General features: G+C 43.3%; 200 protein-coding genes, 3 tRNA genes, 3 rRNA genes, 1 other RNA gene and 1 pseudogene (1 of these 208 running past the window's edge). 91 read left to right on the top strand and 117 right to left on the bottom strand.

Going from position 1 to position 230,686, the window contains the following annotated elements:
• Positions 1-171: 171 nt before the first annotated feature.
• Entirely contained in the window at positions 172-1,425 is a 1,254-nt protein-coding gene (glgC, locus tag M3I01_RS03645) for a glucose-1-phosphate adenylyltransferase (RefSeq protein ID WP_255894227.1), read from the bottom strand.
• Positions 1,426-1,516: 91 nt separating this feature from the next.
• On the opposite strand from glgC, the gene glgA reads away from it, so the two are divergent.
• Positions 1,517-2,980 carry a glycogen synthase GlgA gene (glgA, locus tag M3I01_RS03640; RefSeq protein ID WP_255894226.1) on the top strand — a complete coding sequence of 488 codons (1,464 nt, stop codon included), beginning with the start codon at positions 1,517-1,519 and terminating at the stop codon, positions 2,978-2,980.
• A 65-nt stretch (positions 2,981-3,045) separates the two neighbouring features.
• Here glgA and M3I01_RS03635 read toward each other — a convergent pair whose 3' ends face one another.
• Together M3I01_RS03635 and M3I01_RS03630 are read right to left on the bottom strand one after the other, a co-directional pair.
• Complete coding sequence (locus M3I01_RS03635) at positions 3,046-3,882, bottom strand: substrate-binding periplasmic protein (protein ID WP_255894225.1); 837 nt, start codon at positions 3,880-3,882, stop codon at positions 3,046-3,048.
• Between the two features lie 255 nt (positions 3,883-4,137).
• Complete coding sequence (locus M3I01_RS03630) at positions 4,138-6,354, bottom strand: transglycosylase domain-containing protein (protein WP_255894224.1); 2,217 nt, start codon at positions 6,352-6,354, stop codon at positions 4,138-4,140.
• A 371-nt stretch (positions 6,355-6,725) separates the two neighbouring features.
• Here M3I01_RS03630 and M3I01_RS03625 point away from each other — a divergent pair, with 371 nt between their 5' ends.
• The 4 genes from M3I01_RS03625 to modC are packed head-to-tail and all read left to right on the top strand — an operon-like array spanning position 6,726 to position 9,702.
• Positions 6,726-7,055, top strand: a complete 330-nt coding sequence (locus tag M3I01_RS03625) for a Rieske (2Fe-2S) protein (protein WP_255894223.1) — start codon at positions 6,726-6,728, stop codon at positions 7,053-7,055.
• Between the two features lie 36 nt (positions 7,056-7,091).
• Positions 7,092-7,880, top strand: coding sequence for a molybdate ABC transporter substrate-binding protein (modA, locus tag M3I01_RS03620; protein ID WP_255894222.1), 789 nt, complete (start codon positions 7,092-7,094; stop codon positions 7,878-7,880).
• A gap of 23 nt (positions 7,881-7,903) precedes the next feature.
• Positions 7,904-8,602: a molybdate ABC transporter permease subunit gene (gene modB, locus M3I01_RS03615; protein ID WP_255894221.1), complete on the top strand. Its 699-nt coding sequence runs from the start codon at positions 7,904-7,906 to the stop codon at positions 8,600-8,602.
• Positions 8,599-9,702, top strand: coding sequence for a molybdenum ABC transporter ATP-binding protein (gene modC / locus M3I01_RS03610; protein ID WP_255894220.1), 1,104 nt, complete (start codon positions 8,599-8,601; stop codon positions 9,700-9,702). Before modB ends, modC begins: the two co-directional genes overlap by 4 nt.
• A 67-nt stretch (positions 9,703-9,769) precedes the next feature.
• Here modC and M3I01_RS03605 read toward each other — a convergent pair whose 3' ends face one another.
• Positions 9,770-10,402, bottom strand: a complete 633-nt coding sequence (locus M3I01_RS03605) for an HD domain-containing protein (protein ID WP_275564919.1) — start codon at positions 10,400-10,402, stop codon at positions 9,770-9,772.
• A 287-nt stretch (positions 10,403-10,689) separates the two neighbouring features.
• On the opposite strand from M3I01_RS03605, the gene M3I01_RS03600 reads away from it, so the two are divergent.
• On the top strand, positions 10,690-11,565 hold the full coding sequence (locus M3I01_RS03600; RefSeq protein WP_255894218.1) for a carboxylate/amino acid/amine transporter: 876 nt from the start codon (positions 10,690-10,692) through the stop codon (positions 11,563-11,565).
• A gap of 94 nt (positions 11,566-11,659) precedes the next feature.
• Here the strand turns inward: M3I01_RS03600 and M3I01_RS03595 are convergent, their stop codons facing one another.
• Positions 11,660-12,379, bottom strand: a complete 720-nt coding sequence (locus tag M3I01_RS03595; RefSeq protein ID WP_255894217.1) for a YccT family protein — start codon at positions 12,377-12,379, stop codon at positions 11,660-11,662.
• 273 nt (positions 12,380-12,652) lie between these two features.
• On the opposite strand from M3I01_RS03595, the gene M3I01_RS03590 reads away from it, so the two are divergent.
• Entirely contained in the window at positions 12,653-13,690 is a 1,038-nt protein-coding gene (locus M3I01_RS03590; protein ID WP_255894216.1) for a GGDEF domain-containing protein, read from the top strand.
• Between the two features lie 198 nt (positions 13,691-13,888).
• Here the strand turns inward: M3I01_RS03590 and M3I01_RS03585 are convergent, their stop codons facing one another.
• The 4 genes from M3I01_RS03585 to M3I01_RS03570 form a co-directional block, all read right to left on the bottom strand.
• Positions 13,889-14,368, bottom strand: coding sequence for an MgtC/SapB family protein (locus M3I01_RS03585; protein WP_112137182.1), 480 nt, complete (start codon positions 14,366-14,368; stop codon positions 13,889-13,891).
• 203 nt (positions 14,369-14,571) lie between these two features.
• The gene (locus tag M3I01_RS03580) at positions 14,572-15,990 is read right to left on the bottom strand and encodes an esterase-like activity of phytase family protein (RefSeq protein ID WP_255894215.1); all 1,419 of its coding nucleotides are present in this window, start codon (positions 15,988-15,990) and stop codon (positions 14,572-14,574) included.
• A 178-nt stretch (positions 15,991-16,168) separates the two neighbouring features.
• Entirely contained in the window at positions 16,169-17,770 is a 1,602-nt protein-coding gene (locus tag M3I01_RS03575; RefSeq protein ID WP_255894214.1) for an isocitrate lyase, read from the bottom strand.
• Positions 17,771-17,848: 78 nt separating this feature from the next.
• Positions 17,849-20,038 carry a malate synthase G gene (locus M3I01_RS03570; protein ID WP_255894213.1) on the bottom strand — a complete coding sequence of 730 codons (2,190 nt, stop codon included), beginning with the start codon at positions 20,036-20,038 and terminating at the stop codon, positions 17,849-17,851.
• A gap of 145 nt (positions 20,039-20,183) precedes the next feature.
• Here M3I01_RS03570 and M3I01_RS03565 point away from each other — a divergent pair, with 145 nt between their 5' ends.
• Entirely contained in the window at positions 20,184-21,710 is a 1,527-nt protein-coding gene (locus M3I01_RS03565) for a DUF3612 domain-containing protein (protein ID WP_255894212.1), read from the top strand.
• Positions 21,711-21,854: 144 nt separating this feature from the next.
• Here the strand turns inward: M3I01_RS03565 and M3I01_RS03560 are convergent, their stop codons facing one another.
• Positions 21,855-22,259 (bottom strand): DUF1801 domain-containing protein, encoded by a 405-nt coding sequence (locus M3I01_RS03560; RefSeq protein WP_255894211.1) that lies wholly within the window; start codon positions 22,257-22,259, stop codon positions 21,855-21,857.
• Positions 22,259-22,840, bottom strand: coding sequence for a GDP-mannose pyrophosphatase NudK (gene nudK / locus M3I01_RS03555; RefSeq protein ID WP_255894210.1), 582 nt, complete (start codon positions 22,838-22,840; stop codon positions 22,259-22,261). Before nudK ends, M3I01_RS03560 begins: the two co-directional genes overlap by 1 nt.
• Positions 22,841-23,112: 272 nt before the next feature.
• Here nudK and M3I01_RS03550 point away from each other — a divergent pair, with 272 nt between their 5' ends.
• The gene (locus tag M3I01_RS03550) at positions 23,113-24,324 is read left to right on the top strand and encodes a phosphoribosyltransferase family protein (protein WP_255894209.1); all 1,212 of its coding nucleotides are present in this window, start codon (positions 23,113-23,115) and stop codon (positions 24,322-24,324) included.
• A gap of 91 nt (positions 24,325-24,415) precedes the next feature.
• Here M3I01_RS03550 and M3I01_RS03545 read toward each other — a convergent pair whose 3' ends face one another.
• Entirely contained in the window at positions 24,416-25,312 is an 897-nt protein-coding gene (locus M3I01_RS03545; RefSeq protein ID WP_255894208.1) for a LysR family transcriptional regulator, read from the bottom strand.
• Between the two features lie 98 nt (positions 25,313-25,410).
• Between M3I01_RS03545 and M3I01_RS03540 the strand changes: the two genes are divergently transcribed.
• Positions 25,411-26,385 (top strand): NAD-dependent epimerase/dehydratase family protein, encoded by a 975-nt coding sequence (locus M3I01_RS03540; RefSeq protein ID WP_255894207.1) that lies wholly within the window; start codon positions 25,411-25,413, stop codon positions 26,383-26,385.
• Between the two features lie 70 nt (positions 26,386-26,455).
• Here M3I01_RS03540 and M3I01_RS03535 read toward each other — a convergent pair whose 3' ends face one another.
• The 4 genes from M3I01_RS03535 to M3I01_RS03520 all read right to left on the bottom strand — a co-directional run bounded on the left by M3I01_RS03535 (position 26,456) and on the right by M3I01_RS03520 (position 28,598).
• Positions 26,456-27,040 carry a hypothetical protein gene (locus M3I01_RS03535; RefSeq protein WP_255894206.1) on the bottom strand — a complete coding sequence of 195 codons (585 nt, stop codon included), beginning with the start codon at positions 27,038-27,040 and terminating at the stop codon, positions 26,456-26,458.
• 204 nt (positions 27,041-27,244) lie between these two features.
• Complete coding sequence (locus M3I01_RS03530; protein ID WP_112137135.1) at positions 27,245-27,508, bottom strand: DksA/TraR family C4-type zinc finger protein; 264 nt, start codon at positions 27,506-27,508, stop codon at positions 27,245-27,247.
• Between the two features lie 38 nt (positions 27,509-27,546).
• Complete coding sequence (locus M3I01_RS03525; protein ID WP_255894205.1) at positions 27,547-27,867, bottom strand: DUF2834 domain-containing protein; 321 nt, start codon at positions 27,865-27,867, stop codon at positions 27,547-27,549.
• A gap of 38 nt (positions 27,868-27,905) precedes the next feature.
• Positions 27,906-28,598: an aspartate/glutamate racemase family protein gene (locus M3I01_RS03520; protein WP_255894792.1), complete on the bottom strand. Its 693-nt coding sequence runs from the start codon at positions 28,596-28,598 to the stop codon at positions 27,906-27,908.
• A 278-nt stretch (positions 28,599-28,876) separates the two neighbouring features.
• On the opposite strand from M3I01_RS03520, the gene M3I01_RS03515 reads away from it, so the two are divergent.
• Positions 28,877-29,461 carry a HupE/UreJ family protein gene (locus M3I01_RS03515; protein ID WP_255894204.1) on the top strand — a complete coding sequence of 195 codons (585 nt, stop codon included), beginning with the start codon at positions 28,877-28,879 and terminating at the stop codon, positions 29,459-29,461.
• Positions 29,462-29,679: 218 nt separating this feature from the next.
• Complete coding sequence (locus M3I01_RS03510) at positions 29,680-31,887, top strand: putative bifunctional diguanylate cyclase/phosphodiesterase (protein WP_255894203.1); 2,208 nt, start codon at positions 29,680-29,682, stop codon at positions 31,885-31,887.
• A gap of 135 nt (positions 31,888-32,022) precedes the next feature.
• On the opposite strand, the gene M3I01_RS03505 is transcribed toward M3I01_RS03510, so the two are convergent.
• The 4 genes from M3I01_RS03505 to ectA form a co-directional block, all read right to left on the bottom strand.
• Positions 32,023-33,465, bottom strand: coding sequence for an aspartate kinase (locus tag M3I01_RS03505; RefSeq protein WP_255894201.1), 1,443 nt, complete (start codon positions 33,463-33,465; stop codon positions 32,023-32,025).
• A 256-nt stretch (positions 33,466-33,721) separates the two neighbouring features.
• A complete protein-coding gene (locus tag M3I01_RS03500; protein WP_255894200.1) occupies positions 33,722-34,111 on the bottom strand; it encodes an ectoine synthase in 390 nt (129 codons plus the stop codon).
• A gap of 147 nt (positions 34,112-34,258) precedes the next feature.
• Positions 34,259-35,572 (bottom strand): diaminobutyrate--2-oxoglutarate transaminase, encoded by a 1,314-nt coding sequence (gene ectB / locus M3I01_RS03495; protein WP_255894199.1) that lies wholly within the window; start codon positions 35,570-35,572, stop codon positions 34,259-34,261.
• An 89-nt stretch (positions 35,573-35,661) separates the two neighbouring features.
• The gene (gene ectA / locus M3I01_RS03490) at positions 35,662-36,159 is read right to left on the bottom strand and encodes a diaminobutyrate acetyltransferase (RefSeq protein ID WP_255894198.1); all 498 of its coding nucleotides are present in this window, start codon (positions 36,157-36,159) and stop codon (positions 35,662-35,664) included.
• Positions 36,160-36,602: 443 nt separating this feature from the next.
• Between ectA and M3I01_RS03485 the strand changes: the two genes are divergently transcribed.
• Positions 36,603-37,961: a sodium-dependent transporter gene (locus M3I01_RS03485; RefSeq protein ID WP_255894197.1), complete on the top strand. Its 1,359-nt coding sequence runs from the start codon at positions 36,603-36,605 to the stop codon at positions 37,959-37,961.
• 94 nt (positions 37,962-38,055) lie between these two features.
• Here M3I01_RS03485 and M3I01_RS03480 read toward each other — a convergent pair whose 3' ends face one another.
• Together M3I01_RS03480 and M3I01_RS03475 are read right to left on the bottom strand one after the other, a co-directional pair.
• Positions 38,056-38,307, bottom strand: coding sequence for a DUF2061 domain-containing protein (locus M3I01_RS03480; protein ID WP_255894196.1), 252 nt, complete (start codon positions 38,305-38,307; stop codon positions 38,056-38,058).
• An 86-nt stretch (positions 38,308-38,393) separates the two neighbouring features.
• Positions 38,394-39,347, bottom strand: coding sequence for a MerR family transcriptional regulator (locus M3I01_RS03475; protein WP_275564918.1), 954 nt, complete (start codon positions 39,345-39,347; stop codon positions 38,394-38,396).
• 169 nt (positions 39,348-39,516) lie between these two features.
• On the opposite strand from M3I01_RS03475, the gene M3I01_RS03470 reads away from it, so the two are divergent.
• The 7 genes from M3I01_RS03470 (at position 39,517) to M3I01_RS03440 (ending at position 47,099) form a co-directional block, all read left to right on the top strand.
• Complete coding sequence (locus M3I01_RS03470; protein WP_255894195.1) at positions 39,517-40,527, top strand: NAD(P)/FAD-dependent oxidoreductase; 1,011 nt, start codon at positions 39,517-39,519, stop codon at positions 40,525-40,527.
• A 31-nt stretch (positions 40,528-40,558) separates the two neighbouring features.
• A complete protein-coding gene (locus M3I01_RS03465; RefSeq protein ID WP_255894194.1) occupies positions 40,559-41,539 on the top strand; it encodes a YbgA family protein in 981 nt (326 codons plus the stop codon).
• A 13-nt stretch (positions 41,540-41,552) separates the two neighbouring features.
• Positions 41,553-42,965 carry a cryptochrome/photolyase family protein gene (locus M3I01_RS03460; protein WP_255894193.1) on the top strand — a complete coding sequence of 471 codons (1,413 nt, stop codon included), beginning with the start codon at positions 41,553-41,555 and terminating at the stop codon, positions 42,963-42,965.
• A 179-nt stretch (positions 42,966-43,144) separates the two neighbouring features.
• Positions 43,145-43,624, top strand: coding sequence for a MarR family winged helix-turn-helix transcriptional regulator (locus M3I01_RS03455; RefSeq protein WP_112137109.1), 480 nt, complete (start codon positions 43,145-43,147; stop codon positions 43,622-43,624).
• A gap of 278 nt (positions 43,625-43,902) precedes the next feature.
• Positions 43,903-44,907 carry a glycine betaine ABC transporter substrate-binding protein gene (locus tag M3I01_RS03450; protein WP_255894191.1) on the top strand — a complete coding sequence of 335 codons (1,005 nt, stop codon included), beginning with the start codon at positions 43,903-43,905 and terminating at the stop codon, positions 44,905-44,907.
• Positions 44,908-45,034: 127 nt separating this feature from the next.
• The gene (locus M3I01_RS03445; protein WP_255894190.1) at positions 45,035-45,934 is read left to right on the top strand and encodes an ABC transporter permease; all 900 of its coding nucleotides are present in this window, start codon (positions 45,035-45,037) and stop codon (positions 45,932-45,934) included.
• Positions 45,927-47,099, top strand: coding sequence for a quaternary amine ABC transporter ATP-binding protein (locus M3I01_RS03440; protein ID WP_255894189.1), 1,173 nt, complete (start codon positions 45,927-45,929; stop codon positions 47,097-47,099). Before M3I01_RS03445 ends, M3I01_RS03440 begins: the two co-directional genes overlap by 8 nt.
• Positions 47,100-47,186: 87 nt before the next feature.
• On the opposite strand, the gene dapB is transcribed toward M3I01_RS03440, so the two are convergent.
• The 3 genes from dapB to pomA form a co-directional block, all read right to left on the bottom strand.
• Positions 47,187-47,990: a 4-hydroxy-tetrahydrodipicolinate reductase gene (gene dapB, locus M3I01_RS03435; RefSeq protein WP_255894791.1), complete on the bottom strand. Its 804-nt coding sequence runs from the start codon at positions 47,988-47,990 to the stop codon at positions 47,187-47,189.
• 138 nt (positions 47,991-48,128) lie between these two features.
• Positions 48,129-49,121 carry a flagellar motor protein MotB gene (locus M3I01_RS03430; protein WP_255894188.1) on the bottom strand — a complete coding sequence of 331 codons (993 nt, stop codon included), beginning with the start codon at positions 49,119-49,121 and terminating at the stop codon, positions 48,129-48,131.
• Positions 49,122-49,147: 26 nt separating this feature from the next.
• Positions 49,148-49,903, bottom strand: coding sequence for a flagellar motor protein PomA (pomA, locus tag M3I01_RS03425; RefSeq protein WP_255894187.1), 756 nt, complete (start codon positions 49,901-49,903; stop codon positions 49,148-49,150).
• A gap of 172 nt (positions 49,904-50,075) precedes the next feature.
• On the opposite strand from pomA, the gene M3I01_RS03420 reads away from it, so the two are divergent.
• Genes M3I01_RS03420 through dxs form a run of 3 tightly spaced genes read left to right on the top strand, consistent with a single transcriptional unit; the run spans position 50,076 to position 53,124 of the window.
• Positions 50,076-50,318 carry an exodeoxyribonuclease VII small subunit gene (locus M3I01_RS03420; protein WP_255894186.1) on the top strand — a complete coding sequence of 81 codons (243 nt, stop codon included), beginning with the start codon at positions 50,076-50,078 and terminating at the stop codon, positions 50,316-50,318.
• On the top strand, positions 50,315-51,196 hold the full coding sequence (gene ispA, locus M3I01_RS03415; protein ID WP_255894184.1) for a (2E,6E)-farnesyl diphosphate synthase: 882 nt from the start codon (positions 50,315-50,317) through the stop codon (positions 51,194-51,196). Before M3I01_RS03420 ends, ispA begins: the two co-directional genes overlap by 4 nt.
• 50 nt (positions 51,197-51,246) lie before the next feature.
• Positions 51,247-53,124 carry a 1-deoxy-D-xylulose-5-phosphate synthase gene (gene dxs / locus M3I01_RS03410; protein WP_255894789.1) on the top strand — a complete coding sequence of 626 codons (1,878 nt, stop codon included), beginning with the start codon at positions 51,247-51,249 and terminating at the stop codon, positions 53,122-53,124.
• 53 nt (positions 53,125-53,177) lie between these two features.
• On the opposite strand, the gene M3I01_RS03405 is transcribed toward dxs, so the two are convergent.
• Positions 53,178-54,050, bottom strand: a complete 873-nt coding sequence (locus M3I01_RS03405) for a LysR family transcriptional regulator (protein WP_255894182.1) — start codon at positions 54,048-54,050, stop codon at positions 53,178-53,180.
• A 92-nt stretch (positions 54,051-54,142) separates the two neighbouring features.
• On the opposite strand from M3I01_RS03405, the gene M3I01_RS03400 reads away from it, so the two are divergent.
• The gene (locus tag M3I01_RS03400) at positions 54,143-54,643 is read left to right on the top strand and encodes a lactoylglutathione lyase family protein (RefSeq protein ID WP_255894181.1); all 501 of its coding nucleotides are present in this window, start codon (positions 54,143-54,145) and stop codon (positions 54,641-54,643) included.
• Between the two features lie 84 nt (positions 54,644-54,727).
• Here the strand turns inward: M3I01_RS03400 and M3I01_RS03395 are convergent, their stop codons facing one another.
• A complete protein-coding gene (locus M3I01_RS03395; RefSeq protein WP_255894180.1) occupies positions 54,728-55,624 on the bottom strand; it encodes an aspartoacylase in 897 nt (298 codons plus the stop codon).
• Positions 55,625-55,686: 62 nt separating this feature from the next.
• Positions 55,687-57,141 (bottom strand): YfcC family protein, encoded by a 1,455-nt coding sequence (locus M3I01_RS03390; protein ID WP_255894179.1) that lies wholly within the window; start codon positions 57,139-57,141, stop codon positions 55,687-55,689.
• Positions 57,142-57,292: 151 nt separating this feature from the next.
• Between M3I01_RS03390 and M3I01_RS03385 the strand changes: the two genes are divergently transcribed.
• The gene (locus M3I01_RS03385; protein ID WP_255894177.1) at positions 57,293-58,201 is read left to right on the top strand and encodes a LysR family transcriptional regulator; all 909 of its coding nucleotides are present in this window, start codon (positions 57,293-57,295) and stop codon (positions 58,199-58,201) included.
• A 35-nt stretch (positions 58,202-58,236) separates the two neighbouring features.
• On the opposite strand, the gene M3I01_RS03380 is transcribed toward M3I01_RS03385, so the two are convergent.
• The 6 genes from M3I01_RS03380 to M3I01_RS03355 all read right to left on the bottom strand — a co-directional run bounded on the left by M3I01_RS03380 (position 58,237) and on the right by M3I01_RS03355 (position 61,500).
• A complete protein-coding gene (locus M3I01_RS03380; RefSeq protein ID WP_255894176.1) occupies positions 58,237-58,569 on the bottom strand; it encodes a YnfA family protein in 333 nt (110 codons plus the stop codon).
• A gap of 21 nt (positions 58,570-58,590) precedes the next feature.
• Complete coding sequence (locus M3I01_RS03375; RefSeq protein ID WP_255894175.1) at positions 58,591-59,037, bottom strand: GNAT family N-acetyltransferase; 447 nt, start codon at positions 59,035-59,037, stop codon at positions 58,591-58,593.
• A gap of 196 nt (positions 59,038-59,233) precedes the next feature.
• Positions 59,234-59,995: an anti-sigma factor gene (locus M3I01_RS03370; protein ID WP_255894173.1), complete on the bottom strand. Its 762-nt coding sequence runs from the start codon at positions 59,993-59,995 to the stop codon at positions 59,234-59,236.
• Complete coding sequence (locus tag M3I01_RS03365) at positions 59,992-60,561, bottom strand: sigma-70 family RNA polymerase sigma factor (RefSeq protein WP_255894172.1); 570 nt, start codon at positions 60,559-60,561, stop codon at positions 59,992-59,994. Before M3I01_RS03365 ends, M3I01_RS03370 begins: the two co-directional genes overlap by 4 nt.
• A 121-nt stretch (positions 60,562-60,682) precedes the next feature.
• Positions 60,683-60,934: a TIGR03643 family protein gene (locus M3I01_RS03360; protein WP_255894171.1), complete on the bottom strand. Its 252-nt coding sequence runs from the start codon at positions 60,932-60,934 to the stop codon at positions 60,683-60,685.
• Positions 60,935-61,146: 212 nt separating this feature from the next.
• Positions 61,147-61,500, bottom strand: a complete 354-nt coding sequence (locus M3I01_RS03355) for a YkgJ family cysteine cluster protein (RefSeq protein WP_255894169.1) — start codon at positions 61,498-61,500, stop codon at positions 61,147-61,149.
• Between the two features lie 198 nt (positions 61,501-61,698).
• On the opposite strand from M3I01_RS03355, the gene cls reads away from it, so the two are divergent.
• Positions 61,699-63,153: a cardiolipin synthase gene (gene cls, locus M3I01_RS03350; protein WP_255894168.1), complete on the top strand. Its 1,455-nt coding sequence runs from the start codon at positions 61,699-61,701 to the stop codon at positions 63,151-63,153.
• 52 nt (positions 63,154-63,205) lie between these two features.
• Positions 63,206-63,985, top strand: coding sequence for an endonuclease/exonuclease/phosphatase family protein (locus M3I01_RS03345; protein WP_255894167.1), 780 nt, complete (start codon positions 63,206-63,208; stop codon positions 63,983-63,985).
• Between the two features lie 39 nt (positions 63,986-64,024).
• Here the strand turns inward: M3I01_RS03345 and M3I01_RS03340 are convergent, their stop codons facing one another.
• The 8 genes from M3I01_RS03340 to prfB all read right to left on the bottom strand — a co-directional run bounded on the left by M3I01_RS03340 (position 64,025) and on the right by prfB (position 72,711).
• Positions 64,025-64,486: a methyltransferase family protein gene (locus tag M3I01_RS03340; RefSeq protein ID WP_255894166.1), complete on the bottom strand. Its 462-nt coding sequence runs from the start codon at positions 64,484-64,486 to the stop codon at positions 64,025-64,027.
• Positions 64,487-64,565: 79 nt separating this feature from the next.
• Positions 64,566-65,354 (bottom strand): SIR2 family NAD-dependent protein deacylase, encoded by a 789-nt coding sequence (locus M3I01_RS03335; RefSeq protein ID WP_255894164.1) that lies wholly within the window; start codon positions 65,352-65,354, stop codon positions 64,566-64,568.
• Positions 65,354-65,908 carry a non-canonical purine NTP pyrophosphatase gene (locus M3I01_RS03330; protein WP_255894163.1) on the bottom strand — a complete coding sequence of 185 codons (555 nt, stop codon included), beginning with the start codon at positions 65,906-65,908 and terminating at the stop codon, positions 65,354-65,356. Before M3I01_RS03330 ends, M3I01_RS03335 begins: the two co-directional genes overlap by 1 nt.
• On the bottom strand, positions 65,898-66,884 hold the full coding sequence (locus M3I01_RS03325; RefSeq protein ID WP_255894161.1) for an amidohydrolase family protein: 987 nt from the start codon (positions 66,882-66,884) through the stop codon (positions 65,898-65,900). The genes M3I01_RS03330 and M3I01_RS03325 overlap by 11 nt, the downstream gene beginning before the upstream one ends.
• 108 nt (positions 66,885-66,992) lie before the next feature.
• Positions 66,993-67,586, bottom strand: a complete 594-nt coding sequence (locus tag M3I01_RS03320) for a hypothetical protein (RefSeq protein WP_255894160.1) — start codon at positions 67,584-67,586, stop codon at positions 66,993-66,995.
• A gap of 1,308 nt (positions 67,587-68,894) precedes the next feature.
• Positions 68,895-69,956 carry a histidinol-phosphate transaminase gene (gene hisC / locus M3I01_RS03315; protein ID WP_255894159.1) on the bottom strand — a complete coding sequence of 354 codons (1,062 nt, stop codon included), beginning with the start codon at positions 69,954-69,956 and terminating at the stop codon, positions 68,895-68,897.
• Between the two features lie 110 nt (positions 69,957-70,066).
• Positions 70,067-71,569 (bottom strand): lysine--tRNA ligase, encoded by a 1,503-nt coding sequence (gene lysS, locus M3I01_RS03310; protein ID WP_255894157.1) that lies wholly within the window; start codon positions 71,567-71,569, stop codon positions 70,067-70,069.
• A gap of 46 nt (positions 71,570-71,615) precedes the next feature.
• Positions 71,616-72,711 (bottom strand): peptide chain release factor 2 gene (prfB, locus tag M3I01_RS03305; RefSeq protein WP_112140689.1). Its coding sequence is split into 2 segments (ribosomal slippage): positions 71,616-72,638 and positions 72,640-72,711, totalling 1,095 coding nucleotides; the frame shifts between segments, so codons are not numbered across the junction.
• 144 nt (positions 72,712-72,855) lie between these two features.
• On the opposite strand from prfB, the gene M3I01_RS03300 reads away from it, so the two are divergent.
• From M3I01_RS03300 to M3I01_RS03290, 3 genes are all read left to right on the top strand, one after another.
• Positions 72,856-73,155, top strand: a complete 300-nt coding sequence (locus M3I01_RS03300) for a cell division protein ZapA (protein ID WP_112140691.1) — start codon at positions 72,856-72,858, stop codon at positions 73,153-73,155.
• A 129-nt stretch (positions 73,156-73,284) separates the two neighbouring features.
• A non-coding RNA gene (ssrS, locus tag M3I01_RS03295) (6S RNA) lies at positions 73,285-73,462 on the top strand.
• A gap of 4 nt (positions 73,463-73,466) precedes the next feature.
• Positions 73,467-74,051: a 5-formyltetrahydrofolate cyclo-ligase gene (locus M3I01_RS03290; RefSeq protein ID WP_255894156.1), complete on the top strand. Its 585-nt coding sequence runs from the start codon at positions 73,467-73,469 to the stop codon at positions 74,049-74,051.
• A gap of 19 nt (positions 74,052-74,070) precedes the next feature.
• Here M3I01_RS03290 and traF (M3I01_RS03285) read toward each other — a convergent pair whose 3' ends face one another.
• From traF (M3I01_RS03285) to astE, 8 genes are all read right to left on the bottom strand, one after another.
• Positions 74,071-75,360, bottom strand: a complete 1,290-nt coding sequence (traF, locus tag M3I01_RS03285) for a conjugal transfer protein TraF (protein ID WP_255894155.1) — start codon at positions 75,358-75,360, stop codon at positions 74,071-74,073.
• 109 nt (positions 75,361-75,469) lie between these two features.
• Entirely contained in the window at positions 75,470-76,717 is a 1,248-nt protein-coding gene (gene traF, locus M3I01_RS03280; RefSeq protein ID WP_255894154.1) for a conjugal transfer protein TraF, read from the bottom strand.
• A 308-nt stretch (positions 76,718-77,025) separates the two neighbouring features.
• Positions 77,026-77,832, bottom strand: coding sequence for a 3-deoxy-manno-octulosonate cytidylyltransferase (gene kdsB, locus M3I01_RS03275; RefSeq protein ID WP_255894153.1), 807 nt, complete (start codon positions 77,830-77,832; stop codon positions 77,026-77,028).
• Positions 77,832-78,413 (bottom strand): KdsC family phosphatase, encoded by a 582-nt coding sequence (locus tag M3I01_RS03270; RefSeq protein ID WP_255894152.1) that lies wholly within the window; start codon positions 78,411-78,413, stop codon positions 77,832-77,834. The genes kdsB and M3I01_RS03270 overlap by 1 nt, the downstream gene beginning before the upstream one ends.
• 3 nt (positions 78,414-78,416) lie before the next feature.
• Complete coding sequence (gene kdsA / locus M3I01_RS03265; RefSeq protein ID WP_255894150.1) at positions 78,417-79,283, bottom strand: 3-deoxy-8-phosphooctulonate synthase; 867 nt, start codon at positions 79,281-79,283, stop codon at positions 78,417-78,419.
• Positions 79,284-79,351: 68 nt separating this feature from the next.
• Entirely contained in the window at positions 79,352-80,326 is a 975-nt protein-coding gene (locus M3I01_RS03260) for a KpsF/GutQ family sugar-phosphate isomerase (protein WP_275564917.1), read from the bottom strand.
• A gap of 115 nt (positions 80,327-80,441) precedes the next feature.
• On the bottom strand, positions 80,442-81,416 hold the full coding sequence (gene znuA / locus M3I01_RS03255; RefSeq protein WP_255894146.1) for a zinc ABC transporter substrate-binding protein ZnuA: 975 nt from the start codon (positions 81,414-81,416) through the stop codon (positions 80,442-80,444).
• A 106-nt stretch (positions 81,417-81,522) separates the two neighbouring features.
• Positions 81,523-82,539: a succinylglutamate desuccinylase gene (astE, locus tag M3I01_RS03250; RefSeq protein WP_255894145.1), complete on the bottom strand. Its 1,017-nt coding sequence runs from the start codon at positions 82,537-82,539 to the stop codon at positions 81,523-81,525.
• 194 nt (positions 82,540-82,733) lie between these two features.
• Here astE and M3I01_RS03245 point away from each other — a divergent pair, with 194 nt between their 5' ends.
• The 3 genes from M3I01_RS03245 to hemE all read left to right on the top strand — a co-directional run bounded on the left by M3I01_RS03245 (position 82,734) and on the right by hemE (position 85,290).
• Positions 82,734-83,270 carry an NUDIX hydrolase gene (locus M3I01_RS03245; protein ID WP_255894144.1) on the top strand — a complete coding sequence of 179 codons (537 nt, stop codon included), beginning with the start codon at positions 82,734-82,736 and terminating at the stop codon, positions 83,268-83,270.
• The gene (locus M3I01_RS03240) at positions 83,176-84,036 is read left to right on the top strand and encodes a DUF2927 domain-containing protein (protein ID WP_275564916.1); all 861 of its coding nucleotides are present in this window, start codon (positions 83,176-83,178) and stop codon (positions 84,034-84,036) included. Before M3I01_RS03245 ends, M3I01_RS03240 begins: the two co-directional genes overlap by 95 nt.
• A gap of 153 nt (positions 84,037-84,189) precedes the next feature.
• Entirely contained in the window at positions 84,190-85,290 is a 1,101-nt protein-coding gene (hemE, locus tag M3I01_RS03235) for a uroporphyrinogen decarboxylase (RefSeq protein WP_255894142.1), read from the top strand.
• Between the two features lie 74 nt (positions 85,291-85,364).
• On the opposite strand, the gene M3I01_RS03230 is transcribed toward hemE, so the two are convergent.
• Positions 85,365-85,733 carry a hypothetical protein gene (locus M3I01_RS03230; RefSeq protein WP_255894141.1) on the bottom strand — a complete coding sequence of 123 codons (369 nt, stop codon included), beginning with the start codon at positions 85,731-85,733 and terminating at the stop codon, positions 85,365-85,367.
• 140 nt (positions 85,734-85,873) lie between these two features.
• On the opposite strand from M3I01_RS03230, the gene M3I01_RS03225 reads away from it, so the two are divergent.
• Complete coding sequence (locus M3I01_RS03225; RefSeq protein ID WP_112140713.1) at positions 85,874-86,212, top strand: P-II family nitrogen regulator; 339 nt, start codon at positions 85,874-85,876, stop codon at positions 86,210-86,212.
• 88 nt (positions 86,213-86,300) lie between these two features.
• Here M3I01_RS03225 and M3I01_RS03220 read toward each other — a convergent pair whose 3' ends face one another.
• The 5 genes from M3I01_RS03220 to M3I01_RS03200 all read right to left on the bottom strand — a co-directional run bounded on the left by M3I01_RS03220 (position 86,301) and on the right by M3I01_RS03200 (position 90,551).
• Entirely contained in the window at positions 86,301-87,011 is a 711-nt protein-coding gene (locus M3I01_RS03220) for an ABC transporter permease (RefSeq protein WP_255894140.1), read from the bottom strand.
• Between the two features lie 3 nt (positions 87,012-87,014).
• Positions 87,015-87,704 carry an ABC transporter permease gene (locus M3I01_RS03215; protein WP_255894139.1) on the bottom strand — a complete coding sequence of 230 codons (690 nt, stop codon included), beginning with the start codon at positions 87,702-87,704 and terminating at the stop codon, positions 87,015-87,017.
• Between the two features lie 75 nt (positions 87,705-87,779).
• Complete coding sequence (locus tag M3I01_RS03210; protein WP_255894138.1) at positions 87,780-88,538, bottom strand: transporter substrate-binding domain-containing protein; 759 nt, start codon at positions 88,536-88,538, stop codon at positions 87,780-87,782.
• Between the two features lie 82 nt (positions 88,539-88,620).
• Positions 88,621-89,388 carry an ABC transporter ATP-binding protein gene (locus M3I01_RS03205; RefSeq protein WP_275564915.1) on the bottom strand — a complete coding sequence of 256 codons (768 nt, stop codon included), beginning with the start codon at positions 89,386-89,388 and terminating at the stop codon, positions 88,621-88,623.
• Positions 89,389-89,531: 143 nt separating this feature from the next.
• Positions 89,532-90,551 (bottom strand): GlxA family transcriptional regulator, encoded by a 1,020-nt coding sequence (locus M3I01_RS03200; RefSeq protein WP_255894136.1) that lies wholly within the window; start codon positions 90,549-90,551, stop codon positions 89,532-89,534.
• Between the two features lie 295 nt (positions 90,552-90,846).
• Here M3I01_RS03200 and M3I01_RS03195 point away from each other — a divergent pair, with 295 nt between their 5' ends.
• Both M3I01_RS03195 and M3I01_RS03190 read left to right on the top strand, forming a co-directional pair.
• A complete protein-coding gene (locus M3I01_RS03195) occupies positions 90,847-95,664 on the top strand; it encodes an NAD-glutamate dehydrogenase (RefSeq protein WP_255894135.1) in 4,818 nt (1,605 codons plus the stop codon).
• 53 nt (positions 95,665-95,717) lie between these two features.
• Positions 95,718-96,953: an aspartate aminotransferase family protein gene (locus M3I01_RS03190; RefSeq protein WP_255894134.1), complete on the top strand. Its 1,236-nt coding sequence runs from the start codon at positions 95,718-95,720 to the stop codon at positions 96,951-96,953.
• A gap of 62 nt (positions 96,954-97,015) precedes the next feature.
• Here M3I01_RS03190 and M3I01_RS03185 read toward each other — a convergent pair whose 3' ends face one another.
• Positions 97,016-97,876: a PhzF family phenazine biosynthesis protein gene (locus M3I01_RS03185; RefSeq protein WP_275564914.1), complete on the bottom strand. Its 861-nt coding sequence runs from the start codon at positions 97,874-97,876 to the stop codon at positions 97,016-97,018.
• 213 nt (positions 97,877-98,089) lie between these two features.
• Between M3I01_RS03185 and sbmA the strand changes: the two genes are divergently transcribed.
• Positions 98,090-99,382 carry a peptide antibiotic transporter SbmA gene (gene sbmA / locus M3I01_RS03180; RefSeq protein WP_275564913.1) on the top strand — a complete coding sequence of 431 codons (1,293 nt, stop codon included), beginning with the start codon at positions 98,090-98,092 and terminating at the stop codon, positions 99,380-99,382.
• 81 nt (positions 99,383-99,463) lie between these two features.
• Here sbmA and M3I01_RS03175 read toward each other — a convergent pair whose 3' ends face one another.
• The 3 genes from M3I01_RS03175 to M3I01_RS03165 all read right to left on the bottom strand — a co-directional run bounded on the left by M3I01_RS03175 (position 99,464) and on the right by M3I01_RS03165 (position 103,763).
• Positions 99,464-99,673 (bottom strand): hypothetical protein, encoded by a 210-nt coding sequence (locus M3I01_RS03175; protein ID WP_255894132.1) that lies wholly within the window; start codon positions 99,671-99,673, stop codon positions 99,464-99,466.
• A 135-nt stretch (positions 99,674-99,808) separates the two neighbouring features.
• Entirely contained in the window at positions 99,809-102,745 is a 2,937-nt protein-coding gene (gene glnE, locus M3I01_RS03170) for a bifunctional [glutamate--ammonia ligase]-adenylyl-L-tyrosine phosphorylase/[glutamate--ammonia-ligase] adenylyltransferase (protein WP_255894131.1), read from the bottom strand.
• Between the two features lie 70 nt (positions 102,746-102,815).
• The gene (locus M3I01_RS03165; RefSeq protein ID WP_255894130.1) at positions 102,816-103,763 is read right to left on the bottom strand and encodes a CYTH domain-containing protein; all 948 of its coding nucleotides are present in this window, start codon (positions 103,761-103,763) and stop codon (positions 102,816-102,818) included.
• Between the two features lie 125 nt (positions 103,764-103,888).
• On the opposite strand from M3I01_RS03165, the gene argE reads away from it, so the two are divergent.
• A complete protein-coding gene (argE, locus tag M3I01_RS03160) occupies positions 103,889-105,049 on the top strand; it encodes an acetylornithine deacetylase (RefSeq protein WP_255894128.1) in 1,161 nt (386 codons plus the stop codon).
• A gap of 4 nt (positions 105,050-105,053) precedes the next feature.
• Complete coding sequence (argA, locus tag M3I01_RS03155) at positions 105,054-106,376, top strand: amino-acid N-acetyltransferase (RefSeq protein ID WP_255894127.1); 1,323 nt, start codon at positions 105,054-105,056, stop codon at positions 106,374-106,376.
• Positions 106,377-106,445: 69 nt separating this feature from the next.
• On the opposite strand, the gene M3I01_RS03150 is transcribed toward argA, so the two are convergent.
• From M3I01_RS03150 to rpoE, 5 genes are all read right to left on the bottom strand, one after another.
• Positions 106,446-107,858: a DegQ family serine endoprotease gene (locus M3I01_RS03150; RefSeq protein ID WP_255894126.1), complete on the bottom strand. Its 1,413-nt coding sequence runs from the start codon at positions 107,856-107,858 to the stop codon at positions 106,446-106,448.
• Positions 107,859-107,921: 63 nt separating this feature from the next.
• Positions 107,922-108,389, bottom strand: coding sequence for a SoxR reducing system RseC family protein (locus tag M3I01_RS03145; protein WP_255894125.1), 468 nt, complete (start codon positions 108,387-108,389; stop codon positions 107,922-107,924).
• A complete protein-coding gene (locus M3I01_RS03140) occupies positions 108,382-109,353 on the bottom strand; it encodes a MucB/RseB C-terminal domain-containing protein (protein WP_255894124.1) in 972 nt (323 codons plus the stop codon). The genes M3I01_RS03145 and M3I01_RS03140 overlap by 8 nt, the downstream gene beginning before the upstream one ends.
• Positions 109,354-109,356: 3 nt before the next feature.
• Positions 109,357-109,995 (bottom strand): sigma-E factor negative regulatory protein, encoded by a 639-nt coding sequence (locus M3I01_RS03135; RefSeq protein WP_255894123.1) that lies wholly within the window; start codon positions 109,993-109,995, stop codon positions 109,357-109,359.
• Positions 109,996-109,997: 2 nt separating this feature from the next.
• Positions 109,998-110,585 (bottom strand): RNA polymerase sigma factor RpoE, encoded by a 588-nt coding sequence (gene rpoE / locus M3I01_RS03130; protein ID WP_112140746.1) that lies wholly within the window; start codon positions 110,583-110,585, stop codon positions 109,998-110,000.
• A gap of 232 nt (positions 110,586-110,817) precedes the next feature.
• Between rpoE and nadB the strand changes: the two genes are divergently transcribed.
• Entirely contained in the window at positions 110,818-112,413 is a 1,596-nt protein-coding gene (nadB, locus tag M3I01_RS03125) for an L-aspartate oxidase (RefSeq protein ID WP_275564912.1), read from the top strand.
• On the opposite strand, the gene M3I01_RS03120 is transcribed toward nadB, so the two are convergent.
• Both M3I01_RS03120 and M3I01_RS03115 read right to left on the bottom strand, forming a co-directional pair.
• A complete protein-coding gene (locus tag M3I01_RS03120; RefSeq protein WP_255894122.1) occupies positions 112,410-112,811 on the bottom strand; it encodes a hypothetical protein in 402 nt (133 codons plus the stop codon). The two genes, nadB and M3I01_RS03120, sit on opposite strands and share 4 nt — an antisense overlap.
• Positions 112,812-112,851: 40 nt before the next feature.
• Positions 112,852-113,121 carry an FAD assembly factor SdhE gene (locus M3I01_RS03115; RefSeq protein ID WP_255894121.1) on the bottom strand — a complete coding sequence of 90 codons (270 nt, stop codon included), beginning with the start codon at positions 113,119-113,121 and terminating at the stop codon, positions 112,852-112,854.
• Positions 113,122-113,447: 326 nt separating this feature from the next.
• On the opposite strand from M3I01_RS03115, the gene M3I01_RS03110 reads away from it, so the two are divergent.
• The 6 genes from M3I01_RS03110 (at position 113,448) to M3I01_RS03085 (ending at position 120,167) form a co-directional block, all read left to right on the top strand.
• Positions 113,448-114,767, top strand: coding sequence for an ABC transporter substrate-binding protein (locus M3I01_RS03110; protein ID WP_255894120.1), 1,320 nt, complete (start codon positions 113,448-113,450; stop codon positions 114,765-114,767).
• A gap of 98 nt (positions 114,768-114,865) precedes the next feature.
• The gene (locus tag M3I01_RS03105) at positions 114,866-115,726 is read left to right on the top strand and encodes a carbohydrate ABC transporter permease (RefSeq protein ID WP_255894119.1); all 861 of its coding nucleotides are present in this window, start codon (positions 114,866-114,868) and stop codon (positions 115,724-115,726) included.
• Positions 115,727-115,736: 10 nt separating this feature from the next.
• The gene (locus M3I01_RS03100; RefSeq protein ID WP_255894118.1) at positions 115,737-116,567 is read left to right on the top strand and encodes a carbohydrate ABC transporter permease; all 831 of its coding nucleotides are present in this window, start codon (positions 115,737-115,739) and stop codon (positions 116,565-116,567) included.
• Between the two features lie 18 nt (positions 116,568-116,585).
• Positions 116,586-117,680, top strand: coding sequence for an ABC transporter ATP-binding protein (locus M3I01_RS03095; protein ID WP_255894117.1), 1,095 nt, complete (start codon positions 116,586-116,588; stop codon positions 117,678-117,680).
• Position 117,681: 1 nt separating this feature from the next.
• Positions 117,682-119,112, top strand: coding sequence for a mannitol dehydrogenase family protein (locus tag M3I01_RS03090; protein WP_255894116.1), 1,431 nt, complete (start codon positions 117,682-117,684; stop codon positions 119,110-119,112).
• A 158-nt stretch (positions 119,113-119,270) separates the two neighbouring features.
• Positions 119,271-120,167 (top strand): AraC family transcriptional regulator, encoded by an 897-nt coding sequence (locus M3I01_RS03085; protein WP_255894115.1) that lies wholly within the window; start codon positions 119,271-119,273, stop codon positions 120,165-120,167.
• A gap of 60 nt (positions 120,168-120,227) precedes the next feature.
• Here M3I01_RS03085 and xylB read toward each other — a convergent pair whose 3' ends face one another.
• Positions 120,228-121,718: a xylulokinase gene (xylB, locus tag M3I01_RS03080; RefSeq protein WP_255894114.1), complete on the bottom strand. Its 1,491-nt coding sequence runs from the start codon at positions 121,716-121,718 to the stop codon at positions 120,228-120,230.
• Between the two features lie 334 nt (positions 121,719-122,052).
• Here xylB and M3I01_RS03075 point away from each other — a divergent pair, with 334 nt between their 5' ends.
• From M3I01_RS03075 to ygfZ, 3 genes are all read left to right on the top strand, one after another.
• Positions 122,053-125,367, top strand: a complete 3,315-nt coding sequence (locus M3I01_RS03075) for an MHYT domain-containing protein (protein ID WP_255894112.1) — start codon at positions 122,053-122,055, stop codon at positions 125,365-125,367.
• A complete protein-coding gene (locus M3I01_RS03070; protein ID WP_275564911.1) occupies positions 125,364-126,371 on the top strand; it encodes a response regulator in 1,008 nt (335 codons plus the stop codon). The genes M3I01_RS03075 and M3I01_RS03070 overlap by 4 nt, the downstream gene beginning before the upstream one ends.
• A 111-nt stretch (positions 126,372-126,482) precedes the next feature.
• Complete coding sequence (gene ygfZ, locus M3I01_RS03065) at positions 126,483-127,400, top strand: CAF17-like 4Fe-4S cluster assembly/insertion protein YgfZ (protein ID WP_255894110.1); 918 nt, start codon at positions 126,483-126,485, stop codon at positions 127,398-127,400.
• A 60-nt stretch (positions 127,401-127,460) separates the two neighbouring features.
• Here the strand turns inward: ygfZ and ung are convergent, their stop codons facing one another.
• Positions 127,461-128,183, bottom strand: a complete 723-nt coding sequence (ung, locus tag M3I01_RS03060; protein WP_255894109.1) for a uracil-DNA glycosylase — start codon at positions 128,181-128,183, stop codon at positions 127,461-127,463.
• Complete coding sequence (locus tag M3I01_RS03055; RefSeq protein ID WP_255894108.1) at positions 128,184-129,092, bottom strand: phosphotransferase; 909 nt, start codon at positions 129,090-129,092, stop codon at positions 128,184-128,186.
• Between the two features lie 86 nt (positions 129,093-129,178).
• Between M3I01_RS03055 and M3I01_RS03050 the strand changes: the two genes are divergently transcribed.
• Positions 129,179-130,045, top strand: coding sequence for a MurR/RpiR family transcriptional regulator (locus M3I01_RS03050; RefSeq protein WP_255894106.1), 867 nt, complete (start codon positions 129,179-129,181; stop codon positions 130,043-130,045).
• A 427-nt stretch (positions 130,046-130,472) separates the two neighbouring features.
• A complete protein-coding gene (putP, locus tag M3I01_RS03045; RefSeq protein WP_255894105.1) occupies positions 130,473-131,969 on the top strand; it encodes a sodium/proline symporter PutP in 1,497 nt (498 codons plus the stop codon).
• Between the two features lie 237 nt (positions 131,970-132,206).
• On the opposite strand, the gene edd is transcribed toward putP, so the two are convergent.
• Positions 132,207-134,021, bottom strand: a complete 1,815-nt coding sequence (gene edd, locus M3I01_RS03040) for a phosphogluconate dehydratase (protein WP_255894104.1) — start codon at positions 134,019-134,021, stop codon at positions 132,207-132,209.
• Positions 134,022-134,403: 382 nt separating this feature from the next.
• Between edd and gap the strand changes: the two genes are divergently transcribed.
• The 6 genes from gap to M3I01_RS03010 all read left to right on the top strand — a co-directional run bounded on the left by gap (position 134,404) and on the right by M3I01_RS03010 (position 139,926).
• Positions 134,404-135,417, top strand: coding sequence for a type I glyceraldehyde-3-phosphate dehydrogenase (gene gap, locus M3I01_RS03035; RefSeq protein WP_255894103.1), 1,014 nt, complete (start codon positions 134,404-134,406; stop codon positions 135,415-135,417).
• A gap of 81 nt (positions 135,418-135,498) precedes the next feature.
• The gene (gene pyk, locus M3I01_RS03030; RefSeq protein ID WP_255894102.1) at positions 135,499-136,947 is read left to right on the top strand and encodes a pyruvate kinase; all 1,449 of its coding nucleotides are present in this window, start codon (positions 135,499-135,501) and stop codon (positions 136,945-136,947) included.
• Positions 136,948-136,953: 6 nt separating this feature from the next.
• Complete coding sequence (locus tag M3I01_RS03025) at positions 136,954-137,424, top strand: methylglyoxal synthase (protein ID WP_255894101.1); 471 nt, start codon at positions 136,954-136,956, stop codon at positions 137,422-137,424.
• A 212-nt stretch (positions 137,425-137,636) separates the two neighbouring features.
• Positions 137,637-138,128, top strand: a complete 492-nt coding sequence (purE, locus tag M3I01_RS03020) for a 5-(carboxyamino)imidazole ribonucleotide mutase (protein ID WP_255894099.1) — start codon at positions 137,637-137,639, stop codon at positions 138,126-138,128.
• A 3-nt stretch (positions 138,129-138,131) separates the two neighbouring features.
• Positions 138,132-139,199 carry a 5-(carboxyamino)imidazole ribonucleotide synthase gene (gene purK, locus M3I01_RS03015; protein WP_255894098.1) on the top strand — a complete coding sequence of 356 codons (1,068 nt, stop codon included), beginning with the start codon at positions 138,132-138,134 and terminating at the stop codon, positions 139,197-139,199.
• Between the two features lie 253 nt (positions 139,200-139,452).
• Positions 139,453-139,926 carry an Lrp/AsnC family transcriptional regulator gene (locus tag M3I01_RS03010; protein WP_255894097.1) on the top strand — a complete coding sequence of 158 codons (474 nt, stop codon included), beginning with the start codon at positions 139,453-139,455 and terminating at the stop codon, positions 139,924-139,926.
• Between the two features lie 301 nt (positions 139,927-140,227).
• On the opposite strand, the gene rrf is transcribed toward M3I01_RS03010, so the two are convergent.
• The 6 genes from rrf to tyrS all read right to left on the bottom strand — a co-directional run bounded on the left by rrf (position 140,228) and on the right by tyrS (position 147,275).
• Positions 140,228-140,342 (bottom strand): 5S ribosomal RNA (gene rrf / locus M3I01_RS03005).
• A gap of 217 nt (positions 140,343-140,559) precedes the next feature.
• A 23S ribosomal RNA gene (locus M3I01_RS03000) occupies positions 140,560-143,456 on the bottom strand.
• Positions 143,457-143,745: 289 nt separating this feature from the next.
• A tRNA-Ala gene (locus M3I01_RS02995) sits at positions 143,746-143,821 on the bottom strand.
• Between the two features lie 23 nt (positions 143,822-143,844).
• Positions 143,845-143,921 (bottom strand) — tRNA-Ile (locus M3I01_RS02990).
• 74 nt (positions 143,922-143,995) lie between these two features.
• Positions 143,996-145,536: ribosomal RNA gene (locus M3I01_RS02985) — 16S ribosomal RNA — on the bottom strand.
• Together the 16S, 23S and 5S rRNA genes with 2 tRNA genes alongside form the textbook arrangement of a ribosomal RNA operon.
• 434 nt (positions 145,537-145,970) lie before the next feature.
• Positions 145,971-147,275 carry a tyrosine--tRNA ligase gene (tyrS, locus tag M3I01_RS02980; protein WP_255894096.1) on the bottom strand — a complete coding sequence of 435 codons (1,305 nt, stop codon included), beginning with the start codon at positions 147,273-147,275 and terminating at the stop codon, positions 145,971-145,973.
• A 105-nt stretch (positions 147,276-147,380) separates the two neighbouring features.
• On the opposite strand from tyrS, the gene M3I01_RS02975 reads away from it, so the two are divergent.
• Positions 147,381-148,787 carry a peptidoglycan DD-metalloendopeptidase family protein gene (locus tag M3I01_RS02975; protein WP_255894094.1) on the top strand — a complete coding sequence of 469 codons (1,407 nt, stop codon included), beginning with the start codon at positions 147,381-147,383 and terminating at the stop codon, positions 148,785-148,787.
• A gap of 86 nt (positions 148,788-148,873) precedes the next feature.
• On the opposite strand, the gene M3I01_RS18555 is transcribed toward M3I01_RS02975, so the two are convergent.
• The 6 genes and pseudogenes from M3I01_RS18555 to M3I01_RS02960 form a co-directional block, all read right to left on the bottom strand.
• On the bottom strand, positions 148,874-149,176 hold the full coding sequence (locus M3I01_RS18555) for a hypothetical protein (RefSeq protein WP_394358963.1): 303 nt from the start codon (positions 149,174-149,176) through the stop codon (positions 148,874-148,876).
• Between the two features lie 23 nt (positions 149,177-149,199).
• Positions 149,200-149,556 carry a hypothetical protein gene (locus M3I01_RS18550; protein WP_394358962.1) on the bottom strand — a complete coding sequence of 119 codons (357 nt, stop codon included), beginning with the start codon at positions 149,554-149,556 and terminating at the stop codon, positions 149,200-149,202.
• A gap of 111 nt (positions 149,557-149,667) precedes the next feature.
• Positions 149,668-149,838: a hypothetical protein gene (locus M3I01_RS18545; protein WP_394358968.1), complete on the bottom strand. Its 171-nt coding sequence runs from the start codon at positions 149,836-149,838 to the stop codon at positions 149,668-149,670.
• A 50-nt stretch (positions 149,839-149,888) separates the two neighbouring features.
• Positions 149,889-150,140, bottom strand: a pseudogene (locus M3I01_RS18540) (transposase domain-containing protein); the annotation flags it as partial.
• A 135-nt stretch (positions 150,141-150,275) separates the two neighbouring features.
• The gene (locus tag M3I01_RS02965) at positions 150,276-153,404 is read right to left on the bottom strand and encodes an efflux RND transporter permease subunit (RefSeq protein ID WP_255894093.1); all 3,129 of its coding nucleotides are present in this window, start codon (positions 153,402-153,404) and stop codon (positions 150,276-150,278) included.
• A 3-nt stretch (positions 153,405-153,407) separates the two neighbouring features.
• Entirely contained in the window at positions 153,408-154,604 is a 1,197-nt protein-coding gene (locus M3I01_RS02960; RefSeq protein ID WP_255894092.1) for an efflux RND transporter periplasmic adaptor subunit, read from the bottom strand.
• 93 nt (positions 154,605-154,697) lie between these two features.
• Between M3I01_RS02960 and M3I01_RS02955 the strand changes: the two genes are divergently transcribed.
• Positions 154,698-155,270 (top strand): TetR/AcrR family transcriptional regulator, encoded by a 573-nt coding sequence (locus tag M3I01_RS02955; protein ID WP_255894091.1) that lies wholly within the window; start codon positions 154,698-154,700, stop codon positions 155,268-155,270.
• Between the two features lie 123 nt (positions 155,271-155,393).
• Here the strand turns inward: M3I01_RS02955 and M3I01_RS02950 are convergent, their stop codons facing one another.
• The 3 genes from M3I01_RS02950 to M3I01_RS02940 all read right to left on the bottom strand — a co-directional run bounded on the left by M3I01_RS02950 (position 155,394) and on the right by M3I01_RS02940 (position 160,673).
• Positions 155,394-156,707 carry a Na+/H+ antiporter NhaC family protein gene (locus tag M3I01_RS02950; protein ID WP_255894090.1) on the bottom strand — a complete coding sequence of 438 codons (1,314 nt, stop codon included), beginning with the start codon at positions 156,705-156,707 and terminating at the stop codon, positions 155,394-155,396.
• Positions 156,708-156,943: 236 nt separating this feature from the next.
• Complete coding sequence (locus M3I01_RS02945) at positions 156,944-159,283, bottom strand: glucose/quinate/shikimate family membrane-bound PQQ-dependent dehydrogenase (RefSeq protein WP_275564910.1); 2,340 nt, start codon at positions 159,281-159,283, stop codon at positions 156,944-156,946.
• 181 nt (positions 159,284-159,464) lie between these two features.
• Complete coding sequence (locus M3I01_RS02940) at positions 159,465-160,673, bottom strand: FAD-dependent oxidoreductase (RefSeq protein ID WP_255894089.1); 1,209 nt, start codon at positions 160,671-160,673, stop codon at positions 159,465-159,467.
• Between the two features lie 333 nt (positions 160,674-161,006).
• On the opposite strand from M3I01_RS02940, the gene M3I01_RS02935 reads away from it, so the two are divergent.
• The 6 genes from M3I01_RS02935 to M3I01_RS02910 all read left to right on the top strand — a co-directional run bounded on the left by M3I01_RS02935 (position 161,007) and on the right by M3I01_RS02910 (position 171,876).
• Positions 161,007-162,461 (top strand): circularly permuted type 2 ATP-grasp protein, encoded by a 1,455-nt coding sequence (locus M3I01_RS02935; RefSeq protein ID WP_255894088.1) that lies wholly within the window; start codon positions 161,007-161,009, stop codon positions 162,459-162,461.
• Between the two features lie 2 nt (positions 162,462-162,463).
• Positions 162,464-163,408 (top strand): alpha-E domain-containing protein, encoded by a 945-nt coding sequence (locus tag M3I01_RS02930; RefSeq protein WP_255894086.1) that lies wholly within the window; start codon positions 162,464-162,466, stop codon positions 163,406-163,408.
• A complete protein-coding gene (locus M3I01_RS02925; RefSeq protein WP_255894085.1) occupies positions 163,405-166,779 on the top strand; it encodes a transglutaminase family protein in 3,375 nt (1,124 codons plus the stop codon). The genes M3I01_RS02930 and M3I01_RS02925 overlap by 4 nt, the downstream gene beginning before the upstream one ends.
• Before the next feature lie 29 nt (positions 166,780-166,808).
• Positions 166,809-169,388 (top strand): circularly permuted type 2 ATP-grasp protein, encoded by a 2,580-nt coding sequence (locus tag M3I01_RS02920; protein ID WP_255894084.1) that lies wholly within the window; start codon positions 166,809-166,811, stop codon positions 169,386-169,388.
• A complete protein-coding gene (locus M3I01_RS02915; protein WP_112136800.1) occupies positions 169,385-170,266 on the top strand; it encodes a transglutaminase family protein in 882 nt (293 codons plus the stop codon). Before M3I01_RS02920 ends, M3I01_RS02915 begins: the two co-directional genes overlap by 4 nt.
• Before the next feature lie 194 nt (positions 170,267-170,460).
• Positions 170,461-171,876, top strand: a complete 1,416-nt coding sequence (locus M3I01_RS02910; RefSeq protein WP_255894083.1) for a DEAD/DEAH box helicase — start codon at positions 170,461-170,463, stop codon at positions 171,874-171,876.
• A gap of 244 nt (positions 171,877-172,120) precedes the next feature.
• Here the strand turns inward: M3I01_RS02910 and M3I01_RS02905 are convergent, their stop codons facing one another.
• The 3 genes from M3I01_RS02905 to M3I01_RS02895 form a co-directional block, all read right to left on the bottom strand.
• A complete protein-coding gene (locus M3I01_RS02905) occupies positions 172,121-173,512 on the bottom strand; it encodes an L-cystine transporter (RefSeq protein ID WP_255894082.1) in 1,392 nt (463 codons plus the stop codon).
• Between the two features lie 274 nt (positions 173,513-173,786).
• Positions 173,787-173,863, bottom strand: a tRNA-Ile gene (locus M3I01_RS02900).
• A gap of 121 nt (positions 173,864-173,984) precedes the next feature.
• Positions 173,985-174,815, bottom strand: a complete 831-nt coding sequence (locus tag M3I01_RS02895) for an AraC family transcriptional regulator (RefSeq protein WP_255894081.1) — start codon at positions 174,813-174,815, stop codon at positions 173,985-173,987.
• A gap of 128 nt (positions 174,816-174,943) precedes the next feature.
• Between M3I01_RS02895 and M3I01_RS02890 the strand changes: the two genes are divergently transcribed.
• On the top strand, positions 174,944-175,474 hold the full coding sequence (locus tag M3I01_RS02890) for a peroxiredoxin-like family protein (RefSeq protein WP_255894080.1): 531 nt from the start codon (positions 174,944-174,946) through the stop codon (positions 175,472-175,474).
• Positions 175,475-175,583: 109 nt separating this feature from the next.
• Here the strand turns inward: M3I01_RS02890 and M3I01_RS02885 are convergent, their stop codons facing one another.
• The 16 genes from M3I01_RS02885 to urtA form a co-directional block, all read right to left on the bottom strand.
• The gene (locus tag M3I01_RS02885; protein ID WP_255894079.1) at positions 175,584-175,997 is read right to left on the bottom strand and encodes a GNAT family N-acetyltransferase; all 414 of its coding nucleotides are present in this window, start codon (positions 175,995-175,997) and stop codon (positions 175,584-175,586) included.
• 347 nt (positions 175,998-176,344) lie between these two features.
• Complete coding sequence (locus tag M3I01_RS02880; protein WP_255894078.1) at positions 176,345-177,259, bottom strand: response regulator transcription factor; 915 nt, start codon at positions 177,257-177,259, stop codon at positions 176,345-176,347.
• Positions 177,246-180,716, bottom strand: coding sequence for a hybrid sensor histidine kinase/response regulator (locus tag M3I01_RS02875; protein WP_275564909.1), 3,471 nt, complete (start codon positions 180,714-180,716; stop codon positions 177,246-177,248). Before M3I01_RS02875 ends, M3I01_RS02880 begins: the two co-directional genes overlap by 14 nt.
• Before the next feature lie 12 nt (positions 180,717-180,728).
• Complete coding sequence (locus M3I01_RS02870; protein ID WP_255894077.1) at positions 180,729-181,298, bottom strand: HupE/UreJ family protein; 570 nt, start codon at positions 181,296-181,298, stop codon at positions 180,729-180,731.
• Between the two features lie 20 nt (positions 181,299-181,318).
• Positions 181,319-181,960, bottom strand: coding sequence for an urease accessory protein UreG (gene ureG / locus M3I01_RS02865; RefSeq protein WP_255894076.1), 642 nt, complete (start codon positions 181,958-181,960; stop codon positions 181,319-181,321).
• A 150-nt stretch (positions 181,961-182,110) separates the two neighbouring features.
• Positions 182,111-182,788, bottom strand: a complete 678-nt coding sequence (locus M3I01_RS02860; RefSeq protein ID WP_255894075.1) for an urease accessory protein UreF — start codon at positions 182,786-182,788, stop codon at positions 182,111-182,113.
• Entirely contained in the window at positions 182,769-183,227 is a 459-nt protein-coding gene (ureE, locus tag M3I01_RS02855) for an urease accessory protein UreE (RefSeq protein WP_255894074.1), read from the bottom strand. The genes M3I01_RS02860 and ureE overlap by 20 nt, the downstream gene beginning before the upstream one ends.
• 74 nt (positions 183,228-183,301) lie before the next feature.
• Positions 183,302-185,008 (bottom strand): urease subunit alpha, encoded by a 1,707-nt coding sequence (gene ureC, locus M3I01_RS02850; RefSeq protein ID WP_275564908.1) that lies wholly within the window; start codon positions 185,006-185,008, stop codon positions 183,302-183,304.
• On the bottom strand, positions 185,008-185,325 hold the full coding sequence (locus M3I01_RS02845; RefSeq protein WP_275564907.1) for an urease subunit beta: 318 nt from the start codon (positions 185,323-185,325) through the stop codon (positions 185,008-185,010). Before M3I01_RS02845 ends, ureC begins: the two co-directional genes overlap by 1 nt.
• A gap of 50 nt (positions 185,326-185,375) precedes the next feature.
• The gene (locus tag M3I01_RS02840) at positions 185,376-185,678 is read right to left on the bottom strand and encodes an urease subunit gamma (RefSeq protein ID WP_112141542.1); all 303 of its coding nucleotides are present in this window, start codon (positions 185,676-185,678) and stop codon (positions 185,376-185,378) included.
• Positions 185,679-185,744: 66 nt separating this feature from the next.
• Positions 185,745-186,671 (bottom strand): urease accessory protein UreD, encoded by a 927-nt coding sequence (locus M3I01_RS02835; RefSeq protein WP_275564906.1) that lies wholly within the window; start codon positions 186,669-186,671, stop codon positions 185,745-185,747.
• A 54-nt stretch (positions 186,672-186,725) separates the two neighbouring features.
• The gene (gene urtE / locus M3I01_RS02830) at positions 186,726-187,445 is read right to left on the bottom strand and encodes an urea ABC transporter ATP-binding subunit UrtE (RefSeq protein ID WP_255894069.1); all 720 of its coding nucleotides are present in this window, start codon (positions 187,443-187,445) and stop codon (positions 186,726-186,728) included.
• Positions 187,442-188,323, bottom strand: a complete 882-nt coding sequence (gene urtD, locus M3I01_RS02825; protein ID WP_255894068.1) for an urea ABC transporter ATP-binding protein UrtD — start codon at positions 188,321-188,323, stop codon at positions 187,442-187,444. The genes urtE and urtD overlap by 4 nt, the downstream gene beginning before the upstream one ends.
• Complete coding sequence (urtC, locus tag M3I01_RS02820) at positions 188,320-189,465, bottom strand: urea ABC transporter permease subunit UrtC (RefSeq protein ID WP_255894067.1); 1,146 nt, start codon at positions 189,463-189,465, stop codon at positions 188,320-188,322. Before urtC ends, urtD begins: the two co-directional genes overlap by 4 nt.
• Positions 189,462-191,099: an urea ABC transporter permease subunit UrtB gene (urtB, locus tag M3I01_RS02815; RefSeq protein ID WP_394358961.1), complete on the bottom strand. Its 1,638-nt coding sequence runs from the start codon at positions 191,097-191,099 to the stop codon at positions 189,462-189,464. The genes urtC and urtB overlap by 4 nt, the downstream gene beginning before the upstream one ends.
• 153 nt (positions 191,100-191,252) lie before the next feature.
• Positions 191,253-192,536, bottom strand: coding sequence for an urea ABC transporter substrate-binding protein (gene urtA / locus M3I01_RS02810; protein ID WP_255894066.1), 1,284 nt, complete (start codon positions 192,534-192,536; stop codon positions 191,253-191,255).
• A gap of 1,005 nt (positions 192,537-193,541) precedes the next feature.
• Here urtA and M3I01_RS02805 point away from each other — a divergent pair.
• The 4 genes from M3I01_RS02805 to M3I01_RS02790 all read left to right on the top strand — a co-directional run bounded on the left by M3I01_RS02805 (position 193,542) and on the right by M3I01_RS02790 (position 195,707).
• Complete coding sequence (locus tag M3I01_RS02805; protein WP_255894065.1) at positions 193,542-193,802, top strand: tautomerase family protein; 261 nt, start codon at positions 193,542-193,544, stop codon at positions 193,800-193,802.
• Between the two features lie 84 nt (positions 193,803-193,886).
• Positions 193,887-194,324, top strand: a complete 438-nt coding sequence (locus tag M3I01_RS02800) for a hypothetical protein (protein WP_255894064.1) — start codon at positions 193,887-193,889, stop codon at positions 194,322-194,324.
• Positions 194,325-194,361: 37 nt separating this feature from the next.
• Complete coding sequence (locus M3I01_RS02795) at positions 194,362-194,808, top strand: GFA family protein (RefSeq protein ID WP_255894062.1); 447 nt, start codon at positions 194,362-194,364, stop codon at positions 194,806-194,808.
• 560 nt (positions 194,809-195,368) lie between these two features.
• On the top strand, positions 195,369-195,707 hold the full coding sequence (locus M3I01_RS02790; RefSeq protein ID WP_255894060.1) for a DUF3703 domain-containing protein: 339 nt from the start codon (positions 195,369-195,371) through the stop codon (positions 195,705-195,707).
• Positions 195,708-195,961: 254 nt separating this feature from the next.
• Here M3I01_RS02790 and M3I01_RS02785 read toward each other — a convergent pair whose 3' ends face one another.
• The gene (locus M3I01_RS02785) at positions 195,962-196,852 is read right to left on the bottom strand and encodes a LysR substrate-binding domain-containing protein (protein WP_255894059.1); all 891 of its coding nucleotides are present in this window, start codon (positions 196,850-196,852) and stop codon (positions 195,962-195,964) included.
• A gap of 199 nt (positions 196,853-197,051) precedes the next feature.
• Between M3I01_RS02785 and M3I01_RS02780 the strand changes: the two genes are divergently transcribed.
• Entirely contained in the window at positions 197,052-197,831 is a 780-nt protein-coding gene (locus M3I01_RS02780; protein ID WP_255894057.1) for a HalD/BesD family halogenase, read from the top strand.
• A gap of 104 nt (positions 197,832-197,935) precedes the next feature.
• Complete coding sequence (locus M3I01_RS02775) at positions 197,936-199,027, top strand: MBL fold metallo-hydrolase (RefSeq protein WP_275564905.1); 1,092 nt, start codon at positions 197,936-197,938, stop codon at positions 199,025-199,027.
• Between the two features lie 65 nt (positions 199,028-199,092).
• Here the strand turns inward: M3I01_RS02775 and M3I01_RS02770 are convergent, their stop codons facing one another.
• Together M3I01_RS02770 and M3I01_RS02765 are read right to left on the bottom strand one after the other, a co-directional pair.
• A complete protein-coding gene (locus M3I01_RS02770) occupies positions 199,093-199,518 on the bottom strand; it encodes a GFA family protein (RefSeq protein WP_255894053.1) in 426 nt (141 codons plus the stop codon).
• Between the two features lie 28 nt (positions 199,519-199,546).
• Positions 199,547-200,038, bottom strand: coding sequence for a GyrI-like domain-containing protein (locus M3I01_RS02765; RefSeq protein WP_255894051.1), 492 nt, complete (start codon positions 200,036-200,038; stop codon positions 199,547-199,549).
• Between the two features lie 52 nt (positions 200,039-200,090).
• Here M3I01_RS02765 and M3I01_RS02760 point away from each other — a divergent pair, with 52 nt between their 5' ends.
• Complete coding sequence (locus tag M3I01_RS02760) at positions 200,091-200,930, top strand: helix-turn-helix transcriptional regulator (RefSeq protein WP_275564904.1); 840 nt, start codon at positions 200,091-200,093, stop codon at positions 200,928-200,930.
• Between the two features lie 74 nt (positions 200,931-201,004).
• On the opposite strand, the gene M3I01_RS02755 is transcribed toward M3I01_RS02760, so the two are convergent.
• Positions 201,005-201,880: a LysR family transcriptional regulator gene (locus M3I01_RS02755; RefSeq protein ID WP_317133894.1), complete on the bottom strand. Its 876-nt coding sequence runs from the start codon at positions 201,878-201,880 to the stop codon at positions 201,005-201,007.
• A gap of 119 nt (positions 201,881-201,999) precedes the next feature.
• On the opposite strand from M3I01_RS02755, the gene M3I01_RS02750 reads away from it, so the two are divergent.
• Entirely contained in the window at positions 202,000-202,275 is a 276-nt protein-coding gene (locus tag M3I01_RS02750; RefSeq protein ID WP_255894046.1) for a DUF1330 domain-containing protein, read from the top strand.
• Positions 202,276-202,427: 152 nt separating this feature from the next.
• On the top strand, positions 202,428-202,898 hold the full coding sequence (locus tag M3I01_RS02745) for a DUF2867 domain-containing protein (RefSeq protein WP_255894045.1): 471 nt from the start codon (positions 202,428-202,430) through the stop codon (positions 202,896-202,898).
• 10 nt (positions 202,899-202,908) lie between these two features.
• Here M3I01_RS02745 and M3I01_RS02740 read toward each other — a convergent pair whose 3' ends face one another.
• On the bottom strand, positions 202,909-203,385 hold the full coding sequence (locus M3I01_RS02740) for a GNAT family N-acetyltransferase (protein WP_255894044.1): 477 nt from the start codon (positions 203,383-203,385) through the stop codon (positions 202,909-202,911).
• A gap of 163 nt (positions 203,386-203,548) precedes the next feature.
• Between M3I01_RS02740 and M3I01_RS02735 the strand changes: the two genes are divergently transcribed.
• Entirely contained in the window at positions 203,549-204,070 is a 522-nt protein-coding gene (locus tag M3I01_RS02735; RefSeq protein ID WP_275564903.1) for a hypothetical protein, read from the top strand.
• 309 nt (positions 204,071-204,379) lie between these two features.
• A complete protein-coding gene (locus M3I01_RS02730) occupies positions 204,380-206,254 on the top strand; it encodes a putative bifunctional diguanylate cyclase/phosphodiesterase (protein ID WP_255894042.1) in 1,875 nt (624 codons plus the stop codon).
• A 378-nt stretch (positions 206,255-206,632) separates the two neighbouring features.
• Here the strand turns inward: M3I01_RS02730 and M3I01_RS02725 are convergent, their stop codons facing one another.
• Positions 206,633-208,009, bottom strand: a complete 1,377-nt coding sequence (locus M3I01_RS02725) for a glycine--tRNA ligase (RefSeq protein ID WP_255894041.1) — start codon at positions 208,007-208,009, stop codon at positions 206,633-206,635.
• Between the two features lie 264 nt (positions 208,010-208,273).
• Between M3I01_RS02725 and M3I01_RS02720 the strand changes: the two genes are divergently transcribed.
• The 3 genes from M3I01_RS02720 (at position 208,274) to M3I01_RS02710 (ending at position 209,969) form a co-directional block, all read left to right on the top strand.
• On the top strand, positions 208,274-208,735 hold the full coding sequence (locus M3I01_RS02720) for a DUF3429 domain-containing protein (protein ID WP_112136730.1): 462 nt from the start codon (positions 208,274-208,276) through the stop codon (positions 208,733-208,735).
• Between the two features lie 73 nt (positions 208,736-208,808).
• On the top strand, positions 208,809-209,201 hold the full coding sequence (locus M3I01_RS02715; protein ID WP_255894040.1) for a thiol-disulfide oxidoreductase DCC family protein: 393 nt from the start codon (positions 208,809-208,811) through the stop codon (positions 209,199-209,201).
• A gap of 42 nt (positions 209,202-209,243) precedes the next feature.
• A complete protein-coding gene (locus M3I01_RS02710; protein ID WP_255894039.1) occupies positions 209,244-209,969 on the top strand; it encodes an SDR family NAD(P)-dependent oxidoreductase in 726 nt (241 codons plus the stop codon).
• A 21-nt stretch (positions 209,970-209,990) separates the two neighbouring features.
• On the opposite strand, the gene M3I01_RS02705 is transcribed toward M3I01_RS02710, so the two are convergent.
• Both M3I01_RS02705 and M3I01_RS02700 read right to left on the bottom strand, forming a co-directional pair.
• On the bottom strand, positions 209,991-210,695 hold the full coding sequence (locus tag M3I01_RS02705) for a DUF1826 domain-containing protein (protein WP_255894038.1): 705 nt from the start codon (positions 210,693-210,695) through the stop codon (positions 209,991-209,993).
• Between the two features lie 313 nt (positions 210,696-211,008).
• Positions 211,009-211,269, bottom strand: coding sequence for a DUF5062 family protein (locus M3I01_RS02700; RefSeq protein WP_255894036.1), 261 nt, complete (start codon positions 211,267-211,269; stop codon positions 211,009-211,011).
• A 316-nt stretch (positions 211,270-211,585) separates the two neighbouring features.
• On the opposite strand from M3I01_RS02700, the gene M3I01_RS02695 reads away from it, so the two are divergent.
• The 5 genes from M3I01_RS02695 to M3I01_RS02675 all read left to right on the top strand — a co-directional run bounded on the left by M3I01_RS02695 (position 211,586) and on the right by M3I01_RS02675 (position 218,205).
• Positions 211,586-212,272 carry a GntR family transcriptional regulator gene (locus M3I01_RS02695; RefSeq protein ID WP_255894035.1) on the top strand — a complete coding sequence of 229 codons (687 nt, stop codon included), beginning with the start codon at positions 211,586-211,588 and terminating at the stop codon, positions 212,270-212,272.
• A gap of 18 nt (positions 212,273-212,290) precedes the next feature.
• Complete coding sequence (prpB, locus tag M3I01_RS02690) at positions 212,291-213,169, top strand: methylisocitrate lyase (protein ID WP_255894785.1); 879 nt, start codon at positions 212,291-212,293, stop codon at positions 213,167-213,169.
• A 71-nt stretch (positions 213,170-213,240) separates the two neighbouring features.
• Entirely contained in the window at positions 213,241-214,380 is a 1,140-nt protein-coding gene (gene prpC / locus M3I01_RS02685) for a bifunctional 2-methylcitrate synthase/citrate synthase (RefSeq protein WP_275564902.1), read from the top strand.
• Positions 214,381-214,440: 60 nt separating this feature from the next.
• On the top strand, positions 214,441-215,928 hold the full coding sequence (prpD, locus tag M3I01_RS02680) for a 2-methylcitrate dehydratase (protein WP_275564901.1): 1,488 nt from the start codon (positions 214,441-214,443) through the stop codon (positions 215,926-215,928).
• A gap of 147 nt (positions 215,929-216,075) precedes the next feature.
• A complete protein-coding gene (locus tag M3I01_RS02675) occupies positions 216,076-218,205 on the top strand; it encodes a tRNA(Met) cytidine acetyltransferase TmcA (protein WP_275564900.1) in 2,130 nt (709 codons plus the stop codon).
• A gap of 66 nt (positions 218,206-218,271) precedes the next feature.
• On the opposite strand, the gene M3I01_RS02670 is transcribed toward M3I01_RS02675, so the two are convergent.
• Entirely contained in the window at positions 218,272-218,745 is a 474-nt protein-coding gene (locus M3I01_RS02670; RefSeq protein ID WP_255894030.1) for a Dps family protein, read from the bottom strand.
• Positions 218,746-219,149: 404 nt separating this feature from the next.
• Between M3I01_RS02670 and M3I01_RS02665 the strand changes: the two genes are divergently transcribed.
• The 5 genes from M3I01_RS02665 to M3I01_RS02645 all read left to right on the top strand — a co-directional run bounded on the left by M3I01_RS02665 (position 219,150) and on the right by M3I01_RS02645 (position 224,951).
• On the top strand, positions 219,150-220,142 hold the full coding sequence (locus M3I01_RS02665; protein ID WP_255894029.1) for a TRAP transporter substrate-binding protein: 993 nt from the start codon (positions 219,150-219,152) through the stop codon (positions 220,140-220,142).
• A gap of 162 nt (positions 220,143-220,304) precedes the next feature.
• On the top strand, positions 220,305-220,982 hold the full coding sequence (locus M3I01_RS02660; protein WP_255894028.1) for a TRAP transporter small permease: 678 nt from the start codon (positions 220,305-220,307) through the stop codon (positions 220,980-220,982).
• Between the two features lie 15 nt (positions 220,983-220,997).
• Positions 220,998-222,611, top strand: coding sequence for a TRAP transporter large permease (locus M3I01_RS02655; protein WP_255894027.1), 1,614 nt, complete (start codon positions 220,998-221,000; stop codon positions 222,609-222,611).
• A gap of 199 nt (positions 222,612-222,810) precedes the next feature.
• Positions 222,811-224,451, top strand: coding sequence for a phosphoethanolamine transferase (locus M3I01_RS02650; RefSeq protein ID WP_275564899.1), 1,641 nt, complete (start codon positions 222,811-222,813; stop codon positions 224,449-224,451).
• A gap of 134 nt (positions 224,452-224,585) precedes the next feature.
• A complete protein-coding gene (locus M3I01_RS02645) occupies positions 224,586-224,951 on the top strand; it encodes a diacylglycerol kinase (RefSeq protein WP_255894024.1) in 366 nt (121 codons plus the stop codon).
• Between the two features lie 92 nt (positions 224,952-225,043).
• Here M3I01_RS02645 and M3I01_RS02640 read toward each other — a convergent pair whose 3' ends face one another.
• The 3 genes from M3I01_RS02640 to M3I01_RS02630 all read right to left on the bottom strand — a co-directional run bounded on the left by M3I01_RS02640 (position 225,044) and on the right by M3I01_RS02630 (position 229,593).
• On the bottom strand, positions 225,044-225,802 hold the full coding sequence (locus tag M3I01_RS02640; protein WP_255894023.1) for a sulfite exporter TauE/SafE family protein: 759 nt from the start codon (positions 225,800-225,802) through the stop codon (positions 225,044-225,046).
• A 135-nt stretch (positions 225,803-225,937) separates the two neighbouring features.
• Complete coding sequence (locus M3I01_RS02635; protein WP_112136689.1) at positions 225,938-227,296, bottom strand: sigma-54-dependent transcriptional regulator; 1,359 nt, start codon at positions 227,294-227,296, stop codon at positions 225,938-225,940.
• Positions 227,296-229,593, bottom strand: a complete 2,298-nt coding sequence (locus tag M3I01_RS02630) for an ATP-binding protein (RefSeq protein ID WP_255894021.1) — start codon at positions 229,591-229,593, stop codon at positions 227,296-227,298. Before M3I01_RS02630 ends, M3I01_RS02635 begins: the two co-directional genes overlap by 1 nt.
• Positions 229,594-229,719: 126 nt before the next feature.
• Here M3I01_RS02630 and M3I01_RS02625 point away from each other — a divergent pair, with 126 nt between their 5' ends.
• On the top strand, positions 229,720-230,686 hold the 5' portion of the coding sequence (locus tag M3I01_RS02625; protein ID WP_255894020.1) for a bifunctional diguanylate cyclase/phosphodiesterase. The gene runs 1,601 nt beyond the window's last position; the window shows 967 of its 2,568 coding nt (coding positions 1-967); its start codon is at positions 229,720-229,722; its stop codon lies off the right edge, out of view.

Below are 230,686 nucleotides of genomic sequence, written 5' to 3'. Positions count from 1 at the left end.
AACCAAACTCTACTAATGCGACTCATTTATGATTTTTCAAGACGCACAAAGACAATAGCCTGCTATTAAGTTGTCCAATCTAATCGAAAAGCCCCCTTCCAACGTTAACTCAGAAACAAAAAAACCGCTCAAAAGAGCGGTTTTCAAAAAAGAATAAAACCTAACCTAAAGTCACTTAGACATGGCTTCGATCATGCCCTGTGTGACTAACGTAATACCATCGGAGTTGCGATAAAAACGAGCCGCATCAGCAATAGGGTCTTCACCTATAACCGTCCCTTCTGGAATACAACAATCCGAATCGACTACCACTTTCGTTAGACGACAATAGCGACCTATGTCACAACGAGGAAGCACAACAGACTTATTCACATGAGAAAAAGAGTTTACTCTCACATTGTTAAATAAAATGGATTGTTCAACCGTTGAGCCTGAAACTATACAACCCGCCGACACCACCGAGTTCAATGCCGTACCAATGCGTTCTTCGTAATTATAATTAAACTTGGCGGCTGGGCGCTGATATTGAGCGGTTCGAATAGGCCAATCTTCATCGTATAAATCCAACTCAGGTACCAACCGAGTCAAATCCATATTAGCCTCCCAGTACGCTGTCAAGGTTCCCACATCACGCCAATAGGGGGTGTCAGGATAGCTTGTGTTATGAATCACGCTCTGAGAAAAGTGATGCGCTTTAATCTTACTACGACCAACAAACAACGGAATCAAGTCTTTTCCAAAATCATGGCTGGACTCCTCATCATGGGCGTCAGATCGCAGGTTTTCTGACAGGAATTTGGTATTAAAAATATAAATTCCCATGCTAGCAAGAGATACATCGGGGTTGCCTGGCATCGTTGGAGGATTAGAAGGTTTCTCTTCAAAAGCAATAATATTATCGTTTTCATCAACATGCATAATGCCAAATTGATCTGCTTCCTTCAGAGGCACCTCTATACAAGCAACAGTAACATCCGCACCACTTTCAATATGATCCTGTAACATGAGACTGTAATCTTGTTTATAAACATGATCTCCCGCTAGGATCAAAATATATTCACTTTCCAACCCGTCTATCATACTCAAGTTTTGATAAACAGCGTCAGCAGTCCCTCGATACCAATCGCTACCCGTTTGCTGCTGAGCAGGCCAAAGTTCAATAAACTCATTAAAATCTGAGCGTAAAAAGTTCCAACCTCTTTGCACGTGCTGATTCAAAGTATGAGATCGATATTGAGTCAGAACAGCAATACGCCGCATCCCCGAGTTGATACAATTAGAAAGTGGAAAATCAATAATCTTATACTTACCAGCAATAGGCACTGCGGGTTTAGAACGATTATCCGTCAATTGTTTTAACCTTGAGCCACGTCCACCGGCTAAAATAATGGACAAAGTTTTCATACGCGCCGTATTTAAATCCATGTGATGCCCTTAAAATTTTTATCAACACACTCTATTAAGTTACATTTAGGTATACTCTGATCGTCATTCCAAATCAATAAGATGCCCAACAATGAAGATACTATTTGCAGCCTCTGAAATTTACCCCTTAATAAAAACCGGTGGACTGGCCGATGTTGCTGGCGCACTCCCTGTTGCTTTAAGAAACAAAGGCCACGATGTCAAACTCATCATGCCAGCTTACCGAGGCATACTTGAAAAGGTAGCGCCTATTCAAAAGAGTATCAACCTAGGAAATCCTTTTGGAGTCGGTGATTTACTCCTTCTTGAGACCCATATACCAGAAAACGATACGCCTATTTGGCTGCTACAATGCCAAGCGCTTTACGAACGAGAAGATGGCCCTTATGTCGATAAAAATGGCATAGACTTTACAGATAATCATATACGTTTTGCCGCGCTATCATGGGCCACCGCTACATTAGCCTTACATGGTGACTTGATGGACTGGCAAGCCGACATACTCCACCTAAACGACTGGCAAACAGGCTTTGCAGCGGCTTATTTAGAGGAGTGGAAAACAGAACATCTTCCCATTGTCACGACCGTTCATAATTTACGTTATAACGGCAGCTTTGACATGGATAAATTTGTCGACATGCATTTATCACCCGAATTACTCAGTATTCACGGAATGGAATTCTATGGTCGCTTCTCTGGACTAAAAGCAGGACTAGTGTATGCCGACGCCATCACTACAGTGAGCTCAACCTACGCTCAAGAAATATTAACACCTGAATATGGCGATGGTTTAGATGGCACACTACGAGCGATGCAAGAGAAGCTCTCTGGCATTTTAAATGGTGTCGATTACGATCAATGGTCTCCAGAAAAAGACACGCTGATTCCACATAACTACGATGTAGAAAGCCTCGATCAAAAGCAAGCAAACAAACTCGCTTTATTACAAGAAAATGGCTTATCAGAAGACACCAGCAAACCTATTTTTGGTGTCGTAAGTCGACTCACAGAACAAAAAGGGCTAGACCTTGTTCTAGAAGTTATGCCAGCTCTATTGGATAAAGGCGCACGGCTTGTAGTTCTTGGATCAGGAGATAAGCATTTAGAATCTGGGTATTTAGCACTACAAAAAACCTACCCTGAACAAGTAGCGGTTCGCATCGGATACTTTGAAGACTACTCTCATCGGATTCAAGCCGGTATCGACGCCCTTCTCATTCCATCTCGATTCGAGCCCTGCGGATTAACTCAGCTTTATGCTCTGAAATACGGAACATTACCGGTTGTAAGGCACACTGGCGGATTAGCGGATACCGTATTTGAGAGTGCCGTACTTGAGGATGCTGTACTTGAGGATAAAAGGCGCGCCAATGGTTTCGTCTTTAAAGAAGCCAACGCAGAGTCCTTAAAATCAGCAATGGAACGCTGTATGGAATGCTTCAATGACAATGAAAAGTGGCAGGAAAAACAGAGGAATGCGATGAGATACGATTACAGCTGGGACGCAGTGACAGATCAATGGATCAATTTATACCAATCCTTACTCAATAAATAACTTTCTCAATAAAGCAATGGTACAAGTAGGGAGGCCGGGGCGACACCCTCGCGCCTCCTACTATTTTATTTTAGTAATAAATTTACGCGGCTACGCGCTTCCCACTTTTGCACTCCATCCACCAGCGCTTTTTCAGTAAAACCATCTTGCTTCATTTCCTGCAAAGCAATCGCAATACGACGCTTAATACTACTGTCATTACAAGATGACTTCTTAGACATAGTCAAATACAAACCTTCGCTGCTAATGTTAGGCATGACAGGAACAATCGTTTCCGACAAATTCATCATAGTAGCATAAGCATAAGCTGGGTTTTTTTCGTACAAAACATAATCTACTCGATCCGCTTCTAGCATGCGCAAAGCTTGCGACAAACTCGCTACCGCTAATATATTAAGTTTACGTTGAGCATACTGGTCGAACTCTTGACCAAAGCTATTATTAATAACGGTGACACCCCATTTTCCTTCTAAATCTTCTTTTTTACTAAATAGAAACATCTTGTCTTTGCGCTGCCAAACCACACTCGTCGTATGCAACATCACTGGCGTAAAGTAATCCATATAATCCGCACGTTCATTGGTATAAAAAGCGCCTGCCATTAAATCAATTCGACCATTTTTCACTTCGGTTTGAGCGCGAGACCAAGGACCAACATGAATAAGTTTAATAGGAATATTAATACGCTGACTTAGCTCATCAATAATAAAACGATTAACGCCGCTTAATTCAATGGATGTTGGGCTCTCCCGCCACAAAAAAGGAGGGTATTCGGAGTTTCCCGACGCAGTAAGAGAGGTACACGAAGACGGCTGGGGTGGAACCCCTTCCCCAGATGCAACGCCTGTATAAAAAAAAGTTACCGCCATCAAACAGCTAATCATGTATGCATGCAGTCGCATATAGCACTACTTCCTTACAAGTAAAATTAAAACAACAAGTGATACTTTTTCTTTTGCAAATAAAAATAATGCTACATTCCAACGAGCACCTAACCAACTCTTTTACTGCAATCTTTTACAAAGTAACCTTAAACTCTATGCTCGTAAAGGCATGAGGAAAATAAAAACCACTAAATTGTTAATTTTCAATAACCTAAGAGGCAATGTAAGACAAATCAATTACCAATAATTTTTTTACTTTTCATCTGACTAAATTTAAAAAGGCCAGAAGCAAGAGCTACTTTCTTTTGGTTCCGTGCCTAAAATAAAAGCGAGCGAGACCTTATCCTCACAGCGATCCGCCGCCATCTGAAACTTACTGTCCAATACATTGAATCTTGCGGCACCACTGGGCAAACTATCAGGCAATGATCTAGGGTTTACATTTTTAGTAAAATCAATCCACACTTTCTGAGCACCACTACTACCAGTAATACTTAATGGTACGTTATCGTCATCACCAAGCCAGACTATAGAAGAATAGTCACCCGTAATCCCCACATACCAGCTGTCTTTTTGCTGGTTAGTCGTGCCTGTTTTCGCTGCGAAATTCAAATTTGGAAAAGCCGCTTGAGCCGCTCGAGCGGTACCAATTTTCGGTGTTTTTGTCATACCATCCAGCGTTACCGCCAACAAAGCATCCGTAAAAGGGACATCATTTTTACGATCAAAGCGTTTCAATAGCTGATCATTTTGATCCATCACTGCAAGCACCACACCAAGTTCACTACTCCTTCCCTGAGAAGCAATAGGTTGATATAAGCGCGACACCTCAAATGGCGATAACTCCAACGCGCCTAACGCCATCGCTGGATGCATCGTAAAGGAACGCTTCACGCCTAACTGACGTAAGGTATCACCCACCCGATCAAAACCAATTTGTTGTGCTAATGAAACAGTCGCCAAGTTATAAGATTTCGCCATCGCTTCATAAAGATGCACAACACCATGGGTCTTTCTATCGTAGTTTTCTGGCTCCCAAATCTGACCACCAACATTAAAACGTAGACGTTTATCTTCGATTTCAGTCCACCAAGTGTAGCGCCCTGTTGCTAAAGCAGATAAATAAAGTGGGGGCTTAACCAATGAGCCAATCGGCCTGACCGCCCCTAAAGCGCGGTTAAACCCGGTGTAATGCTGACCACTAGATCCTACAACGGCACGCACTTGACCTGACAATCTATCGGTAACCACCATAGCGCCTTGCAGCCCCTTCAACTTAGGGTCCCGCTGCTCTAGCGCAGCCACTTGACGTCGCATGGCAATACTCGCCGCTCGCTGAGCACGTATATCGACACCGGTATAAATGCGTAAATTTTTTGTCGCCAATGTGGCTTCATCAAAATCTCGTGACAATTGCATCGCCACCAAATCCAAATAATCACCATAGACAGAACGCTCTTTTTGCTTACTGGCAAGGCGAATAGGTTGCTCTATTAAGCGCTTGTAGTCTGAATCAGATAAGCGCCCTTGATCTCTTAATACCGCCAATACTGTATTACGCCGAGCTTTTGCTCGATTTGGAGAGCGTTCAGGGTTATACAAGGATGGACCTTTTACCATGCCCACTAAAAGAGCAAATTCATCAATGTTAAGCTCGTTCACTGGACGGCCAAAGAAATGCTGGCTAGCCGCTGCAAACCCGTGCAAAGCACTGCTGCCTAATTGAGCCAAATATACCTCGTTCATATAAGCGGTAATAATGGCTTCTTTCGAATAATGATATTCAAGTAACAAACTCATCACGACTTCGGTCAGCTTTCGAGTGTACGTTCGCTCTGAACTCAAATACATATTTTTAACAAGCTGCTGAGTCAGCGTCGAGCCACCTTGACGACGAGAACCGTGAGTAAAGTTGACCACCACCGCACGAGCAATCCCCGTCAACGAAATCCCCCAATGCTGGTAAAATTCCTGATCTTCTACCGCGATCAAAATAGCCATTAAAGGCTTGGGGATTTCATCGTACGTTAAGATTTGACGGCTTTCGGTGTTGCCGCCATACAAGAAACCGATGCGCTGAGGTTCAATTCGTGCTTCGTCTATTTCATCGCCGTTTAAGGCTTGAATCACTAAACGCCCATTTTGAAAAGAAAAAATACGTCTTTCACTTTCATGAAAGCCAAGGTGGTCAACATAGGAACGTAAATGCGCGCTAACTTTTGTTCGACTTCGAGCGGCCCAACCGACTTTCTGGCTGTTTCTGCCAAATCGATAGCCAGTTTCCTCCAAGAGGTTTTCGAGGTCTTGCTTTTTCCAAGGTGCACCACTTATCAGAATGATGGGCGCACTGTAAACTTCCGAAGGAACTTGCCATTTCTGCCCCTCGAAACGACTAACAACCTGACCGTTTAACCACCACACCCAACCAGAAAAAGGAATACTGGCCACCAAACTAAAAATAACCCCCCACTTAAAAAGGATACGAAACATCCTCTTCAAAAAAGAAGATTTAGGTGTTTTTTTCGGTTGAGTCAATGACTTACGTGAAGATTTTATTGGCGTTTTTTTAGGCATAGCAGGTTAGTATAAGGAGCTTATTGCACGCAGGCAACGATCAAAAACGAACTAACTTAATTCTTACATATTGACTCATCTATCGTAGCGCTTTAGAGTCTTTGCTCACGGAAAGTTTATTTAACTGACATTTTCCTTAATTATATACATGAAGTCGGCATCAGAATTGAAAGAAAACACCACGAGAACGCGATTTCTATAAAAAACCATCCTAACTCGCATCATTATGGAAAGCGTCAATTCTGTAGAAATAAACAACATTCATTATAAAAAAGTGCGGTAATCACGTGTTTAATAAACATCTTATACCTAATACGCAAAACCTTCCTGAAGGCAAAGCGCTGAACATCACAGTAGAAAAATATAACTTCTTAGTCACTAAGCAAAAAGGGCAAATCATTGCTTATGAAAACCTTTGCCCACATCAAAAGAAACCATTAAATTGTTCGTCTGACTCTGTGCTAGATGAAGAAGGAGATTATTTAAAGTGCCATCACCATGGTGCCCTTTTTTCTCCACTGGATGGCACTTGCATTATTGGTCCTTGCATAGGCAGCCATTTGAAAAAGGCGACAGTCGGTATAGAGCAAGGGAATTGTTATTTATTACTGGCTTAGTAGTATCGCCTTAAAACTTGGATCACATGAAAAAGCATGACGGACAAGACGCTTTTAGTTGCTCAACATATTCAAATCTACGCTAAGAAAATTGTTCTCTCTGTCCTGTTTTTTTGTATATTATTTAGCCCTTCTCCCTCTCTTGCAGACACCTTACGTTTAGCTGTTGCGTCTAACTTCATATCACCAATAAAGCAGCTAGCGGCAAAGTTTGAGCAAGAAACAGGACATTCGTTACAGCTGTCGTTTGGTTCCTCAGGAAAATTTTTCGCACAAATTAAAAATAATGCACCCTATGATATTTTTCTTTCTGCGGATTTAACCAAACCACAAACTCTCATCAAAGAACAACTCGCACTACCAGACAGCTTGATTATTTATGCCAGAGGAAAATTGGCACTTTGGTCAATAAACCCCATTCCTGAAATCGTCTTGAAAGACGCTATTTTGAGAGCAAAACGTATCGCCATTGCCAATCCAAAATTAGCCCCTTATGGCAAAGCAGCGGAAGAAAGCCTACGCAATTTACCTATCTGGGACGACGTTAAGAACAAAATAGTACAAGGTGAAAATATAGGGCAGACGTATCAGTTTGTGTATTCGCAAAATGCTGAAATAGGTTTTGTCGCCTTATCGCAGGTATTAACAGGGCAAAAAAAAGGCCATTTTATAAGCGTGCCTAATAAGCTCCATGGTAAAATCAACCAAGCTGCCGTTATTCTGACTCGTACACATAATATCGAATTAGCGAATATTTTTATGGCATTTATAATGCGTGTCGATGTTCAAGAGGAAATTCTCCAATTTGGTTATTCCACAGAGTAAGACTAATTATGGGTAAACGCTGAATGCTATTAAGTCCGGAAGATATCGGGGCAATATGGTTAACACTAAAACTTGCTAGCCTAGTGACGTTACTGCTTATCCTAATCAGCACCCCCATTGCTTGGTGGTTAACTCGCACTCAGTCTTGGCTAAAAGGTCCTATCAACGCGATTGTCGCTATGCCTCTTGTATTACCCCCAACGGTACTAGGATTTTACCTGTTACTCTTATTAGGGCCAGAAGGCTTCATAGGAAAACTACTCGGTCAACTTGGAATCGCCCCACTTCCTTTTAGCTTTACTGGACTGGTCGTTGCCTCCATGGTGTATTCACTGCCATTCGTCGTTCAACCTATTCAAAACGCATTTGCATCTATTGGAGAAGGCCCCCTTGAAGCCGCAGCGACATTACGAGCCTCACCATGGGACAGATTTGTTCATGTCGTCATTCCATTAGCAAAACCCGGTTACATCAGTGCTGCTATTTTAGGCTTTGCTCACACCGTTGGAGAGTTTGGTGTCGTGTTAATGATTGGTGGTAATATTCCCAACGAAACCAGAGTCATTTCCGTACAGATTTACGATCATGTTGAAGCCTTAGAATACGGACAAGCTCACTCACTTTCGTTATTAATGATCGCCTTTGCTTTTACCGTGCTCGTTTTTTTATACAGCATCCAGAAACGTCAAAAAAATAGCACAATGTCCGGTGGTTTATTATGACGCTTGGCCCACCTGCTAACACTCTGCATATTCGGATTGAACAGCAGCGAGAAGGCACGCCTGGCTTTAGACTGGATGTCGACTTACAAATCCCAAGCGTCGGTGTAACCGCATTATTTGGTCCATCTGGATCAGGTAAAACGACGTTATTACGTTGCATTTCGGGACTAGAAAAAAGCTCAAAAAGCCACATAAGCCTCAATGGCGAACCATGGCAAACTAGTAAAACACCATTGCCTTCTCACAAGCGACCAATAGGCTACGTATTCCAAGACGCGAATTTATTCCCTCACCTTACCGCGCAAGAGAACCTACAATTTGCCATAAAACGGGCCGATAAGAACCAATCCGTTATCTCCTATTCAGAGATCATTCAATTAATGGGTATTGAGTCTGTGCTTCCACAATACCCATCGCAACTGTCTGGTGGTGAGCGCCAACGAGTTGCCATCGCCAGAGCACTACTCATTCAACCTAAACTCCTGCTGATGGACGAGCCGTTGGCCGCGTTAGACGATGCCTTAAAGCAAGAAATTCTCCCTTATCTAGAACAAATCTGTCAGCGTGCAAAAATCCCTATCATTTACGTCAGTCACTCATTAGATGAAGTCATTCGGTTAGCGGATTATATGGTTGTCTTAGAAAAAGGTAAGGTAATAGAAGAAGGAAAAACACAAACATTACTGGGCAAACTCGGCACCTCATTTTCTCGGTATCAAGACGCCAGTGTTGTGATATCAGGTGTCGTCACACGACAAGAAGCAGAATGGGGGCTTTCATGGATCAGTTTTGAAAACCACGTTATTGCCGTTAAGCAAGGAAATGAAAAACTAGGAGATACTCTGCGTTTAAGAATTCAATCGAAAGATGTGAGCCTATCCCTCAGTCAACATGACGATTCAAGCATTCTAAACCGACTAACGGTTAAAATTGATGACATGATTGCAGATACCAAAGACCCTAGCATGATCATGGTTCGGCTCTTAGCTGGCGACACCCCAATGTTAGCCAGAATAACCACATTATCCGCCCACAAACTAAAGCTTCAAAAAGGTCAAACTGTCATAGCTCAAATCAAATCAGTCGCACTTTTACGTTAAATATTTTAAAAGCAAAAACACGTTAAAATTCAGTATTTTCAAAGTAAACACTTAAACAATTCATGAACTAAATTTCCAGCGCCAATTGTTGTAAAAACACTCGCATTACGGCTTCGCGGCGCCTCCCTTCTGCTTGAGCTGACGGTGTATTGAGACTATCCGCAATACGAAAAAGTTTATTATAAAAATGGTCTATTGAATAACGCTCATCATCCGGCTGACGCATTTCACACAACGGATCATCAAGTGAATATAAAGTTCTATTGAGCGCACCGCTCACCTGCATACAACGTGCAATACCAACGGCTCCCAACGCATCCAAGCGATCAGCGTCTTGTACTATTTTAGCTTCTAGGCTTTTAAGAGAAACATTAGCGCTAAAACTGTGAGCACGTATGGAATGGTGAATTGATTCAAAGTATTCACAGGGGTAATCAATCGATTTAAGAAACTCAATGGCTTTGTCCGCAGCCAAAGTCGAAGCAAGATGTCGTTCAGGATGATTCTTCGGTAAAGACACGCAATCATGTAACCACGCTGCAGGAATCACCACAGCCAAATCCGCCTCCTCTTCCGTAGCCAGTTGTTTGGCTGTTTTGACCACACGATAAATATGACTTAAATCGTGGGCAACATCCGCTGCTCCCTGTGTGTGTAAAAATACCTGACAACGGCTTTCAAAACCTGACTCTAACGCCAATATCATCATCTTTCCAATTCATATCTAACGAAGCAAAGTAGCCTATATCAAATCCGCAAAATTAAAAACGTTATCGCCCTTTCAATCCTAAAATTTAAGGCGCACAAGCAACCTCCTCAACAAAAGCAATAGACCATTTTTTGTCTTGATATAAACATAAAAAATAACAACGATTGTGACGCTCTCATCAATTAGTAAACTTCAAAATTAAAAAAAGTAAACTAATTTACCTACGGGGAGTAAATCGTTAAACTTACGTCAAAATTATCTAAGTGGAATCCATTCTCATGCCAATACTTATTGCCGTCACCCTTTTATGGGCATTCTCGTTTAGTTTGATTGGCGTTTATCTCGCTGGTCAAGTCGATGCTTGGTTTTCTGTGTTAATGCGCGTAGCGCTCGCCACGATTGTCTTTCTACCTTTTTTAAAGCTACGTGACATTGAAGCTAAAACCGCTTTAAAATTAATGGTGTGCGGGGCTTTACAGCTTGGCATCATGTACGGATTTTATTACCAATCCTTCTTGTACCTCTCTGTTCCCGAAGTATTACTGTTCACCGTCATGACACCTCTTTACGTCACCCTTATTAATGACTTACTGGATAGACGCTTTAATATTGGCTTTGCTCTTAGCGCACTGCTCGCTATTTTAGGTGCGGTAGCCATTCGTTACCAAGGTATCGATGAAGGCTTTATTAAAGGTTTACTCATTGTACAGGGCGCCAATGTTTGCTTCGCAGCAGGACAAGTAGGTTATAAACGTATTATTGCAAAAGAACGCCCCGATCTGTCACAGCGCACCGTTTTCGGTTGGTTTTTTATCGGTGCTCTTGCTGTCGTTATTCCATGCTACTTAGTATTAGGTAACCCAGACAAACTGCCAACAACGACACTTCAGTGGTCTATTTTAACGTACCTTGGCATTGTCGCTTCTGGGTTAGGCTACTTTGCTTGGAATAAAGGCGCAACAACAGTGGATGTAGGAACATTGGCTATTGCGAACAACCTACTCATCCCAACAGGCATTATCGTCAACGTGGTTTTCTGGAACCGAGACGCAGACATCGTTCGGTTGGCTATTGGCGGCAGTATTATCCTATTAGCTCTTTGGGTGAATGGAAAATTCAATCAAAGAATCGCTAGAACGGATGCCGTTGCTTAATCTTCTGAGACAGTATTCTTTATTAAAACACGAAAAAAACGCCCAGCATTCGCTGGGCGTTTTTTTTACACTGAACTCTCTTGAACTTAAAATATCATTCTACAAGCCAAGCTTGGAACGCTTTTTTTGCTTCTCTGTCGGCTTTATTAAACCAAAACTGCGACATTTCTAGCTGAATATTGGACACCGTTGATTTATACAAATCATCCGCTATCCAAATACGCACCTCTTTACGAGTCGCGTCATCAGACCGGTTATACCAAAACTGCATCATTTCTAGAGCAACATTTTGTGTCAAAATAACCGGAGCTAAGACAGGAGCATCATTTATAATTGGTTGGTTTTTTGCCGTAAGGCGTTCAATTTCGGTAACGTAATCACGCGTATTTTGAAACCCAGACTTCACCGGTAATATTTGGTGTTGATAGTCTACTTCTTTGCCACTGCGATCATCAAAAAGGCTAAACGTAGGTGCCTTGGAGTAAGCCTCTGCCTGCTTTTTCGTCGAAACATAGGGCGCTTTCACCGTGAAATAATCATTCTTTCCAAATTGTAAATCCAGCACAATTGGTTCAGACTGATACGCTTGCGTATCCCCACCACTGCGTAACAATTTATTAAATCGTACGACAATTTGGTGCTGACCTTCATCAACCTCGACCTTAAAGTCGTTACCGAACTGCCTTGCACCTTCAAGGTCAACGTACATAATTTCAAACGATCTTGGTACTTCAAATGTCGCCGCCTGGACCGGTAACGCCATCACACAAACAGACAGAACACTACTCGCGACAATCCGATTCTTCAATCCCACAAAATACTCCTTACAACAAAAACAGTGTAGTCAGTCAATCTAACATACTGCTCTATCTAATTTACTGAGTCTTCTCCACTTTCGAAGAACTTGCTGAATTTTGTCTTCTTTCCTCGGTAACAACACTCACGCTCGACACTGAAAATAATAGGAAAGATACTAATAAGTCTTTGAATCTAGGGTATGATCAATCAATAATATGTTTACTAAACAATCAAATAGAAAAATAATAATCATTGCTATTAACCGTATCAGGAACAACTTCACATTATCATGTCTAACAATATCCAAACCGAACTCAGCCATAAGTTCACTCTGAGAATCATAGAACTCGTCTTTACTACCATCGTATTTTCGCTGATTTGTAGACCCTTCTTTATTGATTTGCCGATTTATTTTATGTGGATTGGTATTGCCGAGTTATTTTTAATTACTGGATTTTATTTTGTAGTGCGATTTAACCTATTTCCAAAATGGGAGACTACCCTCTCTTTATTAATCGCCCTTATTATTATCCTTCCTACTCTTGCAATATCCGGTGGTGTTAATAGCCAAATGGTCTACTTTTTGCCACTTTATCCAATTTTGGCAGCGCTTCTCGGTGGGCATCGTGAATCTTTGGCTCTTACAATTACCCTCGTGGCAGGTACTATTTTGGCGACCATATTTAGTGAGTATATTGTAGACTTAACTGGCGGAGTCTATTCCAAAGAGATGTCTACGGCTCGTGGCTTTTGGCTTACTATTTCCATTATTTTAAGTGCTTTTTTTGGGCACTTCTTTCTTCAACGCTACACTGAAGTAACCAAGCAACTCAAAGAAGAAAACACTCTAGACCCACTGACTGGATTACTTAACAGACGCGGCTTAAACACCCTCTTTAGCAAAGAGCTAGAGGAGACAGCGATTGCCTCTTCACCTTTAAGTCTTATCCTAATTGATATTGACTACTTTAAAAAAATAAATGATAGATACGGACATGACGTTGGAGATATATGTTTAATTGAAGTCGCTAATATTCTTTCAAGCACACTGAGAAAGCGCGACATCATTGCTCGGTTTGGTGGTGAAGAGTTTATTGTCATTCTCCCAAATACCACAAAGAATCAGGCTGCACTCATCGCTGATGACCTTAAAAATGTGATATCTAAACAAAAATTCAGTGATTTCAATCTTCCTATCACCATCACATTAGGTGTAACCGATAGCCGTGGCCAACATGACAATGCACTTAAAATGATAAAACGAGCGGACAAAGCACTTTATAGAGGCAAAGACAAAGGACGAAATTGCGTAGAACTGTCCGAATAGAGCACACAACCAAAAGAGAACAATCCAATAGTTATAAATATATAAACAAAGGTGTTTTTAAGGAGGGCTAAGCACGCAATAAATGCTGGGGCAATTGGCATTAGTTTCATCAAAATTCATTTTATCTTGATTACTACTGACTCACATTACGACATCACTTAGGTCTCTATTTCTAATAGGATAAAACAATAGTGCGTCTTAGTTTCTTTTACGCCAGCTACTGTACTTTGAATGCACTCCTCGAGTAAAAGCAGACGAATATTCTTCCAAAAGATCCACTCCATATAAAATAGCAACCAAGATGAGAGACAGTTTGATAGCCACATAAGAATCGACAATGGCAATACACACACCGACGGAAGCAAGCGACCAAATAGTTGCAGCAGAAGTCACTCCGATGACGGCTCCATCTTTTGAAAGCATCACCCCAGCACCAAGGAAACCAATCCCCGTAATCACCTGCCCTATTATCCTAGATGGATCTGTAATGTCAGCAGCAACAAACATTGACGACGCAATAAACACATAGGTTCCCAAGACGATCAAAGCCGAGGTTCGAATACCCACTGGCTTACCTCTCAGCTGCCGTTCTAAACCAACAATAACGCCACAAAAAACAGAGGTAAAAATCGCTCCCCAACTATAGGGAGCAATAGAAAATAACGAATCTAAACTCATACTATCTTTCTTAGGGCAAACGCCACAACAAGGTGAATGAAAGGAACAATACCATGGCGGATAATGTACTGAATTTTTAATCTTAGTACAGAGTCGAGTGATGAGCTAAATCAAATTAATAGAAACTGCTCATCATAAAAAAGGAATGCACTGCGGCATTCCTTTTTACTTTACTCAACGTCATAAAGCCTAATCTAAAGTCACTAATTGCCCATCAGATCGGCGTTAATAATATAAAGTCGATTCGAATCAATAGTATGACTATCAAGATGCTTTTGCTCTAGTTTGCCTTTCGTCGACCAAGTCGCAAAATCGTCATCGTTTAATACACCAAGGTGATGGCCATCAATCACCCACAAGCCTTCCATTTTATCATGTGGATAAGAAACGGCTTTTACCATGTCGATCACCAGCGCTTTACTGACCGGTTTAATGCCTTTTTCTGCTAATGCATCCCAACCATATGTGTTGGCGAATTGCTCTAAGGTCAATCCATCAATCATCAAGCCGTGACTCTCATCTCGCTTGATAGAACTCGATAAAGCAACACTAGAAAGCGGTGTACCGGTACTTAAGTCAATACGATACACATGCTTCTGAGCCTTTGGGTTGGCTTTAGACTCACCATTTGGTCCACCTAATAAGAAGCTGCCATCACGTTCAATGACCAAAAATTGATTAGCGGTCAACGTAGAAATCTCAGAATTTGCATTTTCGGCTTTTTCTTGGCGGTATAAGTATTGCTCAGTATTACCATCCGTTAAGTTCACTGTTACGATACGAGTCAAGTTGCCCTTTTGAGCCGCTTTATCTGGATTTTTCATGGTCGACTGCATAATACCCACCAAGGTGGTTTCATCTGGCGAAATGGCTAAACCTTCCATTCCACGATTCGCCCGACGATGTTGGAATACGGCAGGTAAATGGAACACATTGCGAGTATCGTTTTTAAACGCGTTAATTCGGCCGATTTCTACGCCATTACTATCAAAGTGAACAATATGGGGACCATACTCATCACTCACCCAAAATGTACCATCTTTTAGCGCGACTAAACCTTCACCATCTAAACCGTAATCATCCAATTTAATAGGATTCGTGTCCTTGTCATAAGGTTTACTGTCATTCATTAAAACGGGTTGTCCATTGGAATGATACGGCGTTTCACCCGTGCCACCTAATGCAGACGTATTCGGTAAACCAGAGATTAAACTGCCTTCTGGGCGTTTGAGTAAAATACTTCTTACCATAGAAATAGAGCCATCAGATTCTACTTCGAACAAACCAATACGTGGCGTATAAGAAGCTACAGGGAAGCTTTTCCCTTTACCGTATTCGCCCGTGTAATTCGCGTTTGGACCACGATCGGTTAATGCGTAAAACTGATTCGATTGGTTCGGATTCACCGTCATCGCAGAGCCAAAACCACCATTACGAATGTCAAAGGGCTGATTGGTTTTGCTATCAATAAGGTCCCCACGCAATACAGAATAAGGCAATTCACTCCCCTGCTTCGAAACATTATCCACAAAACTAGGTGCCGCTTGCGTCATTGCATTATTTGCACAACCCGATAAAACACCAATTGAAATCAAACTAACCAACCAAATCTTACCCGTCATTTTCAACCCCTATTAATGTGATAGCACTGCCGTGCTTTGATTATTTTCACCATAAGATAAAGGCTAGCCATGACGGTTTGATGACCTCGAATTAAAAAAACGTTTCCAATAAAAAAGACCAGCAGGGGGAAGACTGCTGGCCTTTGATATCAATACAATCAGATTATTATTCGTTTAATCAGACCGCGAATTGATTCATTGTATTGTCTTTGCCTGACGCTTTAAGCGCTTGCGCTCCAGAAAAGTACTCTTTGTGATCATCACCCATGTTTGATCCAGACATGTCTTGGTGCTTCACACAGGCTAAGCCTTGACGAATTTCTTTACGCTGAACTTCTTTTACATAGCCCAACATACCCATTTCACCAAAGTAATCTTTCGCTAAATTATCCGTAGACAATGCCGCAGTATGATAAGTAGGCAAGGTAATCAAATGATGGAAGATACCCGCTTGCGCCGCGGCGTCTTTTTGGAAACAACGAATGCGCTCATCTGCTTCGGCCGCCAATGGTGTGGCGTCATAGTCTTGTGACATCAATTTCTCACGTTGATATTGCGCTACGTCCTTGCCTTCCGCTAACCATGCATCAAACACTTGCTGACGGAAGTTAAGCGTCCAGTTAAATGATGGGCTGTTGTTATAAACCAATTTGGCATTTGGCATCACGTCACGAATACGATTCACAATCGACGCGATTTGGCCTATGTGTGGCTTTTCCGTTTCGATCCACAATAAGTCTGCTCCGTTTTGCAAAGACGTAATGCAATCCAATACCACGCGGTCTTCACCGGTATTCGGTTTAAAACGCACCAAACCATTCGCTAAGCGAGTTGGCTTAATCAAACGATCGCCCAGTTTGATCGCCATATCGCCAGATTTCATTTGCTCAAGAGACGTCACTTCTTCACCGTCTATAAAAGCATTGTATTGCTCAGCCAAATCACCAGCCGTTTGTGAAACTGGGATCTTTTGCGTCAAACCTGCACCCAAAGAATCAGTACGCGCAACGATGACACCATCGTCTACACCCAGCTCCATAAAGGCATAACGCACTGCGTTAATTTTCGCCAAAAAGTCTTCGTGGGGCACGGTTACTTTACCATCTTGATGTCCGCATTGTTTCGCGTCCGACACTTGGTTTTCGATCTGAATACAGCAAGCGCCTGCTTCAATCATCTTTTTCGCCAACAGATAAGTGGCTTCTTCGTTGCCAAAGCCGGCATCAATGTCTGCGATTATAGGTACAACGTGCGTTTCAAAGTTATCAATTTTATTCTGCGCTGCTTGCTCGCGGACTTGGTCACCTGCTTCTCTTGCGTCATCCATTTCTTTGAATAGATGCTGTAGTTCACGAGCATCGGCCTGCTTCAAGAAAGTATATAATTCTTCGATCAAGGCTGGCACTGAGGTTTTTTCATGCATAGACTGGTCCGGCAAAGGTCCAAATTCAGAGCGCATCGCCGCGACCATCCAACCTGACAAGTACAAGTAACGACTGCGTGTAGTGCCAAAATGTTTCTTAATCGAAATCATTTTCTGTTGACCGATAAAACCATGCCAGCAACCCAAAGACTGAGTGTAATTTGCTGAGTCTTTGTCGTAACTAGCCATGTCTTCACGCATAATTTTAGCGGTGTATTTGGCGATATCTAAACCCGTATTAAAGCGGTTTTGCAATTGCATTCTAGCCACAAACTCAGGGTTCATTGCCGCCCACGTTGGGCCTTGTTGATTGATTGTATTACTCGCTTGCTGGGTTTTATTGTTATAAGTTTGCATAGCATTTCTCACTTTTTAGGTTGTCTAAATTAATCAATTTGTAACGCTCAAATGTTTAAACTTTTTCAATTCGCTCGCTTAACTCGTTTCTTTCATCTGCACGCGATAAGCATGAAGCAATGGCTCGGTGTAACCGTTAGGCTGAATAACACCTTTGTAAATCAAGTCTTGTGCTGCTTTGAACGCGAGGCTTGATGACCCGGTATTCTTTGATTCATGAGACATCATCGGGCGATAGCCTTGGGTGTTTTTGTTTTGCTCATCAACAACGACGGCCATGCGCTGCATCACGTTATCTACCTGTGCTTTATCGCAAATTCCATGCAGCAGCCAATTAGCTAAATGTTGGCTGGAGATACGTAAGGTGGCGCGATCTTCCATCAAACCCACGTTATTGATGTCTGGCACTTTGGAGCAACCAACACCCGCTTCTACCCAGCGCACTACATAGCCCAACAAGCCTTGTACATTGTTCTCAACTTCTCGCTCAATCACTTGGTTTGATAAGGTCAAGTTGTGAGGAATGGTCGGAATCGTGAGCAAATCTGTTAGATTCGCTTTAGGACGCGACTTAATTCGCTCCTGCACGTCAAACACATTTATTTGATGGTAATGCAGCGCATGCAGCGTCGCCGCAGTAGGGGAAGGCACCCAAGCCGTGTTGGCGCCTGCTTTTGGGTGCGCAATTTTCGCTTCCATCATCGCCGCCATTTCATCTGGCATGGCCCACATGCCTTTACCAATCTGTGCTTTACCCGGCAAACCACACTGCAAGCCGATGTCTACGTTGCGATTTTCATACGCTTGAATCCAAGGCTGATTTTTAATCTGATCTTTTGGCAAAAATGGTCCGGCTTGCATACTGGTATGAATCTCGTCACCAGTGCGATCCAAAAAGCCGGTATTGATGAAAAACACGCGCGATTTGGCCTGACGAATACACTCTTTTAGGTTCAACGTCGTGCGACGTTCTTCATCCATAATGCCGATCTTGATGGTATTTTTTGGCAAGCCCAACATCTGCTCTACACGACCAAACAGCTCACAACTGAACGCCACTTCATCGGGTCCATGCATCTTAGGTTTAACAATATAAATACTGCCGGCGCGACTGTTTCGTATGCCTTCGTTACGCTGTAAATCCAACGCTCCGATTAAAGCCGTTACCACCGCATCCATGATGCCTTCTGGTACAAAATTGCCCAGTTCGTCCTGCATCAAATCGCATTCCATTAGGTGGCCAACATTTCGAACCAATAATAGAGAACGACCATGCAAGCGGTACTCTTTGTTATGCAAATCCGTAAAGCAGCGATCAGGGTTCATACGACGCGTCTGCGTTTGTCCATCTTTCTCGAAGCTGGCTTCTAGCGTGCCTTGCATCAAACCCAACCAGTTGCGGTAAACATCAATTTTGTCTTCAGCATCGACAGCCGCAACGGAGTCTTCGCAGTCAATAATGGCGCTCAGTGCGGACTCAATAACAATGTCATTAATGTTGGCTTTATCTTTCACACCATTTTGGCCGTTACGATCAAAATGGATCTCTACGTGCAAGCCGTTATTTTTCAATAAGACCGCTTCAGGGTCGCTGCGCTGACCATTAACCGCCACCAGCTGAGAAGGTTGTTTCAAACCGGTTTGGCTTCCATCGTCAAAGAAAGCCAGCAGATGGTGGTAATAAACCACATAACTACTCACGTCTTTATGAGAACCACTTTCAAGAGGAAATGCGTCATCCAAAAAGGCTTTGGCTTTAGCAATCACCTGTTCACCACGTGCAGCGTTATAGCCTTTATTGGTTTCAAGCCCAGTAGTTTTTGCAATCACATCGGTGCCATAAAAAGCATCATACAAACTGCCCCAGCGAGCATTCGCCGCATTCAGAGCAAAACGTGCGTTCTTTACTGGCACAACTAATTGCGGTCCTGCAAGCGTCGCAATTTCATCGTCCACGTTATCCGTCATGATGGTGAAATCGTCTCCCTCTTCTACCAAGTAACCTATCTCACGTAAAAAATCCTCATACGCTTGAATGTCCATTGGCTGACCTTTTTGAGCAAGATGCCATTGGTCAATCTGCTGCTGCATAACATCGCGAGTCGTTAATAATTGGCGGTTAATCGGCGCTAAATCAGAGATTAATTGTTCTAAATCTTGCCAAAATTTTGTTGGCTCGATGGTATGAAAGGGAAGCACTTCTTCATTGATGAAGTTGCAAAACCCTGAGTGGATCAGACTGTTATTTTTAGGTAAGGGCATATTCATCTCGCTTTCCTTCTTTAGTGAGCTTTATTCTTATCTTTATCAAATTAGCCGCTGAGAAAACCGTTCTCGCTTGCTTGATTTATAGTCTATGCGCAACTAAGATAAAATTTCACAATAAGAATTACACAGTGTAAATTTTACAAAAATGAAAAATAAAAATAGCCTTAATCGCAAAGCCCATTTTTTGGGCACAAAAATCCGCAACCTGCGTAAACGTAACCGTTTGACGATGGAAGACTTATCTTCAAGATGCATAAAAATCGACGCAGAATCCGCGCCGTCTGTGTCATATTTATCAATGATAGAAAGAGGAAAACGTATTCCCAGTGAAGACGTTTTGGAGGTTATTGCCAGCGTTTTTCAGAAAAATGTCGAATGGTTTTTAGATGATATTCCCGAAGAAGATGCCATTACGCCATCGAAAGGCTCTGGTGGGGGTATCAGCGGCATGGCGCTAGAACCAAACTTTTTATTCTCCAAAGAAATATTGCAAATTGCCATTCCAGAAATGCTTTCTCAAACAGGCACCAGCGGTCGACAGTTCGCCCACCTGCTAATCCGCGCCCATCAGGAACATAACCAGAACCACTTTCCCGATTTGGAGCGAGCGGCAGAAGACGTTGGTCTTAAGCGCTTGCCATTAAGTCTTGATGAGATTGTCGCCATCACCAAACAAATGGGTTTGCAGATCAAATGGTTTCGTAAAACACCTTTGTCTATTTTAGAGAGTATGGGCATTGATGAAAGCCATGTCGTGACGTCTTTCTTTGATCCACCAAACACGATTTACATTAATCAGATAATGAAATCCCAACCGCAGCGTTTGAAATACAATCTCGCGGTACACATAGGGCATACCGTGCTGCACGACAAAGACGGCATGAAAAATGTATTGGTCACAGGCCGAAATGAAATTTCGCCCCTGCAAGCCCAAAATTCAAAAATGCAATCCTCAGGAATGGACGCGCAAGATATTTTGCACGCGTGGCGAGATTTTGAATGTAGCTTTTTTGCTGGTGCGCTGCTTTGTCCAAAAGTCCCGTTCCGGCACATGCTGGATCGCAATGGTTATGAGATTAATACCGCGCAATTGGCAGGCGTATCAGAATCCGTTGCCATGCGCCGTATGACAGCCGCTTCGCCTTACCCTCATTGGCATTATTTCGACGCTTACGCACCAGGCAAACTCAAAGCCGTGTACCGAGGAAATGGCATTCCTCTACCTTGGGGAAACATGAGCATGGTGGAAGACCCTTGCCAACATTGGGCGGTATTTCGAAAAATTAGCGAACCGAGCACTGGATCGTCCGCGCAAATATCTATCCTTAATGTCGGTAACGAACCGCGCATTTACGCGTGTGAATCCGTCAAAGTGCAAGACCTTGCCGGCAACAGCCACGTACTTTGCTCTGGTATCGACCTCAACCCTGCAATAAACGCGCAGGGTAAAGACGCTATTTCTATCGCTGATGATTTAAAGCAAGCATGCGTTGCTGGCGGTGGATCTTCACACATTCCGAAAAGCATCAAAAAAGACCTGATGAGCGTGGCGAAAATCCTCAATATCAACTGGGTCGAGCGCGGCATAGAAAGCGACGCTCGGCTGATCTGCTCACGCGGCGCAGTCTGCCCAAGATCACCGAGTTGTTATCAGCAATGTAGACAAAGTTAAGTCGCCCAAATAAAAATGGTTTTAGCCATTCAAAAGTGAGATGTATTGGATAAGGCGTATAGGTCACCAGCAAACGGCACTAATGGTGCGGTGCTGGGGAAATGCAGTGTCCGTTACTGCGCCGATTCAATTAGACAATGAAAGTTATGCCCCTAATAAGGGGAGATGTTTATTTTTCTGGTATGTCATTGCTATTTCAATGCAATGCCGTAGGCAATTAAGCGGGGCGTCTTGATTCAGTCTCAACGCAATCGCGCGGTTTCCTTCGAATTCAAACTGATCGGAATACAGTTCTCGAAAGGTATCAACTAATGTACTTTTACAGTTAAAGTAAAAGTAATATTGGTTTGGTGCTTTGGGCTTCCAATCAATTCTTATTGGACTGCCACCTTTAACATAATAGCTCGGCTCACCCCATTTTAGCGATTCTTCAACGGTACCAAGTTGATTGTCTTGTGCTACGGATAAAATCAATTCCCGCATCCCTAACATGATGGTTTTCACTTCATCAGGATAACCATCAAACTTGCCTTCTACGTTAGTCAACATTAGAGCAAACCTTTTAATTTAGCGTATTGCAGCAGCATAATGGTTTTCCCATCTTTAATCTCTCCAGAATCCACCATAGAACAAGCAAGCTGAAAATCTAATTCAAGTACCTCAATATTTTCTTGTTCATGTTCAAGGCCACCACCATCAGACACCTTCATATGGTCAGAGTATTGAGCAACGAAAAAATACAGCATTTCTGTCACTGAACCGGGTGACATGTAAGCTTCAAATACTTTTTTGACGCTCTCAACATGAAAACCCGTTTCTTCTTGTGTCTCTCGTTTAATACAATCTTCTGGGTTGTCTTGATCCAATAAGCCCGCACAAGATTCGATCAGCATCCCATCATGATTGCCATTTACGTAAGTGGGCAATCGGAATTGTCGTGTTAGTACTACGGTCTTTTTCTCAGTGTTGTAGAGTAAGATGGTTGCACCATTACCTCTATCGTACGCTTCACGCTCTTGATATTGCCACTGTCCATTTTTGTCTTTCAACTCAAACGAAAACTTATTTAAGGTATACCAACTATCGGATAACAACGTTTTTTTTATATTGCGAATGTCCGTCGTACTCATACTTATTTCCCCTAGAGTTTAGACATATTGATCCAGCTGATTGAACTCAAAATATAGCAGGATAGCGCTTCCCCTATCTATTCATTCCATTAAAGGGTTTTCAGAATTAATAGAATGACACCAAGGTTACACTTGAATCCATACTCAGGAACAATCTTGTGTGGCACCTAATCGACATAAAAATGCCATTTATCCTCAATAAGCCCTATCGAAACAAGTCCACACGTATTAAAATCTGCCCAAATCCCCTACCCCTTCGTTAAGGATCTTTAATGACTTTGTCGACCAGTCAGTCAACTAATGTCGTAGTTGTTAGTAACTCTTCTGATAATCCATTTGCCATCGACATTGCCTATGCAATGGGACAGTACGATGATATCGCTGATTTGATCAGTATGAAGCAGTTCATGAACTCTGAATTTTGTCCTCGATTTATTTCTGACGAGGCGGATTTTGATAAAATTGGCCGCAAGCTAAAGGGTAAATCTGTCATTATTGTCAGTACTGGCAGTCATGTGAAAAGCCGCCAAGAACTCGCCATGTCGAACTTTATCATTGCCCGTGCCGCCAAAGAAAACGGCGCCGCTCGCGTCATCTTGGTGGAACCCGATCTGTTTTACAGTGCACAAGATCGCGGCCCGCACATTAGTTTAGGTGAAACCAGTTTTGAACGTGATATTAAGGACGTTAAGAAATTTGACGGCCAGCCTTTCACCGCAAAACTGTACGCACAAATGCTTAAGTTATCGGGTGTCGACACCGTGATGACTATCCATAACCATTCTGATTCTGTACAAAAAATCTTTACCGAAGTCTTCGAAGGCGATTTCCACAACCTAATCCCGTATGAAATCTACGCGCACTATTTGCTAAATTCAGATATTTTGCATTACGGCGAAGACGGCGAAGGCCTTGTGTTGTGTGCTCCAGACAAAGGCGCGCGTGATTTCGTAAAAGAAATGTACAAAACGCTTGGCCTGAAAAAAGCCAAGTTCATCATGCTCGACAAAGAACGCACCAACGAACGCAAAGTTGAAATTACGCTGCACAAAGAAAGCGAACACACATTCGACGGCTTAGACGGCGCCAGTATTGTGTTATTCGACGACATGGTCCGCACGGGTTCTACCGTGGTTAAATCTTGTCAATTTTTAAAGCAGATCAACCCTCAACGCATGGTGTTTGCCGTATCGCATTTTTATGCCAGCGATGAAGGCCGTGAACGTATGGCGCACCCTGCACTGGGCGAAATTTTAACGTTGAATACGCTGCCCACTATATTAAACCGTGATGAACAAGGCCGTTTGCGTAAGAAGATGGTGGTACTAAAAGTAGAAAAATGGCTCGCTCAAGAGCTTTGCAATATACTCGACTTACCCCAAAATCACGAAGCCAATCCTTATAAAATCGATATGTCATCGAAAAACCCTCGCTTCAAACGCAAAATATGGTTCAGTGAAGAGCTACACGAACTGCAACCATAGTCATGCGTTTTTCCGTCCAGTACAGTGTGCTGGGCGGTAACACTTTCTCCAATCAAAATGCCTTACAGTACAAAAACCAAAATCATAGAAATTAGCAATTATTCACGTAACTTAATAATCCAGTCACGAGTTCATCAAATACCGCTTGGCACACAGGACTTTTCCTTAAGTCTTCATGCATAGTCACCCAAGCATCCATTTCAAAAGTAAAGTTGTCGGGCAATAATCGAATAAGGCTTTCATCACACTGGGCTAAATTTGACTGACAAATACCAATTCCAGCGCCTGCTCGAATTAACGATAACTGAGCGACATTGCTGTCTGTCCGAAAACTAAAGCTGCTTTTCTCTAGGGAAAACGGCAATTTTTTTGAGACGGTGCGAATGTAGTCTGTTAATTGATCAAAACCAATCAATTTATGTTGTGCAAGGTCACCAAGAGTCGAAGGAACACCGTGCTTTTCTAGATAAGTTTTATGAGCATAAAAACCCAACTCAATGCTGCCAATACGTCGCGCAATTAATTGAGTTTGTATGGGGCGAAAAAATCGTATGGCAATGTCTGCTTCTCGGTTCAAAAGGTTCTGTATCTTGTCTGAAAGCACTAATTCGATGCTTACATCAGGGTATTTTTCTGCAATGTTTGTAAACATGTTAGGCAAAATTTCGATGCCAATTACATCACTGGAAGTAATTCTGACCGTCCCTTGAATACCCTCGCCTTGATGACTGGCAACGCGCTCCATCGCCGCTGCGATACTTGCCATTTCAGTCACAGATCCAAGCAAGGCGTTCGCCGCTTCAGTAGGTGTTAAGCCGCCTTGCGTTCGTATGAACAGAGTAATATTCAATGCCCGCTCTAATTCAGCAATATGTCGACCTATGGTCGGCTGTGTAGAACCAAGCGATCGCGCGGCAGCCGATAAAGAACCTTCCTGCATGACTCCAAGAAATGAATGGTACAACTCCCACATAATGGCCTTACTCATACAAAAACGTATAGCCTCTCTATCATTATCGTCAATTTCATTTAGTTCACAGAATATCTAAGCTTGCTTCATCAATCTACTAAATTTGGAGAAGCAAGATGAATACACCATTAAAACAAAAGAGAGCCTTAGTATTAGGCGCAACAGGCGGTATTGGCAGTGAAGTGGTACGCCAATTAAATAATGCAGGGTGGCACATTCACGCGCTCAAACGAGGTGCGAATCAAACATCAGAAAGTAAAAATATCACTTGGTTCAAAGGAGATGCACTCAATCAAGCCGATGTAGAGACCGCGGCAGAAGGCTGTCAGGTGATTTTACATGGCGTTAATCCCCTCGGCTATAAAAGCTGGGGAAGGCTCGTTTTACCTATGTTAGACAATACGATTGCCGTTGCAAAAAAGATCGGCGCTTGTATCGTGCTTCCAGGTACTGTTTATAACTATGGTCAAGATGCTTTCCCATTACTAAACGAAACATCCCCACAAAACCCAGTCACTAAAAAGGGCCATATTCGAGTAGAAATGGAACGTCGCTTACAGGTTTTTTCCGAACACGGTGGGCAGGTCATTATTGTAAGAGCGGGGGATTTCTTTGGTCCAAGTGCCGTTAACAACTGGTTTTCTCAAGGATTAATAAAGCCTAATAAACCAATCAAAAACATCAGTAATCCATCTACTCTCAATGTTGGTCATCAATGGGCTTACTTGCCAGACGTAGCGACGACTATGGTCAAACTGATCGAAAATCGCGATACCTTAGACGCTTTTTCAACCTTTCATATGAATGGTTTCTGGGATAAAGATGGTGAGCAGATGGCAAAAACTATTCGTCGAGCTGTGGAAATACACATGGGGGAAACACCTAACATTTCTGCCTTTCCTTGGAGGTTAATGTCTTGCATCGCACCATTTAACGAAACCCTAAAAGAGATAATGAAAATGAGGTACCTATGGCAACAGCCTATTCGCATGAACAACACTAAGCTGATTCAACAATTAGGAAAAGAACCTTCGACTCCAATCGACAAAGCGGTAGAAGACACCTTAAAAGCATTGAACTGTTTGAATTAAAACCTAACTATCATACAAAAATGCCGCGAGTTACCGCGGCATTTTTATATCTGTTATTCAATTTTACTGGTCAGGCACGAAAAGCCAATAAAAGAATATCTTTAATTTTACGATCTATTTCTACTTGTGCAGTCTCAAAATCAGCTCGTTCTACTTTGTACAAGAAAGGCTGCACACCGCGTAGTTTCTTGATCGCTTGTGGGTCTTCCGCTAACAAAACCGCGACATATGAAAACGCATCATAAAAAGAGAACGCTTGCTCTTTCAATGCGTTCAAATAAGAGTCGACAGTCTCTTCACCGAACACTTGTTTGATCGCTGTAATCGCACCAAACACCGCGGCACCTTCACAAAGTGCAGATGTTTTAGCATCTTGTGTGCCGATAGGAAACAAGCCTCGCACCATTTCCTGAATCACATCCGCCAGCAACATCACATCATTCGTGAAGACTCTGACCGGCATCTGAATTGTGTAGCGATACGGCTCGTCTACGTAAGCAAAAATCATGCTTGGCTTAGTGATGTCATCGCGAACGTCGAAACCATCAAACTTAGCCTCTGCAACGGCTTCGCCAAAAAGAAACTCAACCGCCGGCAACCAAGCCGCGCGAAGTTTCTCTAACTTATTAACCTCTGTTGAGTAAGTGTCTACCACAGTCTCATCCTTAATATATTCTGAAAGAAACAGAGCGCGAGACTTGTTCTCATAAACACTCTTTTAGATAGGCGAAATTTTATCATATTGGAGAAGATCAAGCAGGGGGAAATTCGATAAAAAAGCCGTCAAAGGTACGTAGCGCTAACCTACGTAGAGTAATAAAGCAGGAGAAAAACAAGGCGGTTAATCATGTGAAAAGGGTTATCGTAGCTGACTGTCTTTGCTTCCCGCTCGATTGTACAACGCCGCTCGACCTTTCTTTTCCGCCTCAGACTGACACTGAATACACAAACGCACGCCAGCAATAGCCTTGCGTCTAGGTTCAGGAATTACGCCATCACATTCTTCGCAGTGAGTCAGGCTTTCGCCTTTAGGCATGCTGTTTTTCGCGCGTTCTACTTCAGAATCCACCGTCGCGTCTATTTGATCTTGCACTGCACCATCTTGCGCCCAACCACTGGCCATAACGTGAGCCCTCTTAAAATGTACTTAAAAATAGCGGATTAAATACTTTTTACACAGCGCTGCTTTTCGCGCAAGTAAAGGTACAAAGGCAACCCACACGATACGCCGACACTCAATGTTCCAGCTATTGCAACAAATCGCCACTTCACTTGGTTTTTTTCTCCGTCGTGTACAATAAACCCCAATAGCGCAACCGCTGCTATAATCACATCCAGCCATGCAAAAATACTAATAGGATTCGCAATGGCTTCAATAAAAAACTGCGTAATGTCTACGCCATTTTCAAGAAGCCAGGGAATAAAAGCCGCGTATGGCACAATCGTACCAATAATTGCCAAACCTAAATAAAACATTAACATTCTTATACCTCCATGTTTTCAAAAGTGATGTCTACAATTCAAGATAACGCCAATTTAACACCATGCTGTGCATGGATTTCTGTTGTGTCGTATAAACGCACTTTAGTATCTGTTTGCTTAATGAGCAAGGCAATTTCAGTGCAACCTAATATGATGGCTTGAGCCCCTTTTTCGTGGAGTTTGTCGATGATATTTATGTAGTGACGTTTAGATTCGTCGTTAATCACGCCGAGGCACAGCTCGTTGTAGATGATGTCGTGAACGATGGTTTGATCTTCTGCATTGGGAACTAAAACCTCGATGCCAAATTTGTTCGTCAATCGCCCCTTATAAAAATCTTGTTCCATAGTAAAGCGAGTTCCAAGCAATCCCACTTTAGTAATACCATCTAGAATCAAGTTTTGAGCGGTAGCATCGGCAATATGCAAGATCGGAATATCGATGTTTGCTTCAATGTCTGGGGCGACTTTGTGCATGGTGTTGGTACAAATCATTAAAAAATCAGCACCTGCCTGTTCTAAAGATTTTGCCGCATTGGATAAAATCGTCGCCGTTTCAGCCCATTTCCCCTGATGTTGTAGCTTTTCAATTTCATCAAAGTCGACGCTGTACAAAAATATTTTCGCAGAATGTAAGCCGCCAAGCTCCGCTTTTACGCCTTCATTGAGAGATTTGTAATAACTGGCCGTTGATTCCCAGCTCATTCCACCTAACATTCCAATCGTCTTCATCTTATTCATCTTATTCATCTTATTCATCCAAAAATTGCTATTCAAAAGAATATAACAAAGCAAAGTGAACGTGGGGAGATACAAACTGTCGAAATAATAAGCGTTTTTTGTATTGTAATTTATCCTTCCAGGCGAAAAACGTGCGCACTTAGTAATATCATTCAATTTATCCTTACGGTGAGTATGCTAGAATTCACAACTCCAGCCGCAAGAGCGGTGGTTTAAGGAAGACCTTTTTAAAAGATATCTTCAATCATTTTCCTTTAGGAGACGACACCATGCGTTCACATACGCTTAAAATGGGATTAGTGGCATTGTTTGCTACAATACCTGCTCTTGCATTAGCTCACCCTGGACACGAACACACCACCAGTTTCATGTCTGGCTTTATGCACCCTATGGGTGGTTTGGATCATTTATTGGCCATGCTAGCGATTGGTCTTTGGGCAGCAAGTCTTGGCGGTCGTGCTTTGTGGGCTATTCCTACGGCATTCGTTGGCACTATGCTGGTGGGTGGTGGTTTAGCCGTTGCTGGCGTACAAGTTCCTTTTATTGAACAAGGCATTATCTTGTCGGTAATTCTAATGGGCGCTTTGTTAGTCGGCGCAGCACGTTTCCCTGTTGCAATTTGCGCAGGCATTGCCGGATTATTTGCTGTTTTTCACGGTGCAGCCCATGGCTTAGAAATGCCATTAAATGCGAACGGTGCAGAATACGCACTCGGCTTTGCTGCTGCGACTGCATTATTGCACCTTGTTGGAATCGGTTTTGGTGCGGTCATTGCTCGCTTCCAAGCGCCTATTATAACTCGCGTTACTGGTAGTCTAATTGCCATCGCTGGATTATTTCTAGCACTAATATAATCTAGACTTAACTGCGGAGCGTTTCTTCTGAATAACGCTCCGCGACTCTCTTTTTCTTCAGAGAAGCACTTTTCTCAAAATCGGATACACTTAGCCTTAGCATCACCCTACATCTTGCTGATACTTTGCACATTTAATTACAAAAAATGAAATACCAATAAATCATTTATGAGTATGATTTGATGTGTTAATTGATCAACCTAATTAAGGACAATTGATTGAAAGAAGCGAAGCTTAAGCAACCCTCTGCCATTATTATTTCCTGTATTGCTTTTTGCATTATTGCCTTATTCGGTACCTATTGGACACAATCGACGAATGATTCAATTATTGATCAGCAAAAGTCTTTTTTAAATGGTCTATCTCGCACACAAGCGTCTATTCTAGAACGCCGTCTTTCATCTGTTTTCACCTCAGCTCAGATCTTAGCGTTTGAAGTAGAGCATAGAGACGGTGATAACGAGTGGTTTGATGAATACGCCAATAACCTTATCCAATCCATTGGCGGTATTGAAAACCTTCAACTTGCACCAGATGGTATTATCGAAAAAATCTATCCTCTAGAAGGAAATGAATCCGCTATTGGATTAGATGTCGTCTCAATGCCTCGACTCAGAGAAGAAGCCATGCTGGCCATTAAGGATAAAAGGCTTTTTGCGCTTGGGCCAGTGCCCCTTGTACAAGGTGGTGTGGCCGTCATTAGTCGTGCACCGATATTTTTATACAGAGGTACACAACGGGAGATTTTTTGGGGATTGGCTTCTGCCGTTATTTACTTAGATAACCTATTAGAAGCAACGCAATTAAAGCAGCTCGAAAATGAAGGCTACCAATATAGCCTTTCAAGAAAACACGCAGGCACGAATGAAAAAATAATATTGTCTTCTTCTTTTACTCCTCTGAATGATATTCAGGCATCGACCGACCTTATTCTTCCCGTTGGAACGTGGACGCTCAGTGTTAGCAAAACACTCGGTGCGCAATTAACAGCACGCAGTATAACGGGGTATGTAATTAGCTTCCTTGTGGCATTTTTACTTTCCATTGCTTTGTACGCAATTTTAATTCAGCCACTGAGACTGAGAAAATTAGTAAAAGAAAAAACCACAGAACTTCAGCAACTCGCTTATCAAGATCCATTAACTGGTCTGCCAAATCGTCGATATTTACAAGACAGACTACCTAGAACGCTGTATAGCAATCAAAAACGCAAACGCATTTCGGCTTTTATTTATTTTGACTTAGATAACTTCAAACGCATTAACGACACAATAGGCCATGATGTTGGCGATAAGGTACTTGCTCTTGTTGCAGACAGACTAAACAAGCTAAAAGGCATATCCGACTTAGTGGTACGTTTGGGTGGTGATGAGTTTGGTATTTTGATTGGAGACATTAGCGATCAAAAAGAAGCTGAAGCGCACGCAAACAACATATTAGAAAGCATTCGCGCACCATTAAAAATGGACTCAAAAGAATACATACTCAGTACATCTTTAGGTATTGCAATGATTCCAGAGCATGGTTATGACCTAGTAACCATTATGCAAAATGCGGATATGGCGCTATACCAAGCTAAGTCGAAAGGAAAAAATCAATTCTCTTTTTACACTGAGAAAATGAAGATAAGCACACATAATTTGATCCAAGTGGAAGACGATCTATCCCGAGCATTACAAGACAACGAATTTGAATTATATTTTCAACCGCAGTTTGATCTAAAGACAAATCAAGTATTCGGCGCCGAAGCACTAATTCGTTGGAATCACCCAGAAAAAGGCCTTATTTTCCCTAATGACTTTATCCCTCTTGCAGAAAATACGGGACAAGTTGTCACATTAGGTTATTGGGTTCTAGAAAACAGTATCAAATATTTGGAAAAACGAAAGAAGGAAGGAAGACCTGATATTTTGCTGCATATCAATCTTGCCTCGAAACAACTCTGTGACCCTCACTTTGTCACTTTGGTTCAAGAGCTACTGATACGATATCAAGTTCCAGCCACATCTATTGCCTTTGAAATCACAGAGACCTCAATTCTTGAAGACATTCATCTAGCGAGAGACCTGCTGCAAAAGCTAAAAGATATGGGCATTGGCATTGCCATTGATGACTTCGGTACAGGTTATTCTTCACTTGCTCAACTAAAAAACCTCCCTGTTGATTTACTAAAAATCGACCGCAGCTTTGTCATGGATTTGGAAAAAGACCCAGACGATCGAAAAATCGTCGAAGCCATTATTGCTATGGCGCATAAGTTGAATATTAGAGTACTGGCAGAAGGCATTGAAACAAGAGCGCAGTGGAAGATGTTAGCCGCTTTTCAATGCGACTTTGGCCAAGGCTTTTATGTGAGTAAAGCCGTCACTGAAGACGAGTTCAATCAAGGAGTGCCGATTGTTCATCGGGATGATGCCCCGCTCTAATACATTTCCTTTGGAGATTCTTCGTTGAATAAGCGTAAAAACTTTCAACGAAAATTAACAAAGAAATTAAACAAAAAGACCCCAAGTACAATCTGCACTTGGGGTCTTTTTATATCAATGCGCTCGCTTAGAATATTAAGATGCTAAACAAATGGCACGACCATGGTTGTGCACTTCCACAAGCTCTTTATGTAAACTGCAAATCGTTTTTTCGTAATCTTCTTCGTCAACCACAAACTGCATGTCCACTTGGCGCATAGATTGGTGCATTGCTAAGACATTCACGTTCTGTTCCGCGATGGCCTTAACCGCTTTCGCAAGCATACCCGTGGTTTTCATATCACTACCAATTGCAGACACAATAGCCACCTTACGTTGCGTAATCTCTGCTTCTGGAAAACGCTCATGTAACACTCGCATGACGCGCTTTAAAGTTTTCAAGTTGATCGCTAAATAATGCGTAATGGTATTGGCATTAATGTCTTTGGCAATAATATGAGCGTGGAACTGATTTAATACTTTTAGAATCGCCACATCGAATTTATCGATGTCGCCCGCCATATCTTGATCAAACAGTTCGACGGCAAATACACCACGACAACCCGCAATGATCTCGACACACGGCGCGTCACTTACGTAGTCGCCAGTAATGAGTGTACCGGTATGATCTGGCTCAAAAGTGTTTTTCACCCGCAATGATATGCCGCTTTGACGTAGACCTTTTGCTGCTTTTGGGTGAATCGCTTCCATCCCAAGGTTAGCAAGCTGATCCGCTACATCGTAATTAGTTCGACCAATTGGCACAGCGTTGTTTTCGCCCACTAAACGAGGATCAGCACTGCTCAAATGAAACTCTTTATGGATGACCGCTTCGCGAGCCTCAGTGAGTACCGCAATTCGACTAAAAGTCATTTCACTGTAGCCACGGTCAAATGTCGACATCAGGCCTGTTTCGCTGTGAGCATAACCGGTTGCAATCGGCAGCTCTTTGCTTAGATCAACGTCTTTAAAAGCGTCAAGAATTCGTTCATCAAGAGACATGTGGCTTGGACTATTCCAACCGGTCAAATCAACGTATACGGCATTCACACCGTCTCGTTGTAAAAGATGGGCCGTGTTCCATGCACTGTGTGCCTCACCAATACTGGCCAGCATTTCTCGTACTGTAGCAAGATGTTCGCTAATCGAAAAATGACCATGCTGACAAAGACGATGCAAATCTTCTAAGCATTCTTGAGCTTCTTGCAAACGACTGCTTAAGAAAGTATCCGCTTTATGACGCAGTTCACCTTCTTCAAACAAAGTATGGTTAATATCTAACATGGCACTGCGTACATCTTGCAACGCAGGGAACCAGTTATTCTGCTTACGCTCTTGAGCGAATAAAGCAAATACACCCGCATCGCCTGTTTTCTTATGCTCTAACAGCTTGTCTGTCATGCCTGAATAAGCAGAAACAACAAAAACACGCTGATACATGCTGCTTTCTTGAGTAGGCTTAAAAATTATATTATCTCGAACCGAACGGTAGTCACTCATGGACGTTCCGCCGATTTTTTCAACTGTATGTTGTCCCATCATTTATCCAATTTGTTAAGAGGCCGAGAGTAAAGTGTCGGCCAAAATCAAAAACTGCCGCTATATTGTCACAAGGCTGCGGGAAAATTAAGCATTAATCGCTTTTTTAAAGCGCTCGAATTCCCCTAAATGACACATTTTAAACGCTTGATAGCGTTGTAATAAGGGTAGAAAAGGTGGGGTTCTGAATATTAAAAAATCGAGCTAAGCGCTTCCTATAAGAAGCGCTTTTTTATTTTTTCTAAAATGAACTACTTTATTCTAGAAGTTCGTAAGCGCCGTCTGAGTTATGCACTTCTTTGCCCGTAATTGGCGGGTTGAAGACACACGCCAACTTTAATTCTTTGAACGCTCTTAGTGTATGAGCATCATGCTTATCCAACACATACACAACACCCGGTTTAATATGGTGTTTCTGACCATCTTCACGGCTTTCTATTTCGCCTTCACCTGAGATGCAATACACAGATTCAAGGTGATTTTGATAATGCATATCAAAATCTTTGCCTTCGTAGATAGTCGTAATATGAAAAGAAAAACCCATATTATCTTCTTTTAATAGCAGACGAGTGCTTTCCCAATTACCATCTGGGGACACAACACGACGGTCAGTTTTTTCACATTCTGCTAAATCACGTGCAAACATTATTCTCTCCTTATGATCTTTAGATCGCTTTAAAGTATCGGCAAATAACAACCGAAAAAAGCTTGAGGTTTTGAACTTACTATTTATATCACTCAAGTATTCAATAGAAGCCGCCTTCATAAAAAGACGACTTATACTGAAATAGAACTAGCTCGCAATGTCGTAGTTTTCATCAAAATAGCTTTTCGCTTCAGGCATGTCGTCTTCTTTGGCACAGACTTCTCGAATAGCTTGTTCTAATATATCGATGCCTGTTTTCAACTCTTCATCGCTAATGATCAGAGGGCAAAGAAACTTAACCACTTGATCATCCGCACCTGAAGTTTCTATCATCAGACCATTTTGAAAACATTTTTTGGTGATTTTATTTGCCAATTCGCCACTAACACAGTTGATACCGCGCATCATACCTCGGCCTTGGACGATAAAGTTACCTTCACCAAACTCATTCACAATAGCTTGCGTACGTTGATGAATGTATTCGCCTTTACGTTTGATTTCTTTCTCAAACGCATCGTCTTTCCAATAGGTTTCAATCGCCACTTTTGCTGTAACGAACGCCAAGTTATTACCACGGAAAGTACCGTTGTGTTCACCTGGTTTCCATTCATCCAATTCTGGACGCATAAGAACCACGGCAAACGGCAAACCATAACCACTTAATGATTTAGACATAGTAATGATATCTGGCTTAATACCAGCGTCTTCGAAACTAAAGAAGGTACCTGTTCGACCACAACCTGCTTGAATGTCATCAATGATCAATAAAACACCATGTTTCTTACAAACGGCTTCTAGATTTTGCAACCAACCGTAGCTGGCCACGTTAATACCACCTTCGCCCTGCACGGTTTCTACAATGACAGCCGCTGGCATGTCCACACCACTACTAGAATCCGATAACACTTTATCTAGATATTCCGTCGTTTCAATGCCTTCACCTAAGTAGCCATCAAATGGAACCGTCGATACACCGGCGCCTAAGCTTAGACCCGCCGCCCCACGGTGATGTGAGTTACCTGTGACAGATAAAGCACCTAAACTACAGCCATGGAAACCATTGGTAAAACTGATAATGTTTTCACGACCCGTTACATTTCGAGCCAACTTAAGCGCGGCTTCAACCGCATTCGTACCGGTTGGGCCAGTGAACTGCATCATGTATTCTAAGCCACGAGGCTCTAAAATATATTTTTTAAAGGCTTCTAAAAACTCACCCTTCGCTTTGGTGTGCATATCCAAACCGTGAGTAATGCCATCTTCCATAATGTATTTCACTAACTCTTCTTTGAAAATCGGGTTGTTATGACCGTAATTCAAAGTACCTGCACCAGCCAAGAAGTCTAAGTATTTATTGCCTTCCTGATCATATAAATGTGCCCCTAGCGCGCGGTGAAAAACACGAGGAAAAGAGCGTGCATAGGATTGTACTTCTGATTCGATTTCTTCAAAAATTTTCATATTTTTATCGTCCTTTAAATTAATAAACAGTACTTAGAAGAAAAGTTGAGAGCGAAAGCGTGGCTTTCTAGCTCATCGCATTTTCTCTATTAGAGTGAAATGGGGCCGATGGTGACTAGCTGCTCGGTATCGTGCAATCCGTTAAAATGAATCTGTTTGTCAAACATCACAGACTCCTCTAAAGGCGCATCGAGCTGATCGGCTAAGCTTCGAAATAGGGCCCAAGAACCTTGGTTAGAAGCCGTAATACTGGTTTCGATGTAGCGCACACCCGAACAGTTGGATCGTTCAAGCAATGATGAAACCATTTTTTTTGCTAAGCCTTGGCCGCGTGCTTTTTCACTCACAGCCACTTGCCAAACAAATAATGTATCCACTTTATTGGGAAGAATATAACCCGATACAAAACCCACTAACTCACCACTATCAAAGCTCGCAGCGACAGAGGTTTCATTAAAATGACTGGCTTGCAATAAATTACAGTAAACCGAGTTTGTATCCAGTGGCGGACAAGATGCCACCAACTGATGAACCGCCATACCATCTATTGCACTAGGCTTATTAAACACAATTTTTTCTGAATTCATGATCATACCCATTAGAAAACAAAGTATTAAAATACGGCTAAATCTAAGGCCTTATTAGCAGACAATCACAGAGCAGCTGATTTATAAGCAATAAGAATAATGTAAAGTAGATTCAACTCAATATGATTTGATGTCTAAACATTATACGTGAAACTATAATCAAGTCTAGATATATATTTAGAGAACTAACCATTACAACCATAAGCTTACCTGCAGACCAGAACCTATAAAGGTTAACGAAATCATACGTATTAGAAGGAATTACGATAAAACATCATTTTTTGTTGCATATCCGCGACGAAATTCGGAAAATCCCGCCCCTATTCGGAGTTTTGCTGACTAATGCTCATTCATACAGGCTATGTGGATGTCGCAAGTATGGATAAAAAAGCTAACTCCGATTGCTGTTTATATAATTTGCTTTCAATAACTTAGAGATAACTATGACAAATAAAACATCTATCCAAGGTTCGTGGGCGAGCCGATGGATATTCATTTTAGCGGCAACAGGTTCCGCTGTAGGTTTAGGTAACATCTGGAAATTCCCTTACATCACAGGTGAAAATGGTGGCGGGGCATTTGTTCTAGTCTATCTGGCTTGTATTTTACTCGTTGGTATTCCGATCATGATGGCTGAAGTGTTTATTGGCCGCCGTGCTCGCAAAAACCCAATCAATGCATTAATGGATGTTGCAGAAGAATCTGAAGGTTCTAGGAAATGGGGCATCATTGGGGTAATGGGAATGCTGTCTGGCGTTTTCATTTTCTCGTTCTACTCTGTCGTAGGCGGCTGGGTTCTTCATTACATTAAAATCATGCTGACGGGTGAAATGGCCGACATAACATCGGACCAAGCAGGGGCAGCCTTTAGCGCCCTTCTTGCCGATCCTGCAACGCTATTAGGCTGGCACACCCTGTTTAGTATTATGACGATTGCGGTTGTAGCAGCTGGCATCAATAAAGGTATTGAAACAGCGACTCGCATTATGATGCCTGCCCTGTTCTTACTTTTGATCATTTTGTTGGGCTATGCAATGACAACGGGCGGCTTTAATCAAGGCTGGAACTTCATGTTCAATGTTGATTTCAGTAAATTGACATGGAACTCTGCTTTGATCGCGCTGGGCCATTCGTTCTTCACTCTCTCTTTGGGTATGGGAACCATCATGGCTTACGGTTCTTACATGACTAAGAATGCATCTATTGGCAAAACGGTACTGACTATTGGTGCATTAGATACGCTTGTTGCGCTAGTGGCTGGCTTGGCTATTTTTCCAATTATTTTTGCTAACGGTATGGATCCGGCTGCGGGCCCAGGCTTGATGTTTATTTCTTTGCCAGTTGCGTTTAGTCAAATGCCATTTGGTCAATTATTCGGGACTCTGTTCTTCGTACTCGTAGGCGTAGCAGCTTGGACTTCCGCTATTTCTCTATTAGAACCGACAGTCGCCTTCTTGGTAGAGCGCTTCAAAATGAAACGTTTGAGCGCTGCTATTGTACTTGGCATTTCGGTTTGGGCTTTAGGTATTGCTTGTCTAGGGTCATTCAGTTTTATGTCTGACGTAACCTTGTTCGGCAAAAATACATTTGATTTCTTAGATTACATCACTGCAAATATCATGTTGCCACTAGGTGGAATCTTGATTGCTTTGTTTGCCGGCTGGGTTGTTAAAGATAAGTTTGCAAAAGAAGAGTTAGAGATTTCTGGCACGCTTTACGCGTTGTGGAATATCTCAATGAAGTTCACAGCACCTATCGCTGTGGCGATTGTTTTATACTTCTTGATCAATCCATTGAAGTAACACTCGCGGATCTCCTTCACCGCTAACGCTCAGCGTTAGCGGTGCTTTCAAGGAGTTCAAAAACTGCACGATACAAGCACATACAAGCCTCTATTTACATCGCTCTTAGCGCATAGCTTTCGCCTACCGCTTGAAAACTTCCTGTAAACGTTTTTTCTTTCTCTATGTCTTTGTTTATTTGTTGTTTTTTATTCCAAAAAATCTCGTGGAAGTAATACGCCACGGTATTAATGGCTGGCTCAACGATGGCGACCAAGCCACCCACAATAAAACTTCCTGTGATTAAGTAAGCAACACTGAATGCGATGGTAAAATGCATAACAGCAAAACTGATTGTTTTAGTCATTTGAATCTCCTCGTTTAATATGAAAGTAGATTAAATGAGAATTATTAATATTTAAAATTTATTATAGATATCTATCTAATAGTTTTTTACTTTCCCAGTACCGTTTTCATAAAGGCAGTAACACCTTCAAGTGCCTCAGAGTAGACTTGTACATTACCTGCACGGGTCATATTTGACTCATGCGCTGATAACCAAAAACTCGCCCCAACAACGACGACAGGCCTTTGCCATTGTTGCATCTGATTGATCAAGTCAGACGCTTTCGCTGCCAATTCATTTTCACAAAAAACCAACACCGATTGAACTTGAGTTGTTTCAACAAATCTCGACCAATCATCGCTGTAATACGCATTAGGCAGTACGGTACAAGGAAATCCTTTATCAAGCATTATCGCGGCCGCCATATAGCACCATAAAACCCGTTGAGAGGTTAAACCTGTAATAAGCACCTTAGGCAAACCCTTACCCTGAGATTGCTTTTTCTGAGACTTTAAACTCATCACACGCGATACAAGACAGGACAGCAGAACCGATTCACAAAACGCCAATTCAGCACTTTTCCCTAATTGCTCGAAGCTTGGTAATAGCCAATCACGTACCGCGATTTCAGCAGGATATTGAGAAAATATCTGCTGATACATTTGCTCTATTTTATCTTCCTGAAACGCCTCTGACGCTTTCACTAACGCCACTTGCCACTCTAACCATTCATTCGAAAGCACGACGCCATCTGGAGCCACTTCTTGCTCCAGTAAGGCTCGCACTTTACTCACAGCGACGCCTTGTTGAATCCAACGCAATATACCTTCTACACGCTGCACATCACCTTGGTCATATAATCGGTGGCCTTTGCCTGTTCGTTTAGGCTTGAGTAATCCATAACGTCGCTCCCAAGCGCGTAGTGTCACTGAGTTCACGCCCGTTTTTAGCGATAACTCACGAATAGGAAAGTAGGCTGAGCTCTCTAAAAGAACCAGCTCATTCTCTGATTTTGACGTTTGCAGATCTGTTGTTTCCATATTTTGGTTCGACTGACTCATAAGCATTTCCAATAAATCATCATTCATCTAAGGCAATTCACCTATTGTGACCTAAACTTATACAACTGCCAAAAACTATACAAATATTTTTTTGTACAAGATAGTTGCTTTTCTTATACAAAATTATATATTGTATAAGAAAGTAACAAAGACACTGGGATGACATAAGATGAACACACCGACAAATCAGGCTCAGACACCCACATTCGATATCGCCATTATTGGCGCCGGACTAGCAGGCAGCTTGTGTGCGCACTTGTTGTCTCAATCTGATCAGACAGTTTGTGTGATTGATAAAAGTCGCGGCAGCGGTGGTCGTGCCAGTAGTAAAAAATTAGAGGGTGACATCAGTTGTGACTTGGGCGCTCCTTATATTTATGCAAAGCACGCAGACACATTAGCGCTATTTGAAGAGCTTACCAAAGCAAGCGTAGCCGCTCCTTGGAAGCAATTTAGTACAGCTGACGAACACGCTTTTGTCGGTGTGCCTAAAATGAGCGCAATAACGCGCCATTGGCTCAGTAATGCTACGTTTATCACTAATTCTCGCATCCATCACCTCGATCAAATATCACAAGATGAAGGTGACCAAACGCATTGGTTATTAAGAGATGATAAATATCAGCCTGTTGTCATTGCCAAGAAAATCATCATCACCGCTCCCGCACCTCAAGCTGCGGCGATGCTTGCGACTAACGAAAAATTGGCGGTGTTATTGCTCAGGGCCAACCAAGCTTGTGCAACCTACCAATCGCAATGGGCTATGTGGCTAGAAACAGAATGCAGTGATCTTAATGCGCTTATTGAGCTACAAAACTCGCCTATCGCTCGCATGATCAAAGACAACTACAAACCCATGAGAAACAGCGACAAAGTCGATCGCTGGGTTATACAAACCAACCCAGATTGGACAAAGCAGCACCTAGACACCGACAAAGAATGGATAACAAAAAAATTACTGCAAGCATTTTCCGAACAAACAGAACAACGCGTGTTAAAACATGGCGAACCGCATCGCTGGCTCCTTAGTCGGTTTCCTGAAAACAAAGGCAATAATAAATACGCATGGGCACCAGAACATAATGTCGGACTGGCCGGTGACTGGTTATGCCAAGGCGATGCAGAAGGCGCTTTGCTAAGCGCTCTTGCCCTAACAAATTGGATAAAAAACGCAAAATAAAGCACGTATTTTATTTTTGGAGGACATCAATATGCCACTTTTTTTGAATACACCAGACCAGCTAACACACAAAATCCCTGTTGGTATCAGCGCATGTTTATTGGGTGAAAGCGTCCGGTACAATGGCGGACACAGCCACTCTAACTACTGTGATAACGTGCTAAGCGAGTATTTTGACTATCAAAAATTTTGCCCTGAAATGGCAGCAGGATTTGGCACACCTCGACCAACATTACGCCTAGAAGGAGACCCAAATTCACCGAGAATGACGTTCTCTAAGAACTCCGATGAAGATGTTTCTGAAACTTTCATGGCGGCGTCTAATCAGTATCTGGAAAAGCTATCTCATTTAGACGGCTACATATTGATGAAAAAGTCCCCCAGTTGCGGCATGGAACGCATTAAGGTGTACCAAGAAAACGGTCATCCACACATGCAGAGAAGTGCAGGTTTGTTCACCAAAGAGCTGCAAAAGCGCTATCCATTATTGCCGATCGAAGAAGATGGCCGTTTAAATGATCCAATACTCAGAGAGAATTTTTTATTACGGGTTTTTACTCATCATGATTTTCGTCATAGTGTTGGGGAAAAACCAAAAATGAAAGACCTCATCGCCTTTCATAGCCGTTATAAATATATGGTTATGGCGCACTCTCAACCAGTTTATCGACAACTTGGTCGCCTACTGTCAGGTAATGACCCAAGGCCTGTCACTGAATTAAAAGATGCCTATTTTGAAATATTAATGACAACCTTATCACAACCAGCAGAACGTAAGAATCACTGTAATGTGTTGATGCACCTTGTAGGTTATTTAAAACATGCCGTCGATGTGTCGGTCAGAAAAGACATTCTGGATGTGGTCGAACAATACCGCCGCGGCGAAGTCAATCTTGCAACACCGATCACATTGTTGCGTCACTACTTAAAACACTACGGCAGCGAATACATTAACGAACAAAGTTACTTCATTCCATATCCATCGCCACTTGGCATTCGTAATACGGTATAAGGCAAACAATCCAATGAAAATAGAACATCTTGTTTGGCTCAGAAATGACCTTCGCTGCCTAGATAATCCCGCACTGCATTCAGCGTCTTTAGAAGCGAATGCCTTAAACAAAGGTATAGCGGTTGTTGTGACCGTCACGCCAACACAATGGTCCGAACATAATGAATCGGATGCCAAAACAGGTTTACGAGCAGGGCTTATTAAAACCTTAGCAAAGACCTTAGCAACTCTTGGGATTCCATTGCATATTATTAACGCAGAGACCTTTGATGCATTGCCCGATGCCATGACCGCGTTTTGCTTAGATCATGGCATCAAGCATCTTTGGTTTAATCGTGACTTGCCCATACACGAACAACAACGTGACCACACGGTTTGCGAACAGTTACACCTACATCAAATTAAGACTCATACTCTGCCTGCTGATCTTATCGTTCCTCAGGCGGTCTTTAGCCAGCAAGGTACGCCTTTTAAAGTCTTCACACCTTTTTTCAAACGTTGGCTCACACTGCTTGCCCAACAAGACATAACACCGTTACCGGCACCAGAGCCCCAAGCGGACCCACTGTCGGAGCCATCGCTAAACTTTACTTGGGAGAAACCTTTTCGGGAGGACTTATGGCCAGCGGATCATGATATTGCCAAGCAAAAACTCTGGCTATTCTGTCACCATAAAGAACGCCATTACCAAGAAAGCAGAGATTACCCCATGCAGCCTGCCACCAGCACATTATCGCCTTACCTAGCATTAGGCGCATTAGGGCCAAGACAATGCTTAGAAGCAATCATATACACTTGTAATCAAGAAGAACGACGCTGGCAGGACAGCATTTGGTTAAAAGAATTGGCGTGGCGCGACTTCTACCGTCAACTCATGGAGCACTTCCCTTTTCTTTCTATGAGCCGTCCTTTCAAACAAGAAACTAACGCCTTACTTTGGCGAAACAATGAAGCAGAATTTATGGCATGGTGTGAAGGTAAAACTGGCTTTCCCATTGTCGATGCCGCCATGCGGCAGCTTAATCAAACTGGCTGGATGCATAATCGTTTAAGAATGGTCACGGCAAGCTTTTTTACCAAGCTGCTTTTTGCAGACTGGCGAAAAGGCGAAGCGTACTTCATGCGTCAGCTTATTGATGGTGAATTTGCAGCAAATAACGGTGGTTGGCAGTGGAGCGCTTCGATCGGTTGCGATGCAGCGCCTTATTTTCGTGTTTTCAATCCAACCAGACAATCACAAACCTATGATAAGAGTGGCGATTTTATCAAACGCTTCGTCCCTGAGCTCGCAACGCTAGACGCAAAATCCATTCATAATCCAAGCCCTGAGCAGAGAAAACAGTGCGGCTATCCGGAGCCCGTTATCGATTATAAACCAGCAAGATTGGCCGCCATAGCCGCTTTTGATGAACTAAAAGGGCGATAATACAAAGCCTTTTTAACCAATAACGTCACGGTCTATTTTTACAAATTCGATTTTTCATGTTGACCTTTCTAAGATAGGAAAGTAAACCTATACTTTTAACTGTAATAACGTAAAACTTAGCTTTTACAGACTTCTACAAAACCATATAATCCGTAAAATTTTCTGGATCATTTATCACTATGTCTAATCCGCAACACCTACATGATGTTCTTGTTCACTTAAGGCGCATTATCCGAGCAACCGATCTACAATCCAAACGTGTTGTAAAAGCCTGCGGTTTAACAATTCCGCAAATCATGGTACTTCGTTCTATTGAAGAACTAGGTGATGTTACCGTTCGCCGTATTTCCGACAGTGTGTCATTAAGCCAAGCAACGGTTACAACGATTCTCAATCGTTTAGAAGATCGTAAACTGGTAGAGCGAGTCAGAGCACAAAAAGACAAACGTATTGTCAACGCAAGATTGACACCAGAAGGCAGAGCTATTTTGAGTACGGCTCCCCCTTTACTGCATGAAAAATTCATCGGTGAATTTGAATCGTTAGAAGGCTGGGAACAAACTCAAGTTCTTTCATCCTTGCAACGTATCGCTATGATGATGGATGCAGAACATATTGACGCGGCCCCCATGCTGGATATCAACCCTCCCCACGTTTAATTCTTCCCCCAATTTGACACCTAAAACTCGGCTCACTACGAATGTAAGCCGAGTTTTTTTATGCCTTTTTCATAACAAACGACCTAAATTTGACCATTTAGGAAAATAAGTTTCGTGCTTTAAAAAAGGTCTAAGAAATAGTCAAACTATTGTTTTATATGAATTTTAATGACTTCAACTCAAAAGGAGAATGACAAAGAAATTGATATAATTACTTAGACGTGTAAACTAAATGCAAATTACTTGCTAACTTTAGGCATCACAACAGGAACATAATAATGTATAAAAAAAGTATTATTGCGGGTCTTATGACACTCGCTGCAACCTCTTCTTTTGCTGCCACAGACAGTTGCGGTAAGGTTCAAATTGCTGATATGAACTGGAACTCAGCATCACTCATTGCCAATATCGATAAATTCATTTTAGAGCATGGCTTCGACTGTGATGCAGAGCTAATACCTGGCGACACAATGCCAACCAGTACCTCAATGATTGAAAAAAGCCAACCAGATATAGCGCCAGAAATGTGGACAAACGCGGTTCAAGCACTGATTGATCGTGGTGTAGCAGAAAAGCGTTTAAGTATCGCCGGTAGGTCATTATCGGATGGTGGTGAAGAAGGTTTTTGGGTACCAAAATACATGGTAGATAAAGACCCTTCTTTGGCGACAATTGAAGGTATAAAAAAGCACGCAAAAGAATTCCCTAACCCAGAAAATGATTCTGTTTCCGCTTTTTATGGCTGTCCTGCAGGTTGGGGTTGCCAAATCTCATCAGGCAATCTATTCACGGCTCTAAAGCTTGAAGAGGCAGGGTTTGAACTGATTGACCCAGGTTCATCTGCAGGGTTATCCGGTTCATTAAGTCGCGCCTATGAGCGTGAAGAATCATGGTTTGGCTACTACTGGGCACCCACTGCCATACTCGGCAAATACGAAATGGTAAAAGTAGACTTTGGCACCGGCATAGATAAAGATCACTATCTTAACTGTATTGCTGAAAACAGCTGTATGGAACCTAAAGTCACCATGTACCCACCCTCTCCAGTCTATACGGTTACAACAATGGAGTTCGCAAAAAGAGCCCCTCTGGCTTACGCGTACACCGCTAAACGTTCTTTCACTAATGCTAAAATGAACTCGTTGCTCGCATGGATGGAAGACAACCAAGCGGATGGCCAATATGCGGCTGAAAACTTCATGCTTAACAATAAAGATATTTGGTCTAAATGGGTCAACAAAGACATACAAGCCAAAATCGATAACGCACTAGAAAATCTTTAATCTATTTAGACAGTAACCTTAATTTATTAGACAGTAACTTTAAGACAGTAACTTTAAGACAGTAATAAGCCGTACTGCATCCAGCAGTATGGCTCCCTACTCCGTTTTACTCTTTGAGAACTAATTTATGACAGATAGCTCTTGGTTGACTGAGTTTCCAGATATGAGTCGGCGCGATCTCCTCACTATTAAACAAACGCTCGACGGCGCCTACCGCAACTTCTCCCGTGCTTATGGAGAATCCATTGAAAATTTCTTCAACCCACTTTTACACTTTCTCGTATGGTTTGAAAACCTGCTGATACAAACACCATGGTGGATTGTTTTAGCCGCGATTGTTGGGTTGGTGTATGCCGCTACACGATCTTGGAAATTGTGTGCTGGCGTGCTCGCCTCTTTCCTTGTTATTGGCTACTTCGGTATGTGGGAAGACACAATGCGAACCTTAAGCATCATTACCGTCTGTACGATTCTTTCTATCTGTGTGGGGATTCCCATTGGCATCTTGATGGCCAGATCAGACAGAGCCAGATCCATCATCACCCCACTGCTCGATATTATGCAAACGATGCCCGCTTTCGTTTACCTCATTCCTGTGGTTATGCTATTAGGTATCGGTAGGATCCCTGGTGTCATTGCGGTGGTTATCTACGCTATTCCTCCTGTTATTCGTTTGACTAACTTAGGGATTCGCCTTGTTAATAAGGAAACACTCGAAGCCGCCACCGCTTATGGTGCTACTCCGACCCAACGGCTTTTTGGCGTTCAAATTCCTCTTGCCATGCCAACGATTATGGCCGGCATCAACCAAACTATCATGATGGCGCTTGCCATGGTCGTTGTCGCTTCGATGATAGGGGTGAAAGGCTTAGGACAACCAGTATTGAAATCCATTACAAACCAATACTTTACCCTTGGACTATTGAATGGCCTCGCTATTGTAGCGCTTGCCATCATCTTTGATCGCGTTTCTCAGAGCTACGCAAAACGCGCACAAAAACACCTTGAAGGTAATGATAATGGATAACAACAGAGAAACATTAATCGAGATTGAAGGTCTATATCAAATATTTGGCTCTAATCCAAACGATGTATTACCTAAAGTAAAGGCAGGCGCGTCTAAAGACGAAATCTTAGCGGAAACTGGCCATACCATTGGCCTACAAGACATTAATCTGAAAGTAAAACGTGGTGAAATCTTCGTTATCATGGGACTGTCTGGATCAGGTAAGTCCACATTGATCCGCCATTTTAATCGTCTTATTGACCCAACAGCAGGCAAGATAAAAGTCAATGGCGAAAACATTATGGAACTGTCACCAAAAGATTTGATTACCTTTCGCCGCCATAAAATGGCCATGGTGTTCCAGCATTTTGGTCTTATGCCGCATCGCTGCGTGCTTGATAACGTTGGCTACGGTCTTCTTATTAAAGGCGAGAAAAGAGCAGAATGGAAACCGAAAGCAACAGAATGGTTAGAAACCGTTGGATTGGCTGGTTACGAAGATCAATACCCTTCTCAACTTTCCGGTGGTCAACAGCAACGCGTCGGTCTTGCTCGAGCGCTTTGCACCAATGCTGAAATCCTCCTAATGGACGAAGCCTTTTCCGCTCTTGATCCTCTGATCCGAAGTGAGATGCAAGAGCAACTTATGGAACTGCAGGAAAACTTACAAAAAACCATCATCTTCATCACTCACGATTTAGATGAAGCGCTAAGACTTGGAGACCGTATTGCTGTATTAAAAGACGGCAAACTGGTGCAAGTTGGCACTCCTGTTGATATCGTCCTAAAACCGGCAGATGATTACGTTAGAGCCTTTGCTAAAGATGTGAATCGAGCGAGAGCACTCACAGTGCAAACCATCATGACACCTGATACGGCTAAAATAGAAGGCAATACCGCAAAAGAAGTAAGGGACAGCTTCCCTCAAGACAAGGAATACACCTTTGTCTTCAACAGCGAAGGCTACCAAGGCGTACTGACTAAACAGAACTTAGATCAGCTACAAGATGACGACTTATTGAACGATGTTCTCATCCATGTAGAGCCTGTACGTCAAACAAACTTGCTGCAAAAGGTCATTCCACTCTCCCTTAATACACGCTTTGATTTGCCTGTAATTAATAAAAAAGGTGAATTAAAAGGGCGATTGGAAGCTAGTAAGCTAGCGGATGTTCTTTCGCCGTAAGTCTCTTTATTGATGACTATTGAGTAAAATAAAAATGGCCGCAAGCAGCGGCCATTTTTTGAGCATATGTTTACATCAACGTATGCATTACTCTTTCAAGTTAAGCACATCTTGCATGTCATACATCCCTGCTGGCTTGCCTGATAACCAACTAGCAGCACGTACCGCGCCTTTGGCAAACGTCATACGGCTACTGGCTTTATGAGTAATTTCAATGCGCTCACCTTCTGTGGCAAACCAAACACTGTGCTCACCTACGACATCGCCAGCACGAATCGTTTCAAAACCAATCTCTTTTTGCGTACGAGCGCCTGTTTGGCCTTCTCGACCATAGACCGCACATTCTTTTAGATCGCGACCTAGTGCGTCGGCAACGACTTCACCCATTCGCAACGCCGTACCTGAAGGTGAATCTACTTTATGACGATGATGAGCTTCGATAATCTCCACATCATAATCATCACCTAAAATTTGTGCCGCTGTCGCAAGCAACTTAAGCGTTAAATTCACGCCGACACTCATGTTCGGAGCAAAAACGACGGGAGTCTTTGCAGCCACTTCGTTTAGCTTGCCTTTTTCATCATCATTTAATCCGGTTGTTCCCACAACAATGGCTTTTTGATGTTGAGAGCAAAAAGCGGCATTCTCTAACGTTAAAGTCGGCGTTGTGAAATCAATCAGAACATCAAAATCATTAACACAGTCAGACAATGAAGCAACCGCAGCAATACCAAGCTTACCAATGCCAGCGATTTCTCCAGCGTCAGCACCAATTAAGCTGCTACCTGGCTTTAACACCGCTGCGCCCAAAGAAACGCCATCGGCGTCATTGATGGCTGTGATTAAATTTTTTCCCATGCGCCCAGAGGCGCCAATGACGGCTACTCGCATTTTATTTTCATCCTCAATTTTATCTGCGCAAACCATAGCAAAAAAACGCTCTAATCTCAGCATTAAAAATCCACAGAACCACCAAACAAACACAAAAAAGGAGCCGAAGCTCCTTACTAAACCTAAATTAAATCCAGATTAAAAAATCTCGTTCGGTCTCAATTCATCGACACTCTCTAGATCAAATTCAATCACACCATCTGTCGGAAAGCCGTCTACGCTACTGCGCATTTTTGGACGTGATGTATCATTTTGCTTAATGACAATTTCAACCCGTCGATTAGTTGCACGATGAAACGGTGTATCATTTGGCACCAAAGGACGCGTGTCTGCGTAACCTGTCACGGCAAATCGGCCTTGATCAAGTTGTCCTGTAGAAAACAACTCTTCTGCTACAGAAATTGCTCGAGCCGAAGACAGCTGCCAATTCGAGCGGAATCGACGACTGTCAATAGGCACACTGTCGGTATGGCCTTCCACAGATATCGTACCCTGAATCCCCACAAGCACGTCACGAATTAAATCAATAACGGGAATAAAATCATAATTCAGCTCAGCAGACCCAGACTCAAAGGAGCCTTGGTCTTTTATTCGAATTGTGATGGTCTCTTCTTGCGTTTCAATTTCGACGCTTCCTTTTGAAATTTCTTCACGCATCACAGACGCAATCATTTGAGCGTCGCCTTCTGTTTCCTGTATTTTTTTCTCTTTTTCAAGATCAGCATGGGACTTATCCACAAAGGTAACAGGTGAAGGAGAACCTGAATCACTCTGCTCTTTCAATTCGGCATCACCAGGCTTGCAGATTACTTCTAATGTATTTTCGGGGGTATTATCCGCTTTTTGCTTCACTTCATTAATCGGTGTGGGCTCTGGGCGACCAGGACTAAATTCTTGAGCAATTACCGACGTTCCCATCGGAATAGAGTCAGCTTGAACCTCGCGCTGTACACCAAATGCCGTCTTCAACGAGCCTGCAAGCTGCTTAAACTTGATGACATCCATTTCAGCGAATGACAGTAAAAGCACAAAGAAACACATCAACAAAGACATGAGGTCGGCAAAGGTTCCCATGTAAGCAGGTAAGCCCTCTACACATTCCGGACAATCTTGCTCTTCTTCATCACTCATGATCGAATCCGTTTACAACTAGCATATTATTCACGCTCAACTCGCTTACCTTCAGCCATATAAGACTTAAGGGCGCCATCCAAGACACGAGGGTTTTGGCCAGACTGAATGGCAAGCAAAGCATCTAAAATTAACTTTTGACATATTAGCTCTTCATCGGCTCGAACATTTAATTTTACCTGAATAGGTAAAAACACCATGTTCGCCATCATAGCCCCATACAATGTCGTTAAGAGCGCAACGGCCATAGCAGGACCAATTGCCTTAGGGTCATCCATGTTCGCCAGCATTTGCACCAAACCAACCAATGTTCCTATCATCCCCATCGCAGGTCCCACATCACCAAAAGCCTTGAATACTTTGGCGCCAGAGATGTGACGATAATAAGACTGATTCATATCTTGGGACAACTGGTTCTTCACCACGGTGCTATCATGACCGTCCACCAGCATTTGAATGCCTTTCGATAAAAAAGGATGACTTACCTCTTTACCTTCTAACGAAAGTAAGCCGCCTTTACGAGCCTCATCCGCTAAGCCGTAGATTTCATCAATTAAGGTATCCAGCGGAATACTCTTAAACATAAACGCTTTCGCTGCTACTTTCCCTGCACTAAGGAACTTAGCCAAAGGGTATTGCATCAAAACGACAAAGATAGAACCAACCAACACAATCAATATTGATGGGAGATTCAAAAACATCCCAGCTGATCCACCGACAAAAATGGCGGAGATAATAACTATAAAAGATCCAACAAGTCCTATTAACGTTGCGATATCCACACACGTCTCCTAACAAAAAGCTATAATCAACTGATACATGTGTATGATTCTATACGAAAGAAAGACCAAGAATCACATCTTCTTGCGAGATTTTTGTAATTTTCATTAACACGTCCTCGAACAATAAGCTTTTTTCTGTTACAAAACATAGATTCAAATAAGAGTAACCCCCATGTCACGAAAAACAAGTGTTCGCCATTTTGAAGAAAACCTCGGTGAATTAGATACGCTCGTCGTTCAGCTAGAGTCCAATCAACTTTCTCTAGAAGAGGCGCTAAAAGCATTCGAAAAAGGTGTTAAACTAAGCCAAGAATGCCAGTCAGTTCTCACCCAAGCTGAACAAAAAGTTCAAATCCTACTTGAAAAACAAGATGGTGAGCATCTAGAACCTTTTGATCCGGAACTCAATTCGTGACTTTAGACGATTTTTCCCTTTATGCTCGTCGTCGAGTAGACAACTATTTAACGCAGAATTTAAGCCAATACGCCCCCGCAGCACACTTACAAAGCGCTATGTCTTACAGCTTATTTAATGGCGGAAAGCGTGTACGACCTATGCTTACTTATGCGGCGGCATCACTGTTCGGTGAAGCCAACGATTTAACCGACGCCAGCGCGGCCGCGATCGAATCCATTCATGCCTACTCTTTAATTCATGATGACCTTCCGGCAATGGACGATGATGATCTACGCAGAGGAAAACCGACTTGCCATATACAATTTGATGAAGCGACCGCCATCCTCGCCGGCGACGCGTTACAGGCGTTTGCCTTCGAATTATTGAGCCAGACAGCACACAACAACACAAAAACTCAACTACAGTTGATACAAGAACTGGTTCACGCATCCGGTCGCCATGGCATGGTAACGGGGCAAATGATTGATTTATCCAATGTTGGAAAAAACATTGATATCAAAGCGCTAGAACAAATGCACCAGCATAAAACCGGAGCATTGATTCGAGCCAGTATTCGCATGGGAGCCATCAGTACCGGCGCTCACAACGAAAAAGACTTTGCCGCCTTAGACGCCTATGCCAGCGCCATCGGATTGGCCTTTCAAGTTCAAGACGACATCATTGATATCACCAGTGACACAACGACATTGGGTAAAACTCAATTCTCCGATGAAGAAGCAAACAAACCGACGTACCCCAAACTGCTTGGTTTAGAGGGTGCTCAGGCACTTGCCCTGAGTCTTCATGACCAAGCAATCACGTCAATTTCACCCTTCGGGGACGCCGCTCAACCTTTAGTTGAGCTTGCGAACTATATTATTGGTCGTAACCACTGATATACTTACCCGCTTTTTTAGATTAACTAAATGTGACCAAACCTGTGCCCATGTTCGAAGAGATACCTACTGCCAGACCTGACACACCGCTACTTGATCAAGTCGACTCACCAGCTGACTTGCGTGCCTTTAAAAAAGAGCAGTTGCCGGTGCTTGTCCGCGAATTACGCGAATTCATGCTCTATAGCGTAGGGCAAACTGGTGGGCATTTTGGCGCTGGGCTTGGCGTCGTAGAATTGACCGTTGCACTGCATTACCTTTACAACACACCAGAAGACCGCATTGTTTGGGATGTTGGCCATCAAGCCTACCCTCACAAAATCTTAACGGGCCGCCGCGAAGCTTTGCTCAATATTCGCCAAGAAAACGGTATATCCGGTTTTCCTAAACGCGATGAAAGTGAATACGATACTTTTGGCGTTGGTCATTCAAGTACATCAATTGGCGCAGCACTGGGTATGTCTCTCGCTGCGCGACAACTAAAAACAGGCCGTAAAGCCGTTGCTATTATTGGTGATGGCGCCATGTCTGCTGGTATGTCATTCGAAGCACTTAATCACGCGGGGGATGTTAAAGCTGACATGTTGGTCATTTTAAATGACAACGAAATGTCTATTTCGAAACCGGTTGGCGCATTATCCAGTTATTTTGCTCGCATTTGGGCAAGCAAAACCTATGACAATATTCGCAAAGGCGGACAGAAAGTCTTTTCTGGATTGCCTTCCGCTCTTGAATTAGCACGTAAAGCCGAAGAACACATGAAAGGCATGGTATCGCCGGGCATGATGTTTGAAGAACTCGGTTTTAATTATATTGGCCCTATTGATGGTCATGATATGGACCATTTATTAACAACCATCGCCAATTTAAAAGACCGCTCTGGCCCTCAGTTTTTACATGTCATCACCAAAAAAGGCAAAGGCTTTGAGCCAGCGGAAGGTGATCCAATCGGCTATCACGCTATTAATAAGATCGAGCCTGATCCAAAACCGAACAACGAAAAAAGCAAACTGCCGAAATACTGTAATGTCTTCGGAACTTGGGTATGTGATGCCGCCGAGCAAGACAACAGGCTTGTCGCGATCACACCAGCAATGAAAGAAGGTTCCGACCTTATTGAGTTCGCAGAGCGCTTCCCTGACCGATACTTCGACGTCGCCATCGCAGAACAACACGCTGTCACTTTAGCGGGTGGAATGGCTTGTGACGGCGTTAAACCGGTCGTTGCAATCTACTCAACCTTTCTACAGCGCGCATATGACCAACTTATTCACGATGTAGCCTTGCAAAACCTTGATGTACTGTTTGCCATTGATCGTGCAGGATTAGTAGGCGAAGACGGCCCGACTCATGCTGGCGTTTACGATTTGACATACCTACGTTGTATTCCAAACATGGTCGTAATGGCGCCGTCTGACGAAGACGAATGCCGCAAGATGCTGCAAACAGGCTATGAATATAAAGGCCCTGCCGCGGTTCGCTACCCTCGTGGAACGGGTCAAGGTGTAACGATTGAGCCGACGCTGTCGACGCTGGCTATTGGTAAGTCTCGTACCTTACGAACAGGCAAATCTGGCATTGTCATCTGTGGTTTTGGCCGTCCAACTTACGACGCACTGAACGCCGCCGAAACCCTAGATGCCACGTTATTAGACATGCGCTTTGTGAAGCCCATCGACGAAGCCGCCTTATTGGCGCAACGCGATGCCAAGCTTATCGTGACAGTGGAAGAGAACGCTATCATGGGTGGTGCAGGTTCTGCAGTAAGTGAGTTTTTACTGGCGAACAACATTACCATTCCAACGCTTCAACTTGGTTTACCGGATCAATATGAAGAGCACGCCAGTCATGCGTCTATGTTAAAACGCGTCGGACTGGATGCTGACGGTATTTTACTCAGTATCCAAGATAAACTAAAAAACAATTAATATACTCTTCTCATCATAAGGCCACGCTTGTATTGACGATAAGCGTGGTTTTTTTATTTCAAACAGCGCTTCGCTTCATCTAACACCGTATGAACTCGACGTGGTAACAGCTTGTTTCGATGCACGCCAAGATAAAGTGTCTCGGTAACCGATTTGGGTAATTGATTGACACAAATGCTGTCGGGCTTATTAAAGGCCGCAATGGCATGACGAGGTAAAACGGTAAAGCCTAATCCCATGGCAACAGGTTCAAGAATCAAGCTAATTTGATTACAAAAACCCGATCGCTCGAAAGTCTGACCTTCCTCAAATTCAGGGTAATTAGCTCCCAGTAGTAAACCTGCGTGATAAGTTCCATCAGGATGATCAATAAACCCTAATGTTTGTAATTGCACCCAACTTGGTGATTGAACAGTGTGAGGCGTCACCAAAAGCAACTCCTCCTCTCCTATCGGCTGAATATGAACCTCATTCATCATCGATGAACTGGTCATGAAACCAATATCTACTTTGTGTTCAGAAATCAATCGTTCGACTTCTCGATTTGGCGCGAAACGATAATCTATGACCAACTTGGGGTGTTTCTTTTGCAGAAGCAGCAATTGTTGATACAACTTAAGGCCAACGCTGCCCGGCGATACCACACGCACCAATCCGTCAAAGGCAGGATCATCTCCAACAAGCTTTTCAAGCTCGGCTAAACCACTCAGAACGATTCGTCCCTCTTGATACAAACGCTCGCCAGCATCCGTCAAGGTAAACTGTTTACCATGACGAATTAATAACGGCCGCCCAAGTTGTTCTTCTAGTTTACGAACATGCTGACTGACACCAGATTGCGTCATATTTAACTGCTCAGCAGTACGAGTAAAGTGCGAAACATCAACCAAAGTACAGAAACTACGCAACCAAAGTGGATTGATCATTACAAAATATACTCATAGACATTTCAAACGATAATTTTACTTAATGCTTATGGATTTGTAACCTACAGAAAACCTCAACAAAGGAAAAAATCATGAGCAATGTTTACCCACGTAATTTTTCACACATTGGTATTTCTGTACCGGACCTAGACAAAGCCGTCGAGTTTTACACGCAAGTCATGGGATGGTATTTAATTATGAAACCCACAGACATCACAGAAGACAAAAGCCCTATTGGTGAAATGTGTACTGAGGTTTTTGGTGGAGGCTGGGAGAAATTTCGTATCGCCCACTTATCAACAGGCGACCGAGTAGGCGTCGAAATATTTGAATTTAAAAACCAAATTAACCCAGAAAATAATTTTGAGTATTGGAAGACAGGCATTTTTCATTTTTGCGTTCAAGATCCAAATGTTGAAGAACTGGCAGAGCGTATTGTTGCAGCGGGCGGTAAAAAGCGTATGGAAAAACCTAGTTATTACTATCCTGGCACTAAGCCTTACCGCATGATTTACATGGAAGACCCATTCGGTAATATCCTAGAAATCTACAGCCACAGCTATGAGCTTATATACAGTGAAGGCGCTTACTAAATAGCCGCTCAAAGTAACATGCCTTAAATCAAAAAAAATTTTATACAAGGTCAGAGTTAGCTCTGACCTTGTATAGAAATGACATTATTTATAATCACGACAAGACATCACAAACTTACGTGAAAGTGTCATTGCACTATGATTTTTATGGTATGCCGCTTCATTAATAAAAAGCGGATAAGCAGTATAATCCCCCTGCCAAGTGATTTTTTCACCAGAAAATGTTTCCATCACCACGTGACCTGGCTCTATAGGTTGAAAATCTTTTTGATCAATCTGGCGAGAGACCATGCCTTCTCTTTGCCCATTATCATCGATTGGCAAACTTAGATTGCCAGCATATTGAAAAGCATCGTATTCATCCGGTATAACTAAAGTTGTCCCATTATTGCGAAGTTCAACAAAGTCCAAAATATGCCTTGTCATCAACTCCATTAAATCCAGGGTTTCTTGCTGAAGCACTGAATTTGGTTGAGGCCCAACCTCAACCGTTACGCCTTGCTGGGCCACCGTAAGCAAAAAATTTTGTTTTTCCTCTGGCACATTATCCTGAAAATAAATATTGGCGTGTGGCATATGGTGTTTTACATAACCGCCTAACAAAATTGTGAAGGCATTTTTACGTTGCAACATCAAACAAGCCCCCATATTTGATGTTGTATTATGCAAATCAATCAAAACTTCGTAAGGCGAATTACCTTTGGGACCAAATTCAATATTAAGCTTTTTTGCCAATAGCGCTTCGTAGCCAGTCTTATTGATATTCTCAAGATCGGCTATATCAAACTCGCGATTCAGATCTGTTTCAATGTAACGCACAGATTGCTCGCAGGCTCTTGGATTAACAATCCGAGCAGTAATATCCAATGCATTCCATTGCTTCAGCGTTTGTTGAGCCAACCATTTTTTTACCAAATAAATACCGGATAATTCATTTCCGTGTGTGCCGCCAATTAAGGCGATGCGCTGTATTTTTTTCATATTTACTTATATCTCCTAAGCGCCGCGCAGCATCCATTGTGGCGACACCATTTAATTAAAACTTATGACCAGTTCGTGTACTGAGCAAAGATAAGAAATACCCAACTAAGCGCGTAAACCATCAAAATAACAGGAAAAATAGTCTTCACCCATTCAGAAAAGCCCACTCTCGCCAGTGCCAGCATTGCTAAAGTGCCGCCAGAGGTTGGAATGATTAAATTGGTAATACCATCACCAACCTGAAACGCCAGAATCATTACTTGACGACTAATGCCAACCAAATCAGCAAGTGGAATAAGAATTGGCATCGTTACTAAAGCTTGACCAGAACCACTTGGAATAAACAAGTTGATAACCCCTTGAATCACACTAATAGTGACTGCAATGAGTGCATCCGGCATGAAATCGATCAACAAATTTAATGTGTGAACTATGGTGTAAATGATTTGACCATCTTCAAGCACAACCTTGATTGATGCAGCCAAGCCAATAACTAAAGCGCCAGCCGTTACCTTTGAAGCCCCATCAATCATATGTTTTACATACTGATTTGCGCCGATTCGACAAATTGCAGCAATAACAATCGACATAACGATAAAGACGGCAGTAATTTCCTTGATGTACCAACTTCGACCTAACACACCAACTCCAGCAAGATAAGAACACCCCGCTATAATCACAATACCTGCTAAAAAAACCAACATCACGCAGATATCACGAGAGTTCATACGATAGTCAGCGAGCTGTTTTGGCAATTGATCTGACGAAGACTCTTCTGCTTTGGATTTTGGCGCAACAAACTTTGTGATGTACCAAGCCAATAGACTCAAAGATAAAAAGGTCAGAACACAACGTAGCAAAGCACCAGAAAAAATAGGTAAGCCCGCAATACTTTGCGACACCCCAACGGTATATGGGTTAATAGGAGACAACGCAAAACCGATTCCAATACCACCTATCGCAATACAGGCACCAACAAGATTTTTATAACCAAGTGCAGTGGATACCAACAATGCTACGGGCACCAAAGCAATGTTGTTTTCGAAACCAACGGTGATACCAAACACACCGTATAAATAGGTTGATAACCAGATAAGTAAGTTACCGCGCTTAAGGCCGATTCGCTTAACCGATGTACCGACAAAATTTTCCAACGCATTAGTGCGATATAAAATATTAAAAAGACCACCAGCAATAAACACAATAAACAGGTACTGCGCGGATTGAATTAGCCCTTGTGGGATGGCGACAAAAATATCAAAAACATTATTCACTACAGAAGCAAGAGTGATACTACTGGCATCCTCAGCTAAATAATGAAACGACTCTGCAACCACTCGTTGCCGACCGTCAACCTTTTCTAGATCATAAGCTCCTTTTGGTACTATCCAAGAAAGCGCGCTGGCCACTAACAAAATATAAAATATCAGCACCATTGGATCAGGCATCCTTAGATACCAAGCCTGCTTATCTTTTATCTGACTCGAATAGCTTTTGTCTTCATTAATATCCGGCACAATAGATCTCCACATCTTATTTTTTTATATCCACATTTTTTGCGAATTCATAAACAACCATCTCAATTAAGGATTAATATTTCACATATAAACTATTCGAACAATAGCCATTTATGTATAGTTGTATTCGAAAAAACTATGAGCTATAACGATGCAATACAAACAACTTCAAGCATTTTTAGCGGTTATTGAGAAAGGCTCTTTCTCTCAAGCTGCCACTACACTACAAGTATCCCAGCCATCAATCAGTCGACTTATCAAAGATCTACAAGAAAACATTGGCTTTGAATTGTTCCAAAAACAAAGAGGAAGAATGATTCCAACAGCCGAGGCAATGGCTTTTTATAAAGAAGTAAAAGGGGTTATTCATGGTATTCATCATTTGGAGAATTTTGCGGATAATTTAAAACATTCAACCCATGGAAGTCTGACAATTGGCTCAACTCCAGCTTTAGCGACTCAATTAACTCCGACCCTAATCCGTCACTTTGTTGATGAAAATCCAGATGTTCACATCAGTTTACTCACAGACAGTGTTGATCAATTAATGAAAGGATTAAGACACGCTAAATATGACCTGATTCTTACAAATCACGTAGACTATCATTCGGGTTTTATTGAAGAACCGTTAATCAATGTTGATTGGGTATGCGTTTTACCAGAAAACCACCCTTTAACACAAAAGGATGTCATAACGCCTACAGATTTAAATGATGAAAACCTCCTAAAATTAGTTGATGAGGACGGTATGGAATGGCATAGCCACAAAAGCTTGTTGAAAGAACACAACATTAAAATCCGATCACAATTTTCGACTCAGCGCTCTCTTTCAGGATATGGAATGGTAGCTGCAGGGCTCTGTATTGCACTCTTAGATCCCTTTAACGCTAGTATGTGGACAGGATTAAATGTTGTAACTCGCCCCTTTAAGCCGCAATTAAAATATCGCTACACCATGTATTATTCTGCAGATCACATTCGAAGTGAGCTATCGAGAGCATTTTCCGCTTGCGCAAAACGAAACATAAAAAAATGCCTACATTCGACAAGCATTAAATAAAATCATTTGCGAAATCAAACATAACATCAAAAAAATCATGCTGACCGCGGCGCAAACATAATAATTGCCATTCCTAACAGTGCCACACCAGACCCAATCATATCCCACGTCGTTGGGCGAATGCCGTCTACCACCCACAACCATAAAACAGCCATGAAAATATAGACGCCGCCATAGGCTGCATACACTCTTCCTGAGGCGGTTGGATGCAATGTCAGTAACCAAGCAAAGACCGCCAAACTAAACGCAGCAGGCACCAATAGCCAAATGCTTTTTCCATCACGCAACCAAAGATAAGGCAGGTAACAGCCGACAATTTCTGCCAGTGCTGTCACCATAAAAAGACCCATTGTTTTTAACTCAGACAAAAGAAGCTTCCTTCTATTAAATCATTGACGTATCAACCGCATGGGAACGAAGCGAATGCCATTAAATTCAGCTTCATTGCCGGTAGCCTCAAATCCATAAGATTCATAAAAACCAACGGCATTGATTGACGAACGCAGATTGATCTCTTTAGTGTCAGTCGTATTTAATAAAGTGCTAAGTAGCTGTTTACCAACCCCTTGGCCTTGCATCGATTTAGACACAAATAAGTGGGTAAGGTAATTACCATCACGTAACGCACCAAAGCCAATGATCTCACCTGCGAAGATAACTTTTAGTGTCTGAAAACGTTCAGTATCAAACGCCATAACAACGTCAGGCAGAACACGCGATTTGTATTCAGCTTTTCCCTGATCATTGAAATTAGGCAACACATCAATTTCAGATACTTGGCTAATAAAACGCTTCACGGACTCTAAATCCACAAGCTCAACTTGCTGAATTTCCATATCCCTCCCTAAATAGACATCACAAAAAAATCTATCAAAAAATAAGCTCTCGTATTTTTAAAAATTGTCTCTTGACCGAATGAATGAGAGATAAAAGATTCTAAAACAACAACAATAAAAAAAACCAACCTTTTAAGATTGATTTTTTTAGAAGTATTAATCGATTAAACAGACCGTAATTAAAGATGGCAGTCCATTAAAGTGATGTTGGGTACAATCTGCCATGAATCGCAGGACCAGTTGGCACACCTGTCGGCGACCCGCCCATTGGTTCGACACTTATACCAAACGTCGCATGACGAATGATCGCAGGATCATAGTCAATTTGCTTCTGGATTGGGTTGGCAACATTCGCTAACAACCCTAAAGAACGTGGCGCGGGGCCAATGTCGTCAGATTTAATCCACAACTGATAGGTTTTCCCTGCTTGACCTTGAGCCATGACAGGGCGAACTGTAAGTTGGCGAGTATTAATATCTAGAGACATAATAAAAGCAGGCTGGCTATCATCTGCCTGAAACACCGCCACAAAAGGCGAGTTGGCTTGAACTGTCGGCTCAACGGGTGGTTTCACTACCATAAAAATCGCAAGGCACGCTGCAATAGCAGAGGCGCTAAACGCCGAAAAACGCCAACGTTTTAATTTAACTCGCATGGCTTCCATCTCGACGACGACTGCCGACGTTACGGTGTTTATGGATGCCACGCTCTCTACTTTTTTGTCTGAAGGCTTATCAAGTTTATTAAGAATCTCATTGAATAAACCTTTTCTGGGTTCAGCGTCCTGTACATAGTCGTTTAATCCAGCAAGATGTGCTTGCCAGTTAATTATTGCTTGATCAAGCAATGGATCATTTTTTCGGCGCACTTCTACTGCGTCGCGCTCAGTCTTTTCTAAAGTACCAAGCACATATTCTGCTGCCAATGTGTGGATAGATGTTTCTTCATCGTTATTCATAGATTCATACAACCTTGCAGCTGTTTAATACCGCGATGCAGCCAAGTTTTAATCGTTCCTAACGGTTGATTAAAACGCTCGGCAAGCTCCTGACGAGAATATCCGTCTAAATAAGCCGCCTTAATCATCTCTGATCTAGGCGATTCGAGCCCAGCTAAACAAGCCTCTAATGTTAATAGTTCTCGACTCTTTGCAAAAGAGTCGTCTGGTGTCATCGAATCATCGGCTATCAAGTCAAAGTCCACATCAATATCACTATCGGGGAGTTGATTTTTTCGCACTTCATCAATAGTACGATTACGTGCAATCGTCGCCATCCAAGTAATGGGCGATGCTACATGGATATCGTATGCCGATGCCTTTTCCCATATCTTTAGATAAACCTCCTGTAATACCTCTTCGGATAAGGACTGACGCTTTAAGATACGGTAAACAATACCAAAAAGTTTCCGATGAGTGGATTGATATAATTCAGAAAAAGCGTGACGGTCTTCTTGAGCTACTCTGCTGAGCAAGTGCGCCAGTGATTCTGTCGTATGTTGTTCTGACAAAGAAGATTGATTCATAAGAGAATAATAATGAAATATCCATTAGTTAATATTTTACAGGCGTTACTCGAATTGACGTTTTAAGGTGATAAAAATACCAATTCTTAAACTTCATCAACAACCAAAAGTAGTGTAATGCCTAACGTTGCTTATATTGAGTTGGGCAGTAGCCTCTGCTCACACTAGACGATCTAAGCAGTAAATGCTTCGTTTTTCGTCCGCTGGCACGCTCTCGCCACAATTTAAAACTACTAAGTTTTAAGCTCTTTCGCATGAGTTTGATCACCGCTTTCTCATTCAAACCAAACTGGTGTTCAATCGCTTCAAATGGCGTTCTATCTTCCCAAGCCATCTCTAATATTCTTGATTGTTCGTCAACACTAAACTGCATACCGCTTCCCTAAACTTTATCGCTATAGAAAGCTGTTACGTCAATAAGCGCTTTTTAGTTCAGTTAAACATGAAAATAGAAAGTACAAGCAGACTAATCGCCGCGACGGCAAAGACCATCAGTGGTGGAGTGTTTAATGCGAGCGTTTGTACCTCTTAGTAATCTGTCAAACAACGGCACATGAGTCGAGCTTTAAACACACTACTGATAATCTACACCAACACTTGTCGTGTGTTAGCAATGTAGTAATGGACCTGATCCTCAATATCAGGGTCAACCATGTTTTTTGGACGACAGCTGTTAGGGCAAGCCATATTCGGGGTTGTGCCAAACAATCGACAGATTAGTGGGCGATCGTCATACACCTCACAACCATTAGGCCCCAAATGCACGCAGGTAAAATTCTCTAATGCGGCGTCATGTTCAGCGTCTGTTTTCACTGGGAGGTTCGACATTTCTTCTGAAGACGTCGTTACTGGCCCGCAACAATCGTGGCAACCCGGTGTACATTCAAACGATGGTATATGCTCGCGCAGACGCGCTATGATGTCTCGGTTATTGTTCATTTATACTCACTGGTGTGCGGCTCTTTTGCATTATTGCGCTCTCCCTATCCCATTATTCTATGGGTGTTATATTATGGTTTATCCATTTATGTGATGATGCAACCTAACATCATAAAATAAGTGTTAGAAGTCGATGTCGTTAATCACATCGTTTATTTTCCATAATGGGTTTAGCAGCACATTATTTGAGTGAATTTTATGCAAATAGTTGAAGCATTGGTTGAATGGGTCTACTTCCATTGGGTCACCATCATTGTAATTTTTCACGTTGGCTTATCGCTTCTCACCTCGTTGCATGTACTACTATTCAAAGAAAACGAACGTACCTCACTGGCTTGGATTGGTCTTGTTATACTTTCACCTGTTGTAGGAAGCTTGTTTTATTGGCTTTTTGGAATAAATCGTATCAAGCGTCTGGCGCAAAAAAAACACCCACAAACGTTTAAAAAACATTGCCACCATTCAAAAAAAATTAACAAATTTAACCATCTCCCCAAACATTGGAATTCGGCCATCATTGCCGGATATAACATTCATCCTGTGAATTATGTTGCCGATAACCGAGTTGAACCGCTCATTAATGGTGATGTAGCCTACCCCGCCATGATTGAATCAATTAAAAACGCAAAACGGCATGTTGTCTTATCAAGTTATATATTTGACTACGATTCACTTGGACGTCAATTCGTTAACGCGTTAGCAGAAGCGCATCAACGAGGTGTCATTGTGAACGTTTTATTAGATGGCATTGGCATTGGTTACAGCTGGCACAAATCAGACCGTGCGTTAAAAAAACTCGGAGTTAATACTGCCCGCTTTTTACCCGCTATTTCGTTGACAGGTATTCGCTTTATCAATCTAAGAAACCATAGGAAAATACTCAGTATTGATGGTGAAGTTGCTTACATTGGAGGGCTAAACGTCAGTAAGAACAATCTGGTGAAATCTGCAACACACCCCATTGATGATGTGCATTTTAAAGTCACAGGTCCCGTGATTGACCAGATCAGTCAAGTATTTACAGAGGATTGGGGGTTTGCGACAGGTGAATTAATTCAATTTCCCCGTTTTAATCCAAATGCACTCGAACAAAAAAACAATCACTGCGTCGTTGCGCGAGTCATTCAAGATGGTCCTGATGAACATCATAATAGAATACGATGGACATTAATCAACGCATTGGTTTGCGCACAAACAAGCGTAAAAATCATAACGCCCTATTTTATCCCGGACCAAACGTTAATGACATCGCTTCATGCCGCCGCATTACGAGGTGTGTCAATCGACATCATAGTGCCAGAGCACAGTAACATTCCATTTGTCGACTGGGTGATGGAAGCCAATTTTTCAAGAATAATGGAACACGGCATAAAGATATACAAAAACAAGCGGCCTTTCGATCACAGTAAAGTGGTCATTATTGATGACATTTGGTCCTTTATAGGTTCCACTAACTGGGACGCAAGAAGCCTCGAATTCAATTTTGAGATTAACCTAGAATGTTTTGATACGGCGCTCAACACACAACTAACCGAGCTGTTTAATTTAAAGAAACGCAACGCAAGCCTCGTTACCGAGGATGAAATGGATAACTTACTCATCTACAAAAAAATTCGTAATAACTTGTTTCGTTTATTCTCACCCTATCTGTAATGCAATGCGCAGCACCTTACCATCATAATTTTTAATAAAGGCCCATATCCTCATGATGAAAAGTCGATACAGCAAAGTTGAATCGCTCAAAATCATGGGCAGTGCACCCAATCAGGCACTAGGGCCAAACATCGAAATATTAGTGTGGAATGTTTTTAAATGTCGAAAAAAAGGCTGGTTGAAAGATTTTACAACGCTCATTCATGATAAAAATTTAATTCTCTTGCAGGAAGCCGTTTTAAATTCCTCTTTCGACAACCTTTTTAATGCGTCATCAGAGCACCAGTGGATTATGGCGAGCAGCTTTATGAGCGTCAAAACCAGTATCGAAACAGGCGTTAAAACCGGATCAACGGTTACAGCAGAAAAGCATTATTTTTCAGCATCAGCCCACGGCGAACCCATTACAAAAACAAAAAAGATGCTGCTGGCAACCGTGTACCCATTAGACCACCTTAAACAGTCATTACTCGTTATCAATGTCCACGCGATCAACTTTGTTTCGTTCGAAAAATTCAAAGCGCATATGGATCAAATGTCTCAAACGCTGGAACATCATGATGGCCCCATATTATTAGCAGGGGATTTTAATACGTGGAATGGGAAAAGGTTGAACTATTTTAATGAACTCGCCACCTCGTTTTTGCTGGAAGAAGTGGAAATGATACGTAAACCAAGGATAAACCATTTATTTCAGCACCTTGACCATATTTACTGTCGCGGATTAGAAGCCGTTGATGTGCAAGTACATACACACATTAACTCTTCAGATCACTACCCCATCAGCTTATCGTTACGTACATTGAGCCCAGCGGACATAAAACAACCTTAATGTGCCGTGCCGAAAGCGCACTTGAAAAATTGTTGGGCGTCAAATCCACCTGCGCACCTCTGCTTCATACTCGCGGTAAGCCTCACCAAACTTCTCTCTCATATGTCGCTCCTCTGGAGCGATTTGAAACCGATTCATATAAATAACGAATACTGGAAGCAGCACAAAACTTGCCAGATTGCTCAGAAACATTCCCCAAGCAATCAGAACAAGCAAAAAACCAGCGTACATCGGGTTTCGACTTATTCGATAGACTCCGCGAATGACAAGGCTAACGGATTGATCTGGTACTCGCGGGTCGACGGTTGTGCCCGCTGACCGAAACTCCAATACGCCACGTAACGCAAAAGCAACACCAATTGCCGCAAACACTATTGCAACAAGCGAAGACGCGGACAAAGTGAAATCAAGACTCGGAACAGCAACCACCAATGCCCACATAAGGCTTGCCGTAACAAACACCTGAACAACTGGTGGGATTTTTAACTCTAATGTCTGCATGATGATACCTTTGAAGGCCAATGCCCGCGTAATAGGCGCGAGCTTGCGAGCGTCCTGATTGACGCGTTTTTTAGCTGCATTACTGAAACTTTCTCAGAAATTCCAATAGTGCTTTTTTCGGATCGCTTTCTTTTGATGTAAGCATTTTAATGCCCCATTGATCTAATATTGTTTCTTGAATGGGGTTTGGTCTATGCGTGAATACATATGATCGAGGCTGAACGCCACCACCATTATTAGACTTCCATAATTTAGCCAACTTGTAGAAAAGAAACCTAAGATTCACATCAGTTAGACTATACCCAATAAACAAAACAGATTTCCCTAGAACATCCGACCTAAGTTTTATATCTAAAGGAGTCTCAAACTCTAAGCGCTCATAGTAACTAGACTCATCAAGTACAATAGTTTCATCGTTATCAAAATCACCATGGAATTTAATAACTTGAGTCACGCCATCTTTGATCTTTGCAATATCAGATACACCAGCAATTTTTGTATATTTCTTGTTGTACAGCTCATATGATTTTTCTAGCCACCTATCATAGTTGGTGGTGTAAACCATTGGGAACTTTGAGTTTGCAATGAGTTTGTGTATCTCAGATCCTTGTAAATCTACATTGGCAGAATGCCAATTAGTATCCATCCAGCTTCTGAGTGGGCCAATACTTCCTGTTTTTACCCTATAGTATTCTGCTAAGGCCAAGTCATTTCCGAAAGACTTATATATTTCGGGGTCATATCCCAACTCAACGGCAATATGATCTATTAGTTCTGACCATGTGGGAAGACCAAGATTTTTCGATACTCCTGCACCGACAAAAAGGATGACATTTTTTTCTCGATATGAAGCTATAAGATCATCCATTACAGAACCTCCGATACAAGAAATTCTCGAAAATTATCGAAGGCTTTCTTGCGCATTGAAATATCGTTCTTTTTTTCTCCCATCTCAGCAAATGTCTCTTCAAAGCCCTTTGGGATAAAGACACAATCCCATTGGAAATCTTTATTCCCTCTTGGCTCAGGCGCAATATTTCCCTCTATAGCCCCTTCAAACGTATATACTTTTTTGGCGTCGCAGAATGCAATGACGGTTTTTGCGGTTAGAGAGGTGTTTTTTAACCCTCCAAATAGTTCAGTGAATTTTTCTGCTTCTAATTTATCCCAAAACACTTGGGTTAAGCCGCCAGGAAAGCCTTGTAAGCTGTCAATATACAGTCCTGTATGTTCGATAAATACAGGGCGTCCGACTTGAGTGAACGCCTTTAAAACCTTATCCCTTACGATATGGTTAATATCTTCTGTCTGTATTTCATGAATTGTTAAAGGCGCGTGAACTATAGAAACACCAATATCCCCAAGAATGGCTTCCACTTCTCGGGCTTTATGGGGATTCTTTGTAACGAAGTTAATTTCCATACAACCCCTTAATAAAACAATATTTTTTTTGATTACTATACATATCGCGCAAATGCTGTGACGAATTTGTCTCACGATAAAATTCTAAATAGTCTTCAGTAAGGCTCGATGAATGTATTGAGGGATTGTCAGAACATATAACAAACGGAACGTTATTATCAATAAAGTCAATAACAGGATGTGGCTCACTTTCATTTACTGCATTCGTCAGTCTGTTACTAATGGGACAAACTTCAATACATATATCCCTATCTTTCAATAATTCCATCACCTCAACTGATTTTGATGCAGCAGTCCCGTGACCAATTCTGTCAGCGCCAAATTCATTAACTGCGCTAGTTATATTTTCAATTCTTCCGGTTTCTCCGGCATGAATTGTCACTTTAAGTCCATACTTATCTTTTGCATATAAAAAAAGTGAACCAGTTTCAATTGGGGATGAAATATCTTCATTGCCCGCCAAGTCAAGCCCAACAACAGTACTCGGCCTACCTAGTTTTGCATATGCTCCCAAAAGAGATCGCAAGTGCTCAGGAGCGTAATCGCCTCTAGAAACTGTCAAAATCAAACCTGCGTTGATTTTGTGTTTTTCAGACGCATCTTCAATTTCAGATATAACCCAGTACAATGCTTCATCTACTGAAATTTTATTTAGCAATGCCAAGTAAATAACACTGTTACGAATCTCAACAAATGTAATATTCTGAGATTTCAAATTTAGAAAAGCACTTTCCACTATCAAACCAAGGCATCTCCTACTTTTAGGTATAAGTCGTAACACTTGCCAAGGTTTCAAGTATGACTCCAGAGAGTCTGCGGGTAGTGAGATATTCAAGTCTCTTTCTAGATCAAATCCAGAAGGCAAATCAGATCTATCTCTTACTAACAAATTTCGAATCACATCAGTACTCACCAATCCATTTAAATGAACGTGAAGCTCACCTTTTTCCATTAATTTAATTTCATTTCTATTCATCGATAATCACTTGGAATTCGAATTAATCAGAACAGCTAACGCCCACATAAAAGGCGGAGCGTCAGCGACGTCCAGCGTAACAAAGTGGAGCGTTTTTTGATGTGCTTGTTAGTTTTTATTTTCTTCACGTTTGCGCAATTGTATTAATGCTTGAGTTTTAAAGGCCTTAGATAACCTACGTAATCTGAACCAAGCACAAATAGAAATGACAAAAATTACTATACAGTAATTAATAGCAGTACACTTTACGTCACCTGAAAGAAAAAGGTATGAAGCTAAACCACACATAAAGGAGTTTAACGCCATTCCCCTAGCGATACGATCTCGACTTACATATGCCTCCATTGTTTTGATAGTGTCAGATGCAGAGTGAGATAAAATTTCTGCGCTACGCTTATAAGGTTCTGACTTTGAAGTACCTAATATAAAATTTGATGTGGTTCTTAACCAGTTTGGGCAAGATAAATATTTCCCTATAAATGTCGCAATATTATTAAACCGCTTTAATAAATATGATGATGAAACATCGACATATATACCTAAAATATAAGCCACAGGAAATATAGAAATAACAATAACCTCCTTATAGTCTTTGATGTTTTGCGCAGATATATCAATATATTGATTTGAATATAAGCCTATCCATATGAGAGAAATAATACCTGTAATTAAATATTCTATTAATGCCGCAGCATACTGCATTATCCACTCCTAAAAACTAACAGTTTAATAGTGCGCATGCGCGTTTAGACATTTCGTAAAGCCTCTAAATATCATCATAAAGCCATAAATAATAAGAACTTTATTAAGCTATTAACAAAAACTAAAACTGGAAAAACAAGCATGCGCGTTATGTCATTTACCCACAACACGTTATTTTAGCTGAAAATATCCTTACCCATTAACACTAAAGGATTTTTTAATTTTTCACCAGTACAAAACACGCACAACTGGTTTATTTAAAATGGTTAAACGTGCAAAAGTGCGTTCATTTCAAAAATAGACTGTATATCCACCCATAAATTGCGTTTTAATTTTCATCTCGAAGAAATCAGTTCGACGCGACGAAGTTGCGCGACTTTATGGCGTTTCAGGGTCATTGTTTGGCGATCTATCTCTCACCAAATAAACAATCTATGCCTTACGATATAAGTCGTCTTGCTAAACGAATATTAAAAAAGTAAATGAGACGTTTGGGCTGAAAGTCCGATAAAGAGACCTTTTGGTTACTTTTGTGGCTCTGGACAAAAGTTACCCGCTCAGCAGAGCGGAATAAAGGTTGGGAATACAAAGCGTTTAAATGGAAACAAAATCCATTGTCGGTCTGGAGACCCGACCCACAAGACAATGAAAGCGTTGCTTTCAACGGTAGATTACGGTCGTACCTCCCTAATGCAACCCTACAAGTAATCCCGAGGAAGTCCGTTGATACGACGACGTTGATAAAAGTTACTCACCCAGTAGGACGGAATAAAGGTTGGGAATACAAAGCATTTGAATGGAACCTAAATTCCGCGTCGGTCTAAAGCCACGATCCACTAGACAATGAAAGCTACGCTTTCTTCGCCTGATTACGGTCGTACCTCCCTCATACAGGCCTACCCCCCTTAGCTTTCCACTCTTGAAATTCCGATAAAATCGGTTCGAAGCGACGAAGTTGCGCGACTTTATGGCGTTTCAGGGTCATTGTTTGACGACCTATCCTCACCAAATAAACAATCGATGCCTTACGATAAAAGGAGCGTAGGTGAAAATCATGTTCCTACGAAGAAAAGGAGGCATTAAAGATCTTAAAGAGACCTTTTGGTTACTTTTGCGGATCTGGGCAAAAGTTACCCGCTCAGCAGAGCGGAAAAAAGGTCGGGGATACAAAGCGTTTGAATGGAAACAAAATCCATTGTCGGTCTGAAGACCCGACCCACTAGACAATGAAAGCGTTGCTTTCTTCGCCAGATTACGATCATGCCTCCTTCACCATGCTCTACAAAGCACGGTGAAGGAAGGCGATTTTTACAATGTTTTCAGCGCTGCTGTTAATGCGGCCATTTCTTCGTCTGTGCCGATGGTGATGCGTAGGTAGTTGCCAATACGTGGTTTGTTGCTACCAAAGAAACGCACGAGGATGCCTTGTTCTTTTAGCGCGAGGTAGATTTGCTCGGCGTTTTTGTCTGGGTGTGTCACGAAGACGAAGTTAGTCGCCGAGGGTAGTACATTAAAACCAAGCGCTTCGAGGCCTTTGACAGTTTGTTCACGAGTCGCGATGGTTTTGTCGCAAATCTCTTTTAAATAGGCCTCATCTTCTACAGCAGCCGTCGCGCCAGCCAAGGCGATACGATCGATTGGGTACGAGTTGAAAGAGTTCTTCAAGCGCTCTAACCCTTCGATCAGGTCGGGATGACCCAATGCGTAACCCACTCGAATTCCTGCCAAGGCGCGAGATTTCGACAAGGTTTGCACTACCAATAGATTTGGGTATTGGTTGATCAAGGTCGAAGCACTTTGCGCACCGAAATCAACATAAGCTTCATCTACTAGCACAACCACATTTGGGTTGGCTTTCAGAATGACCTCAATATCCGCTAAAGGCAGCGCTTTCCCCGTTGGCGCATTGGGGTTGGTAACGACCACGCCAGATACGTCTAGGCTATGGTAGTCCGTTGGAACAATGTCGAAATCGTCGTTCAGTGGAATAAGCTTTGGTTCGATGCTGTATAAGCCTGCATACACTTTATAGAAGCTGTAGGTAATATCGGCAAACGCCAATGGTTTACCACCAGCAAAATACCCCATAAAAGCCAACGCCAATACTTCATCTGAGCCGTTACCAACAAAGACTTGGTTTGCATCGAGCTGGTAAGACTTAGCCAAAGCGTTCTTCAGCGTCACGCAGTTTGGATCTGGGTAAAGGCGTAAGCGCTCACTGACTTCAGCCGCCATGGCGTCTAACGCTTTGGATGACGGTGCGTATGGACTTTCGTTGGTGTTAAGCTTGATGTATTTTTTATCTTGCGGTTGTTCGCCTGGCACGTAAGGGTCAAGAGAAGCGATTTTATCTGTCCAAAAACGACTCATGGAATGCTCCGTTGTACGTCATCAAAAATAGAGTATGGAAACAAAATAAGGCCTCAATTGAGGCCTTATAAATACATTAGAATTTTTGTCAGTCACTGTCCGGCCTAGGATCAGTCCTGAGGCTTCATATGAGGGAACAACAATACGTCACGGATAGATGGCGCATCAGTGAATAACATCACCAAACGATCGATACCGATACCTTCACCCGCTGTTGGCGGTAAGCCATATTCCAGTGCATTGATGTAGTCTGCATCGTAATGCATGGCTTCGTCATCACCGGCGTCTTTTTCAGCCACTTGACGTTGGAAGCGTTCCGCTTGGTCTTCTGGATCATTTAATTCCGAGAAACCATTAGCGATTTCACGTCCGCCCACGAAGAATTCAAAACGGTCTGTAATGAAATCATTATGGTCATTACGACGCGCCAATGGGGATACTTCTGCTGGGTATTCTGTGATGAAAGTCGGTTGATCTAATTTGTGCTCAGCCGTTTCTTCAAAGATTTCTGTCCAAAGTTTGCCCAAACCCCAAATCGGTTTCACGTCGATTTTTAGATTCTTCGCTACCGCTGTGGCACTTTCTAATGATTCAAGATCTGCCGCAGTCAATTCTGGGTTGTAATGAAGAATAGACTCCAACATAGTCATGCGAACAAATGGCGCGCCAAAGTCGTATTCAGACCCTTGGTACGTCACAGTTTTTGTGCCCAATACTTTTTCAGCAACATCACGCAACATAGCTTCAGTAAGGTCCATCAGATCGTTGTAATCTGCGTACGCTTGGTAGAATTCGATCATGGTGAATTCTGGGTTATGACGAGTCGATGTGCCTTCGTTACGGAAGTTACGGTTAATCTCGAACACACGTTCAAAACCACCCACAACCAAACGCTTCAAGTAAAGCTCAGGCGCGATACGCAAGTACATATTCATGTCCATCGCATTATGATGCGTAACGAACGGACGCGCGGTTGCCCCACCTGGAATCGTCTGCAGCATTGGCGTTTCCACTTCCATGAAACGACGATCTTCTAAGAAACGACGAATGGTAGAAATAATTTTTGAACGCATTTGAAACGTAGTGCGAGATTCTTCGTTTACAATCAAATCAACGTAGCGCTGGCGATAACGCATTTCCATGTCAGACAAACCGTGGTGCTTGTCTGGCAATGGACGCAGTGATTTGGTCAAGAGTTGTGCTTCTTGCATGTCTACATACAAATCGCCTTTACCGGATTTATGCACAGGACCAGAAATACCAATGATATCGCCTAAATCCCATGTTTTTTGATCGGCAAGCAATTCAGGAGACAAGGCTTTACGGTTTACGTAGGCTTGGATTTGACCTGTCATGTCTTGTAGCAACATGAACGCGCCACGGTTACGTACGATACGGCCGGCGATGCTGACTTTATGGTCTTTTTCTTCCAATGCTGGCTTTTCAATGTCACCAAATTCCGCTTGTAAATCCGCTGCATAGGCATTTGGACGGAAGTCATTTGGGTACGCATTGCGCTCTGTACGAATCGCCGCCAATTTAGCGCGGCGCTCCGCTACTAAACGGTTGTCGTCAGATTGTACGGTAGATTCTGTGTTATTTTCGTTAGCCATGATTTTGCTATCTGCTCTTATAAGTTTTTCAAAATGGAACGGCGCTTTATAGGCCCTGCTTTAAACTTGCAACGATAAACTGGTCTAAGTTGCCATCTAGCACGGCACCTGTATTGGAGCTCTCCACTCCAGTACGCAAATCCTTAATACGCGATGCATCCAATACATAGGAGCGAATCTGACTGCCCCAACCGATATCGGATTTGCTGTCTTCTACCGCTTTGGCGGCTTCGTTACGTTTCATCATTTCAAATTCGTACAATTTAGCGCGAAGCTGCTTCATCGCAAAGTCACGGTTGGCGTGCTGTGACCGCTGGTTTTGACATTGCACAACGATGTTTGTTGGTATGTGCGTAATACGTACCGCCGAGTCGGTGGTGTTTACGTGCTGACCACCGGCACCAGATGAGCGGTAAGTGTCTGTACGAATATCAGCCGGATTGATATCAATCTCGACGTTATCATCGATCTCAGGTGACACGAAGACAGACGCAAAAGACGTATGACGACGATTACCTGAGTCAAAAGGTGATTTACGTACTAAACGATGCACTCCAGTCTCAGTCCGCAACCAACCAAAAGCGTAGTCGCCTTCAAAGCGAATGGTGGCAGATTTAATACCTGCCACATCGCCAGCGGACACTTCCATCAGCTCGACGTTAAAGCCTTTGTCTTCACCCCAGCGTAAATACATACGCAATAGGATATTGGCCCAATCTTGTGCTTCGGTACCACCGGAGCCAGACTGAATGTCCAAGAAGGCGCTGCTTTCGTCCATCTCTTTGGAAAACATGCGACGGAACTCCAACTTAGCCAACAGAGCATCAAGCTCTTCCAGCTCAAGTCGAACCGCTTCCACGGAATCTTCGTCGTTATCTTCGACCGCAATGTCCAACAGCTCTTTGGAGTCATTTACACCTGACTCCATACTGTCTAGCGTTTCTACAACGGCTTCTAATGAGGCACGTTCTTTACCTAGTTTTTGGGCATAGTCTGGATCGTTCCAGACCTCTGGATCTTCCAGTTCACGGTTAACTTCTTCTAGACGTTCTTTCTTTGACTCGTAGTCAAAGATACCCCCGTAGGGTTAAAGCACGAGAAGAAAGGTCTTTTATCTTTGAAACTATCGGGTTTATTTCCATATTGGCGTCAATTTGCTATAAACAGTGTGGATAAAGGTGATTCGGAATTGTAACGAATTTACTCGCAGCATAAAATGCCATTCGCTACCCAATGATGGAAAAACAGACCATTTTTTGTGGGCCTTGCTATCAAATGGAGTCAATATGGATAAGCCAACCGTTTCAGTCGCCATACTGGGACAAACTTATAAGATAAATTGCCCTAAAGGGCACGAAGCAGATTTGAAAGAAGCGGCGGAGTATTTGAATAATCAAATGCGCGAAATTAAGGCCGGTGGAAAAATCGTCGGACTTGAAAAAATTGCCGTACTGGCGGCATTGAATATTACTCACGATATGCTTTCTAATCAAAAATACGCTCGTTCCAACGAGCAACAGTTGCGAGAGCTGACGTCGCAGCTTGATGCAGCATTAACGCATCAAACAAAGTTGGTTAATGAATAATCACTCGTGGTTTATTCTTTGATCTACTTTTTTGATTGCAAGCCCAGAACACGAATTTTCTTCATACAGTGCAGAAAACGAATGAGACTACAGAGTGATTTACACAATGAATTACCTTATACTTGAGTTCGTTTCCTGGGTTGTTCGAAGCGGCTTAACGCCCTTGAGCCTATGAGTAATACCCCGGAGAGAGCCTGTTGGTTTGGTGTGCATGTCCGTGCGTCGGAAAGCCTAAAAAATCACAGTTCTTTCCACCTTGAACCACTGGGTTCAAGGCCAATAGCCGAGACGGCAACTTGGGAAACTCTTTTATGACCTCACATCTAGATTCTAGACAAACACTTCGTCGTCAATTACGCCAGGCCAGAAGAAGCTTATCGCCAGATCAGCAATTGAACGCCGCTAAAGCACTGCTCTCCTGTTTTAAAGAACAATTTAGCAACCCACAAATAGTTGATGCGAGACGAATTGCACTTTATTTAGCGAACGACGGTGAGATTTCACCTCATTTATTATGCGAATATTTTTGGCAACAAAACATTCAAACTTACCTCCCCGTCATCCAAGGAAAACAACTCACCTTTGCGCTTTACTCCACAGATACGGTTTGGCAAGAAAATGTCTATGGCATCAACGAACCCATCACGACGAATTACCTTTCAGGGAATGAACTGGACATTGTGCTGTTGCCATTAGTTGGGTTTGACTCAGAAGGCGGACGCCTTGGCATGGGGGGCGGTTTCTATGACAGAACCTTTGCTAATAAAAGAACAGATGAAGCGCCACTGCTGATCGGTTTAGCACACGATTGCCAGCACGTTAACAGCCTGCCAGTGGAGGGTTGGGACGTGCCATTACAAGCAATCTTGACCCCAACACACGTTATTTCTGTTTAATGACATGATGGTGTAGCGCCTAAAAGGCAAAGCCGTAGCCGACAGAAAAATACAAGCTTCGGGGTAGCGTACCACCATCCCCGTCGCTAAATTTTTCTAGTCCATAAGCGAGGTCAAAGTCTAGGCGCCTAAACAAAGTCGCCCCTACCGTCGCATAACTCAATTTACTACCTGCATGATTTTTTCGGTAACCAACACGAATACCTGGGAAAAGAAGGTCATCGCTAAAGTAAGAAAGGGAAATCACCTTCCATTGATATTTATCTCCAACCGGGTCTGCAATGGCGTTCATATCATAGGAGCCAGCAAGAGACCAATTCTGATTCGTCGACATTATCGCCGCGTCTAAGGTTAACTGGGATTTCATTTTGTAGGTTTCTTTTAGCTCTAATTTACCGTCATCTGATAAGCGCACCGACGCATTACAACTGATTAAATCAGAGCCAGACAAGCCATTGCAATTGCCTAAGTCTTCAAAGTCGAACTCAGGCTCGTTAGCATTAGCCAATGAAGCGCCTAATTGATAGTTTGGAGCAGTCCAGATAGCGCCAAGATCTAAACTAACACCGGATTCGACATTGTCTCTTTCTAAAAGAAAATCACCAAAACCATCATCAACATCATTATTCTTATCGGTCAATACAGACAATTTTTTATTCAGTGCTAAGTTATGGACATTAATTCGACCACCAACAATCAACGCCCCACTTACAGGTCGTGATCCCACTAACTGACTGTAGCCAACACCAAAGCGATAATCGGTCACTCTTTTTACATAAAGCGACGTGTCAGAGCTCAATTCCGAGCCCGCTACAGAGATGTCATCCGATAGAACACTAGCACGACTCACCAACGAAGCACTTGCATCCAACGTAAAAGCCCCACGGTTGCTCGTCTTATATATAATTGGCATAAAGGGCACTTGCACTGAGCCAGAGAATTTAGCGTATGCCGTCTCACCTATTTCATTAATAATAGCTTCAGCTCTCAACTCTGCAGCCGCCGCTGTACTCGGGGTATAATCCTTTCGATCTAATATATCTTTTAACTCATCAACCTTATCATCCAAATCGCTAATCTCGCCTGTTTCGTAGCCTAGGGCTAATGGCCCTAAAAAGCCTATGCGAAAACTTTCAATATTGGTCATAAGATAGGGAGCGGCAGGGTTAGCAAGAGAAGTAATAAGGGATTGTCGATTCGCATAGCCACCTAACGCTGTGCTAGACCCAATTGGCTGATAAATGGGTATGGACGCCATCGCACTAGAACTCAATATCGCCATACTCAAAGTTGCTAAATACTTCTTCATTAACTTGCCCGAATCAATTAATAAGGTGCGGTGTGGTTCAATTATTAATAAACAAAAAAACCGATAATATAATACTATCGGCTTTTTATTTATTAACTTGAATAGATTCTTAGAACGCAGTGTCGTAACCAATTGAGAAGTAAGCACTACGAGGTGTATCATCGCCGTCTTCGTCTTCAACGGTCTCTAGAGCAACGGCAAGATCAATGTTCAAACGTTTCAGAAAGGTTAAACCAAACGTAGCATAACTCAGCTCTGAACCTGCCATGTTCTGACGATAACCAGCACGAAGGCCTGGAATGTAGTGTGAATCACCATAGTAAGACAAAGACGCAACAGCCCATTGGTATTCATCACCAACCGCATCTTTTACCTCATTGGCATCATAAGACATCCCTAAAGTAACTTGTTTACCTTTCGTCGACACGGCAAAATCTACCGTGGTTTGCATTTCCATCACGTATTTATCTGATGCACTTATATTATACTTATCTGAAGCTGCGTTTGTGGTGATAGGAGCGCCATCAAATTCAGGTTCATTTATATTAGCAACCGTCAAACCCACCTGATAATAATTAGAGACCCAAACTGCACCCAAATCGATACCAACACCTGTGCTGCTGACGTCATCATCTTTTATCGCATCTGAAATAGCATCACCCGCATCAGTGTTTTTATCATCTAATCTTACAAGTGCACGTCCCATTGAGATCTGATGAAGATTGGCTTTTGCACCACCAACCAGCAGACCGCGAGAGTTTTCCCACATAGCCTGACTGTAGCCTAAACCAATTTGAAAATCCGTTGCCGTTTGAGCATAAAAAGAGGTATCTGTTACTAGCTTTCCAGATACAAGATTGACATTGACATCATCTGCCAATAAATTCCCTTTGGCGACACCGGAAATACTGGCATCTAACATGAAAGCACCGTTCGCTTTGGTCTTGTAAATAACAGGCATAAAAGGTACTTGCATACTTAAAGTGGTCTTCACATACGCACTGTTGCCTATTTCGCCTAAGATTTTATTCGCACGATTCTTATTAGAATTAGCATTTATTAAATTAGCATTATCGATAAGTTCTTCAATCTCTTCAACTTGATCAGCCAAATCACTAACATCACCCATTTCTACGCCGACACTAAGCGGACCAAGAATGCCAAAACGAAAGTTATCGTCATCCTGCTGATTGACCATGATAAAAGGTGCCGCTGGATTACCAAGCGAAGTAGACAATGCTCTTTGATTTGGCGCACTGCTCAGCGTGAAACTAGAACCTGTTGGTTGATTAACGGGCATCGTCGCCATCACCACTGTACTTAACAAACTCGTAGAGATAATTAGTAGCTTTTTCATGATCCTATCCTTTGTAAATCAAAACGGCACATTTTTAGTAAGAAAACATAACAATGAGTGTAAGTGTAAACTCATTCTTTACACATTTCCTACAATAAATTGTTATCTATAGGATAAATAAGCCAAGAGTAATAACTCATGTATCAAAGGTCATGATAGAGAAAGCATTTCAGTGAGAAATTAAGGTGCCGATAATTACAAATTTAAGTCACATGAAAAATGCACGTATTTCACACAAAAAAAAGCGATAGACCTATATTAGGCTTATCGCTTTCATTGAGTGCATGTTGAAATACTAAATTAAAGTGCTAGATACTGTCTAAAGACAACTGATGACGTAGTTTTTCCAAATCTTCAGGCGTATCCACTCCGTGAGTAGGCAAACCATCCGCTATGGCTACTTGAACCTTAATGCCTTGATGCAAGAATCGCAGTTGTTCTAGCTTTTCCCAGCGCTCTAATGGCGACATCGGCAAGTCCGCGTACTTTGCCAATAAACTGGCTCGGTATACATACAAACCAATGTGGCGAAGTGCCGGAAAATCAACAGGTAAAAAACCAGTTTTGCCTGGGTTATTGGCAAAACCATCTCTGTCCCAAGGCATGGGGGAGCGGCTGAAGTACAGCGCACGTTGTTTTTCATCACAAACCACTTTCACCACATTAGGGTTAAAAAAGTCCTCTACTTGATCAATAGCACAGGCGACCGTTGCCATTTCTGCTTCTTGATCTTGGTTTAACGCCTGCACGCTTGAGTGAATCAAAGCGACGGGTAAAAAAGGCTCATCGCCTTGTACATTGACGATGATTTCGTTACTGCTCCAGCCTCTTTTGGCAGCCACTTCAGCAAGGCGCTCTGTGCCATTTTCATGGTCTGCTCGCGTCATAACAACCGACGCACCAAACGCTAATGCGGCTTTTTCTATCACTACGTGGTCTGTGGCAACCGTCACAGATTGCGCTCCTGCTTTCAATGCTAGCTCATAAACCCATTGCAGTACTGGCTTACCACCTAGATCGGCCATCAGCTTTTGAGGAAAGCGCTGAGATGCGTATCGAGCAGGAATGACAATATGAAAATCAGGTAAGTTAAGGTCTTTTATATTTTCTGTCATTATTTTTCAAACTCCGGTTTTTGAGCCAGCTCGTAAGCCTCTTCCAATGACATACGTGTCGCCAAGACGATATCGGACACTTCTCTTGCAACACCCTCACCGCCCGCTTTTTTAAGCACTACTGAGCAATGGCGCTGAACCAAAACATGCGCATCGGATGGGCACATTGCCACTCCAACTTTTGGCATGACCTGAAGGTCAATCACATCATCGCCAACATACGCCGCTTCATTTGGATTAATTCCTAAACGCACCACAAGCTCATCAAACGCTTCCGATTTATTGTGACAGCCAGGAAAAAAATGTTCGATTTTTAACTCTTTCATTCTCTGTCGTAATGGCGCGGAATCTTTCGCCGTAATCACGGCGACCTGAATTCCCCACTTTGGCAGCAGCTTCATCGCCACGCCGTCTTTCACATTAAAACGCTTGATGGTTTCACCTTCTTCGGTATAAAGCAGACGACCATCGGTTAACACGCCGTCTACATCAAAGACCACCAGTTTGAGAGACTGAAGCGTTGCTATTAACGTGTGATCTTCCGACAATGCCTGATACGAAGAAAGAAAAATAGAATCCATCAATTACACACTCGTATCCAATACTTCAAAGGTTTTAACCAGCTCATCAAGCTGCTTCATTTGCTTCAAGAATGGCGCTAATTTCCCCAAAGGCAACGCACACGGGCCGTCACATTTCGCACTGTCTGGATCAGGGTGCGTTTCTAAAAACAAACTGGACAAACCAAGTGACATACCAGCACGAGCCAATTCTGTAACCTGTGCGCGACGACCGTCAGCAGAATCTGAGCGACCTCCCGGACGTTGCAAAGAGTGTGTTACATCAAACATAACGGGGTAGCCCATCTGCTTCATTTCACCAAAACCAAGCATATCCACAACCAAGTTGTTGTAGCCCATCATGGTACCGCGTTCACACAGCATTAAATTGCTGTTACCTGCTTCTTCGCATTTTGTCAGAATATGTTTCATTTCATGCGGTGCTAAAAACTGTGCTTTTTTGATGTTAATCACAGCGCCTGTTTGCGCCATCGCGACAACTAGATCAGTTTGGCGAGACAAGAACGCAGGCAATTGAATCACATCTGCAACTTCTGCGACGGGTGCACATTGATGCTCTTCATGAACGTCGGTAATCACTGGCACACCGAATGTGTCTTTGATTTCTTGTAGAATTTTCAAGCCTTCTTCCATGCCTGGGCCACGGAAAGAATTGATAGATGAACGGTTCGCTTTATCAAAAGAGCCTTTGAAGACATAAGGAATGCCTAATGCTTCCGTCACTTTTACATGCTCTTCGGCCACACGCATCGCCAAGTCGCGAGACTCCAAGACGTTAACACCACTGAACAAGACAAACGGAAGGTGATTGGCGACTTCGATTTTGCTGCCAATTTTAATGATTTTTGATGTTTGAGACTGTTGCGTCATGTGAACTCCGTTTTAAATCAAAGTCGCTCACTCAAAACAAAACAGAGTGGCGAAATAAGTAGAATTATTTATCGATCGTAAATTTCTAAAATACCCGATACGTTCTGACTGTTGTCGACTACCACTAACAAGGTAATTTTATCACGCAGCATTTGCTCTTCAGCCTGCACTATCATCACATTTTCGTTGATGGTTTTAGGGTTAGATGTCATCAAAACCGCCATGGTTTTATGTATCATGCCTTCGCTTTCTTTTAGCATCGCGCGACGCAGGTCTCCATCGGTAAAGATACCCAGCAACTTTTCTGCCTCTTGGATCAAAACGACACCCATTCTGCCATGGGTCATCACAGAAATAGCGTCTTTAAGCGTGGTTCCAGGTGTACAAACAGGAAGGTCGTCTTTGTGCATTAAGTCTTTAACACGCGTTAAGAGCTTGCGCCCTAAACTACCGCCAGGATGAAAGCGAGCAAAGTCTTGTGGTTTAAAGTGTCGACACTCCATCAAGGCAACGGCTAAAGCATCGCCCATTGCGGCGGTCATAGTCGTTGACGTTGTCGGAGCAAGGTTATTCGGACAGGTTTCTCTGTCTACCGAAATATCAAGCACGCAATCACAATGTTTGGCTAAAGTAGATTCGATATTGCCAACCAACGCGATGCTCGGATTTCCAAAATCTTTGAGAGAAGGCAGTAAACGCATTAACTCTTCGGTTTCACCCGAGTAGCTAATAAGAATAAGGGTATCTTGTGCTTGAATCATGCCTAGATCGCCATGAAAAGCTTCACCGGGATGAAGAAAGAAGCTAGGTGTTCCTGTAGATGCTAAGGTCGCGGCGATCTTTTTCCCGATCAAGCCTGACTTTCCCATACCACAGATAATCGTGCGGCCTTTGCTCTCAAGAATCATGCGAACCGCTTTGGCGAACTCTTCCGTGACATTATTGGCTAAGTTGGCAAGAGCTTGAGCTTGTGTAGATAAAGTACGTCGAGCACTCTCAATAAGAACATCGGAGTGAACACTGGTAATGGATGGATCGCTCATAAAGCCTCTCTGCTCGCTGTAATAAACGTAAAGTCATATTATTATACAGAGGAGGAAGCAGGTAGCCTACCAAAGAGCAAATATTCGATACTTACTCTTTGGTAAACAGGAGGAATTATCCTAGGCAACTAAGAAATTGCCCGGTCAAACTGTCTAAAAATGAAAAATAAGCGTTTTTACCCATGGCCACATCGCCTCCTAATGGGTCTAGTGGTGCTGTTTTCACATTGGAGCCTTCCAATAAGGTTTTAACAATCGCTGGGCTAAATTGCGGTTCACTGAATACACACTGAACTTTATGCTCTTCAATTTCACGGCGAATTTCAGCCACTTTTTTCGCCCCAGGCTTACGCTCAGGACTGACGGTAATTTCACCAGAATGGCTCAAACCATAGTGCTGTTCAAAATAGCTGTAACCATCGTGAAAAACAATATAAGGCACCGTGCTCACTTTACTCAAGGCTTGACGAATCTCAGCATCCTTAGCCGTAAGTCCTTTTTCAAAAGCAGCCAAGTTACCTTCATAGTAAGCCGTATTTTTTGCATCTAACGAGACAAGACGCGCAGCGACAGCTTTTGCCAATACTCTAGCATTGTCTGGCGACAACCAAACATGCGGGTCAACACCATCATGATTATGACCTTCGTGCTCATCATGATGCTCTTCGTGCTCGTCATGATGCTCTTCATGCTCGTCATGATGCTCTTCGTGCTTATCATGATGTTCTTCATCTTCGTCGTGATGAGTGTCTTCGGCAAAGTTATGAAGCGACATACCTTCTAGAGCAAGCCATTCAATAGATGACTGCTCTTTACCCGCATTTTTAAGTGGCTTTTCCAAAAAGCGTTCTAACGATTCACCAACCCACACGACGGTGTCTGCATTACTGATTTTTCTTAGGTCCGAAGGACGCATAGCGAAGTCATGAGGCGATGCAGTACTGGATACAATTTGCTGTATGTCAGCATGATCACCCGCAATAGCGGCAACCACCATAGAGACAGGTTTAATACTAGTAACAATTGTAGGTTTAGCTAAAGCTAAAGGAGATAAAGCGGATACGCCCAACGCAAGAAAAAACTTATTCATTACTCTACACCATCAATAAAATGTTATAACGTAACAATACGATATTAAAAAAAGAGATTCAAGCGGTTTTGCTAAAATCTCTCGTTACAAAAGGGCCGTTATCTTGTTAATCGAGCTGTAACTCTTCTAACGAGATTGGCCGAACCATCAAGCCAGCTCGCTGGCCAACAGGCAAGTTAGTATTTGGAAATACAATCGCATCACCTGTTTTCTGAACGATATACTCACTTTTTTCAGAATACGCCAAACGATAACCTTGCTCGAACTGCGTGAAGTTTTTTACATCGCTCTCAATGGACAATTCATAACTTTCATCGTCTTTTATTAGGCTATCTAACACAGTAAATATATGAATATCAGACAGCGAGGCTTGCGCTAACGTGCCCTCTTCTAACAACAACACTAGACTTTTCTCTAGGTCAGCAAAAGCCGATAAGTCGTTCTCGCCAAAATGATGAACCTTACCCAGCTCTACTGTAAAAGCATGAGCACCATGTACCGCATAACTATAATAAGAAAAAGTGGTTGTCGACTGATGTGATAATAACACCGCCTCAATGCCGCTGGCGGCTAAAAAAGCCAACTGCTGGTGGTTATAAATGCCATCTTCTACAAACGGATAAACGACAAACTTTTCATGCATCGATCCACGAATCGCAGTATGCAAATCGTAGTGCAATCTCGTTTGTGTCGTTTCATTGTTGACCATGGAGTAAAAATCACCAACCGCTTTTTCAAGGCATTGCGCTCTTTGCGCCTCAAACCCGTCATAGTTTTGCCACGCACCACTAAACAAGCGATTTAAATTCACATCGCAAAAACGTATTGCTTGGTTCGCAGCGACAGGATTACCAATAAGCACCAGTAAACGAACCGACAATGAAACTCGCCCTTCTAGAATAGAGGTGACCAGCTGATTCACTAACTCAATCGGGCCTGTCTCATTACCATGAATCCCAACCGACAGAACCAGACTAATAGACGTTTCTTGTGTCGGCTCAAGCCTTAAAACACCCGTATTTTCAACAAAACCTGTTCCTGATGGAAATACAAACTGGAACGGCGTAAGCCCATCTTGGTTTGCCAGTGTTACGGCCAAAAAATCATTGTTCAAAATGGTCATTTTTTCCACCAAATAAAGTCCTTAATAAGCGCTCATCATACCGCCTTTCCGACTTCGATGGTTTGCATTCTTTTTACTAGAGTGCAAAACAAAAAAATAGGTCGCTTTCTTTATAGAGCAGAAACCTTTTCTTTCAAGAGAAATGCCGATACCCTTTCATTTTCTACCAGATTCACTTTTAAATTGAGTATTTTATGCCCGAAAATGACGAAGTCATTATCTTAGTCGATAAACACAATACAATAATTGGCGATGTGCCACGACGCTTAATGAACTTTGGCAGAGATTACCACCGTGTCACTTACATTTTGGTGTTTGATGCAAAAGGCAATTTATTGATTCAAAAAAGGACCGATGACAAGGCTTTTTGTCCCGGCTACTACGGCATAACCACAGGTGGTGTGGTTGAAAGAGGCGAAACCTATATCGACTCTGCACACAGAGAGCTACAAGAGGAATTAGGCTTTGATGCACCTTTAGAAAGCCAAGGCGTATTCCTTACCGAAGGAGAAGGGTTTAAAATTTGGGGGAAAATCTACACCTGCTATTATGACCCAGCCATTCAAGGCGAATTGACGTTACAACCAAAGGAAGTGGCTTCGATTCATGAAATGAGCATCAAGAGTATTCTAGAAAATGCACATAACCTTGCATTCACACCCGATTCATTGGACGCGTTACGTCATTACACCAACAAGCTTACTCAGCCACAGCCGAATGATCCGCTTTAGTCTTTGGCTTTTTGCCTTTTTCATAGCGTCACACGCCATCAGTCAAGAGCGCTGGCAAAGTGATGCTTACATCCAAGACAGTTTTATTAAAATTGCCTTGGAGCGCGAATACAAGGAAACCAAGCACCCTAAATTAATACGTTGGGCCAAACCCATTAAACTTTTTTTTGAAAGCGACAGTGGCGATGCCAGCTTGCAAAAAGAACTATTAAGCGTACACGCTCAACATCTTGCCTATATCACCGGCCTTTCCATCGATTTCACCGACGACCCCAAAAAAGCCAATATTTTTGTTATTTTCACAGACTATGACAATATGGAGAATAAGGTTAAGCAATACATAGGCGATCCAGAAAAAATTCGTGCGGCGCTCAATGAAGCTATTTGCTTAGGTAATTTTAGCCGTAATAGCCGCTATGAAATCACCAAAGGCACAATTATCATTCCAGTAGATTATGCGCGCAGAAAAGCACGTTTTTTGGATTGTATTGTGGAAGAAATCACCCAATTATTGGGTTTGCCTAACGATTCGAACGACGTTTTCCCCTCTGTTTTTAATGATGTAAGCATCGATACCTACATTAGTCCACTCGATTATTTACTGCTTAAAGCTCTGTACTCTTCTCAACTCAAACCGGGTATGAATGTAGATCAAACTAAAGTGGCCTTTCCGAACGTATTAAAAGAACTGCATGCGAATAAAGATATAGAAAATGCCGTAGAGCGGGTACAAAAATATAGTCTAAAGGTTTACCTAGGTGACTGATTTTCTGTACAAATAGCCTGTAGCAAACCCTGCCATAGATCAATCTTATTGGTCTTTTCGTCTGCCTTCCCATAAATTGTGCTTATTCACTCTGCTTTTCCCTCACAAGTTAGGTAAAATGCGCCAACTGAAAATTTACACTGGAGAGTCCTGATGTTTCCTGAGCTTAAAAATGATCGCTTTTTGCGCGCATTACTCAAACAACCTGTCGATACTACCCCTGTATGGATGATGAGGCAGGCAGGACGTTACTTGCCAGAATATCGTGCGAGCCGAGCCACAGCGGGTGACTTTCTAAGCCTTTGTAAAAACGATTCGTTTGCTTGTGAAGTTACTTTGCAACCGCTGAAGCGCTATGAGCTAGATGCCGCCATTTTGTTTTCAGACATACTAACTATTCCAGACGCAATGGGATTAGGTTTGTATTTTGAAACAGGCGAAGGCCCAAAATTCAAACACACTATTCGCAATAAAGCGGACGTTGACGCCTTGCCTGTTACAACAGCAAGCGATTTAGATTACGTAATGAAAGCCGTTACCACGATTCGCCACGCGTTAAACGGTGATGTACCACTGATCGGTTTTTCAGGCAGTCCTTGGACGCTCGCGACCTACATGATCGAAGGCGGTTCTAGTAAAGATTTTCGTCATATCAAAGCCATGATGTACAAATCCCCTGAGACTTTACATGCGCTGCTAGACAAGCTGGCAAAGTCAGTTACAGCCTATCTTAATGGTCAAATTTTAGCGGGGGCACAAGCGCTGCAAATTTTTGACACTTGGGGCGGAATCTTAAGCGGGCCTATGTATCAACAGTTCTCTTTACTTTATATGAAGCAAATTATGGACGGCCTCATTCGCGTTCATGAAGGGAAAAAAATCCCCGTGATTATGTTTACCAAAAATGGTGGCCAATGGTTAGAAAACATGGCTGCAACAGGGCCTGACGCAATAGGTTTAGATTGGACAACAGACATTGCTGAAGCCCGTGCTCGTGTCGGCAATAGTGTCGCTCTTCAGGGTAACATCGACCCTTGTGTGCTCTACGCAGGTAAAGATGTGATCGAGCGAGAGGTAGAGAATGTATTGTCAGGTTTCGGCACTGGCAGTGGCCATGTATTTAATCTTGGCCACGGTATTCATCAATTCGTCAATCCTGACCATCCAAAATATTTGATCGACGCTGTTCACAAGCTCGGACGAAAGTACCATGAGCCTAAGTTTGATGATTTAGACGCTCTAAATGGCCTTTAATTAGACATCTCTTCTGACATAAGCGATCACACCTTAATAGGGTCAAATTTCTACAGATTCTATTAAGGTTCCTGTCATGCTACCAAAGACTCAAACTGCTTCAAGCACAAGCTCCCTATATTATTAGTTTGTTTCTTCCATACTCCGCCTGACGCTATATCCAAGCAATCAAATACCTCGTTAACGTAACAACAAACATGATCAATACCACGTCGATCTAACCAAGACAATCGCCCCAGCATTTGCCCATTTTTAAATGGAATAAGCACTAACCTCAAACGCAAATTAATACTCACTTCACTAACTTTATAACAAATCACATTTTGTGACATAGAAATACGAAATAGATCCACACCCGCTTGATTCGACAGCAAGGCGGCAATATCCACAAAAAAAGGCTCGGATCTTGCGATAAAAGACTCGCCTGATATTTTTTTTTCCATTTCATACACTCCAACTTCCATCCTAAACTAGGGTTTATATTTTTATTAAATGTAGATCATAATTGTCAACCTAGTAGCGACTTTTACAATAGAGTGGTATTTTTAGACGACATAATGCTTTATTAGTATGGAGAGAATAGATGAAATTAATTACGGCCATTGTTAAGCCTTTTAAACTTGATGAGGTGCGTGAGGCACTGTCTGAAATGGGGATTAATGGCATTACCGTCACAGAAGTGAAGGGGTTTGGACGCCAACGAGGCCATACAGAACTTTATCGTGGCGCTGAATATGTAGTCGACTTTCTGCCAAAAGTAAAACTAGAACTTGCCGTAGAAACAGACCAAGTAGAGCGTGCTATTGAAGCCATTCAGCACAGTGCAAATACGGGAAAAATTGGTGATGGCAAAATATTTGTTACTGCTTTAGAGCAAATCATTCGGATTCGTACCGGTGAAACGGGCGCCGAAGCGATTTGATCAGCCAGATAGATCTAATCAATTAAAAAAACAGCAATAGAATAAAAAAAGAGGCCCAAGCCTCTTTTTTTATTCTATTGCTAAAATGTCATCCCTTATCTGGTACCTTAATTGATAAGGTGCCCAAATAACGATTTTGACGCAATTCGATTTGACGGAAAATAGCAATAATCACAATACTAATGATCAAGTAAATCCCCCCAGCTGCCAAGAAAATCTCCATTGGCGTATAGGTTCTTGCAATAATGGTTCTTGCCATGCCCGTTAAATCCAAAATAGTGATCGTACTGGCCAAGGCACTACCTTTAAGCATCAAAATAATCTCGTTACCGTAAGCAGGCAAAACAATTCCAAATGCACGGGGCAATAAGACACGACGATACATCTGAACCTTTGACATGCCAACGACTTTACATGCTTCAACCTCTCCTTGAGGAATAGCCTGAATAGCGCCACGAAAAATCTCAGCTGTATAAGCTGAAGTATTCAAAGTGAACGCAATAATGGCACACCAAAACGGCTCCTTAAGTATTGGCCAAAATATACTCTCTCGTACTGCATCAAATTGCGACGCTCCGTAATACACCAAAAATATCTGCACAAGCAGAGGTGTCCCACGAAAGAAAAAGATATACGCAAAGGGGATCGCTTTAATCCAAGCAACCGGTGAGATCCTTGCCAGTGCGATAGGTAATGCAAACACGCCACCTAACACAATGGATAAAAGCACTAACTGAAGACTGACCCAAGTGCCTTCTAATAAGCGAGGAAAATATTCAACAACAACTGAAAAATCCATAGGTTATCCCCTCGTTAAACCACGGCTTGCGCGTTTTTCCATATAGGAAACAAACACCATAGAAATAATGGTTAAAGCCAAATACATAAACGCAGCCACCAAATAAAACAAAAATGCTTGTTTGGTACTACTCACGGCGATATTGGCTTTACGCATTATATCCTCTAACCCGACAACGGAGACCAGTGCAGTATCTTTCAGCAAAACAAGAAATAAATTCCCAAGCCCAGGCAAGGCAATTCGCCATACCTGTGGCAAAATAATACGGTAGAACTTTCGAATGGTTCCCATCCCCAAAGCGGTTGCCGCTTCATGCTGCCCCTTTGGAATAGACTGTAAAGCACCTCGAAACACCTCTGTTGCATAAGCACCAAAAGTCAAACCGAGTGCCGTAACGCCAGCGGCGAATGCTCCAACCTCAATATATTCGTCGTACCCAAATAAACCCGCTATCGCCATCAATACAGTGGTTGCACCAAAGTAAATGATAAGAACTGTTAATAACTCAGGAATACCACGAATGATGGTGGTATAGGTATGAGCAACCCATCGGATGGCTTTGATAGTAGATAATTTGGCAGACGCGCCTAATAATCCCAGAATTAAACCAACAAACAGTGAAGACAGCGCTAGCTCTAAGGTAATAACAGCACCTTGCAGCAGCTGACCACCGAATCCATGAAGATCAATCATAGTTTTTTCTCAGAGTAAGCTTAAAGTAAGTTTCTCGATGACAAAGCATCGAGAAACTCTAAGAAATATCTACGCTTAGTAGATAGAGAACGGGAAGTATTTAGCATTGATTTTCTGGTAAGTACCATCGGCCAAAATTTCATCAAGTGCTTTGTTCAATTGCTCTTTCAACTTTGTATCACCTTTACGGATGGCAATAGCAATGTTGTCAGTTTTCATGAACGCGCCACCTTTAAACTCAAATTTAGCACCATCTTTTGATGTTTTTAACCAGTTATACGTTGGCAACTCATCAGATAGAACAATGTCTAAGCGACCAGATTCAAGATCTAGATAAACATTATCTTGATTATCGTAAAATTTCAGATCCGCTTTATCAGTGAAATTATCTTCTAAAAATTGAGCGCCCAAAGTCGCTCGTTGCGCACCTATTGTTTTACCTTCAAGGTTTGCTAGGTCAAATTTTTCACCAACGCGCCCCATAAAACGCAAACCGCCTGAATAGTACTTATTAGTGAAATCTACCACTTTAAGACGCTCTTCAGTGATCGACATAGACGCAATAATCGCATCAAATTTGCGTACTTTTAGACCTGGGATCAAACCATCCCAATCTTGCGTACCAATCTCACAATCCGCTGACATTTTTGCACAAAGCGCACGAGCAATATCAACATCAAATCCCTGCGGCTTTCCTGATGAATCAATAAAGTTAAATGGTGCCCAAGCACCTTCAGTCACAAAACGCACTTTTTCTGCCGCTTGCGATGATACTGATGACAGTGCCGCTGTTAGCAAAAGAGCTGATCCTAAAACCATTTTTTTCAATTTCATTGTAATCCCCTTAGGTATATTTATGTATTTAGTCATTATTACTTTTGTATTTTTATTAATTTAATAATCGTGTATTTTTTGCTCAAAAAACACTGGATATAAACGCTTTGCAACGCTCAGATTTTGGCGCGCCAAAGACCTGCCCCGGTGTTCCTTTCTCTTCCACTATACCCTGATGCAGAAACACTACCTCACTAGATACTTCGCGAGCAAAGTTCATTTCATGAGTCACGATCAGCATAGTACGCCCTTCTTCCGCTAGGTTGCGCATAACGCCAAGCACTTCACCCACCAATTCAGGGTCTAAAGCAGACGTCGGCTCATCAAACAAAATAACCTGAGGGTCCATTGCTAATGTTCTAGCAATGGCCACTCGCTGTTGTTGTCCACCTGACAGCTGATTCGGATACATATCCTTTTTTTCAGCGATACCAACCTTACGCAATAGGTGCTCTGCATACTCAGCAACTTCATGCTTAGGTCGTTTTAGCACATGAAGTGGCCCTTCCATCACATTCTGTAGAATTGTCATGTGAGGCCATAAGTTAAAGCTTTGAAACACAAACCCAATCTGCTGACGCATTTGAGTAAGTTGTTTCATGTTGCTCGCCACTAAATCTGACTCACCTTGGATCAAATCAAGTTTATTGCCGTTAAAGACAATGTCACCTTTAGTTGGATTTTCAAGCAAATTAACACAACGTAAAAACGTACTTTTACCTGAGCCACTGGAGCCAAGAATTGAAATGACATCGCCATCATAGGCTTTTAGAGAAATACCTTTCAACACCTCAATATCACCAAACGTTTTGTGAATATCAATAAGCTCTAACGCCGGGACTTTCGACATGTTCTCTACCTTTTTTTTATATTATATAACTTATTATTTTTAACGTAATAACAACACAACACTTAACCTATGAAGGCCGCCTGCTTACGCTATCAAGTAGAATACAAGAATCACGCTAAGAATAATGCAGCCCATATTTTAAGTTACTTTTTCCAAAGCCGCCTCTTTTTCTTGTCCATTTGAACAAGAGTTGGGCTTTTATTATGGCATTTATTACGCTCTTCTCTCGGCGATATGCCAAAAAAACCTTTGTAGGTTGTACTAAAATGAGGTGCAGAACCAAAACCGCACGCCAAACCAACCTCTGTAATTGTTTTATCTGTCTGAACAATCAATTGCTTAGCATGTTGTAGACGCAATTCTAAATAGTAACGAGACGGCACTATATCTAAATTGCCCTTGAAGAGCCGCTCTAGGTGACGTCTAGACACCCCAACATGGTAAGCAATGTCGTCAGACGACAGTGGTTCCTGAATATTCGCTTCCATTAGTTGCACAGCTTCGACAAGCTTTGGCTGACCGGTACCAATACGAGCCTGTAGAGGAATTCTTTGTGGGTCTTCATGCGTACGAATTCGCTCACAAACAAACTGCTCAGATATATTACTCGCTAAAGACATACCATGCTGCTTACCAATGAGGAACAACATCATGTCCATGGCTGCTGTGCCGCCACTGCAAGTATAACGATCTCTATCCACTTCAAAAAGGTGATTAGAGACGATCGTTTGCAAAAATTCATCCCGTAGATTCGCAAGACTGCGCCAATGAATCGTCGCTCGATAGCCATCTAACAGCCCTGCTTTTGCCAATAAATAGCTTCCAGTACAAACACCACCCAAGCCTACACTTCTTTTTGCTTGTTTTTTTATCCAATTTTCTAAAGTCTGACTTTCGTTTTTTATCACAGGAGAGGCACCACAGACAAAAATAGCATCCAAATCACTTGGGGCTTCACTTGTCAGATAATCTGAAACCGTTGTAACCCCCGTACTTGAAGGTGTTTCTCTTAATTCATGGCTGATAGTACAAAAAGAATAAAGCTCTTTTCCTGTCACCCAATTTGCCATATGCAATGTCTCAATGGCAGATGAAAAACCTAACATAGAATAGTGAGGTAAAAGCAAAAAACCGTATTTTAATGGTTTTTTGCTTGCCTGCATGATTTCTCTTGATGCGAATTCGGTCTTGTACAAAATATTATCCTGCGAACTATAGGCAAAAAAGGAGTTTATTTCGTTTAAAATGGATAACAAAGGTTTTTTTCATATTGAGCAAGACTTTTTTAGTCCAATTAACCAAACATGATAACAACATGTCGCTATTAGATAAGTTAGTAGCTATCAAAGGAGTCATTTTTTCATAATAATCGTACACAGAGTCCGAACCCAATACTTTCGAAAAATTGCATTTACAGCTAGTTTTATTAAGAACACCACTCATGAGGGATGAGTTCTAATGACTGATTACAAAAAAAACGAATTAATTGAACGCGTTGAAGTAGAAATAAACGGAAACTTTAACGCCGCCGAAGCAAATGATTTGATTCAACTTGCGCGCCTTTACTTCCAGGACTCTCTAACGGAAGACTTAGTTAGCGAATCCATCGAGAACCTATATGGCACGATCATTTGCCTATGGGATTTTTTGCAACAACGTCCAACAAACCAGCCAAAAATTCGTGTGTACAATCCAAACTACGAAGAGCATAGCTGGCAATCTACCCATACAGTAATAGAAATTCTAACGGATGATATGCCTTTTCTCGTATCGTCTTTTAGCATGGCGCTTGTTCGCCTTGGTCATACTATTCACATGACAGCTCACCCTGTTGTCCCTGCACAGCGTAACAAGAAAGGCGAGCTTCAAAGCATCAACCCTGCTTCTAAGTCACAAGAAGCGTTAATGCGATTTGAAATAGATCGCTTATCTGATATCAACTTACTTGATGACATTAAAGAAGAACTACTTAAAAGCTTAGTCGATGTAAATAAAACCGTGGCCGATTGGCCAAAAATGAAAACAAGATTAAGTGAAATAATTAGCGAGTCAGAACAGCTAGTCCATTTAAAAGGCAATGAGGAACACCAAGAAATTCTGGATTTCTTACGCTGGGTAGCCAATGATCACTTTACCTTTATTGGCTTTCGCGCCTATGACCTTTCTATTGAAGGTAAAGAAACACATCTCAAATTAGTCGATGGTTCTGGTCTAGGAACTTTCCGTGACATTAATGACAAAAAAGTAAAACGCGACATCGTTTTACACGACAATCTTGCCAAACTCGCGATAGACAGTAGTAACATTCTAATTTTAACTAAGTCGACGGCTATTTCCACCGTCCATCGCCCTGTTCACCTTGATTACCTAGGCATCAAACGCTTCGATAAAACAGGCAATGTGGTTGGCGAATGGCGCTTCTTTGGCTTGTACTCGTCTGCCGCCTACATTGCTCGCTTGCAAGATATTCCGTTATTACGCAAAAAATTGGATATCATCGTCCAAAAAGCCGATGTGGATCCAAATAGCCACAAAGGCAAAAACCTTAAACATATTTTAAACAGCTACCCTCGTGATGAAATGTTACAAGCGCCGGTAGAAGAGCTTTTCGGCACAATTGAAAGCATTCTAGCCATTCAAGAGCGCCGTCAGCTACGTGTTTTCCTCCGTAAAGACATCTATGGCCGATTCCTAAATGCATTAGTTTACGTGCCGCGAGATCGTTACAACACAGAACTGCGTATGAAGATGCAAGAAATCTTAATGAGCGCTTGCAACGGTACTAGCTCTGAATTCAATGTTCAGTTCTCGCAACTTGTTTTGGCCCGAGTCAACTTCACCATTCAAATTGCAGACCCTAAACAGAGCCCAACCATCGACGCAGAAGACATTCAGCGTAAGATGCAAGATGCAATGAGTTCATGGGAAGACAAATTACTAAACGCTCTCCATAAAAGCCACGGCGAAGAAAGCGGCAACATTTTATTTAATGACTATGTTCCTTATTTACCAGCGGCTTACCGAGAAGACTTCTCACCCAATGCGGCCGTGTTAGACATTGAACGCTTAGGCCAGTTAGGTGATGAAGGCGATATTTCAACGCATATTTATCGCCAAGTTGGGCAGACAAAAAACAATTATTTTTTCAAAGTATACGGTGCCGGTACGACACTTATTTTGTCTGACGTATTGCCTATTTTGGAATGCATGGGGCTTCGAGTATTAGAAGCTCGCCCATACGAATTGGATCAAAATAGTGACGGCTCGGCGAACACCTGGGTGGTTGAATTTGCTATTAGCGTTGATGCTGATGTCAATCTTGAAAAAAATTCACAGCGTGAAGCTTTCCAAGATGCTTTCAACCAAGTATTCAGCCGTCGCGTTGAAAATGATCGCTTTAACGCCTTAGTGTTAAGCGCTTCATTGACATGGCGTCAAGTTACCATGTTACGCGCATTGACCAAGTATTTGATGCAATTACAAGTACCTTTCTCTGTGCAATATATGCAGCAAACGCTTGAGAAAAACGCAGGCATTGCCCGTCTACTGGTACAGCTATTCGAACAACGCTTTGATCCTAGCCAAGAAGCAAAGCGCGGTGAAAAAGTACAAAAAATACTAGACAAAATAGCCGCAGAGCTGGATCAAGTCGCCAATTTAGACGAAGACCGCATCCTGAAACACTATTTATCTGTGATTCAGGCGATGTTACGTACCAACTTCTACCAAGCTGGTCCAGAAGGCAATGTTAAAGACTACGTTTCTTTCAAACTTGATCCGTCAATGATTCCTGCTGTGCCATTGCCAAGACTGAAATTCGAGATTTTCGTTTATGCACCTTGGGTTGAAGGTATTCACATGCGCGGCGGTAAAGTGGCTCGTGGTGGACTTCGTTGGTCTGATCGTATGGAAGATTTCCGTACCGAAGTCCTTGGCTTAGTAAAAGCACAAATGGTCAAAAACGCCGTTATTGTTCCATCTGGTGCAAAAGGCGGATTCGTCGCGAAACAATTGAAAAAGAATGCGTCTCGTGAAGAAGTGCAAGCGGAAGTGATTCGTTGTTACACGACGTTTATTAGTGGCTTACTGGACATTACCGATAACCTAGTACAAAACGAAGTGGTTCCACCGCTATCCGTTCTTAGATACGACGAAGATGATCCTTATTTGGTTGTGGCTGCAGATAAAGGAACCGCCACCTTCTCCGATTTAGCCAACAGTATTTCTGCAAAATACGGCTTCTGGTTAGGCGACGCTTTCGCTTCTGGTGGTTCTAATGGTTACGACCATAAGAAAATGGGTATCACAGCCCGTGGTGCTTGGGAATCAGTCAAACGTCAATTCAAAGAAATTGGCATTGACTGTCAAACATCCGATTTTTCAGCGGTTGGCATCGGTGACATGGCTGGTGACGTATTTGGTAACGGCATGCTGTTGTCTAAACATACGTGTTTGATTGCAGCCTTTAACCACATGCATATCTTCATTGACCCAACACCTGACGCTGCAACTTCTTTTGTTGAACGCGAACGCATGTTCAAATTGCCTCGCTCATCTTGGGAAGATTACAACAAAGACCTTATTTCAAAAGGCGGTGGTATCTTTAATCGCTCAGCGAAGTCGATTCCAGTTAACGCTGACATTCGTAAGGCACTAGGTATCGAAGGCAACATCAAGTCGATGCCACCAATCGATTTAATCAACGCTATCTTGAAAGCCCCCGTCGACCTTCTTTGGAATGGTGGTATCGGTACTTATGTGAAGTCTGAGGGTGAATCTCATGCTGATGCTGGCGATAGTGCAAACAATGGACTGCGCGTAAACGGCAAAGAGCTACGTTGTAAAATTGTTGGCGAAGGCGGCAACCTCGGATTAACACAACTAGGACGTATTGAATTTGCTCAAAAAGGTGGCTTAATCAGTACTGACGCCATCGACAACTCTGCCGGCGTAGACAGCTCAGACCACGAAGTAAACATCAAGATTCTATTAAACCGTGTGGTGGAAAATGGAGACTTGACCGAAAAGCAACGTAACAGCTTACTGGCGGAAATGACGAATGAAGTCGGTAGCCTTGTATTACGCCATAACCGTGGTCAGAGCCATGTTTTATCCTTAGCAAATGCTCAAGCACCTGAGCGTTTGGCGGATCACTGGCGCTTAATTCAGTCACTTGTGAGAGAGGGCCGCCTAAATCGTGAAATTGAATATCTACCAAGCGATACCCAAATAAAAAGACGCTTGAATAAAGGGCAAGGTCTAGCTCGTCCTGAGATTTCAGTTCTATTAGCCTACTCAAAAATCAAATTGTCTGAGCAACTAGTAGAAGACGGTATTGGTGAAGACGTTGATTTGACCACTCAAATTAACGAATACTTCCCAACACAGTTAACGAAACACTTTGGCGGTCAAATGGCGTCACACCCGCTGATCCAAGAAATTATTGCCGGACATGTGACAAACAACCTAGGCAACCGAATGGGGCCAACCTTCAGCACCTATATGCAAGAAGAGACCGGCGCGTCTTCTTTGAACGTAGTGCGTGCGTACATGGCCGCAGAAGACATTTTTGGTATTCCAACACTGTGGGATGCAATTAATGGCCTAGACTTTGCTGTTTCAAATGACATATTGAATGGCTTACTGATTCGAGTTCAAGGTTTGCTTGAGCGTGCAACACTTTGGTTATTAAGAAACACACGCGAAAGCCTATCAATCCAGCGTTTGAAAGACACTTATAAGCCTGGTGTTGATATTATTCGAGCCAATATGCAAGCGATCTTAACGGAATCCAGCCAAGCACATTTGGCTGATATTGCAGCAGAACTTGTTGCTCAAAACATTCCAGCAGACGTTGCAGAAAAACTCTCGTCTCTGCCTTACCTGTTCTACGGATTAGATATTATTCGTGTTGCAGCAAATACAGAAACAGAAGTCTTAGATGTCGCCCAAACTTACTTTGCCCTTGAAATGGACTTAGAACTGCATTGGTTACGTCATAAAGCCAGCGAGTTATCTGCAGATGACATGTGGCAAAGACGTGCAAAAGCAGGATTAGGTGACGAAGTAGATAATAGTTTAAGAACCCTCACTCAAGAGGTTATTCAATCCAGTCCGGATATCAAAAAACTGGACCAACGTTTAACTCATTGGCGCGAGTCGAACAGCGACAGTATCAAGCATTACCGTACGTCTTTTAGTGAAATAAAAGCCGAAAGTGAATTAACGCTTGCCATGGTCACTGTCGCTATTCGTGAGTTAAGAAATCTGATATAAATCAAAGGCGGCCGTCGCTTCGGCCGCCTATTTTTAAGAGGTCTTTTTTGAAGATGGATAAAAAAGTGACACAACAAGTAACGAGAGCAACCTTTGATGACGTAATGGTGCCTAACTACGCGCCGTCAGCAATCATCCCTGTACGTGGTGAAGGCTCTCGCGTATGGGACACAGAAGGCAAAGAATATATCGATTTTGCAGGCGGCATTGCTGTTACTGCATTGGGTCATTCCAACCCTACTTTAGTCAATGTCATGCGCGAGCAAGCTGGAAAAATCTGGCATTTAGCCAATGTCATGACAAACGAGCCAGCATTACGACTTGCGAAAAAGCTAACAGAAAAAACCTTTGCTGATCGTGTCTTCTTTGCAAACAGTGGAGCAGAAGCCAACGAAGCGGCTTTTAAACTCGCTCGTCGTTACGCGTTTGATCACTTTGGCCCAGAAAAACACGAAATCATTGCCTTTAATAAGTCGTTCCACGGTCGCACATTATTCACCGTTTCTGTGGGTGGACAAGCTAAATACAAGGAAGGTTTTGAACCGACTCCAGGTGGTATTAAGCATTGTGACTACAATGATATCGAACAGCTGAAATCTCTGATTTCAGATAAAACCTGTGCGGTTGTCATGGAACCTATTCAAGGGGAAGGCGGCATTATCCCAGCAGACAAAGCGTTTGCTAAACAAGTTCGAGAGCTGTGTGATAAACACAACGCTCTGCTGGTTTATGATGAAGTGCAATCTGGTGTTGGCCGTACAGGGACTCTTTACGCCTACGAACAACTAGGAGTCATCCCTGACGTATTAACCACGGCGAAAGCGTTAGGTAATGGTTTCCCAGTTGGTGCGATGCTTGCGACAAAAGAAGCTGCGAAAAGTTTGGCTTTCGGCACACACGGTAGCACCTATGGTGGTAACCCAATGGCTTGTGCCATTGCAGAAGCCGTTATTGATATCATCGATACACCGGAAGTACTAGCGGGCGTGGCTAAACGCCATGATCTATTTGTTGAAGGCCTAAAAGCCATCAATGAAAAGCACCATGTCTTTAAAGACATTCGTGGCATGGGGCTTTTAATCGGCGCAGAAGTTATTGACAGTTTGGCTGGCAAAGCGGGTGAGATTGTCAAAGCATCGGCTGCAGAAGGCTTATTTGTCCTAGTTGCGGGCCCAAATGTTTTACGTTTGGCACCGTCACTTATTATTACAGAAAAAGATATCGCTGATGGCCTTGCTCGTCTTGATAAAGCAATTGCTACAGTGATTGCAAATAACAAAGTGGCTTAGGTATATCAGCACACAGTAAAATAATAAAAATCGGGCTACGGCCCGATTTTTTTATACTTCGGTCACACTTCAACCGTAATTTTTTTATAAAACGCCCCCTCACCGCCGACCTGAACCCGCGTCAGTTCACTATTACTCAGAGATAATTGCGTCACTATACGTGATGACATCTGCATAGCACGGCCTTGCTCAAACACCGCGTGATGATAACCAAAATGCCGGTTCAAATAACAAGCCAACGCACCGCTAGAGCTTCCAGTAGCTGATTCTTCTGGTATCCCAACCGCAGGCGCAAAGTTTCGACAACTTGCGGTGTAAGGTGCTTCTGGCAGGTTCATTTCAAACACATGAAAACCAACACAATGATGCAGCTGACAGAAACGCTTTATTGCATCGCTATCAATATCTAAACAATCCAAAACTCCATAGGGAACCGGTATCAGTACATCCATCAATCCAGTAGACATCGCTTGAATCGGCAATGCGGACTGAATAATAAGCGATGGCTGAATCCCCAGCATGGGAGCAATCTCTTCTGCGTTAAACTCAGAGAACCAAATAGGAAGACTCTGGCTCATCAAAACATCACCATTTAGCAGTACTTCTACTGGCAAAATACCCGCTTTCGTTTCCTGCTGATATTCCCCCGCAGATATGAGTTCTAAATGATGCAGTAACCAAAAAGCACTTAACGTTGCATGACCACAAAAATCGACTTCAGTCGTCGGTGTAAAAAAAGAAAGTAAATAGTCCGCCATGGCACTCCGACTAATAAAAGCCGTTTCTGAAACACCAACGGCTTTTGCAATAGATTGCTTCTGCTGGTCAGTTAACCGATCAGCGTCTAACACTACCCCTGCCAGATTCCCCCCCTGACCTGAAATGGAAAAAGCACGGATTAAATATACTTCTATTTGACTCATGTAAGGCTCCTTTTTCATGATTCTGCAGAGTAGCACTCAGTAATGCTACAAAACCATCCACTCTCATGATGATTATCGTTTTTTTACTGCTTACTTAAAATCTGTTTGATTGTGCTTATCTCATGACTGGTTTAAGCTGCTTCACCGACATTTATTAAGTCAGCGTACTCCAATGACTTATAAACCATTCAATTAATGTAGAGAAACTAAACTGTGTTTCAATCCTTCTTTCCAAACCCTAAGCTCTTCTTTCTCAGCTTTGTTTTATGGGCGCTAGCCTGTGTTCTTGGTTGGTATTTCATTGTCCAAGACGTTGGCGCCAGTTTAAGTTTAGGTTCACTATTCGGCATTCATTTTCCTGACGCCTTAACCGAAGGTGCGGACGCTGCCGTTCAAGCCGCTTTTCAAAGTGCACAGAAAACAGCATTAGATATTTGGCTATACCAGTACATGATACTTTGTTATCTGATTTTCGTCAGCGCTTGGATCGCTTACGGCGGACAAAAGTGGGCTAAATGGTCGGTGCTAGGATCGGCACTCATTGTCTTCATCACATGGTTTCAAGTGCAAGTAAGCGTCATGCTCAATGAGTGGTATGGCTCCTTCTACGACCTCATTCAAAAGGCGTTAGCAGAGCCAAACAGCATTCCATTGTCGAGCTATTACGCCCAACTATCCACTGTGGCGGTCATTATATTGGTTGCTATCACTGTGTCAGTGCTAAGCAATTTCTTTATCAGCCACTATGTCTTTCGCTGGCGCACCGCCATGACAAGTTATTACACATCAAAATGGGATCAAGTTCGTCATATTGAAGGTGCGTCACAGCGCATTCAAGAAGACACCATGCGCTTTGCCTCTATTGTCGAAGGCTTAGGCGTTAGCCTGTTAAGGTCCGTGATGACATTGATTGCCTTTTTACCCATTTTATGGGGATTATCCGGATACGTAAAAACACTTCCCCTGATCGGAGAAGTGCCCCAAGCCTTGGTTTTTACCGCCATTGTTTGGTCAATTTTTGGCACCTTGTTACTTGCTTTAGCGGGGATAAAACTTCCCGGATTAGAATTTAAGAACCAACGTGTCGAAGCCGCTTACCGAAAAGAGTTGGTTTATGGGGAAGATCATGTCGACCGGGCAACCCCCATCACTCTTGACGAGCTGTTTGCTAATGTACGTAAAAACTACTTCCGATTATACGCTAACTACTTGTATTTCAATGTCGTGCGTTATGGTTACTTAAACGTTGGGCAATTTGTTCCTTTAATAGTATTAGCCCCTTCTATTATCGCTGGTGCATTTACTCTAGGGGTCATGCAGCGTGTCATGAACGCCTTCAACCAAGTGGAGAATTCGTTTCAATACCTAATCAACTCTTGGACGACTTTGGTCGAATTACTTTCAATATATAAACGATTAAAAGCTTTCGAAGCAGTCATTGATAATAAACCTTTGCCAGATGAAGATAGCCGCTATATCGAGACGACCAACAAACACACTGACTAATATTAAACGATAAAAAAGCCCCTCAAATCTTACTCTGAGGGGCTTTTTTTTGTTTCAAACTATGCTGAATAACAACTTACATCAAACGTTAATATTGATATTTTGACCAAGATTATCCGTTGTTGTATGTGATCCGCTGCTCGCAGCCGGCGTCACGCTTTTTGTTGCTTCTTCTATCAGCGCAAGGTCCTGTTCCGCTTTTTGCTGCTGAGCTACTTTCGCTAAGCTCGCACTGTAGGCTTCACTTGCATAATCCATTGCAGGACTACTCATACCATTGATACTAGGCATTTTTCCCCCTATTTATTCACTATCATGAACTTAACAATATAATTTTCAAAAAATCGCTCAATGCCAAAAAGCATCAATTACATTAAGTATAGACATACTTTGATCAATTTACGAACACCTTTTTTACGCTTAGATCTACGTTTTGGTATCATCAGTCATTACAAAGCTGTCCCAGTATTGACTCACTAAGGTCTGACTATCGACTAATGCATCGTCTTGAATCACACGACCTTGCTGCTGCAAGCTCAATCGGTGTGCACGAGACCGATACAGAGTGTAATTATCAATCATTTTTTCAGCCTGATCCGCGTCGAGCAAGCCGACAAAAGCAACAGCCTCTAATTGGCGAACATTATCTGAAAAGCGCATTAACTCTGGGTATTTGTATGACCACGCTAACACAAAGTATTGCACCATAAACTCAATATCTATGATGCCACCAGCGCCTTGCTTTAGGTCGAAACCTTTTTCTTTACCACCGGTATCAAGGTGGGCGCGCATTTTTTCACGCATTTTGATGACTTCAGTTTTTAGCTCATTACGGTCACGAACGGATGCAATAATTTCTTTACGACAATCTTCAAATTTAGCCAACAAATTAGGTTCTCCAGCCAACCCACGCGCACGGGTAAGTGCTTGATGCTCCCAAATCCACGCTTCTTTTTGCTGATAATCATTGAAAGCATCTAGACTGGACACCAACAAACCGGAGTTTCCAGAAGGCCGAAGCCGCATGTCTACTTCATACAAACGACCCACCGCCGTAAAACTGGTAATCATATGAATTAAACGCTGACCAAGACGTGTATAAAACGTTAAATTATCGATACTACGGTTGCCATCCGTACTGCCTGACGCCTGCGCATCATGAATGAACACCAAATCCAGATCGGAATCATAACCCAATTCCCAACCACCTGATTTCCCATAGCCAATAATGGCCAATTGTGGCGTTTGGGCGGCCTCTCCCTGACTCACGGGAAAGCCATGTTTCTTAATCAAATAATGCCAAGACTGTTGGAGTACTTGCTCTAATAACACTTCGGCCAACCAAGTTAAGTGATCGCTCACTTTCATCACCGGCAATATCTCAGTGATGTCACACGCTGCAATACGTAAAATAATAGAACGTCGAAAACGGCGCATGGCGTCCATTTGCGCTTCTTCGTCGTCTTCCGGTAAACGCAATAGCATTTGCTGAAGTTCTTCCACCAGCATGTCTTTGTCTGGCGGAGAGAATAGCGTATTGGCATCCAATAATTCGTCTAGTAAAGCGGGTGTTGTCGAAATCGCCTCAGTAAACCACACACTTTCCCGACATAAGCGAATAAGGTGCATCAATGCGGTGTGGTTTTCACATAATAAAACCAGATACGCAGTGCGTCGAAGTACCGCTTCTAAAATAGGAAATACTCGCTCTAACACTAAGTCGGGATTCACTTCCTCCGTCAGTTTAAACATGAGTGCGGCTAAGAAAACAGCCAGACGCTCTTGTCCTATCGGCTGCATAAAGACCACATTACGCGAGCTAAGCAACTGAGTGATGCGCGTAACGTTCACCTCTTTATCTTGCCAAGCAATCAATTCTATTGCGTCCAGTATTGCTTCTCTATCTTCTGGTCGCTTGATCAACAGCCGCCATGTTTTCTGGCTGTCTACTTCTTCACTACTCTCTTCGCTATCATCAATTAATGCCACGAAAGAGCGATGCACGTTTTTACGCACTTCCCACAAACGCGTGTCCAATTCCTGCCAAGAAGCAAAACCAACCATCAAGGCAATGCGCGTACGCGACATGTCATCTTTTGGTAATAACTGGGTTTGCTCATCGTTTACAGCTTGCAGAGCATGTTCCGTTCGTCGTAATAATAAATAGGCTTCACGTAATTCATCGACCTTTTGGGCAGATAAATAATCTTGCTTAACAAGATAAGGCAACACCTTTAATAACGCCGGTGTCTGCAAGCCTTGATCTCGACCGCCATGCAATATTTGCAATGCTTGAGCGATAAACTCTACTTCACGAATGCCCCCTTCACCCAACTTAATATTATGTTCTATGTCTTTACGACGAACCTCTTTGGCGATCATCTGCTTAAGATCACGTAGCGCGCCTATCGCTCCAAAATCTAGGTATTTACGGTAAACAAAGGGTTTACGCAAAGCTTCAAATTCACGAACATCCAACGCATTACCCGACATGACTCTCGCCTTAATCATGGCGTATCGTTCCCAGTCTCGGCCTTGGTCTTGATAGTAATTTTCAAGTGAATCCATGTTCAACACTAAAGCGCCAGACTGACCGAAAGGCCGTAAACGCATGTCTACGCGAAAGACAAATCCATCGGCGGTCACTTGATCTAAATGCTGAATCAGTTTTTGACCTAATTTTGTGAAGTATTCCTGATTGGACAGACTTTTTTTACCGCCTTGTGTATCGCCATGGTCTCGAAAAGCAAAAATCAAATCAATATCGGATGATAGGTTAAGCTCATTCCCTCCCAACTTCCCCATTCCAATCACAATCATCGACTGAGGAAGACCATTACAATCCAACGCCTGACCATACAAGGAAAGATACTGCTGCTCTGACCAACCTAGACTCGCGTTAACACAAGCATCGGCTAATCCGCTCAAACGATGCGTCAGCTCGGTCAATGAAAGGCGTTGTTGAATATCTAAAGCGATCAGGCGAACCATCCACCACTGTCGATACAAACGCAGGCGCTTCACAAAACTGGCTTCGTCCATATGCTCTTGAGGCATATTTGGGCACGCTGCCGATTCATAAGAGAAAAGCGCCTCACCTGACATTAATGCTTCTTTAGACGGTCGCTCAGGCAAGCTATCCAATATCAATACATCGTCTAACCAATGCGGAAACCGCATGAATTGATGATGTAAATAATCACTTAACACCCACAATGGCTCTAATTGGGCAATTTGATCTTTATGTAGTCGATCAAGGCTTTGTCTTTGTCTGGCCTCTTGCACTTGCTCTAATAACAAAGAACGTTGCTTGGATTGTTCACAGAAAAGTGTGTAGTTTGGATTCAAATTCGGTGGTATCAAAGAAGCCTTCCTTTACAAAAAAATATCTGCTTATTTTTCGAACAAAAACTGTTTATTCAATACGAAAAAGCTAAAACGCCTGTCTATTTAACCATTGCCCAACTCGTAGCATCGCCAAACCAATGGATTTCATGCCAGCTAACGACCCCAGCAGCAAGGACTCTTCTTCCAGTAAGCGCTGCTCTAATTCGTTATCTAAAGAGTCGAGTATATGAGCCATTTCGCTCGGTAAACACACTTTCAACTGCGACATAGAATGACGAAATGGCTGCATCAGAGCCTCATCTTTCATAAAATACATTGCTTCCCAATACACTAGCCACACTTCAAACCAATACGCGGCTAATTCAATTTCATTCGTTGTATTGAGTGGCTTTTTAGGGAATTCGATTTGTCCATATTTCAATCGAACGCCCTTTTGAGCTTTTGAGACAATACTAACCTGCACTGGAACCTGCTCAGCTAATTGCAAAGCAAAATCATACAAACCTGCTTCGCTACCGTCTTTTAACTCTAGTTCCAACTCACAAATCGAGTCCTCACCATAAGGCGACGTCACCAGTCCTTGGTCGCACACCACTTCCATCTTGGTTTCTGGAGCAACAATATTCCACACTTGTCGCTCAAAATCCGTTCGGTAAACTTCAATCAGCTTACTGCCCCATGACATATTTTGTAATGATTCTGGTAGTGGAACCTCTTTTAATAACGATAAATCTAACTGATCATTAGGCAAAAACCATTCCCATTCCCCACGAGCATGCATACCAACACGGCTACTACCACGGGTTTTTACTGTCTGGATAAATTGATCATTAACGGCACGAATACGCAGCGCCATTCCGGCCTGCATCAAACTCGCTTCTTCGGTATCAAAGTACGCGTTCATTAACGTCAGAGTTGGCTGACGGGATTGCCCGTCCGTATCAGAAAGTCCACAAATTCCATCAAGAAAGTCACTTGCGGACTTGAGATACTCAGACTGAACCATTAACTTAAGTTCTAGCTCGGTAGCCATAATAAAAAAACCTCAACAACCTTTGCCACTAAGTAAACAGCAAAGAAAAAATAATTTGCGCAGAAGTGTACCAGATGCCTAGCTTACGGTAGTAATATTAGACAATAACTACAAGGAGCATCATTATGCCCGCACTTCCCTCTCTTATTAGTATGATGTCGCAACTTATTGCATCGCCATCTATCAGTTGTAGTCAAGCGCACTGGGATCAGTCAAATAAAGGCGTGATTCAATTGCTTGAAAGTTGGTTAAGCTCGCAAGGCTTCCAGTGTGAAATAATGCCATTGCCACACCAGCCTAATAAGTTCAACTTGATAGCCACGCTTGGTAGCGGTGATGGTGGTTTGGTGCTTGCTGGTCATACCGATACGGTTCCCTATGACGAAGGCCGCTGGCAGTCTGACCCTTTTTCATTAGAAGAAAGAGACCAAAAACTGTATGGCCTTGGCAGCTGTGACATGAAAGGCTTTTTCGCTATTGTGTTAGATACGATACAAGCAATGCAGCTTTCTGACCTCAAACAGCCGCTTATTATTTTAGCGACCGCTGACGAAGAAAGCTCAATGTCAGGTGCTCGCGCTCTGGTAGAACAAGGTTCGATCAAGGCGAGATACGCCTTGATCGGCGAACCCACTTCATTAACGCCCATTTACGCCCACAAAGGCATTATGATGGAACGCATCCAAATAACAGGACAATCGGGGCATTCTTCTAATCCCTCTTTGGGAAACAATGCATTGGATGCCATGCATGAAGTGATGTCGGAACTTATGGTATTTCGTCAGCAGCTTAAAAAAAACTATCGCGACGCCAGTTTTGTTATCGATTACCCCACCATGAACTTCGGCTGCCTTCACGGCGGCGACAACCCCAACCGAATTTGTGGTCGTTGTGAACTGGAATTTGATTTAAGGGCACTACCCGGCATGAGTAACCAAGCATTAATGGCGGAAATTGCTCAACTACTACCTCGTATAGAAGAAAAGACAGGAACAAAAATACAGTTAAATAGTTTATTTCCTGATGTTCCGTCTTTTTATACGCCAATCGAATCGGATATCATAAAAGCCTGTGAAGCCTTAACAAAACGTCAAGCCAGTACAGTGGCGTTCGCAACAGAAGGTTCTTTCCTAAACCAAATGGGAATGGAAACCTTAATATTAGGGCCGGGGTCTATTGATCAAGCCCACCAACCAAACGAATTCATGGCGTTGGATCAGATTCAACCCATGCAACAGGTAATACGCGGTTTAATCCAGCGTTTTTGCCTTCAACCTAATAAGTAAGACAATGAGGAACAGCGTGCCTGAAGAACTTAATTATGTGGACTGGTTCCGCCATTCTTCCCCCTATATTAATGCTCATAGGGGAAAAACTTTTGTTATCCTAATTCCAGGAGAGGCCGTTGAATGTGCTCATTTTTCAAGCATTATTCATGATCTCGCCTTATTAGATTCCTTGGGAATACGCTTGGTCTTAGTCCAAGGCGCGCGCCCACAAATCAGTAGAATCTTGTCAAACCGACATTTACCAAGCCGTGTCGAGGACGATTATCGCGTCACGCCACAAGATCAACTTCTGGACATTATCCAAGCGTCAGCGGCAGTACGTGTACAACTTGAAGCACAGCTTTCCATGGGGCTTTCGAATACACCTATGGATGGAGCTCGACTAAAAGTCTGTAGTGGTAATTATGTCATCGCCAGACCGTTAGGCGTAGTTGATGGCATCGATTATGGCCATACAGGTGAGGTGCGTCGCATCGACACTGAAGCGATTTTTCGCCTGTTAGAAGATGACAATATGGTATTGTTACCGCACCTTGGTTTTTCGCCAACGGGAGAAGTATTTAACTTAAAAAGTGAAGATGTCGCCATCCAAGCAGCGATTCAGCTTAAAGCGGATAAGTTAGTTATCTACTCTGAAGAAGAAGGTGTGTTTAAAAGCAACGGCGAACTGTACTCTGAACTGTTAACAAAAGACGCTGAAGTCATTTTGAAAGAAAAGTCATTACCAAGTATTACCCACGCAGCATTAGATGCCTGTGTTCAAGCTGTTCGTCAGGGCGTGCCCAGAGCACATTTGATTTCCTATAATGAAAATGGTGGTTTACTAAGAGAACTCTTCACTCGCGAAGGCTCAGGCACCATGATAGATGAAGACAGCTATGAGCAATTACGCCCCGCGCATATTGATGACGTCGGCGGCATGATGGCTTTGTTAACACCATTGGAAGAGAAAGGCGTATTAGTAAGACGATCCCGTGAACTACTAGAAAATGAAGTTGATCGCTTTATTGTTATCGAACGCGATGGCGCCATTGTTGCCTGTGCAGCACTTTATCCATTTGAGCAAGAATACGCAGGTGAATTGGCGTGTTTAGCGGTGTCGCCCGATTATCGAGGATCAAACCGTGGGGAACGCTTATTAAAAGGCATTGAGCAAGCCGCAAAATATCAGAAACTCAATACACTTTTTTTGTTAACCACTCGAACCGCGCATTGGTTTATCGAACGCGGCTTTAGCGAAACAACACTGGCGAGCTTACCCACACAAAAACAAGCACTGTACAATTATCAACGTAACTCTAAAATCTTCTCAAAAGCACTTTAGTCTTTACGCGCTTTAACAAGGCAATAAAAAAGCGACCAAATGGTCGCTTTTTTGCATTTCACCTATTCTTTATTCCACAATTTTAAATGGGATAAACATGGGATAACCTTGTCGAATAACACGCATTGGTACAGACCGATCATTCGGAATTGCCTTGGCAATTTCAGTAAAAGCAGCGACACCATCAATACGTTTACCATTCAGCATGGTAATAACATCACCTTGTTGAAGGCCATTACGTGCTGCTGTTCCACCCATAACCTGCTCAATAATGACACCACTCTCAATATCAAACTTCTTTGCCATGTCTGCAGGAACTTCCCCTACAATCATACCAAGACGATTTTGATCTTGTTGAGACTGAGCCAGTGCTTTCGGATCGTTTGGTCTGGCTTCTAACGTGACAGAAATAGTTTGCTCTTTTCCATCTCGATATACTTTTGCATCGACTTTTTCGCCCGCTTTCATCTGACCCACAACATAAGGTAATTCTGCAGAGTGCTCGATTTTTTTACCATTAAATACCATGATAATATCGCCAGACTTCAAGCCAGATTTTTCGGCTGGGGAATCCGGTAGCACTCGGCTAATTAACGCGCCGCTTGGTCGATCTAAACCAAAAGATTCAGCCAACTCATTGTTCACATCCTGAATCAATACGCCCAACCAAGCTCGAGACACTTTACCGTCTTGTTTTAACTGATCAACAACAGACATCACAACATTAGAAGGAATCGCAAACGACACCCCCATAAACCCACCAGAACGGGTGTAGATTTGTGAGTTAATTCCCACTACTTCACCGTCTAGGTTAAACAAAGGCCCACCAGAATTACCTGGATTAATGGCAACATCCGTTTGGATAAAAGGCACATAACTGTCAGACGGCAGGTTTCGCCCCGTTGCACTGACTATCCCCGCAGTAACCGTGTAATCAAAGCCAAACGGTGAACCAATGGCCAACACCCACTGTCCGGGTTTCAGCTTGTCTGAATCACCCATTTTTACGATAGGCAAATTATCGGCATCAATTTTTAACAACGCTAGATCCGTTCTAGGGTCTGTTCCCACTAATTTAGCAATATATTCACGGCGATCGTTTAGGCGTACATGAATAACATCCGCCTCATCAATCACATGATTATTCGTCAGCACATAGCCATCTTGGGAAATAATAAAACCAGATCCCAATGAACTTCGTGGTCCCTGCTGTTGAGGTGGTGCTTGCTGACCAAAAGGCTGTTGGCCAAAGAAGTGCTTAAAGAATTCGTTGAGTTCTTCGCTATTAGGCCCTAATTGCTGACCTCCTTCATTAGCCGTTTTTGTGGTAGCAGTTTGTTCCGTACTGATATTCACAACAGCGGGAGAGGCCTCTTCCACTAACTCCGTAAAGTCAGGGAGTGAAGCCGCATGAGAAAGCATAGACGTCAGCATAAAAGTACTGACAAAAACCACGCTAACATGTTTGAGCAATCTGTTCATTGATTGGTCTCCTTATAAGACGTACCAAGTTCATTACAGTGCCAGGTGAAGACAATTAGACACTTATGGTGTAAATACCAACGGTATTTGATCACCCTTAAGCGATTCAATTCGTAAAATTTTTGGGTAGTAATCAAGATTGTTAATTTCTTGTTTTGACTTATTTCTTGCTAGTAATAACCCACCAGCGAAACCAAAAATAGATAAAATAACAGCAATGCCTGATTCTCCGCCCCAGATCGAAGGTAAAGCAGCTCCGCCAATCAAACCAAGTAGTGGTATTAGATACATCCAAACAGACGCTTGTAGCAAGGTGTCCTCAGGAATACCGACTACCACACTTTGCCCAACTTTCACTGCCAACGGGTCAATTGCACGCATACGCATTCGATTAGAAGAAGATACTTGTGCTATTGCATGATGACCACACCCATGACGGGCACGACAAGAAGTACAGCTGCTGGTACGAATAGTTTCGACGTCAGCAAAACCATCCTCGATCGACAACACTCTTCCGGTTTCTTCAATCATGGCCTGCCCTTGGCATAAACACATTCATCAATTTTTCTATGGTCACTTCTGGCACTTCGCCTACCATGGTTAACAGATACAACTGATCTTTGACTTTAATACTGCGTTCTCCAGCCATTGTCGCCCCCATACTTAAGATAGACAATGCTTTTGGCTTCATGATTGGCTCTACAAAAACAGACACTGTCGCCATACCATCAGATAAAAGAAGCATGCTGGTACCGTGATTCAAAGCACGGGCTTCTGGCCAAACAAGTGAAAAACCTTCCGGTAACCAGTCAAACTGCCAAAGATTTTTTATGCGCCTTGGTTGAACTTCCAATACTGGCTCAGAGTAACTACCCTTTTTTGGGACAAAATCGTCATGTTTCAAGTCTGGGGTAAAATTCACCGACGTAAACTGAATTCTTTCTAGTAGCTGCCCATCCATTTTCATCATGTCATGCTTTAGAAGAAAGTGGTTTTCTTGATCTAACCAGAATTGATGTCCATATCGATACGGATCTTTTGGAACCAACTTTACGGCCACCACATTACGACCAGCAATTCGACTAACATCCGCCCCTACAATCATCTCATAGCCTTTGATTAAACGATTGCTTTCGACATCTTTGAAGCGTTTAAACGGTGGTACCCATGGCGTACGCATATTAGCAACATGCGCATTCGGATAGACACAAATAATATTGTTATCTATGCGCAAAACTTCCACCTTATCACCGTCTAGATCCACTAAGCTTTCATATTCAATCTCACCCGTCACATCGTGCCGAATACGCATGCTGTTCATGTTCATAGCTTCAGAATGAACAAATACACCCTCATAACTCAGTGTGCTAAATGACTGAGTCATACTTCTCAACAGCTGCAGTGCATCCGGAGCCGCCGTGCTTGCCATCCCCACGGTTGAGGCAACAAGGCATAATGTTATGAAAATAATACGCAATTGAAAAAACACTCTCATAAATTACTCTTGTATGGGGTAACTAACGACGCGAGCCATAGGTATCATTCCTTGGCCTACCGTCATCGCCGCTTGCTCAGCGTGTTGCCTAAGGTAATTCTGGAGCCTAACGTTATCCACCAGCAACGACTCTTTATTCAATTCTGACAATGGCGTTATAACCAAATTATTGGCAGGTGAGCGGACTTCAGCCATTAAATTAGGCGAGTTAATATCTGTTGTTAACAACGCATTACCACCAAAAATGATCACAAAAGTAACACTCGCCGCGATCGCGACACCCGACAACATGACCTGCCAAACAGGGCGGGATGCGTTGTTTTTTATCGGTACAACAAAAGGAATGGGGGCATTGCCTAATCTTACCTTTTGTTTTTCTGTGTCAGTATCGTCGTTATCAATTTCTACTCGAATACGAGAGACCAAACTGTCTTGAAGACCAACAGCAACATCAGAGTCTTTATGGAGCGTCTGCTGTATTAAATGAAAACTTTCTAACTGACGACTCAGCGCCGCATGATCGCCCTTAACTAGACGCTCAATATCTTGCTCCGACGCTTCACCATCAAACATAGCCGATAAGCTAGAAAGCATTTCTGGGGGGCTATCGTTTTCAGGGAAACGATCATTGAAATTTGCCATGGCTACTCTCCTCCATCCAACAACGGACGTATGTGTTTTTCTACCGCCTCACGGGCACGAAAAATTCGTGACCGAACCGTCCCAACGGGGCATTCCATGATCAACGAAATATCTTCGTAACTCAGACCATCAAATTCTCGTAAGGTTAATGCGCTACGCAACTCTTCTGGCAAATGTTGAATGGCATAATTAATCGCGGCTTCAAGACGATCACTGTTTAATCTTGCTTCTGGCGTGTCTATATCCGCTAAGGCTTCATACATACTGAAGACCTCCTCATTATCCAACTCAACATCGGATTCTGGAGGACGGCGAGAACGACTCACAAGGTAGTTTTTAGCCGTATTAACGGCAATACGATACAACCAAGTGTAAAAAGCACTTTCCCCTCGAAAGCTGCCTATCGCTCGATAGGCCTTAATAAAGCTTTCTTGAGCGACATCCAGTACTTCACTTCTATCTTGTACATAACGCCCAATTAAACCGATGACCTTGTATTGATATTTGACAACTAACAGATCAAACGCCCGTTTGTCGCCCTGCTGTACTTTCTCAACTAACGCCTGATCGGAAGACGTTTCGTGCGGCATAGGCACCTCATACTAAAACCTTATTCATCTGCGCCCTTGCTTATTACAAGAGAAGACAACAATTAATCAAACGAGTTCCCATCCTGTTATGACCAAACTAGGGATTTAGAGTAATAGAGCCACTCTAAGTCATGAAGTATGGTAAATATTCAAAATACGACCTCAGAAAGTATTCACTATTTATTGCCAACAATAGTAACATTAATTTTTTAGTCATAATTAGATCAATACAATGAGTCGACACTATAAATACGACATCGTCATTATTGGCGCAGGAGCCGCAGGGTTAACACTTGCTCTTGAGCTAGCGGATCATCACCGCGTGGCTATTTTGACAAAAGCAGATATCCGAGAAGGATCAACCTTGTATGCTCAAGGTGGTGTCGCCGCTGTATTGTCCGATAAAGACACTATTGAATCTCATATTAATGACACCATCGACGCTGGCGTTGAACTTGGCGATCCAGAAGCCATACGCTTTACCGTTGAGCATTCAAAAGAAAGTATTGATTGGCTTATCGATCAAGGCGTTCCATTCACTCGTTATGGTGAAAGCGAGGAGTATCATCTAACCAAAGAAGGCGGACATAGCCACAGACGCATAATTCACAGTGCCGATGCCACAGGCATGGCTATTTCCAAGACTCTCATCAAAAACGCCACTAATCATCCTAATATCGATTTTTATCCTGATCGTGTCGCCATTGATGTAGTGACAACTAAAAAACTAGGCATCGCAGGCCCAAATCGCGCAGTAGGGGTATATGCACTCAACTTAGACGACGATGTAATCGAGGTCTTTCACGGTCACTTTGTCTCTCTTGCGTGCGGCGGTAGCAGTAAGGTTTACCTTTATACAAGTAATCCAGACACAGCGTCAGGCGATGGTATTGCTATGGCGTGGCGTGCAGGTTGTCGAGTAGCCAATATGGAATTTAATCAGTTCCATCCTACTTGTCTTTATGACGCAAAAGCCAAGACATTTTTAATCTCTGAAGCCGTTCGTGGCGAAGGCGGCAAATTATTGCTGCCTGATGGCACTCGCTTTATGGATAAGTTTGATAAAAGAGAAGAACTCGCACCACGGGACATCGTTGCACGAGCGATCGATCATGAAATGAAACGCCTTGGCGTTCACCACGTACTACTGGACATTTCTCATAAAGATCCAGAATTTATTAAAGAACATTTCCCAACTATTTATAAACGCTGTCTAGAATATGGTCACGACATGACCAAAGGCCCCATTCCTGTTGTGCCCGCTGCGCATTACACTTGCGGTGGCGTGGTCGTCAATCGACACAGTGCAACCGACATTGAAAACCTTTATGCCATCGGCGAAACTGCTTATACAGGACTTCATGGTGCCAACCGTCTAGCAAGCAACTCGCTGCTGGAATGTATTGTTTTTGCACGCTCCGCCGCGCATCACATTTCTGAAAACCGCTTACCAGCAAATGACATTATCATTCCCGATTGGGATGAAAGTAAGGTAACAAACTCGGATGAAGACGTGGTTATCACCCACAACTGGCAAGAGCTACGACGCTTTATGTGGGATTACGTGGGAATTGTTAGAACCGACAAACGACTGCTTAGAGCAAAACATCGAGTCGATTTATTACTGTCTGAAATCCAAGAATTTTATGCCAATTACAAAATTTCAAATGACTTATTAGAGCTGCGTAATTTAGCTATGGTGGCAGACTTAATCATACGCTCGGCCATGTCTCGAAAAGAAAGTCGCGGCCTGCATTTCACGCTAGATTACCCGAACAAGCAGATCACTAGCTCACCGACGATATTAACACCTCAAAATGCAGACTAGGTCGCCTGCTGCCTATCCATGCGCTTTTTAAACGCCTCGCTGCGGCGCAACAAAATTTGTTGTGCTGCGAAAGAACGCAGTATTCGATATTGCACTTGTGTCACATTATCGCGATAAATTACTCGATAAACAGGCCAAAATCGATCCAAAAGAAACTGAGACCGATCCACTTTAGCGATTAACTGAACGTCATTTGATCGTATAAAAAGCAATCTTTTACAACATCCGCGTTCAAGCAAAAACACACCTTGCTCATCGATCCCAATTTGGCGAGACGACTGGCGCACAACTCGAAACAAAAATAGCACGCCAAATAAACCGGCAAGGATATAAAGTACTACACGCCAAAAAACAGGCATCCAATAGAGGTGAAATAGAGCGGCATACACTGAGGCCATGACAAACCACAATGCAATGCAGATCCATGAGCATTTAAGCTCAGTAGCTTTTAGGCTGAACACGAGTCACTATAATATCGACAATGCGAGCAAGGTCCGAATCTTCTGGCTTTTCTTTTTGCATGAACCAAGGAAAAAGCTCTTGGTCTTCACATTCAATCAGCTTATGAAAACGCTGCTTATCTTCCTCTTCAAGCGTCAAATAAACTTCATCAAGAAACGGTTCCAGAAGGATATCCAGCTCCAACATACCACGACGACATTGCCATTTCAGACGCTTAAAGCTCAATGAATCCGATGTTTCACTCATGTCATTACCTTTTAAATAGAATCTGATCATTATAGCTATTTAGACAAAAAAAACGAAAACGACTTAAGATAATTTACTGATATTTGTCACATAAATCCTTATTAGACAAAGACATACCGCTCAGAGAATAGAAATAAAGAAGTATTATATTGACTCATTATTCATCAAGATCAAAAAAATGGAACAGAATAGTACTAGTATTGGCGATTTATGTATTAACGGGGCAATTATGACATGGCCTATATTAATATTGTTCCTTGATAAATGCTTATCTGGAAATTAGGTACCACTATAAAAACAAAGAAACTCCAAAACGGGGAAAACCTATGAAACGCTTTACCAAAAAAACCCTAGCGTACGCTGTATCTATTACTGCCGCTATGTCAGCCGCTAGCACCTTCGCAGAAACTCAAATCACTGTGGCCACCGTTAACAACGGTCACATGATCGAAATGCAAAAATTCACACCAGAATTTGAAAAAGCCAACCCAGGCATCAAAGTAAAATGGGTAACTTTGGAAGAAGGTGTATTACGCCAGAACGTCACTCAAGACATTGCTAACAAAAGTGGCCTTTATGATGTAATGACAATCGGTATGTACGAAGCGCCTATCTGGGGTGAGCGTGGTTGGTTAGAACCTGTTGATACGAGTGGCAGCTACGACGCTAAAGATATCCTCCCTTCAATTCGTGGTGGTTTATCTTATGAAGGTACTATGTATGCTGCACCATTCTACGGCGAAAGCTCTATGGTCATGTATCGTAAAGACCTTGTAAAAGCTGCTGGTATGGAAATCAATGACCGTGATAGCTGGGAACACATTCGTGATGTGGCCGCTGCCGTCAATGATCCAAGTAAAGGCATCTACGGTATTTGCTTACGTGGTAAAGCGGGCTGGGGCGACAACATGGCATTTATGACGGCCATGGCTAACTCCTTTGGTGCACGTTGGTTCGATGAAAATTGGAAACCTCAACTAGAAACAAAAGAATGGAAAGAAGCCGTTACTTTCTATGTTGATTTGCTGACGAAATATGGCCCTCCAGGTTCAAGCAGCAACAGTTTCAACGAAAGCTTAGCCTTGTTCAATGAAGGTAAATGCGGTATGTGGATTGACGCTACGATCGCGGCGTCTTTTGTAACCGATCCTAAGCAAAGTAAAGTTGCTGACAAAGTTGGTTTCGCTCAATCCCCTATTTCTGTAACAGAAAAAGGCGCTAACTGGCTTTGGTCATGGGCACTTGGTATTCCAGCTGCCACTAAAAACGCCGATGCTGCACAAAAATTTGTTCGTTGGGCAACGTCTAAAGAGTACATCCAGCTCGTTGGTAAAACGAACGGTTGGGCTGCAGTACCTACAGGTACACGAGCAAGTACTTATGCTAACCCTAAATTCCAAAAAGCGGCCGTTTTTGCTGAAGCAGAGTTAAAAGCAATCAACTCTGCTAATCCAAACGACAGCACACTAAAACCATCCCCTTATGTTGGAGTTCAGTTTGCTGCCATTCCTGAGTTCCAAGCAATTGGTACAACGGCTGGTCAAATGATTTCAGGCGCCCTTGCTGGATCTATGACGGTGGATGAAGCGTTGAAATCTGCAAACAAATCAGCAGATCGTCAAATGCGTCAAGCGGGTTATTACTAGCCTCAACTGACAGAGAAATAGGGCTTACGCCCTATTTCTTATTTCTAATTCTCCCCCTCTAAGGAGAATATTCCTGCTTATAATAAGAGACACAAAACATGAAGCGCTCAATCACCCGCTTATTAATGGCGCCGTCAGTCATACTACTGTTGGTTTGGATGGTCATACCTTTGTCCATGACCATTTACTTTTCCACAATACGCTACAACTTATTGTACCCAGGTCGGAATAACTTCGTCGGTTTGCAGAACTTTGAGTTCTTTATCACCGATCCTGGTTTTATACCTGCGGTAGCCAATACATTGATACTGCTACTGTCAGTACTCATCATCACCGTGGTTATTGGTGTCGTTTTATCCGCCTTGATTGACAAGCCTTTCTTCGGACAAGGCATCGTCCGTGTATTGTTAATTTCACCTTTCTTTATCATGCCAACGGTTAATGCCTTAATCTGGAAGAACATGATGATGAATCCGGTTTACGGCATATTTGCCTGGATATCACAATCACTGGGACTCGAACCCATTGACTGGTTGTCGTCGTATCCTCTGATGTCCGTGATTATCATGGTGAGCTGGCAGTGGCTTCCGTTTGCTATTTTAGTCTTTGTGACCGCGCTGCAATCCCAAGATACGGAACAAAAAGAAGCTGCTCAAATGGATGGCGCAACAGGCTTTCACATCTTCCGCTACCTAACCATTCCTCACTTAGCGCGCCCAATAGCCGTTGTGGTAATGATCGAAACCATTTTCCTATTGGCCGTGTTTGCAGAAATCTTCGTTTCGACCGGTGGTGGCCCAGGGTACGACAGCACTAACTTGGCGTACTTAATTTACAACCAAGCACTTCTTCAATATGACGTTGGTGTGGCTTCTGCAGGTGGTTTGTTTGCTGTATTGCTGGCCAATATCGTCGCCTTTTTCTTAATTCGTGCCGTTGGCAAAAACCTAACGGTGTGAGGTAAATACGATGACTCTTAATCAACAACGAAAACTCAAAACCATTTTAACTGGCTTGTTCGCATGGACGATTGCCTTAGTGTTATTTTTTCCTATCTTTTGGATGTTTATTACGTCGTTCAAGACAGAGCTGCAGGCAATTTCGATTCCGCCTACTTTGTTTTTTGAACCCACGCTGGATAACTTCAAAATTGTTCAGGAACGAAGTGACTACATTCATCACGCTTGGAACTCGGTCGTTACCTCATTTGGTGCCACCATTTTGGCATTGATCATCGCCATTCCTGCGGCGTACTCGATGGCATTTTTTCCTGGCAAACGCACGAAAGACATTTTGCTTTGGATGCTCTCCACCAAAATGCTGCCTGCTGTTGGTGTATTAGTTCCCATTTATATCCTATGCAGAGACTATGGATTACTCGATTCTCGCCTTGCTTTGATCATCATTTTTACATTAATGAACTTGCCAATCGTAGTCTGGATGCTGTTCTCCTACTTCAAAGATTTACCAAAAGAGATTCTTGAGGCGGCACGAATGGACGGCGCAACCCCTTGGGACGAAGTTGTTAAAGTGGTTTTGCCGCTTTCTGTTGGCGCCATTTCATCAACAGCACTTTTGTCCATCGTTCTTTGTTGGAACGAAGCCTTTTGGTCACTTAATTTAACCGCGTCGGAAGCCGCACCGCTAACCGCAATGATTGCTTCGTACTCGAGCCCGGAAGGTTTGTTCTGGGCGAAACTGTCTGCTGCATCAACATTAGCGTGTGCTCCAATCGTCATTTTTGGTTGGTTCTGTCAAAAACAATTAGTCCAAGGCCTTACATTCGGCGCCGTAAAATAATTATTAGGAAGCTTTCACATGTCATATTTAACGATTACAGATTTACAAAAACACTACGACAACTACCACGCGCTTCGCGGTATTAACCTGTCCATTACCGAAGGCGAGTTTTTGGTATTCGTCGGGCCATCAGGTTGTGGTAAATCCACCCTACTTCGTACCATTGCCGGTCTTGAAACCAGCACCGGCGGGACCATTGAGCTAGACGGTCGCGACATTACTGAACTGGCTTCTTCAAAACGCGACTTGGCCATGGTGTTTCAATCGTACGCTTTGTACCCGCACATGACCGTGGCAGATAACTTGTCGTTTGCCCTTCGTCTTGCAAAAGTGCCGGCCGCTGAAATCGAAGAAAAAGTCCGCTTTGTGTCTGCGTCTTTGCAACTTGACCCATTGCTAGAACGTAAACCAAAAGAATTGTCCGGTGGACAGCGCCAGCGTGTGGCGATTGGCCGCGCCATTGTGCGTCAGCCAAAAGTCTTCTTGTTCGATGAGCCATTGTCCAACCTAGACGCCGCTCTGCGTGTACAAATGCGTTTGGAATTGGCACGTCTGCACAAAAAACTGGGCACCACCATGATCTATGTAACCCATGACCAAGTGGAAGCGATGACACTGGCCGACCGCGTGGTGATCTTAAACGCAGGTCAAATCGAACAAGTAGGCACACCACTGGAACTTTACCGTAAGCCGAACAGCCGCTTTGTTGCTGAGTTCATTGGCACGCCAAAAATGAACCTAATCCCTGCTGATAAAATCACACACAAAGAAAACGAATTAGTCTTTGACCTATTTGGCCACACCATTAACTTCCCTGCGAATCGTATAAAAGGCGCACAGCCTGAATCCGTTATTGTGGGTATTCGCCCTGAACATTTGAGCTTGGTAGCAGAAGGCGGAGACCTGACTGGTCGAATCGAATTGGTTGAACACCTAGGTTCAGAAGCTTACGCCCACATTCAATTACTTAACGATCAAACCATCATTGTGAAAGCCGGTGCACGTACCGAACTTAAAGACGGTCAAGAAGTTAGTATCAAGGTAGATGTACAGGAGATCATTCTGTTCAACGACAAAGATCAAGTGATTTCTGTGATTCCAGAGGAAGCGTAACATGGCAAATCATCTGCAAGCTTCGCTCAATAAAGAACAACTTCTTGTTCAAGAGTATCAAAAAGAAGCCATTCAAGCGGGCGTATTACATTTAGGCGTGGGCGCGTTTCATCGCGCTCACCAAGCCGTGTATTTTGACCGGCTATTAGCCCACGACAATGAGAAAAACTGGGGGATTATTGGCGTCAATATACGTCCACAAGACAGCCAGGTATTCGCCCGTTTCATCGAGCAAAAAGGCGAATATGTCTTAAAAACCATGGCGGCCGATGGCGTCACCAAGTACGAACATATTCGTTCTATTGTTCAGCAAATTGACGGCGCACAAGCACCACAAGCCGTCGATTCTGCACTGGCGGATGCCAACATACAATTGGTGACATCCACAGTGACCGAAGGTGGCTATTACCTCGATGAAAATCGCGCCTTAATGTTGGATCACCCTGCCATTAAAGCCGACATCGAAGGCGCTCGGAACACACTTTATGCGTTTCTTTATGCGGGCCTTAAAAAACGCAGTGAAACATCAAAAGCCAAAATTACGTTGTTGTGCTGCGATAACCTTCGTCACAATGGTGAATTGCTAGAAGCTGGGGTGATGCAGTTTATTGCGGCCAAAAAAGACCCTAAATTGGCTGAATGGCTAAAAGAAAACGCGTCTTTTCCTTGTTCCATGGTCGACCGTATCACGCCGAAACCAAGCCAGAAACACGTCGATGACGTGCAAACTCGATTTGGTATTGGCGATGACATGACCGTCATGGGTGAAGATTTCATCCAGTGGGTTGTCGAAGACAATTTTGCTGGCAAAAAACCTTCTCTGGATCTAGTCGGCGTTCAATTCGTCAAAGACGTTGTACCGTTTGAAGAAGCCAAGATTCGCATATTGAATGCGGGGCACACTTGTGTCACCTATCAAGCGGCATTAAAAGGCTTAACCTATTTTGATGAAGCAATGCGTGATAACGAATTAAGCCAGTACTTTACAGACTTTATTCTGCAGGATTCGATTCCAGCCATTGGTAATTCTGTGGTGGACCTTCCCTCTTATTTCAACATAATCGCTCAACGTTTCAGTAATGCAAACATTGGCGATACGGTAGAACGAATTTGCACGGATGGTTATGCTAAATTTCCGATTTTTATATTTCCAACATTAGAAGGTAATTATCGCAGAGGCCGCACTCCAATCAAAACCATTCAAGGAATTGCCAGTTGGTTTACATTTATTCAACTCACTAATGAAGGTAAAATTAAAACCCCATATCATGAACCGAATAAAGCCGCACTTGCTTCTTTTAGTAATGACGCAGCAGGTATTCAAGCCTTTGCAAACGATCGTTTTCTATGGGGCAGCATACCCACTGATTTTCCTGATTTTGTAGAGCAACTGACACAAGAAATTCAGGCTAGTATGGAAAAACACGCTTAGGTAATGGCAACCTACTCCAAGAAATAAAGGTGATTCAGTCAGTTTTACCATTATTTCTTGGGGATATTTTATTATTAATAATAAAAATAAAGTGGCAAGATAACGTAGAAACGATCAAAAAAGTCTACCCTTACATTTGTGCCTCCATGAGAAAGACTATGTCTAATACCGCCAAACGCATCACTCCTGAATACGAAATCGTTGAAGATAACGAAACCATTCGATATTTAGAGCATGGCTACCCTAGCGATCTCATTCGCTGGCATGCCCATGATGACTATGAGCTGCACTTTATTGTAGCGACATCAGGAAAGGTATTTATAGGCGATTATATTGGCAACTATTCTCCGGGACAGCTCATTTTAACGGGACCAAGACTTCCTCATAACTGGATCTGTCAAAACGAACAAGAAGATGTTCAGCTTAGAGACATGGTGATTCGCTTTCACCATGAGTCATTTTCGGATGGCATGAAAATCATACCTGAGCTAGCAGAAATTCTACCTATGCTGGCAAGAGCAAAATCAGGAATTGAATTTTTTGATCTAGACCATGGATACCTGCAAGAAACCTTTCAAAAAGTACGAAATGCCAGTGGACTATCTAGGTTAATCCTTTCTCTTCCTCTCTTACAAGAACTCGCTAAAAGCCGTAGTTATCGCTTACTTTCAACCGTTCAAATTGACTTGAAATCCAGTGAAACATTACAGAAAAAAATTAATACCGTTGTAGATTATGTGTCCAAAAATTACAGTCAAGACATCACCCTTTCAGGTGTAGCAAGCTTAATTTGTATGTCTGACAGCCACTTTTCTCGCTTTTTTAAGAAAGCCACAGGCAATCGATTTATTGAGTTTGTAAACCGTGTTCGTATCAGTCGCGCTTGCAGTTTATTAATCGAAACAGACCAACAAATCGCCACTATTTGCTTCCAAGTTGGCTTCAACAATGTGGCCAATTTCAACCGTCGATTCCATGAATTAAAAGGCGTAACGCCAAGGGACTTCCGCACACAAAGCAACATTCATATTGAAGGCGTTATACCTCTTTCATAACAGGGCACTTAAGAATAACGAAACGCCGCTGCATACATTATGTCAGCGGCATTTTTTTCATTAAGAGGACAATAGAGCCAGCTTGTCGCTTAGGCCTTTTGTTGATTGATAAAGGGACTGATACAAATCGTATTTTTCCTGATAGTACAATCTAGTCGCTTCTTCTGGCTCATGAACTTCTAATGTTTCTGGCATAGTGCAATATTCCGCAATAAGTCGCTCAATGTCTTTGCCTTGGCTTTGCTGCTCGCCTAACAACGCAAGACGGGCCGCACCCAAACCGGGACCTACATCGCCGCCATCACGATAAATAAGTCGCTTGTTTAGCACATTAGCAATAATCTGACGCCACATCGCGTTTCGCGCGCCACCACCAATCAAAGATAACTCATCGGCAATACTGCCTGCGCTGTCCAGTGCGTTTTGACAATCTAATAAAGAAAACGCAACACCCTCAAGTACCGCTAATGTCATCAAATCTACGTTTGTCGTATTCGTCAGCCCCACAAATTGCCCATTCGCTAATGGATCATTGTGTGGTGTGCGCTCACCACTCAGATACGGTAAGAACAGAACACTGGTGCGCCGAAGGCCTGAATCTTCTAGTCCGTCCAGTAATTCAGGAACGGTTTTGCCCACCAACTTAGAAAACCAAGCCAATGAGTTTGCTGCGCTTAATGTCACGCCCATTTGATGCCAACGGTTCGGCAATGCATGACAAAACGCATGTACGGTATTTTCTGGATTCGCTTTGTGGGATTCGCTGACAGTGAAATACACGCCCGATGTGCCCAATGAGATAAAACCTTGTCCAGGATTCGTGACCCCCATGCCGACCGCGCCTGCGGCATTATCGCCAGCGCCCGCTACGACAGGTAGTTGGGGCAATTTAAGCCGCTGAGCAACCTCTTCCGATAGTACGCCCACGAGATCGCAGCCTTCAAAAACCTTAGGCATATTCGCTTGTGTTAAACCCGTCGCGGCCAATAAAACATCGTCCCACTGACGAGTTTCAGGATTCAGCCACAAGGTTCCCGCCGCATCCGAACAATCCGATGACATCTCGCCCGTTAGGCGATAAGCCAAATAATCTTTGGGTAACAATACAAAAGCGAGTTTTGCAAAGACCTCTGGCTCGTTTTCTTGCACCCAGCGTATTTTAGGTGCGGTAAAACCCGGCATAGCAAGGTTGCCTGAACGCTCGATTAAATCAGGAAACTCCGCCATCAAGGCTTGGCATTGCGCCTGACTACGACCATCATTCCATAAAATACAAGGTCGCAAAACATCGCCTTGGCTGTCTAACAATGTGGCACCATGCATTTGCCCTGATAACCCCAATGCTTTTAGTTTGCTCAAATCCAAGCGCTGCTGTAATTGCTCAATCACATCAACACACGCCTGCCACCACGATAAAGGGTCCTGCTCAGACCAAGTGGCATTGGGACTACTGACCATCAAAGAAGCTGACTCTTGTGCCAGAACATTGCCTTTGTCGTCAATAACGACGCCTTTTAAACCCGATGTTCCAAGATCAAGACCTAAATACATTTTATTACTCATTCTATTAAAATTTGTTATTGGCTTTGTGTTTGAATATGGCATTCTATGCTCATATCATTTCTATTTTTCTATATTCGAAAGAATAGTGAATAGAGTCAACGATACCTGACCAATTGGCCTTTTTTGTACCGTTAGACAATAGAAAAAGTTAACTTTAATGCCGTTTAAAAAAAAGTATAAACTGAGCCCAAGAGGTCACTAAAAAACACACAGACCTTTTGATGAATTAATTTCTTCAAAATAACTAATCACACAGGTAATAAATAGCTTGATGCAATGGCTTAATCATTTTTTCGTCACCCAGGCAGATAATAGCAACCTAATGATAGGAGACTACGACTACCTCCTTGTTGCTCTTTCCATTGTGCTTGCTGTAGTGGCCTCATTTTTTGCTCTTCACTTCGCTTCCATTGCACAACACATTGTTATCAAAAAATACAAAAACATTGCGCTCGTGTCTGGCTCTTTTATTATGGCCGGCGGCATTTGGAGCATGCATTTTGTTGGTATGCTGGCATTCAACATGGGACACCCTGTTTCTTATGACCCATTACTTACGGCTGTTTCTTTAATACCTAGCATTTTAGCCTCTTACGTCACATTAAAGAGACTGATCAAGCCAAACTTAAGTGTTTGGCAATTACTAATTAATGGTGTACTCGTCGGCGGCGGTATTGGCACTATGCATTATATCGGCATGGAAGCCATGGGAATGGATGTTGAGCTTAGGTATGACCCAGTTTGGTTCTTTTGTTCTATTATCATAGCCGTCGTACTTGCTTTTATTGCGCTGTCCACACAGTACTACGTCGGAAGGTTATGGACAGGTCTCAGTCAAAAGTGGGTAAGTAGCATCAGCGCTTTGATCATGGGATCTGCTATTTCAGGAATGCACTATGCGGGTATGGCGGGAGCACGCTTCATCTCATCCAACGATGTAGAAATGACGCACATATCAAATAACCCCAACAGTTACCTTTCCTTTGTCGTTGCCACTATTACTTTATTGCTTTCTATTCTTGCGAGTAATATTGCCTCTCAGTTACGGTACCGTCAGCTATTATTAGAAAAAACCGCCAGTGAAGTACGATTAAAAACAACATTGGATACAGCGATTGATGGCATCATCACTATTGACAGTAATGGCACTATCAAAGAACTAAATAAAGCAGCCTATACTATTTTCGGTTGGCAGGAAGAAGACATTATCCATCGGCCCTTCAATCATTTATTTCCCCAGAAATATAGCGACGAATTTAATGATTGTTTAGCCATGTTCCGAAAAACCGGCGAGACAAGCGTTCTGGGTACTGAAAGAGAAATTCTCGCTATAGACAAAAATGGTCGCGTTTTTCCAATCAGAATGGGAATCGGCCGTGTTGATACTCCCGACAACGAAACACTCTTTGTTGCTTTTATTAATGACATTTCTATTAGAAAATCGATGGAAGAAACCATCAAAAAAAGCGAAAAACAATACAGCTCTTTAATTAAAAATATTCCAGGAGCCTCATTTCGTTGCTTAATGGATAAAGATTGGACGGCCATTTTCGTAAGTGATGCTATTTATGATGTCGCAGGGTGGGGCACTGCTGACTTTTATAATAACGACGTCTCCTTTGGAAAACTGGTTCACCCAGATGATCTAAAGAACATTGCAGTTGTTGTCGACAAAGCAATTGAAGAGCGCCAAACCTATAAAATAGAGTATCGTTTAAGACATAAAGAAGGCCACTATGTTTGGGTACTGGAAAGTGGCTCTGTTATTTACAATGAAAAAGGCGATCCTGAATGGATTGATGGTGTCATTTTAGACATTTCACAACGTATTGAGATAGAAAATGAACTACGTTTAGCAAAAATAAAAGCGGAAGCATCTGCGGAAAGTAAATCGTCATTTTTGGCAAACATGAGCCACGAAATACGCACCCCAATGAACGCTATCATTGGTTTTTCAGATATTCTGTTAGATTCTGATGTATCGGGTGAAAACAAAAAACACCTAGCCACCATCAGTAAATCCGCTCGATCTCTGCTTCACCTTCTCAACGACATTCTTGACAGCGCCAAATTAGAAAAAAACAAATTAGAGTTAGATATGCAAGTATTTGTACTTGCTAACATGGTAGACACGGTGATATCAACGCTGTGGCTACAAGCAAGAAATAAAGGCTTAGAACTACACTTTGAAATAGAGGCTGATGTTGCGCGAGCTTATTTAGGCGCAGAAGACCGCATACGACAAGTACTAATGAATATTTTAGGCAATGCCATAAAGTTCACCGAAAAGGGTCATGTAACCCTAACCGTCTCCCAAAACAGTAACAACAGCATACGTTTTAGTGTACAAGATTCCGGCATAGGTATTCCTCCAGAACGCTTGAAGAGTATTTTTGATCCGTTTACACAAGCCGATGCTTCCATGAGTCGACGTTTTGGCGGCACTGGATTAGGCACCAGTATTTCAAAACAGCTAGTAACATTAATGGGCGGAGAACTTCATGCTAAAAGCAACATGGGTGTTGGTAGCTACTTTTATTTCGATTTACCTTTAATAGAGTCTGAAATGCCTAAAGAGGTAACATTATTTCAGCAGCCAATAATCACGCCTAAAAAAATACTCCTCGCGGATGACATAGAACAAAACTTAACATTGCTTACCCTACTTTTAAAACGACAAGGGCATGCTATCTTTTTAGCAAAAGATGGCATTCAAGCCATTGAACAATTTAAAAACTTAGCACCTGATATCATTCTAATGGACATTCAAATGCCTAATATGGATGGTTTAATGGCGACTCAAGTTATCAGACAATATGAGAAAGAAAACCAACTCCGTCATACGCCCGTCATCGCCTTAACCGCAAACGTGCTTTTAGAAGATAAATTAGAAGCACAACAGGCAGGGATGGACGGTTTTGCAAACAAGCCCATAGACATCCATACTTTGGTTGCCGAAATGGCAAGAGTGCTAAACGAAACGCCAATATTGCTTAATCAAGAAAGCATTGATGAGGCTGCCAGCGACCATAATAATCTACAAATCAATATCAGTAAGGGCCTTTCACTATGGAGTGAAATGCCAATTTATGTAACTGAGTTGTCAAAATTTGCCTCACACAACGCCGATTTAATAAATAGACTCTTAGTACTCTTATCCGCTCATGAATATGAAGAAATCAACACATTAGCACATGCAATAAAAGGAACATCTGGAAATCTAGCACTACTAAATATTTCCAATTCGATGGTGAAAATAGAGCGCACAGCACAAACAAAAAATTATGATCTATGCTTAAAAAACATTCAGAGTTTGTCCTCCTCATTATCAGAGTTCATGGAAGAGTTGCAGAAACTGAAGGAAAAACTTGGTGCCGACTTACAAGTTCAACCAATAAGTACTCAAGTCATGTTTTCAAAAATAGAATTATTATCTCTACTCGATATCCTCACCCTTTCTGCAGAATCGGGAGAAGTGGATGACGAAAACATAGATTTGCTTATCAGTAGCGTGCCAAAAGCAATGAAAAGACAAGCAATTGAAGTAAGCAAGGCAATCAGCGATTTTGATTTCAATAGTGCCATCATTACACTGACGCACTTAAAAAAATTAATAGCAAAGGAGTCCGATAGATGAGAATTGGCAGCAAACAGGCCCCTCGCATTCTATTGGTAGATGATGAGCCAACAAATTTAAGAGTGTTAAAACAAGTTCTACAGGCCGCTAAATATCGCTTATCTTTTGCCCGTTCAGGACAGGACGCCCTAAAATTAGTCGAAAAAGAACAGGTTGATCTTATATTACTCGATATCATGATGCCAGAAATGACAGGATTGGAAGTATGCGAGCGGCTCAAACAAAACCCTGCAACCGCGGATATCCCAGTGATCTTTGTTACTGCGCTCAAAGACAGTATTGACGAAGAAAAAGGGTTTGAAATTGGGGCCGTTGACTACATTGTAAAACCTATTATACCGTCCATTGTTTTAGCACGTGTAAAGACACACCTGTCTTTGATTAAAGCAGACGAACTGCTCACTACTCATATCGATTTAATACATCGCCTAGGACGAGCAGCAGAATACAAAGACAATGAAACGGGCATGCATGTACAGCGCATGAGTCGCTTTGCAAAAATCATTGCAAGAGCCTACGGCTTTTGTGAAGAGTCAGCAGAAGATCTAATGATGGCGGCCCCCATGCACGACATCGGTAAAATAGGCATAGCGGATAATATACTACTTAAGCCAGGTAAGCTCACCGCTGAAGAGTACGAAATAATGAAGACCCATGCTCAAATAGGGGGAGAAATCTTATCCAATCCCAGCTCATACCTTATAGAGCTGGCTCATTCCGTTGCTATGACACACCATGAAAAGTGGGATGGCACAGGTTATCCGAATGGTTTGTCCGGCGAAGAGATTCCAATCGAAGGACGAATCGTTGCATTAGTCGACGTGTTTGACGCCTTGACTAGCGAGCGTCCTTATAAGAAAGCATGGTCTACAGAAAAAGCGATTAATTACATTATGGAGCAAAGTGGAAAACATTTTGATCCAGCACTCCCCCCTTTACTTCTACAGGAACTTCCAAAACTGCTTAAAGTACAAACTCAGTTTGCAGAACTAGAGGTAGACTAAAATCTTTAGGCTAATGCTATTGAAAATACAAGAATAGGCATCACTGATAAGCTGTTCACGCAGTATAAGCTGCGAACCTTTTTCATGCCCGATCTTTTTATGGAAAGCTTTATGATCTCGCTTCAAAACATCATTGACCCAATACTACTGAACAAAGACATCATTGCAAAACAACAAAATATCGGTGTTTTACGTGTTATTGGCCCGGACTCTAGAAAATTTTTACAAGGCCAAATAACCTGCGACATCAATAAATTGTCTCACGATCATGGGTTATACGGTGCAATTTGCAGTATCAAAGGTCGTATTATTTCCAGCTTTTACCTCGTTCAAGAGAACGATGATATTCTCATGTTAATGTCAAAAGACTTGATCGAAAAAACGTTATTACATTTAAGAAAATATGCCGTATTTTTCAAAGCTGAATTGATAGACAACCAAGATACCTTTGTAATACATACAAGAATTACATCACAACGCATTGACACGGTTTCAAGAACGTTGCCTGAGCGCTTCATCACAACTCACAATAATGAAACAATCACTCTGACACTTTGCCATGACCCAATAGAAATCCAGTGGCTCATTACCAATCAAGGGAACACGACGGTCGAAGAAAAAAATGAAGAACTGGCGGCTCTGACAATATTGGCTGCTCGCCCACTTATTACTTTAGAGCAAAGTGAAGCTATCTTACCTCAGTGGCTCAACATGCAAAGTACCGGCGGCATCAGCTTTACCAAGGGTTGTTATACCGGACAAGAAATCGTTGCGCGAATGCAATATCGAGGTAAGTCTAAGAAGCAGTTAATTTTGGGTACATGGCAAGGACATAGAGATGCCACGTTGGACATCACTGATGGGCAAGGCAAAACTATCGGTCAAGTCTTTGCCGTAACGAATATCGAAGAGACTTACTTTGCCCAAATTATTTTGAATATTGAACCAAACGAAATGGATAAAATTTTGTTGGGCAATCAGGACGTCACCTTATTGCCACTTCCCTATCCGTTAGACATAAAGAAATAAGCACAGTCTATAAAGCAAAAATGGCGTCACATGGACGCCATTTTCTTAGCTTGGAACACATCAGAACGGCAAGGTTATCTGACCAGTTTTCTTTACAGTGAGCTTTTTATCAATTGGATCCAACGCCCATTTTATCGGCTCTTTGCCAATACGAGATAGATATTTGTTGGCTTTAGAAAAATGCTGACACCCTAGGAACCCACGATAAGCAGACAAGGGCGAAGGGTGAACGCTTTCTAATACGTAATGCTTTTTACGATCAATGTGTCTTCCCTTTTTTTGCGCATAGGCTCCCCACAACATAAAAACAACACCTTCGTGCTTTTCATTGATCAACTCTATAATTTTATCTGTAAAAATTTCCCAGCCTTTGTTTTGATGAGAGCCCGGCTTTCTTGCCTCTACCGTTAGAATGCTATTTAGTAATAAGACACCTTGCTCCGCCCACGGTAATAAATAACCATGATCCACCGGCGTAATACCCAAATCCATGTTCAATTCTTTATAAATATTCATCAACGACGGTGGTATTTTTACGTCAGGTTTCACTGAAAAGGACAAGCCATGCGCTTGCCCTTCTCCGTGATAAGGGTCTTGACCCAATATCACGACCTTGACCCGACTAAAAGGCGTGGAATTTAAAGCAGTAAAATACTCCAATTCATCAGGATACAAAGCCTTCTTCTGCTTTTCAGCTTGTAAAAATTGCTGCAAAGATTGCATATAATCTTTTTTAAACTCATCCGCTAAGTAATCATTCCAATCACTCGTTATATTCATCATCTAGCTTCGCGCCTTCACTGCATTATCATCTAGAACGATAAAAGGGTTAAGTGTTGGTGTTACCTTAAATTCATAATAATATTCCAGTGACAACGTGTCTTCAGGTGTCACTACGTGCTTCAGTAGCAACCAAACCATCTCTCGCAATGAGTAAGCCAAACTGTATTGGGCTATTCTGTTCAGCGTTACTTCTATATCAAGGGAGTCATCATAACTGGCGATCAAATGAACTTGCTGATTTTGAGTTAAATTATGAGAGCGTGCCAGTACGGCCAAATCAAACAAAGGATCGCCCATCCCAGTGTATTCCCAATCGATTAACCAAATGATTTGATCATCCATTAAAATATTTTTAGGATTAAGATCGTTATGGCAAACAACACGGCATGAACTGGACTCAACTCGCGACAGCTTAGAAAGCAAGGCATATAAATAATCCAGTTCTTTTTGAATACTCTCACCAATAAGAGCATGAGATTCGATCGATTGGAGATAATGCTCAACCAACTCATAAATACAAAAAGTATGATCCACCTTTGGTAAGGTGTGTGCTTGCGCCAAGGCTTTTGCAATTCTCTCTATACTGCTATTGGAATGCCCGACAGTCCAATCCAATGAAGGCTGATTAACAAACTCACAAGCAAAAGCACCAAGCTCATCATACCAAATCACGGGTGGTGAAATACCAACACTTGCAGCGGTAAGTAAAACGCTCATTTCACTTTGTCTATCGATACGAAAAGCCACTTCATCCAAGTCTGGCAAACGTAAAACCATTTGAGGGGATTCATTCCAATCTAGCCGATATACTTTATTTGAGAACCCTTCTTCAAACGGCGTCACCTCAATTTTGTCGAATTCAGGTAAAATACCAGCCATTTTATCGAAATAGGCTGTTAAGTTATTCATTTTAGATCCTTTTTTATTGCCAGAATTGGAAGCGGCTGTCAGAATGAAGAACAGAATCATCCGAGTCAATAGATTGAAGTAGATCAATGAATAAACACGAAGACATTATTCGTAAGATACAAGAACGACTGAGCACATTAAGTAAATCTGAACGAAAAGTTGCAGAAGCCATTCTTGCCGACCCAAAAACGACCATTCACTCCAGTATTGCTAAACTTGCCGCCAGAGCACAGGTAAGTGAACCTACAGTTAACCGTTTTTGTCGCAGTCTAATAGGCAGCGGCTTTCCCGATTTCAAAGTGTCACTTGCCCAAAGCCTCGCCACAGGAACTCCCTATGTTAATTTAAACGTAGAACCTGATGATGCTCCGGGTGCCGTCACTGCGAAAATTTTTGAAGCCGCAAAAAACAATCTAACCAGAGCACAGGATATTTTACCTGAAGCCCTCATTAGCCGAGCGGTTGATGTATTAGCTCAGGCTCGCCGCATAGAGTTTTACGGTTTAGGTGCATCTGGCCCTGTCGCTAAAGATGCCCACCATAAATTCTTTCGCTTAAATATGCCTGTGGTCGCTTATACCGACATATTAGTACAACGTATGGCCGCTGCTGGTTCTCATTCCGGCGATGCCATTGTCATAATTTCCTATACTGGCCGAACCTTACCTTTGATCGAAACAGCACGCGTAGCGCGAGAAGCTGGAGCGACGGTTATCGGAATCACAAACCCTGATTCACCGCTTACTGAGCACTGTTCTATTGTATTGCCAATTGAAGAGACTGAAGATACAGACATCTACACACCGATGAGCTCACGTATTGTCTATTTAACCTTGATCGACGCGTTGGCAACAGGCGTACTTCTAAAGCGCGGCCCTGAATTCAATGCGCATCTTAAAAAACTGAAACAAAGCGTACAGGATACTCGTTTACCCAAAGTTGAAAAAAAATAGCATCATAAAAAAGGCACATTTAATGTGCCTTTTTTATGATGTGTCACTAAATGTAAAGATATTTAACCAAACCGCCTTCTTTAGTAACCACATCAGATATTTTCGTAATTTTGTAAGAGGATTTTGAAAGATTATCCTATCTCAGCCACTTAGAATCGGCACAGGTCTTGACATATATCTAACCTGATCCATTTTCTTTACGATTATGTGATCTTTTAAAAATATTAGATCAATGGCTATCACAACAATAATTCAGTAATTATAAATTTATGGGTGTGAACTAGATGACGTTTTTAGGCGCCTCTTTTTAGTCAGTATGTATTGCAGAACATCGCAATAAGGGAGTAAATCCAGCCCTTACTGACAAACAACTTTATCCATATAAAATTGTTTCATCCGCAATAATTTCAACGTGAGGACAATAATAATGATAGAAAGCAGTTATGCGATCAGCTTTACATTCCTAGCCTATCTGGTAGTTATGCTAGGAATTGGGCTTTACGCTTATAAAAACACATCAAACTCAGAAGACTACTTCCTAGGTGGACGCTCTTTAGGCCCGTGGCCAACCGCGCTATCTGCCGGTGCATCTGATATGAGTGGCTGGTTGCTACTTGGTCTCCCAGGTTACGCTTTTGCTGCAGGGCTTGAGTCAATTTGGCTGGCAGGCGGTCTATTGGTAGGCACATGGCTAAACTGGTTAATTTGTGCAAAACGTTTGCGTACTTACAGCATTACTGCTGATAACTCTCTTACACTTCCAGGTTTCCTTTCTGTTCGCTTTCAAGACAACTCTAAGCTTATTCAAACAATATCCGCTCTTTTTATCCTTCTCTTCTTTTTGTTCTATACAAGTTCAGGTTTAGTGGCTGGCGGTAAATTATTTGAAACCGTATTTGGTCTTGATTACACCTACGCCGTGATCATCGGTACAGTTTGTGTGGTTTCTTACACTTTATTTGGTGGATTCCTAGCAGTCGCTTGGACAGACTTGATACAAGGTTTGATGATGTCTGCAGCATTAGTCATTGTTCCCCTTGTTGCAATGGACGGAGGCTGGTCACAACTTTCTGACACATTAACAGCGAAAAACCCTGAACTGCTAACTATTTGGAATGATGTAAAAGGTGAACCGCTAAGCACTATTGGTATTATTTCTTTAGTAGCATGGGGATTGGGTTACTTTGGTCAACCTCACATTCTAGCCCGCTTTAAAGCATCTCGTTCAAATAAAGATATCAAAACAGCGCGCCGTATCGCGGTTGTATGGACTTTTATCTCTATGACAGGCGCCTTGCTAATCGGTCTGGTTGGTATTGTTTATGTTGATAGTAATTTGGCTGGCAATTTAGTTGATGGTGAAAAAATCTTTATGGTTCTTGTGAATGCCGTTTTCCACCCTGTGGTTGCTGGGATTTTACTCGCAGCAATTCTAGCGGCGATCATGAGCACTGCGGACTCTCAATTACTTGTGTCATCTTCTGCTTTAGCCGAAGATTTTTACAAAAAACTTTTCAATAAAGAAGCAACTCAACAACAGATTGTTAATGTTGGTCGTTTCGCTGTTGTTGCTATCTCTATCTTCGCTTTAATTCTGGCTCTTAACCCTAAGAGTTCCGTACTTGGCCTAGTGTCTTACGCTTGGGCTGGCTTCGGCGCAGCATTTGGACCAGCAATTCTACTAAGCTTGTTCTGGCGCAATATGAACCGTAATGGCGCTCTTGCAGGTATCATCGTTGGTGGCGTTACTGTTGTTATCTGGAAACAACTAAGCGGCGGCTGGTTCGACGTTTATGAGATTGTTCCTGGCTTTATTCTAGCGACAATCTCAATCATTGTAGTGAGTCTTGCTACTGGTGCACCTGAAGAAGCGGTTACAGAGTCTTTTGATGAGTACGAGAAAGCACTAGACACAATGGACTAGTAACTAAGTTACTCAATGAGCCACACTTAACACAGTAGCTCATTAATAAAAAAGGCTCGAATCCATGTATGGATTCGAGCCTTTTTTTCGCTTCAAAAACAGTAGCTACCTAGTAAACTTGCTTCAGTAAACCTCGATTAGATATTGCGTCATGGCAGGTTTTAAGCAAAAAAAGGGGGCTTGAAACAAGCCCCCAAACACCATTTACTAACAAACGTTAGTAGTCAGAGGAAAGGTTTAATCATTAAACAAACTGCAAGCACCCTGCTCGGCACCGCTTACTAAAATACGTTGTGCGCTAAATAATTCACGCCCCATTCCTTGATGAGACTCAGTTAAATCGTGTTGTACTGCCTCGCGGTTAGCCAACTCTTCATCTGAAATAAGAACCGACAAAGTCCCTTCAACAGCATCAAGGCGAATCAAGTCACCGTCTTTGAGTTTAGCAATCAGACCACCAGACAGAGCTTCCGGTGTAAGGTGTATCGCCGCCGGCACTTTACCTGATGCGCCTGACATACGACCATCAGTAACTAACGCCACTTTATAACCTTGATCTTGTAAGTTAATCAGGTAGGGTGTTAATTTATGCAATTCAGGCATTCCTAAGGCTTTTGGCCCTTGGAAGCGTACTATAGCAACACAATCTCGCTTAAGTTTCCCACTCGCAATCGCGTCAGCTAGATCGTTCTGGCTATGAAAAATAACCGCTGGCGCCTCAACAATACGATTTTCTTCAGCTACCGCTGAAACCTTAATAACAGAACGACCAAGGTTGCCTTTTAGAAGAGACAAACCGCCTTCTTTACTGAAAGGGTTTTCAATAGGCCTTACTACGTCTAAATCTAAACTTTCTGCTGGACCATCGCGCCACACCAATGTATCGCCATCAAGAAACGGTTCTTTTGTGTAATGGGATAAGCCTTTACCGACAATGGTATTCACATCTTCATGAAGCAATTCACCCTTCAGTAACTGCTTAACTAAAAATGCCATACCACCCGCCGCGTGAAAATGGTTAATGTCCGCTTGTCCATTTGGGTAAATACGAGTCATCGACGGCACGACTTTAGATAAAGCAGAGAAGTCGTCCCAGTTAACAATGATGCCCGCCGCTCGCGCATACGCCACAATATGCATCGTATGATTTGTTGAGCCACCAGTGGCTAACAAACCGACAATAGAATTTACTATGCTGCGTTCATCGATAATTTCGTAAAGTGGACGATAGTCTCGACCTAAAGCGGTAATCTTTGTGGATAGCTGAGAAGCATATTTTGTTAACGCATCACGCAGTGGATCATCTGGATTAACAAAAGAAGATCCTGGTAATTGAAGCCCCATCATCTCAACCAAGAGCTGATTAGAATTGGCCGTTCCATAAAAGGTACAAGTCCCCGCGCTATGATAAGAAGCAGATTCGGCCTCTAGCAACTCATCTCGTGACGCTTGGCCTTGTGCAAAGCGTTGGCGCACCGCAGATTTTGCGGCATTAGAAATGCCCGAACGCATTGGCCCGGCAGGAATAAACAAAGCGGGCAAATGGCCAAAACGTAAAGCGGCAATTAATAAACCAGGAACTATTTTGTCACAGATACCAAGATAAATAGCTGCATCAAACATATTATGAGAAAGAGCAATCGCGGCGCCTTGTGCAATATTGTCACGGCTAAACAAGCTCAGCTCCATGCCATCTTGCCCTTGAGTCACACCATCACACATCGCAGGAACACCGCCTGCAAATTGCGCTATTGAACCCATTTCGTGGATCGCAGAACGAATTTTATTGGGATAATTTTCATAAGGCTGATGCGCAGATAGCATGTCATTATACGACGACACAATACCAATGTTCGCCTCTTCCATCAGAGTCAGTTTTTGTTTGTCTTGGGGTTGGCATGCCGCAAAACCATGAGCCAAGTTGCCACATGATAATGTTCCTCTATGTGGGCCTTGCTCCTGTGCTTTTTTCATATCTTTAAGGTATTTTTCGCGCAACACTGCACTTCGCTCAACAATGTCGTTCGTTACCTTAGCAACAATCGGATTCATGCTTCTCTCCGTTTTTTTATATAACTGCCTTAACAGACAGCTTGATATCAAAATTTTATGTAATATTACTACATTTTAATTTTATTTCACGCTAAAACGGCAGATAAATTATTAAAAAAAACAATATTATGTAATTTATTTACATAAATGATTCGAAACAGTCGCTCTTTCGGTTAAAATAATCAAACGTTTGTAATATAACTCTGTACAATATTAGACAAAGATCACTATTTGGTCGAAAATTAGCCAAATAGAGATAAATTTATTACTAATCCTTGCTTAAAAAATCACTTATGTAGTATTTTTACGTCAAAGAATAATACTGAACATGAAATGTTCGAATTCGAACACTTCACAATTTCCGCACTATTTAGAGGTGAGTATGACGATTAAGGTAGCTATCAACGGTTATGGACGCATTGGACGCAACACACTTAGAGCCTTATACGAATCAGGCAAGCGTGATCAAATCCAAATAGTTGCGATTAATGATCTTGGCGATTCAAAAACCAATGCTCATTTAACAAAATATGACACTGTCCATGGTCGCTTTAATGAAGAAGTAACCTTTGACGATGAAGCGCTATACATCAACAAAGATAGAATCCGCACTTTCTCTGAACGTAACCCTGCAGACCTTCCTTGGGCAGAGCTAGACATAGATGTGGTTTATGAATGTACTGGCTTTTTTACAACAAAAGAAAAAGCCAGCGCTCATATCACTGCTGGCGCGAAGAAAGTCATCATTTCTGCACCAGGTAAAGAAGTGGACGCGACTGTTGTATACGGTGTTAACCAAGATGTATTAACGTCTGAAATGACCGTTATTTCTAATGCTTCTTGTACAACTAACTGTCTAGCGCCATTCGCTAAACCACTGAGTGAAAAGCTAGGAATCGAAAGTGGCTTAATGACTACGATTCACGCCTACACCAATGATCAGCGACTTTCAGATGTTTATCATGAAGACCTTTACCGTGCCCGTGCAGCCGCAATGAACATGATTCCTAGTAAAACAGGTGCTGCAGCGGCTGTTGGTCTTGTTATCCCAGCACTAGTAGGTAAGTTTGATGGTCTGTCTGTTCGCGTGCCAACTATCAATGTATCGCTAGTAGATTTAACTTTCTTAGCGCCTCGCGAAACCACAGTAGAAGAAATAAATAAAATTATTGAAGACGCTATCAAAGCGGACCCAATTCTTGCACAAGTTCTCCATGTCAATTATGAGCCACTTGTCTCTTCTGACTTTAACCACAACGCCTTCACTTCCAACTTCGATGCGACACAAACACGTGTGCAAGGTAAATTGGTAAAAGTTATGGCTTGGTATGATAACGAGTGGGGGTTCTCAAACAGAATGCTCGACAACACTATCGCATTAATGAATGCAAAATAGTTAATATATATGAAGGCTGCTGACGCAGCCTTCATCGTCTCTTATACTTCACTTCAAGCTTTCTAATCTTTGGTACATAAAATGACTCGTAGAACTAAAATTGTTGCCACCTTAGGCCCTTCTTCTAGCTCTCCAGAAATGATTGAGAAATTAATCTTGGCTGGCGCTAACGTCTTTCGACTAAACTTCTCTCATGGTCAGCCAGAAGACCACATTAACCGAGCAGAAGTTGTTCGTGCTATGGCAAAGAAAAACAATCGCCATGTAGCCATTCTTGGTGATCTACAAGGCCCTAAAATACGAATCGCACGCTTTAAAGATACCAAAGTTGAACTTCAAGATGGCGCGACGTTCATCCTAGACGTTGGCTTTGATAAAAATGCTGGCGACGAAAATCGTGTTGGTATTGATTACCCTCAATTGGCTGCCGACTCTGAACCAGGTAATGTGTTGCTCCTAGATGACGGCCGAGTTGTTCTTGAAGTCCTTGAAATTAAAGGGACAGAAGTTATAACGAAAGTTCTTGTGGGTGGCGCGCTGTCAAATAACAAAGGTATAAATCGCCAAGGTGGCGGACTTTCTGCTGCAGCACTTACTGAAAAAGATAAAGAAGACATCAAGACCGCAGCAATATTAAAAGCAGACTATCTTGCGGTCTCGTTCCCTCGTTGCGCAGCTGACCTCCATGAAGCACGTGCATTGGCAGAAGCCGCAGGCCTTAAAGCAGGTATCGTTTCTAAAGTAGAACGTGCAGAGGCTGTTGCCGATAACGAGACACTGGATGCTATCATTCTAGCTTCAGATGCAGTCATGGTTGCTCGTGGTGATTTGGGTGTAGAGATTGGGGATGCAGAATTAATTGGTGTTCAAAAACACATGATCAAGCGCTGCCGCCAACTGAATCGTCCAGTTATCACAGCAACACAAATGATGGAAACCATGATCACCAGCGCGATGCCAACACGTGCAGAAGTATTTGACGTTGCCAACGCGGTTCTAGATGGCACCGATGCCGTTATGCTGTCTGCTGAAACGGCGGCAGGGAAATATCCTGAAGAAGTTATCCATACTATGAACCGTGTTTGTTTGGGCGCTGAGAAACAACCAGCTATCAATCGTTCAAAACACCGTGTCGATGTGACCTTCACTAATATTGATGAAACCATTGCGATGTCAGCGATGTATGCTGCAAACCACCTAGAAGGTGTAAAAGCGATCATTAGCTTGACCGAATCAGGTACTACGCCACTCCTTATGTCCCGCATCAGCTCAGGTTTGCCAATTTATGCATTATCCCCAAACCAAGCGACACTCAATAAAGTAACTCTTTATCGTGGCGTCACACCAGTAGCATTCTCCTCTCAAGAGTTCAATGTAGATACTATAGTGACAGGCTTAGTTGACCACGTTAAAGCTCTCGGTCTAATCTGCGACGGCGACCTAGTCATTGTCACAAAAGGTGATCATTTGGTTAGCTATGGAACAACTAACATGATGAAAATAGTAAAAGTCGGCGCAGCTGAGGAATAAAGCACCTTGAAAAGCAAGACTTTACGACAAAAGACCATTACAACACCAGAGCGTAAAAACGTCGCTCTGGTGGCTCATGATAATATGAAGCCAGCGCTTATTGAATGGGCTGAAAAACATAAAGAAAAACTTATTAAGCACAATTTAATGGCAACTGGAACAACGGGGAATTTAATGCAGAAGCAATTGAATGTTCCCGTTAAATCACTTATTAGTGGCCCTCTAGGGGGTGATCAACAGCTAGGCGGTTTGATTGCAGAAGGAAAAATAGATGTCTTAATATTTTTCTGGGATCCATTCGAACCTATGCCGCATGATCCAGACATTAAGGCATTACTACGTGTTGCAGCAGTCTGGAATATCCCTATTGCTTGTAGTGTTTCTTCAGCGAACTTTCTTGTCACATCGCCTCTTTTTGAAAGTGAATTTGAACGACAAATACCTGACTATGAAAAGTATCTTCAAGAGCGACTTTAGTCGCTCTTTTTTATCTAATCACACCGAAGTCAATCTCTCTCTCATATTATCTGAACACTCGCTGTTTTCTTCAAAATCGGCTATATTAGCGCTCCATTATCCCCTTTGATATTACTGTGTTAGGCCTCAGTCATACCAGATGAATATATATTTATACTCAACGTATTATGCCCCTTAGCACCACGTTGACAGCCACTGATAGGAGAAATATTTTGCAAGCAGAAGTTGCCCTAATAATGGGATCAAAAAGTGATTGGGCTACGATGGAAAGTGCCGCTGAGATAATGGACGCTCTTGGTGTCTGCTATCACGTCGAAGTCGTTTCCGCTCATAGAACACCAGTCAAACTTGCAGAGTTCTCAGAAAGCGCGGCAGACAAAGGTTTTAAGGTAATTATTGGCGGTGCTGGCGGTGCAGCTCATTTACCTGGCATGGTAGCGGCACACACTCGTCTGCCTGTTCTGGGTGTACCAGTACAGAGTAAAGCCCTAAACGGCATGGATAGCCTTCTGTCTATCGCTCAGATGCCAAAAGGCGTTGCCGTTGGTACACTTGCTATTGGTAACGCAGGTGCCTTCAATGCAGGCCTCCTAGCTTGCCAAATTTTAGCTCTTTCAAACCCCGTACTCGCGGATAAGATAGAAGCATTTAGAGCCAACCAAACAGACACTGTTTTGGCAAATCCTGACCCTAGAGAGGTTTAATCTATGTCAGTTCTATGGGTATTAGGAGCAGGTCAACTCGGGGCAATGCTCAAACAAGCAGGTATGCCACTGGGTATTGACGTTCGTCCGGTTGATATAGAAGCAACAGAAACTTTATCGTTAAGCTCGACAGACATCATAACCGCGGAAAGAGAAGAATGGCCAGAAACAGCAGCAACAAGACAACTATCTACACACAGTAACTTTGTTAACTTAGCCACTTTTCCTCAACTTGCTGATCGACTAACACAAAAACAGTGGCTTGATCGCCTTGCACTAGCAACCGCACCATGGTTTCCAGTAGAAAGTGACTCTAGCGCTCAACATGCCTATCAAACCCTCGGTGAACGAGTTCTGTTGAAACGTCGTCGTGGTGGTTACGACGGTAAAGGCCAATATTGGTTAAAGCAGTCAGAAGCAACAGAAATACCTGAAGACTGGAAAGGGTATGCGATTGCAGAACAAGCTATCAATTTTGATGAAGAGGTATCATTAGTAGGAGTACGAGGTAAAAATGGCGATACATATTTCTACCCTTTAACACTTAACCTTCACATCAATGGCATTCTGTATGCTTCCATTTCACCCTTAGATCGCCTCAAGCCTTTTCAAAGTAAGGCGGAAACCATGCTCAGTAAGCTCATGGAAGCCCTAGATTATGTCGGCGTTATGGCAATGGAGTGTTTTCGCGTTGGTGATGACTTACTCATTAATGAACTTGCGCCACGAGTTCACAACAGCGGTCATTGGACACAAGCGGGTGCAAGTGTCTGTCAATTTGAAAACCATGTACGCGCCGTCACAGGCCTTCCGTTGGCGCCTGCAGAGGTTAAAAACCAAAGTATGATGGTCAACTTAATCGGTATAGATTTAGATTATGAATGGCTAAAAATTAAAGGTTTGGAGCTATATTGGTATAAAAAAGAGGTGCGTCTTGGAAGAAAGGTCGGACATCTGAATTTTTGCTCTGGTAGTCTCACAATATTGCAGAGTGCATTAGCAGACTTAAAACTGCCAAAGCCTTACCCAGAAGCCCTACTGTGGTTAGCTAAAAACCTCCCTAATCAATAAATTTTATACTCCTACCAATAAAAAATGCCGTTAATCAGAAATGATGAGCGGCGCTTTTATTCAGTTGACTTCAATTTCATCAAGATGGATAAAAAACGACCAATCGTGCAAAAAAATGTCTATTAATTAGCAAATATAATGTTTTTGAACTTGTTTACTTTACAAAACTCCTTATTCTAAACGGCCAAGCTAAGAAAATAGACCGACGACTATAAGAAAAGCAGTACATTTAGATACTGATAAGGAACTTTGAATGAACAATATTGAACTAGACAGCTATGATTGGCGATTACTCAAGGCCCTTCAAACAAACGCAAGACTTACTAATGTCGCACTATCTGAACAAGTAAACTTATCTCCATCTCAATGCTCAAGACGCTTACAAAGACTAGAGCAAAACAACCTAATAGAAGCTTACTTTACTCAGTTAAATGCCAGTGAATTAGGCTATAAAATAACCGCTTTTGTGAACATAACACTTGATAAAAGTATAAAAAATTCAGATAAAGAATTTAAAGAAGCAATCGAGGCCATACCACAAATATTGGAATGTTATTCTGTAAGCGGAGAAGCAGATTACTGGTTACGAATCATTAGCCAAAACTTACCGGCCCTCTCAATATTTTTGGGTGAGTCACTTGCAAGCCTACCATGCATACGAGACTTAACGTCTACCGTTGTTTTAAACCGCATAAAACACGCACCTTCCATCCCTCTACCAAATTAATTTTAAGCCTATTAAAAAGCGATACAAACTTTGCTATGACGACACCTTTGTAGACACTTCATAACTATACAATAATAGGTAAACATGAAGTGAATTACGCAGTGATTAACTATACCATTACTGAACCGATCCACAGACAACATCAAATCAACAATAAACTGAATCACCTCACACACTATCAGGCATCTTTATGTTCCAGCACCAAGATAGACGACGCCTTCCCTGATCACTTTTCTTAACCATTTATTTCAGCCAAAAAAAAGCCCTGACAGCGTTAGCTATCAGGGCTCTCTTAATTTAAGCTTGACGACGACCTACTCTCACATGGGATCTCCCACACTACCATCGGCGATGGCGCTTTTCACTTCTGAGTTCGGGATGGGATCAGGTGGTTCAACGCCTCTATGATCGTCAAGCAATTCTGCTGCGTTCGTTCCGGTGGTGTCTTTAGATGATAATGTCTATCCTCTGTTTCTTCCCACCAAAACACGCGAAGACATGCTTGGATCTTTAACAATTCTTTTTTGAAATAACAATAATCAAGGTTAAACCGATGTTCATCATTGCTGATGTGTATCGTAATCTGTGTCTGTGTTTTTAAAGTATTATTCTTTAAAACCACTTTGGTGTTATATGGTCAAGCCTCACGAGCAATTAGTATTGGTTAGCTCAATGCCTCACAGCACTTACACACCCAACCTATCAACGTCCTAGTCTCGAACGGCTCTTTAGGGGACTTATGTCCCAGTGAGATCTTATCTTGAGGGAGGCTTCCCGCTTAGATGCTTTCAGCGGTTATCCCGTCCGAACGTAGCTACCCGGCAATGCCACTGGCGTGACAACCGGAACACCAGAGGTTCGTCCACTCCGGTCCTCTCGTACTAGGAGCAGCTCCTCTCAAATCTCAAACGTCCACGGCAGATAGGGACCGAACTGTCTCACGACGTTCTAAACCCAGCTCGCGTACCACTTTAAATGGCGAACAGCCATACCCTTGGGACCGGCTTCAGCCCCAGGATGTGATGAGCCGACATCGAGGTGCCAAACACCGCCGTCGATGTGAACTCTTGGGCGGTATCAGCCTGTTATCCCCGGAGTACCTTTTATCCGTTGAGCGATGGCCCTTCCATACAGAACCACCGGATCACTAAGACCTACTTTCGTACCTGCTCGACGTGTCTGTCTCGCAGTTAAGCGTGCTTTTGCCTTTACACTCTACGCATGATTTCCGACCATGCTGAGCACACCTTCGTGCTCCTCCGTTACTCTTTGGGAGGAGACCGCCCCAGTCAAACTACCCACCACACAGTGTCCTCGATCCAGATAATGGACCTGAGTTAGAACCTCAAACATACCAGGGTGGTATTTCAAGATTGGCTCCAATAGAACTAGCGTCCTATCTTCAAAGCCTCCCACCTATCCTACACAAATAGGTTCAAAGTTCACTGTGAAGCTATAGTAAAGGTTCACGGGGTCTTTCCGTCTAGCCGCGGATACACAGCATCTTCACTGCGATTTCAATTTCACTGAGTCTCGGGTGGAGACAGTGTGGCCATCGTTACGCCATTCGTGCAGGTCGGAACTTACCCGACAAGGAATTTCGCTACCTTAGGACCGTTATAGTTACGGCCGCCGTTTACTTGGGCTTCGATCAAGAGCTTCGCTTGCGCTAACCCCATCAATTAACCTTCAAGCACCGGGCAGGCGTCACACCCTATACGTCCACTTTCGTGTTTGCAGAGTGCTGTGTTTTTAATAAACAGTCGCAGCCACCTGGTATCTTCGACCGACTAGTGCTTACGGAGCAAGTCCTTCACACCGGCCGGCGTACCTTCTCCCGAAGTTACGGTACCATTTTGCCTAGTTCCTTCACCCGAGTTCTCTCAAGCGCCTTGGTATTCTCTACCTGACCACCTGTGTCGGTTTGGGGTACGGTCAATGTATATCTGAAGCTTAGAAGTTTTCCTGGAAGCATGGCATCAACCACTTCGCCCAAAAGAGGGCTCGTCATCAGTTCTCGATCTTCCCACTAAAGGGAGGTGCCCGGATTTGCCTAAGCACCTAACCTACCGCCTTAAACACAGACAACCATCGCTGTGCTGGCCTAGCCTTCTCCGTCTCTCCATCGCAATATACATCGGTACAGGAATATTAACCTGTTTTCCATCGACTACGCATTTCTGCCTCGCCTTAGGGGCCGACTCACCCTGCCCTGATTAACATGGGACAGGAAACCTTGGTCTTCCGGCGGGGGAGTTTTTCACTCCCCTTATCGTTACTCATGTCAACATTCGCACTTCTGATACCTCCAGCCTGCCTTACAGCTTGACCTTCAACGGCTTACAGAACGCTCCTCTACCATGCCTAATAAATTAAGCATCCGTAGCTTCGGTGTACAGTTTGAGCCCCGTTATATCTTCCGCGCAGGCCGACTCGACTAGTGAGCTATTACGCTTTCTTTAAAGGATGGCTGCTTCTAAGCCAACCTCCTAGCTGTCTAAGCCTTCCCACATCGTTTCCCACTTAACTGTAACTTTGGGACCTTAGCTGACGGTCTGGGTTGTTTCCCTTTCCACGACGGACGTTAGCACCCGCCGTGTGTCTCCCGTAATTGCACTCATTGGTATTCGGAGTTTGCATGGGGTTGGTAAGTCGGGATGACCCCCTAGCCCAAACAGTGCTCTACCCCCAATGGTGAGATACGAGGCGCTACCTAAATAGCTTTCGAGGAGAACCAGCTATCTCCGAGCTTGATTAGCCTTTCACTCCTATCCACAAGTCATCCCCAGCCTTTTCAACGGATGTGGGTTCGGTCCTCCAGTTGATGTTACTCAACCTTCAACCTGCTCATGGATAGATCGCCCGGTTTCGGGTCTATTCCCAGCAACTAAACGCCCTATTAAGACTCGGTTTCCCTACGGCTCCACTACATGCTTAACCTTGCTACTGAAAATAAGTCGTTGACCCATTATACAAAAGGTACGCAGTCACGGAACTAAGTCCGCTCCCACTGCTTGTACGTACACGGTTTCAGGATCTATTTCACTCCCCTCACAGGGGTTCTTTTCGCCTTTCCCTCACGGTACTGGTTCACTATCGGTCAGTCAGGAGTATTTAGCCTTGGAGGATGGTCCCCCCATATTCAGACAGGATATCACGTGTCCCGTCCTACTCGTTTTCACTATAATGGCATTTTCGTATACGGGGCTATCACCCTCTACGGCGGCTCTTTCCAGAGCCTTCTACTAACACCAAAATAACTTAAGGGCTAATCCCCTTTCGCTCGCCGCTACTTAGGGAATCTCGGTTGATTTCTTTTCCTAAGGGTACTTAGATGTTTCAGTTCCCCTCGTTCGCCTCGTATGGCTATGTATTCACCATACGATACCCGCAAGCGGGTGGGTTTCCCCATTCGGACATGTTCGGATCAAAGTCTGTTTATCGACTCCCCGAACCTTTTCGCAGATTACCACGTCCTTCATCGCCTCTGACTGCCAAGGCATCCACCGTGCACGCTTGGTCACTTGACCATATAACCCAAAGTAGTTTCATGCCGAAGCACTTACTAACGTTAGATCACAACCAAAGAGCTTTTGTATCTCTTTGGATTTACGATAATAGAAGTCACTAGGTTAAAGTGAACTTCCACCGGTTTAACACTTGATTTATCGTTATTTCAAAATTCGAATTGTTAAAGAGCAAGTTTAGTGCAAAGCACTAAGTCAGAGACTAAAAATCATCAAGCACTTGAAGTGTTGATGCTTAGTATCTTGCTTAGGACTCTAGCTAAATCTTTTCACACAGAAAATAAGTAAGAAATGGTGGAGCTATGCGGGATCGAACCGCAGACCTCCTGCGTGCAAAGCAGGCGCTCTCCCAGCTGAGCTATAGCCCCATATCTTTTACTTATCGAGTATTTGGTGGGTCTGGGCCGATTTGAACGGCCGACCTCACCCTTATCAGGGGTGCGCTCTAACCAACTGAGCTACAGACCCAAATACTTTCTGTGCTTCTTATAAATTAGACATCAGATAATTTGTGTGAACGCTCACCAGAGGTTTCTATCGTTTAAGGAGGTGATCCAGCCCCAGGTTCCCCTAGGGCTACCTTGTTACGACTTCACCCCAGTCATTGACCACTCCGTGGTAACCGCCATCCCCGAAGGGTTAAGCTAGCTACTTCTGGAGCAATCAACTCCCATGGTGTGACGGGCGGTGTGTACAAGGCCCGGGAACGTATTCACCGTGACATTCTGATTCACGATTACTAGCGATTCCGACTTCATGGAGTCGAGTTGCAGACTCCAATCCGGACTACGACGTACTTTGTGGGATTCGCTCACTATCGCTAGCTTGCAGCCCTCTGTATACGCCATTGTAGCACGTGTGTAGCCCTACTCGTAAGGGCCATGATGACTTGACGTCGTCCCCACCTTCCTCCGGTTTGTCACCGGCAGTCTCCTTAAAGTTCCCACCATTACGTGCTGGCAAATAAGGACAAGGGTTGCGCTCGTTACGGGACTTAACCCAACATTTCACAACACGAGCTGACGACAGCCATGCAGCACCTGTCTCACAGTTCCCGAAGGCACCATCTGATCTCTCAAATGTTCTGTGGATGTCAAGAGTAGGTAAGGTTCTTCGCGTTGCTTCGAATTAAACCACATGCTCCACCGCTTGTGCGGGCCCCCGTCAATTCATTTGAGTTTTAACCTTGCGGCCGTACTCCCCAGGCGGTCTACTTATTGCGTTAGCTGCGCCACTAAGTCATTACAACCCAACGGCTAGTAGACATCGTTTACGGCGTGGACTACCAGGGTATCTAATCCTGTTTGCTCCCCACGCTTTCGCACCTCAGTGTCAGTATTAGTCCAGGGTGTCGCCTTCGCCACTGATGTTCCTTCCTATATCTACGCATTTCACCGCTACACAGGAAATTCCACACCCCTCTACCATACTCTAGCTAGCCAGTATCGGGTGCCATTCCAAGGTTGAGCCCTGGGATTTCACATCCGACTTAACAAACCACCTACGCGCGCTTTACGCCCAGTAATTCCGATTAACGCTTGCACCCTCTGTATTACCGCGGCTGCTGGCACAGAGTTAGCCGGTGCTTCTTCTGGGGCTAACGTCAAAGCAATGAAGTATTAATCCACTACTCTTCCTCACCCCTGAAAGTGCTTTACAACCCTAAGGCCTTCTTCACACACGCGGCATGGCTGGATCAGGCTTGCGCCCATTGTCCAATATTCCCCACTGCTGCCTCCCGTAGGAGTCTGGGCCGTGTCTCAGTCCCAGTGTGACTGGTCATCCTCTCAGACCAGTTAGAGATCGTCGCCTTGGTAGGCCTTTACCCTACCAACTAGCTAATCTCACGCAGGCTCATCTAATAGCGGAAGGCTCCGAAGAGTCCCCTCCTTTCCCCCTCAGGGCGTATGCGGTATTAGCATGCGTTTCCACATGTTGTCCCCCTCTACTAGGCAGATTCCTACGCGTTACTCACCCGTCCGCCGCTCGTCAGCAGGAGCAAGCTCCCCTGTTACCGCTCGACTTGCATGTGTTAAGCCTGCCGCCAGCGTTCAATCTGAGCCATGATCAAACTCTTCAGTTAAAAGTTTGCTCACTCAAATCTTATTACACTAACTATAACTTAATCGATTCGTCATCCCGAAGAACAACAAATCAACATAAAGCGATTGCCGTGTAGACTCTCGTAAGACTTCAATTTTTTTGATCAACTACATCTCGGTAAAACCGGTCTGCGATGATCTTCTGAAGCCTCTAGCGAGCGCCCACACAAATTATCTGATTATCTATTTTAAAGAGCGATCTGATCTTCGGTTCAACGTTCTTACTAAGTAAGTTACAAACTGTTGTTTGCGTCGTTGTCCGTGTCAGTGGAGGCGTATAATACAGCCTGAATCTTTTAGCGCAAGCCCTTTTTTAAAGTTTTTTACTTTTGTTTCGTTCACGTTACAAATAATAGAAAAGGCGCCTCTGCGCCTTTTCTATTATTTACTAAATTCTATAATGACTATAGCGTAATCATAAAACAAACAAATGGTGTTTTTTCTTACCTAACTTAACAAGAAAGTATTTGTCGTAATAGCCATTCTCAGATTTAAAAATATCCGCAGCACCCATGTTGTCATCAAGTCCTTTCGCCGCACCATTTACAAAAACTGAATTTCGCTGCAGCGCATCCTTAACTTGCTTCCCACTCGCAGCCAGACCAGCATCCGCCAGCAAGGAAGTTAAAGGCACTAAAGACAGATCAATTCCAGACAACGAACTACTCGGCAATCCATCTTGTTGTATTTGAGCTAAATCTTGCTTACTCAATGAATCAACGTCACCACTAAACAAAGCTTGAGTGATGCGCTCTGCCGCCTGAAGACCGTCGTCACCATGAACAAGCTTAGTAACCTCACGCGCCAAGATAGATTGACCTTGTGGCTTACCGCCCCCTTCTTGATCCTGCTTTTCAATCCCTTCAATTTCTTCGACAGATAAGAAAGTAAAGTATTTCAAGAATTTATAAGCATCAGCATCAGCAGTATTCAACCAAAACTGATAAAAAGCATATTGGCTAGTTTTATTCGAATCCAACCAAATTGTACCCGTTTCGGTTTTACCAAACTTAGTCCCATCTGACTTTGTCACCAAAGGCATAGTCAAACCAAAAGCTTGATTACCATTTTGTCGACGAGTCAAATCTGTTCCACCAGTGATATTACCCCACTGATCACTGCCACCAATCTGTAGCGTACAATTATGCCGCCTATTCAGTTCTGCAAAATCATAAGACTGCAGAATCATATAAGTAAACTCGGTAAACGATATCCCCTCACCTTCGCGATTGATACGCTGCTTCACCGATTCTTTTTGAATCATGGCATTTATAGAAAAGTGTTTACCGACATCACGTAAAAAATCTAGAATGCTAAGGTCTTTCGTCCAGTCATAGTTATTAACAACCTCAGCACTATTTGACTCATTATTAAAATCGATAAATTGACTAACCTGCGCACGTAGCTTCTCTACCCACTCAGCGACCACTTCAGGACCATTTAATTTACGTTCAACCGCCTTAAAACTTGGGTCGCCAATCAAACCAGTCGCACCACCAACTAACGCCAATGGTTTATGACCCGCCAATTGAAAGCGTTTAAGCATCAACAATGGTACTAAGCTACCAATATGCAGACTATCTGCTGTAGGATCAAAGCCACAATAAAGAGTACAACTTCCGCCATCCAGATGCTTTCTCAGCTCATCTTCGGCCGTCATTTGGGCGATAAGTCCGCGAGCTTGCAAGTCATTTAAAAGGTCTTTACTGCTGACAGTCATTATTTTGATCCATATCCTAGTTAGTTTATCGTACTTAAGCATTCAATTATAAAAGTAATGTTGGTAGGATTATAAGGCTTTATTAAAGATTTTTGGGTACGCATTTTGATCAAACTATTACCAACAAAGCATTTACTGCTAATTTCAGCTGTAAGTGTGTTCCTCGCCGTAGTGCTTTTAGCCCTGCCAGACGAGGAAACAATCAACAATAGCCTCATATCCCTCGAAGCAAACTTTGAGGTAATAGACCAGTCTAAGCTGATGCTTAATGACTTGCAGAAGCTCACACCTTCAACTAACACGGCGGCATCAACTTCATTTTTCACCAACAACATAAATCCTACTTACGATATCTCAACACCGGACGCCTTAGCAAAAAAGAACAGCCCACCGACATTTAGGGAACAAACAGCCGAGATTAAGCCAGGCGACTCACTCTCCAAGGTGCTATCTAATAAAGGCATATCAGCACAAGATATATACAAAGTATCTCTGGCCGATAAAAAACAAAAAACATTATTACAAATGAGACCAGGGCAAAAGCTAAACTTCACCACCAATGAAGCTTCTGGTGAGCTCACCCGACTGACACTTATTTTAAACCGCTTAGATAGCGTCACCTTTGAACGTAACGACAATGAATTCAGCAGAACGGATACATCTAGAACACCAGAAATTGTTCAAACCTATAAAGAAGCTGAAATAAATAACTCGCTGTTTGTTGACGGATTAAGATCAGGTATTGAGCAATCGCTCTTAATCGAACTTGCCAATATTTTCGGCTGGGATATTGACTTCGCTTTGGACATACGTAAAGGCGACAGTCTAAGTATGCTATACGAGGAAAAATTCCTTGATGGCGAAAAGATTGGACACGGCAATATTATCGCCGCCCAATTCATTAATAATGGCCGAACTTATCAAGCCATTAGGTATAAAACAGGAAAAGGTGCCAATTACTACACCCCTGACGGTATGGCTATGCGCAAGGCCTTCATCCGGACACCTGTAGATTTCACTAGAATTTCATCTAAATTCAACCCCAACAGATTACATCCAATTTTCAAAACCAGTAGACCTCACCGAGGCGTGGATTACGCGGCGGCCAGCGGAACACCAGTCAAGGCAGCTGGCGATGGGAAAATTTCCTTCGCTGGAAAACAAAATGGTTATGGCAATGTTGTTATTATCGATCACGGACGGGGCTACCAAACACTGTACGCCCACTTAAGAGGTTTTGCTAGAGGCACCAAACGTGGCGTAAAGGTACAGCAAGGCAGAATAGTTGCCTATGTGGGGCAAACTGGCTGGGCAACAGGTCCTCACCTGCATTATGAATTCAGAATAAATGGCACGCATAAAAATCCAGTAACTGTCAGACTACCGAATGACGATCCTATGCCTAAAGACGATTTGAAAAAATATCTTCCTTATGCAAAACAAGTAACCTCCACATTAGCTAACTCCCACTCACCTTCCTTTGCACAGAAGCTTGCTTCTCTTAAAAACTAAGCAACAAGAAGACAAAAAAAACAGCAACTGGTTTAATGCTGTTCACTTAAGCGGAACAGTATTATGAGATACCGGATACCTCGTCTTTAATTGCTTGACCAAGCGAGGCCGACTAGGCCTCGCTTTTTTCGCTCCAAAAACAAATTACACACCCCAGACCTTAGCTCCTTAAGGCGCATTCCTGGCTTAGCGGCTGCCATCACGATCAAGTTGGAAGCAATAAAAGTAAACGCCACTTTTAAACGCACATCGCTCGCTCGTTGACCATGTGATGCCGCCGCATGACTCGCCTCTCGACGCACAATGTTGTAGGCAAGCAACATTCCCCACATTTCTTGGTAGATTAGATCGACTTTCTTACTGCGCAACGTAATAGCGTTATTGAGCATGGAAGATTTGATGTCACGAAACCCTAGTTCAATTTCCAGCGCTGATGGTACAGCTGAGCAATTTTATCAGCTGGGTAGTCGCTGATAGGAAGTGGTGTCAGTACCGTCTTGGCTTTACCTTGAACGTCATAGGTTATGGCTCGTATATCCCAATATTCGGGCAGATTAGCGTTCTTTTTGCGTGCTTGCGGGGAGACTTTCATACGCCATAATGCATCGCCATCACCATATTCTTCAATGACTTCATACACAGTATTGCTGCGCTTGGGGATTAACCAATGTCGTTCATTTCCTCCATTCATCGATGCATGCATGAGATTGGGACTCCAAAAATGTCGATCTAAGAGTGTACTGCTGAGATCTGGAATCTGATCTAACATCACTTCAGCTTATGGCGTTTCAGCTTTTCGGTAAACGCCTATCTGAGCATCTAAAATAACGTGGGAATGCGTATTCATCAGAGCGACACAACGCAATAACGGATAGGCGCTTTACTTGACCGTTGTATTGCTGGCGCTACCGAAGGGTTCTCGTAACTCTGGCGTATCCGGGGTGCGAAAAACGACACCATCAATCGCGAATACTTGCAGCCCTTGCCAATCATCCTGAGCAAACCGCTCATTGGCCCAATACTCACCTGTTCGCTGAAAAAGCCACTGCATAGGATCAGAATCCAGGCGCTGCTTCGCTTGAGATACGCCACTCTTGGCAAGGAGCCCAACCCTTCTGAACAAATATTTAAGCGTCTCGCGACTTCGTCGATCGCTTCATCCCGAAAAAGAGCCATACCTAAGATTAACCAAAGGAGTTGATCCTCCGGTAAGTATCGTCGCCTGATGTTGGCTTTTGAAGAAAGAGTTAATGCGGACTCAATCCACTCAACCGGAATATTCTGAGTGAAGGTTGAATGATCTGAGAATGAGTGGAGCTCATCGATACTAAGAAGTAACTGCTGAATAGACAAAAAAAATCCGATTATGAAAGCTTAATCGGATTTTCCGAGGCTATTCAATTAAATTCAACCCTAAAGTGAACAGCATTAGCCGCAATGGCTCCTTTTTTTATGAAAGATAACTCGAACCGTTAAATGCGTTTCAAATTACTCTACGTTTTCTTTCGTTGACAAATCTTCAGGTCGTTTAGGAAATATACGACGCACTATCACAAAGAATAACGGTACGAAGAAAATCGCCAATATGGTTGCTGTCAGGGTGCCACCCACAATGCCTGAGCCAATAGAGATTCGGCTGTTTGCACCGGCGCCAGACGATAGAGCCAGTGGCAAAGTTCCCACAATGAAGGCCATGGACGTCATAATAATAGGGCGAAGCCGCAAACGCGCCGCTTGAGCAGCCGCATCCCATACATTAGCCCCTCTACGATAAGCCGCCTCCGCAAACTCGACAATTAAGATCGCGTTTTTGGAAGACAAACCTATGGTTGTCAGCAAAGCAACTTGAAAGTAAACATCGTTTTCTAGACCACGAATATGTGCCGCTGCCGCTGCACCAATCACTCCCAAAGGGATAACCAAGATAACAGACAAAGGCACGGTCCAACTTTCGTACAATGCAGCAAGGCACAAAAACACGACTAAAATTGAAATCGCATACAAGGTTTGTGTTTGACCATCGGATAAACGCTCTTGGTAAGACAAACCACTCCAAGACCCCATCACGCCACCAGACATAGAATCTGAAACACGCTGTAGCTCATCCATGGCTGCACCAGAACTCACACCAGCTGCACCAGCACCTTGGATTTCATAAGACGCCAAACCATTAAAGCGGCTCAAACTTTTGGGGCCGTAAGTCCATTCGCTTTTAGCAAAAGCAGAGAACGGCGTCATCGTATTGTCATTGCCGCGAACATACCAATGCTGCAAATCTTCAGGAGAAGAGCGATATTCCGCCTCACCTTGCATGTAAACCGTTTTAACTCGGCCACGGTCAATGAAGTCATTAACGTATCTACCCGCCCAAGCACTGCTTAAGGTCGCACTAATATCAGACATGGAAAGACCTAACGCTGAGGCTTTTTCTTGGTCAATATCGATATGTAACTGCGGCGCTTCAGAATCTGAACCCAGACGAACCCCTGTCAAAAGTTTGCTTGCATTCGCATTTTGTAACAATGCATCTCGCATGGTGAGTAAGGTTGCACGGTCGGTGTTTCCGGACGCTTGCAGCTGGAAAGTAAAGCCACTACTTTGACCCAAGCCTTGAATAGAAGGCGGTATTAAAGAGAATATTCTGGCGTCACGCAATCCCGCAAAAGCACCGTATGAACGGCCAACAATCGCGCTCGCACTGTTTGCAGGGCCAACACGCTGACTCCAATCTTTTAGTGCAATAAATGCCATACCGGCGTTCTGACCACTGCCCATAAAGTTGAAACCAGAAATGGTAAAAATAGCATCAACGTTACTCTTTTCTGTCTCTAAAAAATGCTCTTCAACTTGACGCATTACCTTATCAGTACGGGACATGCCTGCACCTTCAGGTAACGACACCATAACCATGACTCGGCCCTGATCTTCAGTTGGCAAGAAGCCGGATGGTAACGTCATCATTAAACCACTCAAACCGGCCACAATGATGCCGTAACCAAGCATCCAACGCACGGGCTGCTTAATGATTTTACTCACACCACCAAAATACTTATTCGTTGCACGATCAAAGTTACGATTAAACCAACCACCTAAACTTTTATTGCTGGCCCCATGATTCGGCTTTAGCAAGGTCGCACAAAGTGCTGGTGTCAATGTCAGTGCGACAATCACAGACAAGGTCATGGACGCGACAATCGTGATCGAAAATTGACGATAAATAACCCCAGTAGAACCACTAAAGAAAGCCATCGGCAAAAACACCGCAGACAACACAACCGCAATACCAATGAGAGCACTGGTGATTTCTTTCATGGATTTTATCGTTGCCTCCTTCGGAGACAGTTTTTCTTCTTCCATTACCCGCTCAACGTTTTCCACCACCACGATGGCATCATCCACCAGCAGGCCGATGGATAACACAATACCAAACATGGTTAAGGTATTAATCGAAAAGCCAAACAGTTCCAATACACCAAAAGTACCTAATAGCACCACAGGAACCGCAATCGCAGGAATTAATGTTGCACGCCAGTTCTGTAAAAAGATGAACATAACGATGATAACTAAGATAATGGCTTCAACCAGTGTCTTAACCACTTCTTCAATGGATATTTTAATAAAGTCGGTATTATCAACAGGGAAAGACAGTTTGTAACCATCAGGAAGACTACCGGATAAATTATTCAATACCTTTTTAACCGCTTCGGACGTCGATAATGCGTTCGCACCCGGTGCCAACATAACCGCCATTCCCGAAGCTGGGTGGCCATTCAAACGCGGAATATAGCCATACGATTCACTGCCTAACTCAACATTCGCCACATCGCTTAAACGAACAGTAGCGCCACTGTCGTCATACGCCAAAATAATCTCTTTAAACTGTTCCGCCGTTTGCAATTTAGATTGCGCCGTCACAGTGACGTTTAATTCCTGTCCCTGCTTCACAGGATAAGCACCTAAGCTGCCCGCGGCTACTTGAGTATTTTGTGCAGAAATGGCAGCTGACACGTCAGAAGGCATTAATTTGTAAGACGCTAGTTTTAAAGGGTCTAGCCACACACGCATGGCATATTGAGCACCAAAAACCTGAAGACTACCCACCCCGCTCACACGAGAAACAGAATCCTGAACACTCGATACGAGAAAATCTGAAATGTCATTTGCCGAGTCTTTGTCTGTTTCATCGTAAATCGCAGCCACCATTAAAAAATCAGAATTTGATTTTCTAACCGTGACACCACTTTGCTGTACTGATGTTGGTAAATTTGCCGTCACTTGCTGAATTTTATTCTGTATTTGAACCTGAGCAATGTCCGCATCCGTACCTTGCTCAAATGTCACATTAATACTGGAACGGCCACTAGAGCTACTTGATGAGGAAAAGTACAGCAAGCCATCTAGACCCGTAAGTTGCTGTTCTAATATTTGTGTCACGCTGTTCTCAACAGTCTCAGCCGATGCACCTGAATAAGTAGCGGAAATATTAACCGATGGAGGCGCTACATTAGGATACTGAGCGATTGGTAAGGTCGTGATTGATGCAAGACCTGCCAGCATGATTGCGATGGAAATAACCCACGCAAAAACCGGTCGATTTATAAAAAATTGAGCTAACATACATTAATTCCCTTGAGCCGAAGTGCCACTGGCATTGGCTGCGACAATAGCGCCGGTTTTACTGTCTCGTTTCATATCAACAGTCGTCACTTCATCTCCCGCTCTCACTTTCAATGAACCTTCAACAATGACCTTCTCGCCAGCATTAATACCTGCAAGAACCAACCATTGATTTTCAATCGTACGCTCAACGGTCAAAATGCGACTCTCAACAATGTTATCTTTATTAACAATCAGCGCGATAGGATTGCCTTTCACGTCTCGAGAAACTCCCTGCTGTGGCACTAAAAGCGCCGCATTGTGCGTAAGTTCATGGATCAAACCACGCACAAACATGCCCGGTAATAAAAGGTTATCTGGGTTTGGGAATTGGGCTCGTAGAGTGACACTGCCCGTAGATTCATTAACACTCACTTCACGCGCTTTTAACGTTCCTTCGTATTGGTATTTGGAACCGTCTTCTAGCACTAAAGACACTTTGTTTGAACCTTTTTCAACACCATCTTGGGATAAGAAATTTCGTTGCTTCAATTGATCCAAACTGGTTTGCGCTAAATCTACAAAGATAGGATCTAAAGATCGAACGGTCGTCATCACTGTGGCTTGACTGCCGGTTACCAATGCACCAACCGTCACCTGAGAAATACCAATTCGCCCATCAATAGGCGCTTTAATTTTGGTATAGCTTAAATTGATTTTGGCATTTTCTAACGCGGCTTCTGACCCTTTTTGTTTAGCTCTTGCTTCCAAAAAAGCAACACGTGCGTCATCAAGATCTTGCTGTGAGACGTTATTTTGTTTGCGTAAAGCGGTATAACGCTCATTTTTAAGCTGCGCCGATTTTAAGCTGGCGTTAGTAGACTCTAGATCCGCTTGCGCTTGCTTATAAGAAGAGACGTACGTAGAGTCATCAAGCTCATAAAGTAACTCTCCAGTCTTAACATCCTGCCCTTCTTCAAAAAAACGTTTTTTTACAATCCCGCCAACTTGAGGACGAATTTCTGCCACTAAACTAGAAGTTGTACGTCCAGGTAGTTCAGTCATTAGGTCTGTTTTTTGAGGCTGAATCGTAACAATGCCGACTTGAATTTTAGGTTTAGGAGCAGATGACGCACCAGCAGGCTTAGGAGCGTCCTCCTGACAGCCAGCCAGTAATAGAACAAGCAACAAACTTGAAGCATATTTAAATTTAGACAACATTGAGGAGACTTCCTTTCGAAACATTGAGAATGATCATTCATTACCACTATAATCTAAGCTATGTGCCTTATATATGACAAAACGTGCAAATAAATGAGAATCAGTAAACAGCCATGCAGTAGCGACCAACGAAAACAGCGCATTATTGATGCCACAGAGCAGCATGTGCTAATTAAAGGCTTTCATAAAGCCAGTATGAGCGAAATTGCAAAGTCAGCAGAGCTCAGTGTAGGTCAAATTTATCGCTATTTTGCCCATAAAGATGACATTATTTGTGCGTTGGTAGAGCAGTTTACGCAAAGAAAATTGCAGTTTATGGCTTCTTTTTTAGATAAGAAAGATTGGTTAGATAGGCACTTTACGGAAAGCAGTCTAGATAATAACAACATGAGAATAATGCACGCAGAAATAAAAGCGGAAGCAGCTCGAAATCCAGTGATATCGATTATTTATACTGAGTCACACACGCTGTTACAAAAGCGAGCCATTACTATTATGAAACAGCTCTATCCCTCTATGGATGAAAAAGAGGCCATGGCTCGTATTGAAATGCTCATAACGTTAAAAGAAGGACTACTGGTTCGCTGGGACTTTCAACCAAGACCATTCAGCAAAGAAATACGCCAAATGTACAACCAAATACTTGATACTATTTTGCCTGATTAGCGCCATCACTCTCATTCAAACAACGTCCTTTCATACAAGACAGAATAAAAAAGGCCTACTCACCTAAATAATACAATCTAGGGTCGCAGGCCTTTCCAAACATCTGTTAAACGTTTTTAAAGGTTATTTCGCGCCTTTAGGCCAACCAATAAAAATGGAAATTAACGCAGCAACCGCCAATATCCAACTGTATTGAACATAACCAATCAGATCTAGCGGAGACACACTAGCCAACGAAGACGCCAAGAGTATCTGCGCACCATAAGGCAATATTCCTTGTACGACACAGGAAAAAATATCCAACAAACTCGCACTGCGCTTAGGGTCAACATTGTATCGCTGGGCAATGTTTTTAGCGACGGAGCCATTAATCAAAATAGACACCGTATTGTTAGCCGTACATAAATTGGTTAACGCCACTGAGGCACTGATACTTAATTCACCCGCTCGTGTCGATCCTGCTTTAGCGCCCAAAACACGACTGATGCGTTCAATAGCACTCACCAGCCAATCCAAACCACCTTGGGACTTCATTAACGCCCCAAGGCCACCAATCAACAAAGACAAGATTAAAATTTCCTGCATGCCTGTGTAGCCAGCATAAATATCAGATGACCAAGACGCGACGGAATAATCAGCCTGCATCGTCAGACCAATCACACCCGCCATGATAATGCCACTGAACAATACCAATATCACATTGACACCGGCCACCGCTAAGCCTAATACCGCTACATAAGGCAGTATTCGAATTAAGTCGTAGTCTTGAATATCGGCAATCGTTGCCTCACCACTCTGAAAGTACAACCAAATCAAGGTCACCACTGCGGCAGGCAAAGCAATTTTAAAATTCATGCGGAATTTATCACGCATGTCACAGCCTTGAGTGCGCGTCGCAGCAATTGTGGTATCCGAAATAATCGACAGGTTATCGCCGAACATAGCGCCACCAATCACCGTACCAACCGTCAGCAATAGCGACAAATCAGCGGCTTCTGCCACACCAATGGCAATAGGAGCAATCGCGGCAATGGTACCCATTGACGTTCCCATCGACGTTGCCACAAAAGCCGTAATCACAAACAATCCAGGCAATAACAGCGAAGGCGGAACCACGCCTAAACCAAAGTTTACGGTTGCATCCACACCGCCCACACTTTTAGCCACGCTAGCAAATGCGCCTGCTAGCAAATAAATTAAAATCATGGTGATGATCGTATTGTCACCAACGCCTTTAATGAAGGTTTCAATGCGTTGATCAAAGTGCCCTTTACCTAATAAAATCGCCAAGGCAATCGCAGGCAAAATAGCCACTGGGGCGGATATTTGATAGAAGGCAAAGTCCACACCTTGGGACTGATACCAAAGCCCACTGCCCACAAAAAGAACAAGAAAAAGTAACAACGGCAAGAGCGCCAGAGGAGATTTAGAAGTCATGATTCTGAGGTTTCCAGAGTAAATTTAGCCCCCACAACTTATGGTCTTGGGGAAGAAGGGCGCAGATAATAGTAAAAAAAAATGAGTGAGGCCAATAATAAATAGCGATGTGTATGGCACAAAACGTTATAACAAAAACCACACTCGAATTTATTATTTATATCGAATAGCTATATGAAAAACATATTAAAAAATAGCCCAGTAAGAACTAAGCTATTTTTCGTTGATATAAAACACTATTTTTTCAGTTTGTAAGCAACTACATAGTCACCAATGGTCGTACCAATGGAACCATGACCACCTGCGACTTGAACCACCATTTGTTCGCCTTCACTGTTTAAATACGTCATAGGCGTTGCTTGGCCTCCTGCGGGTAAACGCCCTTTCCATAATTCTTTACCATTAGAAAGGTCATAAGCGCGTAAATAATCATCAACCGTTGCCGCCATAAAGACGACTCCACCATTCGTAATGATTGGGCCACCAATACCGGGCACTCCCATTTCGATTGGTAGTTTAAACGGCGTCATATCTTCAATCGTACCGTTTTGATGCTTCCAAGCTGTTTTTCCTGTTTTAAGATCCACCCCTGTAACATAACCCCAAGGTGGTTGCTGACAAGGAATACCCAAGGGCGAAAGGAAAGGTTTTAACTCAACCGCATACTCAGCGCCTTCATTAGAATTGACACCCTGCTCACCTTTATTAGCTCCGCTTAAATCTAAGCCTTTTTTTGGCACTAAAGTAGATGTAAAAGCAAGGTACAAGGGCATACCAAATAATTGCTGACGTTTAGGGTCAACGGCGATACTGCCCCAGTTAAAAACACCAAAGTTTCCAGGGTAAACAATAGAGCCTTGTTCTGACGGTGGCGTATAACGGCCTTCATAACGTAGCTGTTTAAATTCAATCCGACACATCAATTGATCCAATGGTGTCGCACCCCACATATCCGCTTCTGTTAATTTAGCCGGTTTAAAAGACAATCCAGAGGTTGGTTGAGTCTGCGCCGTATAATCACCGGGAATCGCACCTTGTGGAGCCGGTTCTTCGGTTATCGGGAAAATTGGCTTCCCTGTGGCTCTGTTTAAAACATAAATATCACCCTGCTTCGTAGGAACAACCAAAGCAGGTTGCTTGCCTGTTGGTGTGTCTAAGTCCAGTAAAGAAGGCTGCGCTGGCGTGTCCATATCCCATAAGTCATGATGAACAAACTGCTGAACCCAAGCAACCTGACCCGTTTCAAGACTCAACGCAACCACAGACGTTGCGTATTTTTCTTCCGCAGGACTACGATACATGCCGAGCTGATCTGGCGTGCGATTCCCCATTGGGAAATACGCCAAGCCAAGCTTTTCATCAGCACTGGCAACCGACCAACTATTTGGCGAGCTTGTCGCATAAGTTTCGTCTGGACCTATCGGTGTTGTATCTTCTGGATAACCAGAATCCCAGTTCCATTTCAACTCACCTGTTTTCACATCATAAGCTCGAATCACGCCAGACGGAGAGTTCACATCATAATTGTCATTCACAGAACCCGCGACAATTACTACCCCACCAGCCACTAATGGCGGCGATGTTGAATAATAATAACCAGACTGCTTAAACGGCATGTTGTGCATCAGATCCAACTCGCCATTTTTGGCAAAGTTAGCACATTTCGCACCCGTTGTCGGATCGATCGCAATAAGACGAGCATCGGACGTTGGTAAGAACAATTGAGCATCGCACTGCATTGCGCTCAGGCTTTCAGCCGGCGCTGATGTTTTTTGAATAGGAGGAAGTTGATCCCCATTCGACGGTGGTAAATAGGACACACCTCGACACGTCTGATGCTGTCGCTGGCTTTCTGCTGGCACTTTCGCATCGTAAACCCACTGTTCTTCACCCGTGTCGGCATTTAATGCCACGACCCAGTTATGAGGAGTACAGACATAAAGCGCATTACCCAATTTCAGCGGCGTTGCTTCATAAGTGGTTTCACCCACATCCTTTGGGCCTTTTTTATCGCCCGTTTGATACTGCCACGCCAATTGCAACTGATCAGCGTTATCCGGTGTAATTTGATCTAAGGGAGAGAATCGCTGACCTAAATTGCTACGACCATAAGCATCCCAATTGCCTTCATCCACGTTGCCCAGATCCGCATTGGACGTCGTAACAGAGCGTGTAAGCTGACCTTCCACCGTTGTTGGCGGTGTCATCATTAAAGGGGACATCGTCACCACGACTGTCGCTAGCCAAACAGGAAATAAAACCCGCCAACCACGACCGCGTTTAATAAAAGCAAGCAACAACAAAGGAATCGCCAAAACCAAAAAGAGCCCCATTCGTGTCGCTAAAGGCCACCAGCTAAGACCAGACTCATCAATCGACCACATTAACGTGCCAACTAAAAAAACAGCATAAAGCAGATTCGCGAATCTATTACGTTTCCGAAGTAAAGCAGACACCGCAATAAGTGCCACACCTGCAATAAAATAATAAAGACTACCGCCCAATGTAAACAGCCAACCACCGCCAAGCAGTAAAACCACGCCGATAACAACAAACAGCACCGAAAAAATTATCATATGACACTATCCTTATCTCATTTGATTCTTAAATAGACATGAAGAGGCTCTTTAATAAACAGACACCTTGCTGGCTAACTACGATAAATAATTAGAGCTCAAAGAAAAAGAATAGACTAAAAAATAGCCAAATAGCCTTATTTTTTACCTATTTTAAACAGCGATTCTTACATCAAATACATCATGGCAACGATGAAAAACTTTTGGTCGCATCATAACCATAAACAGCATCCAACTTAGACTGAATAACACGAGGTGCAAAACGAGACACCGTTTGCAATGCCTTTAATTTCATTCTACCAAGCACACCACCATGCATATGATACAACCCCGCATTGGCCTTAGACATTTGCTGAATTTTCGTCGTACGTGGTTTGCGAGTTTGCTCGTATATGATTAAGGCTTCATCAAGAGAGTAACGAGATAAGCACTGGGCCAATACATACGCATCTTCGATTGCCATTGCCGCGCCTTGTGCCATAAACGGCAACATAGGATGACAAGCATCGCCCAACAGAACAACACGGTCTTCATGCCAAGTCGACAATGCTCTACGACCATTCAATGCCCACAAAAAAGTACTGCTCGCTGACGCCAATAAATCGCTCACTTCGGGGTGCCAGCCCGCAAAGGCCCGCTTCAACTCTTCTACATCACCTTCTTCACGCCATGATTCAGAGCGCCAATCGCTGCGCTCTTCTACCGCGACAAAATTGACATAATCACCACCGCGCAAATAGTAGCTAACAAAGTGACGACCAGGGCCGGCCCAAACACAGGCATCCGGCTGAATAGTAGTACGCAACTCACTGACTGGAACCACACCTCGCCACGCGACTTGTCCCATAAAAGTGGGACGCTCAGGCCCCAGCATTTGTTCTCGGATTTTAGAACGAATACCGTCCGCGCCTATCAATAAATCGGCAGAAAGTATGCGCCCATCATTTAAATATAAATTTATTTGGTTTAATTCAGTATTTTTAGCGTAATGAGTCACTGTCGCATTTAACAAAAGCTCAACGCCTGCTTCTAAGCAAGCCTGTGCCAACACACTGTGTAAATCCGCTCGATGCAAATGCCAATAAGGCGCACGATAGCGTGAGGAAGCGTGCTCGCCTAAAGGGACTTTAAGATAATAATTACCCGTTTTAAAATCACGAATAGTAGCGTGCTGAGGAACGAAGACAAACGAATGCAACTTGGACTCTAAACCCAGCTTACGCAACACCTTCATAGCATTAGGGCTAATTTGTAAACCGGCACCCACTTCACCTAAACTCGAGGCTTGCTCACACACAGTGACCTTGATGCCTTGCTTGGCCAAAGCCAACGCAGAACTCAATCCACCAATACCAGCACCCGCAATCAAAACACGACTTACCTGCCCCACTAATTCTTCCTCTTTTTAACGGTTTTTCATAAAAATATACAAGCGACATAGTCGCAAATTAAAGCGTTATCAAAATCGACCTATATTGCCTGTAAACCAGTAAAAAATACGGCTCTACTTTAACAAATACTATGGCGAGATCCTTGCTTTATTCGCATATTAGTGCGAAAACACTACACATAGATCGGTTAATCAGCACACCGATATGGCCAGATCTAAACCTTATAGTGCAAAGAAATCTCCCCAATCTGGGGTAGATGCAAAAAAAGAGCAAGCGAGTGTGTATCGTTTTAAAGTACACACCTCCAGCTTGATAAAGAATACGAGGTATACATGGAAAAATTAACGAGCCAATACCAGTCATCTATTTTTTTTGATGAGTTAATTGATGACAAAGGTGCACCAAGACCCCCCGCTAAACAACTTTTGGGGTATCTAGACAGTCTTTCAGAGGACGAACTCGAAAAACGACGCCTCACCGCAGAAGCCACGATACAAGAAATGGGCATCAGCTTCACGGTTTACACCGAAGAGGGCAATATAGACAGAGCATGGCCTTTCGATATCGTCCCCCGAACCATAGAAGCCTCAGACTGGAAAATTGCTGAAGCTGGATTAAAACAACGCCTCAAAGCCCTCAACCTTTTCATTAATGACCTTTACCACGATCAAAACGTCATCAAAGACGGCATTATCCCAGAACACATTATTAGCAAATCAAAAAACTTTCGACCAGAATGTGTTGGCATATCGCCCGCTTATGGCGTCTGGGCTCACATCTGTGGAACAGATTTAGTGCGTGATGAACATGGCGATTTTTATGTTTTAGAAGACAACTTACGTGTTCCTTCTGGTGTTTCTTACATGCTAGAAAACCGCGCTATAACCAAGCGTGTGCTACCAGAGTTGTTTGAAAACGAATCCATACTGCCGGTCAACTCTTACACTTCCCAGTTATTTGATACCTTGGCAGCCTTGTCTCCACGAGACATAGAAAACCCAGAAATTGTGGTACTAACGCCGGGGATTTATAACTCTGCGTATTTTGAACATGCTTTCTTGGCTCAGCAAATGGGCGCCGAACTCGTCGAAGGTAGTGATTTATTTGTCGACACAGACGACTGTGTTTACATGAAAACCATCGATGGCCCAGAGCGCGTTGATGTTATTTATCGCCGTATAGACGACTTATTTATCGACCCTGAGGTATTTGACTCTGAATCTGTATTGGGCGTTGCGGGATTAATGCGCGCATGGCGCAGCGGCAATGTGGCACTTGCCAATGCTCCGGGCGCCGGCGTCGCCGATGACAAAGTGGTTTACGCTTATGTTCCTGACATTATTCGTTATTATTTGAAAGAAGAACCGATTCTTAAAAACGTCGAAACCTTCTTGTGTGATGACCCAAAGCAACGCGCCTATGTGCTTGAGAATCTAGATAAGCTCGTTGTTAAACCAGCGAACGAATCTGGCGGCTACGGCATGTTAGTAGGACCACATTCGACAAAGAAAGAACAAGCATTGTTTGCGGAACTCATTACTAAAAACCCGCGTAACTACATTGCTCAACCGACTTTAAAATTATCAACTGCACCAACACTTATATCAAAAGGTGTCTTGGAACCTCGTCACTTAGATCTTCGTCCATTCATACTGCAAGCCAAAGATACTTATGTCACCACCGGTGGCTTAACGCGTGTGGCGATGAAAAAAGGCTCCTTGGTCGTTAATTCGTCACAAGGTGGTGGTAGTAAAGACACTTGGATCGTTGAAACGAAGGGGCAATAATTATGTTATCTAGAGTCGCAGAACGCCTATATTGGAGCGCCCGATATTTGGAACGCGTTGAAAATACCGCTCGTTTGGTTAGTGTATACGACGATTTAATGTTCGATTTACCAAAAGACGTCGAAGTGTCTTGGTATAACTTGATCGAAATACTCAGTGGCGAAGAAATCTTTGAGCAGCGTTATAAAGTAAAAGATGAACGTAACGTGGTGAAGTTTTTACTGGCTGACGACACCAATTACAATTCCATGTTGTCATCGTTAAAAATGGTTCGAGAAAACATTCGAACCACACGTGACGTCGTTCCTAAAGAGACATGGGAGCTGATCAATGAACTCGATTTATACGCTCAGCAGAATATCAAGCAAGGGATTAACCGCTCAGAGCGCCACCTTTTCTTGAATACCATTATCGAAGGCTGCCAAAAAATCATTGGTCTCTTCGCTGGTGCTATGAGTCGCGACAGTGGCTGGCAATTCCTGATCATGGGACGCTACCTAGAACGCGCCGACATGGGCACTCGAATCCTCGACGCCGCCGTGTCTTTAATGCTGCAATCTGAGCCGGAAGAAAGAATTCAGCTTGGGCAAGTCACTTGGTCAAAAGTACTTAAATCTCAAAGTGCCTATTTGGACTATAGACGCACCGTTAGAGCGTCAATCAATGGAGCAAAAGCCGCTACTTTTCTAATGAGCGACCCTTGCTTTCCTCGAACGTTGGCGTATTGCTTTGGGCAGATAGGCGAATCAGCAACCAAACTCCCTAGAGCCGATTTAATCACAACACAAATTGATAAAATTCTTAAATTTAACTATCCAATTACCAGTTCAGAAGATTTGGATGAAGATTTTCACAATCATCTCAACGAAATACAAATTGCAATTATTGAAATAAACCAACAAATAACCGAGAACTGGTTTCAGTTTCGGCAAGGAGACGCTGCATGACCATTAGAGTCGCAATACAGCACAAAACCACCTACGACTTTGATCGCTTTGTAAATGTAGCACCGCATATTTTAAGACTTCAGCCGGCGGCGCACTCGCGCACAAAAATTCACGCTTACTCGCTCAAAGTCTTGCCAGAAAAACATTATATCAACGTTCAACAAGACCCTTTTGGTAACTTTCAAACGCGTCTGGTTTTTCCAGAAAAGACCAACAAGCTCGAGTTTTATGTGGAAGTCATTGCGGATATGACCGTAATAAACCCATTCGACTTCTTCGTAGAAAGCTATGCTGAGGCGTTTCCATTCGCCTACACAAAAGAGCTTAAAAAAGAACTTGATCCCTACTTACAAGTCACGGAATCTTGCCCTTTATTAGACAAATGGCTTTCAACAGTTGATCGAAAAAGTACACCAACCAACGACTTCTTAGTTGCTATTAACAGTCGCTTAGCCGCGGATATTGGCTATGGTATCCGTCTAGAACCAGGTGTTCAGACTTGTGAAGAAACACTTACGCTGAAAAAAGGCTCTTGCCGCGATACGTCTTGGCTATTGGTTCAAATACTTCGTAGTCTTGGTTTGGCCGCACGCTTTGCCTCTGGGTATTTGGTTCAGCTAACATCAGACATAAAAGCCCTTGATGGCCCTTCCGGTCCAGAAGAAGATTTCACGGATTTACACGCTTGGTGTGAAGTGTATTTACCTGGCGCTGGCTGGGTTGGCTTAGACCCAACCTCTGGCTTATTCGCTGGTGAAGGTCATATTCCGCTTGCTTGTACACCAGAACCCGCTTCTGCCGCACCAATAACAGGGTTCATCGACGAATGTGAATGTGAATTTAGCTACACCAACATCGTAACCCGTATTCACGAAGACCCACGGGTCACCAAACCTTATGCCGACGGCGAATGGGATACAATCAAAGCCCTCGGTTTTGCTGTCGACAAACAACTCGAAGACGGTGATGTTCGCCTAACCATGGGCGGTGAACCAACGTTTGTCTCCATCGACGACATGGATTCAGAACAATGGAGTACCGGCGCATTAGGCGCAGAAAAACTTAAGTTAGCCAAAGATTTGCTGATCAAAATGAAGCAAGAATTCGGTGCTAATGGCCTACTTCATTATGGTCAAGGCAAATGGTATCCGGGAGAAGAAGTACCTCGTTGGGCGCTGGGTTGTTTCTGGCGCACCGATGGCGAAGCCCTTTGGGATGATCCTAAATACCTCGCCCGAGTTGACCAAGATTACAAACACACCATAAAAGACGCTGAAGCGTTTGGTGAACTGTTATGTGAAAAACTGGCATTGGATAAACGCTATCTGCAAAACACTTATGAAGACACGCTTTACTATATGTGGATGGAGCAATCCCTTCCTGCGGATGCGGATCCAACCAAAGCGGATTTAAAAGACGATTTGGAGCGCCGCCGCCTAGCGAAGCTATTGAGCCGTGGTTTAAGCACTACAACCGGTTTTGTCTTACCACTGGAGTTCGACAATTATAACAACCGTTGGAAAAGTTCACTTTGGCCGATGCGCAGTGATGTCATTACCTTAATTCCGGGCGACAGCCCAATGGGTTATCGTTTGCCATTGAACTCTTTACCGGCTCAGGCTGAAGAAGATCGCATTCCTGAGCGCGACCCATTTGATCCGCGTCAGCCTTTAGCAAACAAAAAAGACAATGCCGTATTAGACAGCGTTGCAAAACAACATTTTGCTAAAAAACCAGCACACCCGATGCCGAGACCTGAAAAATTGGCACCCGAAAAAACACTTAAAGACGTTATCCGTACCACGCTTTGTATCGAACCGCGCGATGGCCGCTTGCATGTTTTCATGCCACCAATGACGCATCTTGAACATTTTGTTAGTGTGCTAGAACATCTTGAAGCCGTTGCGAAAAAACTTGATTTACCGATCGTTATTGAAGGTTATGAACCACCAAAAGACCCACGCTTACAGAAGTTCCTGATCACGCCTGATCCAGGTGTTATTGAAGTGAACATTCATCCTGCGGCAAGTTGGAAAGAATTGGTTCACAACACCGAAACCTTATATCACCAAGCGTATTTGTCTCGCCTTGGCGCAGAAAAATTCATGTTGGATGGTCGTCATACGGGAACTGGTGGTGGTAACCACGTGACGTTAGGTGGTCGCACGCCAGCAGACAGTCCACTGTTGCGTCGTCCGGAGTTGCTGCAAAGCTTAGTGACGTTCTGGCAACATCATCCAGGCTTATCCTACCTTTTCTCTGGCATGTTCATTGGCCCAACCAGCCAAGCACCTCGCCCAGACGAAGGCCGAGACGAAGCCTTGTATGAGATGGAAATTGCGTTCCAAAACATGCCTGAAGGTCTAGTAGACGAGCCGTGGTTAGCCGATCGTTTGATGCGTAACTTACTTGTGGATATTACAGGGAATACGCATCGCTCAGAATTCTGTATCGATAAACTGTACGCGGCTGGCAGCGCCAGTGGTCGTCAGGGTTTATTAGAATTCCGTGGCTTTGAAATGCCACCGCACCCGCACATGTCTCTGGTGCAAATGCTGTTATTGCGTTGTTTAGTTGCTCGCTTCTGGAAAGAACCATACAAAAAACCATTGGTTCGCTGGGGCACCAGCTTGCATGACAAATTCATGATGCCGCACTTTGTTTGGCAAGACATAAAAGAAGTGGTCGAAGACCTACAACGTCATGGTTTTCCATTCAAATTAGAGTGGCTCGCACCGTTCGAAGAATTCCGCTTTCCACATTACGGTCGTAAGAAAATCGACAATATGGAAATTGAATTACGTTGGGCGATTGAGCCTTGGCACGTACTGGGTGAAGAAATTACCGGCACAGGGACAGCGCGCTACGTGGATTCATCAGTAGAACGCCTGCAAGTTAAGCTATCAGGCTTAACCGATGGCCGGTATGTGCTTTGCTGTAATGGTAGACGCGTTCCGATTCGCGCCACGGGTTGCAAAGGCGAATATGTCGGTGCCGTTCGCTATAAAGCGTGGGCGCCACCGTCTGCACTGCACCCAACACTGGGAACAGACTCCCCTTTAGTGTTTGATTTGATCGATACTTGGAATGGTTTATCTGTGGGTGGTTGTACTTATCATGTATCGCATCCAGGCGGCCGAACTTATGACAACGTACCGGTCAACAGTAACGAAGCGGAAGCGCGTCGTGTTAATCGTTTTTGGGATCATGGCTTCACTCAAGGGCCGCTATCTCCCTCATCGGCGTTCGGTGAATTACGCTCTTTTTACCCTAATGGAGACGAGCCTCGCGCTATGTCACCACCAGCAGAAGAGCCAATGAATGAATATCCTCATACATTAGATCTAAGGAAGCAGTATAATGTTCTCTAATAATTAATTTTTTTAGGCCCAAGCACATTATGCAACTTCAAACAGGCACTTTTGTAACGTCGGCTATGGATGAAAAACCGACGTTACCTTCCGCCTATGACTCACCTATGAATGCTTATGATGAGGCCTTCACGGAAGATCGCCAACCACGTCCCCATTGGGCTCCCCTACTACACAGTATGGGGAACCTCACTGACGAGGAAATGCTAGATCGACAACATCGTGCTCAGCGCATCCTGCGTGAAGATGGAGCCACCTACAATTTGACCAGCGACCCGCTCACACCGAGCGTTTGGTCACTGGATCTTATTCCAAATATTATTCCCACCGATGAGTGGCTTGCTACCGAACAAGGGCTTGCACAACGCTCAACCTTATTCGACCTGATCTTGAAAGACATTTATGGTCCACAAGAATTGCTTAAAAGCGGCATTATTCCGTCTGAAATTATTTTCAGTCATCCTGGCTTTTTACGCCAATGCCACGGCGTAAATGTCCCTGGAGCTCATCAGCTACTATTACACGCAGTAGATTTGGTACGTGATCCATCGGGAAAATTTCAAGTTATTGGCGATAGAACACAAGTACCTAATGGCGCCGGTTATGCCCTCGAAAACCGAACCGTTGTGTCACGGGTTATTCCAAACAGCTTCCGCGATAGCCAAGTACGTCGATTGGCGGGCTTTTTTCAGTCTTTCAAAAACATGCTGTCCACACTGGCCAGCCAATGGACAGACACGCCACGTATCGTCATGTTAAGCCCCGGCGCTTTTAGTAGCACCTATTTCGAACAAGCTTATCTATCCAATTACCTCGGTTTTCCGCTCGTACAAGGCAGTGATTTAACCGTACGTAATGGTGCCGTTTGGATGAAATCTTTAAACGGTTTGGCTAGAGTCGATGTGATATTACGTCGTGTAGACGACGCTTATTGCGACCAAGCAGAGCTCCGAGCAGATTCGTCTCTTGGCGTACCAGGACTATTAGAAGTCGTTCGTGCTGGCAATGTAATTTTAGCTAATCCATTGGGCAGCGGTATTTTAGAAGCGCCCGCTTTAGTCAAGTTTTTACCTGCTATTAGTGAATTTCTAATGGGTGAGCAACTTACTCTACCTTCTGTTTCTACTTGGTGGTGTGGCGATAACAACGACTTCAGCTATGTACTCGCCAATATTAACAATCTGATTATTAAACCAGCGATTCGCCGTCACGACACCAACAGTATTTACGGCCATATGCTGACGGAAAAACAAAAACTCAGCACCATAGAAAGTATCAAGAAAAACCCTCATCTTTATGTGGCACAAAGCTATGTTCCAGGCTCCATGTCGCCAACTTGGTTAGACGGAAAAATGCAAGGCAGACCAACGTTATTGAGAGCATTTACGGTTGCTAACCCAACCAGCTACGCCGTGATGCCAGGTGGCTTGTCCCGTGTTGAGGAATCCAATACAAAAACCATCGTTTCTAATACCTCCAGCTCAAAAAGCAAAGACACTTGGATACTGGCAGCCGAGCCTGAAAAGCAAGCTGAGCCAGTCAGCGATCAAATCCTGCTGCAAGACGAAGCCCTACAAGCTAACTTACCAAGTCGAGTGGTCGAAAACCTATTCTGGATGGGGCGCTATGCAGAACGTGCAGAAATCAGCATTCGTTTGTTGCGCACTGTTTTCAAACAAATGAATGGCGTTGATCCGCTGCCAGAAGAAAGTCGACGTACGCTATTGGAAATGGCATCTACTCAAACCGGTTGTTTACCCGGTTTCATGAAAGCCAGTGAGAAACTTTTAGCGAACCCTGAGATCGAATTGGCCTCCATTATTGCTGATGGTCGTAGAGCTGGCTCCATAAAGTCTAACCTGCAAGCCATGCTAAGTTGTGGCGAACAAGTAAAAGAAATGCTCTCCGCAGACACTCGCATAATTATTAATGAGTTACGCGATCATATTCATGAACTAGATCGAACCTATACCAACGGCTTACCATCGGCACCAGAAGAATCTCTCGATAGCTTAGTCACATCACTTCTTGCCTTATCCGGCTTGAATCATGAAAGTATGTTACGTGGACTCGATTGGACATTCCAAGAAATTGGCCGTCGAACCGAGCGAGCATTGCAAACCGCTAAATTGCTGCGTTCAGCACTTACTAAATCGTTGTCGTCAGCACCTCAACAGCAAATTCTAGAGTCTGTATTACTTAGCGTGGAAGCCTTAATTTCTTTCCGTCGGCGCTATCGTAATCGAGCACGAGTGGCCTATGGTTTGGACTTATTAATGATTGATGGTACGAACCCGCGTTCGTTGCTATATCAAGTAGAACAATTACGTAAATGCATTAGAGAGCTACCAAGAAACGAAACCACTACTGCGGGGTTAAGCCCTGAAAATAAGATCATTCTCAAATCCTTAAACGATATCCAACTGGCCGACTTAGAAGAACTCGCCAAGGTCGACCCAGAAACCCAAAGCCGTCCGAAATTAGAACAACTGATGACCGAGCTGTTAAAGCAACTAGAACAGTTTACCATTCTGATCAGCGACAAATATTTTGATCATACTGCCGGCCCTCAATCGTTAGTAAAAGCCTATGGGGAAACAAGTTTATGAGATATCGCGTTCGCCATATAACGGAATACACCTACGGCGCACCTGTCAGCTTATGCTATAACATGGCGCATTTATTACCGAGAGACACTCGTAATCAGCTCTGTCTTCATCAAAAAATTCAGATAAATCCACCACCGGTGTATCAGAACGAAAGTGAAGATTATTTTGGCAATCAAACCTTTTATTTTTCGATTCAAGAAGCTCATAAAAAGCTCGTAATTGATGTCTCAACAGAATTCGAAATCGCTCCAATAAACGTGCTTGAATGGCAAATTCAGAGCACCATAACCTGTGGCGAACTACGTTCGCTACTAAGCGCACCGACTACGCCTGAACTTCGTATGGCAAAAGAGTACTTGTTAGATTCTCCACAAATCCGTCGTTCGGCCGATTTAGGAGCCTACGCCGAAAGTACTTTTGCCGACGACAAACCTCTTTTGCAAGCAACCTTGGCTTTCACACACAAAATTTTTACCGAGTTTAAATTCGACCCAAGCACCACAACCGTTGCCACGCCGCTTGAACAAGTACTTAAACAACGCAGCGGTGTTTGTCAGGACTTTGCTCATTTGGCGATTGGTTGCCTACGCTCAGTAGGTATTCCGGCGCGATACATGAGTGGTTATTTGGAAACGCTGCCACCACCAGGTCAAGAGAAGCTTGTCGGGGCCGATGCATCCCATGCTTGGTTTGCGATTTTCATTCCAACATTAGGCTGGGTTGAGTTCGACCCAACCAATGATTTGATGCCAAACGAGCAACATCTCGTGACCGCGTGGGGCAGAGATTATTCCGACGTTACGCCACTGCAAGGCGTGATATTTGAAGGGGGTGGGTCCCAACAATTAGCGGTATCGGTAGATGTAAGAAGGGTCTAACTGGAAAATATAAGACCTTTGCACTGTGTCACAAATAATACACAGGGTATTATAAAAAGTATTTTCCATGACACTAACCCTGTAGAGACCACAGTACATAGCATGTAGGGCGGATTTAAGGTAAGCTTCGCCCAATATTGCATTACCTGACCCTTCAGCTATGCACCTGCCTTTGATAAAACATGAGAACATCTATGAGTTTCAACAAACTTGGGCTTTCTGCCCCCATCCTAAAAGCCATTGAAGACCGAGGTTATACTGAGCCGTCCCCAATACAAGCTCAAGCGATACCTCCTATTCTTGAAGGCCTAGATGTGATGGCCGCAGCCCAAACAGGGACAGGTAAAACAGCCGGTTTTACCTTGCCTTTACTTGAACGTCTAAGTCACGGCGAGAACGCGCAAAGCAATCAAGTACGTGCATTAGTATTAACACCAACGCGCGAACTAGCCGCTCAAGTGGCTGAAAGTGTGAAAAATTACGGACAACATTTATCTCTTAAATCGACCGTCGTTTTTGGTGGCGTTAAGATCAATCCTCAAATGATGGCGCTTCGCCGTGGTGCCGATATCTTAATCGCGACACCAGGTCGTATGATGGATTTGTACAACCAAAAAGCCGTGCGATTTGATAAGTTAGAAATTCTTGTTTTGGATGAAGCCGACCGCATGCTGGACATGGGCTTTATTCACGACATCAAGAAGATCTTAGCAATCCTGCCGAAGAAACGTCAGAACCTATTATTCTCTGCAACTTTTTCACCTGAGATTCGCCAACTTGCAAAAGGCTTGGTTAATAATCCAGTAGAAATTTCTGTCACACCACGTAATGCCACGGCCGTTTCTGTTGAGCAATGGTTACACCCAGTAGATAAGAAACGCAAAACTGAACTCTTGATCAAATTGATCGCAGATGGTCGTTGGGATCAAGCTTTAGTATTTTCTCGCACCAAACATGGCGCGAACAAAATCACAAAAACACTAGAAGACGCAGGCATTCGTTCCAGCGCAATCCACGGCAATAAAAGCCAAGGTGCACGTACTCGAGCTCTTGCAGACTTTAAAGAAGGTCGTATTCGCATCCTAGTAGCAACTGACATTGCTGCGCGTGGATTAGACATAGAACAACTGCCTCACGTGGTCAACTTTGACCTACCAGATGTGGCTGAAGACTACGTCCACCGTATTGGCCGTACTGGTCGTGCTGGCGCAACAGGTAAAGCAATTTCTTTGGTTGCGGCCGACGAGCTAGACTTGTTACGTGCGATTGAACGTTTGACTCAGAAACTAATCGAACGTCGTTATGAAGATGATTTCATGCCAACGCACATGTTGCCAGATACAACATTAGACAACCGTCCAATCAAAAAGAACAACCCAAAAAGACCAAACAACCCTGGTGCACCCCGCCAAGGTAATAGTGCTAGAACAGGTAATAGCCCTAAACAAGGCAACGGCCAAGCTCGTCAAGGAAACGGACCTAATTCAGGTAACCGTCGCCCAGCAGACAGAGGCAACGCCCCTGCAAAAGCAGATGTAACTCAAGGTCAAGGTTTACGCAGTAAACCTCTTGCACCCGCTCGTCGTAACCGTAAGCCAACTCAAGACTAGTTAATACTCACTAAGTCTTGTCGCTGAAATTAAAACGATGTAAGTACAAAAACCCCCCCTAGCGAACAACATCGCTAGGGGTGTTTTATTATGTCTAGTATCACTTTCCCTGAACCTTTATTGGTATTACTAGCCAGATCCAACATTGTTGCTAACCTAACTTGTCCATTTTTTGAGTATGGCATAGGTAAATAAAAACCACCCGAAGGTGGCTTCAAATACACATAAAAGTCATCTGCTATGGCTAACTATTCTTAAATTCACTGCCTGACACTTCATCCTGATCAAATGTATTCGCATCAGAATGACCAAGCCATTTAGACGTAATCGTACCCGCCGTCATCGAACCATTTACATTCACTGCCGTACGGCCCATATCGATCAAAGGCTCGATTGATATAAGTAAACCAGCCAACGCAACTGGCATATCTAACGCAGACAACACAATCAAAGCGGCAAATGTAGCACCGCCGCCAATACCTGCAATACCAAAAGAACTGATTGTCACAATCGCAATCAACGAAATAATAAAGCTGGGATCGAGGGGGTTAATACCAATAGTCGGGGCAATCATGACCGCCAACATAGCAGGGTATAAACCCGCACAACCGTTTTGCCCCATAGTCGCACCAAACGATGCAGAAAAGTTAGATTCACCCTCACCATTACCTAGGCTCTTCACCTGTGTGTCTATATTAAGAGGAATGGTTCCTGCGCTTGAACGAGAAGTAAACGCGAACAACAACACTGGCAAGACTTTTTTGAAATAGCGAACCGGAGAAATGCCATTAAACGCCAACAAACACAAATGCATGACAAGGATCATCGCCAAACCAACATAAGACGCCACCACGAAATTCAACAGCGTTAAGATATCCGACACGTTTGAACCCGCAACGACCTTAGTCATCAACGCCAAAATACCGTAAGGCGTCAAACTCAACACCATACGCACCAACGTACGTACAATGGACTGTGCAACATCAACAAAACGCTCAAAGCTTGCACCGATTTCAGGCTCTTTACGTGAGACAGATACACCAGCCACACCTACAAATGCAGCAAAAATCACCACAGCAATGGTAGACGTTGGACGACTACCAGCAAGATCAGCGAAAGGGTTGCCAGGAAAGAAAGACGTGATCATATCAGCAAACGATACGCTAGCCAGTCCATCCAAACGAGTTTCTAACGCCGCTCCCCGTGCCATTTCACGAGCGCCTTGTACTATGCCGTCAGCAGACAAGCCAAACAGGTTGCTAACAAACACACCGATGAGTGCAGACACCGCCGTGGTTGCCAACAAAATACCAATAATGCCACCAGACATCTTACCTAAAGATCCCGTGTCCTTTACTTTAACAATGGCACCAATAATGGACACCAAAATCAGCGGCATTATGATCATCTTCAATAAGCTGACATAACCATAACCAACAATGTTTACATACTCTAGCGTTTCGCTAGATTCAACACTGCCAACACCATAAATAAATTGCAACGCAGCACCAAAAGCAACGCCTAGCCCTAAGCCCGTGAACACACGAGTGGATAACGTTTTTTGTGCTTTTTGCTGTTTATACAAAAGCACGATTAACAAAGCGAAAACCACTAAGTTAAGAATCGGATATAACATGGAAACACACCTTAAAAATAATCAGTAGAAAACGATGGCTAGCTCTATAAAGCAAAGCAAATCGATAAGTTGGCGCTATGGTAGCAAAATGTTAACCGAAGAAATAAGAAGGAAAATGTATTAATTTATATAAGAAATCGGTTAGTTTATATAAGAAAATCGAATAAGAAGAGGAAAAGCACACTGAAAAGACCGAAATATAGCCTTAATGTTAAAAGTATAAAAAAGCCTCTAGACGTTAGTTTTCACTAACTATCTAGAGGCTTATTTTATATGGTGGGCCTGGAGTGACTTGAACACTCGACCTGCCGATTATGAGTCGGATGCTCTAACCAACTGAGCTACAGGCCCTAAAAGCGGAACAAATTATATATGTATGAATGGTTATTGCCAAGAAGTGGATGCGTTTTTTATTAATTACTCTACTTATCACCAAAACATGGTTGTTTTTTAATCACTCAACCCACCAAATTTAACGCCCGATGGCTCCTGGCGCAACACCAATCACTTTTTTAAACGTTCGTCGAAAGGCGGCTTCACTCTGGTAACCTAGCTGATCACTCAGAATCGCAAGGTTTCTGTCGCCACTTTTAATACGCTGTGCGGCCAAACGCATTCGCCATGAGGTCAAATACGCCATTGGCGTCATTCCCATTGTTTTCTTAAATAATCCGCTAAACACCGATCGGGACATACCCGCCTCTTCAGCTAAACTAGCAACTTGCCAAGCCTGTTGAGGATGCTCATGAATAGCGACGATGGCACGCGCTAGCCTTATATCGCTCAGACCCGCCAATAAACCCAGTTGGATTTTTTGGGTCTGTATAAACTGTCTAAGCATTTGCACTAGATACGCTTCAGCCAAGCGCTCTACGATCACTTGAGACCCACAGCGTGGCTGCAAACTTTCAGCCAGTAACAAAGTATTCAAAGGCAATAACTGCTGGGCAATATCATCGACTTTTTCCACTTTAATCCATTGCCATTCTAAGTCGAGCAAAGGGTTTAGGGCTTTGGTACCAAAATCAAATTTACAGATCAGTATGCTGGTCTCAAACTGCCCCCCATCAGCAAGGAATACATCTATATTTTGACCAGAAGCAAGCCACGCGCCATCACCTTCTTTCAGTTCTGTTCGGCTATTACCCTGCACCGTTAACGTAAGTTCTCCACTAATCAAATAAAGCCAATAACTTGAATCGGACGACAGGGACAAACGCTCCCTTTGATGAGAAAAACGAAGACTGGTTACCGACGTCGCCTTAGGACGGAATGCACTTAATACCGATGAAAGACGATCCATGATAATTTAACCTCAAGTAAAAAATACGATCTGCAACAATTTTAGAATAAACAGTCATCAATCGTATCACTCATTACCCTAAACTGTCTAAATCAAAAACTAATCAGCTAATTTACAAGGAAAACAAAATGGTCGTTCTAAAGCCTAGAATAGCAACTCCAGAGCTAGTGATTAATACGCTAAAAGGCACTTGGTCTCTAGCACAACAAACACCTGAAAATTTTACGATGCTTGTGGTTTATCGTGGGTTACATTGCCCAATTTGCAAAAACTACTTAAGAGAGTTGAGCCGCTTAGCAGACGATTTTGCGGCGAAAGGCGTCAACATCATCACCCTAAGTTCTGATACACAAGAAAGAGCGCAATTGGCATCGACAGAGTGGGAGATTGAAAATCTCACAATGGGCTACGGTCTGACGGTTGAACAGTCTCAAGCATGGGGGTTACACAGAAGTGCTGGCCGAGGCGTGACCAGTATTGGAATCGAAGAACCTGCAGAATTTACCGAACCGGGACTGTATTTAGTACGCCCTGATGGCACCCTGTACTGGAGTAATATCAGTACCATGCCCTTTGCTCGTCCACACTTCAAAGAAGTTCTTGGAGCAATCGAATTTGCGGTCGCTAAAAATTACCCAGCGCGTGGCGAGCTAATCTAGCTCTAGCCTCTTCGTGTGTTAATAGATTTTTCTAAAAAGAGTAGAGCTCTGGTGGTCAGAGTTCTACTTTTTTTGTTTTTGTGTCAATTAATAAAATGGCACCATCGGTTTATTTTAGGTCATCGATATCCGTTAATACCCACGCGCTATTGTGCTGAGTAAAGCCAATTTTTGGGTAATACCCTACGGCCTGAGGGGCAGACAATAAAATCAAAGAACACGTAGGTTTTAAGGCTTCTTTGGTCATACGGATCAAGGTTTTACCAATACCGGATGACTGAATAGATTCATCTACGGCGATGTCTGATAAATAACAACAAAACGCAAAGTCTGTCACTGAACGTGCCACACCAACAAGACGATCTCCTTGCCACGCCGTTACTAGAAGATTCGCATTTGCCAACATAGCGTCTATCGTCTCAACCTGATCAATCGGGCGACGCGCGCCTAATGACGTTCTTGATAACAAACCTATAAACTGATCCGCGGTAATCGTTTGGTTAATTTTGTACTCAACTTCCATCGCTACGTCCTACGAAACAATAAAAAGACAGCATAGAGTATTTCTGGGAAATAAGGCAAAAAAACAAGAAGAGAAAATTAGAACAAAAAAAGTGGCGTCTCAGCAATGAGACGCCACAAAAAAAAGGGAAGTACAAAAATGAATCTTTAGCGATTTAAAGAAATAAAACGCGTTAAGTTCTAAAGCGCTTCAAGATGAGACTATATTAAAAAGAAATGCGCCATCAAACAACTGATCTAGTGCATCATGAACATTCTTACCTCGTTCGATGATTTTCAGGTAATTTCATGACAATTAGGACCAAAATGTCATCTGAATGATGTTTTTCTGACAATAGTAAAAGGCGCTTAACGTTCAGCGGCGAATACTCGCAATGCAACACCTGCCGCTGACGTACGATTTTCTACTCCAAGTTTAGGAAAGATTTGTTCAAGGTGTTTATTCACCGTACGCGGGCTCATTTCTAAGATTTCCGCAATGTCTCGATTGGATTTGCCATTAGCAATCCAATGCAGCACTTCTGATTCACGATCAGTTAATCCCAGTTCCTGTTTAAGCAATGCTGGCCCAGCGGGCTTATCACCATCTTCCAGCTTTAAAAGCACTTCTTTCTGCTCCGTTAAGCCCATCATTTTAAGACCCAAAGGGTAATCCAATCCGGTTAGTTTCAATACGTTTCCAACATCGGGTTGATGCGCTAACCAAAGCCGTATTTGCAACGCCATCTCACTACTCTGCCATTCGTAACTGGCGCGCGCTCGGGCAAGTAACGCATAGGTTTGTGGTGTAGCCCACGCAATATCACCGGCCGACGTAGTAGTCATCAAATGCTGCCCCATGCTGTCGAGAGCAGACTGCGCATTGTTGCTCAAACGTGCATTAGACAAATGTACTCGCATGCGAGCAATCAGCTCATTGGGTTGAATCGGCTTGGTGAGATAATCCACACCACCGGCTTCTAACCCCCGCACAATGTCGTCGGTGTCGCTCAGGCCTGTCATGAAAATGACCGGAATCGACGCCAGACTTTGATCCGCTTTTAATTGTCGGCAGGTTTCAAAACCATCCATGTTCGGCATGATGGCATCGAGCAAAATAATATCCGGTCGAATCCGTTTGGCGATCGTCAAGGCTTGCTTGCCTTCAAGGGCGACAAGCACATCCATATTGGCCGCTTCCAACGTGTCATGAATCAGGCTCAACGCATCGGGCGAGTCGTCGACCACTAAAACAATGTCATTTTTATTACTAGGATTCATCATTAGGCTTCTCACTTACATAGCTGATTGCACATGAATACTTTTGTATATATAGAGCAATCCCGTCGAACTGAAAGCTCAGATACAAACTTTCTAATTGCGCCATATGAAAGGGATCGATCACGTCGGTTTTACCCAGCTGATCCAATACGCCACGCACGCCTTTTTTGTAGCCCATTTCAGCGAACGCCATCAACTCTCGTACACTTTCGTGATCGGGAATCATCGTGGGTTCAGAATGTTCATTTTGTTCATCGCGGGGCGAATCCAGAGAAAGCGGCAACGGTTCAAGCTCATCCAACTCAGTTTCTTGATATTCCCAATCCAACACCAACCAATGCTTTATCGCATCCAACAACGCACTGTTATTCACAGGCTTTACCAAATACTGATTAAACGCCGCTTGCTCGTCTGGCTTGCGCTGGTTTTCTTGTGCGTCCGCAGACAGCATTATAATAGGCGTGCTATAACCGCGATCTCGCAGTAATTTCGCCAGCGTCAAACCGTCCATTCCGGGCATAGATACATCCAGAACGAACAAATCAGGCGAGCAAGATTCCAATTCGTCTAAACAGACTTCTGCGTCTGAAGCTTCCAACACATTAAAGCCAAGCGGCACCAAAATGTCCGACAACAAACCTCGCACGACGGGGTCATCGTCCACCACCATCAAGGTACGCTGATAACCTCGGTAACTCACAATGCGCTTGTATTCATAAGCAGACGAATCACCTTGGCTCACCCAAGGCAACATAAGGCTAACGCGGAACTCACTGCCTTCGCCGACCACTGATCGAGCCTGTAAATCGCCGCCCATGACTTCAGTCAGTAACTTCACAATCGTCAAGCCCAATCCTGTGCCGGGTAAATTCCCTGTGCTGATGTCTCGTACACGTTCGAATGGGTCAAAAATACGCTGCAAATGCCCTTCTTTAATGCCCAATCCGGTATCTCGAATGACAAATTCCGCGACTTGGTTGCGATAATTCACTTCGAACAAGACCGAACCTTTTGGGGTGTACTTCACCGCATTTGACAGCAAATTGATCAATATTTGCCGTAATCGTTTTTCGTCCGTCACCACATGTTGAGGTAAAGGCGCGAGAATTTTTGTCTGTAATTGAATCCCTTTGTCGCGTGCTTGCATGGCAAACATGCTGTTTAGCTGATCGATCAATTTCGGTAAATCCACCGTATTGCGATACAAATCAAAGCGCCCTGCTTCGATCTTTGAAATATCCAACAGACCTTCAATCAAATCCGCCAGATACAAACCGCTGCGATGAATGATGTCCAAACCGTTTTGATGCCCTGACGGTGTATTTTGTTTCTCAGACAATAGCTGAGCGTAGCCAATAATCGATTGCAGCGGCGTGCGTAATTCATGGCTAATTCCCGTTAGATAGCGACTTTTCGCTTCATTTGCGCGCTCGGCTTGTTCTTTTGCACTCTGCAATGCTCTGTCTGTTTCTTGATGGGCGTCCACTTCACGGATCAATTTTCGAGTTTGTCGATTGGACTCTTTTTGTGCCACCACTCGGCTTTCGTGCGCCAACAAAAACAACCAAGACAAAACACCAGACACAATCAGCAAGGTAAAAAACAGCGCAAACATAGTGTCTTGTAGCAAGATTTCTTCATCTACAGAGTTCGGCGCCATTTGACGATAAATCAGCATCATCAAAGCGGCGTTGATAATGTTAATGACCGTCAAAAGCGATAAAAACCGCCCAAAGCGTGACTTCAATGCTGTGACCAAACGCGTCGGTAAAAACAGCTTAAAGAAATAATCACTTTGCTGAGCAATGCTCGCTTGCGGCTTACAGCTGTCCAAACAGCGCACATCCAAAGAACAGCACAAGGAACAAATAGGCTGCATGTAGGCCGAGCAAAAACTCATGTCTTCCGTTTCAAAGGCGTTTTCACAAATCCCACAGGTCAAGGTGACGTATTTAGGATTTCGTTGCTGCGCCAGTTCGATCATCGAAATCAGTTCTGGGCTTTGACGGGCAAGGTAATATTTACCCTTGGTTAACCAAGCAATCAAGGGAACAAAAATAAAACAGGTGCCGAGCGAAATAAAGTGACAAAGACTTTTGGCTTCTTCACCGAACACGCCCAAATAACTCACCAACCCCAAAGTGGTCGCGATCAGCATTGACCCTGTGCCAACGGGATTAATGTCGTACAAATGCGCACGCTTGAATTCGACATAATTCGGACTCAACCCAAGCGGTTTGTTGATTAACAAATCCGCCGATAAACTGCCTAACCAACTCACAGCGGCAATCGCAAACACGCCTAAAATCGCGCCGAGCGCTTGGTAAATTCCTAACTCCATCAGCAACAATGCAATGGTAACGTTGAACACCAACCACACCACGCGACCCGGATGGGAATGGGTTAAGCGCGAGAAAAAATTCGACCACGCAATCGAACCGGCATACGCGTTGGTTAAATTGATTTTCATCTGGCAAATAAACACAAACACAGCGGCCAGAATTAACGCCGTTGTCGGTGAGGTGGTCAAAAAGAAAAAGATACGCTGATACAAATACGTTGGGTCGGTGGCTTGTATTGTGGTCGCACCATCGGATATGGCCAAATAAGCCAAGAACGAGCCTAGCAGCATTTTAATCGCACCGATAAACACCCAACCAGGACCGGCTAATATCAACCAAAACCACCAGCGTTTGCGGTTTTTCTTGGTCTTTTTCGGGAAAAAACGTAGGTAATCGACTTGCTCGCCGATCTGCGCCATTAAAGCAAACAACACCGACGCGGCCGAACCAAACAGTATCCAATCAAAATGCGCACTTTGCGGTAAACTCACTGGCGTGTATTGCGTCCAACCTTCGAAGTTTTGATACTCCTGCGTCACCACCACGCCAATCGCCGCAATTTGCAAGGTCAGCCAAATCCACTGAGTGCCATTTTGAAAACGACTGATGGCACGGATACCGTGCGTTACAATGGGAATCACAAACAAAGCCGACAAGGCATAGCCAATCTGCAAAGGAATGCCTAACAAAACTTCCAGTGCCGAGGCTAAAATAGCCGCTTCAATCGCAAAAAATATAAAAGTGAACATCGCGTAAATCAGCGAGGTAATAGTCGATCCAAGATAACCAAAACCCGCACCACGTGTCAGCAAATCGATGTCCAAACCGTGCTTCGCCGAATAATACGCAATAGGAAACCCAGTCACGAAAAACAACGCCAGCACGGTGAGAATTGCGGCCACCGCATTGGTAAAACCATAGGCAAGTGTGATCACTGCGGCCAAGCCTTCCAGTGCCAAAAACGCCGTCGCACCGAGCGCCGTATGACCGACACGGTCGATGCTCATGGTATGACCTTGTTTAGAGGTATAGCGTAGTGCGTAATCCTCCATGGTTTGGTCGGCGACCCACTTGTTATAGTGACGTCGCACTTTAAAGATCTTTTGTGTCGCCTTCATAACATCTCGCGATTACGCAAAAGCCAGTACCAAACCGGCGATGGCAATCACAGAACCACTGATGCGCGTCATTAAAGGTGCGCTCATTTTCGCCATCCACTGACCAAAGCCAAGCCCAACCACATGCAGGCCAGCCGTTGCCAACGCAAAGCCAAGCGCGTATTGCAGACCATTGGCGTTTAATGGCATTTCCATACCATGCGCCGCACCATGAAATAGTGCAAAGCTCGCGGCAACCGCCACACACACCGCCACTGGCAGACGTTTAGCAAACAAAACCAAAGCACCTAATACAATCACCGACAATAGAATCCCTTGCTCAACAAACGGCACACTCAAACCCGCCACAGCTAACCCGCCACCAGTCAACATGGTGAGAACAAACGCGGTAGGAATCGCCCACAAAGCTCGACCGCCCAAACTGGCCGCCCACAAACCAATCGCCAGCATTGCTAAAAGATGATCAAAGCCGCCGATTGGGTGATCAAAACCCGCCATAAAACTGGACGAGTGTTCGTCACTCGTGTGCGCAAGTGTCGCGCCAGATACCAATAAAAATATTTTTGCTATAGATAAACGCATACTTTCACCTTACTCTTTGATTAAACAACCGCTTTCGCAGCAGGCAATGGTTTCGCTTCCAACATGCCTTCCGACACAATGATCCGAATAATCTCATCCAAACCTTGCGCTTTTTTGAGGTTCGAAAAGATAAACGGACGATCGCCACGCATCATTTTCGCATCACGGTCCATCACTTCTAATGACGCGCCAACTAACGGCGCCAAATCGGTTTTGTTGATGATTAGTAAATCCGATTTGGTAATGCCCGGACCGCCTTTACGAGGAATTTTATCACCTGCCGACACGTCGATCACATAGATCGTAAAGTCAGACAACTCAGGGCTAAACGTCGCGCTCAGGTTATCTCCGCCGCTTTCCACGAACACCACATCCAACTCACCGTGACGTGCTAATAACTGGTCAATGGCCGCCAAATTCATCGACGCGTCTTCACGAATCGCTGTATGCGGACAACCGCCCGTTTCGACACCCACAATACGGTCGGCGTCTAACGCTTCGTGTTCCGTCAAAAACTTCGCGTCTTCTTGGGTGTAAATGTCATTGGTCACCACAGCGATGTTGTAATAGTCGCGCATCGCGCTGCATAAAGAACGCAGCAAAGCCGTTTTACCCGATCCAACCGGACCACCCACGCCAATTCGTAACGTTTGTTTTTTCATACTGGGTTCCTTTTAAAAATACATTAGAAATCTTATGGTTATTCCCGCGAAGGAAGCTGTCGTTAAAGCCTCGTAGGGCATCATTAGCGAAGCGTAATGTGCCGTTTATCTTTAACCGTCACCATTTTTTACAAGTAAGCGCCACTTTATCTAAGACCGAAACAGCCGCGAATATTGTGTTTCATGCTGTGCGCTGGCTATGGCAATAGTGGGCAAACCCGCGCCGATACGGTCTTCTTCAATAGTGAGTGACAACGCGATGGCTTGCTGAATGTCGCCCTGTAATTCGCCAAGCAGTGCTTGCGCTTGCGTTTGCCCCAGCGGCACCAGTTTGGTCGCGGCGGCAATTTGGTTTTCAAGCCAAGACCAAGTAAAACCAAGCGCCGCAAGGTCAAAATCCATCTTCCAATGATGTGCAGCAATCGCAAACAAGGTGACAAAACTGATGTCTTCTGAGCGTTCAAACGGCGTGTCTATTTCTAAACTTCGCATTAATCGAGATAAGGCTTCGCCCATCGCGGTATCGTTCAGGCGTAATTCTTTCGTTTCCCGACAAGCCAACGCCAAATCGTTAAGTTCCAATAAACGCACGGTGTTTTCTTGTTGGGCAGCGTCCATACACAAACGCAAAACGGGCAAATCCACTCGCGCGACCGACTGCTGAATTTGCAACCCAACCCAATCCGATACATTGGCTTTATTCTTTACCCAACCTAGGTCGATGGCGTATTCCATGCCTTGCGAAAACGCATAACCGCCAACAGGTAAACTCACGCTACTAAGTTGCAACAAGCGCAATAAGCTCGCCTCAGTGGTGACTATGACCATGACTATTGCCTCCAGAACTATAGGCTCCAGACTCTGGCACAAACACCGCTTCTTCATGGCTAACGATCAAGCCCAACATGTGCAGCATGTCTTCTAAAACATGATCTGGTTTAATGCGTAACCAGCGCTCGCCGACTTGAATTTTGGTGTGACGATTACCTAAGTGATAACAGGCTTTGGAAAAGGCTTCCCAGTCTTCACAACTGGCGTGCGCCACGTCTTCCACCGCGCCATTCACTTGAACAATCTTGCCGCACTCAGTTTTGAGAAATTCGCCAACCAAGAGTGGCTTTCCACGCTCCAGAAAAACACGCACGTCTTCGCTGTTGTCACCGATCAATTTAAGGCGACCGCGATCACGCTGTTCGTGCGTCAGCGTTACTGTGGTGTAAACAGTATCGTGGCAATGAGTGCCTAATCGTTCATAAATATCTAGCATCGTATTTTCCTAAAACCGTACCTAAAGAGGAGTACCTAAAAAAAGTACCTAAAAAAAGTACCTAAAAAAAGTACCTAAAAAAGAGTGTAGAGTTGCGCGAGAGGTAAAGTCTCCGCTGGCTCGCAGGTTAACAATTCGCCATCGGCGCGCACTTCATAGGTTTGCGGGTCAACGGTAATGTTTGGCAGCCAATCGTTGTGAATCATGTCGAGTTTGGAAATATTGCGGGTGTTTTTACAAGCCACCAACGTCCGATCCAAACCAAGGGATTCTTTCAAACCATTATTCAGCGCGGCTTTAGAAACAAAGGTCACCGACGTGGCCGCTGCGGCTTTGCCAAAAGAGCCAAACATAGGGCGATAATGCACGGGCTGCGGTGTTGGAATCGACGCATTTGGGTCGCCCATTGGCGCGCTGGCAATCATGCCGCCCTTGATGATCATTGAAGGTTTTACCGCGAAAAACGCTGGTTTCCACAAGACTAAATCGGCCAATTTACCCGGTTCAATCGAACCGACTTCGTGACTAATACCATGAGCAATCGCTGGGTTAATGGTGTATTTGGCAATGTAGCGACGGGCGCGAAAGTTGTCTGCACCGAGCGCTTTGTCTTCAGCCAATAAACCAAACTGCTGCTTCATCTTGTGAGCCGTTTGCCATGTACGAGTCACGACTTCACCCACTCGGCCCATGGCTTGGGAATCGGACGAGATCATACTAAACGCGCCACGATCGTGAAGAATGTCTTCCGCCGCGATGGTTTCTTTTCGAATCCGCGAATCGGCAAACGCCACGTCTTCTGGAATATTGCTGTCCAAATGGTGACACACCATCAACATGTCCAAATGTTCGTCTACCGTGTTGCGAGTATAAGGACGCGTTGGATTGGTCGACGATGGTAAGACATTAGGATTCGAACAGGCTTGGATAATGTCTGGCGCGTGACCGCCGCCCGCGCCTTCCGTGTGATAGGTGTGAATGACACGATCTTTAAACGCATCCAGCGTGCTATCAACAAAACCCGATTCGTTTAACGTGTCAGTGTGAATCGCCACTTGCACGTCGTATTTTTCCGCCACACTCAAACAACAATCAATCGACGCGGGCGTGGTGCCCCAATCTTCGTGCAGTTTTAAACCACAAGCGCCGGCTTCGAGTTGCTCTTCTAACGCTTCTGGCAGACTGGCGTTGCCTTTACCCAAAAAGCCCAAGTTCATCGGCATGCTGTCGGTGGCTTGTAACATCTTGCCAAGATACCAAGGACCCGGCGTACAAGTGGTTGCTTTGGTTCCCGTCGCTGGTCCCGTTCCGCCGCCAATCATAGTAGTGACGCCAGAGGTTAAGGCTTCTTCAATTTGTTGTGGGCAAATAAAGTGAATGTGCGCGTCGATGCCACCCGCGGTTAGGATAGAACCTTCGCCAGCGATGACTTCAGTGCCCGGCCCAATCACTATGTCTACATTGTCTTGCACGTCTGGATTGCCCGCTTTACCGACTTTGAAAATACGGCCTTCTTTGATGCCAACATCCGCTTTCACAATGCCCCAATGATCCAGCACCAAAGCATTGGTGATCACCAAGTCCACAGCTATGTCATTGGTCACTTGGCTTTGTCCCATGCCGTCGCGGATCACCTTGCCGCCGCCGAATTTCACTTCGTCGCCATACACGGTGAAATCTTTTTCCACCTGAATCCAGATATCGGTATCGCCTAAACGCACGCGGTCGCCCGTGGTTGGGCCGAACATTTGCGCATAACTTTGTCTATCCATCGTCGCCATTATTCTGCTCCTTCCAGTTTGCCCATGACGTCACCACGAAAGCCATAAATGGTTTTCGTACCAGCGTATTCGACTAGTTCCACTTCGCGGCCTTGGCCGGGTTCAAAGCGCACCGCCGTGCCAGAGGCAATGTTCAAGCGAAAACCTTTACTCACGTCGCGATCAAAAGACAAAGCGGGATTCACCTCGTAGAAATGATAATGGGAGCCAATTTGCACAGGGCGATCGCCGGTATTTTCGACACGAATTTTCACCGTCTTGCGACCCACATTGAGTTCAATAGCGCCAGCGGCTACCTGAATTTCACCTGGAATCATGGGATTTCTCCTTTCCTAACAAAGACCTTTAATGACGTAACGAGTAGTCATTAATTAATTGGGTTGTGGACGGTGACTAACTTAGTACCATCTGGGAACGTCGCTTCCACCTGCACTTCGTGGATCAACTCCACCACACCGTCCATCACTTGTTCCGCGCTTAATACCGTTTTGCCGTATGCCATTAATTCCGCCACGGTTTTGCCATCGCGAGCGCCTTCGATAATCTCCATGGTGATGAACGCCATGGCTTCGGGGTAATTCAATTTAAGGCCACGATTCAAGCGACGCTCGGCAAGCAAGGCAGCGGTAAATACCAGAAGCTTGTCTTTTTCTCTTGGGAGGAGTTCCATTTTTATGCTCCGTTATTTAGCTTTATGTTTGTTTTTGTTGAACCAAAAAAGAGCAGTCGCACCTTTTTAGGTCGACCAAATTCTCGGTTCATTGGATTCTTTGCTCATTAATGCTGGACGAATATCTCGCCAGCACTGGATAAATAGCTGTTTCACTTGTTCCGAATCATCATGAAGGCTGCGAACTAAGATGTACTCGCCTACCATGCTTACGCCACTTAATGACCCATGCTGGGTACAGTGCTGGCGCAGCTTGTCGATTAATTCGTCGTGATTGACTGAATGAGAAGGTTCCGTCGATTCAAACGGCCCCGCAATCATCAAGCCATTAATCGGTTTGCCATCGAGTCCTGCTTTAGCTGAAAAAATAGCTCGGCTGTTATCATCAATCACCAAACGTTCACGGACTTTAAGACGACCGTTTTGACGTATTTGAAAGCCTTGCTCTGCGTGGCCTTTGCCAAAATCTTCTTTGTTCGCTGGCAAGCCAAAGCAAGTAATTTCCCAACCGATGAACTTGGCGTTGTCAGCCAGATCAATGCAGTTTTCAAGGCGAGTATGGGCGTTAGGGTAAAGAATGGTTTCTTGTGGTAACCATTCCATCAGGCTATTTTTAGCGACGTTTAATTGCGTCACTTGATGTTGCAGGGTTTTATCTTTCCGGGCACGATAAACACGACCAGCGCCCGGAGTTGTGATTAAAACCTGTGTGTTTTCAGCTAGATTTGCGGTAATCGTGAGGCGATCACCCGATACCAAGCCACCCGGTGGATGCAATAAATAGACGTGCGCCGTGTCTCGACCTTCAGGATAAAAAGGCTTTTGCACATACAAAGGCCCTTTGTGATCACAGGTTTTCAATACGGTACCGCGAGTTGTTTGACAAAAGCCCAAGGTCAGAAACGCATGCCACTCGGACGCTGGCGCTTCCACCGGTGGCACGGGTTGTAGAGAGATATTGTCTGCCAAAGCAAGGTTATGTTTATTATTCATTAATGCCCTATAAGCGTCTTTCGCGTGGCGGCTAATCACCATTCAATGCAAAAACTAGACCGCCAAATACTGCTTAATCAAAGTATCGTTAAGATTTTCCATTTTGTCCGCCGCCACAATGCGTCCCTTTTCCATCAGACGAAATTCCTTACCGACACGACGTGCAAAGCCCAATTTTTGCTCCACCAAGATAACGGTGAGGCCTTCTTCTTTATTGAGCTTTAGAATGACATCGCCAATTTGTTTAACAATGTTGGGCTGGATACCTTCGTTTGGCTCGTCCAAAATCAACACGCTGGGCTCCAAAACCAAGGCACGACCAATCGCCAGTTGCTGTTGCTGTCCGCCGGACAAATCGCCACCACGACGATGTAGCATGTCTTTTAATACAGGAAAGAGTTCAAAGATTTTTTCTGGGATTTCTTTTGGAGAACCTTTCGGACTGTCTTTCATGCGCTTGCCACGAACCGGTAAACCAATGCGCAGGTTTTCTTCAACCGTTAACATAGGGAAAATATCGCGCCCTTGAGGAACGTAACCAATGCCTAAATAAGCGCGCTTTTCTGCGCTTTGCTTATTTAACGCGGCGCCTTCCATAGTGATCTCGCCATTTTTGATTGGCAGCAAGCCCATGATGGCTTTCAATAAGGTGGTTTTACCCACACCATTACGACCCATGATGCAGGTTATCGAACCGGTTTCTATCTCTAAATCCAAACCCCAAAGAATCTGTGTTCCACCATAGAGCTGATCGACATTGTTAATTGAAATCATGCTATTTCTTCTCCCGCCGCTTCTTCTCCAAGGTACACTTCAATCACGTCTTTATTGCTTTGAATCTGGTCCATGGTGCCTTCGGCCAACACAGAACCCTGATGCAAAACCGTCACGGTGCGCGCAATGCTGCGCACAAACTCCATATCGTGTTCGACCACAATCACCGTGCGTTCGCCTGCTAAAGACGTCAGTAATTCCGCCGTGCGTTCGGTTTCTTGCGCTGTCATGCCCGCCACGGGTTCATCGATTAACAAAAGTCTTGGCTCAGCCACCAGCAACATGCCAATTTCTAACCATTGTTTTTGACCATGAGACAAGGCGCCCGCCAACATGAATCTATGCTTTGCTAAGCCGATGGTTTTTAGTACGTCGTCAATTCGGTCAATTTGCGTTGGTGTTAGTCGCGAGAATAAAGTCGGCAATACACGCTTGTCGGTTTTCAGCGACAGCTCCAAATTGTCGAACACGGTTTGCTCTTCAAATACCGTGGGCTTTTGGAATTTACGGCCGATACCAAGCTGAGCAATTTCGGCTTCGTCTTTGTTCAATAAATTGTGATTTTGCCCAAAGAAAACCGTACCTGAATCGCACTGAGTTTTGCCGGTAATAACGTCCATCAAAGTGGTTTTACCTGCGCCATTGGCGCCAATCAAACAACGCAATTCACCGTCGTTGATATAAAGGTTAAGGTTGTTTAGCGCCTTAAAGCCGTCGAAGCTCAGGTTCAAATCTTCCACGTAGAGAATCATCTTATTGTCGACATTGACGGCAGCTTGCTCTGGTGCCAAAAATGGCCATACCTGATCGCGACGAAAGAATTCACGAGTATTGTCTAAGGTATTAAAAGCTAATGAGTTAGAAGCTAAAGTGCTCATGCTTGCGACTCCTCAGTATTGTTTGAATTATTAGCAGTACGACGTTTTGACATAAGTTGTCCGTAGAGCCCCATCAAACCTTTTGGTAAATACAAGGTGACCAGAACAAACATCGCGCCCAAGGCGAACAACCAAGCGTCTGGCATAATCGCCGTGAAACGAGTTTTCGCGTAGTTCACCAACAAGGCGCCGATCACCGCGCCAATCAAGGTGCCACGACCACCCACGGCGACCCAAATCACCATCTCGATAGAGTTGATCGGTGAAAATTCGCCTGGGTTAATAATGCCAACTTGTGGTACATACAAGGCTCCCGCAATACCTGCAATCACGGCGGAATACACAAACAACCACACCTTATAACGGTCAGTTCGGTAGCCGATAAAGCGCGAGCGAGATTCCGAGTCACGAATCGCCAACACCACTTTGCCCAGACGAGACGATAAAATTTTCTGACTCACGACAAAGATTACTGCCAGCAAGATCGCGGTAATCAGAAACAAACCAACCCGCGTGCTATCGGCTTGCAAACTAAAACCAAGGATTTCTTTAAAATCGGTCAAACCATTGTTGCCGCCAAAGCCCATTTCGTTGCGGAAAAACGCCAGCAACAAAGCGTAGGTTAAGGCTTGCGTCATAATAGAAAGGTAAACGCCTGTCACGCGGGAACGAAACGCCAACCAACCAAACACAAAGGCCAATAACCCTGGTACGACAACCGCCATCAACATGGCGAACCAAAAGTGATCCATTCCAAGCCAAAACCACGGCAATTCTTTCCAATCCAAAAACACCATAAAGTCAGGTAACAATGGATTTCCGTATACGCCACGGTCACCTATTTGACGCATTAAATACATGCCCATCGCGTAACCGCCTAAGGCGAAAAATGCCCCGTGACCCAAACTCAATATGCCGCAATAGCCCCAAATAATATCCACCGCCAGCGCCAACATGGCGTAGCATAAATATTTACCCAATAAAGTGATGGTGTAAGTGCTGACGTACAGCGCGGAGTCTGCAGGTAAAAACAAATTCGCTGCCGACGCGAGTATCGTCACGCCCAATAAGATCACCACAAATGGCAGCGTGTGCTTGCCAGACGTGCGCCCTTCCGAAAAATACTTCATAAGACGAGTCATTCTGCCGCCCTCCCTTTTTGTGGAAAGAGTCCTTTAGGACGTTTTTGAATAAAGAGAATAATAAACACCAATACAATAATGGCCGCGAGTACTGCCCCCGTGGTTGGTTCTAAGAACTTCGTCGCGATACCCAGCGTAAAGGCCGCCACTAATGTTCCCAATAGGTTACCCACGCCGCCAAACACCACGACCATGAAAGAGTCGATAATGTAAGCCTGACCCAAGTTCGGTCCCACGTTGGTTAATTGGCTTAACGCCACACCGGCAATACCCGCGATACCAGAACCCAAACCGAAGGTCATCGCATCGACCCAGTTGGTTTTCACGCCCATGGCTTTGGCCATGTTGCGGTTTTGCGAGACAGCTCGAACGTTTAAGCCAAGAGAGGTTTTTTTCAAAATAATCACTAAAGCCATAAAGACAAACAAAGCAAACGCCAAGATGTACAAACGGTTTAACGTCAGTGACAACACTGGGTTTATTTCCCAAGAACCGCTCATCCAGCTCGGTGTTGATACTTGACGGTTAAGCGGGGAAAAAATGGTTCGTACTAGCTGCTGCAAGATCAAACTGATACCGAACGTAGCCAACAGCGTTTCCAATGGTCGACCATGCAAATGACGAATCACCAAACGTTCGATCAACACACCCATCAAACCAGACACCAAAAATGCCGCTGGAATCGCCACCCAAATCGAATAATCGATGTAGTTCGGCATGATCAGCTGCACAACATACGTCGTGTAAGCGCCAAGCATAATCATCTCGCCGTGGGCCATGTTGATCACGCCCATGACACCAAAGGTAATCGCCAAACCAATCGACGCTAACAAGAGCACAGAACCCAAGCTCAACCCAAAGAACAACTGATCGACAAAGGCAAAGCGATTGGCTCTTTGTGCGATAGTGTCTAAAGCCGCATTCGATGCGCTTTGAATGGCTGGATTTTCGTCATTAGAGAGTGTGGTTAAGAGGTTTCGAACGTCGTTTTCTAAGCTGTCTGCCAAGGTATCGATGGCCGCAATGCGATTCGAAACCGCCAATTTCGTTTGCGACGCAGTATTCATTGCCAACGCTAAGCCCATGGCGTGTTTGACTTTTTTGTTGGTCTCGTTCGGATAAAGGCGTTCTAAAATGCCGATCGTATCGTCGTCTAATTTAGACAACAGCTCACGTACAGCGCTTTCGCGTACGCTGGGATTTTTAGACGTTAATTGAATGCGCGCAATAGCGTTGCGTAAGTAGCCGCGCAATGTGTTGTTCACACGGATTTTTTTGACGTCTCGTTTGGTCAGCGTAGGATTGGCTTGCCCCGTAAAAACGTCTTTATAAAAGGTGTCGCCGTTTGCATCGAACTGCCCAACGACCTGCTTAGTCGATTTAATATAATACAAATTGCCGTTTAATAAGGTGCGAAAAAGCGGCAATACGGTTTCGTCGGAGGCTTTTTCTATTTTGTCTAAAATAGGCACCATTTTACTGATTTTCGCCTCGGCCAAGTCGGCTAACAAAGGATCAAGAGACGTGGATTCCACGGCAAAACTAGGAAGGGAAAAGAGCCCAAAAAGACAGCAACACAGTGCCATGCAATGTCTCAAGGTAATACGTCTCAAGGTGATACGTCTCAAGGTCATACTCCGTGTATCGATAGGTTTATTGCGATAAGGCTTGTTGAGCAAAGCGCTTAAAAGAATGGATTGAAAAACAAACAGGGTAAAAAAGGCTCTCTGACCAGACCATTTTCCAGCCAGACAGAGAGCCAACATTAACCCTGGGAACAGGTCAAATTAATAGTTTTGGCCTGAACAAGTTTTGGTTTTCGTGTTGTAGTTACCGCACTTGATCGGCGCTGTCCAATCTGAGATCAGATCTTTCGAACCGGGTAGAAAATCAGACCAAGCATCACCGGCAACCACACCGTCAGTTTCCCAAACCACTTCAAATTGACCGTTGTCTTGAATCTCGCCAATCAGAACCGGCTTGCTCAAATGATGGTTTTTGTTCATCACCGCCATGCCGCCCGTTAGGTTGGGGGTTTTCTGACCGATCATCGCTTGCTCAACCGCATCAACGTCCGTTGTACCCGCTTGAGTCACCGCGTTCGCCCACATTTTGAAACCGATGTAAGTCGCTTCCATCGGGTCGTTCGTTACACGTTTTGGATTCTTGGTATACGCTTTCCACGCTTTAATGAAGGCTTCGTTTTCAGGTGTTTCAACGCTTTGGAAATAGTTCCAAGCGGCCAAATGACCAACCAACGGCTTAGTGTCTAAACCAGAAAGCTCTTCTTCACCCACAGAGAACGCCACCACAGGAATGTCTTCTGCTGAAATACCTTGGTTACCCAATTCTTTGTAGAAAGGAATGTTGGCGTCACCGTTGATGGTGGAAACCACCGCAGTTTTCATACCTTCGCTGCCGAATTTTTTCACATCAGAAACAATCGACTGCCAATCAGAATGACCGAACGGCGTGTAATTGATCATGATGTCTTTAGCGGCAACGCCTTTGGCTTTTAGATAGGCTTCAAGAATTTTGTTGGTGGTACGCGGGTAAACATAATCGGTTCCGGCGAGAACAAAACGCTCTACGCCTAGATCGTTCATCAAGTAATCCACCGCAGGAATGGCTTGTTGGTTTGGCGCCGCGCCTGTGTAGAACACGTTTTTAGACGACTCTTCCCCTTCGTATTGCACTGGGTAGAACATCAAACCGTTCAACTCTTCCAATACAGGCAAAACCGATTTACGAGAAACCGACGTCCAGCTACCGAAAATCACATCCACTTTTTCTTTGGTCAAAAGCTCACGACCTTTTTCAGCAAACAAAGGCCAATTAGACGCAGGGTCAACCACAACAGCTTCTAGCTTCTTGCCAAGCAAACCGCCCTTTTTGTTTTGATCATCAACCATCATCAAGACAGTGTCTTTCAGCGTCGTTTCGGAAATCGCCATGGTGCCAGACAAAGAGTGCAACACACCGACCTTGATGGTTTCTGCTGCCAATGCCGGAAGTGCAATAAGCGTTGCACCAGAGAGCACAATCGCAGAAGTAAGCGTTTTGATTTTCATAGTTGGAGCCGTCCTATTGTGATTTATAATATTTTTGGTTTTTTAGACGAGGTGTGAACACCTCAAATCTGTAGAGCCAGTATTAAAAAACCACTGCTGGAAAGGTATGCGCGAAATGACTTAGGGGGATACGTCATTTGACGTATACGCAGCTTTGTTCCCTCCCCTTTCTTCAAGGGGAGGGTTAGGGAGGGGTTGCTCTTTGGTTCCATTCAAACGCTTTGTATTCCCGACCTTTATTCCGCCCTGCTGGGCGTGTAACTTTTTGCTAGCGCCCAAAAAGTTACCAACAATTCGCTTTAAGATCTTTAATGCCTGATTTTCTTCATAGGCACATGATTGCTTCCTACGCTCCTTGTATCGTAAGGCATAGATGGTTTTTGCTATTGTGAGGAAGGGTATTTTAAACTGACTCTGAAACTCCATAGGATCGCGCAACTTCGTCGCGTCGAACTAACTTCTTCGGTGATGCTGCTCTTTCGTAGGGCGCGATGAGGGAGGTACGACCGTGATCCGCCGTTGAAAGCGAAGCTTTCATTTCCTAAGGTAAGTAGCCCTTTAGTCCAACGCGGAATTTAGGTTCCATTCAAACTCTTTGTAATCCCAACCTTTATTCCGCCCTGCTGGGCGTGTAACTTTTTGCTAGCGCCCAAAAAGTAACCAAAAAATCGCTTTAAGATCTTTAATGCCTGATTTTCTTCATAAGCGCATGGTTGCTTCCTACGCTCGTTATATCGTAAGGCATAAATTGTTTTCGCTGTTGTGAGAAAGGATATTTTTAACTGACTCTGAAACTCCATAAGGTCGCGCAATCAGGATTGCGTCGAAGTGACTTCATCGGTTTTCGTAGGCCTGCATGAGGGAGGCGCGACCGTAATCAGGCATTGGTAGCTGAGCTGTGTAAGCCGTCCTTTAGGGCGACATCAAGGTTTGCAAACTAAACACTGGTAGCTAAATAGAAAGTCTTTTAGTATCAATGACTATTATTTAGTCGGTCACAGCAGCGTGGTTATAACGAAAAATCACTCACCCATTATATTAGGTCAATGTTTACTACTATCTAAAAGGAGCAAGTTCATGCCAATAGTAACTATCCAACAATCTCCAGGTCGTAGCAAAGAGCAAAAACAATTATTGATTCAACGAATTACTGAAGCATTTGAAGAAGCCTATGAATTACCACCTGAAGCCATTACAGTATTTTTCCAAAACTTCGATGATGAGCATTGGGGCAAAGCGGGCAAATTGCACTGCGATAGAAAGTGACACTTTCGCCCACTCATTATATTGAAGAAACTGCCACAATTCTATTTTTGATCTGAGCCAAACCTTCGTATTAATAGAGAAGCAATGAAAAATAATCAGTTGTTATACGTCTTGTATGGGGCGGAAAATACAGGCAAAACGTCTACATTACGCTACCTTGCTCAAAAGCTAGATAAGGTGGCTACTTTGACCTCTGGACGTATTGAATGCGAATCAGATTTCTCTGTTACTTTCAAAATTAAGGAAAAAATAGTTAGCATAGTGACCTCTGGAGATAATGCAGAAATCATAAAAGAGCATTTAGGTCTCAACGATGTGCCATCCAGTAATATAATTATTTGTGCATCTAGAACCCGCGGTCAAACAACTGACTTTTTATGGGCAAATTATACAAAGGAACAATTACGCTGGGTAAATAAGATGTATGTGTATCTAGATGACGAGAAACACATAAATGCATGTAACAGGTCTGTGGCTCATTTCTTGTTTGAATCATTATTGTTAGAACTACATACAGAATAAAATCTTATTCATAAGAAAAATTCGGCGGAGCATTAAAATGATTGAAATTGAAGTATTTCCACCATACAAGGGATCGTGTCTTTGCGGTGCAGTCAAATATTCTGTTGATAAAATCGAAAAGAAAATGGCTCACTGCCACTGCACAATGTGTCGAAAATTTCATGGCGCGGCGTTCGCGACCTTTGGTGAAGCTCGTGCAGAGAATTTTCATTGGCTATCGGGCAAAGAAAACTTGAAAGAGTATTTGGGCGTCAATGGCAGCAAGAGACTATTTTGTGATAACTGCGGTTCAAGCCTTGTCTTTATATCATCAAACGACAGCGGGGAGTGTGTAGAGTTTTCACTTGGAACTCTAGATTCAGATATACCAAACAGACCCGATGCCCATATATTCATGCATTATTCTGCTTGTTGGAATCCGGTGACAGACGGTTTGCCGCAATATTCAGAAGGCAGAGGCAGTGCCGAAAAAAATAAAGATTAATCTTCAGTTACGGCCTTCTAATTTCCATTCAAACGCTTTGTATTCCCAGCCTTTATTCCGCCCTGCTGGGCGTGTAACTTTTTGCTAGCGCCCAAAAAGTAACCAAAAATTCGCTTTAAGATCTTTAATGCCTGATTTTCTTCATAAGCACATGATTGCTTCCTACGCTCGTTATAGTGTAAGGCATGGATTTTTTTATCTGTTGTAAGGAAGGATGCTTTTAACTGACTCTGAAACTCCATAAGGTCGCGCAATCAGGATTGCGTCGAAGTGACTTCATCGGTTTTCGTAGGCCTGCATGAGGGAGGCACGACCGTAATCAGGCATTGGTAGCTGAACTGTTTAAGTCGTTTTTTAAGGCGACATCAAGGTTTGCAAACTAAACACTGATAGCTAAATAGAAAGTCTTTTAGTATCGGTGAATAATAATTTTTAGCCCAGTAATAACGCACTGCGTATAAACGCGCACGCGCACTATTAAGCTGTTATGTTTGCACGTGTAGTATGAAGCATTTTATAATTTAAAGATCTTTAATAATAATAATTAGATGAATAAAATTATGCGACAAAAACTAAAAAATGCTTACTGTTTAGAAATGGATAAAGCTATTCGTTCTTATGAGTTAAATGAGCTTGATTCTGCTTTTCATCATTTAGAACGAGCGCATATTCTTGGTCAGAGTTATATTATACCTCATACGAAATCCCACTGGTGGATGCTTAAAGTTGGTTTTAAGAAGCATAATTTTAGGGAAGTATTTGGGCAAATAACCAGAATAATAGCTTCCGTATTGTTTTCTAAAATTTGGGTTCCTATGGGAAATACAGGCGGATCCAACGTTAATCCATTGAAGCCAATGCCTATTCCCAAAGATTTAAAGAAAATTCTAAGTAAGTGAAACATAAAAAGTCACTCAGAAGGACAAATAACAGTTGGCTCTTAGTAGGGCATTAAACATCAAAAAATGAAAGTAGCCGATTATGAAAATTGGGCATGGTTTTTCTTCGAGCATCAAGGTGTTTTCTATCTTGATGCGCCCTGCAATATGAGTCCATTTGGTTATATCTACATGATTCCCGAAGCCAACCAATAAGACCTTCATCAACCATTTCACCACTGTCCAAATTACTTTTTGCAAACGCTACAGCACACTTAATCCCTTTCACTCTTCAGCCACTCTATCAGTCCCATTGCTCCGTCTTTATTTTTCGTCCGATCTGGATAAGTCAGGTAGTAGGCTTTTCTTAGTGGCAAGGTTATGTCACTGAGTGACACGAGTTGTCCTGTTCTCAATGCGTTCTGGATGAATAACCCTTGGCCGAGTAGTAGACCTTTGCCTTGTATGGCGGCGTCGATGGCCATGCTGGAAAGGTTAAATTGCGGACCTTTGTTGGGTTGTCGATTATGGTAACTCGCGGCGGTTAGCCAGTCTTGCCAGTTGGGTAGAAATGCGTTGTCGTCTCCCCAGTCAATATGAATCATTGGTTTTTCAAGCAATGCATCTAAATCACCCTGCGCTATTCCGTTAATCAAAGAAGGGCTAGCAACTAGGTGTACGTCGTCTTGGAAAAGTAAGTCGTGGTTTAGGGACGTATCTTGTTTACCAAAGCTAATAGACGCGTCACATCGGCTCAGGCTGAAATCCACCGTGGAATGACTCGCTTCTACACGAATTTCTAGGTCTGGGTGCTTTTCCATTATTTGCAGTACTTTGGGCATTAGCCACAAGCTCGCCACCGATGGCAGTGTGTGTAAGGTGAAAATAGATTGCGGTTTTAATTGGTCTAAACTGGCTTGTCCACGTTGCAGGCTTTCGATCGCTTGGTTGGCAAAATACAAATATTGATGACCAGCCTGAGTTAGTTCTACACCCAGTTTTGATCGGTTAAACAGCGATGTCTCAACATACGATTCAAGCTGCTTTATTTGTTGGCTGACGGCGGCTGGCGTTATGCACAATGCCTTCGCGGTTTTCGCAAAGTTGCCGGTTTGTGCCGCATTGATAAAGGTGATCAAGCTGTTTAAATTGGGCAATTTCAACATAATAGTATCAAGCTGCTTTTTCAATGTTAGGGAATATGACACTTAACCAAATTATTTTTTCTTTTTTAAGCATTAAGAAATGCTTAATGATGAATACAAAAAATATTGATTTAACGACAAGGCTAACTTTACTAGTCTGAACCTCATCCTATGTCTTATTAAACGTGATTAAAAGATCAAAAAACAAAGGGGAACACTAATGTCATTATCAGATCTGATGAATAAAGCCGCCTACCCTATTGAAAACAATGACTTTAGAGCCGAGTGTAAAAAGACACTGGCAGAAAACGGTGCACTGGTTTTGCCAAATTTTCTGAATGAAAAAACCATTCAGGCCATCATAGAAGAAGGGGAAGCGAAGAAAAGTCTCGCTTGGTTTACCCAATCGACTCATAACGTTTACTTAACCAATGTTGACCCAGATTACGACGCTGAACACGCGAGAAACAAACAAATCAGTTCATCCAAAGGCTGCATTATCGATGACCAAATCGACCCAACATCGCCACTGAGACAGCTTTATGATGCGCCTTTGTTTCGAGAGTTTCTTGCGAGTGTATTGGACGAAGACGCGCTTTATAACTACGCCGATAATCTCTCGTCTATCAATTTACACTACGCCAGCAAAGGACAAGAACTCGGCTGGCATTTCGATAACTCGTCGTTTGCTATTACCTTGTTAATTCAAAAGCCAGAATCTGGCGGTGTGTTTGAATACATTGAAAACATGCGCAACGCCGACGCGGGTGAAATGAATTACGACGGCGTGAGCGAGGTGCTTGCAGGGCAGAAAAAAGTAAAAGAATTGGCGATCGAACCGGGTGCGCTGGTGTTATTTCGTGGGCGAAATGCGATACATCGAGTCACGCCAACGCAAGGTAATACAACTCGTATGTTGGCCGTACTTGCCTATAACTCACAACCCGGTATTGCACTTTCCGAAGCGGCCAGCAAAACTTTTTACGGTCGAGTGAATTAAGACAGAGACTCAAGAAATTCACCGATGAATAAGGAGACATTGCAATTTAGGTATTAGCCCAAATTATAGACAACTTGCTATTTCGCTAAAGGGTAAAGTTATTTATGTTTGTCATTAAATTGATTTTGGCTGTTCTTGTTCTGTGTGGCGTTGCCATTTATGTCATTAATTTGAATTTAGTTGCTAAACCAACGTCGGTTGCGGGCATTGAGTCTGATCATTACCAAGATGACAAATATCATAACGCGGCGGCTCGTATTCCCATGTCTTTTTCTGAAACAGCGGCGCTATGGCTGCGCTTTTTCACCGAAAAAAAGATCAATACCACACCCAACATTGCCATTCCTGTTCAATCCATTAGCCGAGCGGATTTAAACGCACTGAGCAACGACACACTGCATATAGTAAAACTTGGTCATTCCTCTATTTTGCTAAAAGTGTATGGCGAATATTGGCTGATCGATCCGGTGTTTTCTGATCGCGCCTCGCCATTCAATTTCGCGGGACCAAAGCGTTTCCACCAGCCACCTATTACCCTAGAAGATTTACCACCGATCGATAAAGTACTGATTTCTCACAATCACTACGATCATCTGGATAAAGCCAGTGTCAAAATATTATTAAGCAAAACAAAACAGTTTTTTGTGCCAACGGGCGTAGATGGCGACCTTATTTCATGGGGCGTTGCAGCGGATAAAATCACTACGTTTGATTGGTGGCAGGAACAGGAAACAACCCAAGCGTTGGTTGCGTTCGTTCCAACTCAGCATTTTTCAGGCCGTGGAATGAGTGATGGCAACTCGACCTTGTGGGGGTCTTGGGTGATCAAAGCCCCCCAATACAGCGTCTATTTTAGTGGCGATTCAGGGTACTTTTCAGGCTTTAAAGACATTGGTGACAAGTACGGTCCCTTTGATCTGACGATGATAGAAACAGGTGCTTACGACAATGATTGGGCCGATATTCACATGACGCCAGAAGACAGTGTTCAAGCGCATATCGACCTAAAAGGAAAGACCATGATGCCGATTCATAACGGTACATTTGATCTTGCGTTCCACACTTGGTATGACCCATTTGATCGTGTGGTTGCAGAATCTGAACGCCGTGACGTGGTTTTGAGTACACCAGAGTTTGGTCAGATTTTTAGTATTACCGACCCAGCTATTACGCGCCATTGGTGGAAGACAGAATAAGCGATTTATACCCCTAACAAAGGAGGTTAATTAAAGACGTTTTAATGTTTAAAACGTCTTTGCTTTTATACCTCTGCCGCAAAGTGAACCTTTATCTCGGCTTCGGTCATGGCTGGCGTGTCATTCGAGAAGCAATAATACTCAGGCTTAAGATCAATAAAATACTGCATGCTCATTTCTAGGTGTTCCGTTTTTGGAAACAAGCCAACAGGAATATTGTAGACGCCGGCTTTTTTGAACCGACTGAATAAATGAGTTCCGCATTCCACGCAAAAAGCCCGTGTTGCCCAAGGCGAAGAGTCGTATTCTTTAATCAAGTCCTCGCCTTCAAAAGTCACATCCGCGCCGCAGTGCAACATAAACAAAGGCCCACCACCCCATTTTCGACAAGACCCACAATGGCAAACCGTAAATTTAGGGTCGATGTTCGTGGCATGAATGGTCACACCTTGGCATAAACAACTGGCTGTCGGACTGGTTAGCTGGCTCATGATTTTTCCCTTATTTTGTTAAGCTAAATTATAGAATCGCGATGTACACATCCACGCTATTGGCGCTGGTGTAACGTTCAAAATCCGTTGTAAACGCACGTTGATACTTAGGTAATCCTTGTAGTGACTCACCTGAAAAATAACGCCAAATTTCACCCCAAATATCGATCACTACTTGAGGCATTTCACCCGCGCCTGAAAATACTAAGTACTTACCTGCGCTAAGCGTTACAGTGCCTAAGCTGGCCTTGTTTGCTGTATTAGTCATTGTGAGCGCACTTTCTTCTGAGCCGAGTAATACCGAATAATCACCAGTATGATCCGATTCATAATCATGATATACGCCGAAAAGATGTGCACCATTCTCATAATTCACGGTGACTTGTTGCTGAAACGCACCGTGCAGAGCCCCAATTTTAGCTGTTTCCACCTTCATTTCAGCGGCATTATTCGTACGAACACTCAAACCTAAAATTTGTCTTTCATCGCACGTTACTTCTTTCATCTGTATTGATTGCATCTCTTTTATCCTTATTTGCTATAAACCGTTTTCGTTAATCGTAGAAGCTTTAATGGAAAAAGAGTGTATCGATATAAGTGACATTTTGTGTCATATTAAAAAAATGAACAGAGCAAACACCAAAAAACACCTTGATCGATTAGATCAACTCACCGCCATTTTGAAATCTGAAGGCGCGATGACCGTTCAACGTCTTTCCACTGAGTTAGGTGTTAGCACCCGAACCCTCTTTAGAGACATTGCGCTCTTACGTGAGCGTGGTTTGCCTATTGATGCAGACAAAGGCCGTGGTGGCGGTATACAACTTCACAGAAGTTGGGGGGTAGGACGTTTAACCCTAGAAAACCAAGAGGTGATTGATTTGTTGCTCAGCCTCGCCATTGCAGAGAGCATGAATTCACATTTTTTCATGACAAGCTTGTCGTCGATTAAACACAAGCTGATGGCGTCGTTCTCGGCTCAACAAAAAGACAAACTACGCACCTTACGACAACGCATTCATATCGGCGAATCGGCATCCCCTCACGTGTTAGCGTCGTACAATGACAACCTCAAGGAAAACAGCGCTCAAACACTAAGTGCTCAAACAACCGCGCCCCAAAAAATAGAAACACAAAGCCCGTTGTACTCTGCTTTTTTGTTTTCTAAAGCGGTGTCCATTGATTACAAAGACTTCCACAACGTGAGTACAACACGAGACATAGAGCCTCATTATTTGTACCTCAGTTATCCTGCTTGGTATATTTTAGCGTGGGATAAATTACGTAAAGACTTCCGTATATTTCGTTGTGATCGAATAGAAAACGCCATATTAACGGAACAGAGTTTTGACTTGAGACCATTGAGTGATTTCAATGTTGTACTGACAGAACGAAATGTGAGAACGCTTTAAGTGTCTTTTTCGGTTTAAATCGAGTTTTTAATGACGGTTACCGTCTACGCCGAAGCAGACGATAACTATCTTTGTCACCTGCCAGCTTTCGAAAAATAATGACAATATAACTGATAAAAACGAGTGACATGTATGGGTTTTTCACCTTTGTATTGGTGTAAGAAATAAAAGTGCCAGACTCTCCCCCGAACCTCAGGCAACACTCTAATCAGTCGCTCTTCCGTGAGATCCGTCTGTACTAAGAACTCTGGAAGTAATGCGATTCCCATATCATTCAAAACGGCCTCTCGTCCTGTGATAAGGGAGTTCACTTTCGCACAGTGTTTCACGACAACCAGCTGCCTATTCAGTCGCTGATTATCGAATAATTCTAATTTATCGCGGTGCCAAGCTGTCGCGATAAACTTGTGTTCAGATAACTGCTCGACCGTTTTAATATCACCATGCTGTTTACTATAACGAGGTGAAGCACAGAATATTTCTGATACCTCGCCTACCGGTAGCGCACGATAATGACAGTCTTTTATATCACCACCAAAAATAGCGGCGTCTAAATTATGCTCGATGAGATCTTGCCATTTCTCAGTCACAACCACTTCAGGGATCAGTTCTGGAAACTCTAAACTAAGCTGTTTTAATGCAGGAATCACAATGCCTGCTTCAAGGAATGGTGGTACAGATACTTTAAAGTCGCCACTGGGTTGTTCTTTAGCGCTATTCAGTTCCGTTAAGGTCATGCTGAGTTGTTCACTCAACAGTTCACTGCGTGCGAGTAACGCTTCCCCCACCGCGGTCAATACAACCCCTCGTGTATTACGTATCAATAACTGCTGTCCGGTGGATTCTTCTAAACGTTTTATTTGTTGGCTAATGGCTGATTTACTCATGCCTAATTTTTTAGCGGCCGCCGTAAAAGAACGCTTATTTGCCACTTCAACAAAAATCAACAAGAGAGGGGCCAACTTCACACTGTTCATATATTTAAACAACCCGTTAATTTTATGATTATTGTTTAATATTCAATACAACTTTAAGCTATGTCAACTCAATCAACCAAGGAAACAACAAAATGACAAGCTTAGTGATCGTTGATCTAACGCCTATTGATAAAACCAAACTCGCAGAATACAGCGCACTAGCGGCTGAAACACTCAAACCGTTTAATGGTCATTTTATTGCCAAAGGTGGAATAGAAGTATTACATGGCGACGCTGCTCATCCAGCTAAAGCGGTGATCCAGTTTCCAGACAAAGAAAGTGCTACGAATTGGTACAAGAGCGCAGCCTACCAAGCCATTATTCCGTTACGTGAACAAGGTATGAAAAGTCAGTTTCATCTTGTATAAGAATAACTTAGCACAAAAAAACTTGGCTTAAGAAGAGCTTACGACACGAGCGCCGAGTAAGGTGGTAAACCAACGTTAATTGAGTATTGTACGCTCAATTAACGTATGCTCATTACCTATCCAAGACATAAAACATTGATGTGATATCCACGATGAAAAAAGTAACGATCACTGAACTTCCATTACAAAGCGCCCTGAATGATCGAGTGAAGCCAACAGACTTCATAGATTGTTATTCTGTTGAATCCGATCTATCACCACGTCATGCCGCAGAGATCATCACTGACTTTCCAGCATGGGCACGTTTTCTAGTCAAAATAAGAAACCTAGTGACCACACCGTTTGGCCTTTCAAGCGATGGCCCGGCAGCAACAGATAAAGTAGGGTTGTTTCCCGTTGAGTCTGAAAGTCGTTATGAACTCATCGCTGGATTTAACGACAAGCATTTGGACTTTAGAGTATCGGTCATCTCTGAGAATGGTCGTATTTTTTTAGCAACGTGGGTACATACAAACAATATCGGTGGCCAAATTTACCTTAAGACCATTCTTCCCTTTCACATCCTAATTTCTCGTAATGCGTTAGCGCGTGTCCGCGCCATCAATAAAGATACATGTCGCTAGGACAACTTATTTACAAACTGTTATACACCTGCTTCATCACGTGCTGCGGACCGGAAGGGCCGCCGAGGTATAGTGCGTTAGTATCTTGAAAACCGCTTTTTAAATAGAGATTTTTGGCCATTTCGTTTTTACAGTTCACGGTTAAAAAAATATCGGTGTAATTTGGGTAAGTGATCGTTAGGTAATCTGGCAATAGCTGAAGTGTCTGCTTGGCGTAGCCGTTCCCTTGGTGTTGTTTGTCGATAAAGAATTTGCGTAAACCAAGGCTCTGCAGTGTGGCGACATCATTGGTTTGTACATAAACGGTATCGATCAAGAAAAAGCCAACCACTTGGTCATCAGCAAGAATCACATGAGGCCGAATTTGCGCGTTGATAATGGTCAGAATATCATCAATGGCACCCACGAATTGTTGCTGGTCTTCTTCTACGCCAAGTGCAATAACGTCACCCAAATGCAACGAGGTCATTTTTTCTATGGTTACCACGACGCCCCCTATCAAAATACAATCCACTTAAACTTCAACATTATCTATTAATAAAATAACTCCGCGCATTTTTCTACCCTTTCCTCTTAAAAGTGATCCGCATAGCCATTCTCAACGTTAGTTTAACTAGCCATGATTCAATAAATTAACACCAAAGGAAAACATGATGCGCAATGTTCGTTTGCCTATCGTCGCTTCTGTATGCTTGCTTGCAGGGCAGCTCGCTCATGCGAATATTGAAGTCACGTTTGTGGAAAGTGCGCCCAAAGATCAATTCATCCTACACAATACCAGCCAATGTACTTTGAAAAATTTAACCGTTCATCTCGATTTATCAAACAGCGTTGGTCACCTTATTTTTGATACCACGGCAACCGGTGCAGGCGTGGAGGTTTTCCAACCGTTCGAAGTTAAGAAAGGCAATTTGAAACTGATTTCTGCAAGCGACGTAAAAGACGGAGACTCGACACTTTCGTTAAGCATTGAAAACATCGCCGCAAACGATTCCGTCAGCTTCACCATTGATGTGGACGACACCCTGACACAAAGTGAACTCGGCAATATTCGCGTATCAGGCTCTGAAATCACCAACGCCTTAATAGAAATAACCACCGAAGGACAGCAAACATTTTCAGCCATGTTTGATAACAAAGGAAAAGCCTTAGTGTCACTTCCATCTTGTTAAATTCGCTGTCGGCAAAGGTGAGTTGGTGTGACATGCTTGAGACTCGAAGACTTAAAGCGCGATTGTTTCATGGCAGGAAATTATTCGCATGCTCTCTAGTAAAGCAAATATGGGAGGTTCAGAAAAACATCTTGCTTAATGAAAAAAAAACTATAGTGTCATAAATATACTTATCTTAGTTAGTTAGTTAGTTAGTTAGTTAGTTAGTTAGTTAGTTAGTTAGTTAGTTAGTTAGTTAGTTAGTTAGTTAGTTAGTTAGTTAGTTAGTTAGTTAGTTAGTTAGTTAATTAAAAAGAGGTTAATTAACGGATGCCTACTAAAAATACTCTACAAATTGCCATTCAAGAGGTTAGCCTTCTTACAGGTGACAACTATTTCATTCGTTTAGTAGAAAAGCTGGCTATCTTAGTGGAAGCTGATTATACCTTTATCTCACGGCTAGAAGTTCAAGATACATTATCGCAAACAATAGCAGCTTGGGGGAAAGGGCGAATAGTTGATAACTTCAATTATGAACTGTCCAACACGCCTTGTCAGGATCTAACCTCTGAAGGTGTCTGTTGCGTTCCTTCTGAAATAGTCGACCTCTACCCTCATGATAAAATGCTAATTGATATGCGTATTGAGTCATATTTAGGTGTGGCTCTATACGATGGTAAAGGAAAAGTTATTGGTTTGTTGGTGGCTTTGTTTGAGAATGAAATAAAGCCTCAACATATAGAAACCCTTAAAGATGTTTTTCTAGTTTTTTCCATGCGAGCAGCAGTTGAAATAGAACGTTACACGTATGAGCAGCAACTAAAAGAACGCATTCATCAGCTAGAATTAAAAAATAATGAACTAGTGATTGCACAAAAATTAATTTCACATCAAGCATCCCATGATCAGTTGACCAATTTACATAATCGTTATGAATTTAAAAAGAAATTAAATCAACAATTAGTTCATACTGATAATTTAAATAAGATCGGTGTATTATTTTTTCTTGATCTCGACAACTTTAAAACAATCAATGACACTATGGGGCATCTAGCTGGCGATTTATTGTTGAAAAAAATTGCTCAGCGTTTAAAAGCTCATTTACGAGATGATGATTTATTAGCCCGCTTAGGTGGAGATGAATTTTCGATTTATACAACTGTAAATGACCCAACAACTGCGGATAAATTAGCCAATAAAATACTCATGTTATTTGACCAACCATTTGAAATAGATAAAGGTAGAGAAATTCTAGCCAGCACCTCAATTGGTATCTGTTTATACCCTAAAGATACGCAAGACCTTGATGAATTATTAGCTTCTTCCGATCAAGCACTTTACAGTGCTAAAGCTTTAGGCCGCAGTAAATTTGCATATTTTACAAATGACTTACGAACTAAAGTGTTACGCGAACAGCAAGTACAGAAACGATTAAAGATTGCCATTGAAAATGAATTGTTAGACGTTCACCTTCAACCAATTTTGGATGTTAATACAGGTACGATTTGTCATCTTGAGGCTTTGGCACGCTGGAATGATTCTGAATTAGGTCAAGTATTTCCCGATGAATTTATTCCCGTTGCTGAGCAAAGTGGATTAATCGGAGCACTGGGGCTTCAAATTGCTAAGAAGGCAATTATTTATACTCAGCATTTAAGCTCAGTTCAAAACAAGCCTTTGAACGTATCAATCAATCGCTCTGCACTCGAATTTGAACTGCTGAATGGTAAGTTAGACCCACTACCTGAGTTGATTGCTGAGTTAGGCTTTGACCCCTGTCAGCTTTGTATTGAAGTGACTGAAAGCCTGCTACTTAAAAAACCCGAAATGGCTAAAATATCCCTTCAGAGATTGAAAGAACATGGAATTTCTTTATCAATAGATGATTTTGGAAAAGGCTATTCCTCTTTAAGTTATCTTAAACATTTCACCTTCAATAATCTCAAAATTGATCGTAGCTTTATTAGCGATATTAACAACAATAAAAGTGATTTTATTTTAGTTAAAACCATAATCGAAATGGCTCATAATTTTGGTATGAAAACGATTGTTGAAGGCGTAGAAACCAAAAAACAATTAGATGCAGTTCTCAGTTTAGGTTGTGACTATGTCCAAGGTTACCTATTAACGCCTGGATTAAGCTTTGAAAAAATTAGCGACTACTTAGAAAAATACAACCCAGACAAGTTTTTTGAGCTTCCCTAAGCTTCCTAGACATTAATGGACTCTAACAAATACTTTTCTTCAAACTTTGCAGGTAATACTCCCTGTATACGAATAACATTTTATTGGACTGTAGAACATCTCAATAAAATTAAACATCTCATCTTTCGTTTCTTCACGTGTCGAATAGACCTTTCGTTTTATCACTCGTCTCTTAAGTGTAGAGAAAAAAGCTTTCTGCAACGGCGCTATTATAACAACGCCCTCGTCAGTTCATAGAAAGCGAGTTAGTCAGGGCTCGCGCATTGACTAGCGTGATCACTGAGGGCTCATACTTCGCGTTTTAGTTCCAAGACAAAAAAATGCCGTTAAGATTTTCATCTTAACGGCATTTTACATTCGTTTTATGAACCGACTATTTTAGTCTTGGTTGATAAAGTAGTTGATCACGTAAGCTGGAAGATCCGCTGCTTTCACAACGATTTGTTCCATGGTGTCACGGTCACGAACGGTGACTGGTGCGCCTTCTTGTTCGATAGAATCGAAATCGACGGTGACACAGATTGGTGTTCCGACTTCGTCATGACGACGGTAGCCTTTACCTACGTTACCGGTGTTTTCATAAAGAATACGACCCAAGCCCAGTTTCTGAAGCTTGTTTTTTAGCTCTTTCGCAAGCGCTACGATTTCTGGCTTGTTCTTTTTAAGCGGCATAATAGCGACTTTGATCGGCGCTAGATGTGGCTTGAATTTAAGAACGGTACGAGTCGTGCCATTTGGAAGCTCTTCTTCTGTGTAGGCTTCTGTCATCACAGCAAGCAAACCACGGTCTAGACCGGCAGAAGGTTCGATACAGAAAGGAATCTCCCATTTGTTCGCTTCAAGGTCACGGATCGCCAATTTCGCAGTAGAGTGTTCGTTCTTTTTCACTTTTGCTGTGATCTCAAACTCGTCTTGCGCTTTGGTGTGTGAACCCAAGTCGTAATCCGTACGGTTCGCGACGCCTTCTAGTTCTTCAAAACCATGTGGAAACTTGTACAAGATATCCACAGTGGATTTTGAATAATGCGAAAGGTCATCGCCAGTTACGTATTCAAACTGAATGTTTTCTTCTGCTAGACCTTGGTCCAACCACCACTGTTTACGAGCGCCAACCCAGAATTCATGCCATTTTTCATCTTCGCCTGGCTTGCAGAAGAATTCCAATTCCATTTGTTCGAATTCACGAACACGGAAGATGAAGTTACGCGGCGTAATTTCGTTACGGAAAGATTTACCAATTTGCGCAATACCGAAAGGCAAGGTGCGAGAAGTAGAATCCACGACGTTTTTGAAGTTGGTAAAAATACCTTGTGCGGTTTCTGGACGTAGATACGTGTAAGAATCTTCGTTTACCATTGGGCCGACATTGGTTTTAAACATCAAGTTGAAGTCACGAGGCTCTGTCACATTGGTCGAACCACAGTTGTCACAGACTTTGATGTCTTTCATGTGGTCGGCACGTAGACGAGATTTACATTCGTGGCAATCGACCATTGGGTCTGTGAAGGTGTCTTCATGACCAGAGTATTTGTAAACGTGTTTGTTTTGGACAATCGCTGCGTCCAACCCTTCTACGTCATCACGTTCGTAAACCATCGAACGCCACCACGCGGCTTTTAGGTTGTTTTTTAATTCAATACCTAGCGGACCGTAATCGTAAGCACCTTGCATACCACCGTAGATTTCACTGCCTTGGAAAATAAATCCACGACGTTTACATAGGGAGACGAGTTCATCCATTGTTTTAGCTGGCATTTCTAAACACACCTTAAGCAGAATTCATTAATAAGCACACAAAAACCATTTGGCTTCATGTTCAAGCAATCGTTATAGCCGGACATTGTACTCTTTGCCCGTATTTCGCTCAATGGCGATTCATCGATCACCCTCTACAAAAAACTTTACACTTTTATGCCAATAAATAGGACAAAACAAGAACATCAATTGCTGTTTTAAAGTCGATTTTGTTAGATAATTCGTATTGTTTACATAATTTTAGTTATTAATCGTATTTACTTCATGATGACAGGTATCGGCATGCGTTCTTATAAGCCAGTAGTGTTTACATTAGCTACTTTGAGCATTCTTCCTCTTCTTTTTGCCACTTACCTAAGTTTGGCGCACGAGTCATTTCTGGGTAAATCGGGAATCACGCTCTTCGCGACCTATGGCGCCATTGTATTAAGCTTTTTAGGCGGGGCTATTTGGGGGAGAGTTATAGAACAGCCAGAATACAAAAATGGTAAAAAACTCCTTATCTCAGCGTATTTCACCATGTCCGCCGCTTGGGTTTCTTTACTGTTTATCACACCAGAATTGTCCGTCGCCTTTTTACTGCTTGGGTTGATTACGATATTTTGGGTTGAAGTGCGTTGGTTAAAACAACCAAATACAGATAAGTCCTACCACTTCTCATTGCACTTTGGTCTGACGTCACTTGCCTCTATTTTGCATTTACTGGTGTTGTACCCACATTACTAAATCAACAAAAAACTGATCTAAACGTTGATGAACTGCGTATCACTGTTCGACAATCGAATAAGAGTGATACACCATGTTAACGATTTTTTATGATGGCCATTGCCCACTTTGCGCAGCTGAAATGAAAACATTGCAGTCATTAGACACGCAAAAAAAGCTGCGCCTAGAAAATATTCACGACGAAAATTTCCAACACAACTACCCTTATATAGACCCTATCGAGGCCGATAGATTACTGCATGGTCAATTAGACAATGGTCAGATAATAAAGGGATTGGATGTCACTTGCTTGGCATGGAAACTGGTTGAAAAACACAAATGGATGCAGGTTTTGCGCTGGCCTTTTATTCGTTTTTTCGCAGACATTGGCTATCGTTTTTTTGCTCGCTATCGCCACCAAATTTCGTCTTTTGTCACCGGGAAACCACGTTGTGCGTCATGTCAAAAAGATCAATGTGATTTATAACGTATCACTTTAATGCTCTCTCGTACGTTTAGGGGTTTTAGTATGTCATCATTCTATGCGCTTATTATTGGCGCGAGCAGTACCATCGCCAAAGCCGCCATACGAAAATTCGAAGAGAACTCAAACTGTCTCGGCGTCTTTGCGGTCAGTCGATCTTTGTACGTTCCGACTGAAAGCACCAAAACCACTTACCTAGAGTGCGACAATACAGAGTCCGGTATTAGCGAAGTTTGCCAAATCCTTGCACCAGTAGCAGGAAGAATTACCAAAGTCTTAATCTGTAATGGCATATTGCACGATGAAAGCATAATGCCAGAAAGGAAATTAGAAGAGATTAGAGCGTCACAACTAGAAGCGGTATTTCATGCAAACAGTGTTGTGCCCATGTTGTGGTTAAGCCAGTTGTTGCCTATTTTACAGGGTGACAGAAAAACACAAGTTGCCTTGTTTAGCGCTCGAATTGGCAGCATTTCGGACAATAAAACAGGCGGTTGGTACAGTTACCGAGCCTCTAAAGCAGCGTTAAATATGTTGATCCAAACCAGCTCTGTGGAATACGCCAGAAGAGCGAAAAATGTCAAACTCATCTCATTTCACCCTGGCACCACAGACACACCCTTGTCTAAACCGTTTCAGCGCTCTGTCCCAAAAGATAAATTATTTAGCGCGGACTTCGTGGCAACGCAATTATTATCCATTATGGAAAACGTCAAAATGGATAATACAGCAGCTTACTTAGATTGGAATAATCAGCCGATTGAATGGTAATTCATCCCTTACTTTCGTTCCTTAGATCATATCCAAACTCAGAAATAAGCGTGGCTCTTCTGCACTGACCATAGGGGAGCGATGAACGATTCCGAAGCCTAAAGAAGTAGGCCATTCATTTCCTTTCATCAATGCCACATCGCCAGCCTTCAACTGATTGACTCGACCTTTTTCATGCAACCCACTGTTGTGGTCAGCGACATGACCACCATGACCCAAATGCGCTCTGACAACATGCGCTTCATGCAACCACTCACTGCCAACGCCCGCGTAAGTAGATACCAATCGACAAGGAATTTTATCCACATGAAAACGAGGACACATCGCATTGGATAATGCGGTTAAACGCAACCCAACGTGGTTAAGGTCGAACAAACACGCAAACATATCGACCAACAGAGCGATATCTTTTAGAAATGCTTCTTTGCCTGGAAAATCCGGCAAGACACGATGCAATAGAACTTCTATTTGCGCTGAGTCACCCTGTGATTTGAAAGCAAAATTAGGCGATGACGTTAAGAGTGAGTGAGCATAAGCCGACAACAGGCCCAGAGGCCTTTCCCAAACCGCCATATTGATATTATCTTGATAAATATCAGCCAACACCGCTTGATGAGACGATTTCGCCACACTCAATAAAAACGGCTTATTGAGTGTGGCTTCGGAATTGGCGTCCTGTGAATACGTGCCCGCAGGCACACGGGATAAACTAACACTCTCCTGCATCGATACGCTTCCTGTATGAATTGATACAAAACACAAGACATAATGCTATGTTATAACAAAACATAAATAAAGAGTTGATTTCACATCTCGTATCAGTCAACGAGAACAAGAAGACCCCATTCGTCACATAAGACATGCTAGATAAGAATAAACTGGGGCTAGGTATTAGGATGGCAATTGAATGGCTTTCTTACGGAAGAAGGGTTCTGAATGAATTCGAGCAAGCCATTGTCGGCTTCCCCGAAGTAGTAGAATATTAGACGGTGTCTAACGCGCTGAATTGCAGTTTGAATGTGATTGGATTTATCACTATTTACTTCAACAGCGGATCGTCTTTTGGCAGGTGTTTCTGAATCCACAACGCTAATTTGTGTTTCATACTTGGCAAATCTTCTTTGTCTGCTGGTAGGCCAACAATTAACTTATCGAGCACTAATAATCGATAAATAGACTCTGTTTTTTCATTCGCTGACATAGTGGCAGAAAAACCGTCATAGCCTCGTTTCAGCGCGTAATTTTCGCCAACTTGAATGGCTTTTTTACTCAGCGCGATTTCATTTTTAATCTTCTTCATGTTTTTCCTTAGCTATTGGCTTATCAAAACAGTAACCCACAGGATACGATTGTCGACACATCTGATAAAAATACGATGTCACCTTATTCTCTGACTTTATCAGCTTTTTAAGCCCATCCAAGTAATTCTATCGAATAAAGTCTAAAAACTACTTAATAAACACAATGTTACCGATCGTTAATGTATTAAAAAACCAAGGTAATACGACTAAAGGCTAAGTAATAAAATCAACAATTGTCGACAATCCAACTTGATAAAGTCGAAAAACACGGCTATAAATAGGGATATTGTCAACAATGAAGTGTTTTATTCTCCTATGACGAACCTTATTTCCATCAAGTCTGCCACCTTGTCAGAAGATATTGCCCAGCAGCTTACTAATGCCATCGTGCAAGGCCATATTCCTCAAGGCAGTAAAATATCAGAGCCGGAACTCGCCAAACAATACGGTGTTTCCCGTGGGCCATTAAGAGAAGCCATCGTCAAACTAGAAGGTCTTGGCTTGGTAACACGCACCGCTAATGTTGGGGCTCGGGTTATCCAGCTAAACATACAAGACATGCTGGACACTTTCACGATGCGTGAAGCCCTAGAAGGCATGGCAGCAAGACTCGCAGCCACTACCATGCTCGCCAACGAAGTCAGTCGCTTGTATGCCCTGCTCGACAAACATCAAGCCTATTTAGATGACAACCAAGACGAGCATTACGTGCAGCAAGGCGGCAATGACGATTTCCACTTGCGTATTATTCACGCTAGCGGTAACGCCAAACTCATTCGCCTTTTGACCGAAGAATTGTATGCCGTGATCCGCATGTATCGTCGACATACCGCCGATCAACGTAGTGATCCACGCCAAGCGTTGCGAGAACACAGAGCCATTTTAGATGCGATAGCCAATCACGAAGGTGATTTGGCCGAGTTGCTTATGCGCCGACATATCAGTCGCGCCAGCCAACTATTAAAGCAAGCGATGGAGCAAGCTGCCCTCGCTTCTCATTAAAAAATAAGAGAGGAAATGATGTCAAAACTTTCAGCTGGCGCCCGCTTTAGACAAGCCGTCGCAACACAATCCCCTTTACAGGTTGTTGGGGCCGTCAACGCCTATTGCGCCATGATGGCAGAGCAAACCGGACATCACGCGATTTATTTATCGGGGGGTGGTGTCGCCAACGCCTCTTATGGCTTACCGGATTTGGGTATGACCGATTTACACGATGTGCTGGAAGATGTACGCCGTATTACTTCTGCCTCAGCACTGCCATTATTGGTCGATATCGATACTGGGTTTGGTGGCGCATTTAACATCACCAGAACCATTCAGCAAATGGAAAAAGCCGGTGCGGCGGCGATTCATATCGAAGACCAAGTACAACAAAAACGCTGTGGCCATCGTCCAAATAAAGCCATAGTCAGCCAAGATGAAATGGTTGATCGTGTTAAAGCTTGTGTCGATGCACGTGTTGACGACAATTTTGTCATCATGGCGCGTACCGATGCATTAGCCGTTGAAGGTATGGAGTCTGCCATCGAACGCGCCATTGCTTGTGTTGAAGCCGGTGCAGACATGATTTTTCCGGAAGCCATGATTACCTTGGAACAATACAAAGAGTTTGTCGCTGCCGTAAAAGTCCCCGTATTGGCGAATATTACCGAATTTGGCGCCACGCCATTGTTCAGCAAAGAAGAGTTAGCCGGCGCGGGCGTAGATTTAGTGCTTTACCCTTTGAGCGCCTTTCGTGCCATGAACAAAGCCGCACTCAACGTCTATCAACATTTATTAAACGACGGTCATCAGCGTGACGTTGTCGACACAATGCAAACTCGTAATGAGCTTTATGAGTTCCTGAATTATCACGAATACGAAAACAAACTGGACGCGCTCTTCTCAAAAAAATAAGAGCGAAACATGAAAAAGTCATCATAGAAATTAGCTAACCTTTCCATTAAGAATAAAAAAGGAGATATACAATGGCTAAAATACTTTCTGGCGCCGGTCTACGAGGCCAAAGCGCAGGAGAAACCGCTCTGTGTACCGTGGGTAAAGCCGCTGCAGGGTTAACCTATCGTGGTTACGATATTGATGTACTCGCCGACAAAGCCAGCTTTGAAGAAGTCGCGTACCTGTTGTTGTATGGTGCCTTACCGAACCGAACTCAGCTACACGACTACGAACACAAACTGATGAGTTTGCGCAGTCTGCCAGAAGAACTAAAAGCCGTTTTGGAACTTATTCCAAAAAACGCTCATCCGATGGATGTAATGCGTACTGGCTGTTCTTTTTTAGGCAACCTTGAGCCTGAGCTGCCTTTCGACAAACAACCCTCATTAGGATTACACGCGGCCGATCGATTGATCGCCACGTTGCCTGCCATGGTCGTGTATTGGTATCGTTTTACTCACGATGGGGTTCGTATTAACACTCATAATGCGCACGTGCCGTCTTTGGCCGGGCATTTCTTAACCATGCTGCATGACGTAGAACCAAGTGAGCTGCACACAAAAGTAATGAACGCGTCGTTGATCTTGTATGCAGAACATGAATTCAACGCATCGACCTTTACCGCTCGTGTCTGCGCGTCTACGTTATCCGACATGCACTCTTGCATTACCGGAGGCATAGGGAGCTTACGCGGGCCATTACACGGCGGCGCAAATGAAGCGGCCATGGACATGATCGAACCATGGCAATCCGCCGACGAAGCCGAAGCAGCATTACTACAAAAGCTCGCCAATAAAGAAAAAATCATGGGCTTTGGTCACGCCATTTACAGTGAACGCGACCCGCGTAATGACATCATCAAAAAATGGTCTAAAAAACTCAGTGACGCTGTGGGCGATGATCATTTGTACGCCGTATCCGAACGCTGTGAAGCGGTGATGTGGCGCGAAAAAAAACTTTTCTGTAACGCCGATTTCTTCCACGCCAGCGCGTATCGCTTTATGGGCATTCCAACCAAACTGTTCACGCCTATTTTTGTGTGTTCACGAGTCACTGGCTGGGCCGCCCATGTCATGGAGCAGCGCGCCAACAATCGTATTATTCGACCTAGCGCTGACTACATCGGCCCCGATCATTCTGAATGGGTAGACATCGACCAACGCCATTAATTAGCCCTAATCGCATTCAACATTATTAAGACACAACACACCGTTTTCAAAGGATAAAAAATGAGCAACAACGTAGAGTTAAATAACCGCCCTGATTACGATCAAGTCATTCAGGACATTGCTGACTATGTCATTGATTTTAAAGTCGAAAGCCAAGAAGCACTCGACACGGCACGTAACTGTTTAATGGACACACTGGGTTGTGGGCTGCTGGCTTTACGCTTCCCAGAATGTACTAAGCACTTAGGACCCATCGTACAAGGTACTGTGGTTCCAAATGGCGCGCGCGTGCCAGGCACGTCGCTGTCGCTCGACCCAGTCAAAGCCGCGTGGGACATCGGTTGTATCATCCGTTGGCTTGATTACAACGACACTTGGTTAGCGGCAGAGTGGGGACATCCTTCTGATAACTTAGGCGGTATTTTGGCTGTGGCCGATCATTTGTCTCAAGTTCGATTGTCCAATGGTGAAGCGCCGTTAACAATGCGAGAAGTATTAGAAGCCATGGTAATGGCACACGAGATTCAAGGCGTCATCGCGTTAGAAAACTCTTTTAATCGCGTGGGTTTATGCCACGTATTATTGGTACGAGTCGCGTCTGTCTCCGTGGTGACCAAGATGATGGGCGGCGACCGTGAGCAAATCATGGCGGCGATCTCTCAAGCGTGGGTAGATGGTTCTGCGTTACGCGCTTATCGTCATGCACCAAACGCTGGCTCACGTAAATCGTGGGCAGCGGGCGATGCAACATCACGAGCCGTGCGTTTAGCGGATATGTCGATGCGTGGTGAAATGGGCATTCCTAGCGTACTAACTGCGCCGCAGTGGGGATTTTATGATGTGTCTTTTGCGAAGACCAACAAAGATCAAGCCATCAAACCAGACGCGCAACGTCAATTTTCATTCTCTCAGGACTATGGCACCTACGTAATGGAAAATATCTTGTTTAAGATTTCTTTCCCGGCGGAGTTCCATGCTCAAACCGCGGCTGAAGCCGCGGTAACTTTGCATGCCCAAGTCAAAGATCGTTTGGCCGATATCGATAAAATCGTGATTCGTACTCACGAATCTGCGATTCGCATTATCTCTAAATCCGGTCCATTGGCCAACGCCGCAGACCGCGACCATTGCTTACAATACATGACGGCCGTGCCATTAGCCTTTGGCAACTTAATTGCCGAGCATTACGAAGACGACTTCCATGCAGACCACCCGATCATCGATGAGTTGCGTAACAAGATGGAAATCGTCGAAGACAAGCGCTTTACTGCTGAATATTTAGAAGCGGACAAACGCTCTATCGCCAATGCGATTCAAGTCTTCTTTAAAGACGGCAGCAGCACCGAAGAAGTCGTGGTCGAATACCCTGTAGGGCATCGCCGCCGCCGCGAAGAAGGCATTCCTTTGTTGGAACAGAAGTTTAAAAACAACTTGGCAACACGCTTCCCGAATCGTCAATGCCAAACCATCTTCACGCTTTGTAAAGATCAAACCACGCTTGAAAATACGCCTGTAAATCGCTTTATGGATTTATTCGTTACCGCGTAAGCGTATTTTATGATCAGACACGTTTAGCATCATTCAAAGCACTCATTAAAATGGGTGCTTTTTTTTGATCAAAATAGACAAGCAACACGCATTGCGTTGGCGCTGCCTCGTGGTCACAGTATGATAGTGCGATCACAAGGAGATTCTATGCATTTATCTGACAACCATCGCCATTGTTTTTTATTAACAGGCTCGATTAACGAGGTTTTGTCGGATTTTTTACACTTGTGTGAACATCTTTCCACACCGCTGATTTGTGCCCACGATGTGACTGAATACAATCAGCTGAACACATCAGTATTGGACAGTTCATCATTTGAAATACCTTCATTCCGCACTTGCTCCTTTAAACAAGTCCGGCAAGAACTTGGCAGCACGCATGAAGCGATCTTGGTGGATCTCACCCATGGTGTCTCTGCCAGTGCACTGGCGATTTTAGCGGGAACCGTGCGAGGCAACGGCGTATTCGCGATTGCTTTACCGGATGGCGATTGGCTCAATATAGTTGACCAAGATCTGCCTCGCTATTTGCCTTGGCCTTATGAAAGCGAACAGATTAATTCAAGTTTTAAACGTTTTTTGCTGAATCGCTTATACAGCAACACGTCCCCTTTTAAAGTCATTCAATCCAATCAAGTCCAAACTACGCCACTACACGCTTTGCCAACGCTGGATTCGGTCGAAGACAATGCACCATTAACCAAAGAGCAAACCAAAGCACAATCTTGTTTGTTTGATGAAGCCGCCAAGTCTTATGTGCTTATCGCTCCTCGCGGACGGGGGAAATCCACCTTATTGGGCGACAGTCTGGCTAAAATGCTGCAAGCAAATAAGAAGGTTGCCTTGACGGCGCCTAATCAAGCCGCGATTCAAACCTTAAAAGCTCGATTCGAGCATGTGTTAAAAGAAGCCCATCTAGACGCCCCGCTACCGTTCTACGCTCCCGACGCCTTGCTCGCGAATGACACTAGGTGGGACATACTATTTGTTGACGAAGCGTCGATGATTCCTGTGCCTTTACTAATGGCTCTCAATCAAAAAGCAGAGCATTGTCTTTTTAGTACTACAGATTATGGCTACGAAGGTGCAGGCAAAGGCTTTGGCATTCGTTTTTGCCACTATTTACAAGCACAATCCACGATAGAAAAATTACCACTCCAGCCACTCACGTTAACCCTGCCCATTCGATGGGGGGGAAATGACCCACTGGAAAACTGGATCAACGATTGCTTCTTTTTAGCGCCGAATCAAAATGAAGAAATACCGTTTATTCATGCCGAATCGGCCTCGCTTTCTCAGGTTTACAAAGCCGTCGTGGGGGAAGCGTGGCTAACTCAGCCAGAGTTATTGGCTCGCACCTTTCAATTACTAGTAAGCGCACACTATCAAACATCGCCTGATAATTTACGCTGGATATTAGACGACCCTTCTGTTTCAGCCTATCTTTCATTACAAGGCTCGGCGGTCAATAGCGTGGCAATTATTACCGAAGAAGGTCAATTGCCAGACGAGCTTAGCCTAGCCGTTCTACAAGGAACACGTCGTCCTCGTGGCCATTTGGTGCCGCAATCTTTATTAGCGCATGAAGGAATAGAAGACGCCGGACGCTACCGTTACTGGCGTATCAGCCGTATCGCTACCCAACAAAGCGAACAAAACAAAGGCCTAGCGAGTCGATTACTTACCCATATAAAAACGGTTGCCCATTCTCGTTGCGATTTTTTGTGTACAAGCTTTGCGGCAACGCCAGATGTCGTCTCTTTTTGGTTAAAGAATGGTTATTTTCCGGTTCGCTTGGGTACTGCCAAAGACCAAGCCAGCGGCTGCTACTCGTTGATGATGGTAAAACCGTTAAATGAAAGCGCACAGGAAAAAGCATCGATCTGGCATCAAGCGTATTTGGCCAATCTTGCTATCAACTTACCGAGGGATTATCCAGATATAGACGCGAATTTAGCAAACAAACTCAGTGAGGGGGTCCTGAACACAGAACCGTCAGCAACCATTCTTAGCGAAAAAGACCAAAAAGACCTCGCTCTGTTTGTGAACTACCACAGGCCGTACCTCACTATTCGAGCGCAACTCACTCGTCTCGTAAAGCACGCGATAACTCATAAGCAACTGACAACGACCCACAAAGATTATTCACTGCTAAACACCGCGATAACACAATCGGCAAGCGAGATAGATTTTACCTCTTTTGGGTTAAAGACAAAGAAACAAGTAGAGAAACATTTGAAGTTGGTTGTGGAAGAGCTGTTGCGATCAAGAGCTTGAAGTCTTGATTTAAAAAAAAGGGAGACCGTAAAGTCTCCCTTTTTATGCTGTTTGTTTGGTCGCTTGTTATGCTCTTTTAGAGGCTCTCAACATCCAAGCTGTCTTCTCGTGTATGCGCATACGGTCAGACACCAATGAGGCAGTGGACTCATCGTCAGCACCTTGTGCTATTTTTAATACCTGACGAGCCGTTTTAATGACCTGCTCGTGCCCTTTGGTAAGTAATTCAACCATCTCAGATGAACTTGGAACACCGTCTACTTCTTTAATGGAGCTGAGTTTTGAAAATTCTTTATAGGTTCCAGGGGCTGGAACATCAAGTGTTCGAATACGTTCAGCGATATCGTCAACCGCCGTGGCCAGTTCCATATAGTGCTCTTCAAACATTAAATGTAATTCACGGAATTGTAATCCGGTAACATTCCAGTGAAAGTTATGCGTTTGTAAATACAGCGTGTAAGAGTCCGCTAATAGGCGCTTTAAGCCATCAGAAATTTCTGTTCTGCTTTTTTTGTTTATGCCAATATCTATATCAGTCATGCTCTTTCTCCATGCTTAGAATTGTAATTAACCATACAATTTATATAGGGGTTATGCTCGTTAACACAACCCCTCAAACCGTCAAATATTATTCTCCTTCGTACTAGTGAAAAAATGAGAGTTTTTTAAAACCTTGAATGAGTGGAAAGCCACCCATCGAAAAAACGAATGTGTGTGTAATCTCACCCATTGTGCTTTTCAATACAAATAAAAATATATAAAACCCATCTTTAAAAATTCTATTTTTATTTAAAATCAGTAACTTAGAGAAAAACTTAAAGAGTTGGCATAAATTGTGTAAAGAGTATGACTCAAGCATCACTTGTTTTGCTCTGCCTATTGCAAAATACCAGGCTAAAAAAACAGGTACACAATAATAATTCAGTTTTTGGAGTTTCATAAAAATGAAAAAAATCAGCCTTGCTCTAACCTCTTTAGCACTCGCTCTTTCTGCCGGTACAGCCGTTGCAAACTGTGATTCAGGTGAACGTGTTGTCAAATTCAGCCACGTTACCGGTGGTACAACTCACCCTAAAGTCGTTGCAGCAAATAACTTTGCAGACCGTGTAAATAAAGAAATGAATGGCAAATTGTGTGTTGAAGTTTTCCCTAACTCCACATTATTTGGTGACTCTAAAGAACTTGAAGCCCTACTTTTAGGTGACGTTCAACTATTGGCTCCATCACTGTCTAAATTCGGTTCTTATACTGACAAATACGGTGTGTTTGACCTACCTTTCATCTTTAAAGACATGGACCATGCCATTCGCTTTACTAAGACCAAAGAAGGCAAAGGTCTATTGACTGCAATGGACGAATACGCAGGTTTTGTTGGTTTAGGTTACTGGATGTCAGGCATGAAATATTTTTCTGCCAACAAACCACTTATGGTACCTAGCGATGCAAAAGGATTGAAATTCCGCGTACAAACTTCTGACGTTGCAAAACAAATGATTGCCGCAATGGGTGCATCTCCGCAAGCAATGGCATTCTCTGAAGTATACGGCGCATTGCAAACAGGCGTTGTAGACGGACAAGAAAACACTTGGTCAAATATCTACACGAAAAAATTCTACGAAGTTCAAGACAGCACAACGGAAACAAACCACCAGTTGTTGGCTTACTTGTTCATGACATCGTCTGAATTCTTGAAAAGCCTTTCTACAGAAGACCGTGCTCAGTTCATGCAGATTGCGGATGACGTAACTCAAGAAGCAAACTTGAATGTAAAAGCAGCGGAAGCAGCGAACCGTGCCAACATTCTGAAGGCCGGTGGCAAGATCAATACGCTTACACCAGCTCAGCGCCAAGAATGGGTGGATACAATGAAACCTGTTTGGAGTCAGTTCGAAAGCTACATTGGTAAAGATCTAATCAAAGCCGCAGCCGGCGCTTAATTAAATCTCTACCCAGCAGTAAGCTGACCCTTTTGGGTCAGCTTTTGCGATTCTCCCCACTTGCTTTAAAACAATACTTTACCTATTGATTAGTTAAGCCAGTTTACAGACTCCGCAGCACTGCTTTTTATTTGTTCAGGTCCACTTGTTTAGGAGACCCCCATGGCACATTGGCCGCATCTTTATTTACTTATCTTTATTCTAATCCTTTGGGCTTTAGAAAAGCGCTTCCCAAAAGTCATGGAGCGGGCAGAAGAGAATCTACTGATCATCGTGATTTCTTCTATTATGGCAGTATCGTTTGGGCAAGTAATTGCTCGTTACGGCTTTAACACTGGCTGGGATGCTGCGCTTGAATTTAACACCGTTGCCTTTTCTTGGTTAATCCTTCTAGGCATGAGTTATGGCATCAAAACGGGCCTTCATCTTGGTGTTGATATTGTCTTAAATGCCGTACCAAAACGCATTTCCAAAGCACTGTCTTTGTTTGGTGCCGCAGCTGCTATGCTGTATGGCTTGATCCTGCTAGATTCCACTTGGCTGGCTATGCTTGGTGTCGATGTCAGCGGCGGTGCTATCGAATATTGGTTAAAAATGTTCAAAATTGGCATAGGTTCTGACGAACTTCGTTACCCTGAATTTGTACAAGAAATGTTTGGTTTGCGCCCTCGCGTACATCGTTGGATCGTTCTTGTTATTTTACCAATCAGTTTGGCTTTACTTTCTTATCGTTCTTTGCAAGCTTTTATCGATATTGCACGCGGCAAACGCGACATGTTGATCAGTGGCCATGAAGCACAAGAACTTGTCGAAGAAAACAAAAACGTCTTGAAAGACTAGCGCTGGAGCTTAATTGTGGAATCTATCATTCTATTTTCCTTGGTACTAATCCTGCTGTTTATTGGCTTGCCGGTTGGTATCTCGTTGGGCTTATCGTCCATATTGTTTATTACTTTTTTCTCACACGACTCTTTGTCGTCTGTTGCAATATCCCTGTTTGGAGCTGGTCAGCACTATACGTTGCTGGCTATCCCGTTTTTCATTATTGCCTCGTCTTATATGTCGACCGGTGGCGTTGCAAAGCGTTTAATTAACTTTGCGATTGCCAGTGTTGGTCACTTTAGAGGTGGCTTGGCTATGGCGTCTGTGTTGGCATGCATGATGTTCGCGGCATTGTCTGGTTCATCTCCAGCAACGGTTGTGGCCATCGGTACGATTGCTATTGCAGGTATGACGCAAGTGGGTTACTCAAAAGAGTTCGCCGCTGGCATCATCGCTAACGCAGGCACATTGGGTATTTTGATTCCACCATCCATCGTAATGGTTGTGTACGCGGCGTCTGTTGACGTGTCTGTTGGTCGTATGTTCTTGGCAGGGGTTATTCCTGGCTTGATGGCGGGCGGTATGTTGATGCTGGCGATCTATGTGGTTGCTCGTATCAAAAAGCTCCCTGCAGAAGAATGGAAAGGCTTTGGGCATTTGATTCGTGGTGGTAAAGAAGCGGGCTGGGGCTTGTTCCTTGTCGTGATCATCATGGGTGGTATTTATGGTGGTGTGTTCACACCAACCGAAGCCGCTGTTGTTGCCGCCGTTTATTCTATGTTCATCGCTCTATTTGTTTACCGTGACATGGGCCCTTTGAAAGGCAAAACATGGACAAACGATGAAGACGCGCCGCACGCTCGTGTTGGCTTTAACGGTATGGTTTATGGTGTGTCGTTCTTCCTTGTGTGGGAAATCATGTCTTTCTTTGTCTGGGCAGACAGCGAAACCGTTACAGGCGGCGACCGTGCTGTTTGGGGCGCAATCATGTCTGTTACGCTGGCAATTTTCTACGTCTACAAACGCGCAAGCAAATTAGAACAATCCATCGGCGCATGTTTGGCTGCTGGTTTACCTGTTTGGGGTCGTAACTTGTCTATGATGCTACGTGGTTTCTTCCCATCGTTGTTCGGTGAAGAATCTCGTAAAGTCATGCTAGAAGGCACAAAAACAACCATTATGCTGATGTTTATCATCGCTAATGCGCTGTTGTTTGCTCATACGCTTTCTGCAGAACGCATTCCACAAATGATCACAGAGTGGATGCTTGGAGTTGGCTTTAACTGGTTTACCTTCCTTATTGCGGTGAATATCTTGTTGTTGATTGGTGGCCAATTCATGGAGCCTTCTGGCCTATTGGTTATCGTGGCACCAGTGGTGTTCCCAATTGCGATGGAACTGGGCGTTGACCCAATTCACCTAGGTATCATCATGGTGGTAAACATGGAAATCGGCATGATAACACCACCAATCGGTTTGAACCTGTTCGTTACCTCGGGGATTACCGGAATGAGTTTGGCGCGTGTTGTAAAAGCCGCTATGCCATTTGTCTTAGTATTGATGGTGTTCTTGGTATTAGTAACTTATATTCCAGCACTGTCTACGGCATTACCGTACAGCATTATGGGGCCAGAAATCGTTCAATAACGATTTCAGCTCTACAAAAGATCATACAGTTCAGCGCCCTTCGGGGCGTTTTTTTTATTGTAAAAAAACCATATTACAGAGATATAGAAAATAATACTTTCATCACATCTACTGGAAATCCTTAATAACGTTGTAAACATTTTTTTCACCATGCTGAGACTACCCTGTGTGCTTTACGTCACTAGCATCAGGAATACACATGAAAAAAAAAGAAAATCACGCATCAGCAAAGACGCCTTTTAAATTATCTTATAGTGCTTTGGCTGGTCTTTTAGCGTGTTATTACACCCTCGTTGTCAATATTCCAATATATTTCGAGTTTTATAAAATTTTATCGGAACTAAGTAATGTCCATGTGATGTTTGTATTAGCAATCCCTGTTTTTATATTTTTAATATTGAATATCCTATTTAATATTTTATGCTGGTCTTATTTAGCGAAGCCTTTTTTTATTTTTTTGTTAATTAGTTCTAGTCTGGTTAGCTACGCGATGCTGTTTTACGGCATTAATGTAGACTATGGCATGATAGAAAACACTTTCGAGACAGACATTAACGAAGCCACTACCTATTTAAGCTTGCAGTCTTTGGCTTGGGTTGGCGTCACAGGGATTATTCCTTCTATATTAGTTGCCTTGGCCCCTATGAAAAAAAATGCAGGAATCGTTAAGAAGCTTATGGTTATTACGCTGTCTGTTCTTATTCTAGTAATTGTATTATTTTTTACCTACAAAGATTTTAGTTCAGTCGGACGTAATAATAGTTATTTAAGAGAAATGGTTATACCGACTCATTATACTTACAGCACTTATAAGTACATAAATGAGACTTACTTCACCTCTCCTCTTCAATATAAAAAAATCGGCATAGACGCCAAAAAAATAACTAACACTGTGGATGACAAGCCGACATTACTTTTCTTTATCCTCGGGGAAACGGCTCGTTCGCAAAATTATGCTTTAAATGGTTATGAAAAAAACACCAACCCCTACACTGAAAAGCAAAGCCTCATTTCATTCCAAAATGTTAACTCTTGTGGCACAGCAACAGCGGTTTCTGTTCCTTGCATGTTTTCTCAACAAGGACGTGATACATACAATAAAAAGCAGGCCAACAACCAAGATAATGTGTTGGATATATTGAGCCGTGCTGGTATTTCTTTGTTGTGGAAAGACAATGATGGTGGTGATAAAAATGTCGCTAAAGGCATTACAAAAATTGAAATAGATAACACTAAAAACAATCAATACTGTAATGGTAGCACTTGTTTTGATATGGCTTTATTAGAAGGGGTCGAGGGGGATGTATCTAAACTGATAGGCCAAGATAAAATGTTGATCATGCACATCATGGGCAGCCATGGACCCACATATTACCTTCGTTACCCTAAAGAACAACAGCATTTTTTGCCAGACTGCCAACGCAGTGATATTGAAAACTGCAGCACAGAGCAGATCACCAATACTTATGACAATACTATTGTTTATACCGATTACGTGATTAGCCAAGCAATTGATAAACTTAAAAAAATGAGTAAAGAATACAACACCGCCCTGTTTTATATTTCTGATCACGGTGAATCATTAGGAGAGAACGGCTTATTTTTACACGGAGTGCCTTATGCATTTGCCCCGGCCACTCAAACAACAGTGCCACTTATTACTTGGATGTCTGAAGGTTTCAAGAAGAGCAAGCATATCGATGAAGCTTGTTTAAAGAATGAAGCACAGAAAAACACGTTTTCTCACGATTATATTTTCAGCTCTTTACTTGGCATTATGGATGTTCAGACCAAGGCCTATAATAAAGATTTGGATATTTTTCAACGATGCCGTCACTAGCGTTTAAATGTTCTTTGCTCTAGAAAAAATCATCATCCAGCAATGTAATGAAATTTTCATTGCTGATTTTAACAACTAGTTAAAAAATCTTAATTAGATTATTTAATAACCTATATTCATATAAAGAGGTCAAAGTGAAACCAAATACGACAGGTGTTCGCAGAGTAATCAATGCAACAGGATATTCATTGAAAGGATTTAAATCTGCTTGGTTGTTCGAGGCAGCGTTTCGACAAGAAGTCACATTATGTATTATTTTTTCAATCGTTGCGTTCATGCTTCCCGTCAGTAATATTGAGCGAATAATGATGATCGTAAGTTTACTATTGGTTGTTATAGTCGAATTACTAAACTCTGCGATTGAAGCCGTTGTAGATCGAATTGGTGATGATTGGAATGAGCTGAGTGGAAGAGCAAAAGACATAGGCTCTGCTGCTGTTTTTCTATCGCTATTGCTAGTCTTATTTGTGTGGATATCAATTTTATTAGATGTGTATTAATGGTTTTTAATAAAAGGTCTGTAGTCTAAATACCTGAAAAAAATATTTATTCTAGGCGCGGACTTATTATCTTAATGTATGGCGTTTACTGTTTATAATAAAACAAACGACTGCCAAATTAAACGTAATGCCATTAACGTTAATACTATGTTAAAAATGCGATGAAAGTAGCGATCAGGCATACGTTTTAACAATCTAAGCCCCACCCACGTTCCCACCGCACCACTGATGACCATACAAGCCAACAAAGGTAGCCAAGCTTCTAGCGGAAACCCCGCCACCTCAAAAACCGTCACTTTCAAAATATGTTGTAGTGACATCGCGGCAGCAAACGTCGCCACAGTGCGAAAACGATCTGCGTGGATTTGCTTAACAAATGCCGCTACCAAGGGACCTGTGGCACCAGCAAATAACGTAATAAACGTGGTAATAGCACCCGCCATAGCGGTTCCCCATTTCCCCAATACCATTTTAGGCAGCTTAGGTCCCCAACATAAATACAAGATAAACAGTGCAATCGTTAAGTGCATAATCGCCGGAGGCAAAGCCACTAATACAAAGCTTCCCAGTAAAGCGCCTAGCAATGCGCCAGGTAAAAAAGCACCAATCAACGCCCAGTCTATGTGTCGCCAGCTCATCGCCGCGCGACCAGCGTTTGATCCTAACTGCGCGACACCATGAAGCGGAATAATAAGCTGAGGCGGTAATACTTGTGCCATCACGCCAAGTAACATAACACCGCCACCCGCTCCGAAGCTTGCCGTAAAGAAAGATGTCAGCCCAGACACAGCAACAAGCATGATAAAAACATGAGGAGAAACTTGGTTAAAAAACAAAGTGGATAAGGTCATATAAACGGCAGGTATTCACAGAATAATAAGAAGGATAGAGTAGCAAAATGAGTCCAATAATTCCCAGTGAACTCACCTTCATTAGTTATACAAAAAAGACAAAAACGTTAAGCATCTGACTGACTGCTTATACGTTTATTGCTTATAGATGTCTTTGTCCAAACCATATTTACGCATTTTGTCGTAAAGGGTTTTTCGCGGTAGACCGAGTGCGTCCATGGTACTTTTAATAGAACCTTTCTGGCGCATGAGCTCTTGCTCCAATAAGGTTTTTTCAAAGCGCTCTAACTGCTCAGGCAAGGTCATCACACCGGGGTTGTTTTCATTGATGATAATCTGGTCAAACTCAAAAGAGCCCGATTCGCCCATCAGCACATAACGCTCAGCAAGGTTACGCAACTCACGTACATTACCTGGCCAATCGTAACTTAATAAACTGTGCATACGCGCCGCCGAAAGCGCTTCTGATTCACGCTTATATTGCGCAATCGCCACCAAACAAAAATGCTGCCAAAGCAAAGAGATATCGTCTTTTCGTTCTCGTAGCGGCGGAATATCCACACGGACTACGTTAAGGCGATAATACAAATCTTCGCGAAATGTACCGCCTTCGCTCAGTTGCTTTAAATCAACTTTAGTCGCGGCGAGAATACGTAAATCAAGATCGATTCCGGTGTTAGAGCCCAATCGTTCTAAACGACGCTCTTCCAACACTCGCAATAAACGAATCTGCATCGACATAGGCATGCTTTCAATTTCATCAAGAAAGAGAGTGCCACCATTCGCATGTTCCAGCTTACCAATACGCTGTGTTTTTGCATCCGTAAAGGCTCCCTTTTCATGACCAAATAATTCAGACTCCATAATGGAATCTGGTACAGCGCCACAGTTTATCGCCACAAAAGTATGTCCACGGCGAGAGCTGTGCTCGTGAATATATCGCGCTACCAGCTCTTTACCTGTGCCCGTTTCCCCTTGAATAAGAATGTCCGCACCCGTATCCGCCACATGCAATAACGCCTGACGCAGGCGGTGAATACCCGGCGTATTGCCAATAATTCGAGGGCCAGGGGCATTTTGAGCGGCAAGTTCTAGGCGTAAATTTCGGTTTTCTAAGGTTAAACGGCGTTTTTCTGACGCTCGACGAACCACGTCAAGAAAGTCTTCGTTAGAAAACGGTTTTTCAATAAAATCGTATGCGCCATCACGAATGGCGCTCACGGCCATACTGATGTCGCCATGACCGGTAATCAAGATAAAAGGAATTTCAGCATCAATTTTTTTTACCTCTTCGAACAACGCTAAACCACTTTTACCGGGCAAGTTAATATCACTGACAATGACGCCAGACCAATCCAAAGACAAACGCTCAACAACACCTTGGGCGGTGGGAAATTCCACAACATCAAAATCTTCAAGCTGCAATGTCTGAGAAATCGCCATACGAACGGCTTGCTCATCGTCGATCAATATTACTTGCTTACTATCGGGCATTAACGTTCCTCTTTAGGTGTTTTTGACAGGGAAGAATGATGAATAAAACGCGGTAGCGTAACACAAAACTTGGCGCCCCCGTTTACTTGGTTTTGAGCACTGATCTGTCCACCCATTGCCTCTACAATCCGCTGACTAATCGACAGTCCAAGCCCTAATCCTAAACCTGACGACTTAGACGTAAAAAAGGGTTCAAAAAGATGCTTCATAGCGTCATCGCTCAAACCATTGCCAGAGTCTTGCACACAGATAACAACGTGGTTCTCTTTCATCGTTTGTTCAATACAAACGCGTCGCTCGTTGTTGGGTTCTTCTAAAATAGCATCGGCAGCATTGGCCAATAAATTCACTAATACCTGCTCTAAAAAGACCATGTCACCATTGACTATAAAGTCTTGGTCCTCTGTAACAACAAGCTCGATGTCTACTTCTTTATAACGAGGGCTCATAATCTTAAGCGCCCCCATAATCGCCGTTTGAACAGCGATAGGGCCTTGATGTACATCGCCTTTGCGAGCAAAGACTTTAAAGCGTGCAATAATGTCACCCATGTGATGACCCAACTGACTAATGTGTTGCAAGTTGGTGTGTGCTTGTTCGTATTGTCCACGATCTAGGAATTTCAAACCGTTACCCGCAAAAGCCCGAATGGCGGTCAAAGGTTGGTTCAATTCGTGATTTATACCCGCACTGAGCTGCCCCAGCACCGCCAATTTAGCGGTTTGTATCAGTTCTCTCTGTGTGCCTTTATGCTCTTCAATTTCATTACGCAGCCGAGTGTTTGCACCTTCTAACTCAAACGTTCGCTCTCGTACTCGCTCCTCTAGTTTAATTCTAGCTTGAGTAATTTCTTGCTCGTAGCGTTTACGCTCTGTCATATCGTGAAACGTCACCAAGTAGCTAAGGCGATTAGGCAACTGCATCTCGCACAAGGTCATTTCCACAGGCACGGGCGTTTGATCGGAATAACACAAGCGCCCCTCTCTAGTTAGCACCTTAATGCCCAAATCATTAGCGGCTTCGAGAAAGTCATAATGGAAAGACAAATCAGGCTCATCGTGTTTATCAAATTGGAATAACACATTCAAAGGTTGTCCGACCAAAGGCGCTAAGGGCTGACCAACCAACTTTTCCACAGCAGGATTAAACGATTCAATTCTATGGTTTTCATCCAAGGTTACCAAACCTGCTTGAGTGTTTTGGATAACTTCTCGAATATACGCTTGGTTATGACGCGTCATTTCATTGGCATCAGATCGCTCTCTGAGCATTCGAGTACGAAGCATGGCAAGGCCAAACAACAAAGCGGTTATTGTCACTCCACTAGCAAAAATAGCCCGCCATAACGCAATTTCTTCATTAATGGTTTTTAGTGGTGCAAGAATAGATATTTTGAAATCCAATAAGCGAATAGGACGGCTCATTCTTAAAAAGGACAACCGTTGTAATTCCTCAGTACCATTTAGGACGGTATTTTCTAGCACATCAACAATTTGCGATTTTTCATCAAAGGTTTTTTGGTAAACAATCGCCAGTTTTTCGATGGATTTACCTAAGTAACGTTGAGAGTCTGCTATACGTTGCAACTCTGCATGAGATAACTCACCGAAAATACGATACAACCAATTAGGTCGGGAGCTGCTAAACACGATGCCGTCGGGATCCAGTAATAAAAACTCATAATGCTGGTTTGCAAAGCGCTTCTCAAACTGAGTAAGATCCACTTTTACGACGGCAGTCCCAATAATAGAATCACCTTCATAAACAGGATAAGAGAAATAATAACCGCGGCGATTCGATGTGGTTCCCAGCGCATAATAACGGCCGGGCTTACCTTGAATGGCGTCTTGAAAATAAGGTCGAAAGGAAAAATTTCGCCCAACAAAGCTAGCCGATTCACGATAATTAGACGCTGCGATGGTTAAGCCATCCGTGTTTAAAATATAACTGTCCGACGCCTCGGTAATACGGTTAATTTGTTCAAGTTCGCGATTTAATTGATTTATATCTGACTCGAAGCCATCACGAAGGGCCTTTTTTACTCGATCATTCGATGCCAACAAGGTCGGCATATGTTGATATTTAGCAATTGCACTTTCTAATACACTGGCGAGCTGATTGAGCTGTTCAAAAGAATCAATGCGCAACGCCTTGATCTGCTGATTTTTTAATGCCTCGCCACCTTTCCAGATTGTTAATAAAGCGATTATAAAAACAATGACATATAGCCAAAATAAGTATTTTTTCAGACTACTTAAATACAATAATTTGATACTTAAACGATTATTTTCACTCAAAAACTTGTCCTAATATACTATTCTGTTTATATACTTCTAACGTTGTATTCGAACGCCACTTCAGGCACTTTGCTAATAACGTATGAATAAAATACATTTTATGAAATATTGACCAATAGGGTAACAATGCATTCCATCAGTATTCATTGTCCATCAATCGACGATCTCATTCAAAAGCTGGAAGGAATACAGCCACCAGATTTAATCCAACTATACGGAACCTTGGCCATAAAAGAAGCCAAACCGTGGGCAATTTATCTCTCTCAGCGTTTCCCCGATGCTTGCCGTATTGGTATGGCAAGCCAGAGACACATATCGAATGGTCATGTTAAGAATGATGGCGCGACCCTCATATTATCCTATTTTGAAAAAAGTCATCTGGTCCATCACAGCGCCGCATACGACAGTAACGAAGCGAATCTGTCTGGCGAGAACTTGTTTGCTCCCTTTTTGGCGGAAAAAGAAGAGCAACAAGCCAATGTCTACATTGTGTTAGTGGATTCAAAAGACGCTATTCAAGACGAGTTTTTCAATGTTTCTCAGCAACGCGATTTAACCATTTGCGGTGGTCGCGCTGGTATTTTCGACCATGAAAACAGTTGGGTTCTGTATCAAGATAAACTGTATCAAAACCAGTCTGTTGCTGTGGGCATTACTAGCCAATACCTCACACAACAACGTGATGTCTTTGTTGATAACATCGCCATTGGTCGGCGCATGCTCGTCACCGCCAGTGAGGGGAAGGTAATAACGCAAATCGACCACTTGCCAGCCCAACAGGTCTACCAGCGATATTTATCAAACGGTGAAAAGCTCAGCCTTTCTCTTGCTAATCGTTTTGCACTCACCACCATGCATAATAATGTTGAAATTAATGCTGTGCCCTTACGCTGGGAAAGTGATGGCGGCATACTCATGAGTGAAGCGCTTCCAGAAGGCGCTTCGGTAAAATTTCTCTACTTTCATCCTGCGCAATCACTGCATTCGATCACCCCCAAGATACAACACCTTAATGAACAAAGACCGGATAGTATTTTCATCTTCAGCTGCATCAGCCGCGAAGATTTTCTAGAAGAACGACCTACCGACAAAT

Source organism: Marinomonas maritima, assembly GCF_024435075.2.
Classification (GTDB): Bacteria; Pseudomonadota; Gammaproteobacteria; order Pseudomonadales; family Marinomonadaceae; genus Marinomonas; species Marinomonas maritima.
The sequence above is the reverse complement of the archived record's forward strand: the minus strand, read 5'-3'. Positions and strand labels throughout refer to the sequence as shown.

Coding starts and splice junctions, on each gene's coding strand:
- M3I01_RS02870 (WP_255894077.1), bottom strand. CDS start 181,298: ATGCGTTTATCTATAGCAAAAATATTTTTATTGGTATCTGGCGCGACA.
- M3I01_RS03075 (WP_255894112.1), top strand. CDS start 122,053: ATGATAGGAGACTACGACTACCTCCTTGTTGCTCTTTCCATTGTGCTT.
- M3I01_RS03090 (WP_255894116.1), top strand. CDS start 117,682: ATGGCAAATCATCTGCAAGCTTCGCTCAATAAAGAACAACTTCTTGTT.
- M3I01_RS03340 (WP_255894166.1), bottom strand. CDS start 64,486: ATGCAGACATTAGAGTTAAAAATCCCACCAGTTGTTCAGGTGTTTGTT.
- M3I01_RS02930 (WP_255894086.1), top strand. CDS start 162,464: ATGTTATCTAGAGTCGCAGAACGCCTATATTGGAGCGCCCGATATTTG.
- M3I01_RS03120 (WP_255894122.1), bottom strand. CDS start 112,811: ATGGCCTCAGTGTATGCCGCTCTATTTCACCTCTATTGGATGCCTGTT.
- M3I01_RS02725 (WP_255894041.1), bottom strand. CDS start 208,009: ATGCCAGCTAAAACAATGGATGAACTCGTCTCCCTATGTAAACGTCGT.
- M3I01_RS02895 (WP_255894081.1), bottom strand. CDS start 174,815: ATGGATCGTCTTTCATCGGTATTAAGTGCATTCCGTCCTAAGGCGACG.
- M3I01_RS02945 (WP_275564910.1), bottom strand. CDS start 159,283: ATGATAATTTTTTCGGTGCTGTTTGTTGTTATCGGCGTGGTTTTACTG.
- M3I01_RS03635 (WP_255894225.1), bottom strand. CDS start 3,882: ATGCGACTGCATGCATACATGATTAGCTGTTTGATGGCGGTAACTTTT.
- lysS (WP_255894157.1), bottom strand. CDS start 71,569: ATGGCTAACGAAAATAACACAGAATCTACCGTACAATCTGACGACAAC.
- nudK (WP_255894210.1), bottom strand. CDS start 22,840: ATGAGTACGACGGACATTCGCAATATAAAAAAAACGTTGTTATCCGAT.
- dapB (WP_255894791.1), bottom strand. CDS start 47,990: ATGCGAGTAGCCGTCATTGGCGCCTCTGGGCGCATGGGAAAAAATTTA.
- M3I01_RS02885 (WP_255894079.1), bottom strand. CDS start 175,997: ATGGAAGTTGAGTACAAAATTAACCAAACGATTACCGCGGATCAGTTT.
- M3I01_RS03175 (WP_255894132.1), bottom strand. CDS start 99,673: ATGCCTAGTATCAATGGTATGAGTAGTCCTGCAATGGATTATGCAAGT.
- M3I01_RS03420 (WP_255894186.1), top strand. CDS start 50,076: ATGTCACGAAAAACAAGTGTTCGCCATTTTGAAGAAAACCTCGGTGAA.
- M3I01_RS02650 (WP_275564899.1), top strand. CDS start 222,811: ATGAAAAAAAAAGAAAATCACGCATCAGCAAAGACGCCTTTTAAATTA.
- M3I01_RS02955 (WP_255894091.1), top strand. CDS start 154,698: ATGAGAATCAGTAAACAGCCATGCAGTAGCGACCAACGAAAACAGCGC.
- M3I01_RS03505 (WP_255894201.1), bottom strand. CDS start 33,465: ATGGGACAACATACAGTTGAAAAAATCGGCGGAACGTCCATGAGTGAC.
- M3I01_RS03525 (WP_255894205.1), bottom strand. CDS start 27,867: ATGTTAATGTTTTATTTAGGTTTGGCAATTATTGGTACGATTGTGCCA.
- M3I01_RS03095 (WP_255894117.1), top strand. CDS start 116,586: ATGTCATATTTAACGATTACAGATTTACAAAAACACTACGACAACTAC.
- M3I01_RS02760 (WP_275564904.1), top strand. CDS start 200,091: ATGGAAAAAGAGTGTATCGATATAAGTGACATTTTGTGTCATATTAAA.
- M3I01_RS02790 (WP_255894060.1), top strand. CDS start 195,369: ATGCGACAAAAACTAAAAAATGCTTACTGTTTAGAAATGGATAAAGCT.
- M3I01_RS02925 (WP_255894085.1), top strand. CDS start 163,405: ATGACCATTAGAGTCGCAATACAGCACAAAACCACCTACGACTTTGAT.
- M3I01_RS03260 (WP_275564917.1), bottom strand. CDS start 80,326: ATGAGCGATCCATCCATTACCAGTGTTCACTCCGATGTTCTTATTGAG.
- kdsA (WP_255894150.1), bottom strand. CDS start 79,283: ATGACGCAACAGTCTCAAACATCAAAAATCATTAAAATTGGCAGCAAA.
- M3I01_RS03385 (WP_255894177.1), top strand. CDS start 57,293: ATGCAATACAAACAACTTCAAGCATTTTTAGCGGTTATTGAGAAAGGC.
- M3I01_RS03135 (WP_255894123.1), bottom strand. CDS start 109,995: ATGGCAAATTTCAATGATCGTTTCCCTGAAAACGATAGCCCCCCAGAA.
- M3I01_RS02720 (WP_112136730.1), top strand. CDS start 208,274: ATGATGACAGGTATCGGCATGCGTTCTTATAAGCCAGTAGTGTTTACA.
- M3I01_RS02835 (WP_275564906.1), bottom strand. CDS start 186,671: ATGAATAATAAACATAACCTTGCTTTGGCAGACAATATCTCTCTACAA.
- M3I01_RS02705 (WP_255894038.1), bottom strand. CDS start 210,695: ATGCAGGAGAGTGTTAGTTTATCCCGTGTGCCTGCGGGCACGTATTCA.
- tyrS (WP_255894096.1), bottom strand. CDS start 147,275: ATGACTGTCAGCAGTAAAGACCTTTTAAATGACTTGCAAGCTCGCGGA.
- M3I01_RS03320 (WP_255894160.1), bottom strand. CDS start 67,586: ATGCAGTATGCTGCGGCATTAATAGAATATTTAATTACAGGTATTATT.
- M3I01_RS03365 (WP_255894172.1), bottom strand. CDS start 60,561: ATGAATCAATCTTCTTTGTCAGAACAACATACGACAGAATCACTGGCG.
- M3I01_RS02660 (WP_255894028.1), top strand. CDS start 220,305: ATGGCACATTGGCCGCATCTTTATTTACTTATCTTTATTCTAATCCTT.
- ureG (WP_255894076.1), bottom strand. CDS start 181,960: ATGAAAAAACAAACGTTACGAATTGGCGTGGGTGGTCCGGTTGGATCG.
- M3I01_RS03055 (WP_255894108.1), bottom strand. CDS start 129,092: ATGAATAACTTAACAGCCTATTTCGATAAAATGGCTGGTATTTTACCT.
- M3I01_RS03370 (WP_255894173.1), bottom strand. CDS start 59,995: ATGAATAACGATGAAGAAACATCTATCCACACATTGGCAGCAGAATAT.
- putP (WP_255894105.1), top strand. CDS start 130,473: ATGATAGAAAGCAGTTATGCGATCAGCTTTACATTCCTAGCCTATCTG.
- modA (WP_255894222.1), top strand. CDS start 7,092: ATGACGGACAAGACGCTTTTAGTTGCTCAACATATTCAAATCTACGCT.
- M3I01_RS03430 (WP_255894188.1), bottom strand. CDS start 49,121: ATGAGTGATGAAGAAGAGCAAGATTGTCCGGAATGTGTAGAGGGCTTA.
- M3I01_RS02695 (WP_255894035.1), top strand. CDS start 211,586: ATGACGAACCTTATTTCCATCAAGTCTGCCACCTTGTCAGAAGATATT.
- M3I01_RS03330 (WP_255894163.1), bottom strand. CDS start 65,908: ATGGAAATTAACTTCGTTACAAAGAATCCCCATAAAGCCCGAGAAGTG.
- M3I01_RS02950 (WP_255894090.1), bottom strand. CDS start 156,707: ATGACTTCTAAATCTCCTCTGGCGCTCTTGCCGTTGTTACTTTTTCTT.
- M3I01_RS03585 (WP_112137182.1), bottom strand. CDS start 14,368: ATGAGTTTAGATTCGTTATTTTCTATTGCTCCCTATAGTTGGGGAGCG.
- pyk (WP_255894102.1), top strand. CDS start 135,499: ATGACTCGTAGAACTAAAATTGTTGCCACCTTAGGCCCTTCTTCTAGC.
- dxs (WP_255894789.1), top strand. CDS start 51,247: ATGTTCGAAGAGATACCTACTGCCAGACCTGACACACCGCTACTTGAT.
- M3I01_RS02770 (WP_255894053.1), bottom strand. CDS start 199,518: ATGAGCCAGCTAACCAGTCCGACAGCCAGTTGTTTATGCCAAGGTGTG.
- M3I01_RS18545 (WP_394358968.1), bottom strand. CDS start 149,838: ATGCAGTGGCTTTTTCAGCGAACAGGTGAGTATTGGGCCAATGAGCGG.
- M3I01_RS02920 (WP_255894084.1), top strand. CDS start 166,809: ATGCAACTTCAAACAGGCACTTTTGTAACGTCGGCTATGGATGAAAAA.
- M3I01_RS02670 (WP_255894030.1), bottom strand. CDS start 218,745: ATGACTGATATAGATATTGGCATAAACAAAAAAAGCAGAACAGAAATT.
- M3I01_RS02880 (WP_255894078.1), bottom strand. CDS start 177,259: ATGATGAATCCTAGTAATAAAAATGACATTGTTTTAGTGGTCGACGAC.
- M3I01_RS03455 (WP_112137109.1), top strand. CDS start 43,145: ATGTCTAATCCGCAACACCTACATGATGTTCTTGTTCACTTAAGGCGC.
- kdsB (WP_255894153.1), bottom strand. CDS start 77,832: ATGACAGAAAATATAAAAGACCTTAACTTACCTGATTTTCATATTGTC.
- argA (WP_255894127.1), top strand. CDS start 105,054: ATGAGGAACAGCGTGCCTGAAGAACTTAATTATGTGGACTGGTTCCGC.
- ygfZ (WP_255894110.1), top strand. CDS start 126,483: ATGATCTCGCTTCAAAACATCATTGACCCAATACTACTGAACAAAGAC.
- M3I01_RS03565 (WP_255894212.1), top strand. CDS start 20,184: ATGAAAAATAAAAATAGCCTTAATCGCAAAGCCCATTTTTTGGGCACA.
- M3I01_RS02800 (WP_255894064.1), top strand. CDS start 193,887: ATGAAAAATAATCAGTTGTTATACGTCTTGTATGGGGCGGAAAATACA.
- M3I01_RS02715 (WP_255894040.1), top strand. CDS start 208,809: ATGTTAACGATTTTTTATGATGGCCATTGCCCACTTTGCGCAGCTGAA.
- M3I01_RS03270 (WP_255894152.1), bottom strand. CDS start 78,413: ATGGATTCTATTTTTCTTTCTTCGTATCAGGCATTGTCGGAAGATCAC.
- M3I01_RS03150 (WP_255894126.1), bottom strand. CDS start 107,858: ATGAACAGATTGCTCAAACATGTTAGCGTGGTTTTTGTCAGTACTTTT.
- nadB (WP_275564912.1), top strand. CDS start 110,818: ATGAGTCGACACTATAAATACGACATCGTCATTATTGGCGCAGGAGCC.
- prpB (WP_255894785.1), top strand. CDS start 212,291: ATGTCAAAACTTTCAGCTGGCGCCCGCTTTAGACAAGCCGTCGCAACA.
- M3I01_RS03395 (WP_255894180.1), bottom strand. CDS start 55,624: ATGAAAAAAATACAGCGCATCGCCTTAATTGGCGGCACACACGGAAAT.
- urtB (WP_394358961.1), bottom strand. CDS start 191,099: ATGACCTTGAGACGTATCACCTTGAGACGTATTACCTTGAGACATTGC.
- M3I01_RS03570 (WP_255894213.1), bottom strand. CDS start 20,038: ATGAATATGCCCTTACCTAAAAATAACAGTCTGATCCACTCAGGGTTT.
- M3I01_RS03375 (WP_255894175.1), bottom strand. CDS start 59,037: ATGGAAATTCAGCAAGTTGAGCTTGTGGATTTAGAGTCCGTGAAGCGT.
- M3I01_RS02675 (WP_275564900.1), top strand. CDS start 216,076: ATGCATTTATCTGACAACCATCGCCATTGTTTTTTATTAACAGGCTCG.
- M3I01_RS03500 (WP_255894200.1), bottom strand. CDS start 34,111: ATGTTTGCACGTGATTTAGCAGAATGTGAAAAAACTGACCGTCGTGTT.
- argE (WP_255894128.1), top strand. CDS start 103,889: ATGCCCGCACTTCCCTCTCTTATTAGTATGATGTCGCAACTTATTGCA.
- astE (WP_255894145.1), bottom strand. CDS start 82,539: ATGACCATTTTGAACAATGATTTTTTGGCCGTAACACTGGCAAACCAA.
- M3I01_RS02785 (WP_255894059.1), bottom strand. CDS start 196,852: ATGTTGAAATTGCCCAATTTAAACAGCTTGATCACCTTTATCAATGCG.
- M3I01_RS03225 (WP_112140713.1), top strand. CDS start 85,874: ATGAAATTAATTACGGCCATTGTTAAGCCTTTTAAACTTGATGAGGTG.
- M3I01_RS03345 (WP_255894167.1), top strand. CDS start 63,206: ATGATGAAAAGTCGATACAGCAAAGTTGAATCGCTCAAAATCATGGGC.
- ureE (WP_255894074.1), bottom strand. CDS start 183,227: ATGCTAGATATTTATGAACGATTAGGCACTCATTGCCACGATACTGTT.
- M3I01_RS03335 (WP_255894164.1), bottom strand. CDS start 65,354: ATGGATGATCTTATAGCTTCATATCGAGAAAAAAATGTCATCCTTTTT.
- M3I01_RS03185 (WP_275564914.1), bottom strand. CDS start 97,876: ATGAGTCAAATAGAAGTATATTTAATCCGTGCTTTTTCCATTTCAGGT.
- M3I01_RS03290 (WP_255894156.1), top strand. CDS start 73,467: ATGACCTCACATCTAGATTCTAGACAAACACTTCGTCGTCAATTACGC.
- prpD (WP_275564901.1), top strand. CDS start 214,441: ATGAGCAACAACGTAGAGTTAAATAACCGCCCTGATTACGATCAAGTC.
- M3I01_RS03070 (WP_275564911.1), top strand. CDS start 125,364: ATGAGAATTGGCAGCAAACAGGCCCCTCGCATTCTATTGGTAGATGAT.
- M3I01_RS03010 (WP_255894097.1), top strand. CDS start 139,453: ATGAACAATATTGAACTAGACAGCTATGATTGGCGATTACTCAAGGCC.
- M3I01_RS02780 (WP_255894057.1), top strand. CDS start 197,052: ATGTCATTATCAGATCTGATGAATAAAGCCGCCTACCCTATTGAAAAC.
- M3I01_RS03105 (WP_255894119.1), top strand. CDS start 114,866: ATGAAGCGCTCAATCACCCGCTTATTAATGGCGCCGTCAGTCATACTA.
- M3I01_RS02765 (WP_255894051.1), bottom strand. CDS start 200,038: ATGCAATCAATACAGATGAAAGAAGTAACGTGCGATGAAAGACAAATT.
- M3I01_RS03230 (WP_255894141.1), bottom strand. CDS start 85,733: ATGGAAAAAAAAATATCAGGCGAGTCTTTTATCGCAAGATCCGAGCCT.
- M3I01_RS03215 (WP_255894139.1), bottom strand. CDS start 87,704: ATGATTGATCTTCATGGATTCGGTGGTCAGCTGCTGCAAGGTGCTGTT.
- M3I01_RS02915 (WP_112136800.1), top strand. CDS start 169,385: ATGAGATATCGCGTTCGCCATATAACGGAATACACCTACGGCGCACCT.
- M3I01_RS02905 (WP_255894082.1), bottom strand. CDS start 173,512: ATGTTATATCCGATTCTTAACTTAGTGGTTTTCGCTTTGTTAATCGTG.
- M3I01_RS03195 (WP_255894135.1), top strand. CDS start 90,847: ATGACTGATTACAAAAAAAACGAATTAATTGAACGCGTTGAAGTAGAA.
- M3I01_RS02665 (WP_255894029.1), top strand. CDS start 219,150: ATGAAAAAAATCAGCCTTGCTCTAACCTCTTTAGCACTCGCTCTTTCT.
- ectA (WP_255894198.1), bottom strand. CDS start 36,159: ATGAATTCAGAAAAAATTGTGTTTAATAAGCCTAGTGCAATAGATGGT.
- cls (WP_255894168.1), top strand. CDS start 61,699: ATGCAAATAGTTGAAGCATTGGTTGAATGGGTCTACTTCCATTGGGTC.
- M3I01_RS03465 (WP_255894194.1), top strand. CDS start 40,559: ATGCCACTTTTTTTGAATACACCAGACCAGCTAACACACAAAATCCCT.
- traF (WP_255894154.1), bottom strand. CDS start 76,717: ATGAAAAAGCTACTAATTATCTCTACGAGTTTGTTAAGTACAGTGGTG.
- M3I01_RS03360 (WP_255894171.1), bottom strand. CDS start 60,934: ATGCAGTTTAGTGTTGACGAACAATCAAGAATATTAGAGATGGCTTGG.
- M3I01_RS03485 (WP_255894197.1), top strand. CDS start 36,603: ATGACAAATAAAACATCTATCCAAGGTTCGTGGGCGAGCCGATGGATA.
- prpC (WP_275564902.1), top strand. CDS start 213,241: ATGGCTAAAATACTTTCTGGCGCCGGTCTACGAGGCCAAAGCGCAGGA.
- M3I01_RS03470 (WP_255894195.1), top strand. CDS start 39,517: ATGAACACACCGACAAATCAGGCTCAGACACCCACATTCGATATCGCC.
- M3I01_RS03600 (WP_255894218.1), top strand. CDS start 10,690: ATGCCAATACTTATTGCCGTCACCCTTTTATGGGCATTCTCGTTTAGT.
- M3I01_RS03100 (WP_255894118.1), top strand. CDS start 115,737: ATGACTCTTAATCAACAACGAAAACTCAAAACCATTTTAACTGGCTTG.
- edd (WP_255894104.1), bottom strand. CDS start 134,021: ATGAATCCGATTGTTGCTAAGGTAACGAACGACATTGTTGAGCGAAGT.
- M3I01_RS18555 (WP_394358963.1), bottom strand. CDS start 149,176: ATGCTCAATAACGCTATTACGTTGCGCAGTAAGAAAGTCGATCTAATC.
- rpoE (WP_112140746.1), bottom strand. CDS start 110,585: ATGCCGCACGAAACGTCTTCCGATCAGGCGTTAGTTGAGAAAGTACAG.
- M3I01_RS03440 (WP_255894189.1), top strand. CDS start 45,927: ATGGATAACAACAGAGAAACATTAATCGAGATTGAAGGTCTATATCAA.
- M3I01_RS03550 (WP_255894209.1), top strand. CDS start 23,113: ATGACTTTGTCGACCAGTCAGTCAACTAATGTCGTAGTTGTTAGTAAC.
- M3I01_RS03515 (WP_255894204.1), top strand. CDS start 28,877: ATGCGTTCACATACGCTTAAAATGGGATTAGTGGCATTGTTTGCTACA.
- M3I01_RS03220 (WP_255894140.1), bottom strand. CDS start 87,011: ATGGATTTTTCAGTTGTTGTTGAATATTTTCCTCGCTTATTAGAAGGC.
- M3I01_RS02700 (WP_255894036.1), bottom strand. CDS start 211,269: ATGAAGAAGATTAAAAATGAAATCGCGCTGAGTAAAAAAGCCATTCAA.
- M3I01_RS03240 (WP_275564916.1), top strand. CDS start 83,176: ATGCACATAACCTTGCATTCACACCCGATTCATTGGACGCGTTACGTC.
- M3I01_RS02795 (WP_255894062.1), top strand. CDS start 194,362: ATGATTGAAATTGAAGTATTTCCACCATACAAGGGATCGTGTCTTTGC.
- hisC (WP_255894159.1), bottom strand. CDS start 69,956: ATGAGTCGTTTTTGGACAGATAAAATCGCTTCTCTTGACCCTTACGTG.
- glgC (WP_255894227.1), bottom strand. CDS start 1,425: ATGGATTTAAATACGGCGCGTATGAAAACTTTGTCCATTATTTTAGCC.
- M3I01_RS03575 (WP_255894214.1), bottom strand. CDS start 17,770: ATGCAAACTTATAACAATAAAACCCAGCAAGCGAGTAATACAATCAAT.
- traF (WP_255894155.1), bottom strand. CDS start 75,360: ATGAAGAAGTATTTAGCAACTTTGAGTATGGCGATATTGAGTTCTAGT.
- M3I01_RS03445 (WP_255894190.1), top strand. CDS start 45,035: ATGACAGATAGCTCTTGGTTGACTGAGTTTCCAGATATGAGTCGGCGC.
- M3I01_RS03200 (WP_255894136.1), bottom strand. CDS start 90,551: ATGCAGGCAAGCAAAAAACCATTAAAATACGGTTTTTTGCTTTTACCT.
- gap (WP_255894103.1), top strand. CDS start 134,404: ATGACGATTAAGGTAGCTATCAACGGTTATGGACGCATTGGACGCAAC.
- M3I01_RS02960 (WP_255894092.1), bottom strand. CDS start 154,604: ATGTTGTCTAAATTTAAATATGCTTCAAGTTTGTTGCTTGTTCTATTA.
- M3I01_RS02640 (WP_255894023.1), bottom strand. CDS start 225,802: ATGACCTTATCCACTTTGTTTTTTAACCAAGTTTCTCCTCATGTTTTT.
- M3I01_RS03140 (WP_255894124.1), bottom strand. CDS start 109,353: ATGAGAGTGTTTTTTCAATTGCGTATTATTTTCATAACATTATGCCTT.
- ectB (WP_255894199.1), bottom strand. CDS start 35,572: ATGAAAATTTTTGAAGAAATCGAATCAGAAGTACAATCCTATGCACGC.
- M3I01_RS03300 (WP_112140691.1), top strand. CDS start 72,856: ATGGATAAGCCAACCGTTTCAGTCGCCATACTGGGACAAACTTATAAG.
- M3I01_RS03560 (WP_255894211.1), bottom strand. CDS start 22,259: ATGTTGACTAACGTAGAAGGCAAGTTTGATGGTTATCCTGATGAAGTG.
- M3I01_RS03450 (WP_255894191.1), top strand. CDS start 43,903: ATGTATAAAAAAAGTATTATTGCGGGTCTTATGACACTCGCTGCAACC.
- M3I01_RS03540 (WP_255894207.1), top strand. CDS start 25,411: ATGAATACACCATTAAAACAAAAGAGAGCCTTAGTATTAGGCGCAACA.
- M3I01_RS03580 (WP_255894215.1), bottom strand. CDS start 15,990: ATGACGGGTAAGATTTGGTTGGTTAGTTTGATTTCAATTGGTGTTTTA.
- M3I01_RS03520 (WP_255894792.1), bottom strand. CDS start 28,598: ATGAAGACGATTGGAATGTTAGGTGGAATGAGCTGGGAATCAACGGCC.
- M3I01_RS03085 (WP_255894115.1), top strand. CDS start 119,271: ATGTCTAATACCGCCAAACGCATCACTCCTGAATACGAAATCGTTGAA.
- ung (WP_255894109.1), bottom strand. CDS start 128,183: ATGATGAATATAACGAGTGATTGGAATGATTACTTAGCGGATGAGTTT.
- M3I01_RS03245 (WP_255894144.1), top strand. CDS start 82,734: ATGCCCGAAAATGACGAAGTCATTATCTTAGTCGATAAACACAATACA.
- modB (WP_255894221.1), top strand. CDS start 7,904: ATGCTATTAAGTCCGGAAGATATCGGGGCAATATGGTTAACACTAAAA.
- M3I01_RS03050 (WP_255894106.1), top strand. CDS start 129,179: ATGAATAAACACGAAGACATTATTCGTAAGATACAAGAACGACTGAGC.
- M3I01_RS03630 (WP_255894224.1), bottom strand. CDS start 6,354: ATGTTTCGTATCCTTTTTAAGTGGGGGGTTATTTTTAGTTTGGTGGCC.
- ureC (WP_275564908.1), bottom strand. CDS start 185,008: ATGGCGACGATGGATAGACAAAGTTATGCGCAAATGTTCGGCCCAACC.
- M3I01_RS03190 (WP_255894134.1), top strand. CDS start 95,718: ATGGATAAAAAAGTGACACAACAAGTAACGAGAGCAACCTTTGATGAC.
- M3I01_RS02845 (WP_275564907.1), bottom strand. CDS start 185,325: ATGATTCCAGGTGAAATTCAGGTAGCCGCTGGCGCTATTGAACTCAAT.
- urtA (WP_255894066.1), bottom strand. CDS start 192,536: ATGAAAATCAAAACGCTTACTTCTGCGATTGTGCTCTCTGGTGCAACG.
- M3I01_RS02840 (WP_112141542.1), bottom strand. CDS start 185,678: ATGGAACTCCTCCCAAGAGAAAAAGACAAGCTTCTGGTATTTACCGCT.
- M3I01_RS02775 (WP_275564905.1), top strand. CDS start 197,936: ATGTTTGTCATTAAATTGATTTTGGCTGTTCTTGTTCTGTGTGGCGTT.
- purK (WP_255894098.1), top strand. CDS start 138,132: ATGTCAGTTCTATGGGTATTAGGAGCAGGTCAACTCGGGGCAATGCTC.
- M3I01_RS18550 (WP_394358962.1), bottom strand. CDS start 149,556: ATGTTAGATCAGATTCCAGATCTCAGCAGTACACTCTTAGATCGACAT.
- M3I01_RS03355 (WP_255894169.1), bottom strand. CDS start 61,500: ATGAACAATAACCGAGACATCATAGCGCGTCTGCGCGAGCATATACCA.
- M3I01_RS03475 (WP_275564918.1), bottom strand. CDS start 39,347: ATGAGTCAGTCGAACCAAAATATGGAAACAACAGATCTGCAAACGTCA.
- znuA (WP_255894146.1), bottom strand. CDS start 81,416: ATGAATAAGTTTTTTCTTGCGTTGGGCGTATCCGCTTTATCTCCTTTA.
- modC (WP_255894220.1), top strand. CDS start 8,599: ATGACGCTTGGCCCACCTGCTAACACTCTGCATATTCGGATTGAACAG.
- M3I01_RS03405 (WP_255894182.1), bottom strand. CDS start 54,050: ATGATCAATCCACTTTGGTTGCGTAGTTTCTGTACTTTGGTTGATGTT.
- M3I01_RS03460 (WP_255894193.1), top strand. CDS start 41,553: ATGAAAATAGAACATCTTGTTTGGCTCAGAAATGACCTTCGCTGCCTA.
- M3I01_RS03115 (WP_255894121.1), bottom strand. CDS start 113,121: ATGAGTGAAACATCGGATTCATTGAGCTTTAAGCGTCTGAAATGGCAA.
- M3I01_RS02750 (WP_255894046.1), top strand. CDS start 202,000: ATGACAAGCTTAGTGATCGTTGATCTAACGCCTATTGATAAAACCAAA.
- M3I01_RS02965 (WP_255894093.1), bottom strand. CDS start 153,404: ATGTTAGCTCAATTTTTTATAAATCGACCGGTTTTTGCGTGGGTTATT.
- urtE (WP_255894069.1), bottom strand. CDS start 187,445: ATGATTTCAATTAACAATGTCGATCAGCTCTATGGTGGAACACAGATT.
- M3I01_RS02635 (WP_112136689.1), bottom strand. CDS start 227,296: ATGCCCGATAGTAAGCAAGTAATATTGATCGACGATGAGCAAGCCGTT.
- urtD (WP_255894068.1), bottom strand. CDS start 188,323: ATGAGCACTTTAGCTTCTAACTCATTAGCTTTTAATACCTTAGACAAT.
- M3I01_RS03145 (WP_255894125.1), bottom strand. CDS start 108,389: ATGATTGAAGAAACCGGAAGAGTGTTGTCGATCGAGGATGGTTTTGCT.
- M3I01_RS02875 (WP_275564909.1), bottom strand. CDS start 180,716: ATGAAGGCGACACAAAAGATCTTTAAAGTGCGACGTCACTATAACAAG.
- M3I01_RS02730 (WP_255894042.1), top strand. CDS start 204,380: ATGCCTACTAAAAATACTCTACAAATTGCCATTCAAGAGGTTAGCCTT.
- M3I01_RS03325 (WP_255894161.1), bottom strand. CDS start 66,884: ATGAATAGAAATGAAATTAAATTAATGGAAAAAGGTGAGCTTCACGTT.
- xylB (WP_255894114.1), bottom strand. CDS start 121,718: ATGTATTTAGGTCTTGATCTTGGAACATCGGGTTTAAAAGGCGTCGTT.
- M3I01_RS03165 (WP_255894130.1), bottom strand. CDS start 103,763: ATGGCTACCGAGCTAGAACTTAAGTTAATGGTTCAGTCTGAGTATCTC.
- M3I01_RS02710 (WP_255894039.1), top strand. CDS start 209,244: ATGTCATCATTCTATGCGCTTATTATTGGCGCGAGCAGTACCATCGCC.
- M3I01_RS03545 (WP_255894208.1), bottom strand. CDS start 25,312: ATGAGTAAGGCCATTATGTGGGAGTTGTACCATTCATTTCTTGGAGTC.
- M3I01_RS03530 (WP_112137135.1), bottom strand. CDS start 27,508: ATGGCCAGTGGTTGGGCGCAAGATGGTGCAGTGCAAGATCAAATAGAC.
- M3I01_RS03110 (WP_255894120.1), top strand. CDS start 113,448: ATGAAACGCTTTACCAAAAAAACCCTAGCGTACGCTGTATCTATTACT.
- M3I01_RS03210 (WP_255894138.1), bottom strand. CDS start 88,538: ATGAAATTGAAAAAAATGGTTTTAGGATCAGCTCTTTTGCTAACAGCG.
- M3I01_RS03590 (WP_255894216.1), top strand. CDS start 12,653: ATGTCTAACAATATCCAAACCGAACTCAGCCATAAGTTCACTCTGAGA.
- M3I01_RS02935 (WP_255894088.1), top strand. CDS start 161,007: ATGGAAAAATTAACGAGCCAATACCAGTCATCTATTTTTTTTGATGAG.
- urtC (WP_255894067.1), bottom strand. CDS start 189,465: ATGACTCGTCTTATGAAGTATTTTTCGGAAGGGCGCACGTCTGGCAAG.
- M3I01_RS02860 (WP_255894075.1), bottom strand. CDS start 182,788: ATGGTCATAGTCACCACTGAGGCGAGCTTATTGCGCTTGTTGCAACTT.
- hemE (WP_255894142.1), top strand. CDS start 84,190: ATGTTTCCTGAGCTTAAAAATGATCGCTTTTTGCGCGCATTACTCAAA.
- M3I01_RS02745 (WP_255894045.1), top strand. CDS start 202,428: ATGAAAAAAGTAACGATCACTGAACTTCCATTACAAAGCGCCCTGAAT.
- M3I01_RS03480 (WP_255894196.1), bottom strand. CDS start 38,307: ATGACTAAAACAATCAGTTTTGCTGTTATGCATTTTACCATCGCATTC.
- M3I01_RS03400 (WP_255894181.1), top strand. CDS start 54,143: ATGAGCAATGTTTACCCACGTAATTTTTCACACATTGGTATTTCTGTA.
- M3I01_RS02910 (WP_255894083.1), top strand. CDS start 170,461: ATGAGTTTCAACAAACTTGGGCTTTCTGCCCCCATCCTAAAAGCCATT.
- glgA (WP_255894226.1), top strand. CDS start 1,517: ATGAAGATACTATTTGCAGCCTCTGAAATTTACCCCTTAATAAAAACC.
- M3I01_RS02890 (WP_255894080.1), top strand. CDS start 174,944: ATGGTCGTTCTAAAGCCTAGAATAGCAACTCCAGAGCTAGTGATTAAT.
- M3I01_RS03205 (WP_275564915.1), bottom strand. CDS start 89,388: ATGTCGAAAGTCCCGGCGTTAGAGCTTATTGATATTCACAAAACGTTT.
- M3I01_RS02735 (WP_275564903.1), top strand. CDS start 203,549: ATGATGCGCAATGTTCGTTTGCCTATCGTCGCTTCTGTATGCTTGCTT.